General features: G+C 66.6%; 205 protein-coding genes, 4 tRNA genes and 1 other RNA gene (1 of these 210 cut by a window edge). 80 read left to right on the top strand and 130 right to left on the bottom strand.

The window, feature by feature from the left end:
* Positions 1-20 precede the first annotated feature (20 nt).
* Positions 21-110, bottom strand: a tRNA-Ser gene (locus tag FPL11_RS08805).
* 115 nt (positions 111-225) lie between these two features.
* Here FPL11_RS08805 and FPL11_RS08800 point away from each other — a divergent pair.
* Positions 226-1,149, top strand: a complete 924-nt coding sequence (locus FPL11_RS08800; RefSeq protein WP_144348259.1) for an HAD-IIA family hydrolase — start codon at positions 226-228, stop codon at positions 1,147-1,149.
* Here FPL11_RS08800 and FPL11_RS08795 read toward each other — a convergent pair.
* From FPL11_RS08795 to guaB, 6 genes are read right to left on the bottom strand one after another with little or no spacing between them, the layout of a single operon-like run.
* Positions 1,108-2,193 (bottom strand): proline racemase family protein, encoded by a 1,086-nt coding sequence (locus FPL11_RS08795; protein WP_144348258.1) that lies wholly within the window; start codon positions 2,191-2,193, stop codon positions 1,108-1,110. The genes FPL11_RS08800 and FPL11_RS08795 overlap by 42 nt on opposite strands.
* The gene (locus tag FPL11_RS08790) at positions 2,180-3,295 is read right to left on the bottom strand and encodes an alcohol dehydrogenase family protein (RefSeq protein ID WP_144348257.1); all 1,116 of its coding nucleotides are present in this window, start codon (positions 3,293-3,295) and stop codon (positions 2,180-2,182) included. Before FPL11_RS08790 ends, FPL11_RS08795 begins: the two co-directional genes overlap by 14 nt.
* Before the next feature lie 8 nt (positions 3,296-3,303).
* The gene (gene tadA / locus FPL11_RS08785) at positions 3,304-3,738 is read right to left on the bottom strand and encodes a tRNA adenosine(34) deaminase TadA (protein WP_144348286.1); all 435 of its coding nucleotides are present in this window, start codon (positions 3,736-3,738) and stop codon (positions 3,304-3,306) included.
* A gap of 53 nt (positions 3,739-3,791) precedes the next feature.
* On the bottom strand, positions 3,792-4,718 hold the full coding sequence (locus tag FPL11_RS08780) for a glutathione S-transferase family protein (protein ID WP_144348256.1): 927 nt from the start codon (positions 4,716-4,718) through the stop codon (positions 3,792-3,794).
* Between the two features lie 2 nt (positions 4,719-4,720).
* Positions 4,721-6,304, bottom strand: a complete 1,584-nt coding sequence (guaA, locus tag FPL11_RS08775) for a glutamine-hydrolyzing GMP synthase (RefSeq protein ID WP_069133985.1) — start codon at positions 6,302-6,304, stop codon at positions 4,721-4,723.
* A 4-nt stretch (positions 6,305-6,308) separates the two neighbouring features.
* Positions 6,309-7,775: an IMP dehydrogenase gene (gene guaB / locus FPL11_RS08770; RefSeq protein WP_144348255.1), complete on the bottom strand. Its 1,467-nt coding sequence runs from the start codon at positions 7,773-7,775 to the stop codon at positions 6,309-6,311.
* A gap of 117 nt (positions 7,776-7,892) precedes the next feature.
* Between guaB and xseA the strand changes: the two genes are divergently transcribed.
* Positions 7,893-9,245 (top strand): exodeoxyribonuclease VII large subunit, encoded by a 1,353-nt coding sequence (gene xseA / locus FPL11_RS08765; protein WP_144348254.1) that lies wholly within the window; start codon positions 7,893-7,895, stop codon positions 9,243-9,245.
* A 78-nt stretch (positions 9,246-9,323) separates the two neighbouring features.
* Entirely contained in the window at positions 9,324-12,812 is a 3,489-nt protein-coding gene (locus tag FPL11_RS08760) for an FAD-dependent oxidoreductase (RefSeq protein ID WP_144348253.1), read from the top strand.
* Here FPL11_RS08760 and acpS read toward each other — a convergent pair.
* The 18 genes from acpS to FPL11_RS08670 form a co-directional block, all read right to left on the bottom strand.
* Entirely contained in the window at positions 12,809-13,201 is a 393-nt protein-coding gene (acpS, locus tag FPL11_RS08755) for a holo-ACP synthase (protein WP_069133981.1), read from the bottom strand. The genes FPL11_RS08760 and acpS overlap by 4 nt on opposite strands.
* Complete coding sequence (pdxJ, locus tag FPL11_RS08750) at positions 13,198-13,947, bottom strand: pyridoxine 5'-phosphate synthase (protein ID WP_144348252.1); 750 nt, start codon at positions 13,945-13,947, stop codon at positions 13,198-13,200. Before pdxJ ends, acpS begins: the two co-directional genes overlap by 4 nt.
* Positions 13,922-14,677, bottom strand: a complete 756-nt coding sequence (gene recO, locus FPL11_RS08745; RefSeq protein WP_144348251.1) for a DNA repair protein RecO — start codon at positions 14,675-14,677, stop codon at positions 13,922-13,924. The genes pdxJ and recO overlap by 26 nt, the downstream gene beginning before the upstream one ends.
* Positions 14,674-15,594: a GTPase Era gene (gene era, locus FPL11_RS08740; protein WP_144348250.1), complete on the bottom strand. Its 921-nt coding sequence runs from the start codon at positions 15,592-15,594 to the stop codon at positions 14,674-14,676. The genes recO and era overlap by 4 nt, the downstream gene beginning before the upstream one ends.
* Positions 15,587-16,282 carry a ribonuclease III gene (gene rnc / locus FPL11_RS08735; protein ID WP_069133977.1) on the bottom strand — a complete coding sequence of 232 codons (696 nt, stop codon included), beginning with the start codon at positions 16,280-16,282 and terminating at the stop codon, positions 15,587-15,589. The genes era and rnc overlap by 8 nt, the downstream gene beginning before the upstream one ends.
* A gap of 19 nt (positions 16,283-16,301) precedes the next feature.
* On the bottom strand, positions 16,302-17,039 hold the full coding sequence (gene lepB, locus FPL11_RS08730; protein ID WP_069133976.1) for a signal peptidase I: 738 nt from the start codon (positions 17,037-17,039) through the stop codon (positions 16,302-16,304).
* Between the two features lie 22 nt (positions 17,040-17,061).
* Positions 17,062-18,858 carry a translation elongation factor 4 gene (lepA, locus tag FPL11_RS08725; RefSeq protein ID WP_144348249.1) on the bottom strand — a complete coding sequence of 599 codons (1,797 nt, stop codon included), beginning with the start codon at positions 18,856-18,858 and terminating at the stop codon, positions 17,062-17,064.
* A gap of 111 nt (positions 18,859-18,969) precedes the next feature.
* Positions 18,970-20,430, bottom strand: a complete 1,461-nt coding sequence (locus FPL11_RS08720) for a DegQ family serine endoprotease (protein WP_186295112.1) — start codon at positions 20,428-20,430, stop codon at positions 18,970-18,972.
* Between the two features lie 5 nt (positions 20,431-20,435).
* Entirely contained in the window at positions 20,436-21,467 is a 1,032-nt protein-coding gene (locus FPL11_RS08715) for a MucB/RseB C-terminal domain-containing protein (RefSeq protein WP_159308483.1), read from the bottom strand.
* Positions 21,451-22,035: a sigma-E factor negative regulatory protein gene (locus tag FPL11_RS08710; RefSeq protein WP_144348247.1), complete on the bottom strand. Its 585-nt coding sequence runs from the start codon at positions 22,033-22,035 to the stop codon at positions 21,451-21,453. The genes FPL11_RS08715 and FPL11_RS08710 overlap by 17 nt, the downstream gene beginning before the upstream one ends.
* Before the next feature lie 5 nt (positions 22,036-22,040).
* A complete protein-coding gene (rpoE, locus tag FPL11_RS08705; RefSeq protein ID WP_069133971.1) occupies positions 22,041-22,628 on the bottom strand; it encodes an RNA polymerase sigma factor RpoE in 588 nt (195 codons plus the stop codon).
* An 85-nt stretch (positions 22,629-22,713) separates the two neighbouring features.
* Positions 22,714-23,148: a protein YgfX gene (locus tag FPL11_RS08700; RefSeq protein ID WP_144348246.1), complete on the bottom strand. Its 435-nt coding sequence runs from the start codon at positions 23,146-23,148 to the stop codon at positions 22,714-22,716.
* Positions 23,093-23,356, bottom strand: coding sequence for an FAD assembly factor SdhE (locus FPL11_RS08695; RefSeq protein WP_144348245.1), 264 nt, complete (start codon positions 23,354-23,356; stop codon positions 23,093-23,095). The genes FPL11_RS08700 and FPL11_RS08695 overlap by 56 nt, the downstream gene beginning before the upstream one ends.
* Before the next feature lie 15 nt (positions 23,357-23,371).
* Entirely contained in the window at positions 23,372-24,151 is a 780-nt protein-coding gene (locus FPL11_RS08690) for a succinate dehydrogenase iron-sulfur subunit (protein ID WP_069133968.1), read from the bottom strand.
* 18 nt (positions 24,152-24,169) lie between these two features.
* A complete protein-coding gene (gene sdhA / locus FPL11_RS08685) occupies positions 24,170-25,957 on the bottom strand; it encodes a succinate dehydrogenase flavoprotein subunit (RefSeq protein ID WP_069133967.1) in 1,788 nt (595 codons plus the stop codon).
* Positions 25,958-25,961: 4 nt separating this feature from the next.
* Complete coding sequence (gene sdhD / locus FPL11_RS08680) at positions 25,962-26,342, bottom strand: succinate dehydrogenase, hydrophobic membrane anchor protein (protein WP_069133966.1); 381 nt, start codon at positions 26,340-26,342, stop codon at positions 25,962-25,964.
* A gap of 11 nt (positions 26,343-26,353) precedes the next feature.
* On the bottom strand, positions 26,354-26,734 hold the full coding sequence (gene sdhC / locus FPL11_RS08675; RefSeq protein WP_069133965.1) for a succinate dehydrogenase, cytochrome b556 subunit: 381 nt from the start codon (positions 26,732-26,734) through the stop codon (positions 26,354-26,356).
* A 108-nt stretch (positions 26,735-26,842) separates the two neighbouring features.
* A complete protein-coding gene (locus tag FPL11_RS08670; RefSeq protein ID WP_144348244.1) occupies positions 26,843-27,031 on the bottom strand; it encodes a succinate dehydrogenase assembly factor 4 in 189 nt (62 codons plus the stop codon).
* Between the two features lie 93 nt (positions 27,032-27,124).
* Between FPL11_RS08670 and ygfZ the strand changes: the two genes are divergently transcribed.
* The 3 genes from ygfZ to FPL11_RS08655 are packed head-to-tail and all read left to right on the top strand — an operon-like array spanning position 27,125 to position 32,535.
* Positions 27,125-28,087 carry a CAF17-like 4Fe-4S cluster assembly/insertion protein YgfZ gene (gene ygfZ, locus FPL11_RS08665; RefSeq protein ID WP_159308484.1) on the top strand — a complete coding sequence of 321 codons (963 nt, stop codon included), beginning with the start codon at positions 27,125-27,127 and terminating at the stop codon, positions 28,085-28,087.
* Between the two features lie 30 nt (positions 28,088-28,117).
* Positions 28,118-29,398, top strand: coding sequence for an efflux RND transporter periplasmic adaptor subunit (locus FPL11_RS08660; protein ID WP_144348242.1), 1,281 nt, complete (start codon positions 28,118-28,120; stop codon positions 29,396-29,398).
* Positions 29,395-32,535, top strand: coding sequence for an efflux RND transporter permease subunit (locus FPL11_RS08655; RefSeq protein ID WP_235013455.1), 3,141 nt, complete (start codon positions 29,395-29,397; stop codon positions 32,533-32,535). Before FPL11_RS08660 ends, FPL11_RS08655 begins: the two co-directional genes overlap by 4 nt.
* On the opposite strand, the gene lysS is transcribed toward FPL11_RS08655, so the two are convergent.
* The 5 genes from lysS to thrH all read right to left on the bottom strand — a co-directional run bounded on the left by lysS (position 32,532) and on the right by thrH (position 40,120).
* Positions 32,532-34,019: a lysine--tRNA ligase gene (gene lysS / locus FPL11_RS08650; protein WP_144348241.1), complete on the bottom strand. Its 1,488-nt coding sequence runs from the start codon at positions 34,017-34,019 to the stop codon at positions 32,532-32,534. The two genes, FPL11_RS08655 and lysS, sit on opposite strands and share 4 nt — an antisense overlap.
* A 39-nt stretch (positions 34,020-34,058) precedes the next feature.
* Positions 34,059-35,157 (bottom strand): peptide chain release factor 2 gene (gene prfB / locus FPL11_RS08645; RefSeq protein ID WP_144348240.1). Its coding sequence is split into 2 segments (ribosomal slippage): positions 34,059-35,081 and positions 35,083-35,157, totalling 1,098 coding nucleotides; the frame shifts between segments, so codons are not numbered across the junction.
* A gap of 37 nt (positions 35,158-35,194) precedes the next feature.
* Entirely contained in the window at positions 35,195-38,935 is a 3,741-nt protein-coding gene (gene hrpA / locus FPL11_RS08640) for an ATP-dependent RNA helicase HrpA (protein ID WP_144348239.1), read from the bottom strand.
* Positions 38,928-39,515, bottom strand: a complete 588-nt coding sequence (locus FPL11_RS08635) for a metallophosphoesterase family protein (protein WP_144348238.1) — start codon at positions 39,513-39,515, stop codon at positions 38,928-38,930. Before FPL11_RS08635 ends, hrpA begins: the two co-directional genes overlap by 8 nt.
* Positions 39,512-40,120: a bifunctional phosphoserine phosphatase/homoserine phosphotransferase ThrH gene (thrH, locus tag FPL11_RS08630; protein WP_144348237.1), complete on the bottom strand. Its 609-nt coding sequence runs from the start codon at positions 40,118-40,120 to the stop codon at positions 39,512-39,514. Before thrH ends, FPL11_RS08635 begins: the two co-directional genes overlap by 4 nt.
* 178 nt (positions 40,121-40,298) lie before the next feature.
* Between thrH and FPL11_RS08625 the strand changes: the two genes are divergently transcribed.
* The 4 genes from FPL11_RS08625 (at position 40,299) to FPL11_RS08610 (ending at position 44,730) form a co-directional block, all read left to right on the top strand.
* Positions 40,299-40,982, top strand: a complete 684-nt coding sequence (locus tag FPL11_RS08625; protein WP_069133955.1) for a Bax inhibitor-1/YccA family protein — start codon at positions 40,299-40,301, stop codon at positions 40,980-40,982.
* Positions 40,983-41,092: 110 nt separating this feature from the next.
* Complete coding sequence (gene cysB, locus FPL11_RS08620; protein ID WP_144348236.1) at positions 41,093-42,079, top strand: HTH-type transcriptional regulator CysB; 987 nt, start codon at positions 41,093-41,095, stop codon at positions 42,077-42,079.
* A 15-nt stretch (positions 42,080-42,094) separates the two neighbouring features.
* A complete protein-coding gene (locus FPL11_RS08615; RefSeq protein WP_144348235.1) occupies positions 42,095-44,014 on the top strand; it encodes a DUF294 nucleotidyltransferase-like domain-containing protein in 1,920 nt (639 codons plus the stop codon).
* A gap of 2 nt (positions 44,015-44,016) precedes the next feature.
* Complete coding sequence (locus FPL11_RS08610; protein WP_235013456.1) at positions 44,017-44,730, top strand: 3'-5' exonuclease; 714 nt, start codon at positions 44,017-44,019, stop codon at positions 44,728-44,730.
* On the opposite strand, the gene FPL11_RS08605 is transcribed toward FPL11_RS08610, so the two are convergent.
* The 6 genes from FPL11_RS08605 to ffs all read right to left on the bottom strand — a co-directional run bounded on the left by FPL11_RS08605 (position 44,727) and on the right by ffs (position 49,649).
* On the bottom strand, positions 44,727-46,379 hold the full coding sequence (locus tag FPL11_RS08605) for a BCCT family transporter (RefSeq protein WP_144348234.1): 1,653 nt from the start codon (positions 46,377-46,379) through the stop codon (positions 44,727-44,729). The genes FPL11_RS08610 and FPL11_RS08605 overlap by 4 nt on opposite strands.
* A gap of 38 nt (positions 46,380-46,417) precedes the next feature.
* The gene (locus FPL11_RS08600) at positions 46,418-46,837 is read right to left on the bottom strand and encodes a universal stress protein (protein ID WP_144348233.1); all 420 of its coding nucleotides are present in this window, start codon (positions 46,835-46,837) and stop codon (positions 46,418-46,420) included.
* A 116-nt stretch (positions 46,838-46,953) separates the two neighbouring features.
* Entirely contained in the window at positions 46,954-47,553 is a 600-nt protein-coding gene (recR, locus tag FPL11_RS08595; protein ID WP_069133949.1) for a recombination mediator RecR, read from the bottom strand.
* A gap of 13 nt (positions 47,554-47,566) precedes the next feature.
* Complete coding sequence (locus FPL11_RS08590) at positions 47,567-47,887, bottom strand: YbaB/EbfC family nucleoid-associated protein (protein ID WP_144348232.1); 321 nt, start codon at positions 47,885-47,887, stop codon at positions 47,567-47,569.
* A gap of 3 nt (positions 47,888-47,890) precedes the next feature.
* Positions 47,891-49,507, bottom strand: a complete 1,617-nt coding sequence (dnaX, locus tag FPL11_RS08585; protein WP_144348231.1) for a DNA polymerase III subunit gamma/tau — start codon at positions 49,505-49,507, stop codon at positions 47,891-47,893.
* 45 nt (positions 49,508-49,552) lie between these two features.
* An RNA gene (gene ffs / locus FPL11_RS08580) (signal recognition particle sRNA small type) lies at positions 49,553-49,649 on the bottom strand.
* 61 nt (positions 49,650-49,710) lie between these two features.
* Here ffs and chrA point away from each other — a divergent pair.
* A complete protein-coding gene (chrA, locus tag FPL11_RS08575) occupies positions 49,711-50,883 on the top strand; it encodes a chromate efflux transporter (protein WP_144348230.1) in 1,173 nt (390 codons plus the stop codon).
* Here the strand turns inward: chrA and FPL11_RS08570 are convergent.
* Together FPL11_RS08570 and FPL11_RS10110 are read right to left on the bottom strand one after the other, a co-directional pair.
* Entirely contained in the window at positions 50,862-52,040 is a 1,179-nt protein-coding gene (locus FPL11_RS08570) for an FAD-dependent monooxygenase (RefSeq protein ID WP_159308485.1), read from the bottom strand. The genes chrA and FPL11_RS08570 overlap by 22 nt on opposite strands.
* Positions 52,027-53,634 carry an alkaline phosphatase family protein gene (locus FPL11_RS10110; protein WP_159308486.1) on the bottom strand — a complete coding sequence of 536 codons (1,608 nt, stop codon included), beginning with the start codon at positions 53,632-53,634 and terminating at the stop codon, positions 52,027-52,029. Before FPL11_RS10110 ends, FPL11_RS08570 begins: the two co-directional genes overlap by 14 nt.
* A gap of 36 nt (positions 53,635-53,670) precedes the next feature.
* Between FPL11_RS10110 and mdoH the strand changes: the two genes are divergently transcribed.
* Positions 53,671-55,569, top strand: a complete 1,899-nt coding sequence (mdoH, locus tag FPL11_RS08565; protein ID WP_159308487.1) for a glucans biosynthesis glucosyltransferase MdoH — start codon at positions 53,671-53,673, stop codon at positions 55,567-55,569.
* Positions 55,570-55,575: 6 nt separating this feature from the next.
* Here the strand turns inward: mdoH and lon are convergent, their stop codons facing one another.
* Positions 55,576-57,975 carry an endopeptidase La gene (gene lon, locus FPL11_RS08560; protein ID WP_144348227.1) on the bottom strand — a complete coding sequence of 800 codons (2,400 nt, stop codon included), beginning with the start codon at positions 57,973-57,975 and terminating at the stop codon, positions 55,576-55,578.
* A 154-nt stretch (positions 57,976-58,129) separates the two neighbouring features.
* Here lon and FPL11_RS08555 point away from each other — a divergent pair, with 154 nt between their 5' ends.
* The gene (locus FPL11_RS08555; protein WP_144348226.1) at positions 58,130-59,488 is read left to right on the top strand and encodes a TrpB-like pyridoxal phosphate-dependent enzyme; all 1,359 of its coding nucleotides are present in this window, start codon (positions 58,130-58,132) and stop codon (positions 59,486-59,488) included.
* Here the strand turns inward: FPL11_RS08555 and FPL11_RS08550 are convergent.
* The 4 genes from FPL11_RS08550 to gltX all read right to left on the bottom strand — a co-directional run bounded on the left by FPL11_RS08550 (position 59,465) and on the right by gltX (position 61,681).
* Positions 59,465-59,803 carry a helix-turn-helix domain-containing protein gene (locus FPL11_RS08550; RefSeq protein ID WP_144348225.1) on the bottom strand — a complete coding sequence of 113 codons (339 nt, stop codon included), beginning with the start codon at positions 59,801-59,803 and terminating at the stop codon, positions 59,465-59,467. The genes FPL11_RS08555 and FPL11_RS08550 overlap by 24 nt on opposite strands.
* A gap of 75 nt (positions 59,804-59,878) precedes the next feature.
* Positions 59,879-59,955, bottom strand: a tRNA-Glu gene (locus FPL11_RS08545).
* Positions 59,956-60,139: 184 nt separating this feature from the next.
* A tRNA-Ala gene (locus tag FPL11_RS08540) sits at positions 60,140-60,215 on the bottom strand.
* Positions 60,216-60,256: 41 nt separating this feature from the next.
* Entirely contained in the window at positions 60,257-61,681 is a 1,425-nt protein-coding gene (gltX, locus tag FPL11_RS08535) for a glutamate--tRNA ligase (RefSeq protein WP_144348224.1), read from the bottom strand.
* A gap of 115 nt (positions 61,682-61,796) precedes the next feature.
* Here gltX and FPL11_RS08530 point away from each other — a divergent pair.
* Positions 61,797-61,871 (top strand) — tRNA-Val (locus tag FPL11_RS08530).
* Between the two features lie 15 nt (positions 61,872-61,886).
* On the opposite strand, the gene FPL11_RS08525 is transcribed toward FPL11_RS08530, so the two are convergent.
* Genes FPL11_RS08525 through dsrO form a run of 3 tightly spaced genes read right to left on the bottom strand, consistent with a single transcriptional unit; the run spans position 61,887 to position 66,821 of the window.
* Positions 61,887-64,961, bottom strand: a complete 3,075-nt coding sequence (locus tag FPL11_RS08525) for a molybdopterin dinucleotide binding domain-containing protein (RefSeq protein ID WP_144348223.1) — start codon at positions 64,959-64,961, stop codon at positions 61,887-61,889.
* Complete coding sequence (gene nrfD, locus FPL11_RS08520) at positions 64,954-66,060, bottom strand: NrfD/PsrC family molybdoenzyme membrane anchor subunit (protein ID WP_144348222.1); 1,107 nt, start codon at positions 66,058-66,060, stop codon at positions 64,954-64,956. Before nrfD ends, FPL11_RS08525 begins: the two co-directional genes overlap by 8 nt.
* Positions 66,057-66,821 (bottom strand): sulfate reduction electron transfer complex DsrMKJOP subunit DsrO, encoded by a 765-nt coding sequence (gene dsrO, locus FPL11_RS08515; RefSeq protein ID WP_069133934.1) that lies wholly within the window; start codon positions 66,819-66,821, stop codon positions 66,057-66,059. The genes nrfD and dsrO overlap by 4 nt, the downstream gene beginning before the upstream one ends.
* A gap of 175 nt (positions 66,822-66,996) precedes the next feature.
* Here dsrO and yqeC point away from each other — a divergent pair, with 175 nt between their 5' ends.
* From yqeC to moeA, 3 genes are read left to right on the top strand one after another with little or no spacing between them, the layout of a single operon-like run.
* Positions 66,997-67,800 (top strand): selenium cofactor biosynthesis protein YqeC, encoded by an 804-nt coding sequence (gene yqeC, locus FPL11_RS08510; RefSeq protein ID WP_159308488.1) that lies wholly within the window; start codon positions 66,997-66,999, stop codon positions 67,798-67,800.
* A complete protein-coding gene (gene mobA, locus FPL11_RS08505) occupies positions 67,797-68,399 on the top strand; it encodes a molybdenum cofactor guanylyltransferase MobA (RefSeq protein ID WP_144348220.1) in 603 nt (200 codons plus the stop codon). The genes yqeC and mobA overlap by 4 nt, the downstream gene beginning before the upstream one ends.
* Positions 68,396-69,640 carry a molybdopterin molybdotransferase MoeA gene (gene moeA / locus FPL11_RS08500; protein ID WP_144348219.1) on the top strand — a complete coding sequence of 415 codons (1,245 nt, stop codon included), beginning with the start codon at positions 68,396-68,398 and terminating at the stop codon, positions 69,638-69,640. Before mobA ends, moeA begins: the two co-directional genes overlap by 4 nt.
* 15 nt (positions 69,641-69,655) lie before the next feature.
* Here the strand turns inward: moeA and glcF are convergent, their stop codons facing one another.
* The 3 genes from glcF to FPL11_RS08485 are packed head-to-tail and all read right to left on the bottom strand — an operon-like array spanning position 69,656 to position 73,454.
* On the bottom strand, positions 69,656-70,870 hold the full coding sequence (gene glcF / locus FPL11_RS08495; RefSeq protein WP_144348218.1) for a glycolate oxidase subunit GlcF: 1,215 nt from the start codon (positions 70,868-70,870) through the stop codon (positions 69,656-69,658).
* A gap of 2 nt (positions 70,871-70,872) precedes the next feature.
* The gene (gene glcE / locus FPL11_RS08490) at positions 70,873-71,955 is read right to left on the bottom strand and encodes a glycolate oxidase subunit GlcE (RefSeq protein ID WP_144348217.1); all 1,083 of its coding nucleotides are present in this window, start codon (positions 71,953-71,955) and stop codon (positions 70,873-70,875) included.
* Positions 71,955-73,454, bottom strand: a complete 1,500-nt coding sequence (locus FPL11_RS08485) for an FAD-linked oxidase C-terminal domain-containing protein (protein WP_144348282.1) — start codon at positions 73,452-73,454, stop codon at positions 71,955-71,957. Before FPL11_RS08485 ends, glcE begins: the two co-directional genes overlap by 1 nt.
* A gap of 221 nt (positions 73,455-73,675) precedes the next feature.
* Between FPL11_RS08485 and FPL11_RS08480 the strand changes: the two genes are divergently transcribed.
* From FPL11_RS08480 to FPL11_RS08470, 3 genes are read left to right on the top strand one after another with little or no spacing between them, the layout of a single operon-like run.
* On the top strand, positions 73,676-74,716 hold the full coding sequence (locus FPL11_RS08480) for an NADP(H)-dependent aldo-keto reductase (protein WP_144348216.1): 1,041 nt from the start codon (positions 73,676-73,678) through the stop codon (positions 74,714-74,716).
* Positions 74,688-76,520 carry a PhnD/SsuA/transferrin family substrate-binding protein gene (locus FPL11_RS08475; protein WP_159308489.1) on the top strand — a complete coding sequence of 611 codons (1,833 nt, stop codon included), beginning with the start codon at positions 74,688-74,690 and terminating at the stop codon, positions 76,518-76,520. Before FPL11_RS08480 ends, FPL11_RS08475 begins: the two co-directional genes overlap by 29 nt.
* Complete coding sequence (locus FPL11_RS08470) at positions 76,517-77,113, top strand: response regulator (protein WP_144348214.1); 597 nt, start codon at positions 76,517-76,519, stop codon at positions 77,111-77,113. The genes FPL11_RS08475 and FPL11_RS08470 overlap by 4 nt, the downstream gene beginning before the upstream one ends.
* A gap of 6 nt (positions 77,114-77,119) precedes the next feature.
* On the opposite strand, the gene FPL11_RS08465 is transcribed toward FPL11_RS08470, so the two are convergent.
* Positions 77,120-78,097, bottom strand: coding sequence for a transporter (locus FPL11_RS08465; RefSeq protein ID WP_144348213.1), 978 nt, complete (start codon positions 78,095-78,097; stop codon positions 77,120-77,122).
* Between the two features lie 62 nt (positions 78,098-78,159).
* Complete coding sequence (locus FPL11_RS08460; protein ID WP_144348212.1) at positions 78,160-79,086, bottom strand: LysR substrate-binding domain-containing protein; 927 nt, start codon at positions 79,084-79,086, stop codon at positions 78,160-78,162.
* Between the two features lie 153 nt (positions 79,087-79,239).
* On the opposite strand from FPL11_RS08460, the gene FPL11_RS08455 reads away from it, so the two are divergent.
* The 5 genes from FPL11_RS08455 (at position 79,240) to fdxA (ending at position 87,147) form a co-directional block, all read left to right on the top strand.
* Entirely contained in the window at positions 79,240-79,590 is a 351-nt protein-coding gene (locus tag FPL11_RS08455) for a hypothetical protein (protein WP_069133927.1), read from the top strand.
* 93 nt (positions 79,591-79,683) lie between these two features.
* Positions 79,684-80,970: a metallophosphoesterase family protein gene (locus tag FPL11_RS08450; RefSeq protein WP_144348211.1), complete on the top strand. Its 1,287-nt coding sequence runs from the start codon at positions 79,684-79,686 to the stop codon at positions 80,968-80,970.
* Positions 80,970-84,143, top strand: a complete 3,174-nt coding sequence (locus tag FPL11_RS08445) for an ATP-binding protein (protein ID WP_144348210.1) — start codon at positions 80,970-80,972, stop codon at positions 84,141-84,143. Before FPL11_RS08450 ends, FPL11_RS08445 begins: the two co-directional genes overlap by 1 nt.
* 7 nt (positions 84,144-84,150) lie before the next feature.
* Positions 84,151-86,757, top strand: coding sequence for a DNA mismatch repair protein MutS (gene mutS, locus FPL11_RS08440; protein WP_235013458.1), 2,607 nt, complete (start codon positions 84,151-84,153; stop codon positions 86,755-86,757).
* Between the two features lie 66 nt (positions 86,758-86,823).
* Complete coding sequence (fdxA, locus tag FPL11_RS08435; RefSeq protein WP_069133923.1) at positions 86,824-87,147, top strand: ferredoxin FdxA; 324 nt, start codon at positions 86,824-86,826, stop codon at positions 87,145-87,147.
* Here fdxA and xerD read toward each other — a convergent pair whose 3' ends face one another.
* From xerD to FPL11_RS08420, 3 genes are all read right to left on the bottom strand, one after another.
* Positions 87,148-88,062: a site-specific tyrosine recombinase XerD gene (xerD, locus tag FPL11_RS08430; RefSeq protein ID WP_144348209.1), complete on the bottom strand. Its 915-nt coding sequence runs from the start codon at positions 88,060-88,062 to the stop codon at positions 87,148-87,150.
* A complete protein-coding gene (locus tag FPL11_RS08425; RefSeq protein WP_110883009.1) occupies positions 88,055-88,867 on the bottom strand; it encodes a slipin family protein in 813 nt (270 codons plus the stop codon). Before FPL11_RS08425 ends, xerD begins: the two co-directional genes overlap by 8 nt.
* Before the next feature lie 99 nt (positions 88,868-88,966).
* Complete coding sequence (locus FPL11_RS08420) at positions 88,967-89,992, bottom strand: Fe(3+) ABC transporter substrate-binding protein (RefSeq protein WP_144348208.1); 1,026 nt, start codon at positions 89,990-89,992, stop codon at positions 88,967-88,969.
* Positions 89,993-90,133: 141 nt separating this feature from the next.
* Here FPL11_RS08420 and FPL11_RS08415 point away from each other — a divergent pair, with 141 nt between their 5' ends.
* Positions 90,134-91,273, top strand: coding sequence for an ABC transporter ATP-binding protein (locus tag FPL11_RS08415; RefSeq protein ID WP_144348207.1), 1,140 nt, complete (start codon positions 90,134-90,136; stop codon positions 91,271-91,273).
* On the opposite strand, the gene FPL11_RS08410 is transcribed toward FPL11_RS08415, so the two are convergent.
* A complete protein-coding gene (locus FPL11_RS08410) occupies positions 91,274-92,971 on the bottom strand; it encodes an ABC transporter permease (protein WP_235013459.1) in 1,698 nt (565 codons plus the stop codon).
* Between the two features lie 134 nt (positions 92,972-93,105).
* Between FPL11_RS08410 and hisC the strand changes: the two genes are divergently transcribed.
* Positions 93,106-94,176, top strand: a complete 1,071-nt coding sequence (gene hisC, locus FPL11_RS08405) for a histidinol-phosphate transaminase (protein WP_144348206.1) — start codon at positions 93,106-93,108, stop codon at positions 94,174-94,176.
* Between the two features lie 3 nt (positions 94,177-94,179).
* Here the strand turns inward: hisC and FPL11_RS08400 are convergent, their stop codons facing one another.
* Complete coding sequence (locus FPL11_RS08400; RefSeq protein WP_144348205.1) at positions 94,180-95,547, bottom strand: MATE family efflux transporter; 1,368 nt, start codon at positions 95,545-95,547, stop codon at positions 94,180-94,182.
* On the opposite strand from FPL11_RS08400, the gene FPL11_RS08395 reads away from it, so the two are divergent.
* Positions 95,546-96,226 (top strand): 7-cyano-7-deazaguanine/7-aminomethyl-7-deazaguanine transporter, encoded by a 681-nt coding sequence (locus FPL11_RS08395; RefSeq protein ID WP_144348204.1) that lies wholly within the window; start codon positions 95,546-95,548, stop codon positions 96,224-96,226. The genes FPL11_RS08400 and FPL11_RS08395 overlap by 2 nt on opposite strands.
* On the opposite strand, the gene FPL11_RS08390 is transcribed toward FPL11_RS08395, so the two are convergent.
* From FPL11_RS08390 to FPL11_RS08365, 6 genes are all read right to left on the bottom strand, one after another.
* The gene (locus tag FPL11_RS08390) at positions 96,223-96,612 is read right to left on the bottom strand and encodes an N-acetyltransferase (protein ID WP_144348203.1); all 390 of its coding nucleotides are present in this window, start codon (positions 96,610-96,612) and stop codon (positions 96,223-96,225) included. The genes FPL11_RS08395 and FPL11_RS08390 overlap by 4 nt on opposite strands.
* Complete coding sequence (serS, locus tag FPL11_RS08385; protein WP_144348202.1) at positions 96,609-97,892, bottom strand: serine--tRNA ligase; 1,284 nt, start codon at positions 97,890-97,892, stop codon at positions 96,609-96,611. Before serS ends, FPL11_RS08390 begins: the two co-directional genes overlap by 4 nt.
* A gap of 15 nt (positions 97,893-97,907) precedes the next feature.
* A complete protein-coding gene (crcB, locus tag FPL11_RS08380) occupies positions 97,908-98,291 on the bottom strand; it encodes a fluoride efflux transporter CrcB (protein ID WP_110883000.1) in 384 nt (127 codons plus the stop codon).
* Positions 98,292-98,355: 64 nt separating this feature from the next.
* Positions 98,356-99,654 carry a replication-associated recombination protein A gene (locus FPL11_RS08375; RefSeq protein ID WP_144348201.1) on the bottom strand — a complete coding sequence of 433 codons (1,299 nt, stop codon included), beginning with the start codon at positions 99,652-99,654 and terminating at the stop codon, positions 98,356-98,358.
* Entirely contained in the window at positions 99,651-100,301 is a 651-nt protein-coding gene (gene lolA / locus FPL11_RS08370; RefSeq protein WP_144348200.1) for an outer membrane lipoprotein periplasmic chaperone LolA, read from the bottom strand. Before lolA ends, FPL11_RS08375 begins: the two co-directional genes overlap by 4 nt.
* The gene (locus FPL11_RS08365; protein ID WP_144348199.1) at positions 100,301-102,664 is read right to left on the bottom strand and encodes a DNA translocase FtsK; all 2,364 of its coding nucleotides are present in this window, start codon (positions 102,662-102,664) and stop codon (positions 100,301-100,303) included. The genes lolA and FPL11_RS08365 overlap by 1 nt, the downstream gene beginning before the upstream one ends.
* 83 nt (positions 102,665-102,747) lie before the next feature.
* Here FPL11_RS08365 and FPL11_RS08360 point away from each other — a divergent pair, with 83 nt between their 5' ends.
* From FPL11_RS08360 to infA, 4 genes are all read left to right on the top strand, one after another.
* Entirely contained in the window at positions 102,748-103,905 is a 1,158-nt protein-coding gene (locus FPL11_RS08360; RefSeq protein ID WP_144348198.1) for a GNAT family N-acetyltransferase, read from the top strand.
* Positions 103,898-104,644, top strand: coding sequence for a leucyl/phenylalanyl-tRNA--protein transferase (gene aat, locus FPL11_RS08355; RefSeq protein ID WP_144348197.1), 747 nt, complete (start codon positions 103,898-103,900; stop codon positions 104,642-104,644). Before FPL11_RS08360 ends, aat begins: the two co-directional genes overlap by 8 nt.
* Positions 104,644-105,369: an arginyltransferase gene (locus tag FPL11_RS08350; RefSeq protein ID WP_235013460.1), complete on the top strand. Its 726-nt coding sequence runs from the start codon at positions 104,644-104,646 to the stop codon at positions 105,367-105,369. Before aat ends, FPL11_RS08350 begins: the two co-directional genes overlap by 1 nt.
* 72 nt (positions 105,370-105,441) lie before the next feature.
* Positions 105,442-105,660, top strand: a complete 219-nt coding sequence (infA, locus tag FPL11_RS08345) for a translation initiation factor IF-1 (protein WP_110882994.1) — start codon at positions 105,442-105,444, stop codon at positions 105,658-105,660.
* A gap of 6 nt (positions 105,661-105,666) precedes the next feature.
* On the opposite strand, the gene clpA is transcribed toward infA, so the two are convergent.
* Together clpA and clpS are read right to left on the bottom strand one after the other, a co-directional pair.
* Positions 105,667-107,937, bottom strand: coding sequence for an ATP-dependent Clp protease ATP-binding subunit ClpA (clpA, locus tag FPL11_RS08340; RefSeq protein WP_144348196.1), 2,271 nt, complete (start codon positions 107,935-107,937; stop codon positions 105,667-105,669).
* Positions 107,938-107,996: 59 nt separating this feature from the next.
* Entirely contained in the window at positions 107,997-108,317 is a 321-nt protein-coding gene (gene clpS / locus FPL11_RS08335) for an ATP-dependent Clp protease adapter ClpS (protein ID WP_069134280.1), read from the bottom strand.
* A gap of 93 nt (positions 108,318-108,410) precedes the next feature.
* Here clpS and mnmA point away from each other — a divergent pair, with 93 nt between their 5' ends.
* The 3 genes from mnmA to acnA all read left to right on the top strand — a co-directional run bounded on the left by mnmA (position 108,411) and on the right by acnA (position 113,019).
* A complete protein-coding gene (gene mnmA, locus FPL11_RS08330; protein WP_144348195.1) occupies positions 108,411-109,532 on the top strand; it encodes a tRNA 2-thiouridine(34) synthase MnmA in 1,122 nt (373 codons plus the stop codon).
* The gene (gene hflD / locus FPL11_RS08325) at positions 109,519-110,136 is read left to right on the top strand and encodes a high frequency lysogenization protein HflD (RefSeq protein WP_186295111.1); all 618 of its coding nucleotides are present in this window, start codon (positions 109,519-109,521) and stop codon (positions 110,134-110,136) included. The genes mnmA and hflD overlap by 14 nt, the downstream gene beginning before the upstream one ends.
* Positions 110,137-110,265: 129 nt before the next feature.
* Positions 110,266-113,019: an aconitate hydratase AcnA gene (gene acnA / locus FPL11_RS08320; RefSeq protein WP_144348193.1), complete on the top strand. Its 2,754-nt coding sequence runs from the start codon at positions 110,266-110,268 to the stop codon at positions 113,017-113,019.
* A 126-nt stretch (positions 113,020-113,145) separates the two neighbouring features.
* Here acnA and tpx read toward each other — a convergent pair whose 3' ends face one another.
* Positions 113,146-113,655, bottom strand: coding sequence for a thiol peroxidase (gene tpx, locus FPL11_RS08315; RefSeq protein ID WP_144348192.1), 510 nt, complete (start codon positions 113,653-113,655; stop codon positions 113,146-113,148).
* Positions 113,656-113,756: 101 nt separating this feature from the next.
* On the opposite strand from tpx, the gene FPL11_RS08310 reads away from it, so the two are divergent.
* A complete protein-coding gene (locus FPL11_RS08310) occupies positions 113,757-115,295 on the top strand; it encodes a CoA-acylating methylmalonate-semialdehyde dehydrogenase (protein WP_144348191.1) in 1,539 nt (512 codons plus the stop codon).
* A gap of 78 nt (positions 115,296-115,373) precedes the next feature.
* Here the strand turns inward: FPL11_RS08310 and FPL11_RS10105 are convergent, their stop codons facing one another.
* The 6 genes from FPL11_RS10105 to FPL11_RS08285 all read right to left on the bottom strand — a co-directional run bounded on the left by FPL11_RS10105 (position 115,374) and on the right by FPL11_RS08285 (position 122,500).
* Positions 115,374-115,538 (bottom strand): hypothetical protein, encoded by a 165-nt coding sequence (locus FPL11_RS10105; RefSeq protein ID WP_159299411.1) that lies wholly within the window; start codon positions 115,536-115,538, stop codon positions 115,374-115,376.
* Entirely contained in the window at positions 115,535-116,893 is a 1,359-nt protein-coding gene (locus FPL11_RS08305; protein ID WP_144348190.1) for an amidase, read from the bottom strand. Before FPL11_RS08305 ends, FPL11_RS10105 begins: the two co-directional genes overlap by 4 nt.
* Positions 116,886-118,304 carry a TRAP transporter large permease gene (locus FPL11_RS08300; protein WP_144348189.1) on the bottom strand — a complete coding sequence of 473 codons (1,419 nt, stop codon included), beginning with the start codon at positions 118,302-118,304 and terminating at the stop codon, positions 116,886-116,888. The genes FPL11_RS08305 and FPL11_RS08300 overlap by 8 nt, the downstream gene beginning before the upstream one ends.
* Positions 118,301-118,918: a TRAP transporter small permease subunit gene (locus tag FPL11_RS08295; RefSeq protein WP_144348188.1), complete on the bottom strand. Its 618-nt coding sequence runs from the start codon at positions 118,916-118,918 to the stop codon at positions 118,301-118,303. The genes FPL11_RS08300 and FPL11_RS08295 overlap by 4 nt, the downstream gene beginning before the upstream one ends.
* An 80-nt stretch (positions 118,919-118,998) precedes the next feature.
* Positions 118,999-120,171: a TRAP transporter substrate-binding protein gene (locus FPL11_RS08290; protein ID WP_144348187.1), complete on the bottom strand. Its 1,173-nt coding sequence runs from the start codon at positions 120,169-120,171 to the stop codon at positions 118,999-119,001.
* A 151-nt stretch (positions 120,172-120,322) separates the two neighbouring features.
* Positions 120,323-122,500 carry a malate synthase G gene (locus tag FPL11_RS08285; RefSeq protein ID WP_144348186.1) on the bottom strand — a complete coding sequence of 726 codons (2,178 nt, stop codon included), beginning with the start codon at positions 122,498-122,500 and terminating at the stop codon, positions 120,323-120,325.
* 87 nt (positions 122,501-122,587) lie between these two features.
* Between FPL11_RS08285 and sthA the strand changes: the two genes are divergently transcribed.
* Both sthA and ppk1 read left to right on the top strand, forming a co-directional pair.
* Positions 122,588-123,985, top strand: coding sequence for a Si-specific NAD(P)(+) transhydrogenase (gene sthA / locus FPL11_RS08280; protein WP_144348185.1), 1,398 nt, complete (start codon positions 122,588-122,590; stop codon positions 123,983-123,985).
* 80 nt (positions 123,986-124,065) lie between these two features.
* Positions 124,066-126,144 carry a polyphosphate kinase 1 gene (ppk1, locus tag FPL11_RS08275; protein ID WP_144348184.1) on the top strand — a complete coding sequence of 693 codons (2,079 nt, stop codon included), beginning with the start codon at positions 124,066-124,068 and terminating at the stop codon, positions 126,142-126,144.
* Here the strand turns inward: ppk1 and ppx are convergent, their stop codons facing one another.
* The 4 genes from ppx to FPL11_RS08255 are packed head-to-tail and all read right to left on the bottom strand — an operon-like array spanning position 126,145 to position 129,732.
* On the bottom strand, positions 126,145-127,674 hold the full coding sequence (gene ppx / locus FPL11_RS08270; protein ID WP_144348183.1) for an exopolyphosphatase: 1,530 nt from the start codon (positions 127,672-127,674) through the stop codon (positions 126,145-126,147). It abuts the gene before it with no gap.
* A gap of 20 nt (positions 127,675-127,694) precedes the next feature.
* The gene (locus FPL11_RS08265) at positions 127,695-128,762 is read right to left on the bottom strand and encodes a GGDEF domain-containing protein (RefSeq protein ID WP_144348182.1); all 1,068 of its coding nucleotides are present in this window, start codon (positions 128,760-128,762) and stop codon (positions 127,695-127,697) included.
* Entirely contained in the window at positions 128,759-129,154 is a 396-nt protein-coding gene (locus tag FPL11_RS08260; RefSeq protein ID WP_069134258.1) for a DUF2721 domain-containing protein, read from the bottom strand. The genes FPL11_RS08265 and FPL11_RS08260 overlap by 4 nt, the downstream gene beginning before the upstream one ends.
* 23 nt (positions 129,155-129,177) lie before the next feature.
* A complete protein-coding gene (locus FPL11_RS08255; protein WP_144348181.1) occupies positions 129,178-129,732 on the bottom strand; it encodes a hypothetical protein in 555 nt (184 codons plus the stop codon).
* Positions 129,733-129,847: 115 nt separating this feature from the next.
* On the opposite strand from FPL11_RS08255, the gene FPL11_RS08250 reads away from it, so the two are divergent.
* Positions 129,848-130,525: a GNAT family N-acetyltransferase gene (locus FPL11_RS08250; protein WP_159308490.1), complete on the top strand. Its 678-nt coding sequence runs from the start codon at positions 129,848-129,850 to the stop codon at positions 130,523-130,525.
* Here the strand turns inward: FPL11_RS08250 and FPL11_RS08245 are convergent.
* From FPL11_RS08245 to relA, 6 genes are all read right to left on the bottom strand, one after another.
* On the bottom strand, positions 130,461-131,147 hold the full coding sequence (locus tag FPL11_RS08245) for an ABC transporter permease (protein WP_144348179.1): 687 nt from the start codon (positions 131,145-131,147) through the stop codon (positions 130,461-130,463). The genes FPL11_RS08250 and FPL11_RS08245 overlap by 65 nt on opposite strands.
* On the bottom strand, positions 131,144-131,836 hold the full coding sequence (locus FPL11_RS08240; protein WP_144348178.1) for an ABC transporter permease: 693 nt from the start codon (positions 131,834-131,836) through the stop codon (positions 131,144-131,146). The genes FPL11_RS08245 and FPL11_RS08240 overlap by 4 nt, the downstream gene beginning before the upstream one ends.
* Before the next feature lie 18 nt (positions 131,837-131,854).
* Positions 131,855-132,592 (bottom strand): ABC transporter substrate-binding protein, encoded by a 738-nt coding sequence (locus FPL11_RS08235; RefSeq protein ID WP_144348177.1) that lies wholly within the window; start codon positions 132,590-132,592, stop codon positions 131,855-131,857.
* Positions 132,589-133,383 carry an ABC transporter ATP-binding protein gene (locus FPL11_RS08230; RefSeq protein WP_144348176.1) on the bottom strand — a complete coding sequence of 265 codons (795 nt, stop codon included), beginning with the start codon at positions 133,381-133,383 and terminating at the stop codon, positions 132,589-132,591. Before FPL11_RS08230 ends, FPL11_RS08235 begins: the two co-directional genes overlap by 4 nt.
* A gap of 71 nt (positions 133,384-133,454) precedes the next feature.
* Positions 133,455-135,101 (bottom strand): ExeM/NucH family extracellular endonuclease, encoded by a 1,647-nt coding sequence (locus FPL11_RS08225; RefSeq protein ID WP_144348175.1) that lies wholly within the window; start codon positions 135,099-135,101, stop codon positions 133,455-133,457.
* 3 nt (positions 135,102-135,104) lie between these two features.
* Entirely contained in the window at positions 135,105-137,321 is a 2,217-nt protein-coding gene (gene relA / locus FPL11_RS08220) for a GTP diphosphokinase (protein WP_069134251.1), read from the bottom strand.
* A gap of 89 nt (positions 137,322-137,410) precedes the next feature.
* Between relA and lexA the strand changes: the two genes are divergently transcribed.
* The 9 genes from lexA to uvrA all read left to right on the top strand — a co-directional run bounded on the left by lexA (position 137,411) and on the right by uvrA (position 155,450).
* The gene (lexA, locus tag FPL11_RS08215) at positions 137,411-138,046 is read left to right on the top strand and encodes a transcriptional repressor LexA (protein WP_069134250.1); all 636 of its coding nucleotides are present in this window, start codon (positions 137,411-137,413) and stop codon (positions 138,044-138,046) included.
* A gap of 24 nt (positions 138,047-138,070) precedes the next feature.
* Entirely contained in the window at positions 138,071-138,745 is a 675-nt protein-coding gene (gene imuA / locus FPL11_RS08210) for a translesion DNA synthesis-associated protein ImuA (protein WP_069134249.1), read from the top strand.
* Between the two features lie 32 nt (positions 138,746-138,777).
* Positions 138,778-140,226, top strand: coding sequence for a Y-family DNA polymerase (locus FPL11_RS08205; protein ID WP_144348174.1), 1,449 nt, complete (start codon positions 138,778-138,780; stop codon positions 140,224-140,226).
* A 40-nt stretch (positions 140,227-140,266) separates the two neighbouring features.
* Positions 140,267-141,154, top strand: coding sequence for a DMT family transporter (locus tag FPL11_RS08200; RefSeq protein WP_159308491.1), 888 nt, complete (start codon positions 140,267-140,269; stop codon positions 141,152-141,154).
* 6 nt (positions 141,155-141,160) lie between these two features.
* Entirely contained in the window at positions 141,161-144,253 is a 3,093-nt protein-coding gene (locus FPL11_RS08195; RefSeq protein ID WP_186295110.1) for an error-prone DNA polymerase, read from the top strand.
* Between the two features lie 65 nt (positions 144,254-144,318).
* Complete coding sequence (recQ, locus tag FPL11_RS08190; RefSeq protein WP_144348171.1) at positions 144,319-146,157, top strand: DNA helicase RecQ; 1,839 nt, start codon at positions 144,319-144,321, stop codon at positions 146,155-146,157.
* Between the two features lie 17 nt (positions 146,158-146,174).
* Positions 146,175-147,971 carry an ABC transporter ATP-binding protein gene (locus FPL11_RS08185; protein ID WP_144348170.1) on the top strand — a complete coding sequence of 599 codons (1,797 nt, stop codon included), beginning with the start codon at positions 146,175-146,177 and terminating at the stop codon, positions 147,969-147,971.
* The gene (locus FPL11_RS08180; RefSeq protein ID WP_144348169.1) at positions 147,971-149,944 is read left to right on the top strand and encodes a GNAT family N-acetyltransferase; all 1,974 of its coding nucleotides are present in this window, start codon (positions 147,971-147,973) and stop codon (positions 149,942-149,944) included. Before FPL11_RS08185 ends, FPL11_RS08180 begins: the two co-directional genes overlap by 1 nt.
* On the top strand, positions 149,937-155,450 hold the full coding sequence (uvrA, locus tag FPL11_RS08175; RefSeq protein WP_144348168.1) for an excinuclease ABC subunit UvrA: 5,514 nt from the start codon (positions 149,937-149,939) through the stop codon (positions 155,448-155,450). Before FPL11_RS08180 ends, uvrA begins: the two co-directional genes overlap by 8 nt.
* On the opposite strand, the gene FPL11_RS08170 is transcribed toward uvrA, so the two are convergent.
* Genes FPL11_RS08170 through rraA form a run of 3 tightly spaced genes read right to left on the bottom strand, consistent with a single transcriptional unit; the run spans position 155,451 to position 156,801 of the window.
* On the bottom strand, positions 155,451-155,840 hold the full coding sequence (locus FPL11_RS08170) for an RNA-binding S4 domain-containing protein (RefSeq protein WP_069134241.1): 390 nt from the start codon (positions 155,838-155,840) through the stop codon (positions 155,451-155,453).
* A complete protein-coding gene (locus FPL11_RS08165; protein ID WP_144348167.1) occupies positions 155,833-156,291 on the bottom strand; it encodes a CBS domain-containing protein in 459 nt (152 codons plus the stop codon). Before FPL11_RS08165 ends, FPL11_RS08170 begins: the two co-directional genes overlap by 8 nt.
* 30 nt (positions 156,292-156,321) lie before the next feature.
* The gene (gene rraA, locus FPL11_RS08160; protein WP_069134240.1) at positions 156,322-156,801 is read right to left on the bottom strand and encodes a ribonuclease E activity regulator RraA; all 480 of its coding nucleotides are present in this window, start codon (positions 156,799-156,801) and stop codon (positions 156,322-156,324) included.
* Positions 156,802-156,947: 146 nt separating this feature from the next.
* Between rraA and FPL11_RS08155 the strand changes: the two genes are divergently transcribed.
* Positions 156,948-157,961, top strand: coding sequence for a phosphoribulokinase (locus tag FPL11_RS08155; protein ID WP_144348166.1), 1,014 nt, complete (start codon positions 156,948-156,950; stop codon positions 157,959-157,961).
* Here the strand turns inward: FPL11_RS08155 and FPL11_RS08150 are convergent.
* Genes FPL11_RS08150 through FPL11_RS08140 form a run of 3 tightly spaced genes read right to left on the bottom strand, consistent with a single transcriptional unit; the run spans position 157,958 to position 160,108 of the window.
* Entirely contained in the window at positions 157,958-158,791 is an 834-nt protein-coding gene (locus FPL11_RS08150; protein ID WP_144348165.1) for a patatin-like phospholipase family protein, read from the bottom strand. The genes FPL11_RS08155 and FPL11_RS08150 overlap by 4 nt on opposite strands.
* Entirely contained in the window at positions 158,784-159,380 is a 597-nt protein-coding gene (locus tag FPL11_RS08145) for a YceI family protein (protein ID WP_144348164.1), read from the bottom strand. Before FPL11_RS08145 ends, FPL11_RS08150 begins: the two co-directional genes overlap by 8 nt.
* An 11-nt stretch (positions 159,381-159,391) precedes the next feature.
* Positions 159,392-160,108 (bottom strand): CDP-alcohol phosphatidyltransferase family protein, encoded by a 717-nt coding sequence (locus FPL11_RS08140; protein ID WP_144348163.1) that lies wholly within the window; start codon positions 160,106-160,108, stop codon positions 159,392-159,394.
* A gap of 60 nt (positions 160,109-160,168) precedes the next feature.
* Here FPL11_RS08140 and FPL11_RS08135 point away from each other — a divergent pair, with 60 nt between their 5' ends.
* From FPL11_RS08135 to FPL11_RS08120, 5 genes are read left to right on the top strand one after another with little or no spacing between them, the layout of a single operon-like run.
* A complete protein-coding gene (locus FPL11_RS08135) occupies positions 160,169-161,143 on the top strand; it encodes a zinc-dependent alcohol dehydrogenase (protein ID WP_144348162.1) in 975 nt (324 codons plus the stop codon).
* 9 nt (positions 161,144-161,152) lie between these two features.
* Entirely contained in the window at positions 161,153-161,557 is a 405-nt protein-coding gene (locus tag FPL11_RS08130; protein ID WP_144348161.1) for a 6-pyruvoyl trahydropterin synthase family protein, read from the top strand.
* A 17-nt stretch (positions 161,558-161,574) separates the two neighbouring features.
* Positions 161,575-162,630: a glycosyltransferase family 4 protein gene (locus FPL11_RS08125; RefSeq protein WP_200833596.1), complete on the top strand. Its 1,056-nt coding sequence runs from the start codon at positions 161,575-161,577 to the stop codon at positions 162,628-162,630.
* Positions 162,600-163,421 carry a class I SAM-dependent methyltransferase gene (locus tag FPL11_RS10100; RefSeq protein ID WP_159308492.1) on the top strand — a complete coding sequence of 274 codons (822 nt, stop codon included), beginning with the start codon at positions 162,600-162,602 and terminating at the stop codon, positions 163,419-163,421. The genes FPL11_RS08125 and FPL11_RS10100 overlap by 31 nt, the downstream gene beginning before the upstream one ends.
* Positions 163,409-164,287, top strand: a complete 879-nt coding sequence (locus tag FPL11_RS08120; protein ID WP_159308493.1) for a lysylphosphatidylglycerol synthase transmembrane domain-containing protein — start codon at positions 163,409-163,411, stop codon at positions 164,285-164,287. Before FPL11_RS10100 ends, FPL11_RS08120 begins: the two co-directional genes overlap by 13 nt.
* Here FPL11_RS08120 and FPL11_RS08115 read toward each other — a convergent pair.
* On the bottom strand, positions 164,268-165,092 hold the full coding sequence (locus FPL11_RS08115; RefSeq protein WP_144348158.1) for a RibD family protein: 825 nt from the start codon (positions 165,090-165,092) through the stop codon (positions 164,268-164,270). The genes FPL11_RS08120 and FPL11_RS08115 overlap by 20 nt on opposite strands.
* Before the next feature lie 62 nt (positions 165,093-165,154).
* On the opposite strand from FPL11_RS08115, the gene FPL11_RS08110 reads away from it, so the two are divergent.
* Positions 165,155-166,267, top strand: coding sequence for a GTP cyclohydrolase II (locus FPL11_RS08110; protein WP_144348157.1), 1,113 nt, complete (start codon positions 165,155-165,157; stop codon positions 166,265-166,267).
* On the opposite strand, the gene FPL11_RS08105 is transcribed toward FPL11_RS08110, so the two are convergent.
* The 3 genes from FPL11_RS08105 to FPL11_RS08095 are packed head-to-tail and all read right to left on the bottom strand — an operon-like array spanning position 166,264 to position 168,171.
* Positions 166,264-167,073, bottom strand: a complete 810-nt coding sequence (locus FPL11_RS08105; protein WP_144348156.1) for a creatininase family protein — start codon at positions 167,071-167,073, stop codon at positions 166,264-166,266. The genes FPL11_RS08110 and FPL11_RS08105 overlap by 4 nt on opposite strands.
* Entirely contained in the window at positions 167,070-167,750 is a 681-nt protein-coding gene (locus FPL11_RS08100; RefSeq protein ID WP_144348155.1) for a uracil-DNA glycosylase family protein, read from the bottom strand. Before FPL11_RS08100 ends, FPL11_RS08105 begins: the two co-directional genes overlap by 4 nt.
* A gap of 1 nt (position 167,751) precedes the next feature.
* Complete coding sequence (locus FPL11_RS08095) at positions 167,752-168,171, bottom strand: hypothetical protein (RefSeq protein WP_069134273.1); 420 nt, start codon at positions 168,169-168,171, stop codon at positions 167,752-167,754.
* A 94-nt stretch (positions 168,172-168,265) separates the two neighbouring features.
* Here FPL11_RS08095 and FPL11_RS08090 point away from each other — a divergent pair, with 94 nt between their 5' ends.
* From FPL11_RS08090 to FPL11_RS08070, 5 genes are read left to right on the top strand one after another with little or no spacing between them, the layout of a single operon-like run.
* Positions 168,266-168,712: a ProQ/FINO family protein gene (locus FPL11_RS08090; RefSeq protein ID WP_144348154.1), complete on the top strand. Its 447-nt coding sequence runs from the start codon at positions 168,266-168,268 to the stop codon at positions 168,710-168,712.
* Positions 168,713-168,743: 31 nt separating this feature from the next.
* Positions 168,744-168,926 carry a hypothetical protein gene (locus tag FPL11_RS08085; protein ID WP_069134227.1) on the top strand — a complete coding sequence of 61 codons (183 nt, stop codon included), beginning with the start codon at positions 168,744-168,746 and terminating at the stop codon, positions 168,924-168,926.
* Positions 168,927-168,938: 12 nt separating this feature from the next.
* Positions 168,939-169,859: an ABC transporter substrate-binding protein gene (locus FPL11_RS08080; RefSeq protein ID WP_144348153.1), complete on the top strand. Its 921-nt coding sequence runs from the start codon at positions 168,939-168,941 to the stop codon at positions 169,857-169,859.
* Positions 169,860-169,879: 20 nt separating this feature from the next.
* Positions 169,880-171,670 carry an SLC13 family permease gene (locus FPL11_RS08075; protein WP_144348152.1) on the top strand — a complete coding sequence of 597 codons (1,791 nt, stop codon included), beginning with the start codon at positions 169,880-169,882 and terminating at the stop codon, positions 171,668-171,670.
* A 54-nt stretch (positions 171,671-171,724) separates the two neighbouring features.
* Entirely contained in the window at positions 171,725-173,146 is a 1,422-nt protein-coding gene (locus FPL11_RS08070; protein WP_144348151.1) for a M20/M25/M40 family metallo-hydrolase, read from the top strand.
* A 7-nt stretch (positions 173,147-173,153) separates the two neighbouring features.
* Here FPL11_RS08070 and FPL11_RS08065 read toward each other — a convergent pair whose 3' ends face one another.
* Positions 173,154-173,921: an SDR family NAD(P)-dependent oxidoreductase gene (locus FPL11_RS08065; RefSeq protein ID WP_144348150.1), complete on the bottom strand. Its 768-nt coding sequence runs from the start codon at positions 173,919-173,921 to the stop codon at positions 173,154-173,156.
* A 35-nt stretch (positions 173,922-173,956) separates the two neighbouring features.
* On the opposite strand from FPL11_RS08065, the gene FPL11_RS08060 reads away from it, so the two are divergent.
* The 4 genes from FPL11_RS08060 to pdeM are packed head-to-tail and all read left to right on the top strand — an operon-like array spanning position 173,957 to position 179,659.
* On the top strand, positions 173,957-174,961 hold the full coding sequence (locus tag FPL11_RS08060; protein WP_144348149.1) for a ligase-associated DNA damage response exonuclease: 1,005 nt from the start codon (positions 173,957-173,959) through the stop codon (positions 174,959-174,961).
* Positions 174,961-176,550: an ATP-dependent DNA ligase gene (locus tag FPL11_RS08055; RefSeq protein ID WP_144348148.1), complete on the top strand. Its 1,590-nt coding sequence runs from the start codon at positions 174,961-174,963 to the stop codon at positions 176,548-176,550. Before FPL11_RS08060 ends, FPL11_RS08055 begins: the two co-directional genes overlap by 1 nt.
* 20 nt (positions 176,551-176,570) lie before the next feature.
* On the top strand, positions 176,571-179,006 hold the full coding sequence (locus tag FPL11_RS08050; RefSeq protein ID WP_246085267.1) for a ligase-associated DNA damage response DEXH box helicase: 2,436 nt from the start codon (positions 176,571-176,573) through the stop codon (positions 179,004-179,006).
* Entirely contained in the window at positions 179,003-179,659 is a 657-nt protein-coding gene (pdeM, locus tag FPL11_RS08045; RefSeq protein ID WP_144348146.1) for a ligase-associated DNA damage response endonuclease PdeM, read from the top strand. The genes FPL11_RS08050 and pdeM overlap by 4 nt, the downstream gene beginning before the upstream one ends.
* Positions 179,660-179,756: 97 nt before the next feature.
* On the opposite strand, the gene FPL11_RS08040 is transcribed toward pdeM, so the two are convergent.
* The 5 genes from FPL11_RS08040 to FPL11_RS08020 are packed head-to-tail and all read right to left on the bottom strand — an operon-like array spanning position 179,757 to position 184,617.
* Positions 179,757-181,334: a cryptochrome/photolyase family protein gene (locus FPL11_RS08040; protein ID WP_144348145.1), complete on the bottom strand. Its 1,578-nt coding sequence runs from the start codon at positions 181,332-181,334 to the stop codon at positions 179,757-179,759.
* The gene (locus FPL11_RS08035; protein WP_412549244.1) at positions 181,331-182,146 is read right to left on the bottom strand and encodes a M23 family metallopeptidase; all 816 of its coding nucleotides are present in this window, start codon (positions 182,144-182,146) and stop codon (positions 181,331-181,333) included. The genes FPL11_RS08040 and FPL11_RS08035 overlap by 4 nt, the downstream gene beginning before the upstream one ends.
* A 13-nt stretch (positions 182,147-182,159) precedes the next feature.
* Positions 182,160-182,633, bottom strand: coding sequence for a Fur family transcriptional regulator (locus FPL11_RS08030; protein ID WP_144348143.1), 474 nt, complete (start codon positions 182,631-182,633; stop codon positions 182,160-182,162).
* 5 nt (positions 182,634-182,638) lie between these two features.
* A complete protein-coding gene (tsaB, locus tag FPL11_RS08025) occupies positions 182,639-183,331 on the bottom strand; it encodes a tRNA (adenosine(37)-N6)-threonylcarbamoyltransferase complex dimerization subunit type 1 TsaB (RefSeq protein WP_144348142.1) in 693 nt (230 codons plus the stop codon).
* On the bottom strand, positions 183,328-184,617 hold the full coding sequence (locus FPL11_RS08020; RefSeq protein ID WP_144348141.1) for an MFS transporter: 1,290 nt from the start codon (positions 184,615-184,617) through the stop codon (positions 183,328-183,330). Before FPL11_RS08020 ends, tsaB begins: the two co-directional genes overlap by 4 nt.
* Before the next feature lie 117 nt (positions 184,618-184,734).
* Between FPL11_RS08020 and ectA the strand changes: the two genes are divergently transcribed.
* Complete coding sequence (gene ectA, locus FPL11_RS08015; RefSeq protein WP_069134213.1) at positions 184,735-185,268, top strand: diaminobutyrate acetyltransferase; 534 nt, start codon at positions 184,735-184,737, stop codon at positions 185,266-185,268.
* A 48-nt stretch (positions 185,269-185,316) separates the two neighbouring features.
* On the top strand, positions 185,317-185,706 hold the full coding sequence (locus FPL11_RS08010; protein ID WP_069134212.1) for an ectoine synthase: 390 nt from the start codon (positions 185,317-185,319) through the stop codon (positions 185,704-185,706).
* On the opposite strand, the gene yoaA is transcribed toward FPL11_RS08010, so the two are convergent.
* Together yoaA and FPL11_RS08000 are read right to left on the bottom strand one after the other, a co-directional pair.
* Positions 185,685-187,613 carry a DNA repair helicase YoaA gene (gene yoaA, locus FPL11_RS08005; protein ID WP_144348140.1) on the bottom strand — a complete coding sequence of 643 codons (1,929 nt, stop codon included), beginning with the start codon at positions 187,611-187,613 and terminating at the stop codon, positions 185,685-185,687. The genes FPL11_RS08010 and yoaA overlap by 22 nt on opposite strands.
* Positions 187,610-188,119, bottom strand: coding sequence for a disulfide bond formation protein B (locus tag FPL11_RS08000; protein WP_235013462.1), 510 nt, complete (start codon positions 188,117-188,119; stop codon positions 187,610-187,612). Before FPL11_RS08000 ends, yoaA begins: the two co-directional genes overlap by 4 nt.
* A 65-nt stretch (positions 188,120-188,184) precedes the next feature.
* Between FPL11_RS08000 and FPL11_RS07995 the strand changes: the two genes are divergently transcribed.
* Positions 188,185-189,708 carry a protein adenylyltransferase SelO gene (locus tag FPL11_RS07995; RefSeq protein WP_144348139.1) on the top strand — a complete coding sequence of 508 codons (1,524 nt, stop codon included), beginning with the start codon at positions 188,185-188,187 and terminating at the stop codon, positions 189,706-189,708.
* Here the strand turns inward: FPL11_RS07995 and FPL11_RS07990 are convergent.
* Positions 189,627-190,352, bottom strand: a complete 726-nt coding sequence (locus FPL11_RS07990) for a Crp/Fnr family transcriptional regulator (RefSeq protein WP_159308494.1) — start codon at positions 190,350-190,352, stop codon at positions 189,627-189,629. The two genes, FPL11_RS07995 and FPL11_RS07990, sit on opposite strands and share 82 nt — an antisense overlap.
* Positions 190,353-190,576: 224 nt before the next feature.
* On the opposite strand from FPL11_RS07990, the gene FPL11_RS07985 reads away from it, so the two are divergent.
* The 5 genes from FPL11_RS07985 to dsbG all read left to right on the top strand — a co-directional run bounded on the left by FPL11_RS07985 (position 190,577) and on the right by dsbG (position 194,597).
* Positions 190,577-191,911 carry an NAD(P)/FAD-dependent oxidoreductase gene (locus FPL11_RS07985; RefSeq protein ID WP_144348137.1) on the top strand — a complete coding sequence of 445 codons (1,335 nt, stop codon included), beginning with the start codon at positions 190,577-190,579 and terminating at the stop codon, positions 191,909-191,911.
* Between the two features lie 11 nt (positions 191,912-191,922).
* Positions 191,923-192,270, top strand: a complete 348-nt coding sequence (locus FPL11_RS07980; RefSeq protein WP_144348136.1) for a DUF5368 family protein — start codon at positions 191,923-191,925, stop codon at positions 192,268-192,270.
* Positions 192,271-192,273: 3 nt separating this feature from the next.
* A complete protein-coding gene (locus FPL11_RS07975) occupies positions 192,274-193,230 on the top strand; it encodes an SLAC1 anion channel family protein (protein WP_144348135.1) in 957 nt (318 codons plus the stop codon).
* Positions 193,231-193,375: 145 nt separating this feature from the next.
* The gene (locus tag FPL11_RS07970; RefSeq protein WP_144348134.1) at positions 193,376-193,714 is read left to right on the top strand and encodes a high-potential iron-sulfur protein; all 339 of its coding nucleotides are present in this window, start codon (positions 193,376-193,378) and stop codon (positions 193,712-193,714) included.
* Between the two features lie 109 nt (positions 193,715-193,823).
* Positions 193,824-194,597, top strand: coding sequence for a thiol:disulfide interchange protein DsbG (gene dsbG, locus FPL11_RS07965; RefSeq protein WP_144348133.1), 774 nt, complete (start codon positions 193,824-193,826; stop codon positions 194,595-194,597).
* Here dsbG and FPL11_RS07960 read toward each other — a convergent pair whose 3' ends face one another.
* From FPL11_RS07960 to FPL11_RS07920, 9 genes are all read right to left on the bottom strand, one after another.
* A complete protein-coding gene (locus FPL11_RS07960; RefSeq protein WP_144348132.1) occupies positions 194,598-195,455 on the bottom strand; it encodes a D-amino-acid transaminase in 858 nt (285 codons plus the stop codon).
* Positions 195,456-195,494: 39 nt separating this feature from the next.
* A complete protein-coding gene (locus FPL11_RS07955; protein WP_144348131.1) occupies positions 195,495-195,983 on the bottom strand; it encodes a hypothetical protein in 489 nt (162 codons plus the stop codon).
* Positions 195,980-196,825, bottom strand: coding sequence for a PilW family protein (locus tag FPL11_RS07950; protein WP_159308503.1), 846 nt, complete (start codon positions 196,823-196,825; stop codon positions 195,980-195,982). The genes FPL11_RS07955 and FPL11_RS07950 overlap by 4 nt, the downstream gene beginning before the upstream one ends.
* Positions 196,822-197,214 (bottom strand): type IV pilus modification PilV family protein, encoded by a 393-nt coding sequence (locus FPL11_RS07945; RefSeq protein ID WP_144348129.1) that lies wholly within the window; start codon positions 197,212-197,214, stop codon positions 196,822-196,824. The genes FPL11_RS07950 and FPL11_RS07945 overlap by 4 nt, the downstream gene beginning before the upstream one ends.
* Positions 197,215-197,289: 75 nt before the next feature.
* A complete protein-coding gene (locus tag FPL11_RS07940; RefSeq protein WP_069134199.1) occupies positions 197,290-198,009 on the bottom strand; it encodes a TSCPD domain-containing protein in 720 nt (239 codons plus the stop codon).
* Positions 198,010-198,020: 11 nt separating this feature from the next.
* Positions 198,021-200,177: an adenosylcobalamin-dependent ribonucleoside-diphosphate reductase gene (locus tag FPL11_RS07935; protein WP_069134198.1), complete on the bottom strand. Its 2,157-nt coding sequence runs from the start codon at positions 200,175-200,177 to the stop codon at positions 198,021-198,023.
* Positions 200,178-200,344: 167 nt separating this feature from the next.
* Positions 200,345-200,827 carry a hypothetical protein gene (locus FPL11_RS07930; RefSeq protein WP_144348128.1) on the bottom strand — a complete coding sequence of 161 codons (483 nt, stop codon included), beginning with the start codon at positions 200,825-200,827 and terminating at the stop codon, positions 200,345-200,347.
* On the bottom strand, positions 200,827-201,324 hold the full coding sequence (locus tag FPL11_RS07925) for a tellurite resistance TerB family protein (protein WP_069134196.1): 498 nt from the start codon (positions 201,322-201,324) through the stop codon (positions 200,827-200,829). The genes FPL11_RS07930 and FPL11_RS07925 overlap by 1 nt, the downstream gene beginning before the upstream one ends.
* Positions 201,325-201,364: 40 nt before the next feature.
* Positions 201,365-202,807, bottom strand: coding sequence for a lytic transglycosylase domain-containing protein (locus FPL11_RS07920; RefSeq protein WP_144348127.1), 1,443 nt, complete (start codon positions 202,805-202,807; stop codon positions 201,365-201,367).
* A 63-nt stretch (positions 202,808-202,870) separates the two neighbouring features.
* Here FPL11_RS07920 and FPL11_RS07915 point away from each other — a divergent pair, with 63 nt between their 5' ends.
* Positions 202,871-204,280: a phospholipase D-like domain-containing protein gene (locus FPL11_RS07915; protein ID WP_144348126.1), complete on the top strand. Its 1,410-nt coding sequence runs from the start codon at positions 202,871-202,873 to the stop codon at positions 204,278-204,280.
* On the opposite strand, the gene FPL11_RS07910 is transcribed toward FPL11_RS07915, so the two are convergent.
* On the bottom strand, positions 204,264-204,968 hold the full coding sequence (locus FPL11_RS07910) for a DUF3429 family protein (protein WP_159308495.1): 705 nt from the start codon (positions 204,966-204,968) through the stop codon (positions 204,264-204,266). The genes FPL11_RS07915 and FPL11_RS07910 overlap by 17 nt on opposite strands.
* A gap of 88 nt (positions 204,969-205,056) precedes the next feature.
* On the opposite strand from FPL11_RS07910, the gene FPL11_RS07905 reads away from it, so the two are divergent.
* Together FPL11_RS07905 and FPL11_RS07900 are read left to right on the top strand one after the other, a co-directional pair.
* A complete protein-coding gene (locus tag FPL11_RS07905) occupies positions 205,057-205,620 on the top strand; it encodes a DUF3833 domain-containing protein (RefSeq protein WP_144348124.1) in 564 nt (187 codons plus the stop codon).
* Entirely contained in the window at positions 205,613-206,203 is a 591-nt protein-coding gene (locus FPL11_RS07900; protein ID WP_159308496.1) for a chalcone isomerase family protein, read from the top strand. The genes FPL11_RS07905 and FPL11_RS07900 overlap by 8 nt, the downstream gene beginning before the upstream one ends.
* Here the strand turns inward: FPL11_RS07900 and FPL11_RS07895 are convergent, their stop codons facing one another.
* From FPL11_RS07895 to FPL11_RS07860, 8 genes are read right to left on the bottom strand one after another with little or no spacing between them, the layout of a single operon-like run.
* On the bottom strand, positions 206,204-207,670 hold the full coding sequence (locus FPL11_RS07895) for a sodium:solute symporter family protein (protein WP_144348122.1): 1,467 nt from the start codon (positions 207,668-207,670) through the stop codon (positions 206,204-206,206). It abuts the gene before it with no gap.
* Positions 207,667-207,858: a hypothetical protein gene (locus FPL11_RS07890; protein WP_144348121.1), complete on the bottom strand. Its 192-nt coding sequence runs from the start codon at positions 207,856-207,858 to the stop codon at positions 207,667-207,669. The genes FPL11_RS07895 and FPL11_RS07890 overlap by 4 nt, the downstream gene beginning before the upstream one ends.
* Before the next feature lie 21 nt (positions 207,859-207,879).
* On the bottom strand, positions 207,880-209,022 hold the full coding sequence (locus tag FPL11_RS07885) for a hypothetical protein (protein ID WP_144348120.1): 1,143 nt from the start codon (positions 209,020-209,022) through the stop codon (positions 207,880-207,882).
* Complete coding sequence (locus FPL11_RS07880) at positions 209,012-209,794, bottom strand: competence/damage-inducible protein A (RefSeq protein ID WP_144348119.1); 783 nt, start codon at positions 209,792-209,794, stop codon at positions 209,012-209,014. The genes FPL11_RS07885 and FPL11_RS07880 overlap by 11 nt, the downstream gene beginning before the upstream one ends.
* A complete protein-coding gene (locus FPL11_RS07875; RefSeq protein ID WP_144348118.1) occupies positions 209,794-210,531 on the bottom strand; it encodes an HAD family hydrolase in 738 nt (245 codons plus the stop codon). The genes FPL11_RS07880 and FPL11_RS07875 overlap by 1 nt, the downstream gene beginning before the upstream one ends.
* Positions 210,528-211,256 carry a DNA polymerase III subunit epsilon gene (dnaQ, locus tag FPL11_RS07870; protein ID WP_144348117.1) on the bottom strand — a complete coding sequence of 243 codons (729 nt, stop codon included), beginning with the start codon at positions 211,254-211,256 and terminating at the stop codon, positions 210,528-210,530. Before dnaQ ends, FPL11_RS07875 begins: the two co-directional genes overlap by 4 nt.
* Positions 211,256-211,702, bottom strand: a complete 447-nt coding sequence (gene rnhA / locus FPL11_RS07865; protein ID WP_144348116.1) for a ribonuclease HI — start codon at positions 211,700-211,702, stop codon at positions 211,256-211,258. Before rnhA ends, dnaQ begins: the two co-directional genes overlap by 1 nt.
* Positions 211,689-212,450, bottom strand: coding sequence for a class I SAM-dependent methyltransferase (locus tag FPL11_RS07860; protein ID WP_144348115.1), 762 nt, complete (start codon positions 212,448-212,450; stop codon positions 211,689-211,691). The genes rnhA and FPL11_RS07860 overlap by 14 nt, the downstream gene beginning before the upstream one ends.
* A gap of 70 nt (positions 212,451-212,520) precedes the next feature.
* On the opposite strand from FPL11_RS07860, the gene gloB reads away from it, so the two are divergent.
* On the top strand, positions 212,521-213,288 hold the full coding sequence (gene gloB / locus FPL11_RS07855; protein WP_144348114.1) for a hydroxyacylglutathione hydrolase: 768 nt from the start codon (positions 212,521-212,523) through the stop codon (positions 213,286-213,288).
* A gap of 11 nt (positions 213,289-213,299) precedes the next feature.
* Positions 213,300-214,940: a LysM peptidoglycan-binding domain-containing protein gene (locus FPL11_RS07850; protein WP_144348113.1), complete on the top strand. Its 1,641-nt coding sequence runs from the start codon at positions 213,300-213,302 to the stop codon at positions 214,938-214,940.
* Between the two features lie 30 nt (positions 214,941-214,970).
* Here the strand turns inward: FPL11_RS07850 and minE are convergent, their stop codons facing one another.
* The 6 genes from minE to msrB form a co-directional block, all read right to left on the bottom strand.
* Entirely contained in the window at positions 214,971-215,225 is a 255-nt protein-coding gene (minE, locus tag FPL11_RS07845) for a cell division topological specificity factor MinE (protein ID WP_069134181.1), read from the bottom strand.
* 4 nt (positions 215,226-215,229) lie between these two features.
* The gene (gene minD / locus FPL11_RS07840; protein WP_069134269.1) at positions 215,230-216,036 is read right to left on the bottom strand and encodes a septum site-determining protein MinD; all 807 of its coding nucleotides are present in this window, start codon (positions 216,034-216,036) and stop codon (positions 215,230-215,232) included.
* A gap of 16 nt (positions 216,037-216,052) precedes the next feature.
* Positions 216,053-216,754 (bottom strand): septum site-determining protein MinC, encoded by a 702-nt coding sequence (gene minC / locus FPL11_RS07835; protein WP_144348112.1) that lies wholly within the window; start codon positions 216,752-216,754, stop codon positions 216,053-216,055.
* Complete coding sequence (gene htpG / locus FPL11_RS07830; RefSeq protein WP_144348111.1) at positions 216,754-218,622, bottom strand: molecular chaperone HtpG; 1,869 nt, start codon at positions 218,620-218,622, stop codon at positions 216,754-216,756. The genes minC and htpG overlap by 1 nt, the downstream gene beginning before the upstream one ends.
* A gap of 66 nt (positions 218,623-218,688) precedes the next feature.
* Complete coding sequence (gene ilvB / locus FPL11_RS07825) at positions 218,689-220,584, bottom strand: biosynthetic-type acetolactate synthase large subunit (protein WP_144348110.1); 1,896 nt, start codon at positions 220,582-220,584, stop codon at positions 218,689-218,691.
* A gap of 66 nt (positions 220,585-220,650) precedes the next feature.
* Complete coding sequence (gene msrB / locus FPL11_RS07820; RefSeq protein ID WP_144348109.1) at positions 220,651-221,058, bottom strand: peptide-methionine (R)-S-oxide reductase MsrB; 408 nt, start codon at positions 221,056-221,058, stop codon at positions 220,651-220,653.
* Between the two features lie 62 nt (positions 221,059-221,120).
* On the opposite strand from msrB, the gene serB reads away from it, so the two are divergent.
* Positions 221,121-222,353, top strand: coding sequence for a phosphoserine phosphatase SerB (gene serB, locus FPL11_RS07815; RefSeq protein ID WP_144348108.1), 1,233 nt, complete (start codon positions 221,121-221,123; stop codon positions 222,351-222,353).
* A gap of 22 nt (positions 222,354-222,375) precedes the next feature.
* Here the strand turns inward: serB and rplS are convergent, their stop codons facing one another.
* The 5 genes from rplS to ffh are packed head-to-tail and all read right to left on the bottom strand — an operon-like array spanning position 222,376 to position 225,757.
* Complete coding sequence (gene rplS / locus FPL11_RS07810; protein WP_069134175.1) at positions 222,376-222,753, bottom strand: 50S ribosomal protein L19; 378 nt, start codon at positions 222,751-222,753, stop codon at positions 222,376-222,378.
* A gap of 18 nt (positions 222,754-222,771) precedes the next feature.
* Positions 222,772-223,509, bottom strand: a complete 738-nt coding sequence (gene trmD / locus FPL11_RS07805) for a tRNA (guanosine(37)-N1)-methyltransferase TrmD (RefSeq protein ID WP_144348107.1) — start codon at positions 223,507-223,509, stop codon at positions 222,772-222,774.
* A 6-nt stretch (positions 223,510-223,515) separates the two neighbouring features.
* The gene (gene rimM, locus FPL11_RS07800; protein WP_235013463.1) at positions 223,516-224,046 is read right to left on the bottom strand and encodes a ribosome maturation factor RimM; all 531 of its coding nucleotides are present in this window, start codon (positions 224,044-224,046) and stop codon (positions 223,516-223,518) included.
* Positions 224,030-224,299: a 30S ribosomal protein S16 gene (rpsP, locus tag FPL11_RS07795; RefSeq protein WP_069134172.1), complete on the bottom strand. Its 270-nt coding sequence runs from the start codon at positions 224,297-224,299 to the stop codon at positions 224,030-224,032. The genes rimM and rpsP overlap by 17 nt, the downstream gene beginning before the upstream one ends.
* A 54-nt stretch (positions 224,300-224,353) precedes the next feature.
* Positions 224,354-225,757, bottom strand: a complete 1,404-nt coding sequence (gene ffh / locus FPL11_RS07790; protein ID WP_069134171.1) for a signal recognition particle protein — start codon at positions 225,755-225,757, stop codon at positions 224,354-224,356.
* Positions 225,758-225,900: 143 nt separating this feature from the next.
* Between ffh and FPL11_RS07785 the strand changes: the two genes are divergently transcribed.
* Together FPL11_RS07785 and FPL11_RS07780 are read left to right on the top strand one after the other, a co-directional pair.
* A complete protein-coding gene (locus tag FPL11_RS07785; RefSeq protein WP_235013464.1) occupies positions 225,901-226,713 on the top strand; it encodes a cytochrome C assembly family protein in 813 nt (270 codons plus the stop codon).
* 6 nt (positions 226,714-226,719) lie between these two features.
* On the top strand, positions 226,720-228,009 hold the full coding sequence (locus FPL11_RS07780) for an HlyC/CorC family transporter (protein ID WP_144348106.1): 1,290 nt from the start codon (positions 226,720-226,722) through the stop codon (positions 228,007-228,009).
* An 8-nt stretch (positions 228,010-228,017) separates the two neighbouring features.
* Here the strand turns inward: FPL11_RS07780 and cysS are convergent, their stop codons facing one another.
* Positions 228,018-228,038, bottom strand: partial view of a cysteine--tRNA ligase gene (cysS, locus tag FPL11_RS07775; RefSeq protein ID WP_144348105.1) — the end only. It continues 1,374 nt past the right edge of the window; only the last 21 of its 1,395 coding nucleotides appear in the window; its start codon lies off the right edge, out of view — the gene reads right to left on this strand; the stop codon is at positions 228,018-228,020.

Genomic DNA, 228,038 nt, shown 5'->3' with positions numbered 1-228,038 from the left:
GATGGCCCCTGTTTTATGTCTGGCGGAGAGGGAGGGATTCGAACCCCCGGAGCCCTCTCGGACTCACCGCATTTCGAGTGCGGCGCTTTCGACCACTCAGCCACCTCTCCAGCGGGGTGGATTGTACAACATTCCCCGTCGCGAGCGAAAACCACGGTTGCCCCAAGCCGCTGGCTTTCGGACGCGCTATACTGTGGCGCTGAAATCGCGCTCAACAGGACGCCCATGGATCACGCATCGCCCTCTACCCTGTGCTCGGCCCCGCTTGGTTTTACCGCCTACGAGGCCATCCGTCATCGGCTGCCGGCTCCTGCCCGGCCAGGGGCGGCCCGACGTGCCGCCAACCTTGGCGAGATCATGGATCACTTCGACACAGTGCTGCTGGATGCCTTTGGCGTGCTCAATCGCGGGCAGGACCCCATCCCGGGTGTCCCTGAGCGGATCGCCGCTCTGCAGGCCGCCGGAAAGCGGGTCATGGTGGTCTCCAACGCCGCCGGGTTCTCGCATGCGACGTTGATGGCGCGCTATCAGCGTCTGGGCTACCACTTTGACGCCGCCGATGTGGTCACCAGCCGTAAAACCCTGGTGCGCCAGCTCGAGCAGGAGGCGCCGCGGCACTGGGGCATGATCGCCGGCCAGCAGTTCGGCCCCGACGAGTTCCCACCCCTGGACTATCGGATGCTGGCGGATGACATCGCGGACTATCACGCCGTTGAGGGCTTTCTGTTTGTCGGCGCCTCGGAGTGGACGCCGGCACGACAGGATCTGTTGACCCGAAGCCTCCAGACCAATCCGCGGCGTCTGCTGGTGGCCAACCCAGATCTTCTGGCGCCCCAGGCGGGCGGGGATTCCACCGAGCCGGGGACTTTCGCCCACCAGATTCAGGATGCCACCGGCGTCGAGCCCGCGTTCTACGGCAAGCCCTTTGCCAACATCTTTGAGCTCGCCCTCGAGCGCCTGGGCCCCGGGATCGAGCGCGAGCGGACACTGATGGTGGGCGATACACTGCATACCGACGTCCTTGGCGGCCAGGCGGCGGGGGTTCGCACAGCGCTTGTCACGCAGACCGGGGTGCTTGCCGATATGGATATCGATGCGGCCATCGATTCATCCGGTATCGCCCCGGACTGGATCCTCGATCAGGCCTGAGCGCGGATCCAGCAGCCACTCCAGACCGCGCTCGGCGATCACGGGGCTGGTGGCCGGAAGGCTGAGGCGGCACCGGCCGACCACTTGCGGCATGCCGCTGACCTGGGTCCGGATGCTCGGATAGTCTCCCACCCGGCTCTGTTCAATGACTCGGCCCTCGAAGGTCGTCCCCGCGGGGCTGGTGTTGCGTAGCGTGGTCCCCACGCCGGCCTGCCCGCGGTGCATCCGCCGGGCGAGGCGCGCGACGGTGCCCGTGCCCGTGGGGCAACCCCAAAGCACGCCGGGATGACCATAAGTCCCGCCGGTTGCCTGCAGGGACTCCGGCGAAGTCTCGGTCTCGGGCCACATCCAGTGCAGGAACCGCGGCGCCCCGACATCACCCAGCCGCGGGTGCAGATCCTGAAAATCCGCCTGTACCGCCTCGATAATCCGTGCCGCCAGGGCAAGCGCATCCGCTCCGCCCGCGTCCGCCGGGCGCAGACCCAGCGAATCGGCATTGACCATCACGTAATGACCACCACTCCAGACCAGGTCATACGCCACGGTCCCCAGGCCAGGCAGCTCGACCCTGGCATCGGCCCGATGCACGAAGGCCTCGTCCCCCTCGACGGTCACCTTGACCACCTGCCCATCGCGCCGCTGCACATGCGCATCAACCCGCCCGCCCGGGGCCTCGAGGCGCAGGCACTGCGTGCCATCAGGCTGGGTTCCGGGGATGCGGCCACTCTCGATCAACGCGCACGCGGTGGCCATGGTGTTCGACCCCGAGAAGAACGGATAACCCATCACCTCCATGATGATGAACGCCGCCTGGGCCTCGGGGTCATCGGGCAGCGTCAGCAGATCGACGCAGAAGGTCGGCGTGCCATAGGGGGGCTCGATCAGCAGCTGCCGCAGTCCGTCGCCCGGCCCGCTCAGCCACTCCATGCGCTCGCGCACGCTGCGGGTCGCGTCGGTGGGGACACCGGCGAACACCACCCGATGGATGTCGCTGCCCACGGCGACGTCCATCCACTCGAGCGTCCCCGGGTCAGTCGCGGACATGGGGCGCACCCACCCGGTCCCAGTGCCGGTCGGGAACCACCACGAGCTTGCCGACGTAGTCCTTGTCCATGAAATCGCGCTGGGCGTGATGAAAATCCGAAAGCCGATAGGTGGCGTGCAGCAGCGGCCGGATACGCCCTGCGAGGACGTGGCCCAGCAGCCGCTGAAAGTCACTGCGGCGCCCTTGGGAGGAGCCGTTGATCTGGAGCTGCTTGAGATAGAGGGTCCGCAGATCCAGCTCGACCACGGGTCCGGCGATGGCGCCGGCGGTGGTATAGCGCCCCTCAGGCCGCAGAATGCGGAGCAGGTCGTTGAAGTGCGGCCCGGCGACCAGATCGGCCACCACATCAATCGGCGCACCGCCGGTGGCCGCCTCCACGGCTTCCACCCAGTCGGCTGCGCCGCGATCGATCACCGCCTCAGCACCGATGGCCATCAAGGCTTCTGCCTTGTCAGCCCGGGTCACCGCATAGGGGATCGCCCCGCGCGCCCGGCACAGCTGAACAATCCCCGAACCCACACCGCCCGAGGCACCGGTGACCAGTACCCGCTCGCCGGCCTGCACGTTGGCGCGCTCGAGCATATGCTCGCCGGTGAGATAGGCACAGCAGAAGGTCGCCAGTTCCGCATCAGTCAGCGTGGTATCGACGGCATGGGCATTCGCGGCGGGCACACACTGATATTCGGCATAACCCCCGTCACGGCCATGGCCGATGTAGTCGATATCCGCGAGGCTGTCGTCGTCGCGATTGTAGAGGCTGAAGTCCACGATCACCCGCTCGCCGATCCGGGCGGCGGGCACGCCCTCCCCCACCGCCACGATGACTCCGACACTGTCGGTGCCCTGAATCCGCGGGAACGTCAGCGTGGAGCGGCCCCGGCGCCAGGTGGACACGGCATTGGGATCGGTGTCGCTGCCATAGGCGCCCTCGCGCACCCAGACATCGGTGTTGTTCATGCCACAGGCATGCACTTCGATGAGGACCTCATCGCCAGACGGCCGGGGTACCGGCACGTCGTCGCGGTAGGTCAGGGCATCCAGACCGCCATGGCGGTCAAGCTGGACGGCGGCCATGGTCCGGGGCAGTTCAGTCGATGTCATGATGTGCCTCAGCGCTTACGACGCGCGCGAAAGAAGGTCCTCAGTAATGTCGCGGCGGGCTCGGCCATGACCCCGCCGTTAACCAGTAGTTGGTGGTTGTGACTGGGGTCATCATGCTGCCGAGTCGCTCCACCGCAGGCCCCGGTTTTTGGATCTGATGCCCCGTAGACAATTCGCTCGACACGGGCATGGATCAAGGCACCGACACACATCGGGCAGGGCTCCAGAGTGACGTAGAGCGTGGTACCGGGGAAGCGGTAGGTCCCAAGGCGGGCGCCAGCATCGCGCAATGCGAGAATCTCCGCATGGGCACTCGGATCATTTCGCCTGATCGGTGCATTGGCGCCCTCGCCCACGATCGCTGCCTCCCTGACGAGCACGGCACCAACCGGGACCTCGCACGCCTCGGCAGCCTGATGCGCCAGACGGAGGGCCCTTTCCATCCACGCCGCGTCGTTCACTCCAATCCCATCGTCAACATGATCACGCAGGCCCGTCAGTCCACGGAGCGTATCTGATAACCAGTGATGGGGAAGTGGACTACAACGTCGCCGACATCCCGGGCCTCGTGATCGATTGATATCCGATCGGAAGTTAACGCGCGCAGCCGCCCGAACACCTCAGGGTCGGAGGACCGCACGTACGGGCGAATGCCGACAGACTGCCCTACCACCAGATCACTGGGACACTGGATACCGGTCGATGCCTGCGGGACCGTCTGCGCGGCGATGGCCAGCGCCTTCTCGGCGGCAATCTCTTGCGCTGGCTGCTGACCCGCACCCTCGAGCGCTGACTCAACTTCACGGAGATATGGATAGTGTCTGAGCACTTCGCCACCGCGGCTCCAGCGCCCTCGAAGGAACCACGCGATGAAGGCTGCGGCCACGTCACCATAGGAGAGCTCTCGGTAGTCGCAGTGCCCGAGCCCGGCCAGCCAGGACTCGAGGCGGCCAAGCGCCGCCTCAAGCTGAAGGATCACGCCAGGCGCCTCTGAACGCAGCCCCTCCGGCGTCCAGCCTGGGCCGAAATACAGGTCCCCCCGATCCTGGATGAAGTCCGGCGAAGCCGTATCCAGCGCCTCGGCCATCACCGCCCGAATCGCGAGCGGGAAGAGCGTTTGGTCCACCCACTCGGCGAGCACCAATGCTGCACCACGGGACGGCCCGGGAAAGAGGCGCTCCCCGACCTCCGGTGCCGTATCCGCCAGCGCCCGGGCAATGTTGTGCGTGTCGCAGTAAACGTCCGCACCCACCTGCAGAACCGGCGTCCGTCGATAACCAGCGGTCAGCGGCAGCAAGAGCGGTTTTGGTGGAACTCTCGGAATCTCTACAGACGTCCATGGTAGCCCTGCCAGACCCATCGCCATGCGGATCTTGTGCGCAAACGGCGATGGCCAGTAGTGGTGCAGTATCAGGTCCGCCATGCTCACTCCCACTCGATGGTCGCGGGTGGTTTGCCGGAGATGTCATACACCACCCGCGAGATCCCGTCGATTTCGTTGATGATCCGCCGCGAGACATCATCGAGGAAGTCGTAGGGCAGATGCGCCCAGCGGGCGGTCATGAAATCGATGGTCTCCACCGCCCGCAGCGCCACCACCCACTCATAGCGTCGGCCATCTCCGGTGACCCCGACCGAGCGCACCGGCAGGAACACGGCAAACGCCTGGCTGGTCCGCTCATACCAGCCGCCGGCGCGAAGTGCCTCAATGAAAATGGCATCGGCGCGGCGCAGCAGGTCCGCGTATTCCTTGTGGATTTCGCCGAGGATACGCACGCCCAGGCCGGGGCCGGGAAACGGGTGGCGATGGATCATTTCCGCTGGCAGACCCAGTTCCAGCCCGATCCGGCGCACCTCGTCCTTGAACAGCTCACGCAGGGGTTCGAGCAGCTTCAGATTCATGCGCTCGGGCAGGCCGCCGACGTTGTGATGCGACTTGATGACATGGGCCTTGCCGGTGCTGGCGCCGGCGGACTCGATGACATCCGGGTAAATCGTGCCCTGCGCCAGCCACTGGATGTTGTCGAGCTTGCCCGCCTCCTCGTCGAACACCTCAATGAAGGTGCGGCCGATGATCTTGCGCTTGACCTCGGGGTCGGCCTCGCCGGCGAGGGCGTCCATGAACCGCGCCTCGGCATCCACGCGGATCACGCGAATGCCCATGTGGCGGGCGAACGTCTGCATGACCTCATCGCCCTCGCCCAGGCGCAGCAGGCCGTTGTCGACGAACACGCAGGTCAGCTGATCACCGATGGCCTTGTGCAGCAGCGCGGCGACCACCGATGAGTCGACGCCGCCGGACAGCCCCAGGAGCACATTCTGATCGCCGACCGTCGTGCGCACCCGGGCGATCAGATCCTCGATGATGTTGTCCGCCGTCCAGTTCCCCGAGCAGCCACAGACGCCGTGGACGAACCGCTCGAGAATGCGCTGCCCCTGGGCCGTGTGAGTGACTTCGGGATGAAACTGCAGGCCATAGAAACCGCGGTCGTCGTCACCGATGCCGGCGATGGGAGCCGAAGGCGTGCTGGCAATGACCTTGAAGCCCGCGGGCAATCCGGACACCCGGTCGCCATGGCTCATCCACACGTCCAGAAGCCCATGCCCCTCGGCGTTGGTGCGGTCCTCGATATCCTGCAACAGCACCGAGTGGCCGCGGGCACGCACCTCCGCGTACCCGAACTCTTTGGTCTGCGAGGCCTCGACCGCTCCACCCAGCTCGTGGGCAAGGGTCTGCATGCCGTAGCAGATGCCCAGAACCGGGACTTCCAGATCGAGGACGGTCGTCGGCAGCCGCGGTGTCTGCTCGCTGTCTTCGTGCACCGACTCAGGCCCACCCGAGAGGATCACCCCCCGTGGCGCGAATTCGCGGATGCGCTCGGCTTCCACATCCCAGGGGCGGATCTCGCAATACACCCCGGCTTCACGGATGCGACGGGCGATGAGCTGGGTGTACTGCGAACCGAAATCGAGGATGAGGATCCGCTCGGCATGGATATCGCCGGTCATGGCGTCAATCGCTCCGGTAGTTGGGCGCTTCCTTGGTGATGCTCACATCGTGGACATGCCCCTCGCGCACCCCGGAGTTGGTGATGCGTGCAAAGGTGGCCCGCTCGCGGAACGAGTCGATGTCCGCACAGCCGCAGTAGCCCATGCTGGCGCGCAGACCGCCCAGAAGCTGGTGAATGATGACGTTCATCGGGCCCTTGTAAGGGACCCGGCCCTCGATGCCCTCGGGCACCAGCTTGTCGGCGTCGCGGGCGTTTTCCTGGAAGTAGCGATCCGATGAGCCCTGTTTGCCGGACATCGCACCGATCGAGCCCATGCCCCGGTACGACTTGTAGCTGCGGCCCTGATAGAGCTCAACCTCGCCGGGTGCCTCGTCGGTACCCGCGAACATGCTGCCCATCATCACGCAGTGGGCGCCGGCGGCCATGGCCTTGGCCATATCCCCGGAAAAACGGATGCCACCGTCGGCGATCACCGGCACATCGGTGCTGGCCAGTGCCGTGGCGACGTTGTCGACCGCCGTGACCTGGGGCACCCCGACGCCGGCGATGACTCGGGTGGTGCAGATGGATCCCGGGCCAATGCCCACCTTGACCGCGTCGGCGCCGGCATCCGCCAGGGCCCGCGCGGCATCGCCGGTGGCGATGTTGCCACCAATGACCTGCACACCGGGGAAGTGGCGCTTGATCCAGCCCACCCGATCGATCACGCCCTTACTGTGGCCGTGGGCCGTGTCCACCACCAGCAGATCGGCGCCCGCCTCGGCCAGCGCCTCGACGCGCTCCTCGGTGCCTTCGCCCGTAGAAACCGCCGCGCCCACACGCAGGCGGCCATATTCGTCCTTGCAGGCGTTGGGGAAGTCCTCGGCCTTCTGGATGTCTTTGACGGTGATCATGCCGCGCAGCTCAAAGCGGGGGTTGACCACCAGCAGCTTCTCGATGCGGTGGCGATGCAGCAGCGTGAGGATCTCGTCGCGCTCGGCCCCTTCCTGGACCGTCACCAGCCGGTCCTTGGGCGTCATCGCATCGGTCACCTTCATGTCGAGCCGGGTCTCGAAACGCAGATCACGACTGGTGACGATGCCGGTGAGCTGACGGCCCTCGACCACGGGGACGCCGGAGATGCCGTATTGCCCCATGAGCGTGATCACCTCGCGGATGCTCGCCTCGGGGTTGACGGTGATCGGCTCTTTGATGACACCGCTTTCGAATTTCTTGACGATGCGCACTTCCCGCGCCTGGTCTTCGACGCTCATGCTTTTGTGCACGATGCCGATGCCGCCCTGCTCAGCCAGCCGGATGGCGAGGCGGGATTCGGTGACCGTGTCCATGGCGGCGGAGAGCAGCGGGATATTGAGCCGGATGTCGCGGGTCACCCGCGTCGACAGGTCGACGGCCTTGGGCAGCACATCAGAGTAATCCGGCAGCAGGAGGACGTCGTCAAAGGTCAGGGCTTCCTGGGCGATCTGCATGGTGACGTCCTCTTCTGGCGCGATGGTAACCGTCTATTATAGGCCGCCTCCTGCCTGAACGCCAATGTCAGAAACGCTGCATCTGGCATTCAGGGCATGAGCTGCTAGGCTCGATGTATGGACAGCCCTGACGCCCGTCACGTGTACACCGTCTCTGATCTCAACCAGACCGTTCGGGGCCTGCTCGAACAGGCGCTCCCGCTGGTATGGGTCGAAGGCGAAATCTCCAATCTCGCCCGGCCCCGTTCGGGGCATCTGTACTTCACCCTCAAGGATCCGGATGCCCAGGTGCGCTGTGCACTGTTCCGCAATCGCGCCATGCGCCTGCGCACGACCCCGGCCAATGGTGACCAGGTACGACTGCGGGCACGCATCGGCCTTTACGCGCCGCGCGGTGAATACCAGCTGATCGCCGAGCACCTGGAACCCGCCGGGGATGGGGCGCTGCAGCGGGCGTTCGCCGAGCTCAAGGCCCGCCTCGAGCGCGAGGGCCTTTTCGATCCGGCCTGCAAACAGGCGCTGCCGAGCCTGCCGCGGCGCATCGGCGTCATCACCTCGCCCACCGGCGCCGCCATCCGCGACATCGTCAGCGTCCTGCGCCGGCGGTTTCCGGCGTTGCCGATCCTCATCTACCCGGTGGCGGTCCAGGGGGCCCAGGCCACACCGGCCATTGTCGAGGCCATTCATCGCGCCGATCAGCGCCAGGAGGTGGATGCCCTGATCGTCGGCCGGGGTGGCGGCTCGCTGGAAGACCTGCAGGCCTTCAACGACGAAGCGGTCGCCCGCGCGATTCATGCCTGCAGCCTGCCCACCGTCAGTGCCGTCGGCCACGAGGTGGATGTCACCATCGCTGATCTGGTGGCCGATGAGCGTGCCGCCACGCCGTCGGCGGCGGCGGAGCGGCTGTCTCCCGACGGCGAGGCACTCGGGCGCCGTGTGCAGCAACAGCAGGCCCGCCTCAGCAAAGGCCTGTCGCGGGTTCTGGGCGAGCGCCGCGAGCGCATCCATCGCCTGACCCGGCGGCTGAATGCCCAGCATCCCGGCCGGCGGCTGCGGGATCGCGCCCAGCGGCTGGATGAGCTTGACCAGCGCCTGGGACGCGCCGTCCGCGTCCGGATGGCGGAGCGCGCGCGGCATGTCGAGCGGGTCCATCAGCGCCTGCAGGCCCAGAACCCGACCCCGCGGATCCAGCGGCTCAGTGACACCACGGATCAACTCGCGCGGCGCCTGGACCGTGGTGTGCGGGAGCTCATCACCCGCAAGCGGACCCGGGTCGAGGCCCAAGCCCGCACGCTCGACAGTCTCAGTCCACTGGGCACGCTGGCCAGGGGCTATGCCATTATCCAGCCCCGGGACGGCCAGGCGGTGATCCATCGCGCGACGGATGTCGCCGTTGGTGATCCGATCCGCGCGCGCCTTCGCGAGGGCACGCTGATCGCGCGGGTCGAGGATCACGACGAGGGGAGTTAAACCCCATTTCAGCTGGCTTGTTGCGCGACAACGCCGGGCGCATCATGCCGGGATCATCCACCCCTGCGTTGGAACCTTATGGATCTTGATCTGAGCCTGGGCCGTTTCGGCCTCGATTTTACCGCCCTTCAGACACCCGAGGGCCTTGCCCGCGTCGACGCGGCCTTCCTCGATGAGCTGGACAGCGCGGCACCCGCCCTCGCCGCCCGGCTGCGGGACTACCGTGGCCGCGACAGCGACCTGCCCGGCCCCCAGAACAGCGAACTGCTCATCGAGCTCGGCCCCTACGTCGAGGCGTTCATCGGCCGACTGTTCGGCATCGAATCCGAGCTGCACGAGCTGCGCGAGTCGATTCTGGCCGACGACGTGGTCATGCAGTTCAAGCAGGCGTTCGTGCAGCGCCGCGTCAAACGCCACCGCCGCCCCGTGGAGCACACGTTCGAGGCCCTTGATGCCGCGGTGCGTGCCAGCCTGGGCGAGGTCGCCGGCGATGACGAGGAGCGCGCCATCGCCCGGTTCGGCATGGCACTGCTCGAGGACGAAGCCGCCAATGCCGAGGCCATCGAAACGCTGACCGCCTGGTGCAAGCTGGCCCGTCAGACCCAGGCCGGTCAGGCGCGGGTGCGTGGCTGGGCAAGTTTCAAGCTGCCCGAGCGGGTCGATCACTTCGATCGCGTGCCCGCCGAGCGGGTTGAGGTGGATGGCGTCGAGCGCCTGCAGGCCGAGCCCTCCCGGCGCCGGGCGCGGGATGGGTTCTCGCTGACCGACTACCGCATGGACTCGCGTCACGTGCAGAGCGAGATCCACTACTGCATCTACTGCCATGACCACGAGGGAGACTTCTGCTCGAAGGGCTTCCCCGAGAAAAAGACCCAGCCCGAGCTGGGCTTCAAGGAGGATCCGCTCGGCGTCACCCTGACCGGCTGTCCGCTCGAGGAAAAGATCTCCGAGATGCATGTGCTGCGCCGGGATGGCTACAACCTGGCGGCGCTGGCCATGGTGATGGTGGACAACCCGATGGTGCCCGCCACCGGCCATCGCATCTGCAACGACTGCATGAAGGGCTGCATCTACCAGAAGCAGGACCCGGTCGACATCCCTCAGATCGAGACGCGCGTCCTCAGCGACAGCCTTGATCTGACCTGGGGGGTGGAGCTCTATCACCTGCTCACGCGCTGGAACCCACTGCGCCGCGAGCAGTTCATCCAGCAGCCCGACAATGACCGTCGGGTGCTGGTCGCCGGCATGGGCCCGGCGGGCTTTACCATGGCGCACCACCTGACCATGAACGGCACGGCCGTGGTGGGTGTTGACGGGCTCAAGATCGAGCCCCTGCCGGCCTCGCTGCTCGATGCCCCGGTGCCGCGCTGGGCGGATCTCCAGGAGGATCTCGATGAGCGCATTCTGATGGGCTTTGGCGGCGTCGCGGAGTATGGCATCACCGTGCGCTGGGATAAGAATTTCCTCAAGCTCATCTACCTGACGCTGGCCCGGCGGCATAATTTCAGGGTCTATGGCGGGGCGCGGCTGGGCGGCACCGTGACCCTCGAAGACGCCTGGGCGCTTGGGTTCGACCACGTCGTCAACGCCACCGGCGCGGGCCTGCCGCGGGTCGTGCACATGGGCAACAGCCTCGCCCGCGGCATGCGTCAGGCCAGCGACTTTCTGATGGCCCTGCAGCTGACCGGGGCGGCCAAGGCATCGAGTCTGGCAAGCCTGCAGGTGCGGCTGCCCGCGGTGGTCGTGGGCGGTGGACTCACCGGCGTGGATACCGCCACCGAGGTGCAGGCCTACTACGTCAAACAGGTCGAGAAGATCCTCGAGCGCTACGAGCGGCTCTCCGAGCGCCTTGGCGAGTCGGCGGTCACCGCCGGGATGAACGACGAGGACCAAGCCACGCTCGAGGAATTCCTCACGCATGGCCGCGCCATTCGCACCGAGCGCGAAAACGCCGCGCGGGAGGGCCGCGAGCCCGACTTCAACCCGCTGATCCGCGCCTGGGGCGGGGTCACCGTCGCCTATCGCAAGGGCATGACCGACTCGCCGGCGTACGTGCGCAACCACGAGGAGGTGATCAAGGCCACCGAGGAAGGGCTCTACTACGCCCAGGGCCTGGAGCCGCTCCACGCCGAGGTGGACGAATACCAGCATGTCAGCTCGCTGGTCTGCCGCGAGCTCGACCGGCGCGATGGTAAGTGGGCGCCCACCGGTGCCGAACGGCGCCTGCCCGCCCGGGCGATCTTCATCGCCGCCGGCACGGTGCCCAACACCATCTACGAGCGCGAACACGCAGACACCTTCCGGCTCGAAGGCAACCACTTCCTTGCTCACACCCCCACCGATCAGGGGCTGGAGCCGGTGGCCGACGCCGAGCATTCCAAGTCCCGGGTGTTTGGCCCCTTCACCTCCTATCAGGAGGGCGGCCGCCGGGTGACCTTCATCGGCGACACGCATCCGGCGTTCCATGGCAGTGTGGTCAAGGCGATTGCCTCGGGGATGCGTACTTATCCCTACGTCATGGCCGCCATGGCCCATGAAGTGCCCGGCACTGACGAGTCTCACAGCGATTTCCTGATCCGGATGGACGACCTGCTGACCGCCCGGGTGGTGGAGGTCAGAAACGACAACCCGGCAATGGTCGAAGTATGGGTCAAGGCGCCCATGGCGGCCCGGAACTTCCGCGCCGGCCAGTTCTATCGCCTCCAGACCTTCGAGTCACTGTCACCCGTCGTCGATAATACGCGCCTGCAGATTCCGCTGATCACCGTGTCGGGCACGGGGGTGAAGGATGACTGCATCCGATTGATGGTGCTGCAGTGGGGCGCGGGGCCACGCCTGGTGGGCCGGCTGCGCCCCGGCGATCCGCTGGTGCTCATGGGCCCCACCGGCGCCCCGACCGACATGCCCACCGGCCGTACCATCATGGTGGTGGCGGGCCGCTGGGGCGCGGCGGTCATGCTGGACATCGGCGCCGCCCTGCGGGCTGCCGGTAACCGGGTGCTGTACGTGGCCGCGTTCGGCGGTGCCGGCGATGTCGATCATCAGGACGAGCTCGAGGCCGGTGCCGACCAGATCATCTGGTGCACGGCCCGTGAAGACACCATCGAGCCCCGCCGGCCCCAAGACGTCAGTCTGCAGGCGACCGACATGATCGATGTGGTGAAGCGCTACGATGACGGCGACATCGGCCCCGCCGAAGGCGGCATCCCGCTGTCGGATGTCGACCGCATCATGGTCATGGGCGGCACCGGGCTGCTGAAGGGCTTTCAGCAGGCGGTCCGTGGTGAACTGGCGACACGCGTCGCCGAGGGCTGTGACGCCTTCGGGACCGTGGGCAGCCCGATGCAGTGCATGATGCAGGGCGTGTGTGCGCAGTGCCTGCAGTGGCAGATCGACCCCGAGACCGGCGAGCGCACCCGACCGGTGTTCTCCTGTGCCGGCCAGGACCAGCCGCTGACCTGGATCGACCTCGACAACCTCTCGGCACGCCAGCAGCAGAATCGCCTGAGCGATCGGCTCAACTCGCAGTGGCTCGAGCAGGTCCTGCCCGAGGCCGAGCCCCGTTAGCCCTCGAGAATGACGAAGGCGAGCGCGTAACCGCGCTCGTCGCTGATGCTCAGGTGCGCGGATCGCACGCCCAGACGCTCGGCCTGGCGGCCCGCCGCCCCGGTCAGGGTCAAGCCGGGCGCGCCGGCGCCGGTGTGGGTGACCACCAGTTCCGACAAGCGCGCCTGCGCCCCGATGCCGCAGCCCAGGGCCTTGGCGGCGGCTTCCTTGGCGGCGAATCGGCGGGCCAGAAAGGCCGCGGCCTGGCGGTCGCCGGCGGCATAGGCCTGATAATCCGATCGCTCGGCCGGGGCGAGCAGCCGCGCGGCCAGTCGGGTGGAATAGCGTTGCTGGAGCGCTTCAAGCCGATCGATTTCAACCAGATCGGTGCCGATCCCGACAATGCTCAATGACGCGCCTCGCGGATCAGGCGTTTCATCTCACGCACCGCGCCGTCCAGCCCGGCGAAGATGGCGTGGGCAATGATCGCATGGCCGATATTGAGTTCGGTGATCTCGGGCAGCGCGGCAATCGGGGCCACATTGTGGTAATGCAGTCCGTGCCCGGCATTGACCTGCAGCCCCAGCGACGCCCCCAGGCTCGCCGCTTCGCGTACCCGCTGGAACTGGGCATGGATTTCGCCATCGCTGCGGGCATCGGCAAACGCGCCGGTATGCAGTTCGACCACCGGTGCGCCCACCTCGACCGCGGCATGCAGCTGCGCCGGTTCGGGGTCGATGAATAACGACACGCGGGATCCCGCCTCGGTGAGGGCCTGACAGGCGTCCGCACAGCGCGATGGATCAGAGGCCACATCCAGCCCGCCCTCGGTGGTCAGTTCCTCGCGCCGTTCGGGCACCAGACAGCAATCCGTCGCCCGGATGCGCTGCCCGATCGCGAGCATCTCATCGGTGACCGCCATTTCCAGGTTCATCCGGGTCTGCAGCGTCTGTGCGAGGATCTCGACATCACGGTCGGTGACATGGCGCCGGTCCTCGCGCAGATGCACCGTAATGGCGTCGGCGCCGGCCTGCTCCGCCACCTGCGCGGCGTGGACCGGATCGGGATAGCGGGTGCCGCGCTTGCGCCGCAGCGTCGCGACATGATCGACATTGACGCCGAGCAGTGGCTCAAGACTGCCCTGATGATGGGCCATGATCAGGATCTCCCCTGGCTGTGGTGCGACCGTAGAGTTCGCGGGTTTTCAGTGGACGGTTGCCAATATGCGGCTCCAGCGCGGCCCGCATCAGGTCGCGGCTGGCCCGTGCGGTGGCCTCGGTGAGCGTCGGCCGGGCGAGGCCGAGCAGTGTTTCCCCGCTGACCACCTGACCCGGTGCGTCCGGCCCCGCCACGGGGATGGCCCCGCGCCCCGGATCGTAACGATACCACTGCGACGCGACCAGCGGCGCATCCTCGGTATCACGCGCCAGCGGCAGGCCATAGCCGAGCAGCCCCAGGAGATCGCGCTCGAAGCCGCGCAGCGCCACGGCCTCGGGCACCGCTTCCGCCAGCGCCTCGAGACAGTTGAGGTAGTGCTCGAACACCCCGGGATGCGGGTCTTCGCGCCCCAGCAGACGCATCAGCAGCTCATTGATGTAAAGCCCACTGACCAGACGCCGGCCCTTGAGCATGAACGGTCGACCGGCCGACTCGACCTGGCGCAGGCTGCCCATTTCGCCGCGGCTGCGCCACGACAGCGCAAGCGGCTGAAATGCCTGAAGCAGGCCCGCCGTCCGCGACCTGCGACTCCGCGCGCCGCGCGCGACCAGGCCCACCCGGCCGTGGCCGCGGCTCAGCACCTCCAGCAGCAGGCTGGTGTCACGATACGCCCGGGTATGCAGGATGAACCCCGGCTCGAGGGCTGCCTCCCGCGGCGTCGCGGTCATCGATCGGCGCTGTAACCCAGCGACTTGAGCAGTCGGGCGTCATCGGACCAGCCCTCGCGGACCTTGACCCAGAGTTTGAGGTAGACCCGGCCGCCCAGCAGGTGCTCCATCTGCAGGCGGGCCGCCGCCCCGATGCGCTTGGCCTGCTCGCCCCCTTCGCCGATGACGATGCGGCGCTGGCCGACGCGCTCGACCCAGATGATCGCGGCGATTCGGCGCAGCTGCCCCTCCTGCTCGAAGGCCTCGATCTCCACCGTGCTCGCGTAGGGCAGCTCATCGCCCAGCATCAGGGTCAGCTGCTCGCGGATCAGCTCGGTGGCCATGAAGCGCTCATCGCGATCGGTGATCTGGTCGCGGGGGAACAGCGCCGGCCCGCGCGGCAGGGCCTCGATCAGTGCGCTTTCAAGGGCGTCGAGCTTGTCGCTTTTAAGCGCCGACACCGGGACCACGGCGGCGAAATCGTAGCGCCCGGCGAGCGCTTCGATCTCGGGCAGGAGCCGATTCTTGTCGCGCAGCCGATCCGCTTTGTTGATCACCGCCACCACCGGTGCCCTGACGGTCTGCAGCCGCTGGAGCACACGCTTGTCGGCGTCGGTCCAGCGCCCTGCCTCGATCATGAAGACCACCACATCGACATCGCCCAGCGCACTGCCGGCGGCCTCGTTCATGTAACGGTTCATGGCGGTCCGCCCGCCCTCGTGCAGGCCGGGTGTGTCGACATAGACGATCTGGGCGTCATCGCGCTGATGGATGCCGAGAATGCGGTGGCGCGTGGTCTGCGGTTTGCGCGTGGCGATGCTCACCTTCTGGCCGAGCACGGCGTTGAGCAGGGTCGACTTGCCCACATTGGGGCGGCCGACCAGTGCGACAAACCCTGAGGCAAAGTCAGTGTCCGTCGCGGATTCGGTTTCAGTCATTATTCTTTCCTGTGTCGGCGGCGGCGATCTTGGCCAGCAGGTCATCTGCGGCCGCCTGTTCCGCCTGGCGTCTGTTACCGGCCGTGCCTTCCCCGGTGAGCTGGAGCGGCTCGCAGTGACAGCCGACGCGGAAGGTCTGTTGGTGCGCCCGCCCGCTGACCGCATCCACCTGATAGGTGGGCAGTTCAAGGTGCCGGGCCTGGAGATATTCCTGGAGTCGGGTCTTGGGGTCTTTGAGTGCCTCCATGTCGGGCAGGCGGCTGAGGTGCGCCTCGAACAGCTGCAGTATCACCTGCCGCCCCGCCTCATAGCCCCCATCCAGATAGACCGCACCAATCACCGCCTCAAGCCCATCGGCGAGGATGGAGTCGCGGCGACTGCCCCCGGTCTTGAGTTCGCCACTGCCCAGCACGATGTGCGCACCCAGATCGATCCCCCGGGCGATCGCAGCCAGCGCATTCTTGTTGACCAGCGCCGCCCGCAGCCGGCTGAGCTCACCCTCGTGCAGTTCGGGACGGCGCTCAAAGACCTCCGCGGCAATCACGAAGTTGAGAATCGAATCACCCAGAAACTCGAGTCGCTCGTTGTTGGGGCCCTCGGCGCTGCGATGGGTGACCGCCTGATCGAGCAGCGCCGGGTCCTCGAACGCCCGACCCAGGTGGCCGACAAGATCTGCGCGGTGCGTCATACCCAGCCGCTCCCTGCCGTCATTGGATCACATCGCCCATGCGTGACCAGTTGGGCCCCCCATTCCAGCTGAGCCAGACGAAAAACGCCTGCCCGACCAGATGATCCCGGGGCACGGTGCCCCAGAAGCGGCTGTCACTGCTGCGGTCCCGGTTATCCCCCATCACGAAGTACTCGCCTTCGGGCACCGTCAGGCTCAGCTGCCGGTCATCGGGCGAGCGATGCACCAGCATCTCATGCCAGTCGCCGCCCAGCTGCTCGCGCAGCAGGTTGAATGCGTCATCGCCGCGCCAGGCGCCGAGGCGCTCCACCTCGAGGGGTTCGCCGTTGATGATCAGGCGCTTGTCGACGTAGGACACGGTATCCCCCGGCAGACCGACAATGCGCTTGATGTAGTCCTGAGAGGGATCCTCGGGATAGCGGAACACCGCGACATCGCCGCGCGAGGGATCGCCCACCGGCACGATCAGCTCATGCGCCACCGGCAGTCGCAGGCCATACCCGAACTTGTTGACGAGGATGAAATCGCCCACCTCGAGCGTCGGGAGCATGGACCCCGAGGGGATGCGAAAGGGCTCGATGACGAACGAGCGGATGATCAGCACGATCAGGATCACGGGAAACAGCGAGCGGCCCAGATCAAACCACCACGAGACCCGCGCATCAGCGGCGCGCCGACGGCGGCGGAACCGGTCGATCACCCAGATGACGCCGCTCACCAGGGTGAGGATGACCAGGAGCTGTTCAAAATCGGGCATTGTCATGGGCTAGTACGCCGGTTCATTTATCGTTATCAACCTGAAGCACGGCCAGGAACGCGTCCTGCGGGATTTCAACGCGCCCCACCTGCTTCATCCGACGCTTACCCTGCTTCTGTTTCTCAAGCAGCTTACGCTTTCGGGTGATGTCGCCCCCATAGCACTTGGCGGTCACGTTCTTGCGCAGTGCCTTGACCGTCGAGCGGGCGATGATCTTCGACCCCACCGCCGCCTGAATGGCAACCTCGAACATCTGCCGGGGGATGATTTCCTTCAGCTTTTCGGTCAGATCGCGGCCTCGGTATTCGGCCTGGTCGCGATGGACGATCACCGACAGCGCATCCACCTTGTCGCCGTTGACTCGGATATCGAGCTTGACCAGCCGCTCGGGCTGGAAGCGGCGGAACTCGTAGTCAAACGAGGCATACCCCCGGGACGCCGATTTCAGGCGGTCGAAGAAGTCGAGCACCACTTCGCCCATGGGCATCTCGTATTCGAGCGACATCTGATTGCCGACATATTGCATGCCCTTCTGCACGCCGCGCTTTTCCTCGCAGAGTTTGATCACCGCACCGATGTAGGTCTGCGGGACGAGGATGCTGGCATGGATGATGGGCTCGCGGATCTCCTCGACGTCGTTGACCGCCGGCATCTCCGAGGGGTTGTGGATCAGGAATGCCTCGCCGTCCTTGTTGACGACTTCATGCACGACCGTCGGCGCGGTGGTGATCAGATCCAGACCATACTCGCGCTCGAGCCGCTCCTGGATGATCTCCATGTGCAGCATGCCGAGGAATCCGCAGCGAAACCCGAACCCGAGAGCCTCGGAGTTCTCGGGTTCATAATGCAGCGCGGCGTCATTGAGCCGCAGCTTGCCGAGGGCATCGCGGAATGCCTCATAGTCCTCGGAACTGGTGGGGAACACCCCGGCAAACACCCGCGGCTGGACCCGCTTGAAGCCGGGCACCGGCGATTCGGTGGGTCGACGGGCGCTGGTCAGGGTGTCGCCCACCGGGGCACCGTCGATGTCCTTGATCCCGGCGACCACGAATCCGACCCGGCCGGTCTCGAGGGTGTCCCAGGGCATCCGCTTGGGCGTGAAAATGCCCAGGTTATCCGCCTGGAACTCGCGCCCGGTGGACATGACCTTGATGCGATCGCCCTTGCGCAGCACGCCATCAAAGATCCGGACCAGACACACGACGCCCAGATAATTATCGAACCAGGAGTCGATGATCAGCGCCTTGAGCGGTCCCTCGGGGTCACCCTGCGGGGCCGGCACATTGGCCACCAGCGACTCGAGCAGGTCATCGATCCCATCGCCGGTCTTGGCGCTGATCGGGACCACTTCCGAGCCATCCAGACCGATGATCTCCTCTATCTGCTGGATGACCTGTTCGGGCTCGGCCGAGGGCAGGTCGATCTTGTTCAGCACCGGAACGACTTCGAGATTCTGCTCCACCGCGGTATAGCAGTTGGCGACGCTCTGCGCCTCGACACCCTGCGAGGCATCCACCAGCAGCAGCGCCCCTTCGCAGGCATACAGCGAGCGACTGACCTCGTAGGAAAAGTCGACATGCCCGGGGGTGTCGATGAAGTTGAGCTGATAGGTGCGGCCATCCGCGGCGGTGTAGTCCAGCGACACACTCTGCGCCTTGATGGTGATGCCGCGCTCGCGCTCAAGGTCCATGGAGTCGAGCATCTGCTCGTTGGACTGCCGGGACTGGAAATGTGCCGAGCGCTCGATCAGGCGGTCCGCAAGGGTCGACTTGCCATGATCGATGTGGGCGATGATGGAGAAATTTCTGATCTGGTCCATGAAGTCCTGGCCGGGGTCGGGCCGGTTGCGGAAACAAATCAGCCGCGGCGGCTTGATGCCACCGCGGCCTCATCGGCGCAGGGCCGACACGCTATCGCGGTACGATACCGATCAGGGGATACGCAGGGCAAGAAACCGCTGACTCCCGTCACGCAGTACCAGCAGCGGGACACGGCGTCCCGACTCCATGTCGGCGATGATCTCGCGGAACGCCTCGACCCCCTCGACCGGGGAACGGTTGACCCGGGCGATGACATCCCCGGGCTCGATCCCCGCCTCGGCGGCCGGACCGCCATCAACGCCGGCCACGACAAGCCCGTCAACATCCGGCTCCAGGCCCAACGCATCACGGCGCTCGGCCGTCAGGGGCTGCAGCATCAGTCCCAGCTCCTCGAACGCGCCGGGTTCGGTCTGCGGCGACCCACCACCACGCTGGCCGGCATCGTCCGGCAATTCAGCCAGGGTGACCTCCAGCGTCTGACGCTCGCCATCGCGCATCACCACCACTGGTACGGTCGAGCCGACGGTCGCCTGGCCCACGATCGGTGGCAGGGCACCCGACGTCGCAACATCATTGCCGTCGAACTCAAGCACTACATCCCCCGGCTCAATACCGGCGGCCGCGGCGGGGCTGTCCGGCAGGACCTGGGCGATGAGGGCCCCCTCGGGCCGATCCATGCCGAAGGATTCCGCCAGATCGCGGGTGACATCCTGGATCACGACGCCCAGCCAGGCCCGGCTGACTTCGCCCCCGTCACGCAGCTGATCAGCCACATCCATTGCCAGCTCGATGGGAATCGCGAAAGAGATGCCCTGAAAGCCCCCGGAGCGGCTGTAGATATGCGAATTGACCCCGATCACCTCGCCGTCGAGATTGAACAGCGGGCCGCCGGAATTGCCCGGGTTGATCGCCACGTCGGTCTGCAGGAAGGGAATGTAGTTTTCCATGGGCAGACTGCGCTGCTTGGCGCTGATGATGCCGGCGGTGACCGAATATTCGAAACCGAACGGCGCACCGATGGCCAGCACCCACTCACCGACCTCGACTTCGGAGGACTGGCCGGTTTCCACCGTGGGCATATCCTCGCCATCCACCTTGAGCAGGGCGAGATCCGCCCGGTCGTCGGCGCCGACCAGTTCAGCGGTCATCTGGCGGCGATCGTTCAGCCGGACGATGATCTCGCTGGCGTCCTCGACCACGTGATTGTTGGTGAGGATGTAGCCGTCCTCGGAGATGATGAACCCGGAGCCCAGCGACCGGGCGTCGCGGCGCGGCGGCGCCTGCTCCGGCCCTTCGTCATCCATGAACCGGTCCATGAAGTCACGGAATGGATGCCCCTCGGGAAGATCCTCGGGGTCGGGCATGCCCGGCACATCGGGCATGCGGGCGCGGCCTTCCGGCTGGGCCTGGGTCGTGCTGATATTGACGACCGCCGGGCTGTTTTCGCGCACCATGTCGGTGAAATCCGGCAGATTCTGGGCGCCGACACCCGGCGCCACCAGCATCGTGACCGCCATCAGGGCCATGGCCCCCCGGCGGGTGCCACGGGAAATCGATCGTAAGAGGGTCATTCGGTTTACTGCCCTGTCGCGTTGGGTTGACTGGAGCGGACCATGGCATTGGCCATCCGTTCCACGGTGATTGCCGGCACCTGCCCGACAACCAGAATCTGGACACCGTCATGCGTTCGCGCATGGATGTTCACACCGCCCATGCTCATCGCGCCCTGGAGCGCCTCGGCCGCCTCGGATTGCTTGATGTAGACCGAAACACTGGCGATGCCATCGGAGAACACCAGGTGCCGAACCGGCCGTTCGTAGCCCGGCAGCGCCTGGGTGCGATCCGCCTGTCGGGTGAAGCCGGGGGGTGGATCGGTCAACGACCAGTCGCCATGGACCGGGCCATCCTGATCGGCCGCCGCATTCCCGCGGGTCGCCCGCTCGAAAGTCGCGCCCTCGTCAGCGAGCACCGGATCAAGCAGGCTCGGATCCATTGCCTCACGACGGTTCAGCTCGACCACCATGAAGCGCTCCACCGGCCAGCCGCCGGGCTCGAGGATATCGGCCCGCAACACAATGCCGGTCTGCTGGTCGAGCCACAGCGCATACCCATACCGCAGATCGTCCTGCGGGATCACGCGAAGCCGCTGCGCCGCGCGTTGCGCGACCCGCCCCTGTCCCTCGAGATTGAGCGTGTAGGACTGATCGAGCCGATCAATGGCATCCGGATCGGGCAGCCGCAGCGAGCGGTTCGCGTAGCGCTGACGGGGATGGGGAGCGGCGGTGGGAGAAATGTAGGTGGTGGTGGTCGGCGTTCTGAGAATCTCGCGCGGGGGGCCTGAGAGCGACATGAGCCGTTCACGGCTGCCGTCCGCTACGGAGGCATCGCGCCACAGCCGCAGCGCTTCGACATGCGCCCCCTGTTCATAGATCACATCGGCAACAAAGCTGTGACGCCCCATCGCATCGCTGGCATGTTCCAGCCACCCGCTGGCGCTGCGCGGCGTTTCCGCCGCTGCCGGGGTGGCAAGCAACAGGGCAAGCGCCAGTAGGCCGGTCGCACCGCGTCGGCGGCCGCGCCGCCACGATGGATCAGCGTTCGCGGTCATGACCGATGATTCTCGCCGACTCCAGAGTCCCGCCAATGGGCCGGGCCGTGGTCTGGTCATTGTGATCGATGAAATAGGGCTGGAGCTGACGTCGCACCTGTGCGTCGACGTCGTCGTCCTGCCGGGCCGCTGAAGGACCGCCCACCCGCGAAAGACTGCCGTTGGTGGGTTCCGCCGCGATCTGCACGGGGGTAGCCGTGGGTGCCGGCGTCGAGGGCGCGGTGAACATCGGCCAGGCGACCACCAGCCCCAGCGCGACACTCGCCGCGATGGCCAACCCCGCCACCGGCTGGACCATGAACGAAGCCCGTCGCCAATTGGCTTGGGCCAGGGCGTCGTCCGCTTCGTGGGCGGGCTCTGCCTCGAGCTGCCCGCGCACCCGATCCGCCAGCCCCTCGACACCGGCGACATGCTCGCCACGCACGGCGGCCCGCATTGAATGGTAGCGCTCGAGCGCCTGCCTCAGCCCCGGATCGGCGGCCAGGCGGCGCTCCAGAAAGCGACTTTCATCACGACCCAGCTCGCCGTCTACATAGGCCGAGAGTTGTTGATCCGTATCATCCTGCATCGCTATCACCCGTCTGTACCGGACACCAGCGGCCGCAGCCGCTTATCAATTGACTCACGGGCACGGAATATCCGTGACCGAACCGTTCCTATCGGGCAGTCCATTGCCTCGGCGATTTCCTCGTACGTGAGACCGTCGAACTCACGCAGGGTGATCGCCGTGCGCAGGTCATCGGGCAGATCCTCGATGGCGCTGACCACTGTCTCCTGCACTTGGTCCCGCTGCGCAAGCGCTTCCGGCGACTCCTGATCCTTCAGACGCGATTCGATGTCATATCGTTCAGCATCTTGGGCATCAATGTCGTTATCCGGTGGCCGCCGACCCTGTGAGACCAGATAGTTCTTCGCCGTATTGATCCCGATTCGATAGAGCCAGGTGTAGAAGCTGCTGTCGCCACGGAACCTCGGCAACGCCCGATAGGCCTTGATGAATGCCTCCTGGGAGACATCCATCGCCTCAGCGTGATCATGCACGTACCGGGAGATGAGCTTGACGAGCTTGTGTTGATACTTGAGCACCAGCAGGTCGAAGGCCTGCTTGTCACCCGCTTGAACACGCTCTACCAGCTCCTTGTCCGCATTGGCGGTACTCATTCACCCTCCGCAATGACCCGTGAGTCTGGTAGAAGTTCATTCATCCTGAGGAGGCTAGCGGATCGCCCCGACACCGGCAAACGCCTCAGCATGCGCTCACGGCCCGGCGCAGCTGCCTATGGGCCTCGCCCCCGAGAGCGTCCCGCGGTATGAACAGCGCCCGGCGATCCCTGCCGTCAGCCAGCGCCAGCACCACCAGCGCCGGCCAGATCCGACTGTCCCGGAGACGATACCGGGCCTGTGCCCCATCATACCGCCATATCGACACGTAATGACCGGATTCAAGCTGAAAGGCCTGAACCGCCCGGGGTTGCGTCGGCCAGTGCCGGGGCACCGTCCACGCCGCCACCGCGAGGGTCAGGATCAGCGCCGCAATCCGCAGGGTCGGGGCCAGCCCGGGTGCGACCAGCGCCACCAGAACCGCCAGCAGGAACAGTGCGATCAGCGCCCCACGCAACCAGGCGCTAGGCGTGAGTCGGTAGATCGGAGGCGTGGCGGATGCGGTTGACGAGGTCGACAAGGCTTTCCTCCGAGGGCCGCTGACCATTGACCAGCCAGTCGATGAGGTGGTCGTCCTCGATGGTCAGAAGGCGGTCAAACGCCTCGCGTCCCTCGGCATCAAGCGCGTCATAGCCCTGGGCCGGCGCGTCCAGGAACCGGGTCAGCAGTCGATCCAGTTCCGTGGTTCCGCGCCGGCATCGCCAGCGCAATCTCGATCGCTCGCTCACGGATCGTACCGCCGCTTACTGGCGGGCCACCATCATGCGCTTGATCTCAGCGATTGCCTTGGCGGGGTTCAGACCCTTGGGACAGGCGGATGCGCAGTTCATGATCGTGTGGCAACGATAGAGCTTGAACGCATCATCGAGGTCGTCAAGGCGACCAGCGGTGTCTTCATCGCGCGAATCGGCAATCCAGCGGTAGGCCTGCAACAGCACGGCCGGTCCCAGATAACGGTCGGGGTTCCACCAGTAGCTGGGGCATGAGGTCTGGCAGCAGGCACACAGGATGCACTCGTAGAGACCGTCCAGCTCTTCGCGGTCCTCAGGGCTCTGCAGCCGCTCACGATCCGGGGGCGTCGGCGTCTCGGTGCGCAGCCACGGGCGGATCGACGCGTACTGGGCATAGAAATGCGTCATGTCCGGCACCAGATCCTTGACCACCCGCATGGAGGGCAGCGGATAGATCCGCACATCACCGTCGATTTCATCGATGGCCTGAATGCACGCCAGGGTGTTGCGGCCATCAATGTTCATCGCACACGACCCACAGATGCCCTCGCGGCAGGAACGCCGGAAAGTCAGTGTCGGGTCGATCTCGTTTTTGATCTTGACCAGGGCGTCGAGCACCATCGGGCCACAGGTATCGAGATCCACCTCGTAGGTGTCGAGACGCGGGTTTTCCCCCTTGTCCGGCTCCCAGCGGTAGACCTTGAAGGTCCGGGTGTTACTGACCCCGTCAGGCGCCTCGTGGTGTTCGCCCTGCTTGATCCGGGAATTGGGGGGTAGTACGAACTGAGCCATCGCTAATCTCTCCTGGAATCAGTACACGCGCTTTTTGGGCGGAATCACTTCCATCTCATCGGAAAGCGTCGTCATGTGTACCGGCCGGTAGTCAAGCTGGACCTCGCCACTGTCCTGCATCCAGGACACGGTATGCTTCATCCAGTGCTCGTCATCACGCTCGGTGTAGTCCTCGCGGGCGTGGGCACCGCGACTCTCCTGCCGGTTCAGCGCCGAATCCATGCTGACGACCGCATTGCCCAGCAGGTTCTCGAGCTCGAGGCTCTCCACCAGATCCGTGTTCCAGATCAGCGACCGGTCGGAAAGCTGCACATCCTCAAGCATGGCGTGGATCTCGTGGATGCGCTCCCGGCCGGTGGCGAGCGTCTCTTCGGTGCGGAACACGGCGGCGTATTCCTGCATGGTCTTCTGCATCTGCTCACGGATGCTGGCGGTGGGATGGCTGCCGTTGGCATGGCGCAGTCGATCCAGCCGCGTGAGCGCGTAGTCGGCGCTGTCCGCCGGCAGTGGCTTATGCTCGCCGGTTTCGGCCACGATCTCGGCCGCCCGGATCGCCGCCGCGCGGCCGAACACCACCAGGTCAAGCAGCGAGTTGGAGCCCAAACGATTGGCGCCGTGCACTGAGATGCAGCCGGCTTCGCCAATCGCCATCAGCCCGGGCACCACCGCATCCGGGTCGCCATCGCGGGGTGCCACCACCTCAGCCCGATAGTTGGTGGGGATGCCGCCCATATTGTAGTGCACGGTCGGCAGCACCGGGATGGGCGACTGCGTGACGTCGACACCCGCAAAGATCTTGGCGGTCTCGGCGATCCCCGGCAGCCGCTGGTTGATGACATCGGGGCCGAGGTGCTCGAGATGCAGATGGATGTGATCGGCGTTGGGCCCGACGCCACGTCCCTCGCGGATCTCAACGGTCATTGAGCGTGACACCACGTCGCGCGAGGCCAGGTCCTTGGCGTTGGGGGCGTAACGCTCCATAAAGCGCTCGCCATCGGAGTTGGTCAGGTAGCCGCCCTCGCCGCGGACGCCTTCAGTGATGAGGCATCCGGCGCCGTAGACCCCGGTCGGATGGAACTGCGTGAACTCCATGTCCTGCAGCGGCAGGCCGGCGCGCAGCACCATGCCGCCGCCATCGCCGGTGCAGGTATGGGCCGATGTGCAGGAGAACCAGGCGCGGCCGTAACCGCCGGTGGCCATCACCACGATATGGGCCCGGAAGCGATGGATCTTGCCAGTGGCCAGCTCCAGGGCAATCACTCCGCGGCAGGCGCCGTTTTCCATGATCAGGTCAAGGGCGAAAAACTCGATGTGAAAGTCGGCCGAGTGCGCCATCGACTGCTGGTAGAGCGTGTGCAGGATCGCATGCCCGGTCCGGTCGGCGGCGGCACAGGTGCGCTGCGCGGTCCCCTCGCCGAACCGGGTGGTCATGCCGCCGAACGGCCGCTGGTAGATCTTGCCTTCCTCAGTCCGCGAAAAGGGCACGCCGTAGTGCTCGAGTTCGATGATCGCGGGGATCGCCTCGCGGCACATGTACTCGATGGCATCCTGATCGCCCAGCCAGTCGGAGCCCTTGATCGTGTCATAGGCATGCCAGCGCCAGTCGTCCTCGCCCATGTTGCCCAGCGCCGCGCTGACGCCGCCCTGGGCGGCCACGGTATGGCTCCGCGTGGGGAAGACCTTGGTGACGCAGGCCGTTTTCAGGCCCTTGGCGGCCATGCCGAAGGTCGCGCGCAGGCCGGCGCCGCCGGCACCCACCACCACAACGTCATAGGTGTGATCGATAATCTCGTAATCGGTGCTCATCCGGTCAGCCTCCGAACGCAATCTTGAGTAGGGCGAATATCGCCGAGACGGCCAGCAGTGCGGCCAGGAACCGCACGGCGGTCACCAGTGCCAGTCTTGTGCCCGTGTGGCTGACGTAGTCCTCGAGGACCACCTGGAGCCCGAGCGAAGCATGATAGAACAGCACGCCGAAGGCGATCACCAGCACCACGGTGTTGATCGGGTTGCCCAGCCAGGCCACGGCACCTTCGTAACCACCACCGGTGTGCGTGGCGAGGCCAACCACCAGCCAGAGCATCAGCGGCACCATCGCCACAGCACTGAGCCGCTGCATCCACCAATGGCCCACGCCGTGGTGGGAGGCGCCCAGGCCCTGTGCGCGCTTCAGGGGAGTCCGATAATCCATTGCTGTTCTCCTCAGACCAGGGCGATGAGCCAGGCGATCAGGGTGAGCGCGGCGGCCGCGCCAATGGCGATCTGCCCGGAGCGCTGCGCCGTTTTCAGGTCAAAACCATAACCCACGTCCCAGACCAGATGACGGATGCCGTTGCACAGGTGATAGAACAGGACGAAGGTCCAGAGAAAAATCAGCACCTGGACCGGCAGGCTCGAGAGGATGCTGCTGGCGGTGGCGTAGGCCTGCGGGCCGGCGGCCGCGGCCACCACCCAGTACACCAGCACCAGCGCGCCCCCGGAGAGCAATACACCACTGATGCGATGACTGATGGAGGTCAGGGCGGTGAACGGCAGGCGGTAGACCTGAAGATGGGGCGAGAGGGGCCGGTTATCGGTACTCATCTGAACACTCTCCGGAGGTCATCATCTTTGGAATTATTCCGATAAACTACGCTTCGATGCCGCATCGCGCAATATCGCGGCAGTGCAACAAACCGCCCTCGATTCCGGTCAGAAATCAGTGCAGCGGCCGTTGCTTTCCCAGTCACCGTAGCGGGTCGGCTCCGGGCCGCGCTTACCGCCTACCTCTTTGGGCCAGGTCTCGGGCCGCTCCCAATCCACCGTCTCCGGTGACGGGGTCCCGGCAGCGCTCTCCTGAGCCTCAGCGTCGGACGGATGGGTCTTGCGATCGTCGGTCATGTCGGATCCTCCAGCTACACGAGGCGGTCTGCAAATGGCATCATTTATGACAGCGGAGGCCGACATTCTATCCGCTACCGTCTGGAGCCGACCATGCATGAACCCGCGAATACGCCCGATGAAATGGAGATGGCCCTCAACGACAGCGGACTGATCTGTCCCCTGCCCTCGTTGGGCCTGCTCCACGTCGCCGGCGACGACGCCGTTGCGTTCCTGCAGAACCAGTTGACCGCCGACGTTGCGGGACTGGAGCCATCCGCCAGCGCACTCGCCGCCTGGTGCAATGCCAAGGGCCGGGCGCGCGCGGTGTTCCGCGTCGTCCCCAGTGACACGGGCATGCTGCTGCTGGCCGATGCGCACCTGATCGAGGCGATCCGCCCGACCCTTCAGATGTTCATTCTGCGCTCACAGGTCGCGCTCACTGATCTGCGACCCGATGAGGGGGCACTGGGGATGGCCGGCCCGGCCGCCGCCAGCCTGCTGAGCGAGGCGGCCGGCACCCTGCCCGCCCAGGCGGGCGAGGTCGTGCGGGCCGGCGACCTGCATGTCATCGCCCTGCCCGGCGCGGCTGACCTGCGCTATCTGGTCATCGCGCCCGCCGATCAGCTGGCCGCCCTGCGCACCCGCTTTGGCCACGCACTCGTCGAGGGCAGCGAGGATTTCTGGCGTCTGCAGTCGATCCGCGCCGGCCTCCCCGAACTGACCCGCGAGGTCAGCGAATCCGTCGTGCCGACCATGCTCAACCTCGAACCCCTGGGCGGGATCAGTTATGACAAGGGCTGCTACCCCGGTCAGGAAGTGATCGCGCGCATGCATTACCGCGGCCAGCTCAAACGCCGACTCTACCGGGCGGCCATCGCCGACGATCCACCGGCACCCGGCACGGCGGTGCTCGACGCCGATGATCAGGAGGCCGGGGTCGTCATCAGCGCGGCGGCGGCCGGTGGTGGCAGTGAACTGCTGGCGGTGCTCCGCATCGAAAAGGCCGGGCAGACACTGTCCGTCGCGACACGCACCCTCGAGATCCTGGATCTCCCCTACACCCCGCCGCACTGACGGCGGTATTCGAACGCAGGCGATTGACTTATGGCCTCCGAACCGCGCGCCCGCCACTGGATTCGGCTGGGCTTTGTCCGACTGATCCTGCCCCTGCTGATCATCGCCCTGGCGGCGGGCGGCTACATCTGGCTCACCCAGACCGGGCCGACGCCGCCGCGGGCGGACGTGGCCGAGCGGGCCTGGCGGGTGGACACGGCCGTGGTCGAGCCGGGCACGCACCAGCCCCGATTGACACTCACCGGCGAGGTGGAGAATCCGGATCGACTCTTGATCAACGCGCCGCTGACGGCGCGGGTGGCCCGCCTGCCGGTGGCCGATGGCGACGCGGTTGAACAAGGCGATCTGCTGGTCGCGCTGGATCCCGCCGACTACGAGCCGCCACTGCGACGCGCCGAGGCCAATCTTGCTGACCTGCAGGCCCAGATCCAGGAGGCCCGCCGCGCTTACCAGAGCGATCAGCAGGCGCTCGAGATCGAGCAGGCACTGGTGGACACCGCGCAGCGTTCCCTCGAGCGGACCCTCACGCTGCAGAGCGATGAACTCGCCTCGCCGTCCGAAGTGGAGTCCAACCGCGATGCGCTCAACCAGGCGCGGCTCGCGCTGAACACCCGCGAGGAGCGGGTCGCGACATTCGACGCCAGACTTGCCTCGCTGCAGGCCCGCCGCAAGGCCGCCGAGGCGGATGTGCGCAGCGCCCGTCGTGACGCCCGACGCTCGCGGGTTGAAGCCCCCGGCGCCGGGATTATCACCGGGCGCGAGGTCGCCACCGGCGAGCGGGTCAGCACCAGTCAGGCGCTGCTGACGTTTCTCCCCCGAGACGGTTTCGAAGTGCGCGCCCTGATCCCCAATCAACGGGCGGAGCCGCTGCTGCGGGCGCTGGCCCGCGACGAGCATCCGGCCGCCGAGGCCCAGCTGCTGGGCGGCACGGTGGCGCTGCGGCTCATGCGGCTTGGCGGTTCAGCGAGTGCCCGGGGCGTCACCGGGCTGTTTCAGTTCGAGGCACCGGATCGCTCGCTGCGCCCCGGTGAGGTCATTCGCATGGAACTGCGGATGCCGGCCATGCCTGACACCATCGCGGTCCCGCAGAGCGCGCTGTACGGCAACGACCGGGTCTACCGGGTCCGCGATGACCGCCTTGAGCGGGTGGCCGTCGAGCACCTCGGCACCACCCGCGTTGATGGCACCGAGCGCGCGCTGATCCGCAGCGGCGCGCTGACCGCCGGCGACCGGATCGCCACCACCCAGCTCCCCAACGCGGTGGAGGGTCTGCGCGTGCAGCCCGCCGATGACGACGGGGCATCGCCGTGAGCGAATCGCCGGGTCTGCTCGAGCGCTTCGCCCGTCACCGCGTCGCCCCGCATCTGGTCATGATCCTCATGATTCTGGGCGGGCTTTTCGCCATTTCACGGATGAATGTGCAGTTCTTCCCCAACTTTTCCATCGATGTCATCACAGTTTCAGTGGTCTGGAGCGGGGCCTCGGCTGAAGACGTTGAGCGGGGCATTACCGAGCCGCTCGAGGAGCGTCTGCGGGCGGTCCCTGATGTCAGCAAGATGACCTCGACCTCGGCCCAGGGCATCGCCACGATCACGCTGGAATTCATCGAGGGCACCGACACCGTGCTGGCCCTGGCGGACGTACGCGAGCAGGTCGACAGCTTCCGCAATTTTCCCGCCAACGCGGAATCCCCCCAGATCAGCCGCGCGCCGGAATTCGACCCGGTGGGACGTGTGCTGGTGCACGGCGACGTCGACCGCTCGGCGCTGCGCACATGGGCGGATCAATTTGAGCGCGAACTCGTCCAGCGTGGCATCGATCGCATCAGCGTCAACGGCATGCCCGATCAGCAGATCTCGGTGGCGGTGCCGGCACAGCGCATCCCGTCGCTGGATCTGAGCCTGCCCCAGCTCTCCGATCGCATCGCCAGTCGCTCCACGGACATCCCGGCCGGCGAGTTCGGGAGCCTCGATGGGGGCCGGGAGCTGCGCGCCGTCGAGCAGCGCCGCGACGTGCTGGGTTTTGATGAACTGCCGGTTGTCAGTGACCCGCGCAGTTCGCTGACGCTGGGCTCGATTGCCTCGATCCGCGAGGAGCCGAGGCCGGATTCGGTGCTGATGCGCCATGATGGCGCCCCCGCCATCGAACTCGTCCTGCAGCGGGCCCAGCACGGCGACAGCCTGGAATCGGCTCAGGCCCTCGAGCAGTGGGTGGCCGATACCCGGCCGCGTCTGCCCGCCAACCTCGAGCTGACCCTCTACGACCAGTCGTGGCAGTTGATCCGCGACCGCATCAACCTCCTGGTCAGCAACGGGCTGGGCGGCCTTGTGCTTGTCCTGATCCTGCTCTACCTGTTCCTGCCCGCCCGTGTTGCATTCTGGGTGGCAGTGGGCATCCCCTCGGCATTCCTCGCGGCGCTCGCCATCCTCTGGCTGATCGGCGGGAGCATCAACATGATCTCGCTGTTTGCGCTGATCATGGCGCTGGGCGTGATCGTCGATGACGCCATTGTCGTGGGTGAGGATGCCGATGCCCATTTCCGCGGCGGCGAACCCGCACTCCTGGCCTCGCAGGGCGCCGCCCGGCGCATGTTCTGGCCCGTGATGGCCTCGTCGCTGACCACGGTCGCGGCGTTCATGCCGCTGCTGGTGGTCGGCGGGACCATCGGCCAGATCCTGCGGGACATCCCCATCGTGATGATCTGCGTCATCGCCGCGTCGCTGGTGGAGAGCTTTCTGGTCCTGCCGGGTCATCTGCGGGGTGCGTTCACCGGGCGCAGCCGCCCTCAGACACCGACCGCCCCAACGCCATCGCCGCAGCGCGGTCTCGGCCGCTGGCGGGCGCGGTTCGAGCGTGGCTTCGAGGGATTCCGCGAAAACGGGTTCCGGCGCGCCGTCCGTCTGGCCGTTAGCCACCGGGCGGTGACCCTGTCAATCGCCGCCGCCAGTGTCGTTCTGGCCGCTGGCCTGCTCGCCAGCGGACGGCTGGGCTTTACGTTTTTCCCAACGCCCGAGTCCCAGATCGTCTACGCCAACGCGACCTTTGTCGCCGGCACGGATCGCCAGGAGATGGAGGCATTCCTCGACGAGCTCGAGCGCAGCCTGGCCCAGACACAGGCGGAGTCGGGTGAGAATCTCGTGCAGACGGCCATCACCCGGGCCGGCGGTACCGTCGGCGGGACCGGCGCCACCCAGGGCGATGCCCTGGGCTCAATGCTGGTGGAGCTCACGCCCCCCGACGCGCGCACGACCCGTAACAGCACCTTTATCGGCGACTGGAAAGCCAACACGCAGGTGCCGCCGGGCATGGAAAACTTTTCCATCACCTCGCGCCAGGGCGGTCCACCGGGTGCCGATCTGACCGTCCGCCTGACCGGAGCGGGCACCGATGCGCTGAAAAACTCGGCCGTGTCGCTGTCCGAGACCCTCAGGGGCATTCCCGGTGTGGTGGACGTCAGTGATGACCTGCCCTACGGACGTCAGCAGATCACCTTCTCGGTCAATGAACAGGGCCGTGCGCTGGGCCTTTCTACGCAGGCCGTGGGCTCGCAGCTGCGAGCCGCGTTCGATGGCGCGCTGAGCCAGATCTATCAGTCCGGCCCCGACGAAGTGGAGGTGCGGGTATTGCTACCCCGCGATGAGCAGCGACGCATCGGGGCCCTCGACGAACTGACCATCCGCACGCCGGCCGGCGAGTTCGTGCCGGTCAATCAGGTGATCAACCGCGGCTCGCAGCGCGGCTTCGAGGCGATCCGCCATGCCGATGGCGAGCGCGCGGTGCAGATCCAGGCATCCCTGGACAATCAGGTGGCCAATGCCGATCGCATCATCGGCTCACTGCAGGACGGCGCGCTGTCCCGGCTGGCCGAGCGCTACGGCATCGATTACAGCTTCGAGGGGCGCCAGGCGGATCAGCGCAACACGCTGGATGACATGCAGTTCGGCCTGTATCTGGGCCTCGCCCTGATGTCCGTTGTCCTGGTCTGGGTGTTCTCGGCCTGGACCCTGCCTCTGATCGTCATGGGAGTCATCCCACTGGGACTGGTCGGGGCCATCGTCGGCCACTGGCTGATGAACATCGAACTCACGGTGCTCTCGCTGTTCGGTCTGTTCGGCCTCTCGGGCATCGTGGTCAATAACGCGATCATCCTGGTGGCGTTCTACCGCGATCAGCTGGCCGCCGGACTGAGCGTGGACGCCGCCCTTGAGGAGGCGGCGGTGCGGCGCCTGAGGGCCGTGATGCTGACCTCGCTGACCACGATCGGCGGCCTGACGCCGCTGCTGTTCGAGACATCGCTGCAGGCGCAGTTCCTGATCCCGATGGCCACCTCCATCGCCTTCGGGCTGGGCTATTCCACCCTGCTGGTGCTGTTCGTCATCCCGGTGTTGCTGTCTTTGCACGCCTCGATCGGCGAGCGCCTGCCCGGCCGGCGCGCGGCAGGCGACTAGTCGCGGGGGCGCATGGCCGGGAACAGCAGCACATCCCGGATCGAGGCGCTGTCAGTAAGCAGCATCACCAGCCGATCGATGCCGATCCCCTCGCCCACGGCCGGCGGCATGCCGTACTCGAGCGCGCGGATGTAGTCGGCATCATAGTGCATCGCCTCGTCGTCACCGGCGGCCTTCTCCTCGGCCTGGCGGCGGAAGCGGCGCGCCTGATCCTCGGCATCGTTGAGCTCCGAGAAGCCGTTGGCGATCTCCCGACCCGCCACGATGAGCTCGAAGCGCTCGGTCACCGCCGGGTTGTCATCCCGTGGCCGGGCCAGCGGCGAGACCTCCACCGGATAGTCGGTGACAAAGGTGGGCTGGATGAGCGCGGCCTCCGCGGTCTTCTCGAAGACCTCCAGCAGGACCTTGCCGTTGCCCCAGTGCGGGCCGACCTCGATGCCCAGTGACTCGGCATAACCGGCGAGGGCCTGCGGATCGTCCACCCCGGCACCGAGCTGGGGGTTGTGCTCGACGACCGCGTCCCGGACGCTCAGCCGGCGGAACGCGGGGGCCAGATCAATCGACTCGCCCTGCCAGACGAGCTGCTCGGTGCCCACGGCATCCCGGGCCAGCCGGCGCAGCAGCGACTCGGTAAAGTCCATGGCGTCCCGGTAATCGGCGTACGCCTCGTAGAATTCGAGCATCGTGAATTCGGGGTTATGCCGCGTCGAGACCCCTTCATTGCGGAAGTTGCGGTTGATCTCGAACACCCGCTCGATGCCGCCCACCACCAGCCGCTTGAGGTAGAGCTCGGGGGCGACGCGCAAAAACAGATCGACATCGAGGGCATTGTGATGCGTGACGAACGGCCGGGCGGCCGCGCCCCCCGGAATCGGCTGCATCATCGGTGTCTCGACTTCGAGAAAACCGCGCTCGTGGAAGGCCTCGCGAATACTGCGGATGATGCGACTGCGCACGGTGAAGATCCGCTGCGAATCGGGGTTGGTCATCAGGTCGAGATAGCGTTGCCGGTAGCGCGCCTCGGTATCCCCCAGACCATGGTATTTATCGGGCAGCGGACGCAGCGATTTGGTCAGCAGCGCCAGCCGGTCGCAATGCACCGAGAGCTCGCCGGTCCGGGTGCGCATCAGCGTGCCCGATACGCCGATGATGTCGCCGGCATCCCAGCCTTTGAATGCCGCATACAGGCCCTCGGCCAGATCATCGCGGCGTACGAACAGCTGAATGTCGCCGGACATGTCGCGGAGCGTTGCAAAGCTCGCCTTGCCCATGACGCGTTTGCGGATCAGTCGCCCGCCGATGCGTACCCGTACCGGAGTAGCCGCCAGCTGCTCGGCATCGTGATCGGCATAGCGCGACTGCAGATCGGCGGCCAGCGCGTCACGCCGGAAATCATTGGGGAAGGCGGCCCCTTCGGCGCGCCACTCATCGAGCTTGCGCCGCCGCTCGGCGATAAGGCGGTGTTCATCCTGCTCTTCAGCCATGCTGTTCCTGTTCCAAGAGTTGTCCGGCGTGTCGCCCGCCTACAGGCCGGCCTTGAGACTCGCCTCTATGAATGAATCCAGACCGCCGTCGAGCACGGCCTGGGTGTTGCCCACCTCGACGCCGGTGCGCAGGTCCTTGATGCGGCTCTGATCCAGCACGTAGGAGCGGATCTGGCTACCCCAGCCGATATCCGACTTCGAATCCTCCACCGCCGCCGCCTGTTCGCGCTTGGCCTCCATCTCGCGCTCGTAGAGCTTGGCCCGCAGCTGCTTCATGGCGGTCGCCCGGTTCTTGTGCTGCGAGCGGTCATTCTGGCACTGCACCACGATACCGGTGGGCTGATGGGTAATGCGCACCGCCGACTCGGTCCGGTTGACGTGCTGCCCGCCCGCACCGCTGGCGCGATAGACATCGATGCGCAGATCCGACGGATCGATTTCGATGTCCACATCCTCGTCCAGCTCGGGGCTGACGAAGACCGAGGCGAATGATGTGTGGCGACGGTTGCCCGAGTCGAAGGGTGATTTGCGCACCAGTCGATGCACACCGGTCTCGGTGCGCAGCCAGCCAAACGCGTACTCCCCCTCGACCCGGATGGTGGCACTCTTGATGCCGGCCTGGTCGCCTTCGGAGACCTCGATCAGATCGGCCTTGAAACCCTTGTGCTCGATCCAGCGCAGGTACATGCGTAAAAGCATGTCGGCCCAGTCCTGGGCCTCGGTACCGCCGGAGCCGGCCTGAATGTCGACAAAGGCGTTGGTGGGGTCCATCTCGCCGGCGAACATGCGCCGGAACTCCAGCGACTGGACAACGCGCTCGTGGGCGGCGAGGTCCGCCGCCACCGACTCCAGGGTGTCGGCGTCATCCTCCTCCCGGGCCATCTCGAGCAGTTCGCCCGCCTCATCCAGCCCGGTCAGCAGGCCCCGCATCTGAGCGACGACCGTGTCCAGCGCCGCGCGCTCGCGATTCAGGTTCTGGGCGCGCTCGGGGTCGTTCCAGACATCGGGCTGTTCGAGCTCGCGGGTGACTTCTTCGAAGCGTTCCTCCTTTTCAGCGAGGTCAAAGATACCCCCTCAGGGACTCGGAGCGTCCCTTGAGATCGTCAAGCTGGGTGGCAAGCTGATTACTGTCGAGCACGGTGTTCCTCTTGTTGACTGTCGATTGGCCTGGCGGCTCAGCGCACGGCTTCCCAGGCGCGGGCCAGGCGTTTTTCCGATACCCGCTCGCGGGTGCCCAAATCCTGGGCAAACAGCGAGATGCGGTACTCCTCCACCAGCCACCGGACCTGCGCCAGGGCCGGGTCACGGATGGCCCGTCGGGCATGACGCGCCAGCGCCTCGTCGAGCCGGCGCTGATGCGGCTGGATCGCCGCCAGGCCGGCCGCGTCACGGTTCGGGTCCTGCTGCAGGCGCTCGAGCCGGCGGGCCATTCCCGCCAGATAGCGCGGCAGATCGGCGAGCCGCTCCGGGTCGGTGTCCAGCAGAAACCCGGGGTACACCAGCCCGTCCAGCTGCTGGCGGAGATCTTGGTAGCTGTCCATCATGCCCAGCGGGATATTGCCCTTGAGTGCCCGGCGCACCCGCTTTTGTCGCGACAGGATATCAGAGACCCGATCCCGGAGCTGCTCACCGTGGGGGATGATTGCGGTGCGGCCCTGCTCGCAGATTTCGAGCCAGCTGGCCCGGTCCCGCGGAACGGTCCCGGCGAGAAAAACCTGATCGAATACCGCGGCCACAAAGCCGCGTTTGAACTCATCGGCGTCCCCCACATCGCGGTAGTCGATGGCCATGCGATCGAGACCCTCGAGCCCCCGGCGCAGGTGGCGCGCCTGCTGGGCGAAGCGCTTCATCAGGAGACTGCGAACACCCTCGCGATGGGCAATGGCGGCGCGCTCGGGGCCGTCAAGCAGGCGCAGGGCCACCGCGCCCTGTTCGGCACACAGGGCCGGATAGCCCTGCAGCTCGATCCCGCCCTGCACGAAAGGCACCCGCTCCGGCAACGTGCCGATGTCCCAGTCGGTGATCCCGGTGCGCTCGAAGCTGCTGTCGGCCGGCGCCCGGAAGTCGCGCGCCGCATGATCGGCGCAGGACCGCTGCAGCGCGGGCAGATCACGACCGCTGTCGAGCAGCGCACCGGCCTCATCGAGCACCTCGAAGCGCATTTGCAGATGTCCGGGCAGGACCAGCTCATCCCACAGGCCGCCAGGGATATCAATCCCGGTCATGCGCCGCAGCTCGGCGCGCACCGCCGCCTCCAATGATCCCTCTCGGGTGGGCAGTGACTCGAGAACCGCACGGGCAAAATCCGGCACGGGCACAAAATGCCGTCGCAGCGCCTTGGGCAGTGCCCGGATCAGGGTGACCACCTTTTCCTCGAGCAGGCCGGGCACCAGCCACTCGAAGGGCTCCGGCGAAAGCGCGTTGAGGGCCGCCACCGGAATGCAGACCGTGACGCCATCGACCTCGCTACCGGGCGTAAAGGCGTATCGCAGTGGCAGGCGCACGCCATTGACATCGAATGTGTCGGGGTAGTCGGCCGCCCCCTCGGTCACGCCCCGGGCCATCAACTGATCGCGATCCAGCCGCAGCGCACGGTCGTCGCCGCCGTCGCGCAGCCAGCGATCAAGACTCGGGCCATCCACCACCGCGGCCGGCAGGGCCGCGTCATAGAAGGCCGCAAGTGCCTCGTGATCCACCAGCACATCACGGCGCCGGGTCTTTGCCTCGAGAGTCTCGACCTCGGCGATCAGGTCCTGGTTGGCCCGCAGAAAGGCCGGCGGATCCGGTGGTGGCTCGCCCAGCAGACCCTCACGGATGAACACCTGCCGGGCCTCCGCCGGGGCCACGCGCGCATAGTCGATCTTGCGCCCGGTGACGATGGGCAGACCATAGAGGGTGGCATCCTCACGCCCGAACACCTTGCCCCTGCCGGCCTCCCACCACGGATCGCGATGGCGGCGCTTGAGCAGATGCCCGGCCAGCGGTTCGATCCACTCCGGCCGCACATCGGCCGCCACCCGGGCGAACACCCGGCTGGTTTCGACAAGCTCCGCGGCCATGATCCAGCGCGGCCGCTGGCGCGCCACCGCCGAGCTCGGATGAATGGCGAGCTTGAGCCCACGCGGCCCGACATACTCACCGCCGTCCTCGCGCCGGGCGATGTTGGAGAGAAAGCCGCTGAGCAGGGCCCGATGGATCGCCACCGGTCGTGCCGGCGCGGTATTTTCGGTGAGCCCCATATCCCGCACGAGGCCGCGCAGCTGGGCGTGGGTATCCGCCCACTCACGCATGCGCACATGAGACAGAAAATGCTCATGGCACCAGGCCTGGAGTTTGCGCCGACTCAGATGGTGGGCCTGCTCCCGATAGGCGGCCCAGAGGCGTAGCTGTCCGCCAAAATCCGAGCGCTTGTCCTGCCAGGCGGACTGCGCGGCATCGGCCGCCTCGCGTCGATCCATGGGCCGCTCACGGGGATCCTGTACCGACAGCGCGGCGGCGATCACCAGCAGCTCATCCAGCGCACCCTCGCGGTCGCCCGCCAGCAGGATGCGCGCGATGCGCGGATCCACCGGCAGGCGGGCCAGCTGACGACCCAGCCGCGAGAGATTCTGGCGGCGGTTGAGCGCGCCCAGTTCATCGAGCAGCTTGAGCCCGTCCTTGACGTAGCGCGGATCCGGCGGCTCGATGAAGGGAAACCGCTCGATGGCGCCCAGCCGCAAATGCTTCATCTGCAGGATGACCGAGGCCAGGTTGGTGCGCAGGATTTCGGGATCGGTAAACCGCGGCCGCGCCTCAAAGTCGGCCGCGTCGTAGAGGCGTATGCACACGCCCGGCCCCTCACGTCCACAGCGCCCGGCGCGCTGGTCGGCGCTGGACTGTGCGACCGGCTCGACCGGCAGGCGCTGGACCTTGGTGCGATAGCTGTAGCGGCTGATCCGCGCAAGCCCGCTGTCCACCACGTAGCGGATTCCCGGGACGGTCAGCGAGGTTTCGGCGACGTTGGTGGACAGGACGATCCGCCGGCCACGGTGCGGTGCGAACACGCGCTGCTGCTCGGCGGTGGACAGGCGCCCGAACAGGGGCAGCACCTCGGTATGGGGCGGGTGATGCTTGCGCAGCGCCTCAGCGCACTGACGGATCTCGCGCTCGCCGGGCAGGAACACCAGAACGTCGCCGCGGCCGAGGCCCGCGAGCTCATCCACGGCCTCGACAACGCCCTGGCGCAGGCTGCGCTCGCGCTCATCCTCCGACTGCTCGACCAGCGGCCGATAGCGGACCTCCACCGGGTAGGTGCGTCCCGAGACCTCCACCACCGGGGCATCGTCGAAGTGTTGCGAGAACCGGGCCGGATCGATGGTCGCCGAGGTGATGATCACGCGCAGATCGGGCCGTCGGGGCAGGAGGCGCTTGAGGTAACCGAGCAGGAAGTCGATGTTCAGGCTGCGCTCATGGGCCTCGTCGATGATGACCGTGTCGTAGCCGTCAAGCCGATCGTCGGCCTGGGTTTCGGCGAGCAGCATGCCGTCGGTGAGCAGCTTGATGCGCGTTTCCGGCCCGGTCTGGTCACTGAAACGCACCCGGTAGCCGACCCCGCTGCCCACTCTCGTCCCACACTCTTCAGCCACACGGCTGGCGAGGCTGCGGGCGGCAATGCGCCGTGGCTGGGTATGCGCGATCATCCCGTCGATACCGCGACCGAGATCGAGCATGAGCTTGGGCAGCTGCGTGCTCTTGCCCGACCCGGTCTCGCCGCAGACCACGACCACGGGATGATCGCGCACCGCCGCCTTGATGGCCTCGGCATGCTCGAGGACGGGCAGATCCAGGGCATAATCCGGGCGCAACGTCATCGCCTCCCGGGCGGCCCGGGCCTTCGCAGCACTACGCGTCGGGTGGGCGTTGGAGTGTTCAGCCATTCCGGCCGTCGTTGGACTCCGATCCGTCGCGGCCCGAGCGGCGTCGGGTCCGGGGCGCCGTGCGCGGCGCAAACTGCAGGGCCTCAAGATCCCAGTGCGCGTCGTCACACTGCAGGACCAGGCAGCCCGGTCCGCCATAGGTCCGCGTCCGGCCCGCGGCGCCGGGGTTCAGCACCCAGGGCATGGCACTCTGATCGACGCACTGGCGGTGACTGTGGCCGTAGACCACCGCACGGCAGTCGGCAAATTGCTGCCGGTAGCGGCGATGGCGCTGGTCAATCGTGCCGCCGTCATCGCCATGGACGAGCTTGATTCGCCCGCCGGGCAGATCCACCGTGGCGTTTTCCGGCAACCTGGCCAGCATGTCCTGCTCGGACGCGGGCCAGTGCGCCGCATCGTCGTTATTGCCGCGGATCGCCACGGCTTCCTGTTCGGGCTGCATGGCGAAAAGCACATCCGCGCCACCGACATCACCGGCATGCAGGGCAATGTCGCAGCGACGGACCTCGTCGGCAATGCGCTGATCAAGGAACCCGTGGGTATCCGCGAGAATGGCGACCCGGACCGAGCGATCAGTCATTGCGCGGCAAAGCCCGAGTCGATGGCGGCGGTCAGGGCCGGATAGCTGTCAGTCACGGGGAACTGCGGGAACGCCGCGGTGACGTTCGCGGGGGCCGAGAAGAAAATACCCTGCCCGGCAGCCGCGAGCATGCTGGTGTCGTTGAACGAATCACCCGCCGCAACCACCGCAAAGTTCAGCCCGCGCAGGGCCTCGACGGCCGCACGCTTGTGGTCGCGCATCCTCAGCCGATAGCCGGTGATGTCTCCATTGCCATCGGTCTCGAGCTGATGACAGAACAGCGTCGGCCAGTTCAGCTGGCGCATGAGCGGCCGGGCGAACTCGTAGAAGGTGTCCGAGAGGATGATCACCTGGTAGCGCGACCGCAGGTCGTCGAGAAACGCCCGGGCGCCGGGGAGCGGCTCCATCCGGTCGATGACCGCCTGGATGTCGGGCAGGCCCAGCCCGTGGGCGGCCAGGGTATCCAGGCGCATGCGCATGAGCTCGTCGTAATCGGCGATGTCCCGCGTGGTCGCCTTGAGGGCGTCGATGCCGGTCAGCGCCGCAAAGTCGATCCATATCTCCGGGACCAGCACACCCTCGAGGTCGAGACAGACTATATTCACCGGGGTTGATCCCTCCTAGATTCAGGCTCGCGGACGTTACGGTTTTTAGCCATGGGCTGCAAGGCGGCGGGTGGCCGCTCATCCGCCTCCACGAGCGCATTGAACTTGCGTGACATTGCCACCATCCAATGACATATTGAAGGCAGTTGCATCATTGATCCAACGGAGGTAAGCAACGATGGCTCAGGATTTTCGCACCTCGATCGCCGGCGGCCGCTCCACCGGCCAGTCGGTGCTCGCCACCAACAAGGTGCTGCGCAATACTTATGCGCTGCTCGCGCTGACACTACTGTTCAGCGCCGCCATGGCGGGAACCGCGATGGCGACCAACGCACCGCCCATGCACTGGCTGATGGTGCTGGGTGGCTATTTCGGTCTCCTGTTCCTGACCACCTGGCTGCGTAACAGCGTCTGGGGGCTGGCGAGCGTCTTCGCGCTGACCGGCTTCATGGGGTTCACGCTGGGCCCGATCGTCAGTCTGTACATCGGTGCGTTCAGCAACGGCGCCGAGCTGGTGATGATGGCGCTGGGCGGCACCGGCATGATCTTTCTGGGGCTTTCGGCCTACGCACTCACCACGCAGCGCGATTTCAGCTTCATGCGCGGATTCATCTTCGCGGGTGTGCTGGTGGCCTTCGCCGGCTCCATCGTCGCGGTGCTGTTCTCGATCCCGGCCCTGTCGCTGGCGGTCAGTGCGGCGTTTGTGGTGCTGATGAGCGCCCTGATCCTCTACCAGACCAGTGAGATCATCAACGGCGGCGAGACCAACTACATCATGGCGACGATCACGCTGTACGTGACGATCTACAACCTGTTCCTGAGTCTGCTGCAGCTGCTCGCGGCGTTTGCCGGCGAGCGCTGATCGGGGCCTGCGGGCCTGACCCGACCCCGTCCGATGTCTGATCGGGCGGGGTTTTTTATTGCCATTTGGTCTATCATGGGCATCCGTCATACCTTTGGTGACTATCGCCCATGAAACTCACCCAGCTCCGCTATATCGTCGAAGTCGTGCGCCGCGGCCTAAATGTCTCCGCCGCAGCGGATGCGCTCTACACCTCGCAGCCCGGGGTCAGCAAACAGATTCGCATGCTCGAGGAGGAACTCGGCGTACCGATCTTCGAGCGCAGCGGCAAGCACTTCACCGGCCTCACCCGACCCGGCCATCAGATTCTGGCCGCCGCGGAGCGCACACTGGCGGAGACCCGTGGCATTCAGTCCATTGCCGCGGAGTTTGCCGACGACCAGAGTGGCAGCCTCAGCATCGCGACCACCCATACCCAGGCCCGCCACGCGCTGCCCCCGGCAGTGCAGGCCTTCCGCGCCCACTACCCCGCCGTCAGCCTGCACTTCCATCAGGGCACACCCACGCAGATCGCCGAGATGGCCACCGCCGGCGAGGTCGACTTCGCCATCGCCACGGAGGCGCTCGAACTCTACGAGGATCTGGTGATGCTGCCCTGCTATCGCTGGAACCGCAGCATCGTCGTGCCGCAGGGCCATCCGCTCTGCGCCTGCGAGCCCCTGACCCTCGAGGCCATCGCCGAGCATCCCATCGTCACCTACGTCTTCGGGTTTACCGGGCGATCAAGACTGGATGCGGCCTTCTCCGCCCACGGCCTCACGCCGGAGGTGGTCTTCACCGCCACCGACTCGGAAGTGATCAAGACCTATGTCCAACTCGGCCTCGGGGTTGGCATCATGGCCAGCATGGCATTCGACCCGCAGCGCGATGAAGGCCTGGTCGCGCTGGACGCGAGCCACCTGTTCGAGGCAAGCACCACGCGGATCGGCTTTCGGCGCAGTGCCTACATGCGCGCCTACATGTTCGCGTTCATCGAGACATTCGCCCCGCACCTCACCCCGGCGGTGGTGCAGCAGGCCATCGAGGCACGCACGCCCGAACAGCGCGAGGCCATCGAGCGGCTGCTCGAGCCGGTTCTCGAGTCGACCGGAGACTGATCGGGAGGCATTGGCATGGATCCGGAACTGCTCGACATTCGCCGTCACCTGGGCGAACACCCGCCATTTGACGGCCTGACCGATGATCAGCTCGACGACATCGCCAGTCATGTCGAAATCAGTTACTACCGGGCGGGCTCGCAGATCCTGGCCTCGGGCCAACCCATCGCCGCGCTTTTTTATGTCCGCAGCGGCGCGGTTGAAGTCTACCGGCGCAGCGGCGACCTGTTCGATCGCCTCGGCGAAGGCAGCCTGTTCGGCCACTACGGCCTGCTGCGGGGCCGACGCGCCCAGTACCCGGCAATCGCCATCGAAGACACGCTGATCTATGCCATCGATGCCGATCGCTTTGATGCGCTCTACGAAACCGACGGCGATTTTGCCGACTTCATCGAACTGGGCCGGCCGCGGACCGGGACCAGCGTTGATAGCCAGACCCGGAACAATGACCGGATGGCCACGCGGATCCGCAAGCTGGTCACACGCCAGCCGCTGATCGCCGAGAGCGACGCAAGCGCCCGCGACGTGGCCCGCCAGCTGGCCGATGAGCCATCGGCCGCGCTGCTGGTGGTCGAACCCCAGGGCGATGACCCGCGCTATACCTACGCGGATGCCGACGGGGCGCTCTGGCAGGTCAAGGGCATTCTTACCGATGCCGATTTCCGCGCCCGCCTCGTCGCCGAAGGCCGCCCGGTGGACACACCGGTCGGTGAAATCGTCAACGAGCAGCTCGTGGCGGTGCAGTCGGACGAAACCATGCAGGAAGCCATGCTCGCCATGCTTCGGCATAACGTCCACCACCTGGCGGTGATGCATCGGCGCCGCCCGATTGGTGTGATCCGGCTCGAGGACGTCGTGCGTTATGAAACGCAGAGCAGCCTCTATCTGATTGAGAGCATCTTCAGTCAGCGCCATCCCGAGGGACTTGCCCGATTATTGCCCGAGGTCCGCAATGCAGCGGTTCGCCTGATTCGCGAGGGCGCCGACTCACGCACCGTGGGCACGGCCCTGTCGTCCATCGGCCGGAGTTTCGTCCGCCGCCTCCTGGAGCTGGCCGAAGCCGAGCTCGGACCGCCACCGGTCCCGTACGCCTTCATGGGCATGGGCTCAATGGCCCGCAATGAGCAGACCCTGGTGACCGATCAGGACAATGCGCTGGTATTGGATGACCGCTTTGATCCCCAGCAGCACGATGACTACTTTGCCGCCCTCGCCCAGCGCGTGAGCGACGGATTGGATGCCTGTGGCTATGCCTACTGCAAGGGCGGCATCATGGCCACCAACCCGCGCTGGCGCCAGCCGCTATGGGTCTGGCAGCGCTATTTCCGCAGCTGGATACAGGCCCCCAATGCCGAGCGGCTGCTACACAGCAATATCTTTTTTGACCTCGATAACCTCTACGGCGAGGAACGCCTGATCGAGACCCTGCAGACGCTGATCGCCACCGAGGCCGGTGACAGCCCCGCCTTTCTGGCGGCCATGTCACGCAACGCCCTCAACCGCACGCCGCCGATCGGTTTTTTCCGCGAATTCGTGACCGAAAAGGACGGTCAACAGAACGACTCGATCAACGTCAAGCGACGCGGAACCGCACCGCTCACCGATCTCATCCGCATTCACGCCCTTGCCTGTGGGTCGCAGGCACAGAACTCGTTCGAGCGGCTTGCCGATATCAAGACCACCTCACTGCTGGGTCCCGGCGTGGCCGATCGCCTGAGTTACTCCCTCGAGGTGCTGAGCCTCGCGCGCCTGCGCGATCAGGTGCTCGACATCGAGCAGGAGCGTGAGCCGGATAACAACATCGAACCCCGCAACGTGCCCGCCAAGCAGCGCGCCGAGATTAAGGAAGCCTTCCGTGCCCTGAGTGACGCGCAGAAGTTTCTGCGTTTCCGCTACCCGATGCCATCCGGCGGCCTCCAGAAGCGTGGCCGCTAGGCGTGCGGCTGAAAGCCGACCCGCACGCGCGCTGGCATGACTGGCTGCAGGAGATGGCCCGGCGCGCCGACACCCGGGCGTTGCGCGACTTCTATGCGGCGTTCCCGGACAACCCGGAGGCCGCCATCGGTGATACGCCACTGGTCGCCATTGATCTCGAGACCAGCGGCCTTGATCCGCGCCAGCACGGCATCCTCAGCGTTGGCCTGGTGCCGTTCACGCTGGATGGCATCGCCGTCGCCCGCCGCCGGCACTGGATCCTGCGACCGCCCCGGGGCTTTTCCGGCGAATCCGTCGCCTATCACCACATCACCCATTCGGAGGTGGAGCAGGCACCGGACCTGGCGGATGTGCTGCCAGAGATCCTCGCCGAGCTGCAGGGTCGCCTGCCGGTGGTGCACTACCATCCGGTGGAGCGGCGCTTTCTGGATCGGGCCGTGCGCGAGCGCACCGGCAGCGTCTTCCGGTTTCCGCTCATCGACACCATGGAGATCGAGGCCAAACGCCATCGACGTCGCTGGCGGCTCCGCCTGCGCCGGCTCCTGCGCCGGTCGCCGGCGTCAATCCGCCTCAATGACAGTCGCATCCGTTACGGCCTGCCCCCCTACGAGGGGCACCAGGCCGTGCTGGATGCGATCGGGACGGCCGAGCTGCTGCAGGCGCAGATCCAGCACCACTACAGCCGCTCGACCCCGGTGGGCCAGCTCTGGGTCTAGGCGGCGCGGGGCTCCGACATCAGTCCCCTGATGATGGAGTAGCAGGCCACCAGCAGCACCAGTGTCAGCGGAAAGCCCGCCGACAGGGCCATGGCCTGCAGTGCTGAAAGCCCGCCACCCAGTAGCAGGGCGATGGCGATCGCGCCCTCGATGATCGCCCAGAACATGCGCTGTGGCTTGGGCGAGTCGACCTTGCCGCCGGCGGTGATCGCGTCAATGACCAGCGAGCCCGAGTCGGACGAGGTCACAAAGAAGACGATCACCAGAAAGATGGCGAGGCTCGAGGTGATCAGCCCCAGCGGCAGATTCGAGAGCATCTCAAAGAGCTGCAGATCGCCACTCGCCTCGGAGACGCTCTCCAGCCCCTTGTTGACCACCTGGTCAATGGCGGTACCACCCAGTGCCGTCATCCACAGCACCGAGATCAACGTGGGAATGACCAGCACCGCGATCAGGAATTCACGCACCGTGCGGCCGCGGCTGACCCGGGCGATGAACATGCCGACGAACGGCGACCAGGAAATCCACCAGGCCCAGTAGAACGACGTCCACCCCTGGGAGAAGTTCGTGTCCTCGCGGCCGATCGGGTTGGAAAGCGGGATGACGTTCTTGGCATACGAGAACAAATACTCGAAAAAGCCGGTGGCGATCGCCAGCGTCGGTCCAGCCACGATCACGAACAGCAGCAGCAGGCCGGCAAGCCCCATATTGAGCTGCGAGAGCCGCTGCACCCCCTTGTCGACGCCCAGCGTCACCGAGCCCAAGGCGATGATGGTGATACCGATGATCAGCAGCACCATCGTGGTATCACCGGAGGGAATGCCAAACAGGTAACCCAGACCGACGGTCGCCTGCTGGGCACCCAGCCCCAGCGATGTCGCCAGTCCGAACAGGGTCGCGAACACGGCGATCACGTCGATCACATGCCCCGGCCAGCCCCAGACGCGCTCGCCGAGGATCGGGTAGAACACCGAGCGCATGGTCAGCGGCAGGCCCTTATTGAACGAGAACAGTGCCAGCGCCAGCGCCACCACGGCGTAGATACCCCAGGGGTGCAGCCCCCAGTGGAAAATCGTTGCCGCCATACCCAGCGAAATGGCGGCGTTCTGATCGCCAGCCGCCGCGCCCAGGGGGGCCCAGTCGGTGCGGACGCCGCCTTCCATGCTGGTGCCTTGTATGGCCTTTTCGAAATGTCCGAGAGGCTCGGAGACGCCGAAGTACATCAGGCCGATGCCCATGCCGGCGGCGAACAGCATCGCGAACCAGCCCGCATAGCTGAAATCGGGTGTCGCGTGGGCACCGCCCAGCCGGACGTTGGCCAGCGGCGTAAAGATCAGCCCCAGGGCGATCAGGACAAAGATGTTCGCGCCACCAAGAAAGAACCAGGCGAGGTTCTGGGTCAGCCAGACGCGGGTCGCTTCAAAGACCGGACCCACCTCGTTCTGCAACGCCAGCGTAATGATGACAAAGGCGAGGATGATCAGTCCCGAGAAGGTGAAGACCTTGCCGTGCAGATCGACTTCGAGGCCGAAGCGGTTGCCAGCGATGTTGTCCTGACCGATGACGTAGTCGGTATCGATCAGGCCCGAAGGCCCTTCCGGTGCCGGAACGCCGGTGGATTTCTGCTCATCGAGGTTTTCGTCACTCACGATTCTCTCCTTGATGGGTGTCGAGGGCGCACATCGGCTCAGGCCGGGCGCACCAGAAAGACGGACACATCGGTGTGGGATGCGATTCGGTCACCGTGGGATGGCATGACGGCATCCAGGTGCCTCGGCAGGTGGGTGGCCATGACCACCAGGTCCGCGCCGACCGCTTCAATGGACTTGAGAATCAACCCGTCCAGGTCGGCCGTGGGGTCGGGGGAGTTGATGCAGCGCGACGAGGTTTTCTGCCCGTGCACCGCCTCCTGACCGCTCGCAAAGGCTTCGAGCTTGTGCTCGTACTCTTCGGGGGTCCGGGCCACCGTCCCCGGCGTGGAGGTGGTGACCGCCATGTAACAGACCTCCGCCCCGTAGTGGCGGGCAAGGTCCGCGCTGGTGGACAGCGCACGCTGGATCGCCTCGATGTGCGCCAGGTCCACCGGGACCAGGATTTTCTTGAACATGCACTTTCTCCTTGCATCCTGCACGAAATCGCGCCAAAGCGGACCAGAGGTTGAGGAGTTTGGGAGGGAGGGTCAACCGTTGCTACTGAATTTCTGACCCCATGGGTCAATAAAACTCAACGATATCGGGCGCGGCCGGCAAAGGCGTGGGACAGGGTACCGGCGTCGACATAATCGAGGTCGCCGCCTAGGGGAACACCGTGGGCAATCCGGGCGATGTCCACGCCGGCATCCGCCGCCATGCCGGCAATGTATTGGGCCGTGGCTTCGCCCTCGACCGTCGGACTGACCGCGAGAATGATCTCGCCCACCTCGCCAGCGGCGAGACGGGCTTCGAGGCTTTCAAGACCCAGCTCGCCGGGGCCGATGCCATCCAGCGGCGACAGCCGGCCCTTGAGGACGAAGTACAGCCCCCCATAGTCGGTGGCATCCTCGAGCGCCTGCACATCGGAGGGGTTCTCGACCACGCAGAGCAGGCCCGGGTCGCGGCGTCCGCTGGCACACAGCGGGCAGAGATCGGCTTCCGTCAGATTGCGGCACAGCCGGCATTCGCCCACCGAATCGGCCGCCGTCTGCAGCGCCCGTGCCAGGCGCCCGGCCGCACTGCGGTCATGCTGCAGCAACGAGAACGTCATCCGCTGTGCCGACTTGGGTCCGACGCCCGGCAGGCAGCGAAGTGCCTCCATGAGCTCCTGGACCGCCGGGGAATAGGCCATGCGCTGCTCCGGCCTAGAACGGCATCTTCATGCCCGGCGGCAGGTTCAGCCCCTCGGTCAGCCCACCCATGCGTGACTGGGTCTCCTGGTCAAGTTTCTGCGCCGCGTCGTTGAAGGCGGCGGCGACCAGATCCTCGACCATCTCGCGGTCTTCATAGACGCTTTCGTCGATGGAAACGCGCCGCACCTCATGACGGCCCGTCATGACGACGCTGACCATACCGCCACCGGCCTGGCCGGTGATTTCCATTTCGGCAAGCTCCGACTGCGCTTTCTGCATTTCCTCCTGCATGCGCTGGGCCTGCTTCATCATGTTGCCGAGTCCGCCTTTCATGAATTACTCCTGATCGCGTGGACGAATGGATTCGCTAATGACTTCGGCATCAAAGGTCGCTTTGAGTGCCGCGATATTGGGGTCGGTCTCGATGGACTCACGCGCGCGGTCGCGGCGATCGCTCGCCACACGCTCCGCGGCGGCGGCGGGGGTTTCCGCGTTGACCGGCCCCACCCGGACGTCCACCCGCAGCGCCTCATTGAAGTGCTGCGACAGGGCCTCGGCAAGACGCGCGGTGACGTTGTCGTTGACCAGATGCCGATGGCCCTCGTCGATCTGCAGCGTCACCCGGTCGCCGTCCCGCGCCACCCAGTCGCAGTGATCGGCGAGCGCCTGGGCCATGCCACTCAGTGACAGCGCCGCCGCCAGGCGATGCCAGTCATCATTGCCGGTGGGGGTCTGGCGCTCGGTGGCGGGCTCAGCGGCGGGCTCAGCGGCAGGGGCCGGCGCCGATTCCGGGGCCGACCCCGGAGCCGGCGCCGCCGGCGCCGTCGGAGCCGCTGCGGTGGGGCCGCGGGTGTCGCCCTCACCGGGGTCCGGCTCAAAGGCGAGCATCCGCAGCAGCACCATCTCGAAGCCGGCGCGCGGATCCGGGGCAAGGGGCAGATCGCGGCGCCCATGCAGCACGATCTGATAGAGCAGCTGCACCCACGCCGCGTCCAGCCGCTGGGCCAGCGCGGCCAGGCGCTGCCCGTCAGTGGTCTCGGCATCAAAAACGGCCGGCACGGTCTGGGCCAGCGACAGCTGGTGCAACAGGGCCAGCAACTCAGCCAGCGCCTGGGCAAAATCCGGGGATGTCTCTGCCATGCGCGCGACGGTATCCAGCAGGCCGGGGCCATCGCCGTCGGCGAGCCGCTCGAGCAGTTCGAGCAGAAAGTCGTGATCGATGCTGCCGAGCATGTCCTGTACATCGGCGTCGACCAGCCGACCGCTGCCGAATGCAAGGGCCTGATCGGCCAGACTGAGGGCGTCGCGCATGCTGCCATCGGCAGCGCGGGCGAGACGCTCGATGGCCGGCTTTTCCACCTCGATGCCCTCGTGGCGGGCGATGGTCTCCAGCTGGCCGGCGATCATGTCCGGCAGCAGCGGCTTGAGGTTGAACTGCAGGCACCGCGACAGCACCGTGACGGGCAGTCGTTGCGGGTCGGTGGTGGCCAGCAGGAACTTGACGTGCTCCGGGGGCTCTTCGAGGGTTTTCAGTAGCGCATTGAAGCTGTGCGTGGACAGCATATGCACTTCGTCGATCAGGTAGATCTTGTAGCGTCCACGGGTCGGGGCGTACTGGACATTATCCAGCAGATCGCGGGTGTCCTCGACCTTGGTGCGGGAGGCGGCATCGACCTCGATCAGATCCACGAAACGGCCGGCGTCGATCTCCGCGCAGGCGGCACACTCGCCACAGGGCACATCGGTGACACCCTTCGACTCGCAGTTGAGGCACTTGGCGAGGATCCGCGCCACCGTGGTCTTACCCACGCCCCGGGTGCCGGTGAACAGGTAGGCGTGGTGCAGACGTCCGCTGGCAAGGCCATTGGCGAGTGCCCGCAGGACGTGGCCCTGGCCAACCATTTCGTCAAAGCGGTGGGGGCGCCACTTCCGCGCGAGTACCTGATAACCCATACTGCGAGTATAGCATCGGCGAGTGGGGACAATAGAGAAAGGCGGGGACGCCAGCCACACCCCGGCGCCCGAATCCACCGCTGCCGCTGCTCCCTTCCGGGCCTGACGGGGTTGACGGTTTATCGTCGCGAGGGGACCAGCGCCACCGCCATTGTATGGTAGCAAACCGCCCCAGCCCGCGCGAACCCAGAAGGACCGGCGCCATGACCCCGCTGACCGAAATATTCGCCACCTTCCTGCGCCTGGGGCTGATCGCCTTTGGCGGGCCGGTCGCCCATCTCGGCTATTTCCACCGCTGGTTCGTGCGCGACCGGCGCTGGCTGGGTGATGCCACCTACGGCCAGCTGCTCGCGCTCTGTCAGATGCTGCCCGGCCCGACCAGCAGCCAGACCGGCTTCGCCATTGGTGTCGAGCGCGCCGGTATTGCTGGTGGACTCGCGGCGTGGCTGGGTTTCACCCTGCCCTCGGCGGTGATCATGATCGGCCTGGGGATGGGCATGCAGCACCTCGGCGCGTTTGACTCCGCAGGCTGGCTGACCGGGCTCAAACTCGCCGCCGTGGCGGTGGTCGCGCATGCCCTTTATGGCATGGCCCGACAGCTCTGCCCGGACTGGCCACGCGTCGGGATTGCCGCGGCGAGCGCCCTGGCGGTCAGCCTGGCACCGGCGGCGCTGGGCCCGTTCGTGGTCATCATCGGCGGGGCCCTGGCGGGCCTGGTCCTGTTTCCGTCCCCGACATCCGCCCATGCCGATCTGGGCGCGCGCGTCACCCGCCGCCAGGCCCTCGCCGCCCTGGCGCTGTTCGGCATGGGACTGATCGCCCTCGTCGGCCCGTTCGGCCTTCCCCCGTTATGGGCGGTGCTCTATCAAAGTGGCGCCCTGGTGTTTGGCGGCGGCCATGTGGTGCTGCCATTGCTCGAGGGCGGGCTGGTGGCGCCGGGCCTGATCGATGCCAACCGCTTTCTCGCCGGCTACGGCGCCGCCCAGGCTCTGCCCGGGCCACTGTTCAGCTTTGGCGGGTTCGTCGGCGCCGGAGTCGCCGATCAGGCCCCCTTACTGACGGGGATGCTGGCGACCGTCCTGCTCTTTGCGCCCGGACTGCTGCTGGTGGTGGGGCTTCTGCCATTCTGGCAGGCGGCCGGCCGCTACCCGGCGACGGGCCGCGCACTGCCCGGCATCAACGCCGCCGTGGTGGGGCTGCTGGCCGCGGTGCTTTGGGACCCGGTCATCACCAGCGGCATCGGCTCAGTGGCGGATGCCGGCATTGCGCTTGTCGCGCTGCTGGCGCTGGCGCTGACCCGCACCCCACCCTGGGCGGTGGTTCTGGGGTGTGCACTGGCCGGCGCCGGCCTCGGCTATCTGCCCTCCATGGCATAGCGCAGCACCCGGCGCTTCAGCCAGCCACCATGGCCCGCGATCTGCAGGCCCAGCCCGCGCACCGGCGCGAGCGGCCCGAGCGGCGCCGTGAAGCCGACATGAAACGCGCTCATCGCTGACTGCATCAGCTGATTATCGGGACGCCGTCCGCGCTCGTAGGCGGCCAGCCCGGTCGGATACGCCGCCGGCAGCCCCCGGCGCAGCGACTCGGCAATCTGCCCGGCGAGCGCCCGCGCATCGCGCAGCCCGATGTTGACCCCCTGACCGGCCAGCGGATGAATCACATGCGCCGCATCGCCGACCAGCACCAGCTGATCGCGCCAGTAGCGCTGTGCATGCAGCCGGCGGATCGGAAAACTGCCCCGCCCGTAGACCTGGTCGATCAAACCCAGATCCGTCGGGAAGGCGCTTTCCACGGCATCCACAAAATCGGCCTCGCTCATCGCGGTGAGCAGGCGGGCCTTGGACGGCGAGACATACCACACCAGCGACGCCGCGCCACCGGCGAGCGGCAGCAGTGCCTGCGGGCCATCCGGGGTAAAGCGCTGCCAGGTCCGGGTGCCCGCCGGCGGGTTTGGCTGCACAGTCGCGACCACGGCGTGCTGGTGATAATCGCCCTCCCAGACGCCGATACCCGCCGCATCCCGTAACCGCGACCCGGCACCGTCCGCCGCCACCGTCAATGCCGGCGTCAACGCCCCTTCACCCTCAAGGATTAACCGCGGGCCATCGGTGCCGGGCTGTACGTCGAGCGTCGGGGCCGGGACATCCAGCCGCACCGATTCGAGCCCGGCAGCGGTCTCCAACAGGGCCGCCTGCAGGTGGTCGTTTTCAACGAACACGCCCAACCGATCCAGACCCAGCTCATCGGCGCTGAATGCGAGCCGTCCCGGTGCCGAAATATCCCAGGTCGCCAGTTCATCAAAGGTCGCCACCCGCGCCTGGTCCAGCGCCGGCCAGGCGCCCAGCGACTGGAGATACTCGATGGACCGGCCGTTGAGGGCCGAGACCCGGAGCCGCGGCGGCTCATCGGCCGTGGGCCGGGTCGCCGGACGGGCCTCGAGCAGCCGCACCGGGATGCCACGACGGCCGAGATCCACCGCAACCGCGGCGCCGACCATGCCACCGCCGACCACCAGCACATCATTGCTGTTCATTGGAACGACTCCCTTGTCCGGGGTTGGAAAACACACTGAGTATTCTAGCGCGCAGATCCGCCAGCGTTCCCGCCGTCGACGGGCCGGGCTCCAGACCGGCACGGAATCCCAGCGATTCGAAACCCTCGAGCAGCGCCGGATCGCGGGCGACCACATGCACCGGCACCGTGCGCGAGGTGGAGTCACCCGTGATCAGCGGCGCCGGCTGATGGTCACCCAGCAGGATCAGCACCCCATCACCCAGAGACCGTCCGGCCCACTCGCCGGCGGTGCGAAGGGCGTAATCCACCGCCCGCTGGTAATGATCACGGATGCGCGCCCCCTCGCTCCAGACCTCGCCGGGGGGCGGCCCGGCATCGGCCCAGCGCTCAAAGACGGCCCCGTCGCCAATCCGCGCCCAGTCGAGGATCGGCAGGATCGGCGTCCACGGCGCGTGGCTGCTGATCAGCGCCACCTCGGCAAACACCGGCTCGGGGGTTGCCTCGCGGATCGCCGACTGCAGGTAATGCCAGGTGTACTGATCCGGCATGGTCACCCAGTTGAGCGAGGGGCCGGCGTAGTCGATGCGCGCATAATCGTCGATGCGGTCATAGCCCCATTGCCCGCCGGCGGGCCATGGATCGGTGATGGCCGGCATCAGGGCCACGGTCTGATAACCGGCGCGATCGAAATCCTCGATCAGCGATGGCCGCTCGGCATTCAGGAACAGGTCATAACGGATCTGATTGTTCATCCAATGCCCGCTCAGCACGGTGCCATGGGCGAGCCACGACTGCCCGCCCTGTACGGGCGACTCGAAACGCCCGGTCACCACGGCAAGACCGGCGGCGTCCAGCGACTCGCCGAAGTGCTCGAGCGCCGCCCGCCCGGTGGCGCGATACCGCGGGTCATCGAGCATGACGGTGCCGTAGGACTCGATGAAACCAAGAATCACATCGCGTCCGGCCAGTCGATCAAGTGATGGGGCGACCGGGTCCGGTGTACGCCGCAGTGCATCGGCGAATCGCTGGCGCTCACGGGCCGTTTCCAGCACCCGGTGGGTCTGGTCGTTGAAGCGGATGACCGCCGGCGCATCCACCGCGCGATCGATTGCCGGCATATCCCGGTGGTGCTGCAGCAGCAATCCGGCGACCAATACCAGCAAACCCACCGTGCGCAGCCGCCAGGCGCCCCGCGGTGGGATCCCGCGTCGCAGTGTCCGCGCCAGCAGGGCAAAGACACCCACCACGGCCAGCGCCGCCAGAACCAATGTCAGCCAGGCCAGCGGCGCACCGATGGCACCCCGCAGCAGGTGCTCGACCGAGGTGGCGAGCGGGATATCGATGAGAAGATTCATGGGCCGGCCCAGCGCCCAGCCGGTGCCCAGATCCGACAGCGCAAGAGCCACCGCCACCAGAATCACGGAGCTGAGCATGGGCGCAACGCCGCGTGCCAGCGCCACCGGCAGGCTCCAGATGATGCCGAGCGCGATCAGGGTCTCCGCCGCCAGCCACGGCGATGGGAACTGCGTATAAGGCATCCACCACTCGGGCACCACCAGCAGCAGGTTGATACCCAGCGCGATGAGCAGCCCCGCCACGACCGGGCGCATCATCCGGGCCACCGTCCCATCCGACGACTCGCCGCGTCGGTGCAACTTCCACCCCGTGGCACTGTCGACGCCCTATCGAGGAGGGTGTTGATGCAGCACAGGAGCGAGGCCATCCAACCATCGAGCTGGACACTGACCGAACCCGCCCTGCCACTGCGGCGCGGCGTCATGGCGGCGCTCGCCATGGCAACCACGGCACTGGGGATCCACTGGCTCGCCGCGCTGCTCGGCGGCGGCGGCATTGATGCGCTGGAGGGGCTGGTCATTGCGGCCTTCTCGGTCACCTTCGGGTTCTCGTGCATTGCATTCTGGACCATGATGGCCGGTATTGCCCTGCGGCTGTCCGGTCGGCATCCAGTCACCCTGCAGCGCGGCGCCCCTGCGGCCGAGGACGCGCCCCCGTTGGCGCGGACCGCACTGGTGATGCCGGCCTATAACGAAGACATGGGCGACGTCGTGCACTGCCTGATATCGACATTGCAGTCCCTGCAGGACACCGGTCAAAGCGAAGCGTTCGACTGTTTTCTGCTCAGCGACAGCAACGATCCAGCCCAGCGCGAGCGTGAGCGCGAGGCGATGGCCCGACTGCAGCGTCGATTCCCGACGGGGCCCGGGCTCTACTATCGGGCCCGTGATGAGAACACCGGCCGCAAGCCGGGGAACATCCGGGACTTCTGCGAGCGCTGGGGCGCCGGCTACGAGTTCATGGTGGTGCTGGACGCCGACAGCCGCATGACCGGCGAGGCCCTGCTCACCCTGGTGCGCCGCATGGTCGCCAACCCCCAGGCGGGCATCATCCAGACGGTCCCGCTGCCAGTCGGCCAGCGCACGGTGCTGGGCCGATTCCAGCAGCTCGCGGCCAGCCTCCATGCCCGTCACATCGCCAACGGCCTGGCCTTCTGGCAAGGCAACAGCACGAACTACTGGGGCCACAACGCGATCATCCGCATCGCCGATTTCAAGGCCTGCTGCGGACTCTCGCCGCTCCCCGGCCGGCCGCCCCTGGGCGGCGACATCATGAGTCACGACTATGTCGAGGCCGGGCTGATGCGCCGGGCGGGCCGCAGCGTTTACGTCCTCCCCGAAATCGGCGGCAGCTTCGAGGGCATGCCCGGCAATTTCATCGACGATCTCAAACGCGAGCGGCGCTGGTGCCAGGGGAATCTCCAGCATCTGCGCCTGCTGACCGGGCGCGGCTGGCGACCCGTCACGCGGCTGAATTTTCTGCTCGGCGGGCTCGCCTACCTGACCGCGCCGCTGTGGCTGCTGATGATCAGCGCCGGCATCCTCGACGCGGTGGTCTCCCCGGATCAGGGGCGCTGGGTGAACGCCGCCACCACACGGCCCGACACCGTTGTGCCGCTGATCGGCCTGAGCCTGATGGTTCTGTTTCTGCCGCGGCTGATCGGCATCGCCCTTGCCACCCGGGAGCAACGCGGATACGGCCGGCGCTGGTCGCTGCTGCGTGGCAGCCTTCTGGAGCTGGGCTTCGGCATTCTCCGATCCCCCCTCATGATGGTGCTCTACAGCGGCTTCATCCTGCGCATCCTGGCCGGACGCCCGGCCCGCTGGGATACCTCGCTGCGCGGCCGGCGGCGCATCCCGGCGCGTGAGGCGTGGCGGTTGGGCACGCCCATTGCGGCCGGGGCGCTGACCGTCGGCCTGACCGTCGCCATGGGGGCGCCGTCACTGCTGCCGTGGCTGCTGCCGGCGCTGGCGGGACCCCTGCTATTTCCGCTATTCCTGCAGGTGACCAGCCTCCTGGCGCCGGCATGGCTGCCGGCGACCCCGGCGGAGTCGCGCCGGCTGGTGCCCGTCAACCCGATCGCTGTGGGCCGGTCACCACGGCCTTCAGCGGCCAGCGTCTGCCCGCCACCGGCCGAGGATTATCGACCCATGCCGCTGCAGCCGCTGTCTATCCCGGCAGGCCGGGCCTGAACCGACTCAGGCCGAAGCCTGGGTCGCCGCCTCACCGGGCGACGTCTCGCGCAGGGCGAGCGCGGTGGCCTCGCCGACGTGCTCAAGCCAGTGGAAGGTCATGTCCTGACGGGCGGACTCGGGGATGTCCTCGTAGTCCTTGCGGTTCCGGGCCGGCAGCAGCACCGTGTGAATGCCGGCCCGACGCGCCGCCAGCACCTTTTCCTTGATACCGCCCACCGGCAGCACCAGACCGCGCAGGGTGATCTCGCCGGTCATCGCGACGTCTTCGCGAACACACCGCCCGGTCACCAGCGAGACCAGCGCGCTGTACATCGCCACACCGGCACTTGGCCCGTCCTTGGGGATGGCCCCGGCCGGCAGGTGGACATGGATGTCATCGCTGGAGAATGCCGTGGAGTCGATCCCCAGCTCGTCCGCGCGCGCCTTGATCAGGCTGAGCGCCGTCTGGGCACTCTCTTTCATGACATCGCCCTGCTGACCGGTCAGCACCAGCTTGCCGTTACCGGCATAGCGATTCGCCTCGATGAACAGGATATCTCCGCCCACCGGCGTCCAGGCCAGCCCGGTGGCGACCCCCGGGACGCTGGTCCGCATGGCCGTTTCGCCCTCGAACTTCGGCGCGCCCAGCACGGTCGCGACGGCATCGGCGTCCACCCGTGCCTGCTCGGCGGTGCCCTCGGCGAACTGCACCGCAAAATGCCGCACGATGGCGCCCAGCTCGCGCTCCAGCTGCCGGCAGCCGGCCTCGCGGGTGTATTCCGCGATGACCCGGTCAATTGCCGCATCGGTCAGCTCGAGCTGCCCGCGGGTCACGCCGGCCGCCTCGAGCTGGCGGTCCAGCAGATAACGCCGCGCGATTTCCGCTTTCTCCTCCTGGGTATAGCCCGGGATCTCGATCATCTCCATGCGGTCGCGCAGCGGCGCCGGTATCTGATCGGGGACGTTGGCGGTGGCGATGAAAAGCACGCCGGTCAGATCAAAGGGGACGCCGAGATAGTTGTCCTGAAAGGTCCCGTTCTGCGCCGGGTCCAGCACTTCCAGCAGCGCCGCCGACGGATCGCCCTGGATGCCGCCGCCGAGCTTGTCCATCTCATCGAGCATCAGCACTGGATTGCGTGACCCCGCCTTGTGCAGGCTCTGGACCACCTTGCCCGGGAGCGCCCCCAGATAGGTGCGTCGATGCCCGCGGATCTCGGCCTCATCGTGGACACCGCCCAGGCTCGAGCGCACAAAGTCGCGACCCGTGGCGCGGGCGATGCTCTGCCCCAGAGAGGTCTTGCCCACGCCGGGCGGCCCGACGAGGCAGAGAATCGGGCTGCGCCCCTCGGGGTTGAGCTTGCGCACCGCCAGATGCTCGAGGATGCGCCGCTTCACCGGCTCAAGGCCGTAGTGATCGGTGTCGAGGATCTCCCGGGCCCGGGCGATATCAATGTCCTCGGGCCGCGTGGTGGACCAGGGCAGCTCAAGCAGCCAGTCAAGATAGGTACGCACCATCGAATACTCGCCGGCACCCTCGGGCATCCGCTCGAGGCGCTTGAGCTCCTTGCGCGCCTGCTCGTCAACGGCCTCGGGCATCTGCAGCGCATCGATGCGGGCCTCGAGCTCGCGGATCTCCTCGCCCTTGTCATCGCTCTCGCCCAGCTCCTCGCGGATCGAGCGCAACTGTTCGCGCAGCAGTGCCTCACGCTGGCGCTCGGACATTGTCTCGTGGGTACGCTCGCTGATTTTCTGCGAGAGCTTGAGCACCTCAACGCGATAGTCGACCAGTGTCAGCACCCGCTCGAGACGCGTCTCAATATCGAGTGTCTCCAGCAACTCCTGGCGATCGGCACTCTCGAGGTCAAGATAGCCCGCGACGGTGTCGGCGAGCGCACCGGGCTCCTTGATGCTGGATAATGCCCCAGCCAGCTCCTGGGGTGCCTGTGGCAGGAGCTCGAGCGCCTCGAGCGCCTTGTCGCGCAGCGCGACCATGTGGGCATCCACGGTCTGCCCCACGGGCTGTTCCTCGGCGATGCGCTCGACCCGCGCCACCGGAAACGGATAGCCGTGCAGGTGCTCGATGACGCGGAAGCGCTGTTCGCCCTGCAGGACCAGGTGATGGTGCCCCTCATTGCCGTTCACGAACCGCATGACGTTGGCCACCGTGCCGACCTCATGCAGGTCATCGGGACCGGGTTCCTCCACGCTGGCATCCCGCTGCATGACCACGCCCATGGGCTGCTCGTTCTGCGCCGCCTGGCGCGCGGCGAGGATCGATCGCGCGCGACCGATCCCCACGGGCACCAGCATGTTCGGAAACAGCACCATGTTGCGGATGGGCAGCAGGATCATCGCGTCGTCAGGAAGCCGCGGGATGACCAGACTGCGGGACGGCTCAACGCCCTCGTTTTCAAGAGTCTGCATGGATACCTCCGAAGATCGCCGGCCACTTGCCGGGTAACACGGTCAGAAGTGGAGGCTGCCGGCGGCGGATTCAAGTCATCCACCGGGCACGCAGAGCCATCGCAATGGTACCCTTGGCGCTCTACGGATCACTGATTCAAGGGATGCCCAAGCGATGGACGAGACCGTCAAGATCACATTGCCCGAGACCGGGATCCCCCGGCATTGGTACAACATCAACGCTGACCTGCCGGCCCCGATGGCCCCTGTGCTGCGGCCCGACAACTATGCCCCGGTGGGGCCGGATGATCTGGCGCCGATCTTCCCGCAGGCGGTCATCGAACAGGAGATGAGCACCGAGCGCGAGATCGAGATCCCGACGCCGGTCCGCGATGTCTACCGCCAGTGGCGTCCCTCGCCGCTGTACCGGGCACGTCGGCTGGAAAAGGCGCTGGGCACCCCGGCCCGCATTTACTACAAGTATGAGGGCGTCAGCCCCGCCGGCAGCCACAAGCCCAATACCGCCATCGCCCAGGCGTTCTATAATAAGGCCGAGGGCGTCAGACGCATCACCACCGAAACCGGCGCGGGTCAGTGGGGGTCGTCACTGGCACTCGCCGGGGCGATGTTCGACCTGGACATTGAAGTATTCATGGTCAAGGTGAGCTTCAACCAAAAGCCCTACCGCCGGGCCTTCATGGAGAGCTTCGGCGCGCACTGCATCGCCAGCCCCAGCGACACCACGGCAGCCGGCCGCGCCGTCCTGGCTGAACGGCCCGACGCCACTGGTAGCCTTGGCATCGCCATCAGTGAAGCCGTCGAACTGGCCGCCCAGCGCGATGACACAAAATACGCCCTGGGCAGCGTGCTCAATCATGTCTTGCTGCATCAGACCGTGTCGGGCCTGGAAACCCAGCGGCAGCTCGAGCAGGTGGATGATTACCCGGATAAGGTCATTGGCTGCACCGGGGGTGGATCGAATTTTGCGGGCATTGCCTTTCCGTTTCTCGGCGAGCGGCTGCGAGGCGGGCCGGCGACCGAGTTCATCGCAGTGGAACCGGCCGCCTGCCCCACCCTGACCAAGGGTCGATTTGCCTATGACTGGGGCGATACCGGCCATCTGACGCCATTGACCAAGATGCACACCCTCGGCTCGGCCTTCATGCCCCCGGGCTTTCATGCCGGTGGGCTCCGATACCATGGCATGGCGCCACAGATCAGCCACCTCACCGATCTCGGCTACATCCAGCCGCGCGCTTATGGCCAGCTCGACTGCTTTGCCGCTGGTCTGACCTTTGCCCGGGCGGAGGGGATCATCCCGGCACCCGAGGCCAATCACGCGGTCAAGGCGACCATCGACGAGGCAATCGCCTGCCGTGAGTCCGGCGAGTCGAAGGCGCTGCTATTCAACCTCTGCGGGCATGGCCATTTCGATATGCAGGCCTACACCGACTATCTCGCCGGCAGGCTCGAAGACGAGCCCGAGCAGATGGCCGAGCAGTCGATGGCGCTATCGGGGCTGCCCGGCGTGTAGCCCGGCACGGCCGGTGCCGTTCCAGTCATTGGCCGCGCCCAGGGCGATGGTCACCCACACGGGCAGATCATCCGCCAGGCGATAGTGTATGTCCGGATACTGGTGACGGGCCGCCAGCAATCCCCGAGCCGCCAGATCACCCAGCATCTGGCGGGTATCGGCAGGCGGCTGAGGCATGACCCGGGCGAGTTCGTCGGCCTTGAGCTCACCGGCATGATGCAGACAGGTCAGCATACGCAGGCGATCCCCGTCGCTGATGATGCGATGGAAGTCCACGCCGCGCAGTGTCTCGGTTCGGGAATGGGCTTTAGTCACGGGCCGTCTCCTGATGTTTTCCGGATTATGCCGCCGGATACATGACAGGAGTGTGACGTGGAGCAGGCGAGGAAATGGCGTCCCCAACGGGATTCGAACCCGTGTCGCCACCTTGAAAGGGTGGTGTCCTAGGCCGTCTAGACGATGGGGACACGTCCTGAAGACGACGCGAATAATAGCAGAAAGCGGGTCTGCGTCAAGGCAGAACAGTGCAAGATCCCGTGAAGGACGCCGTCGGTTAACCTCAAAGAAGAGGCGCAGGCAGAAGCGTAGGAATGAATCCCCAGAATCGGAGATGAATAAAGCACTGCGGGAAACATTGATGCGCGGAGAGATTGGTGGAGCCAGGCGGGATCGAACCGCCGACCTCCTGCATGCCATGCAGGCGCTCTCCCGGCTGAGCTATGGCCCCTGAATCAACGAGCGAGAGTTTAGGAATACACGCGCCACGTGTCAATGCCGATCCAGCTCCGGCTGGTCCACCCACTCGCGGGCACGGACAAGACGCCGCAGGACGGCCTCGCGCCCCAACAGTTCCAGCGTGATATCGATGGGCGGCGATACCGGACCGCCGGACACCGCCACCCGAAGGGGCTGGGCCACCTTGCCCATCTTCAGCCCCTGCTCCTCGGCAACGCCGGTTATCGCCTGATGAATGGCGTCGGCCTTCCAGTGCTCCACTTCCGCCAACGCGTTGGTCAATGCGTCAAGCACATCACCGGCGCCGAGCAGGTGCTTGCGCGCCGCCTTTTCGTCGTACGCCTGCGGTTCGGTATAGAGAAACCGGCTGTTCTCGGCCATCTCGACCAGCGTTTTGCTGCGCTCGGCCTGGGCTGATACCACCGCTTCGATGTTCGGCGCGTCGGCGGCACCGGGATCAATCCCCAGCGCACCCAGATGCCACGCAAAGTGGCGTGCGACATGCGCCGGCGGCAGCGTCTTAAGGTAATGCTGGTTGAGCCAGTCCAGTTTCGAGGGGTTGAGGCTCGAGGCGGAGTGATTGATCTCGCCGATGTCGAAATACTCAATCAGCTCGTCGAGCGTGAATACCTCCTGATCGCCATGGGCCCAGCCCAGGCGGACCAGATAGTTGATCACCGCCTCGGGCAGATAGCCGGCATCACGATACTCCATGACACTGGCCGCCCCGGTGCGCTTGGAGAGCTTTTTGCCCTGCGCATCAAGGATCATTGGCACATGCGCGTAGACCGGCGGCTCGACCCCCAGCGCCTTGAGGATATTCGCCTGACGCGCGCTGTTGTTGAGGTGATCATCGCCACGAATGACATGGCTGATGCCCATGTCCATATCATCCACCACCACGACGAAATTGTAGGTGGGTGAGCCATCCGCGCGGGCGATGATCAGATCATCGAGCTCGGCATTGTCGAATGCCACCCGGCCCTTGACCTGATCGTCGACCACGGTGTGCCCTTCATGGGGCTGACGAAAGCGGATGACCGGATCGCCCTCGGCATCCGCGGGGCGCTCGGTCAGATGCCGGCATCGGCCGTCGTAGCGGGGCTTAACCTTGCGCGCCTGCTGATCGGCACGCAGCTGGTCGAGGCGCTCCCGCGAGCAGTAGCAGCGATAGGCGGTGCCCTCCTCGAGCATGCGATCGATCACTTCGCCATAGCGCGCGAAACGCTCGGTCTGGTAGAGCGGCCCCTCGTCATAATCTATGCCCAGCCAGCTCATGCCCTCGAGGATGGCGTTAATGGCCTCGGGCGTTGAACGCTCACGGTCGGTATCCTCGACCCGCAGCACAAAACGGCCGCCATGCCGACGGGCGTAGAGCCAGCAGAAAAGCGCCGTGCGGGCGCCGCCGATGTGGAGATAACCGGTGGGACTGGGGGCAAAACGAGTGGTGACGGACATATCGGCCTTCGCTGTCTGGAAAGACACCAGTCTAGCGAGTGACCGGGGTCACGGGCCAGTGGGCGTCATCAGCGATTGACAGCCCCCCGGCTGATTCCTAAACTCTCAAGCTGTTGGGCGGTTAGCTCAGCGGGAGAGCACTGCCTTCACACGGCAGGGGTCGCTGGTTCGATCCCAGCACCGCCCACCAACCCGCATCCCTTCCTCAGGCGACCCGCTCGATCCGAGCCGGCAGCGCCTGGCGCACCGAAGCACCCGTCACCCAGTCCAGCCAGGCATTGCCCGAGCTGTGCGTCGGATCCACCAGCCCCAGATCATTGAGATTGACGCCGGCGCCGATGGCCTCGTCCCCGGGCAATGCCTTGCCGTCGATGGTGTGCGTGCGCGCACCCAGTTCGCGATGCCCATAACCATGCTCGATGGCCACCGCGCCACGCTTGACGCCGTCACGCAGCATCGCGACGCCTTCAACCGATCCTCCGGGGGTCACCACCCGCACCCGGTCGCCGGTGTCGATACCGGCTGCCTGAGCATCCCGCGTATTGATTCCCACCGGATTGTAGGGATGGATCTGGCGGAGTCGCGAAGCGGCAATCGAGTGCGGGCTCTGGAGGTGCGACTTGTACGAGGTCAACCGCAGAGGCCAGTGATCGACCGGATAATGGCGCTCGACGCGCGAGCCATCGGCGAAACGTGGCGGATGGAAGGTGGGGCAGCCCGTGAAGTACTCACCACTCAGTGAGTGGCGCTGGCTGCCAACCGTTTCGTTCCACACCGTGGCCGGGCGGTCCCAGTGGGTCACCGGGCCCGCATCCTTGGCCGGCGCCTCGCCAAAGCGTCCGCCGCGGCAGAAGACATAGGCCACCCGGCGCCACTCCTCGGGCTTGAGATGCGACTGGAGTGTCCCGGCGATCCGCTCGACGCCAGTCAGACGCATGTCGTCCTCGGCGGCCTCGGCGACGGCCCCGCCGTCCCAGGCCACATTGGCGGCGCCACGCAGATACCAGTCCGCCGCACTGTTGAGCGGGTGTAGATTGCCCTCGGCATCGGGAATGGCCCTGTCGCCAAAACCGGGCAGCCCCAGGCGTTTCGAGACGGCAATCAGGAAGGCCTCCATGCTGAGCGGCTCGCCGTCCGGGGTCTTGCCAACGCGCGGTTCGACAATCGGCCAGCGTGCGCTGATCATGCGCTGCTTGACGCCCGCCCAGGCCTTGGAAAAACCCCAGCCCTCGTAGGTCACCAGATCCGGCACCAGGTAATCGGCGTAGGCGTTGGTCTCGTTGATGAACGGCTCAATACCGATGATCAGGCCGATGCGGGAGGGATCCTTGAGGCGCTCATCGATCGCCTTGCGCAACCCGGCCTGGCCGTAGATCGGATTCCCCATGTGGTTGATCCAGATCTTTGCCTGATAGGGGTAGCCCTCGAGCGCCGAGCACAGATGTTCGGTGAATAGCGGCGGGGACACCGGATACCATGGGGCCTTCGCGGGATAGGGGTTGCGCCCGGCGGCGACTTTGCGCTGATACTCGCTGCTCGCCTCGTAAGTCGTACGGCTGCGCGATAGAAAGATCCCTTGCGGGCCGACCTTGCCGGGGAAGTTGGCCATGTCATAGCGCTCGCCGGCACCGGTATTGGTGAACGGCTGGCCCTTGACGAAGGTTCCTCCCGGAGCATTTAGGTTACCCACCATGGCGTTGAGCATGACGATGGCGTAGGAGGTGTAGAAGGCACTGCCGTTCATCACGCCGCCATGGGTGTTGATGACCGCCTTTTTGCCGTGGCTGGTGAACTTGCGCGCCAGCGCCTCGATGGTGGCCTCGGGGACGTCGCACTCGGCGCTGTACTCCGCCAGCGACAGACGCCTTGCCTCCTCGGTCAGGCGTTGCATCGCCGATTTGACCGTCACGCGGCTGCCATCAGCGAGCGTCACCTCGCGGGTCACGAACAACGCCGCCGGCCGCGGTGCCGTATGGGCCATCCACACGTCCGCCTCAGCATCGATCACCACCGAGTCATCGGCATTGTCCGTCCAGCCCAGGTCCCGACCACGCAGGATGCGGCCGGTCAGTTCATGCTCCTCAGTACTCACGACCAGGTGAGTGGCGTTGCTCCAGCTGGGCTCGCCGGCGGCGTCGCGGGCCGCGGGCCCCGGCTGGGACAGGTAGGCATGGTCATAGCGCTCGTGATCGATGATCCAGCGGATCATGGCCATCGCCATTGCCGAATCACCGGCCGGACGGATCGGTACCCAGTTGTTATTGCTGCGGGTCGCGAGACTCGAAGAATTGGGCAGCGACGGCGCCACCACCACGTATTCAAACCGCCGGTCGGTGCGGGCGCTTGCCAGCTGACGGCCCTGCTGCTTGTAAGGGTTGCCGGCATGCGCCGGCGCCGTGCCCATGAAGATCACGAACCGGGCGTGATCCCAGTCCGGCTTGGCATGGGTGAAGCCTTTCATGTCGTCGAACAGCGCGCCCGAACCAACGCGATAGCCAAGGCCGCAGTACGAACCGTGATGGCCGAAGTTGCGGGTCCCGAAGGCATTGAAGGTGAATCGCTTGACCAGATCGCGGCGGCCGTCGGGGCCGGCGTCGGTGACCAGCAGCCGGTTGGCCACCGGCCCGTACTCAGGGTTCTCGGGATCCATAAGCGTTTCGGTGTCATGAATGGCCCGCAGTCCATCGACCGCCCCCTCGCCGAACAGATCGCCGCCTTCGGTGACTTCCTCGATCAGCTGCTCAAAGCTGATTGTCTGCCACTCGCCCGCGCCCCGCGGGCCGACCCGTTTCATCGGCTGGGTGATGCGCTGGGGATTGTCGAGCAGCTCGAGCATCGCCGCGCCACGCGCGCAGGCGGCCGATCGGCCGTCGATCCCCGCGTCACCACCAAGCCCGGTGTAGGCCGCACGGACCGAATCGGCGTACGGCCGCGGATTTTCGTGGGACAGGGGATGATAGGGGTTGCCCGCGATCCGCAGGACCCGGTTGTTGACCGTGTCCACCCGAGCCCGGATACCGCACTGAGTCCAGCAACCCAGGCATTGGGTGAGGCTGACGACCTGGCCGTCAGCCGGCGTCAGCTCGCCGGTATCGGCGTCGATATGAAATTCCGGAGTCAGCGCATTGCCGGTGATCCGGTCGGTGGTCGGCTCGCCGGCGCTGCCGCTCAGTAGCCCCTCGGTGGCCTTTTTGACCGGCCCGACATAGCCCGCACCGAACACTCCAAGCCCGCCGGCGGCGACGCCCCCTTTCAGCAGGTTGCGACGATTCTTATCCATGAGCCACCTCACGCATTGATGGGTTGGGGTGGACGGCGCCGCAATTGGCGATGATTCCCGGCAGGATCATCAACACCGCAAGCCATAGACCGAATACACCCAGAATGCCGAGCAGCCCGTCGCTGCCCAGCGGTAAATGATAGGGATAGAGCCCTGCTCCGTATTTCGGCACGCTCTGAACGTCCATCAACACGGCCCAGCGGAATGACCATGCGGCCAGCAGTGCGAGTGGCGCCAGCCACCATGCCCGCGCGATCCCCCTGGGCGTACGCAGCATCCACAGCGCCGCCAGCAGCAGCCCGCCGCCCACGGCCACCGACAGGGCAAACACGATCCGCCAGTAGGCGAACTGCTCGACGAGGCGCAGAAAGGCCTGGAATGACACCGAGCCACTGATCCAGCCCGTCACCGCCCAGCCAACCGCACCGACGCCGGTGGCGATCAGCGCCAGCACGAAAAGCCGTACGGTGAGACGCTGATCGCCCGGCGTCGCGGCGAGGATCCGCGCCTGGGTAAAGACAATGGCGGCGAGGCTCGCCATGAAGGCGGTGAGGGCCAGATTGACGATCATCCATTCGGTGTGCCAGAGCGCCCTCGCCTTGACGATCATCACCTCGGAGCCGGTATAGAGCAGGATCCCCAGAGCGCCAATGAGCATCACGCCGGCAATCCATGGCCGCAGCGCCTGTCCCGACCAGTTACCGGCCGCCCACAGCGCGAGCCAGCGCGGCGCACCCTCGGCCTTGAACACCGCGCGCTGCCAGAGCACCCAGTAGCCGAGCAGGCCGGTCATGAACACCGGCAGGATCAGCGCACCCAGAGACATCCACGACCAGGGCGTGATGTCGGTGTAGAAGTGATAGAACCGCCCGGGTTGATGCAGATCCGCCAGCAGCGCGATGGGCGCGATCACGCCCGTGGAGATCGCGACGACCAGCGCCGGGGCCTGAAGACGCTGCCAGCGGCCGCCGCGGACAAACTCGCCGACGGCGACCAGGATCGCCGCCGTTGCGGCCATCCCGACAAGGAAAAAGTACTGCACCGCCCAGGGCAGCCAGGCGACTTCCTGCTGCGGGACGATGATTTCGGCGATGTTCATGACACGGCCCCCATGACGCCGCCGTGCTCGGAATCGAACCACAGGCCACTCTCGCCCTGGATGCGCTCTATGAAAGCGTCGGTCATGCCGATGTAGAACACATGCGGTCGGGTATCGAGTTCGGGCTTGAGCACCTTGACGTCGTCGTAGTTCTCGCTGAGCACCCGATTGATATGGCTGTCGGGGTCGTTGAGATCGCCGATGATGCGCGCACCGCCGACACAGCTCTCGACGCAGGCCGGCAGCAGTCCGGCCTCCAGCCGGTGCACGCAGAAGTTGCACTTATCGGCCACCTGCGTTTCGTGATTGATGAATCGCGCGTCGTAGGGGCAGGCCTGCACGCAGTAGCCACAGCCCACGCACTGATCGCTGTCCACCACCACGATGCCGTCCTTGCGCTGCCAGGTCGCCTGGACCGGGCAGACCGGCACGCAGGGTGGGTTGTCACACTGGTTGCAGAGGCGCGGCAGCATCACCGCCGCCGTTTCCTCGGAGGCGTTATCCGTGACTTCGTACTGATGGACGATGGTGCGGAACTGACCCACCGGTGGCTGGTTCTCGATCGAGCAGCTCACCGTGCAGGCCTGACAGCCGATGCAGCGCCGCAGGTCGATGGCCATGCCGTAGCGCTTGCCGGGATCGCCGCCACGCCGCGGGGGTTGATCGTTGAGGCCGGCCTCGACCTCCGAGAGGGGCATCACGGCAACACCGGCGGTGACTGCCGCGGCCTTGCCAAGAAATTGCCGGCGCGATACATCCATTGCGGGACTCCGTTGTAGCGTTGTCCCCACTGTCGGCGTTCGCCGCACCGCCGCGAATTGTGGAAAACCACACAAGGCCCATAAAATTGATCTGCAGCAAGTCAGAGCGACATCGCGGCCGCCGGCAGGAATCGGGGTCGCTATGATCAGCGCAGCGACCCGCAAAGGAGTGACGATGCAGGCCTGCGATAAAGGCCCGCCCCCGGCATTGCCCGATGCCCTTGAGGTAGGCGACGGCATCGTCTGTGCAGTCGGGGCCGGCGGCAAGAAGACCACCCTGAATCGCCTGCTCGAGCAGCTTGGCGGCCGCGTCGGAGTGACGGCGACCACCGCACTCACGCCCGTGCCCCCGTCACTGGTCGACGCCGGGTGCGTGGCCACGGCGGAGCAGCTGACCGACGATGTGCCGGCAGCGGCGCGCACCGCCCGCCGGGTGGTGTTCGCCTGCCCGGGCGCAAAGCCTGATCGCCATGCCGGCGTCCCTCCCGGAGTGATCGCCGCTGTGCATGCCCGCGCGGGTTTCCATACGACACTGGTCAAGGCCGATGGCGCACGAATGCGCAGCATCAAGGCGCCCCGGGCCCACGAGCCTGCGCTGGTGCCCGGCTGTCGCCGCGTGCTGTTTCTGGTCGGGGCCAGCGTGATCGGCAGGCCACTGGATGCCTCGCTGGCCCACCGCGTGCCCGAGCTCGCGGCGTTACTCGATCTTTCGGTGGGTCAGGTGATCACGCCGGAACACATTGGCCGACTGCTGAGTGAGCCGGCCGGCGCCTGCCAGCATGTCGGCACGGCCCGACTGATTGCGGTGATCAACCAGGTGGATGACACCGACCGACTCGACGCGGCGCGGCGGGCGGCCGAGGCCGCACTCGCCGGTCGTTGCGCACCCGACCGGGTGGTACTGACCGCCATGACCGCCGCCCAACCGGTCATCGAGGTCATTGATCCGGGGCAGACACGCGCCGATGGCGAGCCATGACGCTTCCCGTGACGGCGGTCATCCTTGCCGGCGGCCGCGCGACCCGAATGGGGGGCCGGGACAAGGGACTGATCCCCCTCGCCGGGCGGCCGATGATTGCCTGGGTGATCGAGGCAGTCGCCCCATGGGTGAGTGCCGTGATCGTCAACGCCAACCGCAATGTCGAGGCATACCGATCGTTCGGCTATCCGGTGATCGGTGATGATGACACCGGGACCGCCGGCCCCCTGGCGGGCCTTGCCGCCGGCCTGGCGGCCTGTCGTAACCCGTGGCTGCTGACCGTGCCCTGCGACACCCCCGCCATTCCCGCCGCACTGCCCCGGCGGCTGGCCGCGGAGATCGATGGCCACTCAGCTGCCATCGCCCATGATGGCCGGCGGCTGCAACCGGCTCATGGCTTGCTGAGCGCCGGTGTCGCCCACCCGCTCAAGGGATTCATGGCGCAGGGTGACCGACGGCTTCATGCGTGGTATGCCACCCTTGACACCCGCATCGTCGACTTCTCGGATCACCGCGATGCCTTCGATAACGTGAACACACCCGAGCAGCACGCCGCGATGGCGGCGCGACTGCCCGGCCGGCAACAGGAAGACCAATGACCTCACCCACTCACGGCAACCCCCATGGATCCGACCGCTCCCTGAGCGCCGCCGTCCACGACCTTGTCACCGCCATCGAACCGATCAGTGGTTACCACCGGGTCGCCCTGCGCGCGGCACTCGGGCGGATACTGGCCGAGCCCCTGCGCACGGCCGTTTCAGTGCCGGCTCACGATAACTCCGCGGTCGACGGCTATGCGCTCCGGCATGCCGATGCCGGGCACGTCCCGCTGCAACAGGTTGGCACGGCCGCCGCCGGCCATCCCTACACCGGCACACTCGGTGCGGGCGAGTGTGTGCGCATCATGACCGGGGCGGTGGTACCCGCCGGCGCCGATGCGGTGGTCATGCAGGAGCGCGTCAGCCGTGATGGCGATGCCATCACCCCCGAACCGTGGCCGCCGGCGGGCAACAACATCCGACGGGCCGGCGAAGACCTGCAGGCCGGTGACTGCATCCTCGAGGCGGGGCGACGGCTCACGGCGGCGGATCTGGGGGTGATTGCTTCCACCGGTCAGGCTGAGCTCAACGTCAAGCGGCCGTTGCGCGTCGCGTTCTTCTCCACCGGCGATGAGCTGCGCGGCGTCGGTGAGCCCCTTGGCCCGGGTGAGATCTACGACAGTAATCGCTACAGCCTGTACGGCATGCTCACGCAACTCGGCGTCGAGGTACTGGATCTGGGCACGATCCGGGATGATCCCGAAACCCTGGCCGGCGCCCTGCGCCAGGGTGCGCGCGACGCTGACGCGATCGTGACCTCCGGCGGTGTCTCGGTAGGCGATACCGACCATCTCCCCTCGCTGCTCGGACAGCACGGTGAGCTGCTTTTTCGCAGCATCGCCATGAAGCCCGGCCGACCCGTCACCGTCGGGCGCTTCGACGCGGCCTGGTACTTCGGCCTGCCCGGCAATCCGGTATCGGTCATGACCACATTTACGCAACTGATCACGCCGGCGCTACAGCGTCTGGCGGGTGAGGCACAACGTCCCGCCCGTCGCATGCGCATGACGACTCGGAGCCCCCTCGGAAAGACCCCCGGCCGGCAGGATTTCCAGCGCGGGCGACTCGTCGAGGGCACGGATGGCGAGCTCGAGGTGGTCAGCGTTGGTCATCAGGGCTCGGGCATTCTGCGCTCGATGAGCGAGGCGGACTGCTTTATCGTGCTGCCCGCCGAGCGCGGCCCGGTGGAGGCCGGAGAGGTCGTTGAGGTCGAGCCGTTTACATCTCCCCTTCTCATCTAGACCCGCCCGGTCGGCTCAGGCAACCCTGATCAGCTCCAGCCAGTGCCGCACCGGAATCTCCGATGTCTCGTCCAGGTGCGCCAGGCATCCGATATTGGCGGTGGCGATCACTTCGGGCGATCCGGTATTCAGGTTGTCGAGTTTCTGGGTTCGAAGCTGATCGGCCATTTTTGGCTGCAGCACCGAGTAGGTCCCGGCGGAGCCACAACAGATCTGCGCATCCGGCACCGGCGTCATGTCAAAGCCAATGCGCGCCATGAGCGCATCAACCCGACCATTGAGTCTTTGCGCGTGCTGGAGCGTGCAGGGCGTCTGGAAGGCCACCCGCCGTGGCGCATCGTCCGCCGGCGCGAGTTGGTGGGCGTGACGCTCGAGCAGTTCGATGGGATCGATCGCCAGTGCGGCGACCCGCGCCGCCCGCTCCGCATACACCGGATCATCAGCGAGGAGGTGACCGTAGTCTTTCACCTGGGCCCCACAACCACTGGCATTAACGACAATCGCCTCCGCACCGGCTTCTATGTGCGGCCACCAGGCATCAATGTTGGACCGGATGCGGTCCTTGGCCGCTTCGCCCGCGCCCAGATGCTGGTGAATCGCCCCGCAGCAGCTGACCTGCGTGGTCCGTTTGACGCCGATGCCCAGACCATCCATCAGCCGCGCCGTCTGCGGGTTGATGGGCGGCTCCAGGGCCGGCTGGACACAGCCCTCGAGCATGAGCACAAACCGGTCATGGGTTGCGGTCGCCGGCCAAGCGGGCGCCGGGCGGCGGGGACGGATTTTCTTACGCAGCGGGCTGGGGACCAGTGGCCGAGCCATGCGCCCCGCGGCAAGCAAGGCGCCAAAAAGCCGTGGCCGGGGCAAAACGCTGCGAAGACCGACCCGCATCCATCGCTGCAATCCCCGCCGCGGCACTTGCTCTTCGACGATCTCGCGTCCCAGATCGGCGAGACGGCCATACTCGACACCGGAGGGGCAGGTCGTCTCGCAGGCCCGACAGGTCAGGCAGCGATCGAGATGCAACTGAATGCTCTCCGTAGGCGTTTCGCCTTCCAAAACCTGTTTGATCTGATAAATCCGACCGCGGGGGCTATCCAGTTCGTCACCGAGCAGGCGGTAGGTCGGGCAGTTCGCCAGGCAGAATCCGCAGTGCGTGCACTTACGCAGTATATCGTCCGCCTCCTGACCAGCGGCGGTTTCCTTGATGAAGTCAGCCAAATGCGTCTGCATGCTCAGCAAATCTCCGCGTCGGGATAGAGTCGGCCCGGGTTGAGAATGCCCTGGGGATCGAAGGCCTTTTTCATGTTGTGGTGCAGGCGGCTCTGGACACGATCGAGCGCCGGGAACGCATCGACGCCCTCGATTCGCCCACGGAATAACGTTGCGCTACCGCCCTCGGCGGCGGCCCGAGCGCGCAGGGTTGCCGGCGCCGGATAACCGCGCAACCACACCTGCTGACCGGACCAGTCGATGAGCAGCTGATCACCGAACCCCGTCAGATCTGACGCCGGCGGCAGAGCGATACGCCAAAGCGGTGCTTCGCCCTGCGCGAAAAACGCATGGCCGTGGTCACGAATGGACTGCCATAAGGCATCTGCGCTGGCCGGCTCCAGGGCTTCACCCTCCATGGCGGACACTGCGTCATCCACCGCCGAGGCCGCACCCTCAAAACGGGCGTAGAGGCGTTCGCCGTCGTGCACCAGCCCGCTCAGGGGCCGACCGTCGCGAAGCCAGCCCTCGCTCAATTCATGGCACTGGGTGGGAGCGGCCTCCATCGCCACGGTCGCCCGGGCTGCCGGCGACGGAAGCACTTTGAGCGAGACCTCGGTAATCACACCGAGGGTCCCGAGAGCACCGGCATTGAGCCGTGCCACGTCGTAGCCCGCCACGTTTTTCATGACCTCGCCGCCGAACCGCATCAACTCGCCACGGCCATTGATCAACCGCAGGCCCAACACCATGTCTCGGACGGCGCCGCCATAGGGACGCCGCGGCCCGGCGAGTCCGGCCGCCACCACACCGCCCAGCGTGGCGCCGGCGCTGAACTGAGGGGGCTCAAAAATCAGCCGTTGCCCCTGCGCTGCCAGCGCGTCTTCTATCTCGGTAATCGGCGTACCCGCCCGCGCTGTCAGGACCAGCTCCGTGGGCTCGTAGCTCACGATCCCGCGATGCCCGCTTACATCCAACGCACTGCCCTGCACCGGACCGCCGTAGAAATGCTTGCTTCCTCCACCGACGATCGAGAGCGGCTCGCCCTGCTCGGCAGCCGCCGCGACTCGCGCTCGAAGCGCCTCGGTCTGATCGGTGTCCGCCATCAGAACCGCTCCAGCTCAGGATGGGGCAGCTTGCCGTTGTGTACGTGCAGATGGCCAAATTCGGCGCAACGGTTGAGGGTGGGGATTGCCTTACCGGGATTGAGCAGCCCCTTTTCATCGAAGGCGGCCTTGATGCCGTGGAACTGCTCGATTTCAGCGCTAGCGAACTGCACGCACATCTCGTTGATTTTCTCCATGCCAACGCCGTGCTCACCGGTCACAGTACCGCCAACCTCGACGCAGAGCTGGAGGATGGCACTACCCGCGCGCTCGGCCGCCTCCAGCTGCCCCGGCTGGTTCCCGTCAAACAGGATCAGCGGATGGAGATTCCCGTCGCCCGCATGAAAGACATTGACCGTCTCCAGCGCCTCGGCCGCGCTGATTTCGCTGATGCGTTGCAGCACGTACGCGAGCTGGTTGCGAGGGATGGTGCCGTCCATGCAGTAATAATCCGGCGAAATCCGGCCAACGGCCGGGAACGCCGCCTTGCGCCCGGCCCAGAAGCGCGCCTTCTCCTGGTGATCGGCTGCCACCTGGATACGGGTGGCACCGTGCTCACGAAGGCATTCATCCACGGCCTTCATCTGATCGGCGACTTCTGCCTCACTGCCATCCAGCTCGCAGATAAGGATCGCAGCGGCATCGGTGTCGTAACCGGCCTGGACGAAATCCTCCGCCGCCTGGATGGCTGCACCATCCATCATCTCCAGCCCGCCCGGGATAATCCCCCGACCAATCAACCCGGCCACCGCATGTCCACCGGATCCGACATCAGCAAACGAGGCCATCAGCACCTGTTTGGTCAATGGGTTGGGCAGCAGTTTGACGGTCACCTCAACAATGACGCCAAGCATGCCCTCCGAGCCATGCATGAGCGCGAGCAGATCAAGCCCAGGGCTGTCCAGGCAGTCAGATCCGATGGTGGTTATCTCGCCTTCTATGGTGACTACCTTGACCGCGAGGACATTGTGAACAGTCAGGCCGTATTTCAGGCAGTGCACGCCGCCGGCGTTCTCGCCCACATTGCCACCGATGGAACAGGCAATCTGCGAGGAGGGATCCGGCGCGTAGTAAAGCCCGTAGGGCGCGGCCGCCTCGGTAATCGCCAAGTTACGAACGCCCGGATCAACGCGGGCAATCCGCCGCTGCGCGTCGATTTCGCTGATGCGATTGAATTTGCCCATGGCCAGCAGCACACCCTGTGGGTGCGGAAGCGAGCCCCCGGAAAGACTTGTCCCGGCGCCCCGGGTGACCACCGGTACACCAGATTCGTGGCACAGTTTCAGCACAACCTGCACCTGTTCGATGGTTTCGGGAATCACCACCAGACGGGGCAGCTGTTTATAGGGGGCAAGGCCATCGCACTCATACGCGCGTCGCCCTTGCTCGTGGACGATCAACCCCTCGGCCGGCAGGACCTGCCGGAGCGATTGGACAAGCGGATCGACATCCACATCAAAACGCAAATCCTCGTCGCGGAACAACGCGTGGGCCGGCATGCCGTCTCCTCCATCGATTACTTCATCGAAACTATCGCAGCAACCCACCTGCCTCAAGCCCAGTAAATACATCATGGAAGTTGAGTGTCTGGATGATGGGCTGTCCGAGCACCGCGCCTCCGGTATCGGTTATCGAACCCCGAAGCGACGGGTCGACTGACCCCGGTCACCCCGGCAGACTAGCCGCTGATCGGCAACTTCCGTGCAACAGGAGTCATTGAGTGGAATACCGCAAACTCGGCCATACCGACATCGAGGTGAGCGCCCTGTGTCTGGGGACCATGACCTATGGCAAGCAGAACACCCAGCAGGACGCCTCATCGCAACTCGACTACGCGGTCGAGCGCGGCATCAACTTCATTGATACCGCAGAGATGTATCCCGTTCCCCCCGAAACCGAAACCCAGGGCGACACCGAGACCATGATCGGGCGCTGGCTGACCAAAAGGGGCCGGCGGGACGACCTGGTCATCGCCACGAAGATCTCCGGGCCGGGACTCAGCACGGTGCGCAATGGCAAGGGCGACTACAGCGCGGAGCAGCTGCGCACGGCGGTTGACGAGTCACTGCAGCGCCTGGGCACCGATGTCATCGACCTCTACCAGCTGCACTGGCCGGCGCGGAACAGCAACTTCTTTGGCAAACTTGGATTCACTCCGCGGGGCGACGAACCCGATCCCGTGGACGGGATGCTCGAGGTCCTCGAGACCCTGCAGTCGCTGGTCACCGCCGGCAAAATCCGTCATGTGGGGCTCTCCAACGAATCGGCCTGGGGCACCATGAAATTCCTGGAACTGGCCGAGCGCCATGGCCTGCCGCGCATGGTCAGCGTGCAGAACCCCTATAACCTGCTCAACCGCAGCTACGAGGTGGGCCTGGCCGAGGTCTCGCACCGGGAACAGGTCGGCCTGCTGCCCTACTCGCCCCTCGCGTTCGGGGTGCTCAGTGGCAAATACCTCGGCGACGGTCAGCCCGAGAATGCCCGGCTGACGCTGTTCGACCGGTTCACGCGCTACACCAAGGCACCCGGCGTGCGCGCCACCGAGGCCTACGTACAGCTCGCCCGCGAGCATGGTCTCGACCCGGCGCAGATGGCGCTTGCATGGGTGACGGGCCGACCGTTCGTGACCAGCAACATCATCGGTGCCACCACGATCGAGCAGCTCGAGAACGATATCGACAGCGCCGAAGTCAATCTGAGCGATGAGGTCCTCGACGCCATCGAAGCCATTCATGCCGACGCGCCCAACCCCTGCCCCTAGCGCGCTGCCGGCCGGGCGGCGGGTCAGGCTCGCGGGCATACTGCTCAGCGGCCTGATGGCCCTGCTCGGCCCGGTCACCGCTACGGCGGCTCATGCCCCGGACAGCGATGGCGGCCATGCCAGTGTCAATGCCGGCGATGTCACCGTGGGCATCCTCGCCCCCCGCGGCGAGGCCCATACCCTCGCGCAGTGGCAGACCACCCTTGACGCCCTTGACGATGCCATCCCGCGGATCACCCTCACCGCCCGTGCGATGACACTCGATGGCATCGCCGCGGCCGTGGCGCAGGGCGAGGTGGATTTTGTCCTGACCAATCCCGGGCAGTTCGTGCTGCTCGGCACGCCCTATGCGCTGAGCTGGCTGGCGACGCTGCGCTCCAACCCCGCCAATTCGGCCCGTGCAGCGCTTGGCTCGGTCCTGTGGGTGCGGGCGGAGTCCCCCTACCGCCGCGCCGAGCAGCTGACCGGGCAGCGCATCGTGGCCGTTCACGAGCGCGCCTTTGGCGGCTATCTGCTGATGCGGCCCGAACTGCAGGCCGCCGGCGTGGACAGCGACGAGATTGCGGTGGACTTCCTGGGCTATCCGGTGGATGCGCTAATCTATCAGCTTCGTGACGGACAGGCCGAGGCGGCCATCATGCCCGTGTGCATGCTCGAGCGGATGGTGAGTGAGGGACTCGTCAGGCGCGATGACTTTCGTGCCCTTGCGACGGACGATCCCCTCGGCGGGTGCGTATCGAGTACGCCCGCCTATCCCGACTGGACATTTGCCGCCCTGCCGCATGTCAGCGAGGCGCTGACCGGCGATATGGCCCGCCGCCTGCTCGCGATGGACGGTGAGGATACCGCGCGCTGGGGCGCGCCCGTCTCGGCCGCCCGGGTGGCGACACTCTTCGATGATCTGGCGCTCCACCCGCTGGGCGAGCCCCTGTCCACGCGGCTGATGGACGCCCTGCAGCGCTACTGGCATTACAGCGTGGCGGCCCTCGTGCTGCTCGCGATGGCGCTGATGTACCACGCATGGCTGCAGCGCAAGGCCCGCCGCCACGGGCGGGCCCTCGAGGCGACGCAGCTGGCGCTGCGCGAGCGCGAACGGGAACTGGCCGATGCCCAGAGCCTGAACGTGTCCGGCGAGCTGGCCACCACCCTTGCCCACGAACTCAACCAGCCGCTTGCCGCCATCCGTCACTATGCCGAGGGCAGTGTCCTGCGCCTGCAGCGCGAAGCGCCCGACAGCCCCCTTCTCGAGCCGCTGTCACGCATCGGCCATGAGGCCAATCGCGGCGCCGGCATCATCGACCAGGCCCGGCAATGGATCCGGCGCGACGCCCCGGCTCCGGAGCGCCTGCCTTTGCATGGCCTGCTCGACCATGTCCGGGCACTGGCCCAGCCGCGGCTGAAACGGCTGAATGTCGCCCTCGATCGCTCCATCCAGCCCGATGACCTGGCTGTGCTCGGCAATCGTCTGGCCATGGAGCAGGTCCTTGGCAACCTCATCGGCAATAGCCTCGACGCCTTCGAGGCCGCTGACCGATGCGGCTGGATCCACATCGATGCGCGTCGCGCCGCAGACCCCGGCCAGGTGACGCTGACGATCCGTGACAACGCCGGGGGCTTCAGCCCCGAGCGACTGGCGCGACCGTTCATGCCCCTCGACACCACCCGCGCCCAGGGCATGGGGTTGGGGCTGGTGATCACCCGCCGCCTGCTGCAGCGCCAGGGTGGCGACATCAGCGTCGGCAACCATGCCCGGGGCGGCGCGGAGATCACCGTGCGCATCCCAAGCGCGGAGGCATCGCAATGAGCGATACGCTGGCCGTCCATCTGGTCGATGACGATGCCGGGGTGGCCGAAGCCTGCCGTTATCTTCTCGAGGGCCTGGGGCTCGCGGTCATTGACTGGCGCAGTGGTGAGGACTTTCTGGCCGGCGCCAATCTCGACGAACCCGCTGCCGTACTGCTCGACATGCGCTTGCCGGGCATCGATGGCAGGGCCGTCCACGAGCAGCTGCAGGCCGCCGACGCCTGCCTCGGCGTCATCATCCTCACCGGTCATGGCGATATCGACATGGCGGTCGAATCGATGAAACGCGGCGCCGTGGACTTTCTGCAGAAACCGGTTGCTGCCAGGGCCATGGAACGCGCCCTGGACTCGGCTTTCGCCCGTGCCCGCCAGTGCGCCGGCGATCGGCGGATCCGTCACCTCGCCGCGACCCTCAGTGAGCGGGAACGCGAGATCGCCCGCTGGGTCAGCGAGGGCCTGACCAACCGGGAAATCGCCGAGGCGCTGCATATCGCGGTCCGCACCGTCGAGGTCCACCGCTCACGGGTGGTCGAGAAAATGGGCGCAGCCAACAGTGCTGAACTGGCCGCGATTTGGCAGCGCCTCGAAGCCTGACTGCGGCTAGAAGAACTGCACCAGTCGCACCTGCACCGCGGAATCCAGTGACAGGGCGCTGCGATCGCTGACAACCCGTTTAAGGCTGACATTGATCCGCGTCTGGCGCGTGAGGGCGAAAAGCCCCCAGAGGCCGTATCGGTCGCGATTGATCGACGGCCTCCAGTCGCCACCGTCAACGCGGGATGCGGCGCCCCGGTCGATGTAATAGCTCGCGGCCAGGGTCACCGCCGGATGGCCACGCCAGGCGAGCGACGTCTGATAGCTGTGATAGGGCTTGACCTCGAGCGTCGCCGGACGCGCTGGGACCAGTCCCTCGGACCCTATCGTCACGCGATCGCCGATGTAGTCATCATTGTCGCCGAAGGCCATTACATCAGCCGCCACGCTCCATTCGAATCCTACTGGCAGACGCTGATGAAAGCCGGCCTGCAGGATCCCGGCGTAACGATTACTGCCCGGGTTGAGGTTGGCCCCCAGTGTGCGATCCACCTTGTACTCGCCGGTCGGGGCAATAAGATACCCGGCAACACCCAGAAAGCGGCCGGCGACCCGATCAGCCAGCGGCCATACCGCCAGGGCCAGCGCGGCATCGCCGACACCGTGACCGCCGTCAAGATCGAACTGCGAGGCGGCCTCGCCACTCAGGTCATAGTCGACAAAAGGGATCTCGCCGTACACATAGGCCGGTCGATCCCCCAGCGCAAAGGCCTGACCGAGGCGAAGATTGGCGCTGCGTCGATCGACGGTGGCATCGACACTCATACCCGCGCCGACATCCAGGCGCCCGGACAATGACCGTTCCGAGACCTCAAGGCTCAGGCCGGTCACGCCCGCCGGCGGCGCGATGCCACTGAGTGGTCCCAGATCCAGAGCGTCCACGCGACCCGCCTGGACCCCGAGGCCCGCGATCAACACCAAGCCAATGAGCCATACCCGCCACCGCCCGGTGACGCCCGATGCCTGTCCTGCCAACGTCGACATACCGCTTCCCGTCATTGCTTTATGAATGACAGGATTCGTCGCAATCAGCAAGTTTTGGTCGGCTAGACGACCGCTGCCGCAGCGGCGTTCGGCGTGCCCGAAAAATGATCCATGATGTGCTCCGCGAGCGCCTCCACGGCGGCCCCGCGGGCGGGCATGCGCAGCATCAGCACTTCGTAGTCACCCAGTGGCGAGAGCCCCGCTTCGTCTTCCTCGATGACGCGCAGCGGGGCATGCACCAACCCCCTCGGGAGCGGGGTAATGGCGATGTCCTGGCCAGTCGCCGCCTCCTGGGCGGCCGTGTGCTCGCAGGTGTAGGCAATGCGGTAGCGATGCCCACTGCGGGTGAGCGACTCCAGCGCCATGCGGCGCCACGGGCAACCGCGGTCCGCCACGGCAATCGGCAGCGGCGTGCGCTGCAGGGCCACGCCCCCCTCACGCCCGGCCCAGACCAGTGGCTCGCGATAGATCGGTTCGGCCAGTCGATGCGGCCGGTTGCCCGCCTCGGCCACCAGCAAGGCGATATCAAGTTCGCCGATATCCAAGCGGCGCATCAGATCCGGACTCCGGCCCACGCGCACATTGACCTGCACCGCCGGGTAGCTGCGGCTGAACAGTGACAGGATGCCCGGCAGGACCCGTGTCCCCAGGTCATCCGGCGCCCCCAGCCGAACCGTTCCGCCCACCTGGGGGGACAGGAACTGACCGACCGCCTCGTCATTGATCTCCAGCAGCTGGCGGGCATACCCGAGCATCGTCTCGCCCTCCGGCGTCAGATGGACCTGACGCGGCTCACGCACGAACAGCGCGCGTCCAAGCATCTCTTCAAGGCGCTTGATCTGCATGCTCACCGCCGAGGGCGTGCGGTGGATCTGCTGCGCGGCCCGGGAAAAGCTCCCGGTCTCCGAGATGGCCAGAAAGGTCCGGAGGATTTCCATATCCAGAAGCGGCAGGCCCTGGGGTGAGTTGGGTGACGTCGGTGTCGACATCCTGATCTCCCATCCGCTGTTTTGCATCAGTTTATTTGAACCCAGAGTTTATTCTTATTCGTTTGCCTGAACAAATATCTCGGGGGACACTGTGTCCACTGAGGCGACATCCTTGACTGCCATGGCGGTCAATCAACCCGACGGAGGACACCGATGATGTTCAATAGCAACAATCGACACGACCATTCCATCAACCTCCGTGAACAGGTTGAGGGACACAACACGGGGATCGTCATGCCGGCCATGCCGCCGATGCGTCTGTCCCGGGCCATCGGCCAGTGGCTGCGGGGCCGTCGGCGTCATGCCGCCGCCGATCCGTCCCGGCTGGACAACCACCTCAAGGCCGATATCGGGATCAGCGCCACCGGCAGGCGCCCGCTGGGCGAGGTCGAGCTCACGCGGATCTACTCCCAGCCGCTGGGCCAGATCCGGCTGAGCCGGCAGGGCGGCGCGCCCGCCGAGGCCCATGCGCTCCGTCGACGGGCGCAGGACACGCGTCACTAAGACGCCCCCGATCGTCGACAAAACGACCGCCGGTGTCGCAGGGCATCGGCGGTCGACTTGTGTCGGGCGCCCGGATCTTCGAGCATTGACGGCATGACACTGAAGCTCCTCGCCGTGGGTGACCTGCATCTGGGCCGCCGCCCGACGCGCCTGCCCGCCGATCTCGCCGCTCGGGCCGATGACTATTCACCGGCCGAGGCCTGGCGCCGCAGCGTCGACCTGGCGATCCGCGAGGGCGCCGAAGCCGTCCTGCTCGCCGGGGACGTGGTTGAGTCGCGGCATGACTATTTCGAGGCGCTGCCCCGTCTCCAGACCGGTGTGGCGGCGCTGTCCCGGGCCGGCATCCAGACCTTCGCGGTCAGCGGCAATCACGACGTCAATATCCTGCCGCCGCTGATTGACCGCGTCCCCGATGCACACCTGCTGGGCCGGAATGGCCAATGGGAGTCGGTGCAGCTGGGTGATCCGGGCCACGGCGACTCCGCCACTCTCTGGGGCTGGTCCTTCCCCGCCGAGCGCGTCCGTCACAACCCCCTGACCCAGCTGCCGGATGACCGGGGGACCGGACTGCGCCTGGGCCTGCTGCACTGTGACCGCGATCAGGCGGACAGCCCCTACGCACCGGTCACCGGCGCGACCCTGCGCGATGCGCGCTTTGATGCCTGGCTGCTCGGTCATATCCATCAGCCCGACGGGCTCGATGTCGACAACGCCAGCGGCTACCTGGGGACGGTGGTGGGTCTGGACGCCGGTGAACCGGGTGCGCGCGGGCCGTGGCTGATCGAGGTTGCCGACGGCCATATACAGCGTTTCGAGCAACGTCCGCTGGCTCCGCTTCGCTGGGAGCGTATCGACATCGACATTGGCGGCGCGGCCGGCGAGGCCGATGTCGTTCAGCGACTCGACGCGCGGCTTGAAGGGCTGGCCCGTGCGCTCGACAGGGCCGATGATCGCCCGGATCTGATCGGGTTACGGCTGCGTTTCACCGGCGACTGCGATCTCGTCGAGACCGATATCACCCCCGCCGTCCCACAGACCGATCACAGCATGGAGCTGCCGGGCCTGGACGGCACCATCCGGTGGTTCGTCGAATCCTGGCGGATCGACACCCGGCCGGTCACACCGCTCAGCCGCCTCGCGGAGCGCGATGACCAGCCCGGCCTGCTGGCGAGACGCCTGTTGGTGCTCGAGCGCGACGCCACCGACGCCGACCGGGCCGCCCTGCTTGAAGCCGCCGACCGGCACCTGCAGAGCATGCCGGGTCATGCGGGCTGGAGTCAGCTGCCCGGGCCATGGCCCGACCGGCAGAGGCTTGCCGACTGGCTGCGTGAAAGCGGTCAGAACGCCCTCCGCGCCATGCTCGCTCAGGAGCGTGACTGATGCGGCTGACCCGGCTGGATATTGAGCAGCTCCCGGGCGTCGATCCGATCCGGATCACCGATCTGGCCCCCGGCACCAACTTTATCCTTGGGCCGAACGCCATCGGCAAGAGCAGCCTGATCCGTGCGCTGCACTACCTGCTCGCGGAGGCCCGCCGGACCGATCCGCCTGCCCTCAGGCTGCGGGCCGCGTTTGTTGATGCCACTCATCACTGGAGCGTCGAGCGCGATGGGCCCAACCAGCGCTGGTTCTGCGACGGCGAGGCAGGCGAGCCGCCGCGCCTGCCCGCCGCCGACGCCCTGGGCAGCTACTGGTTGCGCGCCGAAACCCTGATCGCACCCGACGAGGACGACGACCTGGCCCTCGAGCAGCGCTTTCGGGCCGCCCTCGCCGGGGGCATCGATCTGGCTCAGGTGCGGCGCGAGGCCAATCTGCAGGTCCCGGGGTTTCCCAAGAACCAGCGTCGCGACTGGCAGGCGGCGATCAAGCACCGCGAAGCGACGGAATCCCACTACCGCCAGCTCGAGCAGCAGCGCCACGGCCGGGCGGAGCGGGTCGAGCGCCTCGCCGCCGCCCGCGAGGCTCAGGCAACCCTCGAGCGCTTCGGCCAGTGCCAGCAGCTCCGGGAAGCGGTGGATCAACGGCGGGCGCTGGAGAGCCACCAGGCCGGTTTTCCGCCGGTCCTCCAGGCACTGACGGGCGACGAGGGAGCGGCGGTGGATGGCTATGATCAGGCCATCGCCGCCCGCCACGAGCAGCTGCGCGATATCGAGCGTCGGCGCCGCGATCAGGATGCCGCCCTGGCGGCCACGGGGCTCGCGGAATCACGGCCCGAGCGGGCGCTCATCAGTGACGCCCGCCACCGGCTGGAGGGCCTGCGAACGGCGGAACAGGACCGGCGCCACGCGGCCGAAAACCAGGCGGTGGCGGCGGCCACGTTAACCCATGCCTGTGAGGCACTGGGTGCCCCGGTGGATTCACCCCCCGCGCTCGCCCCTGCATCCGTCGATGCCATCGGCGAGGCGTTGCGCCGCTATCATGATGCCCGCAACCGGGAGGATCATGACGAATCCCCCGGGCAGAGCGCGCGACGGGGGACGCGGGGATTATTCGCGGTTGCCATTCTCAGCGCCCTGATGGTTGCCGTCGCCGGGGCGCTGGCTGCGGCACCGATCCCTCTGATCGGCGGGTTTCTTGCCGCCGCGGCGGCGGCCGCCGCCGGATGGCAGTCACGCCCTGAGCCCGCCGCGCGCGACACGGCCCGTGCCGAGGCAACGGCGCAGGCCCGCAGCGCCCTGGAAACCGCCCTGGCCGATGCCGGGCTCGAGGGCCTCGATTATCGGGATCTGGGGCTTGCACGGTTCCTCGACCTGGTACGCGACTGTCACCGCGCCCGCGGTGAGCACGAGCGCGAGTCGGCCCGCGTGGCCGAACGGGAACAGCGGGTCGTCAGCCAACAGGCCTCGCTCCAGCGCCTGCTCGCGCCGTGGGTCGCCGAGCCCGGGGATGACGCCGAGGCCGTGCATAGCACACTGGAGAGCCTCGACGGGCGTCTCGATCGGGCCCGCGAATGCCAGCGCAGCCTCGATGAGCTGGCGCGCGAGCAGGAGCGGCTGCAGAGCGAGCTGGACGAACGCCTAACAGCCCGGGCTGAGATCTATCGGCGCGCGGACGTCGAAGTGGGTGACCGTGCCGGACTGGCGGCGCGGCTCGAGGCCCATGAACGCTACATACAGACCCGCCGGGACCTGGATCAGGCGCAGTTGCTGGAGCAGCAGCTGCGGACGCCCCTCGAAGCCTGGCCCGAGCTCATCGAGTGGACCCTGAACGCCGAGGCCGAGACCATCGCCAGCGCCATCGAGCAGCGTCGCGAGACGGCGGCCCAACTCGAAACCCTGAGCCGCGAGATCGCCGATCTGGATGCCAGCCTCGAGCAGGCCGGCAGTGACAGCGCCCTCGCCCGCGCCCTCGCCGATGAACAGGCCCTGGCGGATGCCCTGCAGCGCCAACGCGACCATTACCTGCAGACCCAGCTCGGCGACTGGCTGCTGCGCGACATCGAGGCCGACTACCGCAAACGCCACGAGCCGGGACTGCTGCGCGATGCCCGCGAGCGATTCGAGGCGTTCACCCATCACCAGTGGTCATTCGAGCTGGACAGTCACTATCAGGCAATGGCCCGGGATCTGCGCAACGATCGCCGCCACCCGCTGACCGCCCTTTCCTCGGGGACCCGAATGCAGCTGCTGCTGGCGGCAAGGGTGGCCTGGGCCCGCGACCAGGAGGGCGGCGGCCCCACCCTGCCTCTGGTGCTCGACGAGGCACTGACCCATACCGACGCGCGGCGCTTCGCCGCCGTGGCCGACAACCTCGAATCCATGGCCCGGGAGGAGGACCGCCAGATCCTCTATCTGACCGCGCGTGCCGATGACCTGGCCCTGTGGGAGGCGAGCGTCGAGCCGGCATCGCATCGCATCGATCTGGGGGCCCTGCGCCAGGCGACTGACCGCGCCCCGACGGCGCTGCCCACGGTCGACCTCCCCCAGGTACCGGCCCCCGAGGGCCAAAGCGCGGAGGCCTACGGTGAGCGGATCGCCGTCCCGGCGGTGGACCCGCTTGCCGATGCCGGGGCGATCCATATCTTTCACCTGCTGCGCGACGACCTCGATGGCCTGCACACACTGATGGAGCGCTGGCAGCTTGCCACCCTGGGGCCGCTGGCCACCTGGCTTGCAACCCCCGCCGGCGCGCAGGCCAGCCAGACCATCGCCGCGGGCCCCAGCCTGGGCGAGCGGATCAGCATTGCCCGGGCCTGGCATTCCCTGGCCCGGGAAGGGCGGTCTTTTCCCGTGGATGGAGCGGCCATCGAGGCGTCAGACGTTTTCAGCGACACCATGCAACAGCGGGTCACCGATCAGGCGAACCAGCACAACGGCGATCCGGTCGCCCTGCTCGCGGCGCTCCGCGGTAAAGCCGTCAAGCGGCTGAGTCCGTCGCTGATCGAGGCCTTTGAGGAATGGCTGCAGGCCAACGGCTATCTCGACCCTCGCCCGCCACTGGATTCGGCGGGACTGACGCGGCGCCTGCTCGACGGGCTGGGGCATCAGGCCGACCCGCGGCGCATTCAGACGATCAGCGCATGGCTGGCTGCCGGCACGGACGGCCTCGTATGATACGGGGATGAATCAATCACCCCGCCACACCCCCATGATGCAGCAGTTCCTCCGGATCAAGGCGGAACACCCGGATATCCTCCTGTTCTACCGCATGGGCGACTTCTACGAGCTTTTCTATGAGGACGCCCGTCGCGCCTCGGAACTGCTGGACATCACCCTGACCCAGCGCGGTGAATCGGCCGGTGAGCCGATTCCCATGGCCGGCGTCCCAGTCCACAGCTACGAGGGTTATCTCGCCCGGCTACTCGCCCGGGGCGAGTCTGTAGCGATCTGCGAACAGATTGGTGACCCGGCGCTCGCCAAAGGACCCGTCGAGCGTCAGGTGGTGCGCGTGGTGACGCCCGGTACGGTCACCGACGAGGCGCTGCTGGAAGACCGGCGCAGCAACCTGCTGACGGCCATCGCCCGCGATGGCGACGACTGGGGTCTGGCAAGCCTGGAACTGGCAGCGGGTCGATATACCGTCAGCGAGGGCCACGGCGAGGCCGGACTGAGCGCGGAACTCGAACGGCTCGCGCCCCGCGAGGTCCTGATTGCCGAGTCCGCCGAGCCGCCGGTGGTGCCCGATCAGCCGGCCGGAGTCACCCGGCGCCCGCCCTGGCATTTCGAGCGCGAGGCCAGTGAACGCTTGCTGACCCGCCATTTTGCCACGCGCGACCTGAGCGGCTTCGGCGTGGATTCAATGCCTCTGGCGATCGCCGCGGCCGGGGCGCTTCTCCAGTACGTGTCCGACACCCAGCGCTCGGCACTGCCGCATATCCGCGAACTGCGCGTCGAACCCACCGATGCGGCCATCACCATTGATGCGGCCAGTCGCCGCAACCTCGAGCTTGAAACCAATCTGGGTGGCGGCAGCGATCACACCCTGGCGGCTGTGCTCGATACCACCGTCACCGCCATGGGCAGTCGCACCCTGCGGCGCTGGATCAATCGCCCACTGCGCGACCAGGCGGCGCTGCGGGCCCGGCAATCGGCCATCGCCGCGCTCATCCATCACGACCCCACCGACCTGCGCGAGACCCTGCGGCGGTGCGCCGATGTAGAGCGGATCAGTGCGCGGATCGGCATGGGATCCGCCCGGCCGCGGGATCTGACCGGCCTGCGCGACACCCTTGCCGAGCTGCCCGAGCTGGCCGCGGTGCTCGATTGTCATGACGAGCCACGCCTGATGACGCTGGCCCGCGATGCCGCCCCGCAACCGGGGCCCGCCGACGCCCTGGATCGCGCCCTTGTCGCCCAGCCGCCGGTCGTGATCCGGGACGGCGGCGTGATCGCCGATGGCTATGACGCGACGCTCGATGAACTCCGCGACCTGTCGCGCAACGCCGATGACTACCTCGCCGACCTCGAGACCCGCGAGCGTGATGCCACCGGCCTGAGTTCGCTGAAAGTCAGTTTCAACCGGGTCCATGGCTACTACATCGAGATCAGTCGCAGCCAGAGCGATCAGGCACCCAGCCGATATACCCGGCGCCAGACCCTCAAGAGCACCGAGCGCTACATCACCCCTGAGCTCAAGGGCTTCGAAGACAAGGTGCTCTCGGCGCGTGAGCGGGCACTGGCGCGGGAGAAGGCGCTCTATGAATCATTGGTTCAGTGGCTGGGCTCACACCTGGCTGGCCTCATGGACCTGGCGGCGGCACTGGCGGAACTCGACACCCTGGCCACGCTGGCCGAGCGCGCCGACAGCCTCGGCTATGTCCAGCCCCGGCTTGGTGAGACCCCCGGGATCCGCCTGCGGGGCGGCCGCCATCCGGTCGTGGAGCGCAGCACCGGGCAACCCTTCATCCCCAACGACATCGACCTCGATGATCAACGGCGGATGCTGGTGATTACCGGGCCCAACATGGGCGGAAAGTCCACCTACATGCGCCAGGTCGCGCTGATCACCCTGATGGCGCATATCGGCAGCTTCGTCCCGGCGACCGAGGCCGCATTCGGGCCCATCGACCGGATCTTCACCCGCATCGGCGCCTCGGACGATCTGGCCGGCGGCCGCTCGACATTCATGGTCGAAATGACCGAGACCGCCAACATTCTGCGCAATGCCACCCGTGAGAGCCTGGTCCTGCTCGATGAGATCGGCCGTGGCACCAGCACCTTCGACGGTCTGGCCCTGGCCTGGGCGACTGCCGAAGCGCTCTGCGAGCGGATCCGGGCCTTCAGCCTGTTCGCCACCCATTATTTCGAGATGACCACCCTGCCCGAACACTCGCCCGGCGCGGCGAATGTGCATCTTGAGGCGGTGGAACACGGTGAGCGGATCGTGTTTCTGCATAGCGTGCGGGAAGGGCCGGCCAATCAGAGCTACGGCCTGCAGGTGGCGGCGCTCGCCGGCGTGCCCGATGCGGTCCTGCAGACGGCCCGGGACAAGCTGACACGGCTCGAGGCCAGTGAACCGGCGGTCCCGCAGCTCTCGCTGTTCGGTGAAACATCCGGGTCGCCGGTCCCGCCCCCGGATCCCGACCCGCCGGCGAGCGCCGTGCGGGCCCGGCTTGAGGCGCTGAACCCCGACGACCTGACACCGCGCCAGGCCCACGATCTGCTCTACGAGCTGCGCGAACAGATCGAGGCGAACGAATCCGCCCCCACCCAACCCCGGCGCCCGTAGGTTGATGCCACCCGGTGGTGGCCCTAGCATCCGGGGGCATCGATTGATCACCGACCGGAGAGAACCATGACGTACGTCGTCACCGATAACTGCATCAAATGCAAATACACCGACTGCGTGGAAGTCTGCCCGGTGGACTGCTTCCACGAGGGCCCCAACTTTCTCGCCATCGACCCTGATGAGTGCATCGACTGCACCCTCTGCGAGCCCGAATGCCCGGCCGAGGCGATCTATTCAGAGGACGACCTGCCGAACGAGATGGTGCATTTTCTGGATCTGAATGCCGATCTGGCGCAGAAGTGGCCGGTGATCACCGAAATGAAGGAAGCGCCGGCGGATGCCGAGCAATGGGACGGCGTTCCCAATAAGCTCGAGCACCTCGAGCGCTAGCTAGCCGCGCGGATGGTGCGCCGCATGCAGGGCCTGTAACCGGGCCTGGGCCACGTGGGTGTAGATCTGCGTGGTCGACAGGTCGCTATGGCCGAGCAGCAGCTGCACCGCCCGCAGGTCGGCGCCATGATTGAGCAGATGGGTGGCGAACGAATGGCGGAGCGTATGCGGTGACAGCGGTTGGTGAATGCCCGCCGTGCGGGCATGATCGCGCACCCGGTACCAGAAAGCCTGACGGGTCATCCCTTGACCCCGTTGGGTGACGAACACGGATGACGCGCCCGCGGCCCGGGTGACCGCCGCACGGCCATCCGCCAGATACTGTTCAAGGGCGGCCAGTGCCGTCTCACCCAGGGGCACCAGGCGCTCCCGGCCGCCCTTACCCGTCACCCGGACCACACCCTGCCGGCGATTGACCTGATCGAGTCGCAGCCCGACCAGTTCCGAGACCCGCAACCCGGTGGCGTACAACAGCTCGAGCATGGCCCGATCGCGCAGCCCGAGGAACGAATCGGTGTCGGGCGCCTCCAGCAGGCGGTCCACCTCCGCCTCGGTGAGGGATGTCGGCAGCGGCCGGCCCGAACGCGGCGCTTCCACCCGCGCGGTGGGATCATGCTCAATCATCCCCTGCCGGAGCTGGAAGCGGTAGAAGCGCCGCAGGGCCGAGAGCAGCCGGGCGCTGCTGCGCCGGCTGGCCCCGCCCGCCACGCGGGCCGCGAGGTAGCGCATGACCTCCGCCCGCCCGACATCCAGCAGCGCCGGGGCGCCGGATTCATCCAGCCAGCGGGCAAACGCCAGCAGATCGCTGCGATAGGCCGTCAGGGTATTGCCGGCCAGCCCCCGCTCCATCCACAGGCCGTCGAGGAAAGACTCGACGATAGCAGCCTGGGCCTCGGCCCGCGCCGGCTCAGCCATTGGCCCCCGCCGGCGCCGCGTCGCTGCCGGGGTTCACGCTGAACGGCGCGCCACCGGTCTGCAGCCCACCGGGGCCGAGGGCTTTCATCATCTCCATGGGCACCGGGAAGACAATGGTCGAGGCGTTGTCCACCGAGATATCGCTCAGTGTCTGCAGATAACGCAGCTGGATGGCCTGCGGATTCTCCGCCAGCACATTCGCGGCATCCAGCAACTGCTGCGAGGCCTGGTACTCACCCTCGGCATGAATCACCTTGGCACGCCGATTGCGCTCCGCCTCGGCCTGCCGGGCAATCGCCCGAATCATGGACTCATCAAGATCGACATGCTTGATCTCGACATTCGCCACCTTGATGCCCCAGGCATTGGTCTGGTCATCGAGGATCTCTTGGATGTCGGAGTTGAGCTTGTCGCGCTCCGAGAGCATCTCGTCGAGATCGTGCTTGCCAAGCACCGAGCGCAGCGTCGTCTGCGCGAGCTGGCTGGTCGCGGCGTTGAAATCCTCGACATGAATGACCGCCCGCTCGGGATCCATGACGCGGTAGTAGAGCACCGCGTTCACCTTGACGGTGACGTTGTCCTTGGAAATGACGTCCTGGGAGGGGACATCGAGCGTGATCACCCGCAGATCCACCTTGACCGCCTGCTGGATGATGGGAATGACCAGCCGCAGGCCGGGCCCTTTCACGCGCCAGAAGCGCCCGAGCAGAAACACCACCGCGCGTTCGTATTCGCGGAACACACGAAACGATGCCACCACGATCAGCAGGATCGCAGCGGCGACAATCAAACCTGGAATCAACATAATATCCCCTTATCGGTATGTCTCCATTCTAGGACAGAAAAGGCCGCGAGCGGGTTCGTTCCCGTCGCGGCCAAGCCATCAAGGGGAGGGAATCAGGGATCAGCGCCAGCCGGCCCGGTCCATCAGTCGCACCGCGTCGGCGTTGTAGTCACCCAGCACGCTCATGCTGACATCGTCAAAGGCGACGTCGGTGTAGGGCTGAAGTGCCTCGACCGGCTCAACACCCTCGACCGCGGGAAACTCGTTGTTGCCAGCGGAAAACAGCTTCTGAGCCTCGTCCGAGGCGAGAAACTCGAGGAACTGACGGGCCGCCTCGGGATTCGGGGCGCCCTCGACCATGCCCGCGCCGCCAATGTTGCGATGCGTGCCCCGGCCATCCTGGTTGGGGAAGATCAGCCCGGCACGCTCGGCGACGGCCTGATCGGCCTCGTTGTCGGACAGCGCGAGGCGGATCCAGTAGTAGTGGTTACCCACCGCCAGGCCACACTCGCCGGCGGCGACCCCACGGATCTGGTCGGTGTCGCCGCCCTGCGGCGGACGCGCCATGTTGTCGACCAGTCCCTCGGCCCAGGCTTCGGTGGCCTCCGGCCCGTTGGCGGCGATCAGCGAGGCCACCAGCGACTGGTTATAGTCATTGTTCGAGGAGCGGATGCAGACCTCCCCCTCGAAACGCGGATCCGCGAGCTCCTCGTAGCGACTGAGCGGCGGCTCGTCATACTGCTCCTTGTCGTAGTAGACGATCCGCACCCGCTCGCTGAACCCGAACCAGAGGTTTTCCGGATCGCGCAGGGGCGCCGGGATGCGCTCGCTGAGCACTTCCGAGTCCACCGGCGCAAACAGCCCCGCCGCCTCGGCGCGCTGGAGCCGGGCGGCGTCCACGGTCATGAAGATGTCCGCCGGGCTCGCCGCCCCCTCGCGACGGATCCGCTCAATGAGCTGATCGGAATCACCCTCGAGCACATTCACTTCAACGCCGGTCTGCCGCTCGAACGCCTCGTAGAGCGCTTCATCCGAGTCGTAATGCCGGGCCGTGTAGAGGTTGAGGGTCTGGGCACTGGCGACGCTGACTCCCGCCGCCACGCCGACGCCGAGCATCCACGCGGTGTTTCGGATCTTCGTTGACATGCAAGTCTCCTGGTTTTGCGGGTTAAATGCGGATGCGAACCATTCGCAACTTGAAAGCGATTAAACCGAACCCATCGCCCCCCGTCAACCGCCAATGAGAATCGCTTGCAAAAACGCCGGGTGATGACCGAAACTCCCGGTATGAGCGCACAGCAGAACGATCTTGTCTCCCGGTTTCCCGCCGGTGGCGTCGCCGGCGTACAGGCCCCCTGCCCGACGCCGTCCGGCGAGGCCCTTCAGCTCGAGGGGATCAGTCATCAGTTCGATACGGTGACCGCGGCCGACGACATCAACCTGAGCGTCGAGCCTGAGGAACTGCTTTGCCTGCTCGGCCCATCGGGATGCGGCAAGACGACCCTGTTGCGGTTCGCCGCCGGGCTGGAGCGTCCCCAGGCCGGTCGGGTACGGATTGGCAACACGCTGATGTCCGACGCCAGTGACAGCACCTGGACCCCGCCGGAGCAGCGCCAGGTCGGTCTTGTCTTTCAGGACGCCGTGCTGTTCCCGCACCTGAGCGTTCTCGACAATGTGGGCTTCGGGTTGCCCAGAATGTCGGCGCGCGAGCGCGAGCAGCGTTCCCGCGCCCTGCTCGCCCAGCTGGGGCTCGCGCCCTTTGCGGAGAGCTTCCCGCATGTCTTGTCCGGCGGGCAGCAGCAGCGCGTCGCGCTGGCCCGCGCGCTGGCCCCATCGCCGCGGATCATGCTCCTCGACGAGCCGTTTTCGGGCCTTGATGCGCGTCTTCGTGACCGCATCCGCGACGACACGCTGCACCTGCTCAAGCGCAACGGCACCGCGACGCTGCTGGTCACCCATGACCCGGAGGAAGCCCTGTTCATGGCCGACCGGATCGCCGTCATGCGCGACGGCCGGATCGTCCAGCAGGGCACGCCGACCGAGATCTACTGCAACCCGCAGGATCCCTTCGTGGTGCGCTTCTTCGGGGATGTGAACGAGGTCCGCGGGGTGGTCACGGACGGTCAGGTCGCGACCCCGCTGGGCCCTGTGGATGCAGGCCACCTGGCGGAAGGCACCAATGCCCAGGTATTGATCCGCCCGGAGGCGCTCAGCGTCGAGAAACGCTCAGGCCCCATGGACCACAGCCACAGCCATGTCCTCATGTCGCGGCTGCTGGGCGGGGCCAGCTTCATTCACCTGTGTGTGCACCAGGGCAATGATGAATTCCACATGCATGCCCATATGCCCGGGGTTTTCCTGCCCCAGCGCGACGAGCCCATCGATATCCACCTCGACCCCAGTCAGACGTTCGTCTTTGCGGCCTGATCAGTGATCCGAGTCGGCCGATCCGGGCCGGGAATGCCGCATGGCGCGGCTGAGCAGAATCACCGGGACGATCCCCACCAGCACGATCGCCAGTGACGCCGTGGACGACTGACTGAGGCGTTCATCCGAGGCCAGCTCGTAGGAGCGCACCGCCAGTGTGGTGAAGTCGAAGGGCCGCAGAATGATGGTCGCCGGCAGCTCTTTCATAACGTCGACGAACACCAGGATCCCGGCGCCCAGCAGACTGCCGCGCATGATCGGCGCATGCACCCGGCGCAGGGTCCCGCCGGCGGTCTTGCCCAGAGTGCGCGACGCGGCATCCATGGTGGGCGTGACCTTGGTCAGACTGGCCTGGACCGCGTTGTAGGACACCGCCAGAAAGCGCACCAGATAGGCATACACCAGCGCCACGCCACTGCCGGTGAGCAGCAGACCGACATCCCAGCCGAACTCGCCGCGGAACAGCGCATAGAGCTGTTGATCCATCCAGCCCAGCGGGATGAGGATGCCCACGGCGATGACGGCGCCCGGCACGGCGTAGCCCATCGCGGAGACCCGCACCGCCGCCTCGGTGAGGGGCGAGGGCGCCAGCCGCACGCCGTAAGACAACAGCACCGCCAGGCCGACCGCGCCCAGTGCGGCCGCGGTGGCCAGGCTGACACTGTTGAAGATGTAGGGCAGAAACGCCCAGCCGAGCCGCCCATCACCGTTGGTCAGGCTCATTTCGAGCAGCAGCAGCGCCGGCAGGACAAAGCCCAGCACCACCGGCAGCCCGCAGCCCGCCACCGCCAGCCAGCGCCGCGCGCCCCGCAGCTCATACTGTGGCAGTTCGCGGTAGCGACTGGAGGTGTGAAAGTACTGTGCCTTGCCGCGCGAGATGCGCTCGATCAGCAGCAGCGCCAGCACGAACAGTAGCAGCACCCCCGCGAGCTGGGCCGCCGCGGTACGCTCGCCCAGCCCGAACCAGGTCCGGTAGATGCCGGTGGTGAAGGTATCGAGGGCGAAGAACTGCACGGCGCCGAACTCATTGAGCGTTTCCATCAGCGCAAGCGCGGCGCCCCCGGCGATGGCCGGCCGCGCCAGCGGAATGGCGATGGTGCTGAACAGCCGCCACGGCCCGCGCCCCAGCGTGCGGCCCACTTCGAGCACGCAGACGGACTGCTCGAGGAACGCCGCGCGCGTGAGCAGATAGACATAGGGATAGAGCACCAGGGACAGCAGGGCGATCGCGCCACCCAGCGAGCGCACCGGCGGAAACCAGTAGTCGCCCGCACTCCAGCCGAACAGGTCCCGCAGCAGGCTCTGCAGCGGCCCGGCAAACTGCAGGAAGTCGGTGTAGGCATAGGCGATGACGTAAGTCGGCACCGCCAGCGGCAGGAGCAGCGCCCACTCGAACAGGCGCTGGCCGGGGAACCGGCACATCACCACCAGCCATGCCGTACCGACTCCCAGCACCAGCACACCGACACCCACGCCCAGCACCAGACCCGCGGTGTTGAGCAGATAACGCGGCAGCACCGTGGTCGCCAGGTGCGCCCACACATCCGGCGCGGGCACGAACACATGCGCCAGCACCGTGAGCACCGGCAGCGAGACCAGCAGCGCGATCGTGAGCATCATGATCGTCCAGATGCTCATGCGCCGCGAGGCGAGAAGCAGGCGGGGGAAGAACGAGAGCGAACGCGCAGACGCTGCCACTGTTGGATACTCCAGGCGCAATCGTGGATCAGGACCTTATTAGTCCACAATGATAGCGGTCTCGGGCGGGTTTTTCAGCCCATCACGGCCGGGTCGGCGCTGACGCCCGTCAATGCCGGCGGTATGATGCCCCCATGACTTACGAACGCGACATCATCCGCCATATGGCGGGTTACGTGCCCGGCGAGCAGCCCACCGACCCGGGCGTCATCAAGCTCAACACCAACGAAAACCCGTGGCCGCCCTCGCCCCGGGTCATGGAGGCGCTGACAACGATCGGCGCCGAGGCCCTGCGCCGCTACCCCTCCCCCGGCGCGGCAGCGGTGATGAACGAGGCGGCGGCGCTGCATGGCGTGAACCGGAGCCAGCTGGTGGCCACCAACGGGGGCGACGAACTGCTGCGGCTTGCCATCACCACATTCGTCCCGCCCGGGCAGCCCATCGGCATCGCCGAGCCCAGCTATTCCCTCTACCCCGTGCTGGCCGCGATTCACGACAGCCCGGTGCACCGGGTGGCACTGGACAGCGACTGGGCGCCGCCGGCGGAATTTGCCGCCGAAATGAACCGTGCCGGCGTAGCCCTGACGCTGCTGGTCAATCCCCACGCCCCCAGTGGTCGGCTGCTTGCCGCGGATGTCATCAGCGCCCTCGCCGACGCGCTGCAGGGCGTGCTGCTGGTGGACGAGGCCTACGTGGACTTCGCCGACCCCGATCACGATGTCACCGCCCTGATCCACCGGCACGACAACCTGATGATTCTGCGGACGCTGTCAAAGGGCTATTCGTTGGCCGGTCTGCGGCTTGGCTATGGCATCGGCCCGGCTGGCCTGATCGAGCCGATCGCCACCAAGACCCGGGACAGCTACAGCGTCGATGCGGTGGCTGATCATCTGGGCGCCGCCGCGCTGGCGGATCAATCCAGCGCCCGGGCCAGCTGGGCGGCAGTGCGTGATGAACGCCAGCGCCTGACCGGGACCCTGCGCGAGGCAGGCTTCACGGTGCCCGACAGCCAGGCGAACTTCTGCCTGGCGCGGGTGCCCGAGGGCGCTGCGGCCGGCGCCGCGCAGCTGTACGCCGGGCTCAAGGACCAGGGCATCCTGGTGCGCCATTTCGACACCCCGCGGCTGCGCGATCACCTGCGCATCAGCGTCGGGACCCCGGCGCAGAACGATGCGCTGCTGACTGCGCTGCTCGCGATGCTCTAGGCGTCAGGCGTCCAGCGCTGCGGCAAACCAGGTGCGATGCCGCCAGCTGCGCCAGAACACCGCACCCAGCAGTACACCGCGGGCCAGGGTGAAACTCACGAAGGCCAGCCACAGGCCGTGGTTGCCCAGGGGCTGGCACAGCCACCAGACCGGCAGATAACCGGCCACCACCGCCACCACCATGGTGTCCCGCATGGCTCGGGTCCGTGTCGCCCCAATGAAAATGCCATCAAGCAGATAACTGGCCACCGCCAGCAATGGCATGGCCACCATCCAGGGCAGAAAGCGCTCGGCCATGGCCCGCACATCGGGGAGATCGGTGAGCAGCCGGATCAGCGCCTCGCCCCCCAGCGCAAAGCCCAGACTCGCCAGCATCGCGGTCGCCAGCGACCATTCCAGCGCGGCCCGCACCACCCGTCGGAAGCCGGCCTCGTCATCGGCGCCGATCTGTTGGCCCACCAGTGACTCGGTGGCATGCGCGAACCCGTCGAGCCCGTAGGAGGCGAGCAACACGAACTGCAGCAGCACCGCGTTCGCCGCCAGGGTGACATCCCCCAGCTGCGCGCCCTGGGAGTGGAAGAAGGCGAACGCGAACAGCAGGCACAGCGTGCGAATGAAAAGCGCCGCGTTCACCCCCAGCAACCGCCGATACCCCGCGACGGGGCCAAAGACACCGGTCACCCGGCGCCACCCCCAGCCCCGCCAGGCATGCAATGCCCAGCCGGCGCCAACGATCAGCGCCAGGTAGTCGGCCATCACGCTGGCAAGCGCGACGCCGTCGGTGGTCATGCCAAGTCCCACCACGAATAGCAGGTCCAGCAGGATATTGGCCACATTATTTACGATCATCAGCACCAGGGTGATGCGACTGTAGCCGCGCCCCAGAAACCAGCCGATCAGCGCATAGTTGGCCAGCACGGCCGGCGCGCTCAGTATGCGGATGCGGGCGTAGGTATCGGCCTCGGCGGTGACCGCCGCGCTTCCGTCGAGCAGCGCGAGGCCTGCGGGGATCAACAGCGGATGCAGGGCGATCAGCGCCAGACCAATCACCGCCGCCAGCATCAGGCTCTGTCCCAGCAGCCGGATGAGATCGTCCTGATCCTGCCGCCCGCAGGCCTGGGCCGCCAGACCCGTCGTGCCCATGCGCAGAAAGCCGAACCCCCAGTAGAGGAAACTGAACAGCGTCGCGCCCAGCGTCACCCCACCGAGGTATCGGCTGTCGGACAGGTGACCGACCACCGCGGTATCGACCAGGCCCAGCAGCGGCACCGTCAGGTTGGACACGATCAGCGGCCAGGCCAGCGCCATCACGCGCCGGCGCGCCGCCCCGGGCGTGCGTGGCGCTGTCGGGCTGCTATACTCCGCACCCATGAAAATGGTTACTCCTGAACAGTATCGCCGCGCCCTGCTGGTGCTTGCCGGGGCGCATATCGCCATCATCGCCGCCAGCAACTACCTGGTGCAGCTACCGGTGACACTCCTCGGGGTGCAGAGCACCTGGGGCGCGTTCTCGTTTCCTTTCATTTTCCTTGCCACGGACCTGACGGTACGGACCTTTGGCAAATACGCCGCCCGCCGGATCATCTTTTTTGCCATGGGCCCGGCACTCGTGGTGTCGTATGCACTCGGCGTGCTGTTCCAGCAGGGCAGCTTCCAGGGGAGCGAGGCGCTGCTCACGCTCAACAGCTTCGTCGGCCGGATCGCCATCGCCAGTTTCATGGCCTATGCCCTCGGCCAGCTGCTCGACATCCAGCTGTTCGATCGCCTGCGGGCCTCGGCCCGCTGGTGGGTGGCCCCGGCGGTTTCCACCCTGTTCGGCAATCTCGCCGACACCGTGGCGTTCTTCGGCATTGCCTTCTACCGCAGCCCCGACCCCTTCATGGCCGCCCACTGGCCGGAGATCGCGGCGGTGGACTATGCCATGAAGCTGGGCATCTCGCTGCTGCTGTTCCTGCCCGCCTACGGGCTTCTGCTGGGCTGGCTGCAGCGCCGGGTGCTGGGGCCGGACGGGCGCATCGGCCTGCGACCGGCCACGGCGTCGCCGCGCTAGTCAGCCGGCGCCGGACGGCGCGGATACCAGACCAGCGGCCCGCCGCGGCGGCTGGCATCGATTTCAAACCCGTGCCGGGCATACCAGTCGAGCAGCGCGGTCTGCTCCAGGCCGCCCGCCTCGTCGACGTTGGCCTGCCCGAGCAGCGTCACGCCATGGCGATCGCACAGCGTTTTCAGCCACTCCAGCGCCTGACTCGCCTCGCCGCGGCCCCGCGAGGCCGGATCGGTCTCGATGCGCATCAGGACCAGATAATCCGACTCGGCCTCGACCACGGCCCGCACTGAGCCGAACCACCGGTAGGCGAGCAGCGAGTCGGGCTCGCCAGCCGCCGGAATGGTCTGTTCGCGCCAGCCGCGAATGGCCGCGTCGACATCCCGACTCATGGTGTCAGCCACTCGCACCCGCCCATGTAGGGCTGGAGCACGGCGGGGATGGCCACACGGCCATCGGCCCGCTGGTAGTTCTCGAGCACCGCCACCAGGCAACGCCCTACCGCCAGCGCCGAGCCGTTCAGGGTGTGCAACGGCTCGGGACGACCGGTATCGGGGTGACGCCAGCGCGCCTGCATGCGGCGCGCCTGGAAAGCCTCGGTATTGCTGCAGGAGGAGATCTCCCGGTAGCTCGCCTGACCGGGCAGCCAGACTTCGATGTCGTAGGTCTTGGCGGCCGCGAAGCCCATGTCGCCGCCACAGAGCGTGACCACACGATACGGCAGTGCGAGCTGTTGCAGGATGATCTCGGCATGCCGGGTCAGCCGCTCGAGGGCCGCGTAGGAATCATCCGGACGGGTCAGCTGCACCAGCTCGACCTTGTCGAATTGATGCTGGCGGATCATGCCGCGGGTATCACGCCCGTAGGAGCCGGCCTCGGAACGAAAACAGGGGCTGTGACAGACATAGCCCAATGGCAGTTGATCGGCCTCGATGATCTCGCCGGCCGCCAGGTTGGCGAGCGGCACCTCGGCGGTGGGAATCAGCCGCAGCGACGGCTCGAACCCGGCGATGGAGAACAGATCCTCATCAAACTTGGGCAGCTGCCCGGTCCCGGTCAACGCCTCTTCGCCCACCAGGTAGGGGACATAGGTTTCGTGATAGCCATGCTGCTCGGTATGCACGTCCAGCATGTACTGCGCGAGTGCCCGGTGCAGCCTTGCAACGCCCCCGCGCATGACCACGAAACGCGCCCCCGAGAGCTTTGCCCCCGCGGCAAAATCCAGTCCGCCACCCAGCGCCTCGCCGAGCTCGACATGATCGCGGGCCTCGAAGTCGAAGGACGGCGGCGTGCCCCAGCGTCGGACCTCGATATTGTCCGCCTCGTCGCGACCGGGCGGCACCGTGTCATGGGGCAGGTTGGGCAGTCCCAGCTGGATGGCGCGCAGCTCGGCCTGCAGGGTCTCGAGCTCGGACTGGGCGGTCTTGAGCGCCTCACCCAGATCAGCGACCGCATCCAGTAGAGGCTGCACCGGCTCGCCGGCCTGCTTGGCCTGACCGATCGCGCGCGACTGGGCATTGCGCTCGTGCTGGAGGGATTCGGTGCGCGACTGCAGCTCGCGGCGCCGCGCCTCGAGCCCGGCATAGTGCTCGGCATCAAAGGCATGACCGCGCCGCGCCAGCTGCTCGGCCACCGCGTCAGGATTCTGCCGGAGGGTTTTTTGATCAAGCATCGATTGGCTCGTGTCCTAGAAACTGCGGGTGATGAGAATGCCCGTGAGCGTTGCCAGCAGGCAGGTGGTCACGCTCGCCAGAACATAGGCCGCCGCCTGCAGACCGGCACCGGCCTCGTACAGCGCGATGGTGTCCAGCGAGAAGGTTGAAAACGTGGTGAACGCCCCCAGCACGCCAACGGCAAAGAAAAGCCGCAGGCTTGAGCCGGGCAGACTCCGCTCCACAAGCAGGACGAAGGCCACCCCGATCAGGAGGCTGCCGACCACGTTCACCGCCAGCGTCCCCCAGGGAAAGGCCCGGGGCAGCACGCCGTGGACCGCCGCCGTGGCGCCGTAGCGCAGTGCCGCGCCAATCGCCCCGCCACTGGCTACCGCCAGATATTCACCGACAAACGCCATCGCCTGACTCTTCCTCGAGAAGACCGCCGAAGTGTACGCGAAACCCGATGGCCATCGTAGCCAATCAGCGCCGCCCCGCCGCCTCATCCAGCTCGGCCAGCCATGCCAGTCGGTCGGCGATGCGGCGCTCGAGGCCACGCTCGGTAGGCTGGTAGTAGCGCCGCCCCGCCAGTGCATCGGGCAGGTACTGCTCACCGGCGGCGTAGCCGTGGGGCTCTTCGTGGGCATACCGATAGGCATGCCCATAGCCGAGGGATTTCATCAGCCGGGTGGGGGCATTGCGCAGATGCACCGGCACCTCGAGCGACCCCTCGCTGCGGGCATCGGCCATGGCCTGGTTGAAGGCGCTGTACACGGCGTTGCTCTTGGGCACCGAGGCCATGTAAGTGATGGCGTGGGCGATCGCCAGTTCGCCCTCGGGTGAGCCCAGCCGCTCCTGGGCCTGCCACGCATCGAGGCCCACCTGCAGGGCACGCGGATCCGCATTGCCAATGTCTTCCGAGGCCATGCGCACCACCCGACGGGCGATGTACAGCGGATCGCAGCCGCCTTCGAGCATGCGCGCGTACCAGTACAGTGCGGCGTCGGGTGCCGAGCCACGCACCGATTTGTGCAGGGCCGAAATGAGGTCGTAGAAGGCATCACCGCCCTTGTCAAAGCGCGCCCGGCCGCCGGCCGCCGCCTCGCGGACCCGGTCCACACCGATGACCCCGTCGTCGCCCACCAGGTCCGCGGCCACCTCCAGCAGGCTCAGCGCCGTGCGGGCATCACCGTCGGCCAGCTGGGTCAGTGCCTCGCGCGCCGCGGGGTCGAGCTGCAGGGGCGTATCCCCGAGGCCGCGCTCGGCATCCCCCATGGCGGCATCGATCAACCGGCCGATGGCCTCGGGCTCGAGGGTACGCAGCACGTAGACACGCACCCGGGAGAGCAGCGCGTTGTTGAGCTCGAACGAGGGGTTTTCAGTGGTGGCACCGATGAACAGGAGCGTGCCGTCCTCGATATACGGCAGAAAGGCATCCTGCTGGGCCTTGTTGAAGCGATGCACCTCGTCGACGAACAGCAGGGTCTGACGTCCGGCCTCGCGGTTGGCCCGACCGCGGGCCGCCGACTCGCGGATATCCTTGACCCCGGCCATGACTGCGGAGAGGGTCAGAAACTCCGCATCCGCCGCTGTCGCGACCATCCGTGCCAGCGTTGTCTTGCCAGTGCCCGGCGGTCCCCACAGGACCATCGAGTGCGGCCGGCCAGCCGCCAGCGCCTCCCCCAGCGGCCGACCCGGGGCCAACAGGTGCGACTGGCCGGCGAATTCATCCGCATGGCGCGGCCGCATGCGGTCGGCCAGCGGACGGGTGCGGTCGATCATGCGCCCTGCATCACATCCACGCCCTCGGGCGGTTCAAATTCGAAACGCTCAAAGTCAACGTCTGGATTGCGCTCGATGGCGAGCAGTTCAACGCTCACGCGCTGGCCCATGCCATCCTGGACCTCGATGATGGCGGGCACTCCGTGATCAAGCGTGAGATGCACGCGCTGGAAATTCCACGCCGGATCGGTGGGTCGCATCCGAATCCGGCCGTCGTCGGTCACCGACAGGTCGAAATTGTCTTTCAGGTTGGCGAAATCGCCACTCAGCAGCTGCGCGGCGCCCACCCCCAGGGCGTCGTCCAGCGGCCGGACCACCACCTGCTCGAGGGCGACATCGTGCACCCAGAGCTGCTCGCCATCGGCCACGATGAGCTGTTCCCAGGGCTTGTCGTAGTCCCAGATGAAGCGCTGGGGGCGGGCCATGACAAACGACCCGGCGGCCTCTTCCACCACGGTACCGGCCTCGTCACGGGTGGTCTGGCGGAACTCACCCTCGAGGGTTTCCACCGACTCGAAATACGCCGCCAGCCGGTCCAGCGGCGTGGGTGTATCGGGCTCGGCCACGGCTGTGCCAGCCAGCGCTGCGCAGGCGCCGAGCACGGCCATCAGGCAGCCCCGGATCCTGTTGTCGATTCTGCGGTCCATCAATCCCCCGGCGGTGGTGGCGCGATCACCTCGCGCGAGCCATTGGCCTGTAGCGGTCCGACGATGCCGGCCGCCTCCATTTCCTCGACCAGGCGGGCCGCGCGGTTATAGCCCACCTTGAGGCGTCGCTGAACCCCCGAGATCGAGGCCTTGCGGGTCTCGGTGACGATTCGCACCGCCTGGTCGTAGAGCGGGTCCGACTCGCCGCCGGCCGCGTTCATTTCACCCGGCAGGGCGCCGACGCCGGCGGCGTCCCCGCCGCCCTCGTCCAGAATCCCGTCGACATAGTCCGGCGAGCCGCTCTGCTTGAGATGCTCGGCCACCCGATGCACCTCGGCATCCGAGACGAATGCGCCGTGCACCCGCTCGGGCAGGCCGCGACTGCTGGGCCCCATGTACAGCATGTCGCCATGCCCGAGCAGGGACTCCGCCCCCATCTGATCAAGGATGGTGCGCGAATCCACCCGCGAGGACACCTGAAAGGCCATCCGCGTGGGGATATTCGCCTTGATCAACCCGGTGATGACGTCCACCGACGGCCGCTGGGTGGCCAGGATCAGATGAATGCCGGCAGCACGGGCCTTCTGCGCCAGGCGCGCGATGAGCTCCTCGACCTTCTTGCCGACCATCATCATCATGTCGGCGAATTCATCGACCACCACCACGGTGTAGGGCATGGGCTCGAGCACCGGGGGTTGCGGCGCCTCGCCATCCAGCGTCGGCTCGACCCGGTCGCCCCCGAGGTTCCAGAGCGGATCAGTGAGCGGCTCACCACGATCCCGCGCCTCGCGGATCCGGCGGTTGGCCCCGCCGATATTGCGCACACCCAGCGCCGACATCACGCGATAGCGTCGCTCCATCTCGCCGACACACCAGCGCAGCGCATTCGCCGCCTCCTTCATGTCCGTGACTACCGGCGCCAGCAGGTGCGGGATGCCGTCATACACCGAGAGCTCGAGCATTTTCGGATCAATCATGATCATGCGCACCTGCTCGGGGGCGTTTTTATAGAGCATGCTGATGATCATGGCGTTGATGCCCACCGACTTGCCCGAGCCGGTGGTGCCGGCCACCAGCAGATGCGGCATCTTGGCGAGGTCGACCACCTGGGTATAACCACCGATGTCCTTGCCAATCGCCAGCGTGAGGGGCGAATCGGCCTTCTCGAAGGCATCCGCCCGAATGATCTCGGACAGCGCGATGACCTGACGATGCTCGTTGGGGATCTCGAGCCCCACCACCGACTTGCCGGGAATGACTTCCACCACCCGCACCGCCGTCACCGACAGGGCGCGTGCCAGGTCCTTGGACAGATTGCTGACCTGACTGACTTTCACCCCGGCCGCGGGCTTGAGCTCGAAACGGGTGATCACCGGACCGGGCTGAACGGCGACCACCTCCACCTCGACACCGAAATCCCCCAGCTTGGTCTCAACCAGCCGGGACATCGCCTCGAGCGCCTCGTGGCTGTAACCGGGCTGCTCGGCCTGGGGCGAGTCCAGCAGTGACACCGGCGGATGGCCACCATTGGGCGGCGGCGTCTCAAAAAGCTGGCGCTGTTCGGCCCGATTGCCACTCGCCGCCCGCGCCGGCGCGGACTTGGGCGCAGGCGCGGCGGGCGCCGGTGACGCGGGGGCCGGTGCCGCGATGGCGGGCTTCTGGCGCTGGCGGTCACGGCGCCGCTCGGCGTAGCGGGCGGCCTGCCGCGAGCCGGCCGAGCGCAGCGCGGTGATTCCGCTCTGCAGCGCCAGCAGGTATTTGCCCTGGGCCAGCACCAGCTGACCCAGCCGATCCATGAGCGAGATCCACGACAGCCCCGTGAACAGCGTCACCCCGGCCAGAAACACCGCCAGCGCCAGCAGCGTGGCACCGGTAAAGCTGAAGGCCTCGCGCCCCCAGTCGCCGACCAGATTGCCCAGCACACCCCCCGAACTGAGCGGCACGGTGCCGGCCACCGGCTCGATGTGCAGGCGGGCCACGGCCGCACCGGCGAGCAGGGTGATCACGAAGCCGGCCACCCGCACCCCGATGATGCCCCAGTGAACGGCGCCGTCACGCCGCTGCCAGCGATAGACGAGGGTGGCCAGCAGGCCGAGCAGCACGGGGAACAGGTAGGCGAGGTAACCAAAAAGGTAGAGACTGAGATCGGCCCAGTAGGCGCCGACCACACCGCCGGCGTTACCGACACCGCGGCTCGGCCCGGACTGACTCCAGCCCGGGTCGGCCGGCATGTACGTCAGCAGCGAGAGCATCAGGAAACCGGCCACCGCCATCAGCAACAGCAGGGCCGCCTCCCGGAGAACCCGACTGATGTGCTGACTGCCGGGCGCGGTCAGTCGCCGTGCGGTTGTCTTGCCTGCCATGGCGTTGAGTGTACAGTAGGCGGTCGACCTTTCGCAGCGATGGGTGTGGGCACTTCCGGGTGCTTACCGTGGTCTGTCCAGACATGCAAATCAGAGCTTTATCGGCCATCGACGAAATCGCGCCGGCGCGGTGGAATGCGCTGACGGGAACCGACAACCCGTTCCTGCGGCATGAATTCCTGGCGGCCCTCGAACGCCACGGGGCGGTCTCAGCGGACAATGGCTGGGTTCCGCATCACCTGGTCCTCGAAGACGGCGACACACTCGTCGCCGCGGCGCCGGCCTACCTCAAGGGCAATTCATGGGGCGAATTCGTATTCGACTTCGCCTGGGCGCATGCCTATGAGCGCAACGGCCTCGACTACTACCCCAAGCTGATCATCGCGGTGCCCTACAGCCCGGTGAACGGCCCGCGCATGCTGATCAACGGCGACTACCCGGTGGAGGGGGCGCGTCAGGCACTCGCCGACGGAGCCCGGCAGGTGGTGGACGCCCTCGACATCAGTTCGGTCCACTGGCTGTTCGCCAACGACGCTGACATGGCTGAACTGGAGGCGGCGGGCTACTCGCGCCGGGATGGCTGTCAGTATCACTGGCGCAACGCCGGCTACCACGACTTTGATGACTTTCTCGGCGGTCTGAATGCCAAAAAGCGCAAGAACATCCGCCGCGAGCGCCGCCGGGTGGACGAACAGGGTCTGACCCTGCGCACGCTGCACGGCGATGAGATGTCGCCCGAGCTCTGGACCGCCCTGCACGGTTTCTACGTCGATACGTTCCTCGCCCACGGCAATCGGCCGGTCATCACCCGGGACTGCTTTGTCGAACTCAGCGATCAACTCGGTGACCGGCTCGTGGCCTTCGTGGCCGAGGCGGACGACGAGCCGGTGGCCGCGGCGATCTGCCTGCGCAGCGACGACACGCTCTATGGGCGCTACTGGGGGGCCGCCGCGGAGTATGACGATCTGCACTTCGAAGCCTGTTACTACCAGGGCATCGAGTACTGCATCCGCGAAGGCATGGATCGGTTCGAACCCGGCGCCCAGGGGGAGCACAAGGTGGCGCGGGGATTCCTGCCGGTGCTGACCCATTCGGCGCATCATCTGCGCGACGACCGATTTCAGGCGGCGGTGGACGACTTTCTTGCCCGCGAGCGACCAGCGGTTGCCGAATACGCCGACACCCTCACTGCCGAAGGCCCCTACCGCGCCGACGTACTGGAAACCCTGCCGCGTGGCTGAGCCCCGACTGCCCATTCCCTGGCTTGCGCCGGACGACGAGACAACGCCGCTGCCCGACCCGGACAGCGCCATGACCGACCCGGAAGGCCTGCTGGCCATTGGTGCGACGCTGTCGCCGCAACGCCTCGAGTCGGCCTATCGACGCGGGATTTTTCCCTGGTATTCGCCCGGCGAGCCCATTCTATGGTGGAGCCCTGACCCGCGCGCGATCATCGTCCCGGCACGATTCCACGTCAGCCGGTCACTGCAGCGGCAACTCCGCCGGCGCGACCACCATGTCTCACTGGATACCGCCTTCGAAGCGGTAGTGGCCGCCTGCGCCGCGCCGCGGCTTGATCAGCCGGGCACCTGGATAACCCCGGAAATGGCCGATGCCTATTGCCGGCTGCATGAGCGCGGGCTTGCCCACTCCATCGAAATCTGGCGCGATGATCGCCTCATTGGCGGTCTCTACGGAGTATCCACCGGTCGCGCGTTCTTTGGTGAGTCGATGTTCAGTCATGCCACCAACGGCAGCAAGATCGCGCTGGCCTGGCTGCTCTGCCAGCTGGATATCTGGCAGTTCGATTTCCTTGACTGCCAGATGCCCACCGACCATCTGCTGAGCCTGGGGGCCGAGACACTGCCCCGGCGACGGTTTCTGCTGCAGCTGGCCGCCAGCCAGCGCGCTGCCACGCGCCTCGGGCCGTGGACGCTGTCCATCGAGCGCGAAGACGTCACGCGTCACTGGCGGGGCTGATGACCGCCTCTGACGCCCCGACGCAATCGATCCGCCTGTTCGGCACGGGCTACCGGCCCTGCCCCTACCTCCATGACCGGCCCTCGCAGTTCGACTTTGTCGATCCGCGGCTCACCCCCACCGCCGAGCTCTACGACGCCCTGCTCGCCCAGGGCTTCCGGCGTGGTGGCGAGCATCTCTACCGCAATGCCTGCCCCGGCTGTCAGCTGTGCCAGAGCATTCGCATCCCCGTGGCGCGCTTCCAGCCGCGGCGCCGGCACCGGCGCTGCCGCCGCGACAATGCCGATGTCTACCTGCGCGACGTGGGCTTTCGCTATTCCGCCGAACACTTCGTGCTCTATAGCCGCTACGTATCGGCCCGGCACCCCGGCGGCGGCATGGATGATGCCGACGCCGATCTGTACTGGCAGTACCTGACCTCGGAATGGTGCCCCACGGCATTTCTCGAGATGCGCCAGACCGGCAGTGACCAGCTTCTGGGGGTCGCCGTCACCGACGACACCGGCGCGGCCTTTTCGGCGGTCTATACGTTCTACGAACCCGAACTCACCCATCGCGGCCTGGGGACGCTGGCCATCCTGCTACAGATCGAGAAGGCGCGGCGTCGCCAGCGCGACTGGCTTTATCTGGGCTACTGGATTGCCGGCTGCCCGGGGATGGACTATAAAACCGGCTTCCACCCCCACGAGCGGCTGTCACCCCAGGGCTGGATCGCCGAGGGCTGAGGCCTGCGGCGATTGGTGAACGACCCCGCCTCGGGTAGAATCAGGCGTTTTATCAGGAAGAGTAAAGGCTGAATGGCGAAGGAAGAGAACATCCGCATGCAGGGCACGATCACCGAGGTGATGCCCAACACCATGTTTCGTGTCGAGCTCGAGAACGGCCACGTCGTCACCGCCCACATATCCGGCAAGATGCGCAAGCACTACATCCGGATCCTGCGCGGCGACAAAGTGACCGTCGAACTGACCCCCTATGACCTCAACAAGGGGCGCATCGTCTTCCGGGCCCGCTGAGCCGGCCTACTCGACCGGCTCGGGCGTGTCGATCTGAAACGCGAGCGACTCGCCGGTCTCATCCAGATCGACCCGGACATGCCCGCCATTCGTCAGCTTGCCGAATAACAGTTCGTCCGCCAGGGCCCGCTTGAGCTTGTCCTGAATCAGGCGGGCCATTGGCCGTGCACCCATCTTGGGATCATAGCCCTGCTCAGCGAGCCAGTTGCGGGCCGGATCGCTGACATCCAGCGTGACCCGCTTCTGGGCCAGCTGATGGCGCAGATCGCGGATGAACTTGTCCGCCACCCGCTGAATCACCTCCGGTGCCAGCCCATTGAACTGAATGATGGCATCCAGCCGGTTACGGAACTCGGGCGTGAACTGCTTGCGAATGACCTCGATGGCATCACTGCTCTGATCCTGCGGCGTGAAGCCGATCGTACGCCGGCTCTGCTCCTCGGCTCCGGCGTTGGTGGTCATCACCAGGATCACATTGCGGAAGTCCGCATGACGGCCATTGTTATCCGTCAACGAGCCGTGATCCATCACCTGCAGCAGCAGATTGAACACATCCGGATGGGCTTTTTCGATCTCATCGAGCAGCACCACCGAGTGCGGATGCTTGAGCACTTCCTCGGTCAGCAGACCGCCCTGGTCAAAGCCGACATACCCCGGCGGCGCTCCGATCAGGCGCGAGACCGTGTGCCGCTCCATGTACTCCGACATGTCGAACCGGATCAGGTTGATGCCCATGGTCTCGGCCAGCTGACGGGTGACCTCGGTCTTGCCGACGCCGGTCGGCCCAGCGAACAGGAAGCTGCCCACCGGCTTGCCGGTGTCGCGCAGTCCGGCCCGGGACATCTTGATGGTGGTCGCCAGCGTATCGATGGCCTCGTCCTGACCGAAGATGGTCCGCTTGAGATCCTTCTCGATGGTCTCGAGCAGACGCATGTCCGATGTGGACACCCGCTTGGGTGGAATCCGCGCGATCTTGGCGATGATCGTCTCCACATCCGAGACACTGACCGTCTTTTTCTTCTTCGACGGCGGCAGCAGGCGCAGATTGGCACCCGCTTCGTCGATCACGTCGATGGCCTTGTCGGGCAAGAAGCGGTCGCTGATGTACTTCGCCGCCAGCTCCGCCGCCGACTCGAGCGCGGGGTTCGTGAAGCGCACGCCATGGTGCTTTTCGAACCGGTCCTTGAGCCCGCGCAGGATCTGGACCGTCTCGTCGACCGTGGGCTCGGCCACATCGATCTTCTGGAACCGCCGGGCCAGCGCCCGATCCTTTTCAAAGACGCCCCGGAATTCCTGATAGGTGGTCGAGCCGATGCACTTGAGCTCGCCGCTCGCCAGCATGGGCTTGAGCAGATTGGACGCGTCCATGACGCCACCAGACGCCGATCCAGCGCCGATGATGGTGTGGATCTCGTCGATGAAAAGGATCGCGTGCTTCTGCTTTTTGAGCTGCGCGAGCAGCCCCTTCAGGCGCTTCTCAAAGTCGCCGCGGTACTTGGTGCCGGCCACCAGCGCGCCCATGTCGAGCGAGTAGATCGTCGCGTCGGCGAGCACCTCCGGCACATCGCCGTCCTCGATCAGCTTGGCCAGCCCCTCGGCAATGGCGGTCTTGCCCACACCGGCCTCGCCGACGTACAGCGGGTTGTTCTTGCGCCGGCGGCAGAGGATCTGGATGGTGCGCTCAACCTCGAACTTGCGGCCGATCAGCGGATCGGTCCGGCCCTGCCGGGCCCGCGTGTTGAGGTTGGTGGCAAAGCTCTCAAGCGGATTGCTGCTCTCGCCATCCTCGGTGGTCTCGCTCTCCTCGCGGGAGGGCTCGGACTCGTCGCCGCCTTCCTCGTTGCCGTTCTTCGAGATCCCGTGGGACAGGAAATTCACCGCATCCAGCCGCGAGATGTTCTGCTTGTGGAGGAAATACACCGCCTGCGACTCCTGTTCGCTGAAGATCGCGACCACCACGTTGGCGCCGCTCACTTCCTTCTTCCCGGACGACTGGACATGCAGGATCGCCCGCTGCAGGACCCGCTGGAAGCCCAGCGTCGGCTGTGTCTCGCGGTTGTCGTTGGCCGGCAGCAGCGGCGTCGTTTCGTCGAGGAACGCCTCAAGATCCTGTCGCAGGCTCTCGAGATCGGCCTCGCAGGCACGCAGCACCTCGAGCGCCGCCGGGTTGTCGGTCAGCGCGAGCAGAAGATGCTCCACGGTAAGGAACTCATGACGCTTGTCACGCGCTTCCTTGAAGGCGAGGTTCAACGTGAATTCCAGCTCTTTGCTCAGCATCGCTATCTCACTTGCAATCTTGTTGGGAAAACCCGGTCACCCCAGGTCCGGTCGGCCCCTCAGGCCGGCTCGAGCGTGCACATCAATGGGTGGTCATTGTCGCGTGCATAGTCATTGACCTGATCCACCTTGGTTTCGGCCACGTCGCGGCTGAACTCCCCGCAGACGCCCTTGCCCCGGGTATGGACGTGGAGCATCACCTGCGTGGCCTGCTCACGGTCCATGCGGAAAAACGTCTGGAGCACTTCCACCACGAACTCCATCGGCGTGTAGTCGTCGTTGAGCAACACGACGCGGTAGAGCGGCGGTTGCTTGACCGTCGGCTCAGCTTCTTCGACCGATAAATCGTCGTCGCGTTTCGGATCGTTCTCTTCAGTCATCAACCGATCATCCCAAGGCTACCTGTACGGATATGAGGACACTGACCCGCGAGTAAAAGGTCCATCCCGCATCGCCAGTGTTATTATTTCAGCATGCAGCACACATCACACGTCATTGTCGGTCTGTCGGGCGGTGTCGACTCCGCGGTCAGTGCCTGGCTGCTCAAGGCACAGGGCTACCGGGTCGAGGGCCTGTTCATGAAGAACTGGGAAGACGACGATACCGACACCCACTGCACCGCCGAGGCCGATTTCGCCGACGCCCGCCAGGTGGCGGATACGCTCGGTATCCCGCTGCATCGGGCGAACTTTGCCGCCGAGTACCGCACCGAGGTGTTCGACCACTGTCTGCGCGAGTTCCAGGCCGGCCGAACCCCGAACCCCGACATTCTGTGCAACCAGCGTATCAAGTTCCGGGCGTTTCTTGACCATGCCCGGCGTCTGGGTGCCGATGCGGTGGCCACCGGCCACTACGCCCGGGTGGGGGGCGAGCCGGGCGCACGCACGCTCGAGCGCGCCGCCGATGCCGATAAGGATCAGACGTATTTTCTGTACACGCTGGGCCAGACCCAGCTCGAGGCCGCACTGTTTCCGCTCGCCGGGCGCACCAAGCCCGAGGTGCGGCGGCTCGCCGACGAGGCCGGCTTCGAGAACTTCAACAAACCCGACAGCACCGGCATCTGCTTTATCGGCGAGCGCGACTTCCAGGGATTCCTCGGGCGCTACATCGATCGCCGCCCCGGGCCGATCGTGTCACTGGACGGCGAAACCCTGGGCGAGCACAACGGCCTCGCCTTCTACACGCTGGGCCAGCGCCGTGGCCTCAATCTCGGCGGCAGTGCCGCGCACCCCGGGTTGCCCTGGTACGTCGCCGACAAGGACATGGCCCGCAACCGGCTGATCGTGGTGCAGGGCCATGACCACCCGGCGCTGCAGAACGACGGGCTGATCGCCGACCAGTGGCAGTGGGTGGATGGTCGCGGCCCGATGGGGCCGATCCGCTGCACTGCCCGGCTGCGACATCGTCAGGTGGATCAGCCGGGCTGGCTGACACCGCTGGACGACGGTCGCCGGCGGCTCGACTTTGATCAACCCCAGCGGGCGGTGGCCCCGGGTCAGTCGGTGGTGGTCTATGACGGAGCGTTGTGTCTGGGCGGCGGCATCATCCAGACGCGGCTGCCGGCTGCGGGGAGCCCGATCCTTGGCGTCGCCTGAGCAAGCCCGCGCCGCGGCGATGGCAGCGGTTTTTCAGGCGCTGGACGGGGTGCGCGATATCGCCGACCGCGGTCAGCACGATGCCGACGCCACCCGCACCTGCCTGAGCGGACTGCTGGGCGATTACAGCGGCTCCGTGACCGGCCTTTACGGCGGCGATGCCTCGCTGCGGCGGGGGCTGGATCTGCTGATCAGCCATCTCGCCCAACCGCAGTCCATGCACCTGACGCGCTATCTGGTCGCCGTCCTGCAGCTGGAACGGCGGCTGCGTCGCGACCGCGCCCGCCTGACCGCCCTCGCCGCCGGACTTGAGCGCACGCGCCACCAGGCGGATTATTTCGGCCAGATTGACCATGACAGCGTCATCCACCATCTGGGCGACCTGTACAGCGAGCACATCAGCCCGCTGAGGCCCCGGATCATGGTCCAGGGACATGCCCACCACCTGCAGGACAGCCGCAACGCGGCACTGATCCGGGCCCTGCTGCTGGCGGCCATCCGGGCGGCGGGACTCTGGCAGATGAACGGCGGCGGCCGACTGCGCCTGGTGCTCGGGCGTCGTGCCCTCATCGAGACGGCCCGGACCCTGAAGGCCGCGGCGTGACCCCCGGCGTGCGTCGCTGAAAGTGCATGCTCATGGCGGCCGGGTCATGTAAAATAATGGATTCACACGGGTCGACGGACCCCACACAAAGGACGTGCACGATGCGCACGCCGATTCCGGGAGGAAGTCATGAGCAATAGCTACAATGCCCGCGGGACACTGGACGTCAAGGGCAAGCAGTACGAGATCTACCGCCTCGACGCGCTCAGGGATCAGTACGACATCGACCGGCTGCCATTCTCGCTGAAGGTGCTGCTCGAGAATCAGCTGCGCAAGGAGGACGGCAAGAACATCGGTCCCGAGCAGATCAAGGCCATCGCTGAGTGGGATCCGCATGGCGGGCCCGGCAACCAGGTGTCATTCATGCCGGCGCGAGTCGTGCTCCAGGACTTCACCGGTGTGCCGGCCGTCGTGGACCTGGCGGCGATGCGCGATGCGATGAAACGCCTGGGCGGCAATCCCGACCTGATCAACCCCCTTGAGCCGGCGGATCTGGTCATCGACCACTCGGTCATGGTGGATCACTTCGGCACGTCCAATGCGCTCGATCTCAACAGCAAGATCGAGTTCAAGCGCAACGAGGAGCGCTACAAGTTCCTGCGCTGGGGTCAGAAGGCCTTCTCCAACTTCCGCGTGGTTCCGCCCGGCACCGGCATCGTGCATCAGGTCAACCTCGAGTACCTGTCCAAGGGCGTATTCACCAAGGAAACCGAAAACGGCACCCAGGCCTACCCCGACACGCTGGTCGGCACCGACTCCCACACCACGATGGTGAACGGGCTTGGCGTGCTGGGCTGGGGCGTGGGCGGCATTGAGGCCGAGGCCGCCATGCTCGGCCAGCCCATCACCATGCTGGTCCCCGAAGTGATCGGGTTCCGTCTCAGCGGCGAGCTGCGGGAAGGCGCGACCGCCACCGATCTGGTCCTGACCGTGACCGAGCAGCTCCGCAAGAAGGGCGTCGTCGGCAAGTTCGTCGAGTTCTTCGGCGACGGCCTCGACAATCTGCCCCTCGCCGACCGCGCGACCATCGGCAACATGGCGCCGGAGTACGGCGCGACCTGTGGCATTTTCCCGATCGACAAGGAGACCATCGAGTATCTCCGCGTCTCAGGGCGTGACCAGGAAACCATCGACCTGGTCGAGGCCTATGCCCGCGAGCAGGGCATGTGGCGCGAGACCGGCTCGCGCGAGGCGGAATATACCGACGTGGTCGAGCTCGATCTGGGCGACGTCGTACCCAGCATCGCCGGTCCGCGCCGGCCGCAGGACCGGATCCCGCTGACGAATGCCAAGTCGGCCTTCCTCGAGTACCTCGAAGAGGAGCTCACCGCTCGCGGCACCATGCCCGATGCCGAAGAAGCCCGCTTCGAGGGCGAGGGCGGCTCCACGGCCCCGGGTCAGGCGCTCTGGCATGAGAAGGGCGCCATCAAGGTCAACAACGAGGGGGAGGAGTTCATGCTCAAGCACGGCGATGTCGTCATCGCCGCGATCACCTCCTGCACCAACACCTCCAACCCGGCCGTGCTGGTAGCCGCGGGGCTGGTCGCCAAGAAGGCCCGCGAGCGCGGCCTGACCAGCAAGCCGTGGGTGAAGACCTCGTTCGCGCCTGGCTCGCAGGTGGTGCCGGCCTATCTCGGCGAGGCCGGGCTGATGGAGCCGCTCCAGGCACTCGGCTTTGACGTGGTCGGATTTGGCTGCACCACCTGCATCGGCAACTCCGGGCCTCTGCCCGAGCCGATCAGTGAGGCCATCCGCGAGGGCGATCTGAATGTCGCCGGCGTGCTGTCGGGCAACCGGAACTTTGAGGGCCGCATCCATCCGGACGTGCCGGCCAACTATCTGGCCTCGCCGCCGCTGGTGGTGGCCTATGCCCTCGCCGGCAGCGTCGCCAAGGACATCGCCCACGATCCCCTCGAGTACGACGCCGATGGCAATCCGGTGTATCTCAAGGATATCTGGCCCAGCCAGAAAGAGATCTCGGACATCATCGAGGAGTACATCAACTACAAGATGTACCGCGAGCAGTACGCCAACGTGTTCGAAGGGTCGAAGACCTGGCGCGAGCTGCCGGCACCGGAAGGCCAGACCTACGAGTGGCCGGATTCGAGCTATGTCCGCAACCCCCCCTACTTCGAGGGCATGGACATGGAGCCAGGGGATATCTCAGAGATCAAGCAGGCACGCTGCCTGGTGAAGGTCGGCGATTCAATCACCACCGACCACATCTCCCCGGCCGGCGCCATCAAGGCGGACAGCCCCGCCGGTGAATATCTGCGCTCGCTGGGTATCCTGCCGCAGGACTTCAACAGCTACGGCTCCCGGCGTGGCAACCACGAGGTCATGATGCGCGGCACCTTCGCCAACGTGCGGCTGAAAAACCAGCTGGCACCCGGAACGCAGGGCAGCTGGACCACGTTCTTCCCCACCGGCGAGCAGACCTCGATCTTCGATGCCGCGATGCGCTACAAAGAGCAGGGCACCCCGCTCGTCGTGCTGGCCGGCAAGGAGTACGGCACGGGCTCGAGCCGTGACTGGGCGGCCAAGGGCACTGCGCTGCTGGGCGTCCGCTTCGTCATCGCCGAGAGCTACGAGCGCATCCACCGATCCAACCTGGTTGGCTTCGGCGTGGTTCCGCTGCAGTTCTCCGAAGGTGAGAATGCCGAAAGCCTTGGCTTGACCGGCGAGGAGACGTTCAGCGTCGGCAGCCTCGATTCAGAGCCGGATTCGGTCACCGTCCGCGCAGTGACGCCGGATGGCGAGGTGAAGAGCTTCGAGGCACGGGTGCGCATCGACACACCCACCGAGTGGGGCTATTTCCGCAACGGCGGGATCCTGCACTACGTGCTGCGGGATCTGGCTCAGCGCAGCCACCAGGCTGCCTGAGCCACCGCCATCCGGCGGAGACAGAAAACCCGGCCATGTGGCCGGGTTTTTTTATGCTCGAATGACAGTCCCGATGACGCGGACGCGGACCCGCCGACAATGGCGGGGCGAGCAATCACCCGTCGATCAGCCCGCCGCCTCCAGTGCCGTCAGGGCCGCGTCGTAATCCGGCTCCTGGCGGATTTCGGGGACAAGATCGCGGTAGACGACGACATCATGGGTGTCGAGCACGAGGACCGCGCGGGCGGTGAGGCCCGCCATTGGGCCATCAACCTGAAGGATGCCGTAGTCGGTAGCAAAGCGTCGGTCGCGCATCATCGACAGAGCCTCAACGGCCTCGATGCCCTCGATCTCGCAGAACCGCGCCATGGCGAAGGGCAAGTCGGCAGAGATGTTGAGCACCACGGTGTTCTCGAGCGCCGCCGCGCGCTGGTTGAACTGCCGCGCGGACATCGCGCAGGTCGGTGTATCCAAGCTGGGGACAATGCTGAGTACCTTGCGCATGCCAGCGTAGTCCGCCAGAGAGACATCGCTCAGGTCCTTACGGGTCAGTTTAAAATCCGGAGCCACGCTCCCGATGACCGGCAGGTCACCATTGATATGCACGGTCTCGCCGCGTCGAGTAATCGTGGTCATGTCGGGCTCTCCCGCTCAAATTGTTTTAATCGCACACAAGGTTATCGTCGCATGGTCTGAGTCGCTACACTCGGCGTTAAAAGACCATAAGAGGAGAGACCATGGCCACCGCATCCCAGGACGCCACCGCCACGGGCGAGATTGGCCACTTCATCAACGGCGAAGCCGTCGCCGGTGCCTCGGGCGGCCGTACTCACCCCGTCTACAACCCTGCGACAGGGGCGCGGACTCATTCAGTCGCGCTCGCCTCGGCCGATGAAGTGGAAAACGCCATCACCAATGTCACCGCCGCGCAGGTCGAGTGGGGGAGCACGCCTCCGCTGCGTCGGGCGCGGGTCATGTTCCGTTTCAAGGAACTGCTCGAGCGTAATCACGACCGGCTGGCTGAGTGCATCACCCGCGAGCACGGCAAGACCCTCTCCGACGCCAGGGGCGAGGTGGTCCGCGGCCTTGAGGTCGTCGAGTTCGCCTGCGGCATTCCGCATCTAATAAAAGGCGAGCACTCGCCCAACGTCGGGACCGGCGTGGACAGCCACTCCATGCAGCAGCCCGTGGGGGTGTGTGCTGGCATCACGCCATTCAACTTTCCCGTCATGGTGCCACTGTGGATGGCGCCCGTGGCGCTCGCCTGCGGTAATAGTTTTATCCTCAAACCCTCCGAGAAGGATCCGTCGGCCAGCATGCTGCTGGCGGAACTACTCAAGGAGGCGGGCCTGCCCGATGGCGTTCTGAATGTCGTCAACGGTGATAAGGAGGCCGTCGATGTCCTGCTGACCGATCCGCGGGTTGGCGCCATCAGCTTCGTGGGCTCCACGCCGATCGCGCAATATATCTATTCCACCGGATCGGCCCACGGCAAGCGCGTCCAGGCCCTCGGGGGCGCTAAGAATCATGCCGTGGTCATGCCCGATGCTGACATTGAGCAGACACTGGACGCCCTCATGGGCGCCGCCTACGGCTCGGCCGGTGAGCGCTGCATGGCGATCTCGGTCGCCGTTCCAGTCGGCGAAGAGACCGCTGATCGCCTGGTGGCGGGCCTGAAGGCCCGTCTCGAAACCCTGACCATTGGCGACGGCCTCAGCAAGCCCGAGCCTGAAATGGGTCCGCTGGTCACGCGCGAGCACCGCGACAAAGTCGCCAGCTATCTCGATATCGGGACTGCCGAAGGGGCCGAGCTTGTCGTTGATGGCCGGCGGGCCCATTTCCCGGGAGACGATAGAAACGACGGGTTCTTCATCGGCGGCTCGCTGTTCGATCGCGTCCGCCCGGGCATGCGTGTGCACAGCGAAGAAATTTTCGGCCCCGTCCTCAGCGTGGTCCGCGCCGCCGACTTCGAAGAGGCCCTCGGCGTCGTCAATGGCCACGAATACGCCAACGGCACGGCCATCTTCACTCGCGACGGCGATGCCGCCCGAACCTACAGCGAGCGCGTCGAAGTGGGCATGGTCGGCGTCAATGTACCAATCCCGGTGCCGATGGCCTTCCACAGCTTCGGTGGCTGGAAGCAGTCGCGCTTTGGCATCCTCCACGCCCACGGGCCGGATGCGGTGCGCTTTTACACCCAGATGAAGACCATCACCAGCCGCTGGCCAAAGGGCGTGCGCGACGGCGGCAGCCAGTTCGTGATGCCAACGATGTAATCGAGTGCCCGGATCCGCGACAAAACCCGGCCATGAGCCGGGTTTGTATTACCCCCTTCAGAACGACGGAATCGGCCGCTAGGGCCTTTTGAGGGCAAGATGTCGCCACATGTCATATGTAGCCAGCACCGCGCACCCAGTCATCGCAATCATCAAATCGATGTGCGGCACGAAAAGCGGCACCACCAACAGGAATGCGCCAAGCATCAGTAACGCGATCACCGCCATAACCCGATCCATCATTGGCCTGTCTCCTCGTCCGGGCTGCACTGCAACAGCAGCCAGCGTGCCGTTCTCAATAACCGTGCATCCTGTCCGTAAGCACCGACCACCTGAACACCCACCGGCATATTGTTGGGGCCTGTCAAAAGCGGCAGCGTAATTGCTGGGAGCCCACACAAGCTCCAGAGCGAGCAGAAGATCGGATCACCCGTCGTGCTCAGATCGGCGGGGGCCTCGCCCGGCGCCGCCGGGGTAATGATTGCGTCAAATCGCTCAAATAAGGGATCGAGGGCCTCGCGCAGAACCGGCTGCATATCCCGGGCTGCGAGGTAATCGACTGCTGCGATGCTGCGGCCCTGCTCCATTAATGCGCCGAACGCATCGCTCAGTTGATCCGCATCGCGGTCATAGTAATGCCCGAGATTTCGCGTCATCTCACTGGCCATGATGGTTGCGAGCCATCCCGCGCTACGACCGAATAAATCCGGCAGGGCCGCCTCCGTGCCATGCTCACCGAGCAGATCGACCAGCTCTGCAAACCCCTCGGTTGTCGCCGATTCAAGACGCTCACTGAACGGCGTGTGGACCATCGCAATGTCAGGGGTAACCGGCGGCGCTGACAAAGCCGTGTCCAGCAACGGCCCCGGATTCAAGTCACAGTCGCGATCCTGCCCATCCGGACCCATCACTGTCGCAGCCAGGGCAGCATCCTCGACACTGCGGGCGAAAAACCCAACCTGATCAAGCGACTGGGCAGCCTTTAGCACACCCGTTCGTGGCACCGAACCAAAGCTTGGCTTATACCCAACCACGCCGCAGTATGAAGCCGGGCGTATGACTGAACCATTCGTTTGAGTACCGACGGCAAATGGCACCATACCGGCCGCGACCGCCGCTGCGGAGCCGCTTGATGATCCACCCGGCGTACGTGCTGGATCGTGAGGATTCGTCGTGGGCCCGGGATGAAAGTAGGCCAGTTCACTGGTAACGGTCTTCCCCACGATCACCACGCCGGCGTTACGGAGACGCTGTGTCAGCGTCGCATCCTGGTTAGGGCGTTGCCCCGCATCCAGTGATGTGCCGTTTTCGGTCGGCATTCCGCGAGCATCAATGATGTCCTTGAGGCCGATCGGAACCCCGTGAAGTGGGCCGAGGGGCAAACCCATTGCGCGCCGGCGATCGGCCTCTTTTGCCTGCATGAGCGCCCGCTGCGGATCATAATGGGCCCACGCGTGCACACTTGGCTCTATCGCCTCGATCCGTGCCAGACAGGCTTTGGTAACCGTTTCGCTGCTCAACGCCCCATCGGCCAGATACCTGGCCATCTGCGACACCGTGAGGCTCGCCGGGTCTCCAATTTCTACGCGCTCAACCATAAACAGTATCCGGAAGCCAGAAGACGATTTGCGGGAACACGTAAAGCACCACCATCGCGACGAGTACAAAGAAAAGGAAGGGCATACAGCCTCTGAAAATGTCCACCAGATTCACAGACGGTGGCGCGATCCCCTTGAGGTAATAGGCCGACATCGCCATCGGTGGCGTCAGGAATGAGGTCTGTAGGTTAAGCGCGACCAGGATCCCGAAGAACAGCGGATCGACGCCGAAAATGTCCAGCAACGGCAGAAAGATCGGCACGAATATGATGATGATCTCTGACCACTCAAGCGGCCACCCGAGCAGGAATATAATCAGTTGAGCAAGTATCAGGAAAGTGATGACATTGAGATCGAGCCCAACCACAAATTCTGTAATGAGATGCTCGCCACCTAGATAGGAAAATACCGACGAGAATGTCCAGGACCCCACGAAAAGCCAGCACACCATGGCCGTCGTCTTGAGGGTGAGATAAACCGAATCCCGCAGTTTATCCCAGGTTAGCGCCCGATAGATCGCTGATAGCGCCAGCCCACCCAGCGCGCCTGCCGAAGCGGCCTCGGTCGGAGTGGCCAGACCGAAGAGGATGGAGCCGAGGACGGCCAGGATGAGCACCGCGAGGGGCACAAAGGACGTCAGGATCATCAGCAGTAGCCGGCTGTATGGCACGTCCCCAACCTCGTCATCGGTTGGTTTAGGTGCGACTGACGGCTGGAGGATACTCCGTATGACGATATAGCTGATATACAGACCAGCCAGCAGCAGTCCCGGGAAGAGCGCTCCGGCGTAAAGCCGCACGATCGACGTGCCCGTTGCCGCTGCGTAAACAATCAGCATGATCGATGGCGGAATAAGGATTCCCAGGGTACCACCGGCACAAATGACGCCCGAGGCAAATGCGTTGTTGTAACGCGCATTGAGCATCGCCGGTAGCGCCAGCAACCCCATCAATGTCACGACCGCGCCGACGATACCGGTCGCAGTCGCGAAGAGCGTACAGGTGATCAGCGCCGCCACGCCCATGGCACCGGGCACTCGTCGCGCCGCAATATAAAGCGTGGAGAAGAGCCGCTCCACAATGTTGGAGCGTTCGACGATGTAGCCCATGAAAAGAAACAAGGGGACCGCCGTCAGCACTTCGTTCGCCATGACCGAATAGGTCTGGTTGACGAACAGATCAAAAATGCGGTTATTCAGAAACCCTTCGAAATAAGCCTGCCAGACCTCCCAGCCCTCAGCGCCCTGCTCGACCAGGCGATCATAGGCACGCCACATCCGGCCTGAGTCAAAATAAGCGAAATAGCCAAAGGCGATACCCAGCGCCATCAGCGTAAACGCGATGGGAAACCCCAGAAAGATCGACAGAATGAAGATCCCCAACATCAGGATCCCGATTTGAGGATCGGTCATCGTCCCTCGCCTCCTGTGTCAGGCGCGGTGTCCATAGCGTTGTCCGCGTGATCCGCACCGCCAGTCTCGAGAAGCTGATCTTCCAATTCAGTCACATCCTTCACGTCGGCCGGCCACTCTCCGGTGCGAAGGCAAACGAGGCAGCGGCAGACCTGAGCAATGCCTTGAATAAGCAGCAGCACGCCGCCCACCACCATCATCGTCTTAAAATGAAAGATCGGTATTCCGGCCGGTGAAAAGGTACTCGTTTCCAGGTACTGCCAGGAGCGGGAAGCATATTTCCAGCCAGAGAACACCAGCGCGAGGATGCCGGGAAAAAAGAACAGAAAGTAGAGCGTTAACTCGACGGCTGCCTGGGTCCGTGGCTTCCAAAGCCGATAGAGAAAGTCGCCTCGAACATGCGCGTTGCGCGAAAGCGTGTATGCCCCGCCAACCATGAACAGCGTGCCGTACAGGATATACGACATATCGTAGGCCCAGGCTGTCGGCGCGTTGAAGAGATAACGCGACACCACCTCATAACCCATACCAAAGGCCATGAGCAGGATCAGCCAGGCGAAACTCCGTCCGACCCAGGTCGTGAATCGATCAATAGTGCGGATGATCTGCAGCATGGATCACTCTTTTCCAGCCGGTCGTCATAAACCCGCCCCGGTCGAGGGACCAGGGCGGATCATTGGGCGGACACTCCGCTTTACATGTTCAGCCGGCCGGGGAAGAAGTGCTCGTAGGCAAGCTGCAGATCCGGCTGGTTCATGAGCTCATAGAACACGGTCCGCTCAACCCAGGCTTTCTGACTTTCCATGACACGGCGCATGAAGTCGTCCTCTTCCAGCTTCGGAATGAGTGTGCTCCAAGCCTCCAGCTGTGCAGCGAGGATTTCGTCAGAAGTCCGATGTACGGTCACTCCGGACTCGGTCTGCATCCTCTCGAGGTCCGCTGAATACCGATCCAGCGCGCTGGCTGTGTTCGACGTTGAGGCCGCCTCGACCGCATGCAGAAGGATCGCCTGCAGGTCGTCATCCAGACTCTCGAGCATGTCGCGGTTGAACAACCACTCAAAGGACTCACTGGCCTGATGGTAGGAACCCAGATAGTAGTTTTTCGCGACATCCTGCGCACCGAAATCACTATCGGACGACGGGTTGTTGAATTCGAAGGCGTCAATGACGCCCCGCTCCATCGCTGGCACAATCTCGCCACCAGGGAGCTGGGCAACGGACATACCCATCTCATTGAGCAGATCAGCGGCAAGACCCACGGTCCGGTATTTCAGGCCCTGGATATCCTCGACCGACGTAACATCACTGTTCTTGAACCAACCAAATGGCTGGGATGGCATCGGAAAGCCGAATTGGCCGACCACGTTCAGACCCATGATGTCCTGAGTGAGCTCGCGGTACAGCTCTTTGCCGCCCCCGGCATACCACCAGGCCATCATGTTGTTGGCATCGCCGCCCCAGACCGGACCGGTGCCGAACAGGGAAGCGGCGTTATTTTTGCCGTACCAATAGACCGGCACTTCATGGCCGATATCGATGATTCCATCGCTGACTGCGTCAATGACCTGGAAGGCTCCCACAATGGCGCCAGCCGGGAGCAGATCGATCTGTATCCGCCCGCCCGACATGCTGTGCACGCGGTCAACGTATTCTCGGGCGAAATCATTCCAGATATTGCCGCCGCCCCAGGCCGTCTGCATTTTCAGCACGATTGGTGACTGGGCGTGCACATACGGTGCACCGACGACCGCCGTGCCCGCCGCGATACCGCCGGCGGCTGAAAGACTGCTCTTCAGAAACTTACGGCGGGAACCATCCGGCTCTACCGAATTTGCATTGCCATGATCCACTTTAGAATCGGTCATGCCGCGCTCTCCTCCTGTTTTATGTGTCGTGCCCCGTCTTTGCAGGGCACTCTCAGCACGGATCACCGGCGTCCTAGACGCCGACGATTCGCCTGCGATCAAACTGCATCATATCTGTGCCCTTTGAGCAAACCACATTTGCCGTGAATGCCTAAGTCTGGGACTGGCCCTTGAGCGCCAGACGATGGGCATGCAGCAACGGCTCGGTATAGCCACTGGGCTGCTCGCGGCCCTTGAAGACCAGATCACAGGCGGCCTGGAAGGCTGCGCCCCCAAAGCCAGGGCCCATCGGCGTATAGGTCGGGTCATCGGCGTTCTGCCGATCCACCACCGCGGCCATCCGCTTCATGGCGGCCATGACCTGTTCCTCGCTGACGATGCCGTGATGGAGCCAATTGGCGATGTGCTGACTTGAGATACGCAGGGTCGCGCGATCTTCCATCAGTCCGATGTCATTGATGTCCGGCACCTTGGAACAGCCGATCCCCTGATCGATCCAGCGCACCACGTAGCCGAGAATGCCCTGGCAGTTGTTATCGAGCTCGGCGCCGATCTCCTCATCGCTCCACTGCGTGTCGGTGGCGACGGGGATTGTCAGCAGATCGTCGATGGCTGCCCGCGACTGGCCCGCCAGCTCGGCCTGCCGGGCCCGCACGTCCACCTGGTGGTAGTGGGTGGCATGCAGGGTGGCGGCCGTGGGTGACGGCACCCAGGCGCAGTTCGCGCCGGCCCGTGGATGGCCGATCTTGGCTTCGAGCATGTCGGCCATGCGATCCGGCATCGGCCACATCCCCTTGCCAATCTGGGCATGGTCCGGCAGCCCGCAGGCCAGCCCGGTATCCACATTCCAGTCCTCATAGGCATTCAGCCAGCGCGACTGCTTCATGGCCGCCTTCCGGATCATCGGCCCGGCCTCCATGCTGGTGTGGATCTCGTCGCCCGTGCGATCGAGGAAGCCGGTGTTGATGAAGATCAGCCGCTCGCGGGCCGCCTCAATGCAGCGCTGCAGGTTTAGGGTGGTGCGCCGCTCCTCATCCATCACGCCGATCTTGAGCGTGTTTTCGGCCAGCCCCAGGATCTGCTCGACGCGGGCGAACAGCGCCACGGTCAGCGCCACCTCGTCGGGTCCATGCATTTTCGGCTTGACGATATAGACGCTGCCAGTGCGGCTGTTGCCGCCGTCGCGCTGCAGGTCATGCATGGCGATCATCGCGGTGCACAGGGCGTCGAGGATCCCCTCCGGGATCTCGTTGCCCCGGGCGTCGAGGACCGCCGGCGTCGTCATCAGATGCCCGACGTTGCGGACCAGCATCAGGCTGCGTCCGGGTAGATTCAGCGGCTGCCCGTCGGCGCCGGTGTAGGCACGATCGGGATTGAGGGCTCGCACGACCTCGCGGCCCTGCTTGTAGAAGCGCTCCTCGAGGTCGCCCCGCATCAGCCCCAGCCAGTTGGCATAGACCTGTGCCTTGTCCTCGCCGTCCACCGCGGCCACCGAATCCTCACAGTCCTGGATCGAGGTGACCGCCGATTCCATGACCAGATCGCGCACACCGGCGGGGTGAGTCCGGCCAATGGGATCATGGGCATCGATGCTGATCTCGACATGCAGGCCATGACGCCGCAGCAGGACGGCTTCGGGGGCCGATGCCGTCCCGGCGTAACCCACCCACTGGCCGGGGTCCGCGAGGCCGGTCTCGCCGCCTCCGGTCAGGGTCACGCGCAGTGTCTGGTCGCCCTCGCCAGCCGCCACCCGGTAGGCCGTCACATCCGCGTGACTGCCCGCCGCGAGCGGAAAATTGGCGTCCAGGAAGGCGGTCGCCCAAGCCACGACGTGGCGGGCACGGTCCGGGTTGAAGGCCGTACCGCGCTCAAGCCCCTCGCTGTCGGGAATGGCATCGGTGCCGTAGAGCGCGTCATAGAGACTGCCCCAACGGGCATTGGCGGCATTCAGGGCGTAGCGGGCGTTGTTGAGCGGCACCACCAGCTGCGGACCGGCGATGCGCGCGATCTCGTCGTCCACGTTCTCAGTGCTGACCTCGACCGCTCCGGTGGGCGGCTGCAGGTAGCCGATTTCTTCGAGGAACCGCCGATACGCAGCGCTTGAATGCTCGTCGGGGTGAGCGCGATGCCACTCATCGATCTGTCGCTGCAGGGTATCGCGATGCGCGACCAGGGCATGGTTGCGGGGGCCGAGCTCGTCGACCAGCTCCGCAAGGCCTTCCCAGAACCGGGTCTCGTCAACGCCCGTGCCGACGATCGCCGCCTGGCCGATCAAATCGTCCAGGGGTCTCGCTACCTGTAATCCCGCCCGCTCGACACGCTCAGTCATTGACTCTTCCCCGTCATCGTTGCTGTGAATTTTGTTCTCTAATGGCGTCCAGCTAAAATAAAGCACAACGCGAGGAGGATGAACCCCATGAGTGATCAGCATTACGACACGCTCGTCCTCGGCAGCGGGCCGGCCGGCGAAGGCGCGGCGATGAAGCTTGCCAAGGGCGGTCAGCGTGTCGCCATGATCGAGCGGCTGAGCGAGGTGGGCGGCGGCTGCACGCACTGGGGCACGATTCCTTCCAAGGCGCTGCGCCACAATGTCCGCCGGCTCATGGAGTACAACAGCTCCGCCCTGTTCCGCGAGGCCGGCGAGCCCCGGCATGTGTCATTCCAGACCATGCTGCGTCACGCCCGGTCGGTCATCGATCAGCAGGTCGGCCTGCGCAGTGGGTTTTATCTGCGCAACAATGTCCCGGTGCTTACCGGCGAGGGGCGCTTCGAGGACGAGCACACCCTCGCGCTGACCGGTGCGGACGGCCGCACCGAGCGCCTGACGGCCCGGCATTTCCTGATCGCCACCGGTTCACGGCCCTATCGCCCGGCGGATGTTGATTTCTCTCATCCACGCATCTGCGACAGCGACCAGATCCTGTCCCTCGAACATACGCCCCGCAGCCTGATCATCTATGGTGCCGGCGTCATCGGCAGTGAATACGCCTCGATCTTCCGCGGCCTCGGCGTCAAGGTCGACCTGATCAACACGCGTGAGCGCATGCTGGCGTTTCTTGACGACGAAATCTCCGATGCCATCTCCTATCATCTGCGTGAGCACGGCGTTGTCATCCGTCACCGCGAGCAGTACCAGTCCATCGAGGCCGACGACGACGGCGTGACCCTCTACCTGCAGTCGGGCAAGCGGGTGCGCGGGGACCTGCTGCTGTGGGCCAACGGGCGCAGCGGCAACACCGATGGCATGGGGCTGGAGCATATCGGCATCCAGCCCAACGGTCGGGGTCAGGTGGAGGTCAACGACGACTTCCAGACCGCGCAGCCATCGATCTATGCCATCGGCGATGTGGTGGGGTATCCGAGTCTGGCCAGCGCCGCCTACGACCAGGGGCGCTACGCGGCGACCCATATGCTCGAGGGACACTGCGAGTATCGGCTGGCGCATGACGTACCCACCGGCATCTACACCATCCCCGAGATCAGCTCCGTCGGCCGCACCGAGGGCGAACTCACCGATGCCCAGATCCCTTATGAGATCGGCCACGCCTTTTTCAAGGATCTGGCGCGGGCACAGATCTCGGGACAGACGGTGGGCATGCTCAAGCTGCTCTTCCACGCCGATACGCTGGAGCTCCTCGGCATCCACTGCTTTGGCGACCAGGCCGCCGAGATCGTCCACATCGGCCAGGCGATCATGGCGCAGCCGGCCCCCAACAACACCCTGCGCTACTTCATGAACACCACATTCAATTATCCGACCATGGCCGAGGGCTATCGCGTCGCCGCCCTCAACGGCTATAACCGGGTCGCCTGAACCGAGGCAGAGCGCGCACGTAACCTCATCGCAACCGAACCGGTTTATGCTGGGCGGCGACTTTAAAGGACAGCGACGCAATGCAATCGGACAACCTCCACCACCCCGGGCTCTACCTGAACCGTCAGTTGAGCCTCCTGGCCTTCAATGAGCGGGTCCTCGCGCAGGCCGCCGACGACTCCAATCCGCTGCTCGAGCGGCTCAAGTTCCTCTGCATCGCAAGCTCGAACCTGGACGAATTCTTCGAGATCCGGGTGGCGGGCCTGCGCCAGGCCCGGGAACTTGGCGTAGGCCAGAGCGGGCCGGACAACCGGACGCCCCAGCAGGTGCTGCGCGAGATCAGCGAACGCGCCCATGCCCTCGTGGACGAGCAGTACCGGCTGCTCAATGATGAGGTCACCCCGGCGCTGGCCGCGGCGGATATCCGCTTTCTGCGCCGCAACGAATGGACGCAGGCGCAGCAGGACTGGATCCGCAGCTATTTCGAGACCGAGCTCCTGCCCATCCTCAGCCCGCTGGGGCTGGATCCGGCGCATCCGTTCCCGCAGGTCCTCAATAAAAGCCTCAACTTCATCATCTCGCTGGAAGGCAAGGATGCCTTCGGGCGCAGCAGCGGCATGGCGGTGGTCCAGGCGCCTCGGGCCCTGCCCCGCATCATCCAGCTGCCACCGGAGCTCGATGGCGGTGGTACGTACGACTTCGTGTTCCTGTCCTCGGTCATCCACGCCCATGTCACCGACCTGTTCCCGGGCATGAAGACCACCGGCTGCTATCAGTTCCGGGTGACGCGCAACTCGGACCTGTATGTCGACGAGGAGGAAGTGGATGACCTGCTCCGGGCCATGGAGGGCGAGCTGCCATCACGGCGCTATGGCGATGCCGTGCGCCTCGAGGTGGCCGCCAACTGCCCCGAGCACATGGCGCATTTCCTGCTCGAGGAGTTCGAACTCGAGCCCGAGGCCCTCTATCAGGTCAACGGACCGGTCAATCTCAACCGGCTGTTCGCGGTCTGTGACCTGGTCGACCGGCCCGACCTCAAGTACCCGGCCTTCAAGCCCGGGTTGCCGGCGGAACTCAGCCACACCGGCGATATTTTCAAGGTCATGCGACGGCGCGACATCCTGCTGCATCACCCCTTCGAGTCGTTCGCCCCGGTCATCGAGCTGCTGCGCCAGTCAGCCCAGGATCCCGACGTGCTGGCGATCAAGCAGACCCTGTACCGGACCGGCCCCGACTCGGCGGTGGTCGATCATCTGGTCACCGCCGCGCGCAGCGGCAAAGAGGTGACCGTGGTGGTGGAGTTGCGCGCCCGATTTGACGAGGCGGCCAACATCGGGCTTGCCAACCGGCTGCAGGAGGCCGGTGCGCATGTGGTCTATGGGGTGGTGGGTCACAAGACCCACGCCAAACTGATGCTGATCGTACGCCGGGAAAGCGGTCGGCTGCGCCATTACGTCCACCTTGGGACCGGCAACTACCACTCACGCACGGCCCGGCTCTACACCGACTATGGCCTGATGACGACCCGCCCGGCCATTGGCGAGGACGTCCATCGCGTGTTCCTCCAGCTCACCAGCCTCGGCAAGGTCTCGGCGCTCAGTCATCTGCTCGAGTCACCGTTCACCCTGCATCCCGGCATTCTCGAGAAGATCGCCCGCGAGCAGCGCCACGCCGAGGCCGGCCGACCGGCCCGGATCATCATCAAGGTCAACTCGCTGGTCGAACCCAAGGTCATCCGGGCGCTGTACGCGGCATCCCAGGCGGGTGTCGGGATCGACCTGATCGTGCGTGGCATGTGCTGCCTGCGTCCCGGCGTCGAGGGGGTCAGTGACACCATCCGGGTGCGCTCGGTCATCGGGCGGTTCCTCGAGCACACGCGGGTGTTCTACTTCGCCAACAACGGCGACCCGGAGCTCTACTGCAGCTCGGCGGACTGGATGGAGCGCAACTTCTTCCGGCGCGTCGAGGCGGCCTTCCCGCTCCTCGATGCCGAGCTCCGCGACCGGGTGCTCGCCGATCTGCAGACCTATCTTGCGGATAACACGCAGGCCTGGGTGCTGGATGCCGATGGTGAGTACCGCCGCCTCACCCCCGGGGCCGATGAGACCGGCGTGAGCGCCCAGACCGCGCTGCTCCAGGGCTACGGCGAGGACGGCTGATCAGTCGCGATTGATCCGCAGGCGAAAACCCGCTGCCTCGAGAAAGCCGGCCTCCTCGCTCAGGTCGGCTTCAACCAGCGGGTTGTCATCCAGCCAGCCGGCGGGAAAGCGCACGGTGAGCTTGCGCCCGGCGGCCTTGAGAGTGAGTGCCGGCAGGGGTTCGTCGCTGCGCGCGCGCTGCAGGGTCACCGCAAGACGCAGCAGTACCGCCAGTCGGACCGAGGCGGTCTGCCAGTCCTCGGGCAGCTCACGGAAGGCATTACGCGGGAACTTGCGTCGATGGGCCCGGATCAGTGTGGCCAGCAACTGCTGCTCCTCGCGGGCGAAGCCGGCCAGGTCGCTGTGCCGCACGATGTACTCGCCGTGTTTGTGGTACTGGCTGTGGGAAATGTCCAGGCCGATCTCGTGCACCCAGGCGGCCCACTGCAGGGTATCCCGAGCGGCCGGTGTGGCCAGCCCCCAGTCGGTCGCCACCTCGCCGCGCAGGGAATCGGCCAGCGTTGCCACGCGACGCGCCTGATCCTGATCGACGTGGTAGCGCTCGGCCATCGCCCGAACGCTCGCCGTGCGCACGTCGGCATGCCGGATCCGCCCGATCAGATCAAATAACAGCCCCTCGCGCAGCGCCCCATCCGCGGCCTCCATCTGCTCGAGACCGAGTTGCTGGAAAGCACCCAGGAGCACCGCCAGCCCACCGGGCAACACTTCAGCCCGCGAGGCATTGACGCCATCGAGCTTCAGGCGCTTGATATCGCCCGCCTTGACCAGCGCCCGGCGCAGCTTCTGCAGGCCCTTCGGATCAATCCCACCGGCTGTCCAGCCATTTTCGCGCAGACACCGCTCAATGGCGCGAATGGTCCCGGAAGCACCGATGGCCCGCTCCCATCCGAGTCGCCGATAGCGATCGGCTATTGGCTCAAGCTCCCGACGCGCGGCGATCTCGGCCTGCCGCAGGCGTTTGTCGGTGATCACCCCGTCACTGAAGAACCGCTGCGTGGTGCTCACACACCCCATGTGCAGGCTTTCCATTTCGCGTGGGACGAAGTGCTCACCAATAATGAATTCGGTGCTGCCACCGCCGATGTCCATCACCAGGCGGCGATCCTCATCATCGGCGATGCTGTGCGCGACCCCCAGATAGATCAGTCGCGCCTCTTCGTAGCCGGAGACGATCTGGATCGGGTGGCCGAGCGCCTGTTCGGCCTCGCGCAGAAACGCCCGGCTGTTACGCGACTGCCGCAGTGTGTTGGTGCCCACCGCCCGCACGGCACCTTCGGGGAGCTCGCGGACGCGCTGACCGAAGCGCTCAAGACAGGCAAGCGCCCGGGCCCGGGCATCGGCGGACAGCCGCTTCTCGGCATCCAGCCCGGCTGCCAGTCGGACCGACTCACGCAGCCGGTCGTGGGTGCGCAGCCCCGACTCATCGGGCCGCGCGATGATCATATGAAAACTGTTGGAGCCGAGATCGACCGCCGCAATTTCATCGGCCTCGTTGACCGGGTCATGGGTGGGCGCTGCATCGACGGCCATCGGTTCTGACTCCCGTTCGTCTAGCCCGACTCGGAATCAATCCGGGCGCGCTCAATGGCCTGCCAGATGTCCGGGTCGGATGAATGGAACATGCTGGTGCCCAGCGCACAGCGCACACGCTCGCGGACCGGCAGGGCGGTAAAGCGCTGACCTTCGATGCAGCTGCGGAGTCTTTCCGCCACACGGGCCGCCTCATCGGCGTCGGCGTCGGGCAATGCCACCAGGAACTCCTCGCCGCCGTACCGGCCCAGCCCATCAATGTCGCGAACGCAGCCCCGCAGCCGCCGCGCGACCTCACGCAGGACGTCGTCGCCGGTGGCATGGCTGTATTCGCGATTGATCCGCTTGAAGTGCACCAGGTCGACAAAGATCACCGCCAGCGGCTGGTCAAGGCGCTCGGCGCGCTGCCACTCCTGGTCGATGAACGCGATGATGGCGCTGCGGTTGCTGATGCCGGTCAGTGGGTCAAGCACCCGCAGGTCATGGGCCTCCTCGCGGGCCCGCTGCAGTTCGATCTGACGGTCCCGCAGCAGGCGTCGCAGCCGGCTGACATGACTGGCGAAAAAGCCGCCACAGGGCACCAGCGTGCTGAGCGCCACCAGATGCAGCAGCTCCACCTGGGCGTTGAACGCCTCCGGCCGCTGCTGCCAGACGGCCCCCACCGCGACGGCATAGCAGAGCAACGCGAAACCGCCCAGCGCGGTGAACTGTCGAGCATTGAGGCGCAGCACCCCAAACATCAGCAACACCAGAAACAGCAGCAGAAGACCGCCCCGGCCGCCGTCCAGCAGGTACATGGTCAGCCCCATCAGCAGACAGACCATGAACATCTGGAGCCCGGTCAGGCTGGGGTCAACGAAACGCTCGTTGCGGCCGCTGCGGAGAAGCGCGTAGAGCCCCGCATTGACCAGCACGATCACAAGGCTCAGGAATTGCCACTCGGGGATCGCCAGCAGCCCCTGACGGACATAAAGCCCCATCAGGGCGATGGCAAGGCCGTAGACGGTGGCCGCCAGCAGGAAGCGTCGCACCCGGAGCGACTGCCGCGGGTCATTGCCGGGCAGGATCACCCCTGGCAAGGCATTCATCGCTCCGACTCCATATCGGCCAGCTGGATATTGATGGCGTTCACCGATATCCAGATCTCGCGCACCGATAGGGCCAGCGAGACCATCATCAGAATCAGGCTGAGGCCGAACAGCCACCGGGCCACCAGGACAAACCCGCCGAACAGCAGGAACATGCTGGCGACACAGGCCATCAGGCTGCCAACGCCGGCGGCCTGCATGTACTGAATCAACTTCACGCGCCGACGCAGATTATCGATCTGCGCCAGCAGGCTGCGCCGCTGGGTGCTGGAGTAGCGGGCCTGCAGATCCCGGATCAGCGAGGCCAGCGCGAGGAACCGGTTGGTATAGGCCAGCAGCAGCAGGGACACCGCTGGAAACAGCAATGACGGCGTTCCCAGCGTCAGATCCATGCCCTGCTCCACCTGACGGACGCTTACTGAGCGCCGCTACCCGACTGGCGCTGCGACTGGACATTGCCACGGAGGGTCTCAAAGCGGTCGATCATCTCCGGGACGCTGTGATCGATATCGGACATGGCGTCGACGATGTCTTCCTGCAGCTGCATCTGGTCGTCCTGAATGCCGCTGTCCTGCATGGCAGTGCGACGTGCCTGTAACAGCGCCTGACGCGTGCTCTGATACTCTTCCATCATCGCCGCGCGGTCTTCCTCGGCCACTTCGCCGCCACGCAGCTCACGAGCGATGTCCTGGAGGCGCTTGACGTCCTCCCGGGGGCTGACGCCCTCGTCGCGCATACGCGACATCATGCGGTCTTCCAGCGACTGCTGACGGTCCGCCAGACCGGGGTTCTCGTTAATCGCCTCCTCGCGGATTGAGGCCAGCGACTGCTGCAGGGACTGCAGCTCCTGGCGGCTCGACGATCCTCCGTCCGAGCTCTGGGCCTGGGCGAGCCCCGTCGCAGCGACTGCGGCGATCGCAAGCGTGAAGACGGCGCGCCGCGTCCAGTGACAAATGGGTAAATGCGACATTGGTGACTCCATCCAGTCTGTTCTGTTCGAATATAAGCCGGCAAAGTACCAGCCTGTTGCGCTGTCGTGTCAACAATCGCTGCGCGATATCAACCAACCACGAGTGCATCCCACCATGAACGATCCGTTTGACCCCTTCCAGCGTTACTGCCGGGCCGATCAATTCGGCTACAGCTCACGGGTGGTATTTCTTGAGCAGCCCGTTGACTCGACGACTGCTTGGGCTGAAAAGGCCCGGCGCTGGTTCCCCGGCGTGGAGGATTATCTTCAGGCGTATCACCGGGTCGGCAATCCGTGGCTCTGGTCCGATCGGCTGGCTCAGGGGCGGGCCGCCATCGCCCGTGACCTGGACAATCCCGATCACCGCTGCTGGCGCCTCGACCAGGGGGGCGGGCTCGCGGGGTTCTGCGAACTGATCCTGCGTCGCGGTGGTCAGGCGGAAATCCTTCACTGCGGACTCGTGCCCGGCGCCCGTGGCCAGGGCCTGGGCCAGCGGCTGATGGGCAGCGCGCTCGCCGGTGCGCAGGCGCTGGGGGCCCGCCGGATCTGGCTGCATACCTGCAGCGAAGACTCGGTGGCGGCACTGGGTTTTTACCAGCGCGCCGGGTTTCGGCCCTTCGCCACGCGCCTGGAGTGGGTAATCGACCCACGGCGTCGTGGGCTACTGGGGGCCGATGCCGGCGATCAGGTCGAACTGCCGTGGACGGGCGCCCAGGCAGTGCGGGCCTTCAACGCGGCTGCAGATGCCGGTTCAACCGCTTCTCGAGCAGCCGAAACCCGCCCAGGATCATGAACGTGAGCAGCACATAGAGCAGTCCGGCGGCCAGAAACAGCTCCATGGGCGTGTAGGTTCGGGCAATGATGGTCCGCGCCACCCCGGTCAGATCCATCAACGTAATGGTGCTCGCGAGCGCGCTGCCCTTGAGCATGAGGATCACCTCGTTGCTGTACGCCGGCAGCGCGATCCGGAACGCCCGGGGCAGGCGGATGCGACGCCAGATCAGCGCCGGGGTCATGCCCACCGCCTCGGCCGCCTCGACCTCACCGCGTGGCACCGACTGAAGGGCCCCACGCAGGATCTCGGCGGTATACGCCGACGTATTCAGGGTAAAGGCGATGATGGCGCACCAGTACGCCTCACTCAGATAGGGCCAGAGAAACGACGATCGGATCGCCTCGAACTGCCCGCTGCCGTAGTAGACCAGATAGATCTGCACCAGCAGCGGCGTGCCCCGAAAGAAATAGATATGCGCCATGGGCAAGGCCTTCACCCACCCGCGTGGCGAGATACGCACCATTGCCATGGGCACCGCCAGCACCAACCCCAGGACCCCCGAAACGGCGACCAGCTCAAGGGTCAGCAGGGCCCCCTCGGCGAGCGCCGGCAGGCTCTCGATCATTACCTGCCAGTTCATCCGGCCAGCGTCCTCATGCCATGCGTGGTCCGCCGTTCAAGCCAATGGATCGCGAGCGTGGTGAGCGCCGTCAGCCCCAGATAGATTAAAGCCGCCGCCACATAGAAGGTGAATGGCTCTTTGCTGTAGCCCACCGCCACGGAGGTCTCGCGCATCAGATCCTCAAGGCCGATGACCGAGACCAGTGCCGTGTCCTTGATGAGCGAGAGAAAGATATTGCCGCTGGCCGGCAGGGCGACCCGCCAAACCTGTGGCAGGACAATGCGCCGGAAGATCCGGGCCCGCCCCATCCCCAGCGCCAGCCCCGCTTCGCGATGCCCCGCCGGTATCGTCGCCAGGGCCCCACGGAAGACTTCGGTCATGTAGGCGCCGTAGTTGAACGCCAGCGCGATCACGCCGGCCATGAACGGCGACAGCGCGATATACCCGGTGTAGCCCAGCATCGAGGCGACCGCGTTGATCGCGTTGGCCGCGCCGAAATACACCAGCAGGATCACCAGCAGCTCGGGCAGCCCCCGGACCGTGCCGGTATAGAGCGTGCCCAGCGCCCGCACAGGCGCCGGCCCGGCGGTCTTCGCACTGGCACCCAGCAGACCCAGAATGACGGCACAGGCCATGCTGACGATGGCAAGCTGTACCGTCACCCAGGTGCCAGCGGCGAGCTGCGCGCCAAACCCCTGAAGATCCATGCGCAGTCGCCCGGCGGATCAGTAGATATCGAAGGGGAAGTACTCGGCGTTGATCGCCTGATACGTCCCGTCGGCGCGGATCGCCTCAATGGCCTCACTGAAACGCGCGGCCAGGGCCTCGTCCCCCTTGCGCACGGCGATGGCGATCTTGTCATCGTCGTAGACCGGGTCGCCCTTGAACTCGTAAGCGGCGCCTTCGTCGCTCTCGAGCCACTCGTAGCTCACGTAGACGTCGGCGAGCACGGCATCCAGGCGACCGCTTTCAAGGTTCAGATAGGCGTTTTCCTGGGTGTCATAGACCCGGATGTCGGCCTCGGGGACATTGTCCTGCAACCACTGGGCGGCAATGGTCGCGCGCTGGGCGCCGATCACGGCATCGGACGCATCAGACGGGCCGAAATCGCTCTCGTTGGGGGCAATGAACTGCAGCTTGTTGGAATAGTAGGGCTCGCTGAAGCTCACGGCCTCCTGACGCTCGGGGGTGATGGACATCGAGGCGATGATGGCGTCGTAGCGACCCGCAATCAGGCCGGGGATGATGCCATCCCAGGACTGGGTGACCAGCTCGCAGTCAGCGCCCATTTCGGCGCACAGGGCCTCGGCGATGTCGACATCAAATCCTTTGACCTCGCCCGAGGCGTCGATGAAGTTGAAGGGCGGATAGGCGCCCTCAGTCGCGATTCGCAGCGTGTCCTGGGCCGATACGGGCAGGGCGATGAGGCTGCCGAGCAGCAGGGCGAACAGGGAACGGATCATGACAGTGTCACTCCTTTGGCTTCCGATAGATGGGTTGCGAGAAATGCGCGACAGCGCTCTGATCGGGGCTGACCGAAGACCTCGGAGGGCGGCCCCTGCTCTTCGATGCGTCCGGCGTCGAGGAATACGACGCGATGGGCGACATCGCGGGCAAAGCGCATCTCGTGGGTCACGATCAGCATGGTCCGGCCCTCTTCGGCGAGCTGCCGGATCACGCCCAGCACCTCGCCCACCAGCTCGGGGTCAAGGGCGGAGGTGGGCTCGTCGAAGAGGATGACGGCGGGCTTCATCGCCAGCGTCCGGGCAATGGCCGCGCGCTGCTGCTGGCCGCCCGACAGGAACGCCGGGTAGGCGTTCTTCTTATCGCCGAGCCCGACTTTCTCGAGCAGACGCTCGGCCTCGGCAACGGCCTGACGGCGGGAAAGGCCAGAGACATGGATCGGCGCCTCAATGACGTTCTCAAGCACGCTCATGTGAGGCCAGAGATTGAAGTTCTGGAACACGAACCCGATGCCCGCGCGCACCCGGGTGATCTGCTCGTGGTGGGCGGGGCGCAGCGTACCGTCGCGGCCGGCGCGCAGATCAATCGACTCACCGTTGAACAGGATCTCGCCGGCATCCGGGCGCTCAAGCAGGTTGACGCAGCGCAGCAGGGTGCTCTTGCCCGAGCCACTGGTCCCGATCAGCGCCACCACCTCCCCGCGCCGGGCGGTCAGGTCGATGCCCTTGATGACTTCCAGATCACCAAAACGCTTGTAAATCCCGCGCAGCTCGATCGCGGTCTCGTCCATGGGATTCCCCGGCGATATGACAATGCGATGACTACATTAGCAGCGCAACATGGCGATGTCGCCCAATGCGCTCACGACGTCGGCGGGTGCAGGTCGATGATGATCGGATCGTGATCCGACAGCCGCCAGACGCCACGCCCCTCGCGCGCCAGATGCGCGGACTCATCGGCATTGATCGGCCAGACGCGGACCGCGGCGATGCGCGCGAGCATGCCGCGGTTGGCCAGTGCGTGATCGAGGTAGCCGGCACGACCGCGGTAGTTGTAGGTATACCGGTCGAGAGGCGTCACATGACGCGCCAGCAGGTCGTGATACCCGGCGGTGGTCCATGCGCCAACCGCCCGCTCGGCTGGATAGGCATTGAGGTCGGCCAGCACCAGCAATGGCGTGTCCGACGCGGGGCGGCCCGCCAGCCAGTCGATCATCGCCCGGCTCTGGGCCTGGCGCCGATCCGCCCAGCACCCTTCGCCGCGATCGACATCGCCGCGCTGCGGGCAGCCACCCCGGGACTTGAAATGCGCGGCCGCCACGCGGAATTCAGCCCCCTCCGGCGTCCGGAACCGGGCGACAATGGGCTGCCGCGGATGGGCGGGGTGCGCCTGGCGATCAGCCGTCCGCCGGCTCAGGCGATCGGGGCGATACAGCACGACGCTGCGAATGACTGCGTCACCCCGGCCGTCCACGGCCGCGCGATAATCATCCGCCGGCGGCGTCGAGGCGTTCAGCAGGTTGACCAGATTATCGACGGTAACGGCATTGTTCTCGACCTCGTGAAGGGCCAGCAGATCCGGATCGAGGGCCTGCACAAGGTCCCGCAGGCGCTCGCGCTGGCGCTCGAAGGCGCGCTCGGTTGGTGCACCGCGGCCACGGCGGTCGGTGAAGTAGTTCTGCAGGTTGAGCTGCACCAGGCGCAGGCCCGGCCTACGGGGTGGCGCCGCCGGGCGCGGATTGCGGGCCTGGAAGGACGGCGGCTCGGTGGGATGAATGCGCCAGCGCCCGAATGCGCGGGTGAGGATCCCGGTCACCCGCTCGACCCGGTCGCCGGCCCGTCGGATGCCATCCCGGGTGTGCGGAACCGGCCGCGGGTCGCGCCGATAGCTGCCGTCATCGAGGAGCAGGTCCAGCCGCTCGCCGCCCTCAACCCCGTTGTTGGGATGAAACGGCCGCCCGCCCCGGGCGAGGCGCAGACTGCCATAGCGCCCCAGATTGTAGACTTCGGCAATGCTGAGCGACTCGTCGATGCGCACCGGGCGGTCGCGCAGACGTGCGTAGGTCGTCGGATCCCCCGGCTCCAGCCGGACGGGGTCGACCGTACCCACCCCGCAGCGAGACATGGCCACGACCCGTTCGAGCTGGATCCGTCCGCGGTAACGCCCGGTATGGGCGCGGATCCGCAGGCGCGTCTGGCGATCCGGGGTTTCGGCGGTTGCCAGATCGGGGGCATAGACGAAAATCCCGGCCGGCGATGACTCGGAGACCAGATAGAACCCGTTCAGTCCGGAGTCGCCGGGGAAACGCCCGCTGACCAGGGCCTGGACCTCAACCTCCCGGCCGGCCGGCAGGGCCTCACCCTTCAGACCGAGGATTGCCGTGAGCGGAGTCGCCCCCGTTGCCCCGCATGCCGGACGGGCCTGAACGCCGGCGCTGGACAGCGCCAGAACCAGACCGATCAACCCGGCACCCAGCCACCAGCGCCTGCAGTCACCCGACGTTGTCATGCCTCAGACCGCCCGGTGGACATCGCGGATATTGCGCAGACCCACCATCCGCTGCATGACCCCACTCAGCTGATCGACGTCCGCCACCTCAACGGTCATGACCATGCGCGCCACCTGATCATCAGGATCGGTGCGGGTGTTGACCGCCGTCACATTGATGCCCTCGTTATTGAGCAGCGATGAGATGTCGCGGATCAGACCCGGGCGATCATAGGCCTCGACCACGATATCCACGGGATAGGCACGCCCCGACCCACGACTCCAGCTGACCTCGATGAGGCGCTCCGGCGTCGTCTCCTGCAACCGCCGGATGTTCGCACAGTCGCTGCGATGGACCGTGACCCCCTCATTGCGGGTGATGAAGCCGAGGATGGCGTCACCCGGCGTGGGCTGACAGCAGCGCGCCATCCGCGTCATCAGGTTGCCAACGCCATAGACGCTGATGTCGTCCTCGGGATCCGTTGGGGTCGAGGCACTGCCACTGCGGCGGCGCAGCAGCTGCTCGCGGCTTTCGGGCTCGGCGGGCAGCAGCCGGTCACGCAGCAGATGGGCGATCTGCCCGCCGGTCACATCGCCCCGCCCCAGGGCAGCCAGAAAATCGGGCAGCCGGGCGTAGCGTGACCGCGCGGCCAGTGACTCCAGATTGACGTCGGCAAGCCCCAGCCGATGGAGTTCGCGCTCGAGCAGCTCGCGGCCCAGCTGAATGGTCTTGTCCTGATCCTGCTGACGGAACCAGGCGCGCACTTTGGCCCGCGAGCGGGGCGAGTTGAGATAGCCCAGTGCCGGGTTGAGCCAGTCGCGACTGGGCCGGGCATGGCGGGCGGTGAGGATCTCGACCTGGTCGCCGTTCTGCAGGGAGTGGGTCAGGGGGACCATTCGCCCGTTGACCCGCGCGCCCCGGCAGTGATGCCCGATCTCGCTGTGAATGGTGTAGGCGAAATCCAGCGGCGTGGTGCCCCTGGGCAGGTCGACCACATCGCCCCCGGGCGTAATCACATAGACGCGGTCCTCAAAGATTTCGGCACGGAAACGGTCGATGAGATCGCCATCGGTTTCACTGTCCGGTGTCGACTCGAGTAGCTGACGCAGCCAGGCAACCCGCGCATCGAAGTCGGGATCGGCACTGCGACCCTCCTTGTAGCGCCAGTGGGCGGCGATGCCCAGTTCGGCCTGGTCATGCATCTCGCGGGTGCGGATCTGGACCTCGACGGGGCGTCCACCCTCGCCCATCACGGCGGTATGCAGCGAGCGGTAGTCGTTCTCCTTGGGGCTGGCGATATAGTCGTCGAATTCGCGGGGAATCGGCTGCCAGAGGCTGTGAATGATCCCCAGCGCGGTGTAGCAGGCCGGCACGGTGTCCACCAGCACACGCACCGCGCGCAGGTCGAAGAGCTCGTCAAAACCCAGTCCCTTGCGCTGCATCTTCCGCCAGATGCTGTAGATGTGCTTGGGCCGGCCGCTGATCTCGGCGTTCAGGCCCGCCTCGGCCAGATGCGTGCCCAGACGCGCTTTCATGGCCTCGATGAAACGCTCGCGATCGACCCGGCGCTCGGCCAGCAGCCGGGCGATGCGCTTGTAGCTGTCGGGGTCGAGATAGCGGAACGACAGATCCTCGAGCTCCCACTTGATCTGCCAGATGCCCAGCCGGTTCGCCAGCGGCGCATGCAGGTCGAGGGTTTCACGGGCCACCTGCTGGCGTTCGGCCTCGGGCAGGGCGCCCAGAAGGCGCAGATCATGCAGGCGCTCGGCCAGCACCAGAAACACCACCCGAATATCCCGCGCCATCGCCAGCAGCATCTTGCGCAGCGCCTCGGCACGCTTGCCCTCCTGCGCGCTACCCGACCCCGCATGCAGACGACTGACCTGCCCCATCCGCAGGCCACCCTCCACGAGGCTGGCGACCGTGGCGCCGGCCTGCCCGGCAATGGCAGCGAGGTCCGGCCCGCCCGCGTCCGGCAGGTCGTGCAGAAGCCCCGCAATCACGGTATCGGCGTCAAGCTCGAGGCTGCTCAGGATGTCCGCCACCGCGACGGCATGATCGAAGCGGCGGTCCCCGGCCGCACGCCGATCATCACCATAGTGAGCGGCGGCGTACTCCCAGGCCGCGGTCAGCCGGGCGCGCTCTTCCGCCCCCGGCGACCGGGGCATGGCGGCGATCCACTCCGCCGCGGACTGATCACCGGGCCGATCGACGACCGGATTGTCGCTCACTTTCACCATGTTTCAGATTCTAGCGCCTATGGGTATTGAATATCCATACAGTACTGTATAGATTGACAGTTACATCGAAGCCATACCGGTCGCCAACCATGAACACGCTGACACCTCGTCAGGATCAGATCCTCCAGCTTATCCAGCGCTTTCTGGCGCGTACCGGCTACCCGCCCACACGCAGCGAAATCGCGGCGGAGCTCGGATTCCGATCGGCCAACGCCGCCGAGCAGCACCTGCGGGCCATCGCGCGCAAGGGTTTCATCACCCTTCAACCCGGCGCATCACGCGGCATCCGCCTCTGCGACCGGGGGGCCGTCGCCAGCGACGATGTCGACGCCGCCGAGGCGGACGGACTGCCGGTGGTCGGCCGTGTGGCGGCGGGCAGCCCCCTACTGGCGGAAGCACATATCGACCACCACTACCGGGTCAGCGACGGTCTGTTCTCGCCGGATGCGGATTATCTGCTGCGGGTCCGCGGCATGAGCATGCGCGACGCCGGCATCCTCGACGGCGACCTGCTCGCCGTGCATTCCACCACCGACGTCCGCGACGGCCAGATCGTCGTCGCCCGCATTCAGGACGAGGTCACCGTCAAACGTTTCTCCCGCACCGGCCATCGGGTCCGGTTGCTCCCGGAAAACCCCGAATTCGCGCCCATTGAACTCGACCTGCGACACGAGGAACTCGTCATTGAGGGAATCGGTGTCGGTGTCATCCGTTCCGGGCTCTAACGCTGAATCGACAGGAGGTTCATCATGAAGGAAGCCATTCACGAGCTGCTTGACCAGCCCGGCATCTGGCGCGCCAACGATCCGCAGCGCGGGGGTTCGGACGCCGCCCTCGACCATATACCCAGCGGCTTCGCGGCACTGGATCGGGTATTGCCCGGTGGCGGTTTTCCCGGCAGCGCCCTCACCGAGATCCTCCACGAGGGCCATGGCGTCGGCGAGCTGCGGCTGGTCATGCCGGCCCTCGCACGGCTGTCGCGCAGCGGTCGATGGATCGCCATGATCGCTCCCCCCTTCGTGCCCTATGCACCGGCACTCGCCGCCCAGGGGATCGACCTGTCGCGGCTGCTGATCGTCCACCCGGGGGATCAGCCCCAGGCGCTGTGGTCCATCGAACAGGCCCTCAGAAGCGGGACCTGCGCGGCCGTGCTGGCCTGGCCCAGCCGCTGTGACGATCGCAGCCTGCGGCGTCTTCAGCTGGCAGCCGAATCCGGGGACAGTCTCGCCCTGCTGTTCCGTGACGCCGCCGCCGCGCAGGAGCGCTCACCAGCGGCACTCCGGCTGGCACTCGGGGAGAGCAGCGCTCAGCAGCTCAACCTCCGGGTACTCAAGTGCCGGGGCACACCGCCCGGGTCGGTGGCACTCGACAGCTGGTCGACGGCGCCCGTGCGCACACAACAGCCCCTGCCGCTGGAGGACTGAGGGGCCATTCCCTCATGGGTGAATGAACGGCAATGCTCTGGTTGTGCCTGCATTTCCGCGAATTGCCGGTGGAGTGCTTCAGCAGCGGCGGGGACAACGCCCAACCGCTATTTGTCTCCGAGGCGGGCCGTGTCATCGGTGCCAACCGGCCGGCGCGACGCCTGGGGATCCGCCCCGGCATGCTGCCGACAGCTGCCCGGGCAATCAGCGAAGCGGGGCTTCACCGCATCCGCGATCCCCAGCGCGAACGCCGCACGCTGGAGCACCTGGCGACCTGGGCCCTGCAGTTCACGCCGCGGGTAAGCCTCCAGCCGCCCGAGGGGCTGCTTCTGGAGGTGGCCGGAAGCCTGCACTACTTCCAGGGGCTCGAGTCACTGCGTCAGCGGATCTCGGCGGGCCTTGAGCAACGCGGGCATCGGGCCGGAACCGGCATCGCCCCGACACCCACTGCGGCGTGGATGCTGGCCCGGGCGGGCGACAGCACGCCGGTCACGACCCGCGCGGCACTGGCCGATCGGCTCGCGCCCCTGCCAGTCCACGCACTGCCGCTGGAAAAACGGGTTCGCGACGCCCTGGAAGGTCTGGGTTGCGAATGCGTGGATGCCCTCCGGTCGCTGCCCAGCGATGGCGCCACCCGGCGACTGGGCCGCCCGCTGCTCGAAACACTCCAGCGGGCCCATGGAGAGCGCTCCGATCCACGCCAGAACTGGCAGCCGCCCGGTCAGTTCGAGCAACTCATCGACTGCCCCGAGGCGGTTGCGGACGTGGCCGGCCTCCATCCCTTGATCCAGCAGCTGCTGGATACGCTCTGCAGCCATCTGCGCGAGCGCGATACTGCCATCATGCGGCTGTGGTTCATGCTCTGGCACCGTGACCGCGATCCAACCTGCCTGCCCGTGGGGGTCATGTCGCCAACCCGCGATGCCAGTCACCTGAAATGGCTGGTCGAGCGACGTTTAGAGCGTCTCGAGCTGACGGCCGACGTCACCGCGGTTACTCTGCGCGCTGGCCGCTTCCATGCCATGCAGGCGACAAGCGGGGCATTCGACCTGCTCGACCGCGATGACCGGCCGGCGCGGGACGCGAACTGGGAAGCACTCATCGAAACCTTCGACAGCCGACTCGGCGAGGAACGCGTCTGCATGATCACCCCCATGGCCGAACATCGACCCGAGCGGGCCTGGGCCTATCGACGGCCTGCCAGGGTCGACCCGTCAGCGCCCTCGCCCTGCACCGGCGCGCGACCCGCCTGGTTGCTCGAACGTCCGCTGCCACTGCGCAGCTGCCAGGGACGCCCGCAGTACCACAACGCCCCGCTGGTGCTCGAGACGGGGCCCGAGCGCATCGAGACCGGCTGGTGGGATGGGCTCGATGTCACCCGCGACTACTACCACGCATGCACCGCCGAGGGGCGTCGCGTCTGGATATTCCGTAATCGGCGCGGACCGCGCGACTGGTATCTGCACGGGATATTCGCCTGATATGCCCGCGGGTCACTTCAGGTTCACGCCGGGCCGTGGCATGGCGCTCGTGGCAGTCGCGGCCCTGCTCTGGAGCACCACCGGGGTCGTCTCGCGGGTGCTGTTCGAGCAGACCGAGATCTCGCCATTGATGGTGGCGTTCATCCGGCTGGCCGTGGCCGCGCCGTTGTTCACGGCAATCGGCCTTCTCCACCAGGGGCGCGGCTTCCTGCGCCTGCCACCCGCCACCGGCCACTGGCTACTGCTGCTCGGGCTGGCCCAGGCGGGTTTCCAGGTGGGGTATCTGAGCTCGGTGGAAAAGATCGGTGCCGGTCTGGCCACGTTGATCGCTCTCTGCCTGGCGCCGGTTCTTGTTGCCCTGCTGGGCACGCTGCTGCTGGGCGAAGCACTGACCCGCCGCGTCCTCACGGCCCTGGCCCTCGCGATTGCCGGCACCGCCCTGCTGGTGATCTCCCCCCAGGCCATGGACATTGGTGAAGGCCTCTGGGCCGGCGTCGGCTACGGACTGTTCGCGGCCGGCGTGTATGCCGCCTTCACCCTGATCAGTCGCCATGCCGCCGATCACGTCCACCCCATGCAGAGCGCCGCGCTGGGGTTCGGAGTGGGTGCACTGGTGATGGTGCCGGCATTATCCATGGAGGGTCTGGCACCGCTGATCGAGACCGCGGCCCTGACGGTCCCGGCCCTCGCCTATCTGGCGCTGATCCCCACTACGCTCGGATATGTCTGCTTTTTCAGTGGGCTGCGCCACACCACGGCCACCATTTCGAGCATCCTCGTGTTGCTGGAGCCACTGGGTGCGGCGCTACTGGCCTGGGCCCTGCTGGGCGAGGCCCTCGGCCCGTTCGGACTACTCGGCGCCATCATGCTGACCGTGGCGGTCATGGGCCTCACCGTACCGGGTTTCGCTCGACGACTGCTCGGCTGACCCATCATGGCAAACGTCGACGCGACCTATGCCGAGCTTCACTGCATCAGCAACTTCAGCTTTCTGCGCGGGGCCTCACATCCCGAAGAGCTGGTGCGCCGGGCGGCGGCCCTTGGCTACCGGGCACTCGCGCTGACCGATGAATGCTCCCTCGCCGGTGTGGTCCGGGCCCATGCCGCCGCCCGCGATGGCGACCTGTCGCTCATCATCGGCAGTGAATTCCGGCTGGCGGACGGCCTGCACCTGGTACTGCTGGCCCCGGACCGGTCGGCCTATGCCCGGCTGTCGGCGCTGATCGCGCTGGGCCGCAGCCAGGCCGACAAGGGTCACTATCGGCTCGAGCGCAGCGATCTTCAGGATGGTGTCCCCGGCTGTCTGGCACTGCTGGTAACCCAGCCGGACAGCCCCGCGGAAGACGCTGCCTGGATCCGGCGCACATTCCCCGATCGGGCCTGGCTTACCACCGCCATCCAGCGCGATGGCCGCGACGCCGAAAGAATCCGGCATTGCCAGGACCTTGCCCATCGTCATGACCTGCCGGCCGTGGCAAGCGGTGGCATCGTGATGCATCGCCGCGGGCGAAGGGCATTGCAGGACACCCTCACCGCCATCCGCCACGGCCGACGGCTCAGCGAGCTGGGCGCGGCCGCGATGGCCAATGGCGAGCGTCACCTGCGCCCGGGACGCCACATCGCCCGCGATTATCCCCGGGCCATGATCAGCGAAACCCTGCGGATCGCCGAGCGCTGCCATTTCAGTCTCGACGAACTGCGCTATGAATACCCCGAAGAGCTGGTCCCCGCCGAGCATACCCCCGCCAGCTGGCTGCGCGACCGGGTGGAGGCCGGGGCCCGGGCACGCTGGCCCGACGGCGCCCCGGCATCGGTCCACGCGGCCATCGAGCACGAGCTCGCCCTGATCCGCGAGCTGGCCTATGAACCGTTCTTTCTGACCGTTCACGACATGGTCGAATTCGCCCGCCGCCAGGGCATCCTCTGCCAGGGGCGCGGCTCGGCGGCCAACTCCACCGTCTGCTATTGCCTGGGGATCACCGCGGTGGATCCGGCCCGGTCGAGCCTGCTGTTCGAGCGGTTCATCTCGCGCGAGCGCAATGAACCGCCGGACATTGATGTCGACTTCGAGCACGACCGGCGCGAGGAGGTCATTCAGTACATCTACCGCAAATACGGCCGGCATCGGGCGGCCCTGGCCGCCACGGTGATCTGCTACCGCCCCCGAAGCGCAGTGCGCGACGTCGGCAAGGCGCTGGGACTGGATGGCGATCAGATCGAACGCCTCACCGGCACCCTGCAGTGGTGGGATGGACAGTCCATCGAGCCCGAGCGACTCATCGAGGCGGGATTCGACCCGGACAATCCCATGATCCATCGCCTCCTGACACTGGTCCATGAACTGGTGGGATTCCCGCGTCACCTCTCCCAGCACGTCGGCGGTTTCGTGATCAGTCAGGGCCCGCTCAGCGAGCTGGTGCCCACCGAGAATGCGGCCATGGCCGGACGCAGCATCATCCAGTGGGACAAGGACGACCTCGAGACACTGGGACTGCTCAAGGTCGACTGCCTGGCCCTGGGCATGCTCAGCGCCATCCGGCGCAGCCTGGCACTGATCGAGCGGCATTACGGACGCCCGCTGGCGCTGGCGGATATCCCGGCCGAGGACCCGGCGGTTTACGACATGCTGGGTCGTGCCGATACCGTGGGGGTCTTTCAGGTGGAGTCGCGGGCGCAGATGGCCATGCTGCCGCGGCTTCGGCCACGCTGCTTCTATGATCTGGTCATCGAGATTTCCATCGTTCGTCCGGGACCGATTCAGGGCGACATGGTGCACCCGTATCTGCGACGCCGGGCCGGGCAGGAAGCCGTGGATTATCCCAGCGACGCCGTTCGCGGCGTCCTCGAGCGCACCCTGGGCGTACCGATTTTCCAGGAGCAGGTCATGCAGCTCGCCATTGTCGCGGCGGGCTTCAGCCCGGGCGAAGCCGATTCACTGCGTCGCGCCATGGCCGCCTGGAAAAAGCGTGGCGGGCTGGGGCCATTCAGGGAGCGTTTACTCGAGGGCATGCGCGAGCGTGGCTATGCACCCGAGTTCGCGGAGCGATTGTTCGAGCAGATCTGCGGGTTCGGCGATTATGGCTTCCCCGAATCCCATGCCGCCAGTTTTGCCCTGCTCGTCTATGTCTCGGCCTGGCTCAAGTGCCACTACCCGGCGGTCTTCACCTGTGCACTGCTCAACAGCCAGCCCATGGGCTTTTATGCCCCCGCGCAGCTGGTTCGCGACGCCCGTGCCCATGGCGTCGAGGTGACCGGCGTTGATGTGCGTTTCAGCGACTGGGACTCCACCCTCGAGCGCGATCGCGACTCGACGGCGGCACCCAGTCTGCGACTGGGCATGCGCCTGGTCCGCGGACTGAGCACACAGGCCGCGCGGCGCCTGTGCCAGACCCGCGAGCAGGACGGGCCGTTTCGCGATGTCGCCGATCTTGCCCGGCGCGCCCGTCTTGACCGGGGCAGCCTGCGGGCACTGGCCGACGCCGGGGCCCTGGCCGGCATCGGCGGGCATCGCCGCCGGGCCTGGTGGCAGGTGCTGGGCATCGAGGCGCGCAGCCCGCTGCTTGCATCAACGCCGGCCCGGGAATCCACGCCGGACCTGCCCGCACCTTCCGAGGCCGAGGATCTGCTGGGCGACTATCGCGGCCTGGGGCTCAGCCTGGGCCGCCATCCGCTGGCGCTGCTTCGGCCACGACTCCGTCAACAGGGGTTTCGGCCGGCCACGGAACTGGCCGATCACGGTCATCGCCGCATTGCCCGGGCAGCGGGCCTGGTCATCAATCGCCAGCGCCCGGGTGCGGCGGGTGGCGTGGTTTTTCTGACCCTCGAAGACGAAACCGGCAGCGTCAACGTGGTGGTCTGGAAGGACCTTGCCGAGCGCCAGCGCCCGCAGGTGATCGGCGCGCGGCTGCTCGGCGTCATCGGTATCTGGGAGCAGCGCGACGATGTCTGCCACCTGGTTGCCGGACGACTCGAGGATCACAGCCACCTTCTGGGCGAACTGCAGACCCGATCACGGGATTTCCACTGACGGCGCGCACCCGGTGGCGATAGGATAGGGGCATTCAGTCAACCGGACGCCCATTGATCCAGCCCATGCACAACGCGATGTCGAGCCCCCCGGCGGTCACCGAAGCCGGCCAGATCCTGGAATCGGTCTTTGGCTATTCGCAGTTCCGTGGCCGCCAAGCCGAAATCATCGAGCATGTCATCAATGGCGGTGACGCCCTGGTGCTGATGCCCACGGGGGGCGGCAAATCCCTGTGCTACCAGATCCCGGCGCTGGTGCGTTCCGGGGTCGCGGTGGTCATTTCGCCGCTGATCGCGCTGATGACCGACCAGGTCAGCGCCCTGCGACAGCAGGGGGTACGGGCGGCGGCGCTCAATTCGAGTCTGCCCGCCGAGACCCGCGCCGAGACCGAGCGCGCCCTCCAGGCCGGTACGATCGATCTGCTGTACGTGGCCCCGGAGCGGCTGCTGAACAGCGATCTGATGCATCGGCTGAGCGCCATCGACGTGGCCCTGTTCGCCATCGACGAGGCGCACTGCGTATCACAGTGGGGGCATGATTTCCGGCCCGAGTACCAGCAGCTCGGCGCCATCGGCGAGCGCTTCCCCCATGTCCCGCGGCTCGCCCTCACCGCCACGGCGGATCAGCGCACCCGCGAGGAGATCCGCAGCGGACTGCTGCCTGATGACGCCGCTTCGTTCGTATCGAGCTTTGACCGGCCCAACATCCGCTACGAAGTGGGCCTCAAGGAACGGCCCCGGGAGCAGCTTCTGGCGTTCATCCGCAGCCGTCATGCCGGTGAATCGGGGATCGTCTACTGCATGTCGCGGCGCGCCACCGAGCAGATCGCCGATTGGCTGAATACCCGTGGCATCCCTGCACTGGCCTATCATGCCGGGCTGGAGCAGACCCTGCGCGCCCACCACCAGGCCCGTTTTCTGCGCGAGGAAGGGCTGGTGATGGTGGCCACGGTGGCCTTCGGCATGGGCATCGACAAACCCGATGTCCGCTTTGTCGCCCACCTCGACCTGCCCAAGACCCTCGAGGCCTACTACCAGGAGACCGGCCGGGCCGGCCGCGACGGCCTGCCCGCGGATGCCTGGCTGGTCTATGGCCTGCAGGACATTTACCGCATCCGCCAGATGGGGGCCGAATCCAGCGCCGGCGAGGGGCACAAGCGCCGCGAAAAACAGCGTCTGGAGGCGCTGCTGGGTTTTTGCGAAACCCACGAGTGCCGACGCCCCACCCTGCTGGGGCATTTTGGCGAGCACTATGCGGGACGCTGCGAGTACTGCGACAACTGCCAGTCCCCTCCGCGCACCTGGGACGCGGCGGACCCGGCCCGCCGGCTGCTGTCCTGCGTCTATCGGACCGGGCAGCGGTTCGGCGCGGCCCACGTCATCGACGTGCTGCTGGGCCAGGACAACGACCGCATCCGGCAGCGCGGCCACGACCAGCTGAGCACCTTCGCCATCGGCACCGACCTGTCACGCAGCACCTGGCAGTCGGTGATCCGCCAGCTGCTGGCGCATGGCTACCTCGAACCCGACCCAGAGGGCCATGGCGGTCTGCGCCTGAATGACGCGTGTCGGCCCCTGCTGCGGGGGGAACAGGGACTCGAGCTGCGCGAGGATCTGCCCGCCCAGCGGCCTCAGTCCCGGGCCCGGGTCGCCGCATCGGATGTGGCCATGGCGCCGGACACCTGGGCGGCGCTGCGCGCCCAACGCCGCCGACTGGCGGAAACCGAGGGGGTTCCACCCTACGTCATCTTTCACGATGCCACGCTGCTCGCGATGGTCGAGCAGCATCCGCGCAGTCTTGAAGAATTCGCGGCACTGCCTGGCGTCGGCGCCCGCAAGCTCGAGCGCTACGGCGAAGCCTTTCTGGAGACCCTGGCCACGCTGCCCGACCCCGCCAGTCGCTGACGCGTTAGACTGGGCGGATGGCAGTTTCACAGTACCTGGGCGTCTTTCGCTACAGCCGCCGCGCCATCGAACTGGTCTGGCAGACCAGTCGCCTGCTGACCCTGGTGCTGGCCACCGGCACGCTCGTCGCCGGTCTGCTGCCGGCCGCCGCCGCCTGGGTCGGACAGCTGATCGTCGATGGGGTGGTCGAGGCCATTGATGCCAGCCAGGGCATTCCCACCGAACTGCTCTGGCTGGTCGCCCTCGAGGGGGTGATCATGATGGGCATCGCCGGGGCCCAGCGCGCCATCCAGATCGCCCAGTCGCTGCTGCGCGCCCAGCTCGGGCAGCGGGTCAACGTCATGATTCTGGAAAAGGCACAGTCGCTGCAGCTCGCCGATTTCGAAGACTCGGAATTCTATGACAAGTTGACCCGTGCCCGGCGCGAGGCCTCGAGCCGGCCGCTCAGCCTGGTCAACCGCACCTTCGGCCTGATCCAGAACGGCATCTCGCTGGCCAGCTTTGCCGGCCTGCTGCTCGGCTTCTCGCCCTGGGCGGTGCTGATTCTGGTGCTGGCGGGACTGCCGCAGTTTTTCTCTGAAGCGAAGTTCTCGGGCGATGCGTTTCGGCTGTTCCGCTGGCGCAGCCCCGACACCCGCCGGCAGATGTATCTGGAGACCGTTCTGGCCCGCGAGGACAGCGCCAAGGAGGTCAAGCTCTTCCAGCTGGGTCCGTTGCTGCTGCAGCGCTATCGCGACATCTTCAAACGGCTCTATCGCGAAGACCGTCGCCTGACACTGCGGCGCGATCTGTGGGGCTTTGCCCTGGGGCTGATCGCCACGCTGGCATTCTATGGCACCTATGCGTGGATCGTGGTGACCACCGTCGCCGGGCGCATCACGCTGGGTCAGATGACCATGTACCTGAGCGTTTTCCGACAGGGCCAGAGCGCGGTCAGCGCAAGCCTGACCGCCATCAGCGGGATGTACGAGGACAACCTCTACCTGTCCAACCTGTACGAGTATCTCGAACAGCCGGTGAGTGTGGGTCAGGGCGAGGCCACCGCCGGCGACATCCCCGGTGATGGTCTGCGCTTCGAGTCGGTGAGCTTCCGCTATCCCGGCAGTGACAGTGACGCGCTCAGCGATGTGTCGCTGCATCTGACACCCGGGCGCAGCATTGCGCTGGTGGGCAGCAACGGCTCCGGCAAGACCACGATGATCAAGCTGCTGGCCGGACTGTATGCACCCACCGCCGGGCGCATCCTGCTCGATGGCACCGATCTGCGTGACTGGGACAGCGCCGCCCTGCGCGAGCGGATCGGCATCATTTTCCAGGATTTCATGCGCTACCAACTGCCGGTTGGCGAGAACATCGGCGCCGGCGACGTGGCGCATTTCCAGGACGAGGAACGCTGGCAGCGCGCTGCCCAAAAGGGACTGGCGGAGACCTTCATCGAGGAGATTCCCGGCGGCTACCACGCCCAGCTGGGTCGCTGGTTCCGCGACGGCCGCGAGCTCTCGGGCGGTCAGTGGCAGAAGATCGCGGTCGCCCGCGCCTTCATGCGTGAGGGCGCCGATGTGCTGGTGCTGGACGAGCCGACCGCGGCGATGGATGCCGCCGCCGAGGCGGAGATCTTCGAGCACTTCCGCACGCTGACTGAAGACCGTATGGCGATCCTCATTTCACACCGCTTTTCCACCGTGCGGATGGCCGACGAAATCCTCGTGGTCGACGCCGGCCACATCATCGAGCGCGGCGATCACGACTCGCTGCTGGCCGCCGACGGCCACTACGCCCGGTTGTTCCGGCTGCAGGCGGCGGGCTATCAGTAATGCCGGGCGGCCGGCGATCACTGATCTGGATCGAGGGTGACGCCGGGATCTGTCGGCATCAGGCGCTGACACTGCTCGCGCAGTGGCCGGCGTCGCGGATCGGCTGGATCGGGGCCCCGCTGACGGGATGGCCCGGCCCACTCGCCCCGCGGCTGCAACCGCTGCGACCCGGCCATGGGCGAGCGCTGCTTGGCCGGACCCTCGCGGCGGGGGTGATTGATGCCCATGTGGGCCTTGATCCGGATGACCTGGGCGCCCTTGTGGGCACCATCGACGGTAACGGCATGGCCGTGTTGCTGACGCCCGCGGCGGAGGACTGGCCACTCCAGGCCGACGCCGGGGACTCGGTGTTCATCCGCCGCCTGGCCGACTGCCTCGCCCATGAGCCGGCCGTGCACCGCCCCACTCGGGTCATACCCTGTCCGCGGCCCGCCGCCCTGTCCGCGACGTCACCCGATGATCGGCCGACCACCGATCAGCGCCGGATCATCCGGGCCATCACGACCCTTGCCGAGCGGCCCGGCGGAGGCACATTACTGGTGACCGCTGACCGTGGCCGGGGCAAATCCGCCGCCCTCGGCATGGCGCTGCAGGCGCTGGAGCCCCATCGTCCCGCCCGTCTCACCGCTCCGTCCCGGGCGGCCGCCGCGACCGCGATCAGCCGCGCCGGGGACGCGGCCCCGCGGTTCATTGCCCCCGAGGACGTCACGCCGGACGACTCACTGCTACTCATCGACGAGGCGGCCGCCCTGCCGCTGCCGCTGATCGTTCGACAGGTCAATGACAACCCGCGCTGCGTGCTGACGGGCACGGTGCACGGCTACGAAGGCAGTGGTCGGGGCCTGATCCTGCGACTGGCCGAGGCGCTCAGCCAGCGTCCACTCGAGCATCTGATCATGCACCAGCCGGTCCGCTGGGCGGCGGATGACCCCCTCGAGGCGCTCATCGACCGCCTCCTGCTGTTGAGTGCCGAGCCCGATGGGCCCGCGCCCGCGGGTCCGGTCACGGTCACCGCCATCAGCGCCGCGGATCTGGCCGCCGACGAATCGGACCTGCGCGATGCCTTCGGGCTGCTCGTGGCCGGCCACTACCAGACACGTCCCCGGGATCTGCGCCAGCTGCTCGACGATCCAGCCATCCGCCTGTACACCGCCCGCAATCAGGGCCGGATTGTCGGCATTCTGGCGGCCCGCATCGAAGGCGGTCTGGATACCGACCTATGCCACGAGATCCACCGGGGCCGACGCCGCCCCGCCGGGCATCTGATCGCCCAGTCGCTCACCTTTCATGCCGGCGTGGCGGGGGCCGCGCGACACCACGGACGGCGCATCCAGCGCATTGCCGTGCGTGGCGACTGCCGGCGCCAGGGAATCGGTCGACGGCTGATCGCAGCGGCCCGGCAGGATGCACAGGCGGCCGGCGAGGACTGGCTCGGCACCAGTTTCGGGATGACGGCCGGGTTGCTGGATTTCTGGATGGCCTGCGGGTTGACGCCGGTGCGCGTGGGCAATCACCAGGATGCCCGCAGCGGGACATTCTCGGTTATCCTTCTACAAGGGCTGAATGCGGTGGGCAGGCAGCTGTGTCGGGAGGCCGGCCTGCGCCTGGCGGTGCACCTGCCCGACCAACTGAACCACAGCCTCCGCGATCTGTCTTCTGAGCTGCGCAAGCGGCTCTGGCGCGACCCGCCGGACGAGCCTGCGCGGCGGCGCATCGACACCGCCGACCTGCGCGCCTTCGCCCTGGGGCATCGCCCGCTGCTCGACACCCATGGCGCACTCTGCCGGTGGGCGGCATCGAGCGCCGCCGGCGCCGTCCGCTCCGCGCACGACCGGGCGTTGCTCACCGCCGCGGTCGAGACACCCCAGCAGGCCGGCGCCCTGGCCCGTGCCGGCGGCGTGGCAGGACGCCGGGCGGCGATCGCCCGACTGCGCCAATTGATTGCCCAAAGCCCGAGGATCAACGATGAGTGATTCCAGCATCCGCATTCGCGGTGCCCGCCAGAACAACCTTCGCAACCTGGATCTGGACCTGCCCACTGGCGAGTTCACGGTCATCACCGGCGTCTCCGGGTCGGGCAAGTCGTCGCTCGCCTTCGACACCATTTATGCCGAAGGCCAGCGCCGCTATGTGGAGACCTTCTCGCCCTACGCGCGGCAGTTTCTCGACCGCATGGACCGGCCCGCCACCGACCGGGTCGAGGGGATCCCACCCGCCATTGCCATCGACCAGACCAATCCGGTCCGCACCTCGCGCTCCACCGTGGGCACGATGACCGAGCTCAATGACCACCTCAAGCTGCTGTTCGCGCGGGGCGCAAGGCTTTTCTGCGCCGGCTGCGGCCGCCATGTCACCCGCGATACCGCCGAGGGGGTCTATCACCAGCTCCAGCAGCGCTGTCCCGCCTCACGGGTGGTGATCGGTTTTGACACCCCCATTCCCGAGCAATACAGCGCCGCAGAACTGCGTACGCTCCTCGAGCGCCAGGGCTATACCCGCATCCGCGAACTCGACGACCACCATCTGCGCGTCACCCAGGATCGAGTCCGGGTCGAGGCGGGACGCCGCGACCGGCTGGTGGAGGCCGCCGAGGCCGCCTTCCGGCATGGCCGCGGCCACCTGGTGGTGGAGGTCCTCGATGATGCGCGCGAGCCGATCGCCGAGCACCGCTTCTCCCAGGCCCTGCACTGCGCCGACTGCGACCGCCATTACCGCGATCCCAGCCCCAGCCTTTTCTCGTTCAACTCCCCGGTGGGGGCCTGCGAGACGTGTCGGGGGTTTGGTCGCATCATGGGCATTGACGATGGCCTGGTCATTCCCGACCCGTCCAGGAGCCTCGCCGGCGGCGCCATCCGCCCGTGGCAGTCCGGCAAATCGGCGGAATGCCAGAAGGATCTGATGCGCCATGCCCGCCGCCGTGGGGTTGCCACGGATATCCCATGGCGTGATCTGCCGGCGGCGGATCGTGAGTGGGTGCTCGAGGGCGACGGTCGCGGCCGCAATGACTGGTATGGCGTCCGCGGTTTTTTCGACTGGCTGGAGTCGAAGAGCTACAAGATGCACGTCCGGGTGCTGCTGTCGAAATATCGCAGCTACGATCTCTGCCCCGACTGCGAGGGCGCCCGACTCAATCCCGAGGCACTGCTCTGGCGCCTGGGCGATCATGCCGAGGCGAATGCAGCGATGGATCCCGCCGAGCGCCATCGGCCGCGCGGCCTCACCCTCGGGGCATCCCGGTTTGAGGCCCTGCCGGGCCTGAACATGCACGACCTGATGACCCGGCCGCTCAGTCAGGCCGAGGCCTTCTTTGCCGCCCTGCAACTGCCGCCGCCGATGGACGAGGCGGTGCCTCTGCTGCTCGAGGCCATCCAGACCCGACTGGGCTTTCTGGCTCAGGTGGGGGTGGGGTACCTGACCCTTGACCGCCAGTCGCGGACACTGTCCGGCGGAGAGGTCCAGCGCATCAACCTGACCACCGCCCTGGGCACCTCGCTGGTCAATACGCTGTTTGTGCTCGATGAGCCGAGCATCGGTCTGCATCCCCGCGATATCGGGCGTATCACCCGCGTGATGCATCAACTCCGCGATGCCGGCAACACGCTGCTGGTGGTCGAGCATGATCCCGACATCATGCGCGCCGCCGACCGGGTGATCGATATCGGCCCCGGACCGGGACGCGCCGGGGGCCAGATCATGTTCAATGGCACGCCGCAGGCGCTGGCCGCGGACACCCGATCCCTGACCGGTGCCTATCTGCAGGGGCGCCGCCAGGTGGCGGCCAGCGACCAGCCGCCGGCGCGGCCGGCCCCGGAGCAGTGGCTGAGAATCCGCGGGGCGCGCGAGCACAACCTGACCGGCATCGACGTGAACCTGCCCCTCAACCGCCTGGTGTGCCTGACCGGCGTCTCGGGCTCGGGCAAATCCACCCTGCTTGAGTCGATCCTCTATCGGGGATTGCGCAAACGGCTGGGCGAGGCGGTGGACCCGCCCGGTGACCACGACGCCATCGAGCATGACCGGCCGATCGATGAGGTGGTGCTGGTGGATCAGTCCGCCATCGGCCGCACCACACGCTCCAACCCGGCCAGTTATGTCGGCGCCTTCGATCCGATCCGCAAGGCCTTCGCCCGCGAGCCACTGGCCCGCGAGCGCGGTTATACCGCCGGCACGTTCAGCTTCAATGCCGGTGCCGGCCGCTGCCCGGCCTGCGGCGGCAACGGCTTCGAGCATGTCGAGATGCAGTTCCTGTCCGATGTGTATCTGCGCTGCCCGACCTGCGACGGGCGCCGTTACCGCGATGCCGTGCTCGAGGTGCGTCTGGCCCCGGCGGCGGAATGCGACCGCGCACCGGCTTCCATCGCCGAGTGCCTGGACATGACCGTGGACGAGGCGCGGGGCTTTTTCGCCGATCAGCCGGATGTGCTGCGCGGCCTCGAGCCGCTGGCCGCGGTGGGCCTGGGGTACATGACCCTGGGTCAGCCGGTGCCGACCCTGTCCGGCGGCGAAGCCCAGCGCCTCAAGCTGGCCGGGCACCTGGCCAAGGCCCGCCGGCGCGGCGGCGGCCACAAGCTGTTTCTGTTCGACGAGCCCACCACGGGCCTGCATTTCGAGGACATCCGGGTCCTGCTCACTGCCCTCGAGCGGCTGCTCACCGTGGGTCACTCCGTCATTCTCATCGAGCATAATCTTGACGTCATGAGCGCCGCCGACTGGTTGGTGGATCTGGGTCCGGAGGGCGGCACCGGTGGCGGACAGCTGCTGGCGGCCGGCCCGCCCGCGACGGTCATGCAGGTCGAGGCAAGTCACACCGGCATCGCGCTCAAGCGCTACCTGGCCGAGCAGGCCGCCCCAGGCGATACCGCGGTGGCGGTGGCCGAGCCCGCCGGCCCCGTTACCACGCCCCGGCCGCCGAAAGCGGTCGAGATCCGCAATGCCCGCGAGCACAACCTGCGCGGCATCGATGTGCGCATCCCCCAGGAAAAGCTCACCGTCATCACCGGCCTGTCGGGATCGGGCAAAAGCACGGTCGCCTTCGACATCCTGTTCAACGAAGGGCAGCGGCGTTATCTGGAATCGCTCAACGCCTATGCCCGTCAGTTCGTGCAGCCGGCGGCACGGCCGGATGTTGATGCGGTGTTCGGCATCCCGCCCACCGTGGCCATCGAGCAGCGCACCAGTCGCGGCGGGCAAAAGAGCACCGTGGCGACGATGACCGAGCTGCATCATTTTCTGCGCCTGTTGTTCGTCAAGCTGGGCACGCAGTACTGCCCACAATGCGACCGACCCATCCAGGAACAGAGCCAGGCGTCCATCGCCGCGCGGCTGCTGGAAGACCACCGTGGCGAGACCATTACGCTGTACGCCCCCCTGGTGGTGGCGCGCAAGGGCTACTACACCGATCTCGCCCAATGGGCGGCCGGCAAGGGGTTCACCCATCTGCATGTCGACGGCACGGATCAACCGACCGACAACTGGCCGCGGCTGGATCGCTACCAGGAGCATGACATCGACCTGCCGGTGGTCACGCTGACCCCCGACCCCGCCCGGGAGAAGGCACTGGACAGCGCCCTGGAGCATGCCCTCGGCTATGGCAAGGGCCAGGTCCGGGTCGCCACCGCCGACGGCCAGTCAACCCTGTATTCCACCCAGCGCGCCTGTCCGGGCTGCAATCGCAGTTTCGCCCCGCTCGACCCGCGGCTGTTTTCCTACAACACCCGGCATGGCTGGTGCCCGCGCTGCTTTGGCACGGGCGTGCTGATCCAGGGCTTTGATGAAGACCAGACCGGGGAGGAGCGTCAATGGCGCCAGACCGACGAGGACCCGGCCCGCCCCTGCCCGGCCTGCCATGGCCATCGGCTTCGGCCCGAGGCGCTGTCGGTGCGGTTTCTGGACCGCGGGATCGCCGATTATGGCGAATTCTCGGTGGAGCAGGCGGCGGCGTTTTTCCGCGACGTTACCCTCGAGCCCCGCCAGGCCCTGATCGCCGATGATGTCATCGCCGAGCTCAGGAGCCGCCTGGGCTTTCTTGAGGCCGTGGGCCTGGGCTATCTGACCCTCGACCGTGCCGCGCCCACCCTGTCGGGCGGCGAGGCGCAGCGCATCCGGCTGGCCGCCCAGCTCGGTTCCAACCTCCAGGGGGTGTGCTACATCCTCGACGAACCCACCATCGGCCTGCATGCCCGGGACAACCGCATGCTGCTGGACACCCTTTCGGCCCTGGAGGCCAAGGGCAACACGCTGGTGGTGGTCGAGCATGACGAGGACACCATCCGTCGGGCGGAGCATGTCATTGATCTGGGCCCCGGCGCGGGCGTGGAAGGCGGTCGCATCGTCGCCGAGGGACGCCTCGAGGAATTACTCGACAACCCCGATTCAGTGACCGGGCGCGCGCTGGCGCATCCCCTGACCCATCCCCTGCGCGGTCAGCGTCGTGACCCGCATGCCGCCGATGCCATCGAACTCACTGGTGTGCACGCTCATAACCTTCGCCGGGTCAACGCCCGTCTCCCGCTGGCGCGCCTGATCGGCGTCAGCGGAGTATCCGGATCGGGCAAGAGCACACTGGTCCGCGATGTCCTGCATGGCAGCCTCGCCGGTCGCCTGGGGCGGCGCGGCGACCCCGACCGCCCGACCCGCGGCTGCCGATCCATCCGTGGCTGGGAATCCCTGGATCGTGTCCTCGAGGTGGATCAGACCCCGATTGGCAAGACGCCGCGCTCCTGCCCCGCGACCTATGTCGGCATCTACGACGAGATCCGGCGGCTGTTCGCCCAGACCGAGGAGGCGCGTATCCGCGGCTACGGGCCCGGGCGGTTTTCGTTCAACACCCGCGACGGCCGCTGTCCGGAATGCGAAGGTCAGGGCATGCGTCGGGTGGAGATGAACTTTCTGCCGGATGTGACCGTGCCCTGCGAGAGCTGCCACGGGCAGCGCTTTACGCCGGAAACACTCGCGGTCACCTGGCGCGGCTGCTCGATCGGCGAGGTGCTGAACATGGAGATCGATCGGGCGGTGGACTTCTTCGCCGCCCATCACCGCCTCCATCACACGCTCGGACTGCTCCGCGACACCGGGCTGGGCTATCTGACCCTGGGTCAGCCCAGCCCGACCCTGTCCGGCGGCGAGGCGCAGCGCATCAAGCTGGTCAGCGAGCTGGCAAAGGCACGCCCCGAATCCGGCGGTGCACGGGCGGCGAAGACGCTCTACATCCTCGATGAGCCCACGGTGGGCCTGCACATCGCCGACGTCGAGCGCCTGATCGGTGTCCTCCACCGGCTGGTGGAGGCAGGCCACAGCGTGGTCGTCATCGAACACAACCTCGACATCCTCGCCGAGGCGGACTGGCTGATCGATCTGGGCCCGGAAGGCGGTGATGGCGGCGGGCGCATCGTCGCCCAGGGCACGCCTGAGCAGGTCTGCCGCAACACCACCTCCCACACCGGCCGGTTGCTCGGCGAGTTCATGGGCGCCCGGCGCTGATCAGTCCCGCCCGCCCCGCTTGAAAGCCGCCAGGCGCTGCCGGTCGCGGCGGTCGGGGCGATGATCAGGCCGCGGCTGGGCGGCGGCGGCCGCCCGCAGCTCATCGCGCTGGCGCTCGCGGGCGCGGACACTGGCGTCGGTCTCGGTGTAAAGGGCCTGCGCCTGGGGGGCGGGACCGCGCTGTTCGGCGAGGCCCTCGACATCCACTTCGAAGGTCTGCGGGCCCTTGCGGATCAGCAGCCGGTTACCGGCACGGACCGCCCGGGCCGGCTTGGCGCGCACGCCGTCGACGTCCACCTTGCCGCCCTTGATCGCATCCACCGCCAGCCGCCGGGTCTTGAAAAAACGCGCCGCCCACAGCCAGCGGTCCAGGCGCACCGATTCAGCCATCCGCGTGTCCCGTGTAACTGCCGTGCATGTAGCTGGTCAGCGCCGCCACCTCCATGTCGCGCTCGCGCACGACGGCGGCACTCAGATCCCGCACCGACACCATTCCCAGCACGTGCTGCTCATCCATGACCGGTAGATGCCGGACATTGCGCTCGGCCACCAGGGCAAGGGCCTGATCGGTGGTGCCCGAAGGCCCGATCCAGAACACCTCGCGGGTCATCACCGACTCGAGGGCCGTGGTGGCGGGATCAAGCCGCTCACCCAGAACCCGCCGCAGCACATCGCGCTCGGTAAAGATCCCCAGCAGGGTTTCGTCGGGCGTCATCACGAGCACGGCGCCGATGTTGCGCCGGTTCATGAGGGCAACGGCGTCGGCGGCCGTGCTCTCCGGCCCCAGCGCCTGCAGGGATCCGTTTCCCTCGCGCAGCAGCGATCGCATGGTATTGGGCATCAGACTCTCCTCCGGTGGTCGCCGCGCCGTTTACACCAGCGCCTGTTCTGCGATGACAATACCGTCGCGATCGGCACAGAGCCACTCACCGGGGGTCATGGTGGCGCCGGCCAGAGTCACCACGACGCCCACCTCGCCCGCGCCGTCGGGCTGACTGCGGCAGGGGTGGGTGTTGAGTGCCTTGATGCCGATGTCCAGATCGGCCAGATCGGCCGCGTCCCGCACGCAGCCATACACCAGCAGCCCGGCCCAGCCATTGTCCCGCGCCTTGGCCGCGAGCTGATCGCCCATCAGTGCGCAGCGCAGCGATCCCGAGCCGTCGACCACCAGCACCCGACCCTCGCCCGGGGTGTCGAGCACCTCCCGCACCCGGCTATTGTCCTCAAAGGTCTTCACCGTCTGAATCACGCCGGCAAAGCCGTGGCGGCCGCCGTAGTCACCGAAGATCGGGGCCAGCACGCGCAGCGCGTCGGCATGGTCGTCGCAGAGATCGGTTGTCTTGATTGCCATTCCGGGACTCCTTGGATGATGCCCCAACGCTAACCGGCCACTGATCTGTGAGCAACTCCGCGGGCCGTCTGGTTTGACACGCCGCCGCGGCGGCGGACAATACCGCTACGCGGCCCGTGTGGCCGGATGGCGGCGCAGGTCGAGCGATGACAGCCAGCTTTTCCCCCGACAAGGCGCCGCGCCCCGGCGCCAATCAGTTGCCTGCCCGACTGGCGGCGCGGGAGCGGCCGATCATCATCGGTGTCGCCGGCGACAGCGGCAGCGGCAAGAGCACCTATACCCAGGGCATCGAATGGCTGCTGGGCTCCGAGCGGGTCAGCCAGATCAGTCTTGACGGCTATCATGCCGAGGATCGGGCGACGCGCCGCGTATCCGGACGCACCCCGCTGGATCCCGAGGCCAACCACCTCGACCGCGCGGTCAGCCACATCAAGCGCCTGCGCGCCGGCGAAGCGGTCGAGGTGCCAGTGTACGACCATGCCTCGGGCACATTCCGCGCGCCGCGCCTGCATACGCCGACGCCGGTGGTGGTCATCGAGGGCCTGCACACCCTTTATCCGGCTTTCCGTCCGCTGCTCGACTTCTCGGTGTATGTGGACACGGCCGCCACCGTGAAGCGCGACTGGAAGCAGCGCCGTGACACGCGGGAACGCGGCTATGCGGAATCCGATGTGGCCGCCGAGATCGAGCGACGGGCCCATCAGTACGACCGCTGGATCGCCGGCCAGCAGGATGTCGCCGATGTCATCCTGCGCATCCACCCCAGCGAGCTCAGCGAACTGGCCGTGGGCCAGCTGAGCGCCGAAATGCCCGAGACCTGCTATCACCTGGAACTGATCGTGACGCCCCGTGACGATGATCAGCAGTCGCTGTTCCTGCCGGTGGATCTGAGCAACATGACCCGCCAGACCGCCATGCCCTTCATGCTGGCCACCGTGCCCAGTCAGTTCCGCGGCCAATCGGTGAATGTGCTGCATGTCGACGGCTACATGGCGCCCACGGCCCTTGAGACCCTGGAATATGCGATCTCCGCTTTTGTGGGGCTGGACGCGCCGGCGGGTGATCCGGTCAACGGCGCCACGCAGCCATCCACAGTCCGCTTCGCGCAGATGCTGGTGGCCTGGCCGGTGCTCAACCGGATTGTTGCACTGAGCGGCTAGTCGCGCAGGAAGGTCTCGATGGCGGGCTGCAGACGCGCAACCGCCGCCTCGCCCTCGGCGATCGCATCATCGGCACGATGCAGTTCCAGCAGATCAATGTGGGCAAGCTGCGGGGCGATCAACAGATCCGGCGGATCTCCAGCCATGCGGCTGCGGGTGATGCGATCCTGCATGACGTTCACCGCCGTGGCGATCACATCGAACACCCCCGGTGGGGCGCTGGCATCGGCGGGCTGCGCCGGAATGCGCCGGCCCATCAGGCCGTCGCTGAGGTTGACGGCGATCACCCGATCGGCCCCCATCGCGTGGCACAGTGAAATGGGCACCGGATTGACCAGCCCGCCATCCGCCAGCCACTCGGAATCCCGGTAGACCGGGGTAAAGAGCCCCGGCAGCGCCATTGACGCGCGCACCGCGCTGGCCAGATCCCCCCGGCGCAGCCAGCGCTCCTGGCCGCTGTACAGGTCCGTGGCCACCACCCCCAGCGGGCGCTGCAGGTCAGCAAAATCCACTGCCCCCAGGGTGCGGTCGAGCTGCGCCATCAATCGATGCCCCTGGATGAAACCGCCATGCCCCAGATTGACGTCGATGTAGCTCAGGACATCGCGGCGCTTGAGCGATCGCACCCAGGTCTCGAACGCGTCCAGCCGGCCGTTGCAGAACATCGCGGCGACGATGGCACCCACTGACGTCCCGGCGATGATTGACGGCTCGATGCCCTGCTGACGCAGGGCGCGGATGACGCCGATGTGTGCCCAGCCGCGCGCCGCGCCGCCGCCCAGGGCCAGGCCGATGCGCCCGCCCGGCGGCGACGGGCGTGACTCAGTCATCCTCGCGGATGGCCTCGAACTCGATGATCAGTTCGACCCGGTCACCCACCAGCTCATTCTCGAGCGCGTAGTCCATGCCGAACTCGCTGCGCCGGATCGCGCCACGCGCCGATCCGCCCAGGGTGTCGGCACCGCCAATGGGATGCTCACCGCGGCGATTGAGGGTCAGATCGAGCTCAATGGGGCGCGTGACGCCGAGCATCGTCAGCTCGCCGCGCAGGATGCCCTCGCCCTCACCGGTGGGTTCATAGCCGTTGGCCTCAAAGACGATCGTCGGATGGGCGTCCGCGGCCAGGAAGTCCCCGTCGCGCACATGACCATCGCGTTCATCGTGGCCGGTAAAGACGCTGTCAGCCGCCACTTCGACCCGCCCCGATTCGAGCGTTCGGGTCTCCGCGTCATAACGGAACCCGCCGCTGACATCAGTGAACTGGCCGAGGACATCGGCAAAGCGGGCGTGCCCGATCAGGAAACCGACACTGACATGGCTTTCATCCAGCCGGAAACGCTCCGGCTCGGCCTGGACCGGTGCCGTCATCAGGCCCAGCGCGAGCAACAGGGCCACCGCGCGCATTGCATTGTGAACCATGAGAGACCTCCTCAATGATCGGCTGTCCGCCATAACATGACCCCGTCCACGATAAAGGAATAACTGAGCAGGATCAGCAGCACGGCGGCCGACGGCGGCACCCAGGCGGCAGGAAAGTCCGGTGCCAGCAACACCACGAGGGCACCGGTCTGCACCCCGCAGATCACCCGGCGACGCTGTGAGGGCGGCAGGGGCCGGCGCAGCGCGGGACGCCAGTAACCGGCAAGGATGAACGCATAGCGCCAGCCACCGATGGCGAGCACCCAGGCACCCGCGAGATCAAGCCGGAGCAGCCACAGTGTCAGCACCAGCAGCAGCACGGCATCCAGCTCCATATCAAAGCGCGCCCCTGCAGGAGTCTGACAACCCAGACGCCGCGCCACCCAGCCATCGATGCCATCCAGCACAAAGGCCGTCATGCCGAGCGCGAAGGGCAGCATGGCGACGTTCGGCCCGCTCCCGGCAGCGGGCAGGAGCCCGACCAGCAACATCACGAGCAGGCCGCGCCCCATGGTCACCCGATCAGCGGGGGTCAGTACCCGGTTGCCCACAAGCCGCCACACCAGCAGGGCCAGCGCGGCATAGGCGGCCAGCGCTAGCGGCAGCACCCCGGCGGGCAGATCCAGTGTCTGCTGCAACCCGCCGGCGGCGGCGGTCAGCACAATGGCCGCCACCAGCAGGTCGGGTAGGATCTGCAGGGGTGAATCGTCCGTCCCGGGGGGAACCAATGCTACGCTCCGTTTTTCGAGTCAATTCCCCAAGTCTAGCAGTATGAGGACCGCATCGGCGTGACCCGTCAGCACAGCAGTCAGGCCTTCTGGATCGTGGCGCCGCGCAGCGGCGGGATCCGTGATGAATCGGTCACGGTAGCCGACGACGATTCGGTGGGCATCCGCGCCCTTTACTCGGGCATCAGTCATGGCACCGAGTCGCTGGTCTGGCAGGCGCGGATCCCCGTCAGCCAGCAGACCCGCATGCGCGCACCTTTCCAGGCCGGTGAGTTTCCAGCGCCGGTCAAGTATGGCTATGCCAGTGTCGGCGTGGTCGAGTCCGGCGCCGAGGCACTGATCGGACAGACGGTGTTCTGTCTCTACCCCCACCAGCGCCGCTACACCGTGCCGCTTGCCGCCGCCTATCCACTGCCGGCGGGCCTGCCGCCGGAGCGCGCGGTACTGGCCGCCAACGTCGAGACCGCCCTGAACATCTGCTGGGACGCCGAACCCCGAGCCGGCGAGCGCATCAGCGTGATCGGCGCGGGCGTGGTGGGTGCGCTCGCCGCCGCGCTCTGCGCCGAAATCCCCGGCACCGAGGTGGAGCTGGTGGACATCAATCCGGATCGCCACGCGCTTGCGGCGCCGCTGGGTGTCGCCTTTGCCACACCCGATGCCGCGCGCCCCGACAACGACCGGGTCATCCACGCGAGCGCCAGCGAGTCCGGCCTGGCCCTGGCCCTGAGGATCGTCGCGGACGAGGCCATGCTGGTCGAGGCGAGCTGGTTTGGTGACCATCCGCCCCAGGTGCCACTGGGCGAGGCCTTTCACTCGCGCCGCCTGACCCTGCGCGCCAGCCAGGTCGGACAGCTCGCCCCGGTCATGCGCCCGCGCTGGGACCATGGCCGACGCATGCGCAAGGCCCTGGAACTGCTGGCTCATCGCGCCCACTGGGATTGTCTGATCGACGGCGAGACCGCCTTTGATGATCTGCCCGCGACGATGGACTCGATCGTCACCCGGCCGGGTCTGTGTCACCGCATCAAGTATTAAGGAGACAGAATGTACAGCGTCAACGTCCGCGATCACTTCATGATCGCCCACAGCTTTCAGGGCGAGACATTCGGGCCCGCCCAGGCCCTGCACGGCGCCACTTACGTCACCGATGCCACGTTCTTTCGCGACGGCCTCGACGATGACAATGTGGTGGTGGACATTGCCCGCGCCAGCACGGTGCTGCACGACATCCTGTCGCGCTACAACCTCGTGAACCTCGACGGCCTGCCGGAGTTCGAGGGCGTCAACACCACCACGGAGTTTCTCGCCCGGCATATCGCCGATGCGCTGGCGACCGCCATTCACGCCGGTGAGCTGGGCGAAACCGCCCGCACCCTGGATCGACTGCGGATCACCCTGCACGAGTCGCACATCGCCTCGGCCGCCTACGAGCGCTCGCTCCAGCTGTGACCGTCTGCCATTTCCTGGTGCCGGGGTCACTGGACCGACCCACCGGGGGAAGCCGTTATGACCGTCGGATCATCGACGGCCTGCGCGGTGCGGGCGTTACCGTCGACGTCGACGCCCTGCCCGGCTGCTTTCCGGATGCCGACCCCACCGCCCGCGAGGCCGTGGATGCCACGCTTGCGCGGATCCCGGATGGTCGGGTGGTGGTGATCGACGGTCTGGTGCTGGGACGACTGGCGTCGACGGTGGCCCCGCACGCCGGGCGCCTTCACATTCATGCGCTGGTGCATCACCCCCTGGCCGATGAAACCGGCCATGACCCCGCCCGCGTGGAGCAACTGATCCATGACGAAGCCCGTGCGCTGGGCACGGCGACCCGCGTCATCGCCACCAGCGCCTTCACCGCCCAACGGCTGCGGACGCTGGGGTTGTACGCGGGCGAAGTCAGCGTCATCCCACCCGGATGCGCGCCGCGACCGCTCGCCACGGGACGGCCGGGGCAGCCGCCGTTGCTGCTCTGCGTCGCCTCGATCACGCCGCGCAAGGCCCAGCATCACCTGATCGAGGCGCTAGCCGGGCTGGTCGACCGACCCTGGCAGTGCCAGCTCATCGGCGCCTTGGATCTGGATCCCGACTATGCCGCCGCCATCGCCAGACAGCGCGACGCCGAGCGCCTGCAGGACCGCATCACCCTCACCGGCGCCGCCGACGAGCAGCGTCTGGACGAGGCCTATCGCCAGGCCGAGCTGTTCGTCCTGCCGTCGCTCTACGAGGGCTACGGCATGGTGATCAGCGAGGCCGTCGCTTATGGGCTGCCGGTGATCACCACCACCGGTGGTGCGCTGGCAACCACCCTTCCGCCGGAGGCCGGCATCGCTGTCCCGCCGGACGACCCGACAGCGCTGCGCGACGCCATCGCCGCGCTACTGGATGACCCCTCCCGACGTCAGGCCCTGGCGCGGGGGGCCCGTCGCGCCCGCCGCGAGCTCAATGACTGGGATCGGAGCGTCGCGCTTTTCATGGCTCTCATCGAGGAGGCATCGCCATGCCCGAGCAGTTTGCCGCCCGCTGGCTGACCCTGCGTGAGCCGGCCGACCATGCGGCCCGTGACGACACGCTACTCACGCCCCTGATCGACGTCCTGCCGCGGGATCGGACGATCCGTATCACCGATCTGGGCGCCGGTGCCGGCAGCAACCTGCGCTACCTGGGTCCACGCCTGCCCCAGGCGCAGGCGTGGACGCTCATCGATCATGATCGCGGGCTGCTCGACCAGGCGGTGGCTCTGGCGCATCCAGCCGGCGACGATCGCCACGTGGCACGGGTTCAGGCCCGGGCCCACCCGGCCGATCTCGGCACATTCCCTGACTGCCTCGACACAACGCCCGATCTGCTCACCGCCTCGGCCCTGCTCGATCTGGTGCCGGACGCCTGGCTGCGGCGGGTGGTGGACACCTGCTGCCGGCGCGGTCTGCCGGCCCTGTTCGCACTCAACGTGGACGGCCGCCTGGCGTTTTCCCCCACGCTGGAGGCTGACCAGCAGGTCGAGGCCGCGGTCCTTGCCCACCAGCGCGGAGCCAAGGACATGGGACCGGCGCTGGGCCCGGATGCCCCCGCCGTTGCAGCGCAGTTGTTCCGCGAGCGCGGGGCAAGCGTTGACTGCCGGGCCAGCGACTGGCATCTCACGCCGGAACAGGCTGCGCTGCAGCGGCCACTCATCGAGGGCTGGCATGCCGCCGCCCGAGCCCAGCAACCCGACGCCGCCGCGGTCATCGATCGCTGGCGGGACGAGCGCCTGCGCGCGCTCGAGCACAGTTTCATCACGGTCGGGCATCAGGACCTGCTGGTCATTCCGTGCCGCGACTGATCCGGCTGCTGGTCAGCCTGGCCATTCTGGGCCTGATCGCCCGGCAGTTCGGGGCCGGCGTGCTCGAGCGGCTGCAGGCCATCGAGCCGGGCTGGATGATCGTGGCGCTGTCCATCACCGTTGCCCAGGTGCTGCTGTCGGCATGGCGCTGGCGGTTTACCGCGGCCCGGCTGCAGATCGCGCTGCCGGCGGGCCGCGCCGTGGGCGAGTACTACCTGGCGACGCTGGTCAATCAGGTGCTGCCCGGCGGTGTGGTGGGCGACGCTCAGCGCGCCTGGCGCCACAGTCAGGGCATGCCGCGGCGTGGACCGGCCTTTCAGGCGGTGGTCATCGAGCGGCTATCGGGTCAGCTCGCCATGGTGGCCATCGCGGTGGGCGTATGGGTCTACTGGCCGCCCGGCGGCGCGCTGAGCCTGCCCATTTCGTCGGGCGGCCTGGCATTGGCGGCGCTGACGGCCGCCGCGGTGGTCATCGCCATCGGCCTGATTCCGCGCCACCGGCGCGCCTGGCTCGGCGACTGGCGTCGCGCACTGCACTCGGCGCTGCTGACCCCCCGGGTGCTGCCCATCCAGCTGGCCGCTTCCCTGGCCGTCGCGGCCAGCTATATCGCGGTCTACGCCTGCTGCGTTCTGGCACTGGATCCGGCGACACCGGCGTCCGCCTGGCTGCCACTGATACCACTGGTCCTGTTCACCATGCTGATCCCTGCAAGCATCGCGGGATGGGGACTGCGCGAGGGGGCGGCCGCCCTGCTCTGGCCGCTCGCCGGGTTGCCCGCGGCGGAGGGCATCACCGCCGCGGTACTCTACGGCGCGCTGTCACTGGCGGCCAGCACGCCCGGCCTGATCATGCTGATACGGCGTTGAAATCGAGCCGGTAGAGCCGATCATCCCCCAGGTCGAAGGGCGTCACCGCGGGGCGCAGGGCCTCGTCCATGTGATCGATGCGCGGCAGATTCAGGCCGGTTGGCCCTGATCCAATGATCACCGGCGCGACCACCAGATAGAGCGTATCCACCAGGCCCGCCGCCAGCCATGCGGAAACGGTCCTGGCCCCACCTTCCACCAGCAGTCGCTGCACACCCGCCGCGGCCAGGCACTGCAGCGCTGTGGCCGGCGCCAGATCGGGCAGCGCAAAACGGCGATCCACCGCGGGAGCCGCCACCGACGGGCCGGTCAGCGCCCAGGTGGGGGCCGCGCCATCCCGCAGGAGCGCCGCGTCAGCCGGCAGCCCGCTGCGACTCATGACCACCGCTCGAACCGGGTTGGGTCCCGCCACTTCACGGACGGTCAGGCGTGGATTGTCGGCGACGACGGTCCCGGCGCCGACCAGCACCGCATCGCAGAGCGCCCGCAGGCGATGCAGGTGGACCCGGTCAGCGGCGCCCGTCACGTAATGGGAATGCCCGGTTGCCGTGGCGATACGCCCGTCGAGGCTCTGGCCAAGCTGCGCGACCACCCGCGGCCGTTGCCGGACCGGGGCGAGCAACGGGGCATAGCGCGCCTGCAGTGCCGGGGCGACGGCCTCGGCAGCGATTCCGCCGATATCCGCCGGCCATTCCACCGGTTGCGCCGCAGCGGGCAGGGAACAGCGCCGGCATTGGGCGACGAGCGCTTCCCAGCCCATCGGCGGTGGGGCCGCCGCCCCGCGGGATCGGTTATGCTGTGTCATGTTGACGGAATTGTTGCAGGCATGAACGGTCTATTGCGAGAAGTTGATTCCAAGGAGCAGGCATGCAGCGCATCCGGCGCGCACTGATCGACCTCAGACGGGGTGAGCCCGTCCACGTGACCCATCCCGCCGGCGCGATGCTGGTGCTGGCACTGGAAAACCTCAGCGACAGTCTGATGGCCCGGGCGCGGTCGCTGGCCTCCGGGGAGGTGCGGCTGCTGATGACCCGCCACCGGGCACGGGCCATCGGCATGGAAACCGCCCCCGGCGAGGATCTGGCCGTTCCCCTGGATACCGATGACGGCGTCGCGACCGCGGTCACACTGGCCGGCGATCTCACGACCCGCAGCGCCGAGCCGGTGGCCCGTAATGCCCGCGCCGACGAGCAGGCTGCCCTGGATCTGGCCCGTCAGGCCACACTGCTGCCGGCGCTGATCGCCCTCGATACCCATGACGACGACCGCGCATTGGTCGATGACATCCGCAACGGCGAAATCCTCTCGGTTGATGTCGCGGATATCCACGCAGCGGGTATCGAGAATGCCCGCCAGCCGGAGCGCATCAGCGAAGCGCAGGTCCCGCTGGCCGATTCAGAGCAATCGCGGTTCATTCTCTACCGCGAGGCGGACGGGCTGCTCGAGCATGTCGCGCTGATGGTGGGCGATCCCGACCACTGGCCGGACACGCCGGCGCTGCGTATGCACTCGGCCTGCCTCACCGGGGATCTGTTCGGATCGCTGCGCTGCGACTGCGGCGAGCAGCTGCGCAGTGCCGTGGGCACGATCGCCGATGAGGGCGGCGGAATCCTGCTCTACCTCGCCCAGGAGGGGCGCGGCATTGGTCTTGCCAATAAACTGAGGGCCTACGGCCTCCAGGACACGGGCCTCGACACCGTCGACGCCGATCGGCTGCTGGGCTTCGGCGCGGATGAACGCCGTTATGAGGTGGCCGCGGCCATGCTCGACGATCTGGGGATCAGCCGCGTCCGCCTGATGACCAACAACCCCGGCAAGATTGCGGCCCTCGAGCGGCACGGCATTCAGATCGCCGGCCGCGAGGCGGTTCACGGCGCACTCAACCGCCACAACGAGCGCTACCTGACCACCAAGGCGGAGCGCGCGGGCCACTGGCTGGATGATGTGGTTTCGCAGTCGGTGGGCGAACAGCCCCGCTAATACCCCGGTGCTGGCGGCGACAGGCACGCCAGGGGGAAATCCGCCGCCTCGGTCAGAATGGCGGCCAGTGCGTCGGCATAGTGCCGGGCCAGGCGGGCACCCAGCGCCGCATCCGCCAACCGGGCATCCCCGCAGACGCCGGCCGGATTGAGGTCGCCGGCCAGCCAGGCGAATCGTGCCGGGCGCGACTCGGCACCGATCCACGCAAACGCCGCCAGGGCCTCGAACTCCACCGAGGCGTGATGGGCAATCGCGCTGGCCACCACCTGCTGCGGCGCGAAGTGCCACATCAACGCCGTCTCCAGCGCGCCGCCGTGCAGCCCCTCGCGGGCCTCGCGGGCGGTCAGCGCATCAGCAGGGGGCGGAAAGTCGAAATAACAGGCCTGCACCACCAGCAGACCAAAATCCCGGCGCAGCCGCAGCGCCGCGGTGGCCATCGCCGCCAGGTTGCCACCATGCGCGGAGAACATCACCACGCGGCGCAGCCCGGCGCGGGCCAGCGACGCCCCCAGATCATAGAGCATGGCCTCGAAAGTGGCCGAGGAAAGCGCCAGGGTACCGGCCCAATCCATGTGCTCAACGCCCTGTCCCAGTGCCTGGGTGGGCATCCGCAACACGTGCACCCGCTCATCACAGCGCTGCATGGCCGCTTTTGAGAGCCCCTCCGCGATCCAGGCGTCAGTGGCCAGGGGCAGGTGCCCCCCGTGCTGCTCTATGGCCCCCAGCGGCAGCAGTGCGACACTCGCCTCGCTGATATCGTCGCGCAGGGAATGGGTGGTGTGGTCGGCCCAGTCGTGGGCAGTCATGCCCGGCCCTCCAGCGCGTCCAGGCGCGCCGCCAGTAGACCCGGGAAGCGCTTGAACCAGGTGGCATTGAGCGGCGAGGGATGCGGCAGCGGATGCAATCGCAGCGACCGTCGCCGTCCATCCGGGCCCTGGAATGCAATGTCGAGGGATTTTGAGAAACGCCCGTCAAGCCGCCAGTGATCATCCAGCCGCCGGCGCTCGGCCGGCGACTGTTCAAGACCGAACCAGAAAAAGGCTTCGCGCCCGAGGGTGATCACCTCGCGCCCCTGCCATTGATCCAGCAACAGTTCGGCGACCAGGGGCTGGAAGTGTCGTTTGACGCCCATGGGCCAGGCCTTGTTGCCAACGGGTTTGTAGGGGACGGTGTTGGCCCAGAAATAGGGCGCACCGGCGGCCAGTGCCCCGGCGGTGTCGGTGAGCGGGGCGTGAAACCGGCGCTCGTGCAGCACCCGTCGGACCTGCCGGCCGCCGGCGCCGATGAAGGGCACGCCGACATGCACCTCATCGCGCCCCGGGTCGCGACCGAAAAAGGCAATGCGGGCATCCGCCGGCCCGAGACCGAATATCGGTTCAGTCGGGTCCCGCCCGGCGGCGGCATAGACCGCATCATCGCGACCGGTGAGCCCGGCGGCCGCCGTGCGAAAGCGCTCGCGCAGGGCGCCGGGCAGGGTCCGCATGTCAGTGCACGGTGGCCTGACGCTCGCGGGATTCCTTGAGCACGCCCACGACGTCTTCTTCCCAGCTCTTGGCGAGTGGCGACTGGGCCACCAGTGCCGAGACCTCGTCGGCGCTGACGGGATCACCCCCATCGTCGCCGACGGCGAGGCGGAAGTGATCCGCGTCGCGCAGCTCGTAGGCGCGCTCCCCGCTGTCGCCATCGCCCACGCGCAGCGTGATTTCGTCGGCGTCGACGATCGCCCGCCAGTTGACCTGCGCCATCCAGCCGCGGGCGTTGGAGTACAGGGACACGCCCGCCAGCTCATGGCCGCTGCCCCGCTGATTGTCCATGACGTGGACGCTGCTCGAGAGGTGCTCGAATGGATTGTCTTCGAGAATCTGCAGGAGCTCTTGCTTGGGGATAACGGGCTCTGCTCTCATCGAATCCACCTTTGCAGTCACATGTTTCATGGTTGCATCATACAACCCGACCGCCGGTCTGTTGACCCATATCCGCATCGCGTATGCTTTAGCCATGTCCAATTCCAATCGCCAGAGGCAGCGGCGCGCCGAGCGCACCCGCGAATTCCTCAACGAACTCAGCCAGCGCTATCCGGCGTGCTTTGCCCGCCAGCGGGACCGGATCCGTCCCCTGGAGATCGGTATTGAGAAGGCATTGCGCAGCGACCTCGATGACCCGCCCGCGGACGAGCCGATCCCCAATTGGCTCATCCGCCAGGCACTCGCCCGGTATACGCGGGCACCCGCCTATCTGAACGCCATCATCGCCGGCCATGACCGGATCAATCTACAGGGCGAGCCGGTCGAGGCAGTGACCGAATCGGCCATCAGCCGCGCCCGCGAACAGCGCGCTGAGCAGAAACAGCGCAGCGCGGAGCGCAAACGCCAGCAGGCGGAGGAAGCCGAGGCCCGCCAGCGTCAGGAAAAACTCGAGCAGCTCGCCAACCGCTTCAATCAGTAATCAACTCAACCTTTCGCAGCAGGACCTATCATTGAACCGAAGCATTGATCTGAAGGCGTTGAGCCGGGAGGCGCTTGACGCGCTGCGCGGCCAGATCGACCAGGAGCTCGAAGCACGCGCGTTCGAGCAGCGGCTGCGCCGTGACCTGGAGTCCCATCGCAATCGGCAGGCCTGGATCGACAGCCACCACTCGGGCCAGCGCCGTCGACGCTAGCGCCGGCTGACCATGAGCCAGCGCATTGTCTCCCTGCTCCCCGGTGCCACCGAAATCGTCGCCGCACTGGGACTCGGCGATCAGCTGGTGGGGATTTCGGCGGAGTGTGATCAGCCACCGGCGCTGATGGATCGCCCGCGGGTCAGTCTGGCCGCGCTGGAAACCACCGAAAGCGACCCGGCGGCGATTGACCGCGAAGTCCGCGACCGACTCGCCCGGGGGGCCCCGCTTTTCCAGGCCGACCCGGAAACGCTTCGGGCCCTGCGTCCGGATCTGATCCTCTCGCAGTCGCTGTGTGACGTCTGCGCAGCGACGCCCGCCAGCCTGACCGCCGAGGCCATCGGCGCCGCGACGGTGCTCGCACTCGATGGGCGCGACCTCTCCGGCCTGCTGCAGGACATCCGACGGGTGGCGGAGGCCGCCGGTGTGCCGGCCCGTGGCGAGGCACTCATCGCGGCACTCGACCGGCGGCGTCACGCCATTGCACCCGCGACTGGCGAGCGGCCCCGGGTACTGGCGGTGGAATGGCCCGAGCCGCTGTTCATCGGGGGGCACTGGGTACCCGATATGATCGTCAGCGCCGGGGGGCGGCCGCTCAACGCGCCGGGCGATCACTCGGTGGTCATCGACTGGGACGCGGTGCGCGCTTTCGCCCCCTCACATATTCTGGTGCTACCCTGCGGCCAGTCGCTGGCGGGGGCGGAGGAAGGGTTGCGGCGCCTGCGCGGGCGCCCCGGCTGGAGCGAACTGCCCGCCGTCCTGGACGCCCGGGTCCATCTGCTCGACGGCAACCGATTCTTCAGTCGCCCGGGGCCGGCCGCCGTGACGGGGCTGGAGATCGTCGCCCATCTCCTTGGCACTGGATCGAGCGCCGACCCCGCTCCCGGGGCATGGCGAACCGCGACGCCGACCGAGATCAGACCGGGGGCTTGAACGGCAACGGAGTAATGCCGATGGGTTGGGAAGGCTGGCTGACGATTCTTGTGGTCCTGTCGGTACTGGCAGGGCTGGCGAGCGGCATTGCCTCGCCGGTCGGGGTGCTGTTCGCCGCACTGGCCGTACTGGTCACGGCGACGGCGGTCAGTGGCAGCGGGCAGCTGCTCGACGCCGCCAGCGCCGCCCAGGGGTTCGGCAGCAGCGGCCTGATCACCGTCGGGCTGCTGTTCGTGGTCGCGTCCGGGCTGACCCGGACCGGCGCCATCGCCATGATCGCCGACCCGCTGATCACCCGCTCGCGCGGCCTCCGCTCCGCGCAGCTGGGGCTGTTGACGCCGGTGGCGGGGCTCAGCGCCTTTCTCAACAACACCCCCATCGTCGCCGTCTTCCTGCCGGTGGTCGATGACCTGGCGCGGCGCCTTCAGCTGCCGGCCTCGCGGCTCTATCTGCCCCTGAGCTATGCCGCCATTCTGGGCGGGACATGCACGCTCATTGGCACCAGCACCAACCTGATCATCAACGAGCTCGCCCGCGACGGTCGCGGCCTGCCGGGGCTGGGCCTGTTCGAGCTGGCCTGGGTGGGTGTGCCCATCACCGCGGTGGGGCTGATCTATCTGCTGGCGGCCTCGCCCTGGCTGCTGCCGGACCGCCGTGACCTGAGCGCCGACCGACTCGACCCCCGCCAGTACACCGTCGAGGTGGAAGTGGTCCAGGACGGCCCGCTGGTCGGCAAACGCATCGAGGAGGCGGGGCTGCGCCATCTGCCCGGCCTGTTCCTGGCCGAAATCGAGCGTCAGGGCGAGGTCATTCCGGCGGTGGGGCCCACCGAAAAACTCCGCGCCGGCGACCGACTGGTGTTTGTCGGGGTGCTGGAGTCCGTGGTCGACCTGCACAAGATGCGCGGACTGCGACCGGCCACCCGGGCGGTGGAAGACCTGGACGAGCCGCGCCGGGAACGGTGCCTGGTGGAGGCCGTGGTCTCTGAAGCCTGCCCGCTGGTGGGCCGCAGCATTCGCGATGGCCGTTTCCGCGAGCGCTATCAGGCGGCGGTCATCGCGGTGGCCCGAGGCGGTCGCCAGCTGCCCGGTAAGATCGGCGACATCGTGCTGCGCCCGGGCGATACCCTGTTGCTCGAAACCCACCCGAGCTTTGTGCGTCGCCAGCGCGACGCCCGCGACTTCTATCTGGTCAGCGGCGTCGAGGACTCGGCACCCCCCCAGCATGATAAGGCCGGGCTGGCCATCCCGATCCTGATCGGCATGGTGGCCCTAGCGGCAAGCCCGTGGATGAGCATGCTCAATGCCGCCCTGCTCGCGGCAATGGCCCTGGTGATCACGCGCTGCATCGAGCTGGGCGAGGCCATCCGCAACGTCAACTGGAACGTCCTGCTGGTCATCGGTGCGGCATTGGGCGTCGGTCAGGCCATGGACAACAGTGGGGCCGCCGCGGTCATCGGCAGCCAGGTCATCGCCCTGACCGCCGATCGCCCGCTGCTGACCCTCGCGGCGATCTATCTACTGACGCTGGTCACCACCGAGATGATCACCAACAACGCCGCCGCCGTGCTGATCTTTCCCATTGCCATGGCGGCGGCGGAATCCCTCGGGGTCTCATCGACGCCGTTCGCCGTGACCATCATGATCGCGGCGTCCGCGGCCTTTGCCACGCCCATCGGCTATCAGACCAACCTCATGGTGTTCGGACCGGGCGGCTACCGGTTCGGCGACTATGTCCGCTTCGGCCTGCCCCTGAATCTGATCGCCATGCTGCTGGCATTGCTGATCATCCCCCGGGTCTGGCCCCTCTAGGAACGGATCGATAGGCTGAGCCCTCCAAGCCCGGACAGACAATCAGAGGCGTACATGAGCGGCTATCTCAATCTGGAACAGGCACAGGCCATGGTCGAGTCGGACTGGCGCGAAAGCATTCGCCCGGCACTCGAGGCGTTCATCCGCATTCCCGCGAAGTCACCCGCCTTTGACCGCGACTGGTCGGCAAACGGGTACATTGACGAAGCCGTCGCCCAGGTCGAGGCCTGGTGCCGGGCCCAGGCGCCCGCGGGCAGTCATGTCGAAGTGATCCGGCTGCGGGGTCGCACGCCCCTGCTCTGGGTGGATGTACCGGGCACCGGCCCGGGCGAGACACTGCTCTATGGGCATCTCGACAAACAGCCCGAGGCCAGCGGCTGGGACAGCGACAAGGGCCCCTGGACACCGGTGGTCGAGGGCGATCGGCTGTATGGCCGCGGCGCGGCGGATGACGGCTATGCCGTTTTCTCCTCGCTCGAGGCGGTGCGGCTGCTCCACGAACAGGGCGTTCCCTGCCCGCGCTGCATGCTGTTGATCGAGTGCGCCGAGGAAAGCGGCAGCCCCGATCTGCCCGCCTACATCGAGCATCTCGGTCCGCGCCTCGGGCAGCCGGGGCTGGTGGCCTGCCTCGACTCGGGCTGCGCGAATTACGAGCAGCTCTGGGTCACCACCTCGCTGCGCGGGATGGCCGCTGGCGACCTGACGGTGCGGGTGCTCGATCAGGGCGTCCACTCAGGGGACGCCGGCGGCGTGGTGCCGTCGAGTTTCCGGATCGCCCGGGCACTGCTCGAGCGGATCGAAGACGCCGCCACGGGGGCGATCCGCCTGCCGGCGCTGCAGGCCGAGATCCCCGCCGAGCGGGTGGAGCAGGCCGAGCTTGCCGCGTCAGTGATCGGGACCGACCTGGCCGACAAGTACCCGTGGGCGAGCGCCACCCGGCCCAACAGCGAGTCGACGCCGACCCTGATCCTCAACCGCACATGGCGCCCGGCCCTGGAAGTGATCGGTGCCGATGGACTGCCGCCCCGCACCGAGGCCGGGAACGTGCTGCGCCCGGCGACCACCCTGCGGCTGTCACTGCGACTGCCACCGACGGTGGACGGCGAGGCGGCCACCCGCGCACTCCAGCAGACCCTGACCGAGGCCCCGCCGCAGAATGCCGAGGTGCAGTTCCATCCCGCGGGTGCCGCCAACGGCTGGAATGCCCCGGCCTTCGCCGGCTGGCTGGGTGACAGCCTTGGTGCCAGCTCCCGGGCCTGGTTCGGTCAACCCGCCGTGTTCATGGGCGAGGGCGGCAGCATCCCGCTGATGAACCTGCTTGGCGCGCACTTTCCGGCGGCGCGGTTCCTCGTCACCGGCGTGCTGGGCCCCGGCTCCAATGCCCATGGGCCCAACGAGTTCCTGCACATGCCCATGGCCCAGCGCCTGAGCGGTGTGGTGGCCGAGGCACTGGCCGCGCAGTCGGCCGCCGACTAGCCGACGCCTACCAGGGGATCGGGGCGCCGTCCCAGGCATAGAACCCGCCGTTGTCCGCCGTCGTGGCGGCATCGATGCGGGCGAGCAGCTTGCCGGCGGCGAACGCCGGGGTGAACAGTTTGCCCTCGGGGACGCGCGCCTGAAACGGTTCAGACAGATCGGTGCGGGTGGTGCCGGGGTGCAGCGCCAGGCAGATCACCCGGCGTGCCCGACGCGTGCATTCGATGGCCAGGTCGCGGGTGAGCATGTTCTGGGCCGCCTTGCTGGTGCGATAGGCATACCACCCGCCCAGGCGATTGTCGCCGATGCTGCCCACCCGCGCGGAGAGGCTGGCAAACACCGCGCGCTGCGAGTGGTTGAGAAGCCCCAGGCACTCCCGGGCGATCAGCGCCGGCGCCAGGGTATTGACCCGATAGCTGGTGAGCATGCCCTCGGCGCTGATCGACTCGACGCGCTTTTCCGGCCAGATACCCTGCGCCTCGTCATGGAGCAGGCCAAACGCATTGATCAGCAGGTGCAGCCGCGGCTGATCGGCCCGCAGTGTCGCCGCCATCGCAGCGATGCTGGCCTCATCGAGGATATCCACGGCCAGCGGCATACAGCGCTCGCCATAGGCTTCGCGCAGGGCGGTCAGCCGGGGGCTGTCCGGGGTACGTGTGGCCGCCCAGACCCGACGCGCCGACGAGCCGGCCAGCAGCTGCTCCACCAGCGCCGCACCAATCCCGCCGCTGGCGCCGACCACCAGGACATTCGAGTCGTGATCGAGCGTTTCCATCAATCGATTCCTTCTGCCGCGTTACAATGCCCATTATGGCAGCCCCGCTCATTCAGCCCACCCGGCACGGTCTCTACTGTGCGGCCGGTGATTTTCATATCGACCCCTGGCGACCGGTGCCCCGGGCGCTGATCACCCACGCCCATGCCGATCACGCACGCCCCGGCAGTGAAGCGTACTGGAGCCTGCGCGACGGACTCGGGCTGATGCGCCGGCGGCTCGGTGGCAGGGCCTGCCTCAACACGGTGGACGAGGGCGAGCGGCTGCAGTTCGGCCCGGTCAGCGTCAGCTTTCACCCGGCCGGTCATGTCCTAGGCTCGGCGCAGATCCGCGTCGAGCACGAAGGCGCGGTGTGGGTGGCATCCGGCGACTACAAACGGGATCCGGATCCGACCTGCGCCCCCTTCGAGCCGGTGGCCTGCGACACCTTCATCACCGAGGCGACCTTCGCACTGCCCGTCTACCGCTGGCCCGCGGTGGAGACGGTCGCCGCGGACATCCACCAGTGGTGGCACAACAATGCGGCGAGCGGGCGCACCACGGTGCTGTTCTCGTACGCCCTCGGCAAGGCCCAGCGGCTGATGGCGGCGCTGCCGGCCCCCCACCCCGGTCCCATCTATCTGCACGGCGCCGTCGCCCCGCTCACCCAGGACTATCGCGACGCCGGCATCGAACTGCCGCCCACCCATCGCGTCAGTGAGGCACCCGGTGACGAGGACTATGGCCGGGCGCTGGTGATCGCACCGCCGAGCGCGGCGGGTTCAACCTGGATGCGACGCTTCCGTCAGCCCGCTCTGGGGTTTGCCTCGGGCTGGATGCGCATTCGTGGCAACCGCCGCCGGCGGGGCTATGACCGCGGCTTCGTCATCTCGGATCACGTTGACTGGCCCGGGCTTTTGCAGACCATCGAAGACACCGGCGCCCGCGAGATCCTGACCACCCACGGCCGCGCGGATGAGCTGGTGCGCTACCTGGGCGAACGCGGCCTCAACGCCCGGCCTCTGGCCACGCTCTATGGCGACGCCGGAGAGGATGACTGATGCAGGGGTTCGCCGAACTGTTCCGCGCCCTCGACGAGCAGCGCGGCACCAACGCCAAGGTCGCCGCCATGGCGGACTATTTCGGCCGGGTATCCGCCGCGGACGGCGCCTGGGCGGTGTACTTTCTCAGCGGGCGACGCCTGAAACGCCTCATCGGCCCCGTGCAGCTGCGGGAATGGCTGGCGCAGATGACCGGTCTGCCGGCCTGGCTGGTCGACGAGACCCATCAGCATGTCGGTGATCTCGCCGAGACGGTCGCACTCATGCTCGACACCCCGGCGGACGACGGCGCGGCGCCCGATCCGGGGCTTGCCCACTGGGTCGAAACACGCATCCAGTCCCTGCGCGACTGCGACGACGGGCAGCGTCGCGCGGCGGTAACGGCGGCCTGGCGCGAGCTCGACGAAGCGGGGCGCTTTCTGCATACCAAACTGCTCACCGGCGCCCTGCGCGTTGGCGTATCGCAGACACTGGTCGAGCGGGCACTGGCCCGGGCGAGCGGTCTGCCCCGTCCGGTGATTGCCCACCGCATGATGGGTCAGTGGCGCCCCGAGCCAGCTTTTTTCGAGGGCCTGTTCGATGCCCGGTCCGGTCAGGAAGATGCCTCGCGCCCCTACCCGTTCTTTCTCGCCCATCCGCTGGAGGGCGACCCCGCGGACGCCCTGGGCGCGATCGATGCCTGGCAGCTCGAGTGGAAGTGGGACGGCATCCGGGCGCAGCTCGTGCGCCGCGCCGATGCGGTGTACCTGTGGTCGCGCGGCGAAGCACTGGTCACCGATACCTTTCCGGAACTGATCGAAGCCGCCCGGGCACTGCCCGCGGATACGGTCCTTGATGGCGAGATCCTTGCCTGGCGCGATCAGGTCCTGCCGTTCGCACAGCTGCAGCGACGACTGGGTCGCAAGCGCGTGACGCGGCGCTTCATGAACGAGGTGCCGGTGCGACTGATGGCCTACGATCTGCTCGAATCCGCTGGCAGGGATCGGCGGGACGATCCGCTGCAATCCCGCCGGGCCCGGCTCGAGGCCCTGCTCGAGGACGCCGAGCCGCCGCTGATGCTCTCGCCACTGATCGATGCACCGGACTGGGCCACGCTGGCCGCACGTCGCGACGAATCCCGCGACCGGGGCGTCGAGGGGATCATGCTCAAGGGCCGTCACACGGCCTACGCCACCGGTCGGCCACGCGGGCCGTGGTGGAAGTGGAAGATCAGCCCGCTGACGCTCGACGTCATCCTGCTCTACGCCCAGCCCGGTCATGGCCGACGCGCCAACCTGTACACCGACTACAGCTTCGCCGTGCCCGACGGTGACCAGCTGGTGCCCATCGCCAAGGCCTATTCGGGCCTCGACGATGCCGAAATCCGCCGGCTGGATCGATGGATCCGACGCAATACCCGCGAGCGATTCGGTCCGGTCCGCTCGGTGGAGCCGGTCCAGGTATTCGAGCTGGCATTCGAGGGCATCAGCCCGTCGTCACGTCACAAATCCGGGCTTGCCCTGCGCTTTCCACGCATCAGCCGCTGGCGCGAGGATCTGGGCCCCGGTGATGCCGATACCCTCGATCAGGCCCGGGCATTGCTGCCATGACCGTAGCGGCGTCGAACCGGTTGACCGAATGGTTCGCCGGCAATGGCTGGACCCCGGCCGAGTTCCAGCAGACCGCCTGGGCGGCCTACGCCGCCGGCGAGAGCGGGCTGATCCACTCGGCTACGGGGTCAGGCAAGTCCCTGGCGGCCTGGGGTGGGCCGCTGCTTGAGGGGCTTGAACAGGCCGCCGCCGGGCATCAGACGGCGGCGGGTTTTCGGGTGCTGTGGATCACGCCGCTGCGCGCCCTTGCCGGCGATACGCTCGACAGTCTGCGCACCGCCGCCGCCGGCGTCGGACTGGACTGGCGCATCGAAAAGCGCACCGGGGACACCTCGGGCAGCGCCCGGACCCGGCAGCGGCGGCGTCCGCCGGAGGCGCTGGTCACCACCCCCGAGAGCCTGTCGCTGCTGCTCTCCTACCGCGATGCGGCGCGCCAGTTCGCGCCGCTGCGGGCCGTGATCGTCGATGAATGGCACGAGCTCATCGGGACCAAACGCGGTGTGCAGCTTGAACTGGCACTGGCGCGACTGCGGGCGCTGGCGCCGGGCCTGCGGACCTGGGGACTCTCAGCCACCCTTGGCAACCTCGACGAGGCCCGGGACTGCCTGCTGGGTGGTAGCGCCCGCGACGGGCGCCTGATCCAGGGCCCGCCGGCCCGACCCATCCATATCCGCACCCTGGAACCGACCCAGGAACAGCGCTTTCCCTGGGCGGGGCACCTGGGTACCCAGCTGATTGACGGGGTGATCGAGGCCCTCGAGGGAGACGGCACCTGCCTGCTGTTCACCAATACCCGATCACAGGCCGAGCGCTGGTTCGAAGCGCTGGTGCGGGCACGGCCCGACTGGATCGAGGGCCTGGGGCTGCATCACGGCTCCATCGACCGGTCCCTGCGCGATCGCATCGAGGCGGGACTCGCCGCCGGGGCATTCCGTTGCGTGGTGGCCACCTCAAGCCTCGATCTGGGGGTCGACTTTGCCCCGGTGGACCGGGTGATCCAGATCGGCAGCCCCAAGGGCGTGGCGCGACTCGCCCAGCGTGCCGGGCGCAGTGGTCATCAGCCCGGGCGGCACAGCCAGATCCTGTGCGTGCCCACCAACGCCCTCGAGATGATCGAGATCGCCGCTGCGCGGCAGGCGTGGGCAGCCGGTGAGGTGGAATCCCGACCGCCTCTGCGCGAGAGCCTGGATGTGCTCGCACAGCATCTGGTGACCCTCGCGGCCGGCGACGGCTTTGAACCGGACGCCCTTTATGCCGAGGTGCGGACCACCTTCGCCTACGCTGGTCTGGATGAGGCGGCCTGGCAGTGGACACTGGACTTTGTGACCCGCGGCGGACCGGTTCTGGCCGCCTACCCCGACTTCCAGCGTGTGGTCGCGGGCATCGACGGCCGCTACCGGATCGCCGGTCGTGGCCATGCCAGCCGGCACCGCATGAGCATTGGCACCATCACCAGCGACGCCGCCATCGCCGTGCGCTACCAGGGCGGCGGACACATCGGCACCATTGAGGAGAGCTTCATCGCTCGCCTGCGTCCCGGCGATGTCTTCCTGTTCGCCGGCCGAAGCCTGGCCCTGGTGCGGGTGCGTGATCTGACCGCGTACGTCCGCCGTGCCAGCGCCCGCCGCCAGGCGGTTCCGCGCTGGCAGGGCGGGCGCCTGCCCCTGTCCACCGCCCTCGCCGACCGCGTCCTGAGTCTGCTGGCCGAGGCGGCTGGCGGCCACTTCGACGAGCCCGAGATGCGCGCCATCCGCCCGCTGCTGACGGTCCAGTCGCAGTGGTCCGAGCTACCCCGCCCGGGTCGACTGATCATCGAGCGCACGACCTCCCGCGAGGGCGAGCATGTCTTCATCTATCCATTCGCCGGCCGCCTGGCCCACGAGGGTCTGGCCACCCTCTGCGCCTGGCGGCTCGGGCAGATCACGCCGGCCACCTACAGCCTGTCAGTGAATGATTATGGCTTTGAACTGCTGGGCCGCGATCTCCCTGAGCTGAGCACTGACGACTGGCGGTCCCTGTTTGACGCCGATGGGCTGGTGGAGGATCTGGCGGCGGCGATGAATGCCAGCGAGCTCGCGCGTCGCCAGTTCCGTGATATCGCCCGGGTGGCGGGACTGGTGTTTCAGGGCTATCCCGGCAAGGGGAAAAGTGCACGCCAGCTCCAGGCCTCGAGCGGGCTCATGTTCGACACCATTGACCGCTACGATCCCGACAACCGCCTGCTCGACCAGGCCCGGCGTGAAGTCCTTGACAGCGCCCTCGAGGTGGATCGCCTGCGCGCGGCGCTGCAGCGGATGGCCGCCGCTGAACTGGCCCTCCATCACCCGGCGCGATTCACGCCACTGGCTTTCCCCCTCTGGGCGGAGCGGCTGCGTAACCGGCTCAGCACCCAGAGCTGGCAGGATCGCGTAGCCCGCATGGTCGCCCAGCTTGAAAAGGCCGCGGATCGGCCATGACCGGCCCTGTCGTTGATCTGAACGGCCAGCGCCTCGAGCTGCTGCCCGAACGCGCCGTATTCTGGCCGGCAACCGCGACATTGCTGCTGGCCGATCTGCACCTGGGCAAGGCCGCGCGTTTCCGCCGCGCCGGGCTGGCAGTCCCCGAGGGCGACAATCAGGCGACACTGGCGCGCGTCGATGCGCTGATCGAAGCGCGGCGGCCCGCCACGCTCATCCTCCTGGGGGACATCCTGCACGCCTCGCTGGCCGCCGATCCGGCGCTGCGCGACACACTGCTCGTCTGGCGCGCCCGCCATCCGACAGTCGAGATGATCGCCATTGTCGGCAACCATGACCGGGATATCCGTGGCCTCGAGCCCGCCCTCCCCTGTGCGGCCGAGGGGCTCCTGCATCATGGCCTGAGTCTGCGCCATCATCCGCCAGAGGGCCCGGTGGATACGCCCTGGCTTGCCGGCCACTGGCACCCGGTGGTGCGACTCAGCGCCGCCGGCGACAGCCTGCGTCTGCCCGCTTTTGTCGAAGCCCCGGATGTCGGGCTGGTACTGCCGGCATTTGGCGGGCTGACCGGCGGGGCACTGATCGACCGGCGTGCCGGCCGCCGCCGTTATGTGACCAGCGGTGAAGGGGTGTTCGCCGTGGATCCGGGCTAGGACCGCGCAAAAAAAAGCCGACGGGATCGTCGGCCAAGAGGAGGAGAGAGAGAACTAACTGTGTTGCGATGCAATATAGCACCCCTCGCCTTTCCTCTCAACCCTTTGTGGCAGGGTCGTGCTCCGCCCCCATCCGGCTGCGGAGTGACTCGGCCTGGGCCCGGATCGCGGCGCGCTGATCCTCGCTTTTGCGCTGCAGATTGCGGAACTGAAACTGCAGGCGCCGGTTGCCGGCGAGCTGGGCCTCATGACGGTCCAGGAATTCCCAGTACAGCGTGGTGAACGGGCAGGCCGTCTCGCCGACGGCCTCCCGCGGATTGAACCGGCACTGGCTGCAGGCATTGCTCATTCGGTCGATGTAGGCACCGCTGGCGCAGTAGGGCTTGGTGCCGACCACCCCGCCGTCGCCGAACTGGCTCATCCCCAGGGCGTTGGGCAGGCTTACCCAGTCGGCGGCGTCCAGATACAGCGCCGCATGCCATTCATGGAATCGGTAGGGGTGCACGCCATAGAGCTGGGCGAACAGGCCCAGCACCATCAGACGCTGGATATGATGGGCGTACCCGTGGCGCAGCAGCGCCGCCATCGCATCGGCCACACAGGCCATGTCGGTCTGCCCGTCCCAGAAAAACGTCGGCAGCTCGGCCTGATGATCAAGGGCATTGAGCTCGGCATACCCGGGCATCCGCAGCCAGTACACGCCGCGGATGAACTCGCGCCAGCCAAGGATCTGGCGGACAAAACCCTCCACGGCATTGATCGGTGCGGCACCGGCGTCCAGTGCCGCCTCGGCGCGGGCCAGACAACGCCGCGGGTCGAGCAGATGCAGGTTGAGCGAGGTCGACAGGCGGGCATGGTAGAGCAGCGGCTCACCCACCCAGATGGCATCCTGCCAGGTGCCGAAGGCCGGCAGTCGATGACGGATGAAATCGTCGAGCGCGGTCTCCGCCTGCGCCGGCGTCACCGGTTGATCAAAGTCGGCGGCACGACCGGGGAAATGCCCGTAACGCTCGGCCACCAGCGCGATCACGGCCTGAGTGGTGGCATCCGGCTCGAACACCGGGTGGCCCGGCAGATCACCCGGCCCGCCGGCGCCAAAGGCCGCGCGGTTGTCCTTGTCGAAATTCCACGCCCCGCCGCGCGGCTGGCCACCGTCCATCAGCACGTCATGGCGCTTTCGCATGCTGCGATAGAAGTATTCCATGGTCAGGCTCTTGCGATTCGACGCCCACTCCTGGAACGCCTCACGGCTTGCCATGAAATGCCGGTCGCGGTGCCACTCCAGCGCGACATCCAGTGGCTCAATGCACTCGAGCAGGGCCTGTTCCAGGGACCAGTCGCCGGCCTCCATCATGACCACGCTGGCCGGTCCGAGTGCCGCCAGGTCCTCGGCCAGCTGCCCGGGCAGGGTGGTATCGGTCAATGCCGCCCCGGGACCCGCGTCGGCGGCATGGTAGTGCACGGCGACGCCCTGCTGGCGCAGGGCATCGCGCAGGTGCCGCATGGCCGACCAATACAGCACCAGGCGTTGCTGATGCGGCGCGCCTCCGGCCGGCTGATTGACGGTCTCGGCCATCCAGACCGCGTCCCGGGCGGGGTCGATGTCACTGAGGAGCGGACCATTGCGATCAAGCTGATCGGCCTGCACCACGATAAGCCGGCGGAGCGTGTTCATTGGGTGGAGGCCTCCGTCATCGGTGGAACCAGCATCGAGGGGTCGATGCGTTGATCGAACCAGTTCATCCGCCAGTCGAGATGGGCACCGGTCACCCGCCCGCTCGCGCCGACTTCGGCGATGATCTCGCCCTGGCGGACCGTATCGCCCACCGCCACGCGCATCGCCGACAGGTGCAGGAAGCTCGATGACAGGCCCTGACCGTGATCGAGGATCAGCGTGCCGCCCGAGAAGAACAGATCCTCGGCGGCCAGGGTGACCACGCCATCGGACGGGGCCCGCACCGGCGTCCCGGTGGGCCGGGCGATATCAATGCCGTAGTGGGGCTGACGCGGTTCGCCATTGAGAATCCGCTGACTGCCGTAGATCCCGGAAATCGGCCCGGTCACCGGCCAGATCCAGCCGGCATCGAAGTGCCGCGCCGGCAGGCGCCTGGCGCGTGCCGCCCGCACCGCCGATGCATCGCGCCGGATCCGCTCGAGGGTCTCGGCGTCGGGACTGACCTGATTGCGGTCAAGCCCGTCAATGCGCTGGATGTCATAGCGCCGCTGGGCAACCTCCAGGGTGCGCTGGCGGCGCGTGCCATCGGGGCTGACCGCCGTCACCGTGACCACGGCCGGCGCATCGCGGCCCAGCCCCAGCACGAAACGCCCGGCTGAATCCACGGGGACCGTGTGGCCGAGGGCCCGCACCTCGGCGCCGGGGGGCGCCTCGCCATGCAGCAGCCCGCCCTGCCGCCGTGGACCATCGATGTCGAGCGCGCCGGCGACCAGCGGCAGGAGGCCAAGCAGCAGACCAAGGGTTCGAGTCAATCGGATCATGATTTCATTCCCCGCGACAGGCCGGGCAGACGCCCTCGATCTCGACGGTCTGGGCCAGTTGGGCGAAGCCCAGATCGCCAGCGCGCTGGGCGAGCGCCGCCTCGATGGCGTGATCGTCAAGCTCGGCCACACGATGGCAGTGGCGGCAGATCAGGAACTGGCCGTTATGACTGTGTTCGGGATGCCCGCAGCCGACATAGGCATTGATCGACGCCAGCCGGTGGACAAAGCGCTCGGCCATCAGAAAATCCAGCGTGCGGTACACCGTCGGCGGCGCCGCCGATGCCGAGCCCTGACGCAGTCGTGCCAGCAGATCATACGCCTTGACCGGCTGGTGGCTCTCCCAGATCAGCTCGAGCACCCGCCGGCGCAGCGGCGTGAGTCGCCGGCCACGCTGCAGACAGAGTCTCTCAGCCTCGCCCAGCGCGGCATCAATGCAACGCTGATGGTCATGGTCCTCGCCCGGGAAAGCGCTCATCCGCCTCACCTCTTTTGCGCGTGGGTCACGCAGTTGCGCAGATAGACCGGTTCAAGCGCCGCCGCCGCGACCGCCTCACCGGCAGCCAGACGCTGCCGTGCCAGCGGCATGGCCGCGGCGATATCCGGATCGCAGTCGGCATTCACCGCGCTCAGTCCCGCCCCATCGGCGATGGCCGGCCAGGCGGCGAAGCCGCTGCCGGCCCCGGACCACTGCCCCGCGGGCAGCGGCGGGCAGACCGGCGCACCCAGCCATTCATCACCCACCGGCAGCGTCCCGAGCTCCGCGGTCGGCGGATGCCGGAAAAGCCCGCCATAGACCTCGCCCATGCGCGCGTCCAGCAGCACCAGCGTGCCTGTGGGTGTGGGATCGTTCCGCCAGGCCGTCTCGGCCACCACCTGCAGGGTCGACAGTGCCACCACCGGCCGATCAAGACCCAGCGCGAGGCCCTGACCGACGCCGGTGGTCACCCGCACACCGGTGAACCCGCCCGGGCCACGGGTACAGGCGACGGCATCGACGCCGGTGCGGCCGAGACCTGCCTCTGTCAGCAGCGCATCGGCGGCCGCCAGTACCGCCCGGGTCTGACCCTGTCGCTGGCGGGTGGTTCGAGTAATAATCGTATCACCCACCGCCAGCGCCACGGTGCAGACCCCGGTGGTGGCGTCGATGCCCAGGATAACGGGGGATGCCGTCATGGTTCAGCCTCCGGCTCGGGCGCCTCAGTTGTATCGGTCTCAAAATCCAGCTCCAGCTGCACCGCCTCATAGCGCGGGTCGAGCCCACCGGCATAGACCGCTTCCTGGGGGACGACGCGGTAGGTGGACGGCTCGCCCACGGGGATCGGCGGACCGATGCGCTGGCGGAGCCAGGCAAACCCGCCCAGCAGCAGGCCAGCCCCCGCGAGGGTCCAGAACAGCCCGGCCGGGCCGAGCAGAGTCATCAGCTGGGTGGCGATCAGCGGGCCGAAGATCATCCCCGCCCCATGCACCAGCAGCAGGCTGGCGCTGGCGCCCAGCATCTGCTGAGGCTCGAGAAAGTCGTTGGCAAGCGACAGCGAGATGGGGTAGAGGGTGAATGCAAGCCCGCCCCAGACCACCGCCATGCCGATCACGGCCCATTCATGGGCACCGGTCATGTAGACAATGCCGAGGCTCGTCGCGGTCATCAAAAAACTGACTCCCATCAGGACATCGCGCCGATTGAAACGATCCGACAGGTGGCCGATCGGCCACTGCAGGACAAAGCCGCCGAGGATGCTCAGGCCCATGAGCCAGGCGATATGGCCGTCGCTGAACCCGACGCCGCGGGCATACACCGGCGCCAGGCCCAGAAACGCCCCACCCACCGTCCCGGCCAGCGCCGAGCCCACCACACCCAGTGGCGAGGCATCGAACAGGTCCCGCAGGCCGACCCGCTCCACCACCGGCAGCGCCGGTGAAGCGATTCGGGTGATCGTCACCGGCACCACCGCAGCGGCAATCAGCATGGCGGCCAGACTGAAGAGTTCAAAACCGCCGGGCGCGCCCACCATCAGCAGGAACTGCCCGCCGCCAAGGCCGACATAGCTGACGATGCTGTAAACGCCCAGCACCTGGCCGCGTCGCTCACTGGGCGTGCGATCGTTGAGCCAGCTCTCGGTCACCATATACAGGCCCGCCAGGCTGAACCCGAAGGCGAGGCGCATCAGTCCCCACAGCCAGGGTTCGAGCAGCAGCGGATAGGCCAGTGTGCTGATTGCCGCCATGGCCGCGAAGGCCGCAAAGCTGCGGATGTGCCCCACCCGGGCAATGAGCCCGGCGCACACCCAGGTCGCCATGACGAAACCCACCGAATAGCAGGCGGTGACGAGGCCGATGACGCGGGTGTCGAAGGCCTCCTCGGACATGCGCACACCCACCAGGGTGGTCAGCAGCCCCCCGCCGCTCAGCAGCAGTCCGAATGAAACGAACAGTGCGATAAACGGTGAGATCGTGCGCTGCATGCGGGTACCGGTGGTGGCGTCGGGAGTGCGTCTGTGGGGGTGCGCCGAGGATAGTCGACCTGCCCCGGCATTGCTACTATCACAGGCGACACCCGCCAATGCACGAGGGAGACAGTATTGATCGACGAGGAAATCCCCGACCAGGGCATCCGGCTGCGCTCGCCCAATGCCGATGAGGGGGGCGCCATGTGGTCGGTGGCGAGAGACACGCAGACGCTGGACCTGAACTCGAGCTATCTCTACATGCTGCTGGCCCGCGACTTCGCGGACACCTGCGTCATTGCAGAACACGAGGGTCGGATCGTCGGCTTCGCCAGCGGCTATCGCCGCCCGCGGCATCCCGAGGTGGTATTCCTCTGGCAGGTGGGGATCCGCCCCGGACTGCAGGGACAGGGACTGGGCAAGCGGCTGATTGCGGCCTTCCTGCGCCAGCCCGGGGCCGATCGGGCGAGCATGCTCGAGACGACCATTGCGCCGGATAACGAGGCCTCACGGGCCCTTTTCCAGTCGATGGCGCGCGAGCTCGACACCGACTGCCAGATCAGCCCCTGCTTTCGGGCGGAGGATTTCCCGGACAATGGCCACTCGGCGGAAGAGCTGTTCACCATCGGTCCCTACCGGCCATCGGCCCTCAACCAGCTGGCGCCGTGAGCACCCAGTCACCCACACACCGCAGTCACTCCGAACAGGGGAAAAAGAATGAAAATCGTCGATCTTGAGGTCATCAAGGGTTCCGAGCGCGAAGTCCACGGCCCGGGCTGGACCAGCCGGCGGCTATTGCTGAGAAAGGACGGGATGGGGTTCTCGTTTCACGAGACCATCATTCCCGCCGGTGCCGAAATGACGCTGTGGTACAAGAACCACCTCGAGGCGGTCTACTGCGTTGAGGGCAATGGCAGCGTCGAGGACCTGGCCACCGGCGAGCGCCATGAGCTGCGCGACGGCGTGCTCTATGCGCTGGATCAGAATGACCGCCATGTCCTGCGCGGCGGCACCGAGGACATGCGCCTGATCTGCGCGTTCAACCCGCCGGTCACGGGTCGCGAAACCCATGATGCCGATGGCTCCTACGAGCTCGTCGAGGACTGATCGGCGAAAAAGTCGTTGACCGCCTCGATGTCGCGGACCAGTGGCATCGGCGGCAGACTGGCGCGGAACAGCCGGCCATAGGGCTTGCTGATGAGGCGCGTATCGCCGAGCACCAGGACGCCGCGATCGGCGGTGTCGCGGATCAGCCGCCCCACCCCCTGCCGGAGGCCGATAATGGCCTCCGGCAGTTGATGGTCGGCGAAGGAGCTCCGCCCCTGATCCTTCAGCCAGGCGGCCCTCGCCTGCAGGACCGGATCACCGGGTGAGGCAAACGGCAGGCGGTCGATCATCACACAGGACAGGGCCGGGCCGCGGACATCCACTCCCTCCCAGAACGACTGTGTGCCCAGCAGGATCGCTCCCGGCGTGGCCCGGAACCGCTCCAGCAGCTGCTTGGGTGCGGCATCCCCCTGGACCATCAACGCCGACCAGCCCCGGGCCCGCAGCCAGTCGGCGGCATTACGCAGGGCGCGATGACTGGTGAACAGCATGAAAGCCCGCCCCTCGCTGGCCTCGAGCACGGGCTCGACGGCCTGCAGGTAGGCCTCGTCAAAGCGCGGGTCGCGCGGCTCTGGCAGTGACGCCGGGAGATAGAGCCGGGTATTGCGGGCATAATCAAAGGGGCTGTCGAGCTGCAGGGTCTGCGCCGAGTCGATCCCCAGGCGACGCTGGAAATGCTCGAATGAGCCGTTCACGCCCAACGTCGCCGAAGTGAGCACCCAGGACTGGCCGTGCCGGGCGCGGCTGCGACGGAAATGCTCGGCGACATCCAGTGGCGTCAGCCGCAGCGCGAACCCCTGGCCGCGGGTCTCGACCCAGGCCACTTCACGGGACTCGGTATCATTGGCCAGAAACCCGCGTAGCGACGACTGCAGCTCATCGCTGCGTTTGTGACAGTTCTCGAGCCCGCGTCCCCGGGGCGCCTGGGGGGCGAGGGCCCCGGTCAGCGATTCAAGGGCCGCCGCCAGCTCGCCCGCCGCCTCGTGGGGTGCCTCGCCGGCATCCGCCCATGCCATGCGCGAGCTCTCCCCCAGCGCCTGGCGCAACTCGGCCGCGGCGCGCTCGACCCGCGCGGCGTGTTCCGCCAGATCCGGGGAGTCACCGGCCTCGCGCTGCTGCTCGAGACGCGTATCCCGCACCAGATCCTGTAGCTGGCGGCTTGAAACCGTCGCCCCGAAGAATCGGGCCGCCGTCTCGGGCAGCTGGTGGGCTTCATCGAGGATATACACATCGGCGCTGGGCAGCACCTCGCCGTAGCCACCCTCACGCAGCGCCCAGTCCGCCATCAGCAGATGGTGGTTGACGACGACCACATCCGCCTCCTGCGCCTCACGGCGGGCCTCCATCAAAAAGCATTCACTATAGAGCGGACAGTTCTGCCCCAGACAGTTGTCGGCGGTGGATGTGACCCGCGGCTGCAGACGCCCGTCCACGCTGCCGGCCGGCGCTTCGGCCAGATCACCACTTCGGGTGCGCCCCGCCCAGGCTCGCAGCTTTTGCAGCCCATCGGCCATCGCCGCGGTCTCGAGACGGCCCTCCTCGGCGGTGCGCTCCATGCGATAGAGACACAGATAGTTGCCGCGCCCCTTGAGCAGTGCCATGCGGACAGGCCGCTCGAGTGCCGCCCGGGCAATCGGCAGATCGCGATGATAGAGCTGATCCTGGAGCGTGCGCGTGCCGGTGGAGATCACCACACGCTTGCCCGAGTGCAGCGCGGGGATCAGATAGGCGAGCGTCTTGCCGGTGCCCGTGCCAGCCTCGACCACCAGCGAGTCCTCGGCCTCAATGGCCGCCGCCACGGCCTGCGCCATACGCTGCTGCTCTTCACGGGGCGAGTAGTCATCGAGCAGGTCGGCCAGCGGTCCATCGGCGGCGAGCGCGCGATCCAGCGCGGCATCGTCGGTCATTGGCCACCCGCCGCGCGGCGGCCGCGAAGGTTGGCGGCAACGGCCAGCCCCCCGATGACCCCATAGGTCAGCAGCGTCCAGGCCGGAATACTCACACCCAGCACCCGATCCACGGCCGCGCACTCACCGGATCCCGACAGCACCAGCGTGATCACCTCAGTGACTGGAAACACCCCCAGAAGATAGTCCAGACCCGGGCCGCAGGCCGGCACCTGATCCGCCGGCAGCGACTGCAGCCAGAGGTGCCGCCCGGCGAGACCGATGCCACCGAGGCAGGCGAGCACGGTCAGCACCGCGACGCTGCGACCCGGCACCACCATTCCCGCGAGCAGCACGACACCCATGGCAATAAAGGCGATGCGCTGGAACACGCACAGCGGACAGGGTTCCATGCCACCCACCCACTCAAGCACCAGGGCAATCGCCACCAGCGCGAAGCAGATCAGCGCCAGCAGGCCGTTGATATGTGCGGGTTGACGCCACTGGTGCTGAAGGAATGCCATCATCCGCCCAGTTTGCCGAATGGGGGACGGCCTCGCCATCCCCATGGGCCATCGGATACGGTGACGTTATGACGCAGTTCACACTCGACAACCGCTATCCCGACGCACTCCCGGCGACTGGCTACGCACACTGCGACCCGGCCCCCGCTCCGGCGCCGGCCCTGCTGCTGGTCAATGAACCACTCGCCGAAGCCCTCAACATCGCGCCATCGTGGTTGCAGGGTGCCGATGCCGCCGCGCTATGGACCGGCAACGGGCCCCTCGCCGGCACACGACCCGTTGCACTGGCCTATGCCGGGCATCAGTTCGGCCAGCCGGTGCCGCAGCTTGGCGACGGCCGGGCCCTGATTCTGGGACAGGTCACCACCCGTGACGGCGCCGTCGTTGACCTGCAGTTGAAAGGCTCCGGACGCACGCCTTTCTCGCGTGGCGGCGACGGACAGGCGGCGCTCGGGCCGGTGCTTCGGGAGTATATCGTCAGCGAGGCGATGCACGCGCTGGGTATCCCGACCACCCGGGCGCTGACCGTGGCCACCACCGGCGCAACGCTCGAGCGGCAGTTCGGCCCCGAGCCCGGCGCGGTCCTGACCCGCGTCGCGGCCAGTCATCTGCGCTTTGGCAGTTTCGAGTATTTCGCCCATCGCGGCGATACCGACGGGCTGCAGGCACTGGTCGACATGGCCATCGACTGGCATGACCCGGACTGGCGCGATGCCTCGGCCAGCGAGCGCGCCGCCGCCCTGCTCGACCGTGTGGTCGAGCGCACCGCGGCGCTAATCAGCGAATGGTTGCGGGTGGGTTTCATTCACGGGGTGATGAACACCGACAACATGACCCTCAGTGGCGAAACCCTCGACTACGGCCCATGTGCCTTCATGGACGGATTCCGGCCCGATCGGGTCTACAGCTCCATTGATGTGCGTGGGCGCTACGCCTGGAACCAGCAGCCGCGCATCGGGCACTGGAACCTGACGCGTCTGGCCGAATGCCTGCTGCCGTTGCTCGACCCCGATGAAGCGAGCGCCACACAGCGGGCGGAGCGGATCCTTGCCACCTACCCGGGCCGCTTCGAGGCGCACTACAACCGCGCACTGTCAGCCAAACTGGGGCTCACGGACCTGCGCGGAGGCACGGACCCGGCCGTCGGGGAGGAAGCCACCGGGGAAGATGCCGAGCTCGCTGAGCGTTTGCTTGGACTGATGGCCCGGCATGAAGCGGACTTCACCAACACCTGGCGGGTGCTCGCCACAGACCGGCCCGATTCACCCGGCCAGTGCCGGGCGATGGGCGAGTGGCTGGGGCACGACGACGCCCTGGCGCAATGGATGGATGATTACGCCGCGCGTCTGCAGGCGGCGGGCATTGCCGAATCCACACGCCAGTCGCGGATGAACCACACCAATCCGGCCGTGATTCCCCGCAACCATCAGGTCGAAGCCGCCCTCGACGCCGCCCGGCAAGGCGACATGGCGCCGGCCCGGCAACTGATCGACGCGCTCCAGTCGCCCTATCACCCCCCGCCGTCGGCGGCCTGGCTGCAACGGCCGCCGTCGTTGGCCGAGGTCGTGCCCGCCACGTTCTGCGGGACCTGACGGGAGGGCGCCGCTGGACTGATCGAGGCGGCCATTGCCTGCAGACGCACCGTATCCAGGAACCGCACCCGGCGGCCGCTCGCGTGAATCAGGCCGTGGCGCCGGAACTGACCGAAGACCCGGCTCGTCGTCTCCGGCGTCAGCCCGACCGACTGCCCCAGATCCGCCCTCGACATCGGCAATCGCAGGGTCTCGGCCGAAGCCTCTGGCTCGGGCATGCGACGGCGCAGCGCCAGCAGGATGAACGCCAGCCTGGCCGGTGCCGCATGACCGGCCAGGGCCGCGTGGGCATCCTGCTCATTGAGGATGACCCCGCTCATCAGGCGCATGAGTTGACGCCGTAGCGCCGGGTGCTCATCGGCGACGCGGGACAGCGCCGGAAAGGACAGCGAACACACGGCGGTTCGCTCAAGGGCAATGGCGGTGTTGACGTAGTGACCGGCATGAATGGCGGTCAGGCCAAAGAATTCACCCGGCAGACGGAAGGACAGGACCTGCCCGTCGCCGGCAGCATCGTTGACAACGGTTTTGACGGCCCCGACGCGCACCGCATAGATCGCCTGAAAAGGCTCACCCTGCCGGTAGAGGGTGGTCCCTGCGGGAACTGAAGCATGCTGGGTCGCCAGCTGGCGTAGCCGATCCATGACGCTTGCCCCAAGGACGGCAGGGGAAACGGCATCCAGCACCAGGCAGGGTGAGGACTCACTTGGGGGGTTATCGTTATCCATGGCTATCCGTCTTCAATGGATAGTCCGACAGTCTTGCAGAGATGACGCCGGGGCTCGGTGACATTGTCACTGTCCCCCCACCGATTGCCGCGCCATGATCATGGCATGAAGGCATAAAGACCTTCCCCTAGGAGGACAGAATGACTGATTCAAATCCCGTAAAGACCTCCCGCCGGCGGTTTCTTGCCGGTTCCGCCATGGCCGCCGGTGCGGCCGCCAGCGGCATCGCCGGCGGCGCCCTTTTCAAAAGCGGCAGTGCCCGGGCGGTGTCGACCAATGCGCGCATCGTCATCGCCGGTGCCGGCGCCGCGGGGCTTTCCATCGCCACCCGTCTGAGCCGGCAGCTGGACGGCGCCCGCATCACCCTCATCGACAGCCGCGAGATCCATCTCTACCAGCCCGGATTGACGCTGGTTGGCACAGGCATCTGGGAACCTGCCCAGGTTGAGGATCGAAATGCCCGATACATCCCCGATCAGGCGGAATGGATCCGCGATGACGTCGTTGCCTTCCACCCCGACAGCAACCAGGTCGAGACGTCGGGGGGCAGTCGGGTCGACTACGACTATCTGGTCGTCACCACCGGGCTGCAACTGAACTTCGATGAGATCGAGGGCATGGACCCAAGCCTGATTGGCAGCGACGGAATCGGCTGTGTCTATGCCAGTCCACAGAATGCCTCGCGCACCTGGGAGGCGGCCCGGCAGTATATCGATGAAGGCGGCGTCGGGCTTTTCACCCGTCCCCCGGGGCCGATCAAATGTGCCGGCGCACCGCTGAAGGTGACCATGCTCATCGAGGATGAGCTGCAGAACAACGGCACCCGGGCCGAGGCGGAGATGCATTATCTGCCGCCCGGTGAGGGGCTGTTCTCGCAGCCCGACATCCACGAGTTTCTCAAAAGCTATTTCCCCGAACAGCGGGATATCGCCATTGACTGGAGTCATCCGCTGACCGGCATCGACCCGGGCAACCGGCGGGCGACCTTCGGCACGCCGGAGGGGGCGCAGACCATCGACTACGACTTCATCCATGTCGTACCGCCCATGTCGGCCCCGGACATGATCCGCTATGGCGATCTGGGCTGGCAGGAAGGCGACTTCCAGGGCTGGATGGAAGTGGATCAGTACAGTCTGCAGCACCGCCGCTACCCGAACGTCTTCGGCGCCGGTGACGTGGTGGGCACGCCGGTGGGCAAGACCGCTGCCAGTGTCAAGGCCCAGGCACCGGTGGTCGCCGACAACGTGGTGGCCGCCATCGAGGACCGCGAACTCCCCATGGAATGGACGGGCTATACCTCCTGCCCGCTCATTACCGAGAAGGGCCAGGCCATGCTGGTCGAGTTCGACTTCAGCCTCGAGATGACGCCCTCGTTCGACTTCCTCAATCCGTTCGAGCCGCAGTGGGCTCCATGGTTTCTCAAGGAACGCATGCTGCATGCCGCCTACAACGCGATGATGCGCGGCCGGGTATAAGGAGGCCTGTCATGGAATTTTCGATTTTTGGCATTCTGGCCGTTGTTCTCGAGCTGTTCCGGCCGATCCTTCTGCCGCTGGGAGTCCTGATTGCGGCCGATCTTTTGCTACTGGCCATCGTCATCGGCCGGCATCGGCGCCTGAACGTGGCACGCGGGCTCCGCACGGCGGCCGCCATCGGCGTTGTGCTGGGCCTGGCGGCGGCGCTGTACTTTCCCGTCTGGACCGGCGCCGGCCTGCCCCAGCTGCAGAGTCTGGTCGATTATCTCGCCATCATTGCGGCGGGCGTGGGCATCGGTTTTGCCGCGGCCTGCGCCGTTTATCCGCCCGTTCAACTGTTACTGAGGAAAACCGCCTGATCCATGAGCGAACATTCGCGACTGCAGCACCTGCCCATTGCCCTGTTCGCCATGGTGATGGGCCTGTCGGGCCTGACACTGGTCTGGCAGAAATCCGCGGCAATGCTCCCGCTGTCCCCCGCCATCGGTCAGGGCCTTCTGGTCCTGACCGGGGGACTGTTCACCGTGCTACTGCTCGCCTATGCCCTCAAAGCGGTCCGCTATCGTGACGCGGTGCGGGCGGAGCTCGATCATCCGGTCAAACTCAGCTTTTTCCCCACCATCAGCATCAGCCTGATTCTGCTGGGCACCGCTACACGCCACTCCCTGCCCGACCTTTCGATCGTGCTGTGGGGCATCGGCGCGGCGCTGCATCTGGTGCTGACACTGTTCATCGTCAATCGCTGGATGCATCACGAGCACTTTCAGATCATCCACATCAACCCGGCCTGGTTCATTCCCGCGGTAGGCAACATCCTCATCCCCATTGCCGGCATGACCCATGGCCAAGTCTCGATCTCGTGGTTTTTCTTCAGCATTGGCCTGGTTTTCTGGATCATCCTGCTGACCATTATTTTCTACCGGGTGATCTTCCATGACCCGCTCCCGGGGCGGCTCCTGCCAACGCTGTTCATCCTGGTCGCGCCGCCCGCCGTGGGCTTCATCGCCTACGAGGGAATGGTCGGCGACATTGATCCGTTCAGTCGTATCCTGTTCAACACCGCGCTGTTCATGACGCTGCTGCTAGTCACGCAGGTCCGGCGGTTTGCCGCCCTGTCGTTCTTTCTGTCGTTCTGGGCCTACTCCTTCCCGCTGGCCGCAATGACCATCGCCGCGATGGTCTACTACCAGCAGACAGCCGCGAACTGGGCCCTGGGCCTGAGCGGGCTGCTGCTCGCAGTCACCAGCGCGGTGATTGCATGGCTGATCGTACTCACCATCCGGGCCGCCAGTCGGGGCCAGATCTGTGTGCCCGAATGACCGACCCGTGCGCCGGAATCGAACTTGCCCCAGATCAACTCCTGCCGCCCCAAGGCTTTCCCGCAGCCGTCGCAGCGGTTACCGTACGTATGGAGATTGAAACGTTTACAAATCAATTTCCTGATGACCATCAAGGGGAAAATCAATGACTGACAATAACTTCCGTAACGATCGCCGGCGCCTGCTGCGGGGCGCGCTGATGGGCATTGCCGCTGCGCCCATCGGTTACATGGGTCTGCGCGGCTCCAACGCCCTGGCGCAGGACATGCCCAAGCTCTCCGAGGACGATCCCCAGGCGATCGCCCTCAACTATGTGCATGACGCCACTGAAAAGGACGACATGCGTGAGCCGGACGCCGTCTGCGCCAACTGCCGTCTCTATCTCGGCAGCCGCGGCGACGAGTGGGGCGGCTGCACGGCCTTCCCCGGCAAGGCGGTCAACACCAACGGCTGGTGCAGCGCCTGGGTGCGTGCCAGCGGCTGACACCCGTCCGCGTCAATGCCCTGCAACCCCCGGGCCCGCGCCGCGAGCCGGGGGTTTTTTCGCCCCCACAGCCGCTAGCCCCCAAGCCCGCCACCGGAGGCCACCTGGCATGATCCGATCGATACTTGCGACCCTCATTCTTCTGATCCCCGGCCTGGCCGGCGCCCAGGCCCAGGACTCGGCACTGCCCGATCCGATCGCGGCCCTGGAGGACCGGGGGGCGACCATCGGTGAGACCTTTGATGCACCGGGCGGACTCACCGGGTATACCGTGAGCTTTCAGGGTCAGACGCTTACCGCTTATGTCACCAACGCTCAGGATCATGTGGTCGTGGGCACACTCCTCGACGGTGACGGCACCAACCTGTCCCAGCCGGTCCTGTCCGCGGCAGCCAACGCCGCGCGGCCACAGAGCGAATGGGATGAGGTGGCCAACGCCAGCTGGATCGCCGATGGCAGCGACTCGGCCGAGCGTGTGATCTATGCCTTTACCGACCCGAACTGCCCCTACTGCAGCCGTTTCTACGAGCAGACCCGCGACTGGGTGGATGCCGGGGCCGTGCAGATCCGCCACGTCATGGTGGGTGTCCTGCGCGAGGGCAGTCTCGGCAAAGCCGCGACTCTGCTGGCGGCGGATGATCCGGCCGCCGCACTGGCCGAACATGAGGCCCGTTTCGACAGTGGTGGCACGCCACCCGCCGAGTCCATCCCGGCGTCCAGTCAGCAGGCCGTGGCATCCAATAACGAATTGATGAGCCGGCTGGGGATTCGCGGTACGCCCTCGGTCTACTACCGCGACGACAGTGGCGATATCCGCCTGGTGCGCGGCCTGCCGCGTGGCGAGCGGCTCATCGATGTGATGGGCGGGGCAAAGCCCGAGTAATCAGTACTGCAGCCGCTCGCGGCTGCGCTGAATATAGTGCGAGCGGATCCGGTGGGTGGCCGGCCCCGGCCTGCCATCACCGATGGCCACGCCGTCCACCGCCACCACCGGGGTCACGAACGCCGTGGCACTGGTGATGAACGCCTCGCGCGCCTGCTGGGCCTCGGCCACCGTGAATGGGCGCTCGATGACCGCAGCGCCGGTCTCCCGCGAGTAATCCAGAACCGCCGCGCGGGTGATCCCGTGGAGGATATCCGGCGACGTAGGCCGGGTGACGAGCGCCCCATCGGCACGGATGATGTGCGCGTTGCTGGAGCTGCCCTCAGTGACCGTTCCCCCTTCCACCATCCAGACATCATCCGCACCCTGCTCCACCGCCAGGGTCTTCATCATTGATGGGTAGAGCAGCTGGGTGGTCTTGATGTCACGCCGGTGCCAGCGCAGATCCGGCTGGGTGATCACCCTCAGCCCGGTCCCGGTGGCGGCGGTCTCGAGCAGCGACTGGGCCTGGGTGAAGAGAACGACCGAGGGTTGGCAGGTGGTGGGCTGGAGAAAGCTGCGATCCGCCACGCCTCGGCTGACCTGCAGATAGACCAGCCCCTCGTTCAGGGCATTACGGCGGATGAGCTCGCGATGCAGCTCGAGCAGTCCGGCAGCCCGGAGGTCGAAATCGATGCCGAGCTCGGCAAGGCTTCGGCACAGCCGCTGCTGGTGGGCCTCGAAATCCACCATCCCGCCATCCACCACGGCGGTGACTTCGTAGACCGCATCGGCAAAGAGGACGCCGCGATCAAAGACGGACAGGCAGGCGGCGTCCTCAGGCAGAAACTCGCCGTTGACGTAAACGATGCGCGACATCTCTCGACTTCCCCCCGGCACGGATGAGCATCAAGGATATCACTGCAGCGCCCGCCAGGTTCGCAGCGGTGAACCGTCCACGAGCCTCGCCTGCAGCAGCACACTGGCCCGGGTGGCACCACGGCCACCGGCGAGCGCCGAGATGCGATAGCCGCAGCCACCGTCGCTGCAGTCGGGCCTGCTCACCGGGCGAAGTCGTTCGACGAGAACCCGCAGGGGTGGCGCGCCATCGTCTGTCCGGTGGGGCAGCGACAGCGTCCGGCCCTCGGCCATAAGCACCGCCCGCCAGGCACGCCGGCGGGGCACCGGCGTGGGCTGCAGGGCCGGCCGGGACCACTGCGCGGCCTGCCGGGCCGCCTCGCGCAGGGCGAACTCCGCCGCCTCGAGGGCCTGGGCCTGATCGATGGTCGCCGTGACGGTGCGAATCTGCAGACGGGCGCGCTCGAGTGCCGTCAGCGTAATGAGCGAGACGATCAAGACCACGCCCAGAACCCCGACAAGCGCGATCCCGCGTTGCCGGCGTCTCATGGGCGACCGTTGCGCAGCGCAATGGTGGTGGCCAGATCCACCGACTGGGCCCGCAGCCGGATGCGGACCGCCACCACCGCTGCACCCGCCAGGTCGGCATTGCCCGACACCCAGCGATCGACAGCGCCATCGCCAACGATGTCGACCCCTGCGGTGGCGCTCAGCGATTCCACGCCCACCACCAGCTCCTCACGGTGACCGCTGTTTGCCCGTCGGCGGCGGAAAAGGCTGAGGCGGTCACCGCCCACCGAGGTGTCGATGTAGTACTCGGTCCGCGCCGGCACGAGGATTTCGATGGCCTCGCCCAGCGGGCCATGCCCCCGGGCGGGCCGCTCGTTGATACCCGCCACGCCGGGGCCACGGTTCAACACGGACGGGTCGTCGCCGGCATGACGGAACAGCACGCAGTCCGTGCCGCGCCGGTTGACCACCATCACCGGCGCACCCGGTGCAATGCCATGCCGCCGATCCAGCACAAGGCGATCGCGGCGCGTGGGCGCGTCGTTCACCCGGGCCTGTGTCTGGTGGCGCATTGACCGAAGGGTCAGGCCATCGCCGGTGGCGACCACCGGCTCGAGCCAGTCATGGCCGGCACGGATCAATGATTGACGCCTGCTCGGGTGACAGCCCGGATAGCCCGCCTGCCGCACCGAGCGCGCCATGAGTGTCAGCGCCAGATGCAACGCATCCAACTGCTCAGCCTCCGTCTGATCGGCCCGTTCAATGGCCCGCGACATCACCAGAACCTCGCCGGCAGTGAGCACGACCATTGCCCCGAGTGCCGAGGCGATCAGCAGTTCCATCAGGGTGAACCCCCGCTGCCGCGGGGCGGGCCCGATCATGGGCGAAACACGTAGTTCAGGGACCCGGGATCCGACCGGTCGCTGACACGCCAGGTGATGGTCAATGTGCCCGGAGTGGGCGGGGGACCGGGCCATTGCACGCGGGCCTCACCCCGGGGCAACTGCTCGGCGACCCGCTCGCGCCAGGCGATGAGGCGGCTGGCCGGCAGCGGCCCCGGACGGTAGGCGCGGGCCTGCTCGGCCAGGTCCATGGCCAGAAATTGCGCCTGGACATGTTCATGCATCTGGCGCAGGTCAAGGGAGGCTCGCGATTGGCCCATCACCAGGCCCAGCACGCCCATGGCGAGCAGGCTCGAGGCCGCCAGAACCTCCACCAGCGAGCTGCCGGTCTGACGGTACGGGGGAACGCATCGGGAGAGGGAGCGCATGGCTCCAGACTAGCAAGCCGGCGATCAGCCGGGGCCACCGCTCATCGGTCGCCCCGATCCGTCAGGCCATTGCGGTCAGCCGCACTTGCTGTCGCCGCAGTTGAGGCAGGTGAGGCATCCGTCCATGACGACCATCGCCTTGACGTGACACTTGCCACACAGCTCGGCGCCGGCGGGATAACCATCGTCGCGGGCCTCGTCCGCGGGCTCAGCGGTCTCCGCCTGTTCACCCCGCGCCATGGCCTCGGCCTTTTTCTGCTCGATGTACCGACGCTGGTGCTCATCGAGGCCCTCCGACTCGATCATGCCGATGGAGCGCAGATGCTGCTCGAGCACCTCGCCGATCTCGGCAACCAGCGACGGCATGAACCGACCACCCTTCTTGAAATATCCGCCGCGTGGATCAAACACGCTGCGCAGTTCCTCGACCAGAAAGGTGCAGTCCCCGCCCTTGCGGAACACCGCCGAGATGATGCGGGTCAGAGCGACGATCCACTGGAAGTGGTCCATGTTCTTGGAATTGATGAACACCTCGAACGGCCGGCGCAGCTCGTGCTCGGTCCCCTCGTTGAGGATCAGATCGTTCACCGTCACGTACAGCGCATGCTCGGACAGGGGCGTCTTGATCTTGTAGGTCTGCCCCTCGAGTCGCTCCGGGCGCTGCAGCTCCTCGTGCATGTGTTCGATGGCGGCCGCGGAGGGTGCGCCGGCGTCATTGGCCGCCGCGGCTTCGGCCTCGGCGTCGGCCTGACCGACTTCGTAGTCGACGATCTTGGTATCGATTTTTACTGCCATGGCGTGTGTCCTCAGAATTTCCCGTAGTACCCTTCCTTGAGGGCGTCATAGAGGTTCGCGGCGGTGTGCACTTCGCCGTCGTACTCGACCTCGTCGCCGCCTCTCACCTCGACGGTGCGACCATCCTCGAGCTTGAACCGATAGATCGTGTTCTCCAGATCCGACTCCTTGACCAGCACACCCTGAAACGCCTCAGGGTTGAAGCGGAACGTGGTGCAGCCCTTGAGGCCGTTTTCGTAGGCGTACTGATAGATGCCCTTGAAGTCCTCGTAGGGATACTCGGTGGGCACGTTGGCGGTCTTCGAGATGCTTGAGTCCACCCATTTCTGGGCCGCGGACTGGATGTCGACGTGCTGCTTCGGCGTCACATCGTCAGCGGCGATGAAGTAGTCGGGCAGATTGCGGGTCTCCGCATCCATGCTCGGCAGCGCGTTTTCGTTGATGAGCGTGCGATACGCAAGCAGCTCAAAACTGAATACGTCCACCTTCTCCTTCGACTTCTTGCCCTCCCGGATCACATTGCGGAAGTAGTGATGGGCAAAGCTCGGCTCGATGCCGTTGGAGGCATTATTCGCCAGCGACAGGCTGATGGTGCCCGTGGGCGCGATCGAAGTGTGGTGCGTGAACCGGGCCCCCTTTTCGACCAGTGCGTCGACAAGCTCCGGCGCCTCGCCGGCGACCCGCTGCATGTAGCGGCTGTAGCGCCCCCAGAGCACCCGACCCTTGATGCTGTCACCCACCTTATAGCCGGCATCACGCAGCTCGGGGCGCCAGGCCATCATGCGCTCGGTGAGCGTGAAATCCTCTTCCATGATCGGCGCCGGGCCCTTTTCCTCGGCAAGGCGCAGCGCCTCGCGCCACCCCTCCAGGGCCATCTCGCGGGAGACGTCCTCGGTAAAGGCCAGCGACTCCGGCTCGCCGTACTTCATGCGCAGCATGGTCACCGTGGAGCCCAGCCCCAGAAAGCCCATGCCGTGACGGCGCTTGCGCTCGATCTCCTCGCGCTGCCTGTCCAGCGGCAGACCGTTGATCTCCACCACGTTATCAAGCATGCGGGTGAACAGCGCCACCACCCGGCGGTACTCGTCCCAGTCGAAATGGGCGCGCTCGGTGAAGGGCTCACGGACGAACTTGGTCAAGTTGACCGAGCCCAGCAGGCAGGCGCCATAGGGCGGCAGGGGCTGCTCACCGCAGGGGTTGGTCGCGCGGATTTCCTCGCAGAACCAGTTGTTGTTCATCTCGTTGACGCGATCAATGAGCACGAACCCCGGCTCGGCATAGTCGTAGGTCGAGGTCATGATCATGTCCCAGATCCGCTGCGCCTTGACCCAGCGATAGATCCGGCAGGCCACCAGCCCGTCCTCGCGGGTCAGATAGCCGCTTTTGCGGTTGGGCCACTCGCGCCACAGGACCTGATCGGGATCGTTGACATCGACGCCCTCGCTCTCGGCCTCGTCGGGCTTGATCGGGAACGCCAGCGGCCAGTCGCTGCCCTCGCGCACGGCCTGCATGAAGCCGTCGGTGATCAGCAGCGAGAGATTGAACTGACGCAGCCGCCCGTCCTCGCGCTTGGCGCGGATGAAGTCCATGACGTCGGGATGGCCGACGTCGAAGGTCGCCATCTGAGCGCCGCGACGGCCACCGGCGGACGACACCGTAAAGCACATCTTGTCGTAGATATCCATGAACGACAGCGGCCCCGAAGTGTAGGCGCCGGCACCGGAGACATACGCGCCCTTGGGGCGCAGCGTCGAGAACTCGTAACCGATGCCGCAACCGGCCTTCAGCGTCAGACCCGCCTCATGGACCTTGTCGAGGATGTCGTCCATGGAATCGCCCACGGTGGACGAGACGGTGCAGTTGATCGTCGAGGTGGCGGGCTTGTGGTCCCAGGCACCGGCATTGGACGTAATGCGGCCGGCGGGGATGGCCCCGTGGCGCAGCGCCCAGAGGAACTGCTCGTACCAGTGCTCACGGTCTTTCTCGGGCTCGACATCGGCGAGCGCTCGGGCGACCCGCTTGTAGGTATCGTCAACCGTCTTGTCGACGACCACGTCTTCCTTGGACTTGAGCCGGTACTTCTTGTCCCAGATATCCGCCGAGGCGGGTTGAATGGGGATATCCGTTACGGCCTTGGGGAGCGCACGCAATTTTGTTGCGGTCGTCATGGGAGTCTCCTTGCGCTGGTCGATTCATCTCGGGAACCGCGACAGAGGCGGCTTGCCGGCGGTTATCCACAACATGTATCGGGATTCCTCGCGATGCCCACTACATGTTGTGTAATTGACGCCAGCTTAACCCAACACAGGCACAAGTCAACCCGGGCCGGCGGGCCTCAGCACTCGATGTCGTGATCAGTAACGGGGATGAACCGGGCGCCGTCGCACTCCGGCTGCAGGACCAGGATATCGGCCTTCCTGAACACCCCCGGTCCGAGTCCCTGGCTCTGATGCGCCAGGGCTTCGACGGTTGGCGTTTCCAGGGCCGCTTCGGGCAGATCGAGCAGAAACCCGATGACCCGCTCGTCATCGAGGGCAAGCGCCCAGTCGGTTTCGTTGTGCGCCCGCAGGAGTTCGCGATCGAGATCCGGATCATCGACGGCCCGGGTGCGGCCCGCCGTGACCGCCTGCATCAGCCGCTCGGCCAGCGCCTTACTGGCCTCGCCACTGCGATCACCGGGGACCTGCGGCCCTCCGGCATCAACAAACGCCCGGGCAAACGTCAGCCGATCGCGGGTATCGGCCTGGCGGACCGCCTGGCGACCCGCCGCGACCGCATCGCGGATGCGCGCAACCTGTCGGGCCCGGAATGCCGCCATTACTCGTAGTCGTCGTAGTCGCCAAGGTGACTGGTGGCGGTGTAGTCCCGCTGGACCTTGAGCTTGGCGGCGATGAAGTCGCTGTGCTCGATGTAGAGCAGTTCGGCGATCTTGCGCACCAGATGCTCCTCGTAGCGGTCCATCTCGGCGTCGGCAAGGCATACGCGCCATAGCAGCTCCACCACCCGGCACTTGCGGGCGTAGTCAAACTGCTGGTTGATCAGCTGGGTGAACTCAAACTGATCCACCGCCTCGTGGACCTCCTGATCGGCCAGATCGATGACTTCTGACGTTTCCTCGGGCGTGAGCTCGAAGACCTCGATGATGCCGTCGTGAATGGCCTGGAATTCGACGCTATGGCGCTGGTTGTCGGCCTGCGCCATTTCGATAAGGAGTGCCGCGGTGGCGAGCTGCAGCCGATGCGGCTCCGGGTCGTCGGCGGTCGCTGCACCCGGGTTGATCCGCGTTTCGTAGAACTGCTTGATGGCTTCAATCATCTCGAGAACCTGGTTGCGTTCATCCGGAACGTCCCTCTTATCAGGGCTCGTCGGCCATGTCGACCACGGCGACCGACGCGGCGCGGCTGACAATCAGCTGCTGGCCGGCTTGGATCCGGTCGGGATGATCAAGTTCATTCAGACGCATCAGCTGATCGGTGCCAACGTCGTGACGCACCGCGATGCCACCGAGGGTGTCCCCCGGCCGGACTTCATACTGCCGGCGGCCCACGCTGCGAGGGTCGGACCCGGCGAGGGGCAGATCCAGGCGCTGGCCGGCCCGCAGCCGGCGTGGATCGGCAAGGCCGTTGGCAGCCATCAGCGTCGGGACATCGACGTCATATCGCATGGCAATGCCGGACAGGGTCTGTCCGGCCTGCACACGATGCACCTGACTGGGGCGCTGATCCTGATACAGTCGATCCCCGGGCAGTCGCGCCACCGCAGCTGCCCAGTCGCCCTGATCCGCCCGCGGCAGGACCAGACCGTAGCCGCGTGGGATGAACTTGCGGCCGTCCCAGACCGACGGACCGAGGGCGGGGTTGAGGCGCTGCAGCGTGCCCCGGTCGATGGCCAGCTCCGTCAGCAGGGTATCGACCGGTGTGTAGTGCGGCAGCTCGACGCGCATGACCGGGGCCGGTGCCTCGCGCTCCAGATCGGGAAAGTACCTGCGGGCATCCCGGTCCACCCGGGCAGCGGCGATCAGGGCCGGATAGAAATTCTTCGATGAAAACCCGAAACGCGCCCCCTCGTAGTGCTCGCGGATCTCCATGTAGTGCGTCGAGCCGACAGCGCGGACCGCACGACGCATGCCATTGAGGCCGTGGTTGTACGCGGTGATGGCCAGTGGCCAGTGGCCGATCTCGGCGTAATTGTGGGCCAGGAGCGCGGCCGCCGCAGTGGTGCTCCGCCACGGGTCAAGCCGCTCGTCGATCAACGGATCGATACGCAGGAACCGGCGCCCGGTGCCGGCCGTGAACTGCCACAGGCCAGCGGCACCGGCGTGCGAACGGGCCCGGGGATTGAACGACGACTCGACGTGGGGGAGTGCCGCCAGTGCCGCGGGCACACCGCGTTCAGCCAGTGCGGTGCGAATATGCGACCGCCAGCGCCCGGAGCGCACCAGCCCCTCGCGGAAACGCTCGCGCAGCCCGCCCTGAAAACGCAGCCGTTCGGCCAGCGCCGGCGAACCTGCGGCGTTCAATGCCTTGCGATGCCGCGCCAACGCCGCCTCAATCTCGTCGCGGCGGGCCTGCCATTGGGGCGGTCGCGGCACATCGATACGGGCGATGATCCGCATCTGCCCGTCGGTGTCATGGATCACGCCCTCACCCACCCCTACGTCGGTGTAGATGCGTTCCCAGAAGGCAATGGCCGGCTCCAGCGCCGCCGGTACGGGCAGGCTGGCCGAGGGTGCAGCGGCCGCCGGGCCCGCAGCCGCCAGCAGCAGGCCGGTTTGCAGGATACGTCGAAGGGTTAACATGGCACCCTCACTGTGGGGATGGACACCTCATTGGGATAGTAGTCTTGGAGAGGGGCGCAGACAATGCAGCCGGTACAATGGATTCTCGTGGTGGCTGTCGCCCTCGTCTCGACCGCCAGCGCCGTCCACGCGCTGCTGTTCAAGCGCGAGCCGGCGGCGGCGTTCGGCTGGATCGCCTTCTGCCTGCTGTTTCCGGTGGTCGGCCCGATCTTTTACTACCTGCTGGGGATCAACCGCATCCGCATGCGCGCCCGACGCCTGCGCGGCGAGCAGCTGGCCGGGCTCGACGTGGCGAACGCCAGCGTGCCCGAATCCATCCCGACCGCCTTTCGCACTCAGGCCCAGATCTCGCGGGCGGTGACCGGGCTGCCCATGACCCACGACAACCGCATCGAGAGTCTGGTTGGCGGAGAGGCGGCTTACCCCGCGATGCTCGAAGCCATCGAGCAGGCCACCGACCGGGTCTATCTGTCCACCTACATCTTCGAGAGCAATCAGACCGGCCAGCGATTCGCCGATGCGCTGGCCGCCGCCACGGCGCGTGGCGTTGACGTGCGGGTGCTGCTGGACGGCGCCGGCGAATTCTACAACCGGCCGGCGATCCGCCATCGCCTGCGCCGTGACGGCGTGCGCGTCGAGCGCTTCCTGCCCCCGCGGCTGATCCCACCGAGCCCGGTCATCAACCTGCGCAACCACCGCAAGCTGCTCATCACCGACGGCGGGACGGTGTTCGTCGGTGGCATGAACATCGGCGATCGCCATCTCATCGAGCGGCCGGATCGCCGCGAGGGCATCCGCGATATCCACTTCCGCGTCAACGGACCGGTCACCAGGCAGCTCGAGGATGTCTTCCTCGACGACTGGGAGTTCATTACCGGCGAGCGCCCTGATCTGCCATCATCAAGCGCGCCGACGGCCGGTGGCACCGCCCTCGGTCGCACCCTGGTCGACGGCCCCAACGAGGACCTGCATCGGCTGACCATGGTGCTGGTGGGGGCGGTGGCGGCCGCGCGCGAGCATATCGCCATCATGACGCCCTACTTCCTTCCACCCCGGGAGCTGGTCGCGGCGCTGCAGGCGGCCGCCGTGCGCGGCACCCGTGTCGACATCATCCTGCCCGGCCACAACAATCTGCCATTCATGCACTGGGCGAGCCGCAACATGCTCTGGGAGCTGGTCAAATGGAACGTCGGCGTCTACTACCAGCCCGGCCCATTCGATCACACCAAGCTGATCGTGGTGGACCGGCATTATACTCAGGTCGGATCCGCCAACCTCGATGCCCGCAGCCTGCGGCTTAATTTCGAGATCATGCTCGAGGTCTATGACACGGACTTCGGCGGGCGCATGGCCCGCCATATCGAGGCGGCGCGGCGCCAGGCACACCGCGTGACACTCAGCGAACTCGACGAGCGACCGATGCTGCCGCGCATCCGCGACGCCATCGCGTGGCTGTTTACGCCGTACCTGTGAACGGCAGCAGCGCCAGCCATCCGGCCGCCAGGGCAACGGCCGCCCCCACACTCAGCACCGTGCGCAGTCGCCGGAACCAGCGCGGCAGCGTGGGCTCAACGAATCGATACTCGCCGTAGCGCCAGGCGATGAAGGCCGCGGCCATCACTGGCAATGCGATGATCACTGGCAGCATCAGCACCACCCAGGCGACCAGCGCCGGGATCACCGAGGTGTAGAAAGCGGCTGGCGGCGGATTGCGCTGACCCATGGCGAGCCCCCAATGGATCGCGCCGATGAACGACAGGATCACCGCGCCATAGGCGAGCAGCCAGTCGCTGGTCCAGGCCATGCCCAGCCAGGGACCCGCCGCGGTGGCGGCGAACGGGATCAGGCCCAGATAGCCTATCCAGTCCGCTGCCATGCGGTGCCGCCCCTCGGCCTGCAGACGGGCGCTGGCGGCGCGCAGACCACCGATAAAGTGGCCCCCGATGAACACCTGGGGCAATGTCGCGGAGCCGGTCAGGGCCTTCAGACGGCCGAACTGCTCGCGGTTTTCCGCTGAACCCATGCCCATTTCCACCGCCCGCCAGTCGCGCCCCGAGTCCTCGAGCAGCTCATCAAGCCCGCCCAGGTCGGTGACGGTGGAATGAAACACGACAACGTCCGCGCTGGCGGCCAGCTCCCGAAGGCTTTGATCGTCTGACATGGCGCATCCCACGGTTAAGAATTCTACGTGCATGATAGGGTCAAATGAGGCATAACCCAATCTATCAACGCATGCCCCGGAGGTTTTCATGACGCGACTTCGCCTGCTGGCCCTGTCCCTTATCACAGCGGTCACCCTTGTCCTCGCCGGCTGCGCGGGCGTAGCGCCCGAGGACTACGCGGGCACCTCACCCGAACTGCGCCTGGAGGAATACTTCGACGGCGAGGTGACCGCCTGGGGGATGTTCCAGTCGCGCAGCGGCGAGGTGAAGCGGCGGTTCACCGTGGACATTACCGGGACCGTCGAGGGCGACCGGATCACCCTGGATGAACGGTTTGCCTATGCGGATGGCGAAACCGACCGCCGGGTCTGGGAGATCGAGCGCATCGACGAGCACACCTATGAGGGCACGGCCGGTGATGTGGTCGGCGTGGCCAAGGGCAAGCGCTATGGCAATGCCTTCAACTGGCAGTACACCCTCGCCCTCGAAGTGGGCGACCGGACCTGGAACGTGCAGTTCGACGACTGGATGTATCTGCACGACGACAACACCCTGGTGAACACCGCCGAGGTGACCAAGTTCGGCTTCCGGGTCGGGACGGTGACGCTGTTCTTCCGGCGCGACGATGCCGGGGAGGCAGACAATGAGTAACCCACTGATCGCGGGACTCACCGTCATCATGCTGATGGTCCCGACGCTGACGGGTGCCACGGTGGAGCAGAACGGCGCGCGTTTCGATGAACGCATCGAGCAGGCCGGTGAGCGACTGCGCCTGACCGGCACGGGCGTCGCCAAATACCGGATCGTGTTCACCGTCTATGCCGCGGGTCTGTATCTGCCGCCCGATGCGGATGCCGATCAGGCACTGGCCACGGACACGCCCCGGCGCCTGGAGATTCAATATTTCCACGACATCAGTGCCGAGGACATCATCCGGGCCGCCAACACCAAGCTCGACGAGCAGCTGAGTCCGGCCCGGCAGACCCGGCTTCAGCCAAAGATCGACCGCTTCCACGCGCTGTTCCAGGCCGTCTCGGACGGCGATCGCTACCGCATGGAATACATTCCCGGTGAGGGGACACGCCTCGCATTCAACGGCAAGCCGGTCGGTCAGGTGTCCGGCGGCGATTTTGCCGCGGCGTATTTCGGGATCTGGCTGGATGCCGACGATCCGCTGTCCCGCGGACTGCGCCGGGATCTGCTGGCGGGCGCGGAGTCCTCCGGAACCGACTGATCAGCGGATGCGGTGCTCCGCGAGTCCCGCCTCGACCGGCGCCAGAAACGCATCCGCCCGGGCCGAATCCGCCCGGGTCGCCAGACTGATGCCCACAAAAAGGGCCACGGCGAGTGCGCCGCCGCAGATCGAGGCGGGAATGCCCAGTGGATCGAAACCGGTCAGCTGCAGGGCCGTCACCACCACGCCCGCTCCGAGCATGCTGACAATGGCGCCGCTTGCCGTACCCCGCCGCCAGAAAAAGCAGCCGACAATGCTCGGCACCGTCACCAATAACCCCGACGACGCCGCCACCGACAGCACGGTAATCAGGTCGAGCTGCAGCCGGGCAAAGAGGATGGCCAGTGCGGTGACGATCAGTATCACCGCCTGACCGGCGATCATCTGATGGCCACCGCTCGGGGCGAGAGGTCGATACAGGTCCCGCGCGGCCAGCGCGGACAGGCTCAGCAGGATCGAGTCCACCGTGGACACGGCCGCGGCGACGATCCCCACCACCAGCACGATCGCCACCGGCGCCGGGACCGCATCGGTGGCCAGCAGACGCGGTGTGGCGAGGTCGGGCTGGTCCAGATCGGGCACCAGCTGCAGGGCGGAGAATCCCCAGATGACCGAGATCAGGGTGTAGACAAAGCCAAGAATCAGAAAGCCCAGCAGCATGGTGCGCATGGCACCGATGGACTCGGTGGTGAACAGCCGCTGACTGACCTGCGGGTTGCTGATCGAGAAGAAAAACCACGGCACGGTCAGGCCAATGAACGTGGTCAGGCTGAACAGGCCGGGACCCGGCACGCTCAGCCATTCCCCGTGGTCGGCCCGGGTCGATTCGAGGAACGCCACCGGGCCGCCCAGCGCGGCGATCACGAAGCCCGCCGCGATCAGGCTGGTCACCAGCATCACGACCACCTGCAATGCATCGGTCCAGAGCACCGAGCGCATGCCCGCCGCCAGCGTCCAGATCAGCGCCAGTGCGGCGCCGATCAGGATCCCCTGCTCAAAGCCGATTGCCGCGTCAGTCACCCCCGAGACCAGGTAGCCGATGCCCATGAGCTGGACCGCGCTGTAGGGGATCAGGAAGACGCAAGCGGTCAGCGCCATGACCGCCCCCACCCAGCGGCTGGCGTAGCGATGACTGAGCATCTCGGCGGGCGTGATGAAGCCGAAAGCGCGACTGGCCAGCCAGAACCGCGGGCCAAAGATCGCCACCAGTCCGAGACCAGCCAGATACACCAGCTCGAAGCCCAGGGCGCCGACACCGCCAGCATAGGTCAGCCCGGCGAGCCCCACCATCATGAACGCGCTGTAGGTGGTCGCGCCGTAACTGAGCGCCGAGATGACGCCACCCGCCCGGCGTCCGGCCAGATAGTACTCCGCCGCCCCCGCGCCCAACCCACGGCGCGCGGCGAAGGCGACGCCAATGCCGATCAGGGCGTAGACGGTCAGCGCCGCGATCAGGCCCGGGGTCATGGCCGCCAGCCCGAAACGAGGCGCGCGATCAGACCGATCGCCACCGCACCAAACACCAGCCAGACCAGAAACGCCCCGTGCCATACGGGCTGATCGCGCAGCAGCCCGTAGGGCACCGCATAGGCCAGGACGATGGCCAGGGCCAGCCACGCCAGCGTTCGATTGCCGCGTCGGCGATAGTCACTCATCACGGACATCCTTGGCGATTGTCAGTCGTAACGCGCCCGGGGGTCGGTACCGGTCAGCAGCTGCGCCGCCACCACGCAGGTCAGCCCGAAGGGCAGATAGCCCGCGTACCCGAGCAGTGGCATCTCGAAGATGTGGAGCACCTGAGCGTTGGGGATATGGTACGTCCAGCGCGCCAGACTGAATACATTCCACAGCTCCCAGCACAGGCCACAGAACAGTGCCGCCAACACCGCCAGCCAGGCATCGCGCCACTGCCCGGTGGCGACACCGCTGAACAGATGACGCTCGCCGCTGATCGCCTGAATGGCGACGATCAGCATCGGCGGCCCGACCCAGACCAGTGAGAAGAACGTATCCGGCCGGATCGCAATCGCCACAAGCCCGAGACCACCCGCCACCAGCACCGCCCAGGCGGTCGCCACCGGCCGCGGAGGGCTTATCCGAATGAAATCATCCAGCCCGCGGGACAGCGTGGGCCAGGTGGCGAACAGGTCACGGGTGACGAGCACGGCCGGCAGCACCGTGCTGAACGGCAGCGCCGAGCGCACGAACCAGTTGAGCGCATCATGCTCGGCCACGCCGGTGCCGGTATAGATCCAGTTGCCGGTGAACTGGTTGAGGTACTCGAACAGATACCAGAACAGTGCGCTCGCCGGGAATAGCGCCAGAAACCGCCGGGGTTGCTCACACAGTAGCACCCGCCCGCCGCGCTGCCGGATCCAGGCACTGATCACGCCGATATAAGCGAGCCACAGGGGCGTAAAGCTATAGCGGCGCAGCGCCTCGAGCCCCGGGATGGGCACCCAGGCGATCACCCAGACAATCAGCAGAGCCACCAGCGCCACACTGCCCCAGCGCGGCCATCCTGCCGACGCTGTCCGTGGCGCCGGCTCGCCATCGGTGGTGCGCCGGTTGGCCACAATGATGCGGACCACGAACGGCAGCAGCGTGCCGACGATGAGCACCGCGTAGAGCGTGAAGACCGGCAGCGAGAAACTCCCCGGCGCCGGTTCCAGCGGCCTTGGCGGAAAGCGCAGATAGACCCCGGGGTCGCCGCCGGCGAGCAGCCGGCCGAGCAGCGGTGCCATGATCATGAGGGCCACCACGGCCAGGGTCTGGCGCAGGTGCGAGCGGCCTCGCCCCTCGAGCACCTCAGTCGCCATCACCACCGCTCACCGGCGCAGGGCGCACGCTGAAGCCCATGGCCTCCACCGCCTCGCGGAGCGCCCGCATGGCGGCCTCCACCGCGGCCGGTGCGCCGCGCAGCCCCAGCTCCAGCGAGTGGCCGTCCTCGCGCAGCGTTGGCAGGCAGGACAGGCGCAACTCGGGATAATCCCCCTCGAAGCGCTCGAGCAGCGGGATCACATCGCTTTCCCGGGCATCGTGGACGATGATCGATGCCTCGGTCAGCCGATTCGGGTCCTGCCACCCGGCATAGTGCTCATCGAGGACCCACTCCATCATGGGCCAGGCCATGCTTGGGAAGCCGGGCATGAAGTGGTGGCCGGCGACGCTGAACCCCGGCACCTGATTGACCGGATTGGGGATCACCGATGCGCCTTCGGGAAACTCCACCAGATGCAGCCGGCGTGAGGGCTCGACCGGCCGGCCGAACCGCGCCTCCAGCATGGCGACCCCTTCAGGGTGAAACGCCAGCGGCCGTCCAAGCGCGGCCGCGGCGCACTGGCGCGTGCGATCATCGGGCGTGGCGCCGATGCCGCCACAGCTGAACACCACATCGTCCCCGGCAAAGGTTTCCTCGAGGGTTCGGGTCACCAGAGCCGGCTCATCGCTGATCATGCGCACCCAGCGCAGCTCGAGCCCGCGATCGGCGAGCAGGCCCACCAGGTGCGGGAAGTGTTTGTCGCGGCGCTTGCCGGAGAGGAGTTCATCCCCGATCACGATCAGGCCGAAGCCCTGTACCGATTCAGCCATCACGCCGACTCCCGGATCAGTCCCAGCAGCATGCCCTCGAGGCCCGCGAGGCTGTCGACGCGGGTATATGGCACATCGGGCACGTCATCGGGCCAGCCGGCATCATCACGATTCAGCCAGACGGCCTGCAGGCCACTGGTCGCCGCCCCATAGACATCGCTGTGCACGTCGTCGCCGATATGGATGATGCGCTCGGGCGCAACGCCGGCGCGTGCCGCGGCCGTCTCGAACACCAGGTGTGAGGGCTTGGCGGCGCCCAGATCAACGGCGGACAGCGCAAAGTCGAAGTACCCCTGCAGCCCCACGCGGGCGATCTCGGCGTTGCCATTGGTGATCGCGCCGATGGGGAGGCGGCCATGCAGGGCCCGCAGCAGGGGCAGCGTGTCCGGATAGAGCCGAACGGCATGGCGGGCCTCGAGGAATACCTCAAAGGCCTCCTCCACCAGTGTATCCAGGGCCGCGCCCCGATAGCCCGACACCTCGCCGGCCCGACGCAGCGCCGCGCGGCGCAGTGCGGTGACATCATGGGCGATATCCGGACGCTCAGCGGCGATACCGTCACGCAGGGTCCTCAGGCCCTGCGAGTCGAAACGCGCCGCCACCGCCGGGTAATGCTGTTCTAGCAGGCCCTGGCAGACCGCCTCGGCATGCTGGAGGACACCGTTGAGATCCCAGAGGGTGAAGTCGAGATCAAAAGTGACCGCGCCAATGGGCGCATTGAGCGAACGCTGCGTCACGCGCGGGCCTCCCCGGTCAGCGACCGCCAGACACATGCGCCATCGCTGTCACGGTCAAGCTGCTCCAGCCATGCGGCATGCGCGGCCGCTTCCTCGGCGGTGGGCTCGATGACCAGCAGACGGGGACGATCGGCACTCACCGCCTGGTCGCCCGCCACCGGCTGGGCCGGCCCCTCATTATCGCGGGCCCCCAGGTGCAGGGTGACCTGCCCGCCGGTCATGGCCAGATAGACTTCGGCGAGGATTTCGGCGTCGAGCAGCGCGCCATGCAGGCTACGCCCGCTGTTATCAATGGCATACCGCCGGCACAGTGCGTCAAGGCTGTTGCGCTGCCCGGGATGGCGGCGCCGGGCCAGTGCCAGACTGTCGGTGACCCGGCAGTAGTCGGCCAGCTGTCCCCATTGCGCGCCCAGGCGCGAGAATTCACTGTCGAGGAATCCGACGTCGAAAGGGGCGTTGTGGATGATCAGCTCGGCGTCGGTGACAAAGTCGATGAAACGGGCCGCGATGTCGGCGAACCGGGGCTTGTCCATCAGGTATTGATCGGTGATGCCGTGCACTTCGACCGCTTCGGGGTCGACGCTGCGATCGGGGTTGAGGTATTCGTGAAAGCGTCGCCCGGTGGGTCGCCGCTGTTCAATCTCGTAACCACCGATCTCGATGATCCGGTGACCATTCTCAGGCTCGAGCCCGGTGGTCTCGGTATCGAGGATAATCTGTCGCATCAGTTGTCTGCCCCTTCCAGCTCATCGATTCCGCGGTTGGCAAGATCGTCCACGCGCTCATTGCCATCATGACCGGTATGCCCGCGCACCCAGTGCCAGCGTATCTCATGACGCTGGGAAAGCGTATCGAGACGCTCCCAGAGGTCGCGGTTCTTGACCGGCTGGCGGCTGGCGGTTTTCCAGCCCCGCCGTTTCCATGCGGCCATCCACTCGGTGATGCCCTTGCGCACGTACTGTGAATCAGTGGTCAGATCCACCGAGCAGGGGCGACTCAGCGCCTCCAGCGCCTGGATGGCGGCCATCAGCTCCATCCGGTTATTGGTGGTCCGGGCCTCTCCCCCGTGGAGCGTTTTCTCGACCCCGTCGTAGCGCATCAGAACGCCCCAGCCCCCTGGCCCCGGGTTGCCCCGGCAGGCGCCGTCCGTGTAAATCTCAACCGGCGTCATGCCAGCTCTCCCTTTGACTGCGGGTGGCCCCGGCACCGGCCTGGTTCAGCCCGCCGGGGATGAGTTCGAATCGCCGTCGCCATTGCTGCGGCGGGTTGGCCGCACCGTTCACGCGTTTCTGGCCAATCACCAGATTCACGCCGCCGATCCAGCTCAGCCCCGGCCCCAGCGACTCGCGGCCGCGGTGGAGCTGGGCCGTGTGCTGCTGCTGCCACCAGCGGCGCAGCGGCGGCGGCAGGATCGCCAGCCCCTCGGGGCGGCGCGGCACCATCCCGAGCAACTGCATCCAATCGGCGACGCGTCGCGGTGCAAGATACCGGCCCGACCATGGCGGTGTCCCGGGGCCCGTCGCGACGATGCGACGCAGTCCCCACAGGCTGTGGGGATTGAAGCCCATCACCAGCAGATGCCCCTCGGGCGCGAGCACCCGCGCCGCCTCGCGGATCACCTGATGCGGCGCGGCGGTGAATTCGAGCTGATGGATCAGCACCACCACATCGACGCTGCTGGAGGCCAGCGGCATGACCCGGCTGTCGGCCTCGAGGTCGATCGGTCCACCGGACCAGTCATCCACCACCCACTGGCGGACATTACCGAACACGGCCGGACTGCGTCCCTGGCCGTAGGCGCCGACCTGCAGGACCCGACGGGCGTAGAGCCCGGCGAGCCGCCGCGTCAGCAGCCGCGATTCGCGCTCGGCCAGATCCTGCCCGGTCGGGGTGGCAAACCACTCATGCAGCGCACGCATTGATGACTCCTCCCCGTTGGTCGCTGGATGGGCAATTGAGGCAAGCGGTCGGTCGGGGTAGCATGCGACGATGCTGGAAATTACCCCGATTCCCGTCCTCAGCGACAATTATACGTGGCTCGTCCATCACCCGCAGTCAACCGCTGCCGTGGTGGTCGACCCGGGCGAGGCGGCTCCGGTGGCCCATGCCCTTGAAAGCCTGGGCCTGACGCTGAGCGCGATCCTCATCACCCATCACCACGGCGATCATGTCGCCGGCATCGCGGGCCTGCGGGATGACGCCATCCCCGTCTACGGTCCGGCTGACAGCGATATCCCGCACCTCACCCAGCCATTAAAACATGGCGACCGGATCACCCCCGGCGGCCTCGGGGTCGAGTTCGAAGTGATCGCGGTCCCCGGCCATACCCTTGATCATATCGCCTACCTGGGCGACGGCAGTCTGTTTGCCGGGGATGCCCTGTTTGCCGGCGGATGCGGACGCATGTTCGAGGGCACCCCGGCCCCCATGCAGGGCTATCTTGCCAAGCTGCGGGCACTGCCGCCGGCGACGCAGGTCTACTGTGGCCACGAATACACCCAGGCCAACCTGGCCTTCGCCCAGGCGGTCGAGCCCGAGAATACGGCGCTGCAGGCGCGGGCCGAGCGCGTGCACGAGCAGCGTCAGCGCGGCGCCATCACATTGCCCTCAACCATCGGCGAGGAGCGCGCCACCAATCCATTCATGCGCTGGGACAGTGACGCGGTGCGCCGGCACGCCGGCGAGCATGCCGGGCGGACACCGGAGGGGCCAGCAGACGTCTTTGCCATCCTTCGCGACTGGAAAGACCACTTCTGAGGAACACACCCGTGAATCGCTCCCTCCTGCTACCGCTCATCGCGGCCCTCACCCTCGCCGGCTGTGCCAGTGTCCCACCCGAGGACGCGACCGGCACTGGTGACGGAACCGCCGCCACCGACCCGCAGGCATCGGTATCGCCGCCGCCGTCAATGACCGGCAACCGGGCGGCCTCGGATCCGCCGGGCAGCCGCCAGGCAACGGACGAGGCCGCGCCGCCGGACGACCTCTGGGAGCGGATCCGCCGGGGCTATGCCATACCCGGGCATGACAACCCGCGGGTTGCCCGTCAGTTCAATGACTATGCGTCCTACGGCGATTACTGGTTGCGGGTCTCGCGACGCGCGCAGCCCTACCTCCATCCCATCGTCGAAACCCTCGATGACCGCGGGATCCCGCTGGAGCTGGCGCTGCTTCCGATCGTCGAGAGCGCATTCCGCCCGTTTGCCTACTCCCACGGCCGGGCCGCCGGCATATGGCAGTTCATTCCAGCCACGGGACGGCACTACGGCCTTGAGCAGAACTGGTGGTACGACGGGCGCCGTGACGTCCTAGCCGCCACAGACGCGGCGGTCGACTACCTGAGCTATCTCGGCGAAATGTTCGAGGGCGACTGGCTGCTGGCGATTGCCGCCTACAATGCCGGAGAAGGTACTGTTCAGCGGGCCATCGAGCGCAACCGTCGGACCGGCCGGCCGACCGATTACTGGTCGCTGGATCTGCCCGAGGAGACCATGAACTATGTCCCCCGGCTGCTGGCGATCAGCGAGCTGGTGGCCGATCCTGAACGCCACGGCATTGAGCTCGAGCCCATCGCCAACCGACCGGCGGTGGAGCAGATCGAACTCGACCGCCAGATCGATCTGGCCCTGGCGGCCGACCTTGCCGACATCGACATGGAAACGCTCTACCGCCTGAACCCCGGCTACAATCGCTGGGCCACTCCGCCTACCGGGCCTCATCGGCTGCTGTTGCCCCGTGACCGCGCCCGGGCATTCCGCGCCCGGCTGGCCGAGCAGCCCGACAACGCCTGGATGCGCTGGCAGCGCCACCAGATCGCCCGCGGTGAAACCCTTGGCGGAATCGCCGCGCAGTACCACATCACGGTTGACTCGCTGCGCTCGGCCAACGACCTCGACGGCGCCCTGATCCGGGCCGGTGATCACCTACTGGTCCCCATCGCCAGCCGGCCCACCGGCGAGTATGTGATGACCGCCGGGGCCCGGCAGCAGAAAACCCGCAACCGCCAGCGCGATGAAGGCGAGCGTCGCCTCTACACGGTGCGCTCCGGGGACAGCTTCTGGTCCATCGCCCAGCGTTTTGGAGTTGCTGTGCGCCCACTGGCGCGCTGGAATGGCATGGCCCCCGGGGACACGCTGGGTGTTGGCGAGCAGCTGGTGGTCTGGACGCAGCGCGGAAGCGGCGACCCGCAGCCCGATCGCCGCGCCCGGCCCGGGATCGCGGCGGGCGATCGCCTACAGTCGGTGACCTACTCGGTCCGCAAGGGGGATTCGCTATATCGCATTGCCCGGCAGTTCAACGTGAGCATTAACGATCTGCAACGCTGGAACGATCTATCCGCCGATGCCTACCTGCAGCCCGGGCAGTCCCTGCGCATGCGTGTCGACGTGACCGCCCAGGGCGGTCCCTGAGCGGCCCCATCGCGGCTCAGCCCGCAGCGGCTAATCGCTGTCGGGCAGGGTGACGTTCAGCTCGAGCACCTCGCAGTCGCCTTCACGGTCAACCTCAATGCGGACGGCGTCGTCGTCGACCTCGATATAGCGACGGATGACCTGCAGGATCTCCTGCTGCAGCGCCGGGAGATAATCCGGGCCACCCCGATTGCCCCGCTCACGCGCGACGATGACCTGCAATCGCTCCTTGGCCAGCGATGCGCTGCGTTTTTTCTCCGAGCGGAAATAATCCAGAAAAGCCATTGCGCTAGCCCTTGAACAGTCGGCCGAACAGTCCCTTTTTCTCGGTCAGGAAGCGATGATCACGTGCTTCGCCGAGATAGCGCGAGACGATGTCATCGTAGGCCTGACCGGCGTCGGTCTTTTCCTCCATGATCACCGGCACGCCGGCGTTCGAGGCGTTGAGCACGGCGCTGGACTCCGGCACCACACCAAGCAGATCAATTGAGAGGATCTCGCAGATGTCCTCGATGCTCAGCATCTCGCCCTTGCCCACCCGGGCCGCCGCGTAGCGGGTCACCACCAGGTGCTCCCGGACCGGCTCGTCGCCCTGTTCGGCACGTCGGGTCTTGCTTGAAAGCAGCCCCAGCACCCGATCGGAGTCACGCACCGAGGAGACCTCGGGATTGGTCACCACCAGGGCATCATCGGCAAAGTACATCGCCAGGTGCGCCCCGCGCTCGATGCCCGCCGGTGAGTCGCAGATCACATAGTCATGGGTGCTCGCCAGCGTCTCGAGCACCGACTGGACACCTTCGAAGGTGAGCGCGTCCTTGTCACGGGTCTGCGAGGCCGGGAGGATCTCGAGGCCGTCGACACGCTTGTCCCGGATCAGGGCCTGATTGAGATTGGCCTCGCCATTGATGACGTTGACGAAGTCATAGACCACTCGCCGCTCGCACCCCATGATGAGATCGAGATTGCGCAGCCCGACATCGAAGTCGACCACCACCGTGCGATAGCCCGCGCGGGCCAGACCCGCCCCGAATGCAGCACTGGTGGTCGTTTTTCCAACGCCCCCCTTGCCGGATGTTACAACCACGATTCGCGCCACATTCACCTCCCGATTGTCAGAGCGCGTTGAGTTCCAGCTCGCCGTCACGCAGCGAGGCCATTGCCGCCGCGCCACGCAGCTCGGCGTCGATCTGGTCGCTGAGCCGGTACTGCCCGGCAATCGCGATCAGTTCAGCCTTGAGCGATCGGCAGAAGATACGCGCATTCTCGTCCCCCTGCACACCGGCCAGCGCCCGACCGCGCAGGGTGTCATAGACATGGATATGGCCATCGGCCATCAGCTCGGCACCGGCACTCACCGGCGTCGTCACCACCAGATCGCCCCCACGCGCATACACCTGCTGCCCGGAGCGCACCGGCTGGGTGACCAGCCGGGCGGCGCCGGCCGCGGCTTTGGCCGGAGCCTCGCGACGTCCGCCTTCAGCCGACCCCGATCGCGCGGCCTCCAGATTACGGATCAGTCCCAGCCCGGCAACCGCGGCGGTTTCAGCGGGCAGCCCCGACGCCGCCACCGGCAGCAGTGAACGCTCACGCAGGCCAGTCACCAGGGCGTCGAGGCTGGCCCCCTCAAGGCTCACCGCCTCGGCGGGCGCCACCACGAGGGGCATACCGGCAAAAAAGTCCGGTGCCTGCGCGAGCCGCGCATCGAGCTGAGCCAGTACCGTGTCAATATCGGCGGTCCGGACCTGGAGCACCGTAAACGGCGCCATCCGTCCCTTGAGATCGAAGGCCGCACCGGCCGGCGCATTGACTGCCATCAGTCGAGCAGCCGGTTCATGCGTCGGACGAAGCCGGCCGGATCATCCAGCCGACCGCCGTCCATGAGCACCGACTGCTCGAGCAGCAGCGTGGCCCACTCATCGATCGGTGCGTCATCGCTCGCCGCCAGCCGCTCGATGATGGAATGCTGGGGATTGATCTCGAGCACCGGCTTCTGCTGCGGCAGTTCGTGACCGGCCGCCTTGAGCATGCGCTGCATGTTCAGACCGAACTCGTCATCCCCGACCACGATGCAGGCCGGCGAATCCGTCAGCCGGCTGCTGGCGCGCACCTCCGAGACCTGGTCGCCCAACGCTTCGCGGATCCGGCCGATCAGCGCATCGACGGGCTCGCTGGTCTCTGGCTGTTCGGGTTTTTCCTCGGGGCTGTCACCCAGTCCGTCCAGATTGAGATCGCCCTTGGCGACGCTCTGCAGCGGCACGCCGTCGTATTCGCTCAGATGCGCGACCAGCCACTCGTCGATGGGCTCGGCCAGCAGCAGCACTTCGATATCGCGCTGACGGAAGATCTCCAGATGGGGGCTGTTGCGCACCGCGGCCAGGCTTTCCCCGGTGAGATAATAGATCGCGGTCTGACCCTCGTGACGACGCGCAAGATAGTCCGCCAGCGAGACCGTCTGACCGCCGTCGCCGTGGGTCGAATGAAAACGCAGCAGCCCGGCGACTTTCTCGGCGTTGCCGGGATCTTCCACCGGCCCTTCCTTGAGTACGGTGCCAAAGGACGACCAGAACCGCGCGTAGCGTTCGGCGTCATCCCGGGCCATCCGCTCGAGGCTGTCGAGCACGCGCTTGACCGAGGCGCTGCGAATGCGATCGATCAGCCGATTGTGCTGGAGCAGCTCACGGGAGACGTTGAGCGGCAGGTCGTCCGAATCCACCAGGCCGCGCACAAACCGCAGATAGCGCGGCAGCAGCCGGTTCTCGCGGTCCTCCATGATGAACACGCGCCGCACATACAGACGCAGCCCCTGCTGGGTGTCCGCCTCGAACAGATCGAACGGCCGCTGGGCAGGGATGTAGAGCAGCGATGTGTAGGACTGATTGCCCTCCACCTTGTTGTGCAGCCACTCCAGCGGGGGCTCCGGATCATAGGTCAGCTGCTGGTAGAACTGCTGATAGTCCTCGTCACTGATCTCCGACTTGGGCCGCATCCACAGCGCCGAGGCCTGGTTGACGGTCTCCATCTCACCCTGTTCGTCCTCGAGTTCGATGGGCAGGGCGATGTGATCGGAGTAGCGGCGCACGATCTGGCGCAGCCGCTGCCGCTCGAGGAATTCGTCCTGGCCCTCGGCCAGATGCAGCGTCACTGCCGTGCCGCGCTGCTCCCGCGGTGCCTGTTCGAGGGTGAAGGCGCCCTTGCCGTCGGAGCGCCACAGCACTCCCTGATCCGCGGATTCGCCGGCGCGGCGGGTGTGCACGCTGACGGAGTCGGCCACGATGAACGCCGAGTAGAAGCCGACACCGAACTGGCCGATGAGCTGGGCATCCTGCTTCTGGTCGCCGGTCATGGCATCGAGGAAGCGTCGCGTACCGGAGCGCGCGATGGTGCCGAGGTTGTCGATGACATCCTCTCGATTCATGCCCACGCCGTTGTCACTGATGGTCAGTGTCCGGGCATCGGCATCCACCTGAATGCTCACCCGTGGCTTCGGATCGTCCTCGAGCAGTGATTCATCCTGTATCGCCTCGAACCGCAGCCGGTCGGCTGCATCGGCGGCGTTGGAGACGAGCTCGCGCAGAAAGATCTCGCGATTGCTGTAGAGGGAGTGGATCATGAGGTCCAGCAGCTGCCGGACCTCGGCCTGGAATTCGTGGGTTTCCGCGGCTTGTGCGTCGTTGTTGCTCATTCCTGTTTCCGTATCGTCCCGAACCTTGCCGCGTATTGGGGTCGGGCGTTCATGTTTTCAATGCGCTCAGAATGATTCGCTCGGACCAACCCGGCCGTGTCGGCCGATCTCGGGTATCTCGCGCGCCGGGATGTACTCACCGGTCACCATCTGCTTGTAGCCCATGCCGGGGCCGACCATCGGATACACCGAGGCGTCGGGATCGACGTTGACCTCGAGAAAGGCGGGCCCGTCAAAGCCGATGAACGCCGCCAGCGTGTCTTCCATTTCGGCCGGATCCGACACATTGCGGGCGAACTCGAAGCCGTCGGCCTCGGCGGCCTTGATGAAATTCTTGCGGTGCAGGGACTTGTCGCTGCCCGAGAAGCGATCACCGAAATAGAGCTTCTGCCACTGCCGCACCATGCCGTCGCCGGCGTTATTGAGCAGCAGGATCTTTACCGGCAGGCCGTAAGTGGTCACCGTTTCCATCTCGCCCAAGTTCATTCGCAGGCTGCCATCGCCATCAATGTCGATGACCAGCTCGTCAGGGTTGGCGAACTGGGCCCCGATGGCGGCGGGCAGACCGAAACCCATGGTGCCCATGGAGCCCGAGGTCATCCACAGACGCGGCCGACGGAAGTCCAGATACTGGGCGGCCCACATCTGATGCTGACCCACTCCGGTGCTGACGATGGCATTGCCACCGGTCAGGCGATTGAGCGACCGCATCACCGCCTGGGGCTGGATGAATTCGCCATCCGGCTTGAAATTCATCGGGTGACGCTCACGCAGCTCCTGGCAGTGCTGGCCCCAGCTGGTGTAGTCCGGGCCAAAGCCGCTGTCGCGCCCATAGTCGAGGAGCTGGCGAAGGGTGCTGCCGGCCTCACCGATGTGCGACCAGGTCACCTGCTTGACCTTGCCGATCTCGGCGGCGTCGATGTCGATGTCGATGTGAGCGATGTTCTCGGCGTTCGGCGCAAACAGCTCCGCCTTGGCGGCCACCCGGTCGTCAAACCGCGAGCCGACGGCGATGATGAAATCGCAGTCCTCAACGGCGTAGTTGGCGTAGGCCGTTCCGTGCATGCCCAGCATGTGCAGGTGCAAGTCCTCGGTGGAATCGATGGCACCCAGACCCATGACGGTACTGACGCTGGGGATCCCGTACTCCTGGGCAAAGGCGGTCAGGGCCTCACTGCCTTCACCATGGATGGCGCCGCCGCCGACGTACAACAGGGGCCGGCGGGACTGCTCGAGCATATCGAAGAACTGCCGGGCCTTGCCCTCGGCGAGCGGCGTCTGGCGCAGTGATTCCATGCGCTGGCGATAGCCGCGGATACCCAGCAGACCATTGCCCTTGTACTCGCCCACCCAGTTCTGGACGTCCTTGGGCAGATCCACCACCACGGGACCGGGGCGGCCTGACCGCGCCACTTCAAACGCCGTGCGGATGGTTTCCTCGAGGCGCTCGGGGCGCGTGACCAGAAACACGTGCTTGGCGCAGTTTCCCATGATGTTGACGATGGGCGCCTCCTGGAAGGCGTCAGTCCCCATGGCGGCGCGGGCCACCTGGCCGGTGATGAGCACCACCGGCACGGAATCGGCCATGCAGTCGCGGATCGGCGTCACGGTGTTGGTGGCCCCGGGCCCCGAGGTCACCAGAAAGACGCCGACATCACCGGTGCTGCGCGCATAACCGGCGGCCATAAAGCCCGCGCCCTGCTCGTTGGCGGGAACCACGAGCTGCATGGGGTCGTGACTGGCGTCGGTCCGTTCCCGCTCGTTGTAGCGAAAGATCGCATCGTAGGTGGGCAGGATGGCGCCACCGCTATACCCGAAGATGGTGTCAACCCCCTCCTGTGCCATGACCTCGACGACCATCTCCGCCCCACTCATGACCTCGCCGGCACGCGGATGGCCCGACTGCTCGCGGGGGGAATGGCCGTTGGGATCGGCGTCGATGGAGGGAGCGGGTTCATTCATGGTGACATCCTGAAATCAGTGACTTATACAACGACTATACCGAGGCGTCAGGCCGGGCAGCAAGCCTCAGCCGCTGTCCCCGCGGGGCTCGAACTGAAGTGACAGCGAATTGATGCAGTAGCGCAGCCCGGTGGGCTTCGGCCCGTCCGGAAATACATGACCGAGATGGCCCTGGCAGTCCGGGCAATGGACTTCGGTCCGCCGCATGCCAAGGCTGCTGTCCGTCTCGGTGGCAACGGCGTCGTCGCGTGTGGGTGCCCAGAAACTCGGCCAGCCGGTACCGGAGTCGAACTTCTGCTCGCTGTCGAACAGCGGCCGTCCGCAGCAGACACAGCGAAAGACGCCGTCGGCCTTGAGATCGTTGTACTCGCCGCTGAACGGGGGTTCGGTGCCACCCTCGCGGGCGACCCGATACTGAGCCGGCGTCAGCTGCTGCCGCCAGTCGGTGTTGCGGGGATCGCGCGAATCGGTCATGGACGTGGGCTCCTTGGCAATTTCCCCTACAATATCGCGCCGGGCCGTCACTGAGCGAATCCATGAACGACATCGAATCCGACAGCGAAATCATCCTGATCAACATCTCGGGCAGTGATCGCCCCGGCGTCACCGCGGCACTGATGGGGATACTCGCCGACTATCCGGTCCGCGTCCTGGACATCAGCCAGGCGATGGTCCACGAAAACCTCGCCCTGGCGATCCTGATCAAGCTCTCGGGGGCGGCGGACTCGGCCGCGGTGCTCAAGGATCTGCTCTACGAAGCGCATCAGCTCGAGCTCCGCGTGCGCTTTCAGCCAGTGCCAGCGAACGAGTACCAGCAATGGGTGCGCGGCGAGCGCCAGTCGGCCTATGTCCTGACACTGCTGGGCCGGCGGGTGACCGCCGCGCAGATCGCCCGGATTGCGCGCGTCACCACCCAGCATGCCCTCAATATCGAGGACATCGTCCGCCTGTCGGCCCGCAGCCCCCTGCATGACGAGCGCGAGGAAAGCCGGGCCTGCCTGGAACTGAGCCTGCGCGGCGAGCCCAGTGATGCCGATGCGATGAAAGCGGCGTTCCTGTCCATCTCCCGGGAAATGGATATCGACATCTCATTCCAGGAGGACAACTTCTACCGGCGCAATCGGCGCCTGGTGGTGTTCGACATGGACTCGACGCTGATCCACGAGGAGGTCATCGATGAACTGGCCCACGAGGCCGGCGTCGGCGATCAGGTGGCGGCCGTCACCGAGGCGGCCATGCGCGGTGACATCGACTTTCGCGACAGCCTTGCCCAGCGTGTTGCCTGTCTTAAAGGCCTGGATGAAGCGGTGCTCGCCCGGGTGGCCGAGCGGCTGACCCTGACCGAGGGAGCGGAGCGGCTGATGAAGACCCTGCAGACGCTCGGTTACCGCACGGCCGTCATTTCCGGTGGGTTCGATTTTTTCGGCTACCACCTGCAGCGGCGTCTGGAGCTGGATACGGTGTACGCCAACCGGCTGGAAATCGTCGACGGCCGTCTTACCGGTCAGGTGGCGGGGCCGATTGTCGACGGCGAGCGCAAGGCGCAACTGCTCGAGCGCCTGGCAGGCGAGATGGGTATCGACCTGGCACAGGTGATCGCCGTCGGTGACGGCGCCAACGATCTGCCCATGCTGCGGTCAGCCGGACTGGGGATCGCGTTTCACGCCAAGCCGCTGGTCCAGAAAAGCGCCCGTCAGGCGATCTCGACCATCGGCCTGGACGGGGTGCTTTATCTGATGGGTATGAACGACGCCGAAAACCCGCACTGAGCGCGCACGGGCGGTCGGGTGATCAGGAGGCCTTGCGGCTCTTCGCCCGCACCTTCTCCTTGATGCGTGCCGCCTTGCCGCGCCGCTCACGGAGGAAGTAGAGCTTGGCCCGGCGGACATCACCGCGGCGCTTGACCTGCAGGCTCTCGATCAATGGGCTATGGAGCTGGAAGACACGCTCAACGCCCTCGCCATGGGAGACCTTGCGCAGCGTGAACGACGAATTGACGCCACGGTTGCGCTTGGCGATCACCACACCCTCGAAGGGCTGGGTGCGCTCACGGTTGCCCTCGCGGACCCAGACGTTGACGAGCACCGTATCGCCGGCGTTGATGTCTTCGAGCGAGCGACCGGTTTTCTCGACCTGTTCACGCTCCAGTTCTTCGATGATGTTGGTCATGCCTGCATCCCCTTGTAATTAGCCTTGATGCCCCGCCCGATATTCATCGAGCAGTGCCTGTTCGTCGTCACTGACCCCCCGCTGATCGAGCAGGTCCGGGCGTTTTTCCAGCGTTCGCCCCAACGCCTGTTTGAGCCGCCAGCGCGCCACCGCCTGGTGGTCGCCGCTGAGCAGCACCGCCGGCACGCGCCGATCATCGATCCACTCCGGGCGCGTGTAGTGCGGACAATCCAGCAGTCCGTCCGCGAAGGCGTCCTGGGATGCCGACTCGGCATGCCCGAGCACCCCCGGGATCAGCCGGGCGACGGCGTCCATCACCACCATGGCCGGCAGCTCGCCACCGCTCAGCACATAATCGCCAATCGACAGTGACTGGTCGACCTCCGCGTCGATGAGCCGCTCGTCGATGCCTTCATAGCGCCCGCACAGCAGGATCACCCGCTGGTCCTGCGCCAGTCGCCGCACCCGGGGCCCATCGAGCCGTTCCCCGTCCGGCGACAAATAGATCACCGGCGCCGCCGGAGCGGCCGCTCTCGCCGCGCGGATCGTGGTCCGCAGCGGCTCGACTTTCATGACCATGCCCGGGCCACCCCCATAGGGGCGATCATCCACCGTGGCATGCCGGTCCTCGCTGTAATCGCGGGGGTTCCAGGTGACCAGCTCGATCAACCCGCGGTCGACCGCCCGTCCCATGACCCCGTGGCCCAGCAGGCCGTGCACCATTTCCGGAAACAGCGTAATGACGTCGAAGCGCATGTCCGCTCAGAACTCCGGATCCCAGTCGACGACCATCCGGCCATCGTCCAGGTCGATGCGATCAATATGCACCCCCGGTGTATAGGGGATCAGCCGCTCGCGGTCGCCAACCACCCGCATCACATCGTTGGCGCCGGTTTCGATCAGGCCCGCGACCCGACCGAGGCTTGTTCCATCGCGGTTTTCCACCGCCAGCCCCTCGAGCTCATACCAGTAGAACTCATCAGGGCCCGCTGGCGGCATCTGCGACCGGGCCACCCTGATCGGGCAGCCGACCAGCGCCTCGGCGGCATCGCGATCGTCGATGCCCTTGAGCCGCACCACCAGGTGTCTGCCCTGCCAGCCGCCACCCGTGACCCGCCAGTCGCGGGCATCGTCGCCGTGCTGCAGCGTCCAGACTGGATAGTCCAGCAGGTTTTCCCGCGGCCGTGTCCAGGAATGGACCTTCAGCTCGCCACGGACCCCCCGGACTCCCGCAATTTCGCCCATGACGACATGGGCATCCACGGGCGTCGCTGGATCAGGCGCTTTCGGCACCCTCGGCCGCTCCACGGCGCGACTGACGGATCAGCTGCCGCGCCCGCTCACTCGGCTGGGCGCCCTGCGACAGCCAGTGCTCGGCGCGTTCGAGATCGAGCCGGAACGGCACTTCCTGCCCCCGGGCGACCGGGTTGAGAAAACCGAGGCGCTCGATGAACTTGCCGTCACGGCCATTCCGGCTGTCGGTGACGACGATGTGGTAGAAGGGACGCTTTTTGGCGCCCGCACGCGCTAGACGGATCGTGACCATATCGTTATCCAGTCAACTCTGGTGACTACTAAACCGCGCAGTTTACCTGCGTGTTCAGCGCCCGCCAAGTCCCGGCGGCAGACCACCGCCCGGTGGCATGCCGCCACCCGGCGGCATGCCGTTGCCGCCGCCCATCTGGCGCATCATTTTCTTCATCCCGCCGTTCTTGAACTGCTTCATCATCTTCTGCATCTGCTTGTGCTGCTTGAGCAGGCGATTGATGTCCTGCACCTGCATGCCACAGCCGCGGGCGATCCGCCGTTTGCGCGATCCGTTGATGACGTCCGGACGCTGGCGCTCGCCCGGCGTCATCGAGTTGATGATGGCGATCTGCCGCCGGACCTGGCCGTCATTCATCTGCTGGCTGGCCTGCTCGGTAAGCTGGCCCATGCCCGGGAGCTTTTCCATCAGCCCGCCCATGCCACCCATCTGGGTGACCTGGGTGAGCTGCTCGCGCATGTCCTCGAGGTCGAAACCCTTGCCCTTCTTGAGCTTGCCGGCCATGCGCTCGGCTTTCTGATGGTCGACCTTACGCTCGACCTCTTCGACCAGAGAGAGCACATCCCCCATCCCCAGGATCCGCGAGGCCATGCGATCGGGGTGGAAGGGCTCGAGGGCATCGGTCTTCTCGCCGATGCCCAGAAACTTGATGGGTTTGCCGGTGATCTGGCGGATTGACAGTGCCGCGCCACCGCGGGCATCGCCATCGGCCTTGGTCAGGATCACCCCGGTCAGCGGCAGGGCCTCGTCGAACGCCCGGGCGGTGTTCGCGGCATCCTGACCGGTCATGCTGTCGACCACGAACAGGGTTTCGATCGGCGCCACCGCCTCATGCACCCGCCGCGCCTCGTCCATCATCTCGCCGTCGACATGCAGACGACCCGCCGTATCCACCAGCAGCACATCGTAGTACCCGGTGCGGGCCTGCTCGCGCGCCGCTTCGACCGTTGCCACCGGGTCGGCCGATGCATCAGTGGGGTGGAAATCAATGCCCACCTCGTCACTCAGACGCTGCAGCTGATCGATGGCAGCCGGCCGATAGACGTCGACCGAGACCGCCAGCACCTTTTTCTTTTCGCGCTCGCGCAGCAACCGCCCGAGCTTGGCGATGCTGGTAGTCTTGCCCGAGCCCTGAAGGCCCGCCAGCATCACCACCGCCGGCGGGCGCGTGGTCAGATCGAGGCCGTCGTTGCGGGCGCCCATCACCTCGACGAGCTGGTCGTGGACGATCTTCACGAAAGCCTGTCCGGGCGACAGGCTCTTGGTTACCTCGGTGCCCAGGGCCCGCTCGCGGACGCTGGCCACAAAGTCCTTGACCACCGGCAGGGCAACATCCGCCTCAAGCAGCGCCATGCGCACTTCGCGCAATGTCTCCTGGATGTTGTCCTCGGTCAGCCGCCCCTTGCCTTTCAGGCGCTTTCCGATCGCCTCAAGGCGATCACTCAGATTATCGAACATGTCTGTCAGGCACCCCGCAGTCGCCGGTCGTCATGGCGTGGATTGTATCAGCGCATGCCGGTTCCTCGAGCACTGATGGTCGAAGAAGCACATTTTGTGTGCGATGATCCATCCAAGTCGCAACGGCAGTAAACAACCCGCAGATGATCCTTACCCTCACTCCCTGGATGGCGGCGGCGCTGTACGCGCTCGCCGTCGCGGCGCTCCTGGCCGCCCTGCGCGGCCGCCTTGCCGTGCAGCGCGCCGAGCCTCTGGCACTGGCCCTCGCCGCCATCGCCGTGGTGTTGCATGGCGTCAGCCTCTGGCAGGCGCTGTGGACGCCGGCAGGCGTCGACCTGTCACTGTTCAACGCCGCGTCGTTACTCGGATGGCTGATGGCGCTGACGCTGATCGCCGCGGCAGTGCGTCAGCCCCTGCACAGCCTGGGCCTGATCGTCTATCCGTTCGCCCTGCTGACGTTGCTGCTTGCCCAGACGCTGGGTGTGCCGACGGCCACCATGGTGCCGGTGGGCGCGCCGGTGGATGTGCATGTCATCTCGTCGGTGGCGGCCTATGCGGTCCTGGGGCTTGCCAGCGCTCAGGCGCTCCTGCTGGCCTGGCAGGAGAGCGCCCTGCGCCGACGGCGCGCCGGCCCCGTGCTGGGGTTTCTCCCGCCCCTGCAGGGCATGGAATCCCTGCTGTTCCACCTGGTGGCCATCGGCTTCGCGCTGTTGTCCGTCGCGCTCGTCAGCGGCTGGCTGTTCGTCGACAACCTCTTCGCCCAGGATCTGGTGCATAAGACCGTGATCTCGATGATCGGCTGGCTGGTCTTCGCCGGGCTGCTTATCGGCCGCACCGTGGCGGGCTGGCGCGGCCGTACCGCCATCCGCTGGACGCTATGGGGATTCGCCCTGCTGGCGGTGGCGTATTTCGGCAGTAAGATCGTGGTCGAGCTGATCATCGGCCGGGGGGCCTGAGCGAGCTTGGACGTTGTTCCCCTTCCCGTTCTGTTCGTCATTCTGGGCGCGCTGATCGTCCTGTCCGGCGGCTTCTCGAGCTCTGAGACCGCCCTCATGACGCTCAACCGCTACCGGCTGCGGCACCTGTCGCGGCATGGCAACCGCGGCGCCCGCCGCGCGGAGCGGCTGCTCGAGCGGCCCGACCGGCTGATCGGCATCATCCTGCTGGGCAACAACTTCGTGAATATCTTCGCGTCGTCCATTGCCACCCTGATCGCCCTGCGTCTGGGGGGTCAGGGCGCCATCGCCGCGGCGACGGGTCTGCTGACCCTGACCATCCTGATCTTCGCGGAGGTGGCCCCCAAGACCCTGGCGGCGCTGCGGCCCGAGCGCGTCGCCTTTCCCGCCGCGTTCGTCCTCGGCCCACTGTTGAAGCTGCTCTACCCGCTGGTCTGGCTCACCAACATGCTGGCCAACACACTGCTGCGCAGCCTCGGTGTCAATCCCACCGAAGGGGGCCAGACCGCGCTCAGCCGCGAGGAGCTGCGCACGGTGGTCAACGAGACCGGTGCGATGATCCCGCGTCGTCATCAGCGCATGCTGCTCGGCATTCTCGATCTGGATCAGGCGACCGTCGACGACATCATGATCCCGCGCAATGAAGTGGTGGGCATCGACCTGGGGGATGACTGGTCGCGTATTACCGAGCAGATCGCCAGCTCGGAGTACACGCGCCTGCCGGTGTTCGAGGGCGGCGTCGACACCATCCGCGGCATCCTGCATGTGCGCCGGGTGCTCACGGCAATGCTCGACGGGGTACTGACCCGCGAACGGCTGCTCGAGCATGTCCGCGAGCCCTATTTCGTGCCCGAGGGGACGCCCCTGCATCAGCAGATGCTGAATTTCCAGTCGGAGCGCCGCCGGATCGGCCTGATCGTGGACGAGTACGGCGAGTTCCACGGCCTTGTCACCCTCGAGGACATCCTCGAGGAGATCGTCGGCGAGTTCACCACCGATCCCGCTGAAGCCATCCGCGACATCCACCGCCAGCCCGACGGCAGCTACCTGGCCGCCGGCAGCGCCAGCGTGCGCGAGCTGAAGCGCCTGCTGGGCTGGGACTTACCGGGGGAAGGGCCGAAGACCCTGAACGGACTGATCCTCGAGCAGCTGGAAACCATTCCCGAGCCGGGCATCAGCCTGCTGATCGACGGCCACCCCGTCACGGTTCTGCAGGCCGAGGAAAACCGCGTCAAGGTGGCCCGCCTTGAGCAGCGTGTGCGGCCACGCGAAACCCCGCCCGCCATCGAAGACTGAGCCCTGGCTCAGTGGCCGTCGCGACGCCA

It is taken from the genome of Spiribacter aquaticus, assembly GCF_007625215.1.
Classification (GTDB): Bacteria; Pseudomonadota; Gammaproteobacteria; order Nitrococcales; family Nitrococcaceae; genus Spiribacter; species Spiribacter roseus.
This window is presented reverse-complemented; position numbering and strand designations above follow the sequence as displayed.

Bases quoted from the DNA above. Each gene is read 5' to 3' on its own strand.
- FPL11_RS08195 (WP_186295110.1), top strand. From the start codon at position 141,161: ATGGCAAACGTCGACGCGACCTATGCCGAGCTTCACTGCATCAGCAAC.
- FPL11_RS07940 (WP_069134199.1), bottom strand. From the start codon at position 198,009: ATGGCAGTAAAAATCGATACCAAGATCGTCGACTACGAAGTCGGTCAG.
- FPL11_RS08425 (WP_110883009.1), bottom strand. From the start codon at position 88,867: ATGTTGATTCCAGGTTTGATTGTCGCCGCTGCGATCCTGCTGATCGTG.
- FPL11_RS07970 (WP_144348134.1), top strand. From the start codon at position 193,376: ATGACTGACAATAACTTCCGTAACGATCGCCGGCGCCTGCTGCGGGGC.
- FPL11_RS08230 (WP_144348176.1), bottom strand. From the start codon at position 133,383: ATGGACGAGACCGCGATCGAGCTGCGCGGGATTTACAAGCGTTTTGGT.
- serS (WP_144348202.1), bottom strand. From the start codon at position 97,892: ATGCTTGATCAAAAAACCCTCCGGCAGAATCCTGACGCGGTGGCCGAG.
- FPL11_RS08180 (WP_144348169.1), top strand. From the start codon at position 147,971: ATGCCGGGCGGCCGGCGATCACTGATCTGGATCGAGGGTGACGCCGGG.
- FPL11_RS08310 (WP_144348191.1), top strand. From the start codon at position 113,757: ATGGCCACCGCATCCCAGGACGCCACCGCCACGGGCGAGATTGGCCAC.
- FPL11_RS08780 (WP_144348256.1), bottom strand. From the start codon at position 4,718: ATGGCGGACCTGATACTGCACCACTACTGGCCATCGCCGTTTGCGCAC.
- FPL11_RS08570 (WP_159308485.1), bottom strand. From the start codon at position 52,040: ATGAACAGCAATGATGTGCTGGTGGTCGGCGGTGGCATGGTCGGCGCC.
- FPL11_RS08625 (WP_069133955.1), top strand. From the start codon at position 40,299: ATGGCTCAGGATTTTCGCACCTCGATCGCCGGCGGCCGCTCCACCGGC.
- FPL11_RS08395 (WP_144348204.1), top strand. From the start codon at position 95,546: ATGAAAATGGTTACTCCTGAACAGTATCGCCGCGCCCTGCTGGTGCTT.
- recO (WP_144348251.1), bottom strand. From the start codon at position 14,677: ATGACCGCGACGCCGCGGGAGGCAGCCCTCGAGCCGGGGTTCATCCTG.
- FPL11_RS08055 (WP_144348148.1), top strand. From the start codon at position 174,961: ATGCAGGGGTTCGCCGAACTGTTCCGCGCCCTCGACGAGCAGCGCGGC.
- hisC (WP_144348206.1), top strand. From the start codon at position 93,106: ATGACTTACGAACGCGACATCATCCGCCATATGGCGGGTTACGTGCCC.
- FPL11_RS08485 (WP_144348282.1), bottom strand. From the start codon at position 73,454: ATGCCGGCCCACGCGTTGTTCCGCGACGAGGATTTGCGTTTTGATGTG.
- trmD (WP_144348107.1), bottom strand. From the start codon at position 223,509: ATGCGCTTCGACGTCATTACGCTGTTTCCGGAAATGGTGCACGGCCTG.
- FPL11_RS07880 (WP_144348119.1), bottom strand. From the start codon at position 209,794: ATGGCTGAATCGGTACAGGGCTTCGGCCTGATCGTGATCGGGGATGAA.
- FPL11_RS08760 (WP_144348253.1), top strand. From the start codon at position 9,324: ATGGATCTTGATCTGAGCCTGGGCCGTTTCGGCCTCGATTTTACCGCC.
- FPL11_RS08710 (WP_144348247.1), bottom strand. From the start codon at position 22,035: ATGCAGGATGATACGGATCAACAACTCTCGGCCTATGTAGACGGCGAG.
- FPL11_RS08095 (WP_069134273.1), bottom strand. From the start codon at position 168,171: ATGAGAGCAGAGCCCGTTATCCCCAAGCAAGAGCTCCTGCAGATTCTC.
- FPL11_RS08455 (WP_069133927.1), top strand. From the start codon at position 79,240: ATGATGTTCAATAGCAACAATCGACACGACCATTCCATCAACCTCCGT.
- htpG (WP_144348111.1), bottom strand. From the start codon at position 218,622: ATGAGCAACAACGACGCACAAGCCGCGGAAACCCACGAATTCCAGGCC.
- FPL11_RS08000 (WP_235013462.1), bottom strand. From the start codon at position 188,119: ATGATGGCATTCCTTCAGCACCAGTGGCGTCAACCCGCACATATCAAC.
- FPL11_RS08245 (WP_144348179.1), bottom strand. From the start codon at position 131,147: ATGAACTGGCAGGTAATGATCGAGAGCCTGCCGGCGCTCGCCGAGGGG.
- infA (WP_110882994.1), top strand. From the start codon at position 105,442: ATGGCGAAGGAAGAGAACATCCGCATGCAGGGCACGATCACCGAGGTG.
- ilvB (WP_144348110.1), bottom strand. From the start codon at position 220,584: ATGAATGAACCCGCTCCCTCCATCGACGCCGATCCCAACGGCCATTCC.
- FPL11_RS07905 (WP_144348124.1), top strand. From the start codon at position 205,057: ATGACGCGACTTCGCCTGCTGGCCCTGTCCCTTATCACAGCGGTCACC.
- FPL11_RS08670 (WP_144348244.1), bottom strand. From the start codon at position 27,031: ATGACCGACGATCGCAAGACCCATCCGTCCGACGCTGAGGCTCAGGAG.
- pdeM (WP_144348146.1), top strand. From the start codon at position 179,003: ATGACCGGCCCTGTCGTTGATCTGAACGGCCAGCGCCTCGAGCTGCTG.
- FPL11_RS08365 (WP_144348199.1), bottom strand. From the start codon at position 102,664: ATGGCAGGCAAGACAACCGCACGGCGACTGACCGCGCCCGGCAGTCAG.
- sdhA (WP_069133967.1), bottom strand. From the start codon at position 25,957: ATGAGCACCGATTACGAGATTATCGATCACACCTATGACGTTGTGGTG.
- FPL11_RS08360 (WP_144348198.1), top strand. From the start codon at position 102,748: ATGCAAATCAGAGCTTTATCGGCCATCGACGAAATCGCGCCGGCGCGG.
- FPL11_RS08460 (WP_144348212.1), bottom strand. From the start codon at position 79,086: ATGTCGACACCGACGTCACCCAACTCACCCCAGGGCCTGCCGCTTCTG.
- clpS (WP_069134280.1), bottom strand. From the start codon at position 108,317: ATGACTGAAGAGAACGATCCGAAACGCGACGACGATTTATCGGTCGAA.
- FPL11_RS08200 (WP_159308491.1), top strand. From the start codon at position 140,267: ATGGCGCTCGTGGCAGTCGCGGCCCTGCTCTGGAGCACCACCGGGGTC.
- FPL11_RS08060 (WP_144348149.1), top strand. From the start codon at position 173,957: ATGGCAGCCCCGCTCATTCAGCCCACCCGGCACGGTCTCTACTGTGCG.
- lepB (WP_069133976.1), bottom strand. From the start codon at position 17,039: ATGCCCGATTTTGAACAGCTCCTGGTCATCCTCACCCTGGTGAGCGGC.
- rpoE (WP_069133971.1), bottom strand. From the start codon at position 22,628: ATGAGTACCGCCAATGCGGACAAGGAGCTGGTAGAGCGTGTTCAAGCG.
- glcF (WP_144348218.1), bottom strand. From the start codon at position 70,870: ATGCAGACGCATTTGGCTGACTTCATCAAGGAAACCGCCGCTGGTCAG.
- FPL11_RS08690 (WP_069133968.1), bottom strand. From the start codon at position 24,151: ATGGCTCAGTTCGTACTACCCCCCAATTCCCGGATCAAGCAGGGCGAA.
- FPL11_RS07945 (WP_144348129.1), bottom strand. From the start codon at position 197,214: ATGCGCTCCCTCTCCCGATGCGTTCCCCCGTACCGTCAGACCGGCAGC.
- lepA (WP_144348249.1), bottom strand. From the start codon at position 18,858: ATGGACCAGATCAGAAATTTCTCCATCATCGCCCACATCGATCATGGC.
- msrB (WP_144348109.1), bottom strand. From the start codon at position 221,058: ATGACCGATTCGCGCGATCCCCGCAACACCGACTGGCGGCAGCAGCTG.
- FPL11_RS07925 (WP_069134196.1), bottom strand. From the start codon at position 201,324: ATGATTGAAGCCATCAAGCAGTTCTACGAAACGCGGATCAACCCGGGT.
- FPL11_RS08795 (WP_144348258.1), bottom strand. From the start codon at position 2,193: ATGTCCGCGACTGACCCGGGGACGCTCGAGTGGATGGACGTCGCCGTG.
- FPL11_RS08020 (WP_144348141.1), bottom strand. From the start codon at position 184,617: ATGCAGCGCACGATCTCACCGTTTATCGCACTGTTCGTTTCATTCGGA.
- lon (WP_144348227.1), bottom strand. From the start codon at position 57,975: ATGCAGACTCTTGAAAACGAGGGCGTTGAGCCGTCCCGCAGTCTGGTC.
- FPL11_RS08165 (WP_144348167.1), bottom strand. From the start codon at position 156,291: ATGCCCAATACCATGCGATCGCTGCTGCGCGAGGGAAACGGATCCCTG.
- serB (WP_144348108.1), top strand. From the start codon at position 221,121: ATGAACGACATCGAATCCGACAGCGAAATCATCCTGATCAACATCTCG.
- FPL11_RS08250 (WP_159308490.1), top strand. From the start codon at position 129,848: ATGAACGATCCGTTTGACCCCTTCCAGCGTTACTGCCGGGCCGATCAA.
- fdxA (WP_069133923.1), top strand. From the start codon at position 86,824: ATGACGTACGTCGTCACCGATAACTGCATCAAATGCAAATACACCGAC.
- FPL11_RS08225 (WP_144348175.1), bottom strand. From the start codon at position 135,101: ATGACAACGTCGGGTGACTGCAGGCGCTGGTGGCTGGGTGCCGGGTTG.
- FPL11_RS08375 (WP_144348201.1), bottom strand. From the start codon at position 99,654: ATGATCGACCGCACCCGTCCGCTGGCCGACCGCATGCGGCCGCGCCAT.
- FPL11_RS07995 (WP_144348139.1), top strand. From the start codon at position 188,185: ATGACGCAGTTCACACTCGACAACCGCTATCCCGACGCACTCCCGGCG.
- hrpA (WP_144348239.1), bottom strand. From the start codon at position 38,935: ATGGCTGAACACTCCAACGCCCACCCGACGCGTAGTGCTGCGAAGGCC.
- recR (WP_069133949.1), bottom strand. From the start codon at position 47,553: ATGGCCTATTCCCCGGCGGTCCAGGAGCTCATGGAGGCACTTCGCTGC.
- rnhA (WP_144348116.1), bottom strand. From the start codon at position 211,702: ATGACGCCGGTTGAGATTTACACGGACGGCGCCTGCCGGGGCAACCCG.
- dnaQ (WP_144348117.1), bottom strand. From the start codon at position 211,256: ATGCGACAGATTATCCTCGATACCGAGACCACCGGGCTCGAGCCTGAG.
- dsbG (WP_144348133.1), top strand. From the start codon at position 193,824: ATGATCCGATCGATACTTGCGACCCTCATTCTTCTGATCCCCGGCCTG.
- FPL11_RS08110 (WP_144348157.1), top strand. From the start codon at position 165,155: ATGCAGCGCATCCGGCGCGCACTGATCGACCTCAGACGGGGTGAGCCC.
- mobA (WP_144348220.1), top strand. From the start codon at position 67,797: ATGACGCTTCCCGTGACGGCGGTCATCCTTGCCGGCGGCCGCGCGACC.
- FPL11_RS07990 (WP_159308494.1), bottom strand. From the start codon at position 190,352: ATGGATCGGCTACGCCAGCTGGCGACCCAGCATGCTTCAGTTCCCGCA.
- FPL11_RS07975 (WP_144348135.1), top strand. From the start codon at position 192,274: ATGAGCGAACATTCGCGACTGCAGCACCTGCCCATTGCCCTGTTCGCC.
- FPL11_RS08300 (WP_144348189.1), bottom strand. From the start codon at position 118,304: ATGACCGATCCTCAAATCGGGATCCTGATGTTGGGGATCTTCATTCTG.
- FPL11_RS08235 (WP_144348177.1), bottom strand. From the start codon at position 132,592: ATGATCCGTTCCCTGTTCGCCCTGCTGCTCGGCAGCCTCATCGCCCTG.
- FPL11_RS08660 (WP_144348242.1), top strand. From the start codon at position 28,118: ATGGCCTCCGAACCGCGCGCCCGCCACTGGATTCGGCTGGGCTTTGTC.
- FPL11_RS07885 (WP_144348120.1), bottom strand. From the start codon at position 209,022: ATGGCGACTGAGGTGCTCGAGGGGCGAGGCCGCTCGCACCTGCGCCAG.
- FPL11_RS08290 (WP_144348187.1), bottom strand. From the start codon at position 120,171: ATGACCGATTCTAAAGTGGATCATGGCAATGCAAATTCGGTAGAGCCG.
- yqeC (WP_159308488.1), top strand. From the start codon at position 66,997: ATGCAGGCCTGCGATAAAGGCCCGCCCCCGGCATTGCCCGATGCCCTT.
- FPL11_RS08075 (WP_144348152.1), top strand. From the start codon at position 169,880: ATGGGTTGGGAAGGCTGGCTGACGATTCTTGTGGTCCTGTCGGTACTG.
- FPL11_RS08470 (WP_144348214.1), top strand. From the start codon at position 76,517: ATGAGCGATACGCTGGCCGTCCATCTGGTCGATGACGATGCCGGGGTG.
- FPL11_RS08420 (WP_144348208.1), bottom strand. From the start codon at position 89,992: ATGTCAACGAAGATCCGAAACACCGCGTGGATGCTCGGCGTCGGCGTG.
- tsaB (WP_144348142.1), bottom strand. From the start codon at position 183,331: ATGACGGCATCCCCCGTTATCCTGGGCATCGACGCCACCACCGGGGTC.
- era (WP_144348250.1), bottom strand. From the start codon at position 15,594: ATGACTGAAACCGAATCCGCGACGGACACTGACTTTGCCTCAGGGTTT.
- FPL11_RS08265 (WP_144348182.1), bottom strand. From the start codon at position 128,762: ATGAATGCCTTGCCAGGGGTGATCCTGCCCGGCAATGACCCGCGGCAG.
- FPL11_RS08100 (WP_144348155.1), bottom strand. From the start codon at position 167,750: ATGCGGACCCTGCCCGGCGCCCTGCGCGAGCGCTTTCGCACGGCGGCC.
- relA (WP_069134251.1), bottom strand. From the start codon at position 137,321: ATGGTGAAAGTGAGCGACAATCCGGTCGTCGATCGGCCCGGTGATCAG.
- FPL11_RS08090 (WP_144348154.1), top strand. From the start codon at position 168,266: ATGTCCAATTCCAATCGCCAGAGGCAGCGGCGCGCCGAGCGCACCCGC.
- FPL11_RS08030 (WP_144348143.1), bottom strand. From the start codon at position 182,633: ATGAGCGCTTTCCCGGGCGAGGACCATGACCATCAGCGTTGCATTGAT.
- ppk1 (WP_144348184.1), top strand. From the start codon at position 124,066: ATGCAATCGGACAACCTCCACCACCCCGGGCTCTACCTGAACCGTCAG.
- FPL11_RS08600 (WP_144348233.1), bottom strand. From the start codon at position 46,837: ATGTTCAAGAAAATCCTGGTCCCGGTGGACCTGGCGCACATCGAGGCG.
- FPL11_RS08130 (WP_144348161.1), top strand. From the start codon at position 161,153: ATGTACAGCGTCAACGTCCGCGATCACTTCATGATCGCCCACAGCTTT.
- FPL11_RS07980 (WP_144348136.1), top strand. From the start codon at position 191,923: ATGGAATTTTCGATTTTTGGCATTCTGGCCGTTGTTCTCGAGCTGTTC.
- FPL11_RS07955 (WP_144348131.1), bottom strand. From the start codon at position 195,983: ATGAGACGCCGGCAACGCGGGATCGCGCTTGTCGGGGTTCTGGGCGTG.
- FPL11_RS08445 (WP_144348210.1), top strand. From the start codon at position 80,970: ATGCGGCTGACCCGGCTGGATATTGAGCAGCTCCCGGGCGTCGATCCG.
- FPL11_RS07895 (WP_144348122.1), bottom strand. From the start codon at position 207,670: ATGACCCCGGGCCTGATCGCGGCGCTGACCGTCTACGCCCTGATCGGC.
- recQ (WP_144348171.1), top strand. From the start codon at position 144,319: ATGCACAACGCGATGTCGAGCCCCCCGGCGGTCACCGAAGCCGGCCAG.
- glcE (WP_144348217.1), bottom strand. From the start codon at position 71,955: ATGGCGGACACCGATCAGACCGAGGCGCTTCGAGCGCGAGTCGCGGCG.
- FPL11_RS08475 (WP_159308489.1), top strand. From the start codon at position 74,688: ATGCCGACGCGCCCAACCCCTGCCCCTAGCGCGCTGCCGGCCGGGCGG.
- guaB (WP_144348255.1), bottom strand. From the start codon at position 7,775: ATGCAGATCGCCCAGGAAGCCCTGACCTTTGACGACGTCCTCCTGCTG.
- FPL11_RS07930 (WP_144348128.1), bottom strand. From the start codon at position 200,827: ATGGCGGCATTCCGGGCCCGACAGGTTGCGCGCATCCGCGATGCGGTC.
- moeA (WP_144348219.1), top strand. From the start codon at position 68,396: ATGACCTCACCCACTCACGGCAACCCCCATGGATCCGACCGCTCCCTG.
- FPL11_RS08635 (WP_144348238.1), bottom strand. From the start codon at position 39,515: ATGACTGATCGCTCGGTCCGGGTCGCCATTCTCGCGGATACCCACGGG.
- pdxJ (WP_144348252.1), bottom strand. From the start codon at position 13,947: ATGGCCCATCATCAGGGCAGTCTTGAGCCACTGCTCGGCGTCAATGTC.
- nrfD (WP_144348222.1), bottom strand. From the start codon at position 66,060: ATGAACATCGCCGAAATCATCGTCCCGCAGCAGGAAGTCGCCTGGCTG.
- FPL11_RS07785 (WP_235013464.1), top strand. From the start codon at position 225,901: ATGATCCTTACCCTCACTCCCTGGATGGCGGCGGCGCTGTACGCGCTC.
- acnA (WP_144348193.1), top strand. From the start codon at position 110,266: ATGAGCAATAGCTACAATGCCCGCGGGACACTGGACGTCAAGGGCAAG.
- tadA (WP_144348286.1), bottom strand. From the start codon at position 3,738: ATGGAAAGGGCCCTCCGTCTGGCGCATCAGGCTGCCGAGGCGTGCGAG.
- FPL11_RS08450 (WP_144348211.1), top strand. From the start codon at position 79,684: ATGACACTGAAGCTCCTCGCCGTGGGTGACCTGCATCTGGGCCGCCGC.
- minE (WP_069134181.1), bottom strand. From the start codon at position 215,225: ATGGCTTTTCTGGATTATTTCCGCTCGGAGAAAAAACGCAGCGCATCG.
- sthA (WP_144348185.1), top strand. From the start codon at position 122,588: ATGAGTGATCAGCATTACGACACGCTCGTCCTCGGCAGCGGGCCGGCC.
- FPL11_RS08105 (WP_144348156.1), bottom strand. From the start codon at position 167,073: ATGACTGCCCACGACTGGGCCGACCACACCACCCATTCCCTGCGCGAC.
- tpx (WP_144348192.1), bottom strand. From the start codon at position 113,655: ATGACCACGATTACTCGACGCGGCGAGACCGTGCATATCAATGGTGAC.
- FPL11_RS08240 (WP_144348178.1), bottom strand. From the start codon at position 131,836: ATGGATCTTCAGGGGTTTGGCGCGCAGCTCGCCGCTGGCACCTGGGTG.
- ppx (WP_144348183.1), bottom strand. From the start codon at position 127,674: ATGGCCGTCGATGCAGCGCCCACCCATGACCCGGTCAACGAGGCCGAT.
- uvrA (WP_144348168.1), top strand. From the start codon at position 149,937: ATGAGTGATTCCAGCATCCGCATTCGCGGTGCCCGCCAGAACAACCTT.
- rnc (WP_069133977.1), bottom strand. From the start codon at position 16,282: ATGACGCACCGCGCAGATCTTGTCGGCCACCTGGGTCGGGCGTTCGAG.
- FPL11_RS08285 (WP_144348186.1), bottom strand. From the start codon at position 122,500: ATGACTGAGCGTGTCGAGCGGGCGGGATTACAGGTAGCGAGACCCCTG.
- clpA (WP_144348196.1), bottom strand. From the start codon at position 107,937: ATGCTGAGCAAAGAGCTGGAATTCACGTTGAACCTCGCCTTCAAGGAA.
- FPL11_RS08555 (WP_144348226.1), top strand. From the start codon at position 58,130: ATGGACGAGACCGTCAAGATCACATTGCCCGAGACCGGGATCCCCCGG.
- gloB (WP_144348114.1), top strand. From the start codon at position 212,521: ATGCTGGAAATTACCCCGATTCCCGTCCTCAGCGACAATTATACGTGG.
- mnmA (WP_144348195.1), top strand. From the start codon at position 108,411: ATGCAGCACACATCACACGTCATTGTCGGTCTGTCGGGCGGTGTCGAC.
- FPL11_RS08170 (WP_069134241.1), bottom strand. From the start codon at position 155,840: ATGGCTGAATCGGTGCGCCTGGACCGCTGGCTGTGGGCGGCGCGTTTT.
- FPL11_RS07890 (WP_144348121.1), bottom strand. From the start codon at position 207,858: ATGAGTGACTATCGCCGACGCGGCAATCGAACGCTGGCGTGGCTGGCC.
- dnaX (WP_144348231.1), bottom strand. From the start codon at position 49,507: ATGGGTTATCAGGTACTCGCGCGGAAGTGGCGCCCCCACCGCTTTGAC.
- FPL11_RS08295 (WP_144348188.1), bottom strand. From the start codon at position 118,918: ATGCTGCAGATCATCCGCACTATTGATCGATTCACGACCTGGGTCGGA.
- FPL11_RS08350 (WP_235013460.1), top strand. From the start codon at position 104,644: ATGACCGCCTCTGACGCCCCGACGCAATCGATCCGCCTGTTCGGCACG.
- minC (WP_144348112.1), bottom strand. From the start codon at position 216,754: ATGGCAGTCAATGCGCCGGCCGGTGCGGCCTTCGATCTCAAGGGACGG.
- xerD (WP_144348209.1), bottom strand. From the start codon at position 88,062: ATGGCTGAGCCGGCGCGGGCCGAGGCCCAGGCTGCTATCGTCGAGTCT.
- FPL11_RS08205 (WP_144348174.1), top strand. From the start codon at position 138,778: ATGCTCTGGTTGTGCCTGCATTTCCGCGAATTGCCGGTGGAGTGCTTC.
- lolA (WP_144348200.1), bottom strand. From the start codon at position 100,301: ATGGACCGCAGAATCGACAACAGGATCCGGGGCTGCCTGATGGCCGTG.
- FPL11_RS08145 (WP_144348164.1), bottom strand. From the start codon at position 159,380: ATGGTTCACAATGCAATGCGCGCGGTGGCCCTGTTGCTCGCGCTGGGC.
- FPL11_RS10110 (WP_159308486.1), bottom strand. From the start codon at position 53,634: ATGATGCGCCCGGTCGTGGCGGGGCTGCTCATCGCGCTGGGTATCAAC.
- rplS (WP_069134175.1), bottom strand. From the start codon at position 222,753: ATGACCAACATCATCGAAGAACTGGAGCGTGAACAGGTCGAGAAAACC.
- FPL11_RS08070 (WP_144348151.1), top strand. From the start codon at position 171,725: ATGAGCGGCTATCTCAATCTGGAACAGGCACAGGCCATGGTCGAGTCG.
- FPL11_RS07860 (WP_144348115.1), bottom strand. From the start codon at position 212,450: ATGCGTGCGCTGCATGAGTGGTTTGCCACCCCGACCGGGCAGGATCTG.
- chrA (WP_144348230.1), top strand. From the start codon at position 49,711: ATGACCCCGCTGACCGAAATATTCGCCACCTTCCTGCGCCTGGGGCTG.
- FPL11_RS08715 (WP_159308483.1), bottom strand. From the start codon at position 21,467: ATGACCGCGAACGCTGATCCATCGTGGCGGCGCGGCCGCCGACGCGGT.
- xseA (WP_144348254.1), top strand. From the start codon at position 7,893: ATGGACAGCCCTGACGCCCGTCACGTGTACACCGTCTCTGATCTCAAC.
- FPL11_RS08390 (WP_144348203.1), bottom strand. From the start codon at position 96,612: ATGAGTCGGGATGTCGACGCGGCCATTCGCGGCTGGCGCGAACAGACC.
- FPL11_RS08260 (WP_069134258.1), bottom strand. From the start codon at position 129,154: ATGGATCTGACGCTGGGAACGCCGTCATTGCTGTTTCCAGCGGTGTCC.
- crcB (WP_110883000.1), bottom strand. From the start codon at position 98,291: ATGGCGTTTGTCGGTGAATATCTGGCGGTAGCCAGTGGCGGGGCGATT.
- rpsP (WP_069134172.1), bottom strand. From the start codon at position 224,299: ATGGTCACGATCCGTCTAGCGCGTGCGGGCGCCAAAAAGCGTCCCTTC.
- FPL11_RS08185 (WP_144348170.1), top strand. From the start codon at position 146,175: ATGGCAGTTTCACAGTACCTGGGCGTCTTTCGCTACAGCCGCCGCGCC.
- FPL11_RS08415 (WP_144348207.1), top strand. From the start codon at position 90,134: ATGAGCGCACAGCAGAACGATCTTGTCTCCCGGTTTCCCGCCGGTGGC.
- FPL11_RS07900 (WP_159308496.1), top strand. From the start codon at position 205,613: ATGAGTAACCCACTGATCGCGGGACTCACCGTCATCATGCTGATGGTC.
- FPL11_RS08010 (WP_069134212.1), top strand. From the start codon at position 185,317: ATGAAAATCGTCGATCTTGAGGTCATCAAGGGTTCCGAGCGCGAAGTC.
- FPL11_RS08615 (WP_144348235.1), top strand. From the start codon at position 42,095: ATGGATCCGGAACTGCTCGACATTCGCCGTCACCTGGGCGAACACCCG.
- FPL11_RS10105 (WP_159299411.1), bottom strand. From the start codon at position 115,538: ATGATGGATCGGGTTATGGCGGTGATCGCGTTACTGATGCTTGGCGCA.
- FPL11_RS07910 (WP_159308495.1), bottom strand. From the start codon at position 204,968: ATGTCAGACGATCAAAGCCTTCGGGAGCTGGCCGCCAGCGCGGACGTT.
- FPL11_RS08065 (WP_144348150.1), bottom strand. From the start codon at position 173,921: ATGGAAACGCTCGATCACGACTCGAATGTCCTGGTGGTCGGCGCCAGC.
- FPL11_RS07935 (WP_069134198.1), bottom strand. From the start codon at position 200,177: ATGACGACCGCAACAAAATTGCGTGCGCTCCCCAAGGCCGTAACGGAT.
- lysS (WP_144348241.1), bottom strand. From the start codon at position 34,019: ATGGCTGAAGAGCAGGATGAACACCGCCTTATCGCCGAGCGGCGGCGC.
- FPL11_RS10100 (WP_159308492.1), top strand. From the start codon at position 162,600: ATGCCCGAGCAGTTTGCCGCCCGCTGGCTGACCCTGCGTGAGCCGGCC.
- FPL11_RS08040 (WP_144348145.1), bottom strand. From the start codon at position 181,334: ATGAACACGCTCCGCCGGCTTATCGTGGTGCAGGCCGATCAGCTTGAT.
- FPL11_RS08150 (WP_144348165.1), bottom strand. From the start codon at position 158,791: ATGACTGAGTCACGCCCGTCGCCGCCGGGCGGGCGCATCGGCCTGGCC.
- FPL11_RS07920 (WP_144348127.1), bottom strand. From the start codon at position 202,807: ATGTTAACCCTTCGACGTATCCTGCAAACCGGCCTGCTGCTGGCGGCT.
- FPL11_RS07960 (WP_144348132.1), bottom strand. From the start codon at position 195,455: ATGTCGCGCATCGTTTACGTCAACGGCGAGTTTCTGCCTGAGGACGCC.
- FPL11_RS08790 (WP_144348257.1), bottom strand. From the start codon at position 3,295: ATGACATCGACTGAACTGCCCCGGACCATGGCCGCCGTCCAGCTTGAC.
- FPL11_RS08115 (WP_144348158.1), bottom strand. From the start codon at position 165,092: ATGACACAGCATAACCGATCCCGCGGGGCGGCGGCCCCACCGCCGATG.
- FPL11_RS08720 (WP_186295112.1), bottom strand. From the start codon at position 20,430: ATGACCCTCTTACGATCGATTTCCCGTGGCACCCGCCGGGGGGCCATG.
- FPL11_RS07985 (WP_144348137.1), top strand. From the start codon at position 190,577: ATGACTGATTCAAATCCCGTAAAGACCTCCCGCCGGCGGTTTCTTGCC.
- FPL11_RS08465 (WP_144348213.1), bottom strand. From the start codon at position 78,097: ATGTCGACGTTGGCAGGACAGGCATCGGGCGTCACCGGGCGGTGGCGG.
- FPL11_RS08255 (WP_144348181.1), bottom strand. From the start codon at position 129,732: ATGTCGCATTTACCCATTTGTCACTGGACGCGGCGCGCCGTCTTCACG.
- FPL11_RS07950 (WP_159308503.1), bottom strand. From the start codon at position 196,825: ATGATCGGGCCCGCCCCGCGGCAGCGGGGGTTCACCCTGATGGAACTG.
- cysB (WP_144348236.1), top strand. From the start codon at position 41,093: ATGAAACTCACCCAGCTCCGCTATATCGTCGAAGTCGTGCGCCGCGGC.
- ygfZ (WP_159308484.1), top strand. From the start codon at position 27,125: ATGCATGAACCCGCGAATACGCCCGATGAAATGGAGATGGCCCTCAAC.
- gltX (WP_144348224.1), bottom strand. From the start codon at position 61,681: ATGTCCGTCACCACTCGTTTTGCCCCCAGTCCCACCGGTTATCTCCAC.
- dsrO (WP_069133934.1), bottom strand. From the start codon at position 66,821: ATGGATGTATCGCGCCGGCAATTTCTTGGCAAGGCCGCGGCAGTCACC.
- imuA (WP_069134249.1), top strand. From the start codon at position 138,071: ATGAAGGAAGCCATTCACGAGCTGCTTGACCAGCCCGGCATCTGGCGC.
- mutS (WP_235013458.1), top strand. From the start codon at position 84,151: ATGAATCAATCACCCCGCCACACCCCCATGATGCAGCAGTTCCTCCGG.
- yoaA (WP_144348140.1), bottom strand. From the start codon at position 187,613: ATGACCGACGATGCCGCGCTGGATCGCGCGCTCGCCGCCGATGGACCG.
- FPL11_RS08155 (WP_144348166.1), top strand. From the start codon at position 156,948: ATGACAGCCAGCTTTTCCCCCGACAAGGCGCCGCGCCCCGGCGCCAAT.
- rraA (WP_069134240.1), bottom strand. From the start codon at position 156,801: ATGGCAATCAAGACAACCGATCTCTGCGACGACCATGCCGACGCGCTG.
- FPL11_RS07915 (WP_144348126.1), top strand. From the start codon at position 202,871: ATGCAGCCGGTACAATGGATTCTCGTGGTGGCTGTCGCCCTCGTCTCG.
- lexA (WP_069134250.1), top strand. From the start codon at position 137,411: ATGAACACGCTGACACCTCGTCAGGATCAGATCCTCCAGCTTATCCAG.
- sdhC (WP_069133965.1), bottom strand. From the start codon at position 26,734: ATGAGTACCGATAACCGGCCCCTCTCGCCCCATCTTCAGGTCTACCGC.
- FPL11_RS08400 (WP_144348205.1), bottom strand. From the start codon at position 95,547: ATGGGTGCGGAGTATAGCAGCCCGACAGCGCCACGCACGCCCGGGGCG.
- guaA (WP_069133985.1), bottom strand. From the start codon at position 6,304: ATGACCGGCGATATCCATGCCGAGCGGATCCTCATCCTCGATTTCGGT.
- sdhD (WP_069133966.1), bottom strand. From the start codon at position 26,342: ATGGATTATCGGACTCCCCTGAAGCGCGCACAGGGCCTGGGCGCCTCC.
- ffh (WP_069134171.1), bottom strand. From the start codon at position 225,757: ATGTTCGATAATCTGAGTGATCGCCTTGAGGCGATCGGAAAGCGCCTG.
- FPL11_RS08305 (WP_144348190.1), bottom strand. From the start codon at position 116,893: ATGGTTGAGCGCGTAGAAATTGGAGACCCGGCGAGCCTCACGGTGTCG.
- FPL11_RS08525 (WP_144348223.1), bottom strand. From the start codon at position 64,961: ATGGATAAGAATCGTCGCAACCTGCTGAAAGGGGGCGTCGCCGCCGGC.
- FPL11_RS08800 (WP_144348259.1), top strand. From the start codon at position 226: ATGGATCACGCATCGCCCTCTACCCTGTGCTCGGCCCCGCTTGGTTTT.
- FPL11_RS08080 (WP_144348153.1), top strand. From the start codon at position 168,939: ATGAGCCAGCGCATTGTCTCCCTGCTCCCCGGTGCCACCGAAATCGTC.
- FPL11_RS08590 (WP_144348232.1), bottom strand. From the start codon at position 47,887: ATGAAAGGCGGACTCGGCAACATGATGAAGCAGGCCCAGCGCATGCAG.